The following is a 230,686-nucleotide window of genomic DNA, read 5'->3' as shown; positions in this document are numbered from 1 at the left end:
TAATTCCAACGCCTATAATCAGGCTGTTGACGAGATCGATAAGCTGAGCAATTATGGGGAGGCACTAGACCTGATCTCCTATCGTTATGCTTCGCAATACATGTGGGACATGAGCAGTGATGAAGTTAGTGAATTGGTCGAAATTTTAAAACGCCGGTTCGCGTAGTTTCTAGGCGTAAGTATCTTTTTTGCTGGGTAATGTATCTTTTGGGGCGCCTGTTCGTCCAATAGATTGCCGGGCTTTGGGAGCGGTTTATCAATCCAGCTCATCAGCAGCGGTAATTTATTGCGATTGTTGAACCGGACTTCCAAACGATTTTGCGAACTGTTTACCTGCTCTGTTTAGCCGGATGGTTAGCGTCGTCGGCTGCTTTTTCACAAACCAGCACACCCCAACATCGAGATGCTGATATAAGTCGGTATATACAGGATCTTTTCCCTGTCCAAACAGAGGGGGTTGATTATCAGGCTATCTATGATGCGCTCACACAGCTCTATGCCAATCCAATCGATCTTAATACGGCTACGCGCGACGAACTGGAAGCTACGTATCTTCTCTCAGAACGTCAACTAACCAGTTTAGCCACTTATCGGGCTGACTTTGGGGATTTACTGTCAATTTATGAGCTTCAGGCAGTACCTAACTTCGACCTGGCTACAATCCGACGTTTGCTCCCTTTCATAACCGTAGCAGGCAGTCGGGGTTTGTTAGGCGCTTTGCCCACGCCTACTGATAATTACCTGATTGCCCGTTATGAACGTGTGCTGGAAGAACAGAAAGGGTTTTCAGAAGCAACGCCCGATAAAAAAGGAAACCTGCCTACCCGTTATGTAGGCGATGCCAGCCAGTGGTATCTACGATATCGTTACAGTCGTCCCCGTGCTTTTAGTTTCGGACTAACTCTGGAAAAAGACCCCGGTGAGCGGATCGATTGGCAACCCGAAAGCCGGCGTTATGGAGCCGATTACGTTTCATTTCATGCTCAGCTTCAAAATCGAGGGCGTTGGAAAAGCATCCTGTTGGGTGATTATCAATTGCAGGTAGGGCAAGGTTTGGTTCTATCAGCGGGTTTTGTACTTGGAAAAAGTGCCGAAACAGTTCAAACCGTTCGTCGCCCAACGTTGGGGGCTCGTCCATACACATCCTTGACGGAAGTTGGGTACTTTCGGGGCATAGTGGCTACCTATGCGTTGAATCGACGTCTTACTATGACCTTGCTGGCTTCGCGAATTCGTCGGGATGCTAACGGGGATAGCTCAGGTATTGGCCTTGTTGCTACTTCACTACAAACCTCGGGCCTTCACCGAACGCAGTCTGAACGAGACGATCAGGGTAGTTTGATGGAAACCAACCTAGGTGCTCATCTGCTTTACCAGAATCGCCATCAACTACAGCTTGGTCTTACGCTGTTAAGCACTACCTACGATCTATTTTTCCAGAAGCGTAGTCAGGCTTACAACGCGTATGAGTTCACAGGTACGCATAATCTGGTGGTGGGCGTACATGGGGGATACATCTGGCGAAACTGGAATCTATTCGCTGAATTGGCCCGGAGTAGTGGCTCGGTTACAAATTCAGGGGGTATAGGGTTGGTAGGTGGAGCTTTGGTTAGCCTGACTAAAAAATTAGATATGGCGGTCGTTGTGCGGCATTACGACCGAAATTTTCATAGCTTTTACGGAAATGCATTCAGCGAGGGCAGCCGGAATATAAACGAAGAGGGGGCCTACCTGGGATTAAAATATACCATTTACCGGAAACTGACCGTAGGCGGCTTTGTGGATTATTTCAACTTCCCCTGGCTGAAATATCTGGTCGATAAGTCCTCAAACGGCTTCGATTATTTGCTTCAGGTTCGATACACCCCCAATCGGCAAACCACGTTTTATGGCGTGTATCACGAAGAACATAAGCAGAAGAATCTGACGGTAGATAAAAGGAAAGATGTAGTCGGTACTACCCGTAGAAGCTACGCACTGAATGCCGAATACACCTTGGTACGGGGTTTGTCATTGCGGTCGCGCATACAGTGGGGCAGTTTTGCGTATGCAGGTCAACCTACCTCCAATGGATTCACGTTGGCGCAGGACGCTACGTGGGACTACCGACGAGTTAGCCTTAGCGGACGAATCGCTTTATTCGGAACGGACGATTACGACAGTCGACAATATGTGTACGAGCGTGATGTGCTCTATGCGTTTTCGTTTCCGGCTTACTTTAATTATGGTGTTCGCCATTATTTGCTGGCGCAGTACAATCTGAGTCGCCATCTGGATATTTGGGTGCGCTGGGCCAGAACGAACTATACTAACCAGACCACCGTAGGCTCCGATTTGGATCAGATTAGTGCTCCGCACAAAACGGAGGTGAAGCTACAGGCCCGATGGCGGTTTTAACCGATTCACCAATAAAACGTTTATCTCTACCTAAATGACCCATCTTTAGACGATGAAGAAAGTCAAATTGGACGACTTCCACAAAGAAGCGCATCTGACCGTCCACAATCAGCCTGTCATTTCTCCATTTCCCGAATCAGTTTGTTGGCGTTGATGAATTCGTTTAGTTCAGGAACGTGCGACTGCGTAAGGGTTGTACTATTGCCTTCCCACAATTTTTCGCCCTGGTATAGAAACATGATTTTCTCTCCGATTTCCATCATCGAGTTCATATCGTGCGTGATGACGACAGTCGTGATCTTAAACTCGTCGGTGATTTCAGAGATGAGCTGATCAATCTTGATTGAGGTGAGCGGATCAAGGCCGGAGTTGGGTTCATCACAGAATAAATATTTGGGATTCAGGACGATGGCTCTGGCAATGCCAACCCGTTTCTTCATGCCCCCACTGATTTCAGAAGGCATCCGATCGGCTGCTTCGGCAAGACCTACCCGGCGCAGGCATTCATGAGCACGATCCAGTTTTTCACTTTCGGCCTGTTCGGTAAGCATATCGAGCGGGAACCGAACGTTTTCAAGTACAGTCTTCGAATCGAACAGGGCAGATCCCTGAAACAGAACGCCCATCTCCCGGCGGATGGCTTTTTGCTGATTCAGGTCACTTTCCAGAAAATTACGGCCATCGTAGAGAACCTCGCCCGAATCAGGCTTTACCAGCCCAATCATGCACTTTAATAATACGCTTTTACCTGTGCCGCTACTGCCAATGACCAGACTCGTATCGCCCTGTTTGAACGTACCGCTGACGCCCGCCAGAATCTGACGACCACCAAAGGACTTCGCTATATTTTTGATTTCAATCATCGGTTCAATGATTGAATGCCTGAATGATTGAATGATTGAATGGCTTTATTCAGCCCTCTTAATTCAATCATTCAATCACTCAATCATTCAAAATTACGTGAGTAACATCTGTGTTAGAATAAAATCGGCGGCTACGATCGCTACGCAACTGTTGGTTACGGCTGCCGTAGAGGCTGCGCCAACTTCGAGTGCTCCTCCGCTTACATTGTACCCTCTGTAGGCCGAAATCGTGGAGATCAAAAAGGCAAAGACTACGGTTTTAATAAGAGCAAACGCGACGCCGAATGGCTTGTACTCAAAACGAAGGCCCGATATATAATCTTCTGAAGAAATAACCCCGGCCAGCGTTCCGGCAATGTATCCACCTAGTATCGCCAGAAAACCAGCCATAATTACCAGTAAGGGAAACATCAGTACAGAAGCAATCACTTTGGGTAGTACCAGATAGGAACTGGAATTGATGCCCATTACCTCCAGAGCGTCGATCTGTTCCGTAATGCGCATCGTACCCAGTTCACTGGCAATATTCGAGCCCACTTTTCCGGCTAGTACAATGCAGGATAAGGTGGGCGCTAATTCCAGAATCGAACTGTCGCGGACAATAAGCGCGATAATATTTTTTGGAACGAACGGATTGGTGAGATTATAAGCCGTCTGTACGCAGGTGACAGCACCAATAAACGAGTTAACAAGCGCTACAATAAAAATTGACCCAACCCCAATATTGGTACACTCGTTGATAATGAGGCCCATATAAACGCGGAATTTCTCCGGGTTACGGAACAGGGTACCCAGAAAGATAAAATAACTGCCTAATCGTGACATAAATCAGTGGCCAGAACCGTAGACGAATACAGTGAATGATAGTCATTCGAAACAACCCTCGTAAAGATAGAATGGTTTCTGACGTAACTTGCGCCGTAGGCTAAACCGCCTGTATTCTGCACCGGAAAATGCCTGACATAGCTTTTTTTACATGAATCCACTACTTGTTGTTACGGGAGGAACCAAAGGGATTGGTCGGGCTATTGCCGATCGATTTATAACAGAAGGGTTCGATGCGGTCGTCTGTGCCCGATCAGTTGAAGGGGTAGAAGGGCCTGGTCTGCTACCTTTTGCCGCTGATCTATCGAATCGTTCGGGTGTAAATGCTTTGTTGACTTACATTCAGTCGTTGGGTCGCCCAGTCGATGTGTTAGTAAATAATACCGGGATATTTTTGCCGGGCGAAATTCATCAGGAAGCTGAAGGGACCTTTGAGACGCTGATGAATACGAACGTGGCCAGCGCTTACCACCTGACGCGTGGGCTGGTTGGGGATATGATTTCGCGTCGGCAGGGACATATTTTTATGATGTGCTCTACAGCCAGCATTACAGCCTATACGAATGGTGGGTCTTACTGCATTTCAAAATTTGCTCTGCTGGGCATGAGCCGGGTCTTGCGCGAGGAATTGAAACCCCACGATGTGAAAGTTACGGCTATTTTGCCGGGTGCAACGCTTACGGCTAGCTGGCAGGGGACCGATTTGCCCGAAGAGCGATTTATGAAAGCTGAAGATGTCGCTAACAGCGCCTGGGCAGCTTATTCGTTGTCAAAAAATGCTGTGGTTGAGGAGATTCTAATCCGCCCCCAACTTGGCGATATTTAAGATTTACGGCCAATTATGATTCATTGAGGACAAAGTATGCTTAAACTCCTTAACCCTGATGGCTATTGACTGACCACTCTTTCGTAACTTGCACGCTCTTCATCGTTCTTGTACACTGACCATTATTCATTGTTAAACTGATTATTGCTACGAATGGCTTCCGTTGAGTATTTAGGTATTGACGTTGGCGGCACAAACGTCAAGATGGGCATTGTCGATGCCAATACGGGTAAAATTTCAAACTTCTACAGCCACGACACCATCAGTTGGCGCGAATCGGGCCACTTTATCGAGCGCTTTGGCGATGCCGTTGCCCTTCAGCTGTTAAATAACAAAGACGTAAAAAAAGTAGGTATTGGTCTGCCCGGCATGCTGAATCGTGAGCGGACGATCCCACTCGAAATTACGGCGATTCCAGAAATTAATGGAGAGCCGATGGTTGAGCTGCTGACCAAGCGCTTTCCTGGCATTCAGTTTTTTCTGGCGAACGATGCTAACGCTGCTGCTTTAGGCGAGTATTATTTTGCCGAAGAGCGTATTACCGAAAACTACATCTTCATCACACTAGGCACGGGTGTTGGTGGAGCGGCTATCATTAATAAGAAAATTTTTACCGGGGGCGATGGAAACGCTATGGAGCCGGGCCACATTCCTTCGCGGAATGGTCGGGTACTGGAACGTAACATCGGAAAGGTAGAATTGCTCCAACTGGCTAACGAGCGCCGGAAAAGCTATACTGGCGAAACCCATTTGCCTGACGATGGTAATATTTCGACCACTGGATTAGTAGCGGCTGCCGCAGAAGGCGACGAACTGGCCCTGCAAATCTGGACGGAAGTAGGTGAAATGCTAGGTGAAGGCTTAGCCGCCCTGATTAAGGTTCTGGATATTAAACAGGTACTGATTGGTGGAGGATTATCAGCTTCCTTCGATTATATTTTACCTGCTGTGAATAAAACGCTCGATTACTGGCTGAATCCGTATTATAAAAACGGCTTGAGCATCAAACGGGCCACGCTCGGTAACGATGCCGGTTTGCTGGGTGCTGCATCGCTTTGTTTTGAATAAGCTAAATCACTGAAATAAGCGCGTAAAAAAGTAGAGCCGTGAGTGAAAGTAGGCGAAAAACTACTTCATTCACGGCTCTACTTGTATGAACGCTATAAGGATCTACCTGATAACATTAACTTCAGGTGATATTGTAATGCCATATTTTTTCTGAACAGATTCCTGTACCTGTTGAGCAAGGGCCAGAATCTGGTTCCCCGTCGCTTTGTCGTAATTGACTAGGACAAGTGCCTGTTTAGCATGAACACCTGCGTCGCCCGATCGATGACCTTTCCAGCCAGCCTGCTCAATAAGCCAGCCCGCGGGAACCTTCACAAAGTCATCGTTGACGGGATAGCCTGGTAAGGTTGGGTACTCTGTTTTAAGCTGGTCGAACTGAGCCTTAGGGATTTCCGGATTTTTAAAAAAACTACCTGCATTACCAATTTGAGCCGGATCAGGAAGCTTACTTCGCCGAATGTGGATCACGGCTTCACTGATGGCCTTTATCGATAGATTGTCTTCCGAAACGCCCATGTCAGCCAGTGTCTCCTGAATGGCACCATAGCGCGTATGAAACGTTGGCACCTTGTCGAGTCTTAGTGTAACGCTGGTGATAATATATTGACCTTTAAGCTCACGTTTGAAAACACTCTCGCGATAGCCAAATGCACAATCAGCATGGGTAAACGTTCGGGTATGCCCCGTCTGAATATGTACGGCCGTTAATGAGTCGAATACTTGTTCTAACTCAACGCCGTAAGCACCAATGTTTTGCATAGGGGCTGCACCCACTGTGCCCGGAATAAGCGATAAGTTTTCAATTCCTGCATAGCCCTGATCGACACAGTGCATAACCAGTTGGTGCCAGTTTACGCCCCCACCCGCTTTTACATACACATGCGTATCATCTTCCCGCACCACATCGATACCCTGGAGGCTTATTTTAATAGCCAGTCCATCGAAATTCTGGCAAAGAAGTACATTACTGCCTCCACCGAGAATTAATTTAGGGGTATTGAGAAATTCTGCTAGTTGAAGCAACGTTTGGAGGTCGTCCTCGTTACTAATGTCGACCCAATAGCGTGCGCTGGCGTCAATCCGAAACGTATTATACGGTTTTAGCGACACGTGGCTCTGTATACTCAGCATGTATTCGACTTGATAAGAGCCCAAAATTAACTAAAATCCAGCATGGGTTTATACCGGAATATAAAGGGGTAAGCAATCGAAAGAATAAAATGGCTATTTTTGCATCACATGGAATAAGATATGTACAATAAATTAGGAACGTTACTGGTGCTTAGTGTACTGACAATATCGGGCTGTGCCAGTAGTCGTTCGGTCTCGTCAGGTAGTTCGGCTGTCGATTATAACAGCTATAACGAAGATTTAGCCTCCGTGCGACCTATATATAATCCGAATCCGGTTTCCTCTACCCCAACAACGAATCGCTCTACTAATCCGACAACCAATCCAACAAATGCTCCTCGTCGGACAGACACCCGAAAACCGAATACACCTATCGAAGCTTTACATATAAATCGTAAACTTGACCTGGTGCTGGATACAATAGCCACCCAAAATAGATCAATACGATATGCGCCTGGTTATCGGATTCAGGTTTATGTAGGTAATCAGCGTCAGGAAGCAGAAGCGGCCAAGTTGCTGATTTCTCAGAATTTTCCAGAACTTAGCCCTTACCTTACCTATAATCAGCCAACTTATAAACTAAAAGTAGGCGACTTTATGCGTCGCTTAGATGCGGAACGGTATTATTCATCGATTCACAGATTTGTGTCATCAGCCCAGTTGCAACCCGACAAGGTGGATATTCGGCGTAGCCTATTAATAAAGTAATTTAAGATTTAGATAAATAGATGTTAACTTAGAAGCTAATGTGTAAACTTTGCACGTGCTTCAACCTAGATTGTAAGAATTTATGAAAAAAGCGTTAATTACCGGGATTACAGGACAAGACGGTGCCTATTTAACAGAGTTATTGTTAGCAAAAGGGTATGAAGTACACGGTATCAAGCGCCGTAGCTCGTTATTCAACACGCAACGGATTGACCACCTGTATGAAGATCCGCATGAGAAGAAAGTACACCTGAAGCTCCACTATGGTGATCTTTCTGATTCGACCAATGTCATTCGAATTATTCAGGAAGTTCAGCCCGACGAGATTTATAACCTCGGCGCTATGTCGCATGTGCGGGTAAGTTTCGACGAGCCTGAATATACGGCTCAGGTGGATGGTATCGGTACGCTACGGATTCTGGAAGCGGTTCGTTTGCTGGGCTTAACTAAAAAGACACGCATTTATCAGGCTTCTACATCTGAGTTGTATGGCGGGGTTCAGGGACATGCTCAATCAGAAACAACGCCATTCTACCCTCGTTCGCCCTACGCAGTTGCTAAACTATATGGCTACTGGATTACGGTCAACTATCGGGAAGCATATGATATGTTTGCCTGTAACGGGATTTTGTTTAACCACGAATCACCACTACGGGGCGAAACGTTCGTGACGCGTAAAATTACCCGTGCCGTTGCCCGTATTGGCTTAGGCTTGCAGGATAAAGTATACATGGGGAATCTGGATTCACTGCGTGACTGGGGGCATGCCAAGGATTACGTAGAAGCTATGTATCTGATTCTGCAACAGGACAAACCCGAAGATTACGTTATCGCTACGGGCGTAACGACCAGCGTTCGTGATTTTATTCGGATGGCGTTTGCCGAAATTGGTGTTGAGCTGGCTTTTTCGGGCGAAGGTGATGCTGAAGTCGGTACTGTGGTTAGTTCAACGAATCCTGACTTCCCCGTTGAAATCGGTAAAGCCGTCGTTTGCATTGATCCTCGCTATTACCGGCCAACCGAAGTAGATCTGTTACTTGGTGACCCAACCAAAGCGATGACGCAACTGAACTGGCAGCCTAAATATGATTTGCCTGCCCTTGTGAAGGATATGATGATGGCTGATATTGACCTCTTCCGTCGCGATCAGCTTCTTGCCAGAAGTGGACACCAAATTCTGAATTATTACGAATAGATTTTAAAAAACGGTCAAAATGAAAACGGTCAAAAGGATTTAAACCCTTTTGACCGTTTTCATTTTGACCGTTTTGCTTTTGTCTTATACAGGCACCGCGTAGTAGTACATCCGTGAGCTATTGGGGTACATGCCGATCAGCATCAAGCCTTCCCCTTCTTTTACGCTCGACATAATGGTTTGAAGGTCTTTTGTCGTTTTAACGTTTTTACCATTCGCTTTTACGATAATGAATCCTTCTTCTACATCCGTTTCGGCCAGTTTACCATCGGTGATTTTCTTCACTCGAACACCACCACTGATACCTAACTGTTTGGCATCCTGAGCCGACAGGTCTTCAAATTGCGCGCCCAGCGAGTTCAGCGAAGTGGCTGATGGCGTAATGTCGGTTTTCTTGATAATGTCACGACCACCATTCCGGTTGCGAAGCTCTACTTTAAAGTCACGCTCGGTGCCATCACGGTTAACGGTTACAGTCAGAACATCACCTGGGCGACGACGACCGATGATTTCACGCATCTGAGCATCTGAATCCAGTGGTTGGCCTTCCATTTTTGTGATAACGTCACCTTTTTTCAGGCCAGCAGCTTCGGCAGCACCGTTGTCAACTACTTGATCAACGTAGATACCACGACCAACTTTAACATTCTTCTCTTTGGCGACCGTGCTGTTTAGCTCAATTGGTAGGATACCAATATAACCGCGTTGCACGTTGCCGTATTTCAGCAGGTCGGCTGATACTTTCTTAACCAGCGATACAGGAACGGCGAAGCCATAGCCACTGTAGTAGCCCGTTGCCGAAGCGATGGCTGAGTTAATGCCAACCAGTTCACCGCGCAGGTTTACCAGTGCACCACCCGAATTACCAGGGTTGATAGCGGCATCCGTCTGGATAAACGCTTCTACTGGCGAGTCAGGTTTTGCATCATTTTTATTGATGTTCTGATCCAGAATACCAATTCGACGGCCTTTAGCACTTACAATACCAGCCGTTACCGTCGATTCCAGGTCAAGTGGGTAACCAACTGCCAGTACCCATTCGCCTAATTTCAGTGCGTCTGAATCACCCAGCGTAATGGCAGGCAGGTTGTTTGCATCTACTTTAATGACTGCCAGGTCAGTAAGTGGGTCGGTACCAATAACTTTCGCTTTAAAGCTACGCTTGTCGGTCATAATTACTTCGACCTCGTCGGCATCCTGCACTACGTGATTGTTTGTAACGATATAACCATCTTTACTGATGATCACGCCCGATCCCGAAGCCTGTCCTTGTTGCCGGCGAGGCTGCCGCTGTCCACCGCCAAAGGCATCGTCGCCAAAGAACTCCCGGAAAATATCAGGGACTTGTTGTTGACGTACAGTGCGGGTCATTGTAGTCCGAATGTGTACAACCGTTGGGGTCACTGCTTCGGCAGCAGTCGAGAAATCACCCGGGGTAGCCATAGGACCACCTGGCATTGATGCTAAACGACCTGTGATCGCCTGAATGGGCGACGATTCGTTAAAGATTACGTCCCGGTTGTTGAAACCCAACAGGTGGTAAGCGGCCAGCGTTATGCCACTCGAAAATAGAGCTATTAACGCTATTAATTTCCAGTTGCTTTTCATGATTGATTGGGAAATCTAATTGCTTTCTTTTTGTGTTAGAATTATTGTTTACTCTGCCTGTATAACGGAAAGGAGCTTCTGAAAAATCCGGGTAATGTGTGTCCTTAACAAAATTTAACAGGGCTTTGTTAAAGGGCCTTTAAGTTAGTAAAAAGCCTGTAAGATTTTCCCACAGGCTTTTTATTAAAGTTGGATTAACCACCGATTTCAATTTGACGAGGTGGCTTTACTTTGGCCTCTTCACGTTTCGGAATGTCGATTTTCAAAATACCATCCGTGTAGGTTGCCTGAATCCTATCGGCGTCAACGGAGGTAGGCAGGGTGAACGTCCGCTGAAACGAGGAATAGCTAAATTCCCGACGCGTATACTTTTCAACTAGCTTCTCCGACTCTTCCGTTCTGGTCTCCTGCGACCCTGAAATAGTTAGGTTGTTGTGATTTAGGTGCAGCTTAAAGTTTTCTTTCTTCAAACCAGGCGCTGCTACCTCAATTCGAAAACCATCCTGATGCTCGGCTACGTTTACTGCCGGAACATGGGTGAAGTCAGAATGGCTTGTGTTAAAAAAGTCGTTCACATCGCGGCCAAAAAAGTTTTCGATCAACGACGGAAAGTTGCTGTTCGTGCGCACTAATGTACTCATGACTTTCTTTGGTTTTGTGTTAGACGATACGTTAACTAATTCAGTTAATCCTTTTTCAAACAACATGCCAATAGAAAAATCATAACAAATCCGGTCATTTTGACATTTATTCGGCAAGTAACTAAAGCCACTACCAGACAATTTGACCCGAAAAATGACAGGAGTACAAAGTCAACGTCGGTTGGTTTGCCCAAACAGCGTTGGCCTTCCGAGTCAGCGAATTAAGAAAAATTGGAGAATAATGCAGGCTTATTTGATAGCCAGCAGCTCAAACGCTTTCTCAGCGGCTGCCTGCTCGGCTTTTTTCTTGCTGTAACCACTACCCGTCGAGAATGGCTCATCATCAACAAGTACCTGGGCAATAAATTCGCGGAAGTGGCTATTGCCTTTTTCGGAGACAATCTCAAAGCGAATCTCTTTGCCTTCGCGTTGCGCCCATTCGATCAGACGGCTTTTAAAATTACCGTTGTTCTGAACGACCGACTCAATATCATAATGAGATAATAGGTTCTTCAGAATAAATCGGCGGGAAAAACGAAAGCCCTTATCCAGGTAAATAGCACCAACTAATGCTTCGAGCGCATCGCCATACATCGACGTACGGGCGGGAAGACTTCGTGTACGGCTTCCATCGTATTCAATGAGCTGGTCGAGGCCGATTTTTCGGGAAATACCGTTCAGCGTTTCTCGATTAACAATGCGAGAGCGAATTTCTGTTAGGAACCCTTCGTCTTTGTAGGGGTATTTTTTGAACAGGAACTCGGCAATAACCATCCCCAGAACGGCATCACCTAAGTATTCTAATCGTTCATTCGATTCCCGGAACCCTTCAATCGCTGTGGCCTTCGAAGCGGATGTATGACGCAATGCCAGTTGGTACAAACCCAGGTTGGATGGACGGGCCCCAATGATATGACCAATGGACCGGCGTAAATTTTTACGCGGATCTTTGTGGCCAGACCGGAACCACGCGAAGGGATTGAATAAACTACGTGGCAAAGCGAGTTGCACGACTCAGCTAAGTTTACGGAAAATGACGATGGCGTTGTGGCCTCCAAACCCAAATGCATTGCTCATAACAGTCGTCATCGGACGAGCTTGAGCTACATTGAAGGTCAAATTGAAGCGCGGATCAATTTCATCGTCGTTGGTGAAGTGATTAATTGTCGGCGGAACGATTTGGTGTTCCAATGCTTTAATACAGGCGATAGCTTCAACGGCTCCGGCAGCACCTAGCAGGTGTCCTGTCATAGATTTGGTTGAGCTGATATTCAACTTGAATGAATGTTCGCCAAACAGTTGATGGATCGCTTTCAATTCCTGCGGGTCGCCAATAGGCGTTGACGTACCGTGCGTATTGATGTAATCAATCTCTTCTGGTGCAATACCAGCATCATTCAAGGCATCCTGCATGGCCAGAAATGCGCCTAAGCCTTCAGGATGCGGAGCGGTAATATGGTAAGCGTCCGACGACATACCACCACCTATTAACTCTCCATAAATTTTAGCGCCCCGAGCCTGAGCGTGCTCATACTCTTCCAGAATGATAGAGCCTGCGCCTTCTCCCATTACAAATCCGTCGCGATCTTTGTCGTACGGGCGTGAAGCTGTTTGAGGAGAGTCGTTCCGTTCCGATAGAGCCCGATTGGCATTGAAACCACCAATACCGGCTTTCGTAACGGCTGCTTCCGAACCACCAACTACACACATATTGAGCCGACCCAATCGAATGTAGTTGAAGGCATCAATAATGGCGTTATTGGTTGAAGCACAGGCCGAAACTGTTACATAGTTGGTTCCCCGGAATCCGTAGCGCATCGAAATTTGTCCTGATGCACTGTCGGCAATCATGCGGACAATGAAGAAGGGGTTAATACGGGGTGTACCGTCGCCTTTGGCGTAGTCGATCATTTCATCCTCGAAGGACTTAAGACCACCGATACCTGATCCCCAGATAACGCCGATTTTATTTTTATCGAGCGTATCGAGATTCAATCCGGCATCCCGAACGGCTTCGTCGGTAGCGATGAGTGCATAATGCGTAAATGCATCCATCTTACGGGCTTCCTGCCGGGGAATATACTGAGAAACGTCCAGCCCTTTTACTTCGCAGGCAAATTGCGTACGAAACTTGCTGGCGTCAAACTTCGTAATGGGACCGGCCCCGCTTACACCGGCGGCCAAGTTGTTCCAATAAGTGGTTACATCATTGCCAATGGGTGTCAACGCACCGAGGCCGGTCACTACTACTCGCTTGAATGTCATACAGATTAGACTGCGTAATGAAAAAGAAAAACAACGCCAAGCTAGTTTATGTTGGCGCTGGCTTTCAGGAACTAAATTGCTTTCGGCTACGACTTATTTGCCGATGTGTTTTTCGAGATATTCGATAGCTAAACCCACCGTAGAGATTTTTTCAGCCTCATCGTCTGGGATAGGTAGATTGAACTCTTTTTCAAATTCCATGATCAGCTCAACCGTATCAAGCGAATCGGCACCAAGATCGTTGGTGAAGCTTGCTTCCGGCGTAACTTCTGATTCTTCAACACCTAGTTTCTCAACAATGATATTCTTAACTTTTTGTGCAATGTCCGACATTTTCGTAGTCTGTTCTAGTTAAAAAACTGCGCAAAGAAACGTATTTACCTTGGTATTATCAAACAATTTTTTAGGATGTAAATCGTTTCGTATAGCGACTCTGATTGTTCTATGTTTTTGATAAACAGTTCGTTATTGGTGAAAAAATGGTCAATGAACCGTCTGTCATAAAAAGCCTGAAATCGGCAAAAACTAGCAAAGTTTACCGTATAACTACCGATTTACAGACGTAAGTAGGAATAATGCCTGTACTCCTAATCTGTACTTCAACATCCTGTGGCTGGGTGTTTCCGGTTAAGACCAGAGCCGTATCGAGTCCAAATTTATTACCCCCCAGAATATCCGTTTTCAAAGTGTCGCCGACCATCAGAATATCTCGTTTACTAATATTGGCTGCATTGTCGAGCCGCTCATAGGCGAACATGAACAGTTGCGCGTCGGGCTTGCCGAATCGAATGAATTGCTTACCAACAATACCTTCAATCATTTTGGCTACCGCGCCAATGGCTATTGAAATACGGTTTTTTGAAACAGGATAAGTTGCATCCGTATTGGCTACAATAACGGGAATATTTCGCTTTCGGAGCAGATTAACGGTTTTAGTCAAGTCGGTATTCCAGTCAAAACCTTCATCGTCGAGCAGGACAAGGGCATTAATATCGTCGATTTCCTTCAAATCAAGATGGCTGATAGGAAGCGTCGTTAACCCCGTTGTTTGCAGATAATGGGCCGACTTTTCGGTACCGAGGTAGGCTACGGTTCCATTATGCACTTTCAGATCGAGGTACTCGCGGGCAAGCATCCCCGACGAGATAATACGTTCGGGAGTAATGGCGTAGAATCCTTGCCGATAGTAGGATTCGGCCAGTTCGTGAGGCCCTCGCGACGCGTCGTTGGTCAGAACATAAAAATCTTTACCATTTTCCCGAAGCCAGTCGAAGGTCTTTTCAATGCCAGGTAAAATCCCTTCTGAGTTTTTCAAAACGCCGAACGCATCGAAGAAAATGACTTTGTAGTTAGTTGCTACGGTTTTGAAATCAATTAGTTGCATATGGCAACGAATATAAGGCTATGAAAGCTATGATTTGCCATATCTTATTCTCTTTTTGCCAATCTATCTTTAAAACTTGAGTTTGTTAATAGGTATGCATATAGCTCAGTTAGGTCTTTCTGCATGAGGTCGGTAATGGTAATTCCATAGAAAGTAGCCAATTGCTGAATGCGGTCTATATCCAATCGGGTATTTCCATTTTCGAGTTTGTGATAGGCCGACTGGGTTATGCCTAGTTCATACGCAATGGCTTCCTGCGTATACTGTGCAAACTCACGAAGTTTACGGATGCGAATTTTTAGGTCGATCATAAAATAGTGACAAGATAGGGCGTAATCCGTCATAGACGGATTACGCCCTATCTTGTCACCTAAATCTGCTTAAAAGTTTGCAAATGCACTTTTTGTTAGATAGGAATAATTCCTAAAAGTTATAAGATTATTCTAAAATGGAATTGGAAGAAATTTAAGCCTATTAGATTTTTGCCTCAACCAATCGTTGCACGCCCATTGGCCCGGGACAGATGAGCAAGTGGGGGGTTGGGAGACGATGAAAAATTACATCTATGAAAACAACTTTTTTCAAGCGATTGCTGGTGTCTGGATTGCTGGTTAGCTTGCCTCTATTAGGGTTCTCTCAGGCAGTATGTAAGGTGCATGGTGCACGGTATCCATCTGGTCTCATAATCTATTGGACTACTTGTAATAATCCTGAAAGCAATACTTGGTGGCTCGGTATTGGATAGTTAAAATAGTCGACACGTCGTTTACCGCGTTATTATAACTAAAATAGCTAGTCTCCAGATGAGCATGTTCAGCTTTTCTGGAGACTAGAATAGTTCTTTTATAGAAAATTTATGTATGCTAATAGTGGATACCCTAACTGTCCGTAAAGGGGAGAACGATATTGTATCAGAGGTAAGCTTTGAGGTCAAACCCGGCGAAGCCGTTTGTGTATTGGGGCGCAACGGAGCCGGTAAAACGACCCTATTGCGAGCCGTTCTAGGTGCTGAACCTGTAGCAACAGGTCAATCGGTAATACAAGGCTGTAATATGCATCAGCCCGAACGTCAACGGGTATTACCGGAGATAGGGGCTGCGATTTATTCTAATTCGTTTTACAATTATCTATCAGCCTTTGAGAATCTTCGTCTTACACAACGTTACTATGGAGTAACCCGTTTTTCGGTGAACGAAATACTGCATCAATTTGACTTGTACGACGTTCAGCAACGACCGGCTAATCAGCTTTCGGCGGGCATGAAGCAACGGCTACTGCTGGCATTGGCGTTTATCAACAAACCCATGTTATTACTTCTTGATGAACCGTTTACTGCCGTTGACCGAGACAACACACGGTTCATTCTACGACTACTCGCCGAATTACAGCGCGAATACGGGACAACTGTTGTACTAACGAGCCACTCATTGCCCGATGTGGAAGCGTTCTACAGCCGTATTCTTCTTCTAAAAGCAGGCCGATTGGTTGCCGACCAGACGAAGGATGAAGTTAGAGTAAGTGGGCGTTCAGTGACCAACCTATATGATGAATATGCCTGATGCTTCCGGTTCTGCAAAATGAATGGCTGAAACTTCATCGCCACTTACACCTACTTTGGGCTGGTGCACTTGCTTTCGTAGTGAGCGGTTTTATGATTCAACGATTTTGTGAGACAGCTTTGCGGGTATATACGTTTTGGGCGGAAACTCATCCAGAACGCACATTTGCCTTTTTCTTTTATGACCAAGTAAACCTTACTTTATCATTCCTACAATTTTTATTGGCTTGTCTGGCTACAGTGGCCGTCTTTGACACAGAAACGGCTGAATCCTTAATTCAACTCACCCGATTGTTGCCGGTATCGGGTTTGAAAGTTATGGTTGCCAAGCTTTTATACAGCATGAGCTTTTTATTGATGAGTAGTAGCTTTATGGCTGCGCTATTGGTGTTACTGCAACAACCATTCTTATCATACATGAATGCACAGGAACGATTAGGCATTGTTGAATTAGGTTGGCATTATGGGCTGAGGGCTTTGCTTATGCTACCCGTTTCCTTACTGGCTGCGCTTATCACAACCTGTTTCTTTGGTAAACCTCTGGCGGTACTGGTCCTAAGTATGTTGGCCACCCTTGCCCTGATGGCTGTACCTGCCTTACCTTATTCGCACCTATTTTGGTTTTCGCCGGTCAACGCGGCTCCTTTCGATTTGATAGATATGTTGGTGTCAATCGGCTGGACGGTGGTATTAAGTAGGCTATTGTATAAACAATACACCGCATGAATAGCTGGCGCGTTTATTTCAAAAATGAATGGATGAAGCTAATCCGACAGCCGCAGGTAGTTTGGATACTACTGATTGGCGGCTGGACACTGGTAGGTTGGGCATGGCTTCTTGGACAGGGATCAATGGCTGGTAAGCGCTCCGTCAGCTTCGACGGGTACTTTTTGGGCTTTTTCTTACCTATTCAACTCATTTCACTCCCTATTTTCTCCCTTGTTTTCTTTGTAATTCTATATAGCGAACGGCAAAATCAGACGGTTTCATGGCTGTATCGCTTACCAATTCGAGCAGATCGATGGTACGTAGCTAAGTTTTTGACTGCCTGGCTACTTTGTCTGTTGGTCTTATTGATTAGTTTGTTAGTGGCTGGTTTTGTTTTGTACGGGTATGCGACAGATGTTATTGATAATTTGACAATGAGTCAGTTTTTCGGAAAGCTTATGGCTATTTCGGCTCATTTAATGTTATTGACAGTTCCAATGTGGCTAACCTTTTTCCTACTATCTTCCCTCATCCGAACACCCACCATTGCCGTACTTGTCTTGCTAGTGTTGCAAATTCTAACTGGGTTTAGCCATCATTTTCCAAATCCATTTGCTGCGTTGCGGCTTGCCATCGGTTATGCCTCAGCTAATGGGCTAATTTCTTATCAGCCTGAGCTTCAGGCTCAATATGTTACTGCCGGAGTTTACGTGTTGTTGGTAGCTTTGGCTGTCTGGCTATATGGTCGTTGGAGACCTAACAAGTTGGTAAATTTTCTACTAAACTAACTCTTGTATGCCGTCTCGTTTTGTTTCGATGGTGCTACTTCTGGCCATGCTGTATGCGGTGATTCTTATTGTTTTGGAAACGGTCGCTTATATAGCCGAGCAGACGCATACAGCTTTACCCAATTTCAATCTTTTAAGTGTGCTACTTTCGTGGGGAGGTGTAGTCGTCGGCTTTCATCGTTTTGCCAAACCTATTCTGCTTTCTGTAGAAAAAACCGTCCTAGCTGTACTTGGCGTGGTAATTCTGGGTGGTATTCTGTTAACGGGTTTCGATATAGGTTTACATCATTACATTGACACAGATTACAAAAATAGAATTGCAGTTAAGAATCTGGAGGCAAGTCAACAAAAAATGATGGAGATTGAAACAGAACAGAATGTAGTTTTTGATGATGATGGGACCGAAAGTCTACAAAAATTTCGTGACTTTTTCAGCGTCAAAGGTTTAATCCAAACGCATATCATTGGTGGACTTATTTCATCGGTGCTGCTTGCATTTATCGTGTTGTTGACTTCGTCAGCGGCAGGAAGGTTTCAAGAATGAGTGTTCAATCGGGTAGCCATAGCAGCAATTCTGTCAGCAAACGGTATAATTGGTGAATACTAAATAGTACACCGTAAGCCGAATTTTCAATCTGTTTCTTTTTTCAACGTCCTAATGTCGGCTATAAGTTGCTGCATTTCAAGCTCAAGCGTGCCATTGTAAATACCCCGAATGCGTTTGTGCTTATCGACCAGTAAGAAATGTTCGGTATGCAGAAAATTCGTACTGTCTTTACTAAAGCCTAGTTCTTCTTCGGCGAAATACGACTGTCGGGCAAGCTGATAAATTTCCGATTTGTTGCCGGTTAGGAAATGCCAGTTTTTCGCCTGGATACCATTCGTCCGGCAATAGGTTTTCAGCCGGGCTACGCTGTCAATCCAGGGGGTAACGCTGTAAGACAACAAAACTAGATTGTCATCATCGGGGAAAGCCTTTTCGACCAACTGCATGTGCTTGGTCATTTTGGGGCATATGGCTCCGCAGGATGTGAAAAAAAAGTCGGCTACATGAATGTTGCCTTCAATAGTTTTCTGGGTAATCGCGGCTCCGTTTTGATCGGTAAACGAAAAGGTACCAATCATATGTGGCACTTTCTTAGCTACATCTTGCTGGGAATCAAGGAAGATTGGGCTGAAGTCGGGCGCGTTGTAGTAAGGTAGTCTGGTTTCGGTAGGCTGATGAGAACAACTGAGGCAGCCTATAAGAAGCCCCCAAAGACTACTGCTTAAAAAGACTATCTGTCGCATTGACGCAGTTTTTTGTGCCGAGCAAACCATATCGTCGGCCAGCTATGATGATGTAGTTCGCTTTTACTTTTCCGTTGTCGTAAAATTGCTTTTGCTGGCCATCCTCGTAGCCATTTTTGTAGGTCATTTCTTTGAGTAATAGTCCCGTAGGACCCCATTCCCGACAAACGCCGTTATATTCGCCATCGTCAAAATGATAAGCCATTTTCAGAGTACCATCTGGCCACCAGGCGGTTAAATCACCTACTTTCTGGCCATTCTCGAAAAATCGCTTTTCGGCTAGTTTGCCATTCTCGTAGAAACGCTTCCATTCGCCCTGTTCTTTCCCATCCCGAAAACCAACGATCTCAACAGTGTCTTTTTTATTCTCCGCGAGCGTATAAACCACACCCGTAAATGGCTGGTCATTATCAACAGCCAGCCCGTTCTGCCAGTGCACATGTACAGTGGTTGCTTCAAAGGCTGGCAACTTGTCGGACGTTACAGGACCCGAACAAGATGCCAGCATGATGAAGGTTAATCCCATCCACTTATTTAGAAGCCGTTCCGGGCGTACCATAATAGCCACTGCCGTTGATGTAAGGATCGCTTGACGTAATATGATAGTGGTAGATACCATTCGGGTAATCGGCCGTGGCGTGTGTATGGCCATGGTAGGCATCTAAGGAGGAAGCCGCTACCGTCGCTCCATTTTCTTCTGGCCCGTAAACCGGAAAACCATCCAGTAAAAAGCCTAATAGTGACGATTTAGTCCCTTTAACGGTAGTCAGGTATAGAGGCTCTACGTGGTAATGGTATTCACTGCTTGGCGAAGGATGCCCCCACCATTGGTCAAACGAGACAACTTCATTCGTCAGAGGCTGGTTAGGGCCTGCATATTGGTTGAAAAAGGCCACTCCATTCAGCGATACTCCGATAGGCCCCAGATTGGTCGCTGAATGAGAAGAAGCTACTTTGGGGTTCAGCGGAATTTTAAACGTGTAATTCTGAACGGCAATGGAGTTAGGATTTTTAGAAAACTTGTTCCCACCGAAGGTAGTCCCGGTAAAGTTTTCGTACAGGCTGTTTGACGCAGCGTAATAAATACTCTTGTGATCGGGTGCACCTGAGGTTTTTATATAGACATAAGTGCCATCGGTTGTAATGCTGGTGGCACCATAAATCTTTTTGAATACATCAGGTACACCCGTGCCTACCGACGTAGTTGTACTGCCCGTGGCTGTTGTGGTACTGCTGGTTCCCGACGTAGAACCTGAGGTGGTTGGGTTGACAGAGTCGTCGCTCTTGTTACAGCTAATGAATGTCAGGATACCAAAAGATAGGATCAGGGTAGTGAATGCGTTGGTTCTGTTCATGGTAATTAGTCGTTAATTACCCGCTTAGACGATATGCTTTGCACATTCCTACGGTCGGGGTGGAAAATTTTTGGGTGGCTCGTCGGGGCGCCCGCCCGGTGGCTCATGGCCAGGGCCTCTTGGCGGGCGTTGCTGCCGACCAAAAAGCCGGGCAAGTTCGTCGACCAACTGGATAAAGTCTGCTTGCTGGTCGGGCCGACATAAGGCTTTGATTTGCTTAAAATGGGCGAAATTGAGTTCTGCCAGATGCCGCTGGTTGTCGGCGATTTGTTGAGATAACGCTTGCTGCTTTGCCGAATCGGGCTGCGGTGTGGTCAATAAGTCGTAATAGGCCTGGAATAACTGAACGGACTTATCGTTCAACTGCTGGGTTTGCTGCTGATGCTGCCTGATCATTTCCCGATATTGCTTCTGCTGTGCTTCGTCGAAATGGAGTCGCTCAATAATAATACGTGCTGGCTCTTCCCGTCGGGGAAATGGACCTCGAGGTTGCTCTGACTGAGAAAATTGGCCTGATTTAATCACGACAAAGCCAATAGTCAGCAGGTTGAGTAGAAGTAGAGCAATAACGGAGAAGGTTAGTAGTTTTGTCCGCTCCATAAATCATATGGTTGATTGGTAGACGGATACAATTGCATGCCTGATACAACAGTATTAAGATCGGATGTATCGTTTGTTTTTGGCGTCGAACTGTTGTCAATGATTCGCCAGTTAAGTAGTAAAAGTAAGGCGAAGGAAGCTACCGTGAGCCACACTGTTCGGGCAGGTATGTATACGGGGCTATTTCTGGTCGCCAGCTGATGTTGAATTTTAGCGAACAAAAACGGACTAGGCTCGGCCCGCTGCATACCTTCCAGGCTGTTCAGTACACTATTTATCCATTTATCTTTTTCTGGTTTCATACGAAGACAGACGATAAATCGTTTTGATTCCTACGGCTATTGGGTAAAAATAGTAGAGTTGTAAGGTAAATTACGGCACGGATGTCTGAAAATGCTTCACCGGTCCGGCAAATACCAGCTGGCCAATCGTTTCCGCAAGTTTTCATTGGCTCGCTGGAGTAGTGATTCAACGGCTCCAACGGTTACAGTCATAACGTTAGCTGCTTCAATATTCGTTAACCCCTCAATTCGAGTTAGGATATACGCCGTTTTTTGTTTGTCGGGTAATTGGTCGATGGCCTGGAATAGCCGGGACGCATTTTCCTGATTTTCCAGTGCAACACCTGGATGAAAAAAGTCGGTAGGGTGGTGGATGACTTCGCCCGTAGTGTTATCGAATAAACTAGTCAGAAAGGCAAACCGCTTCTGTCGCTTTTTTCGCTTCTGAAAATCGAGCGACTTGTTGATCGTTATTCGATAAAGCCAGGTTGTAACCGCTGCATCTCCTTTAAACTGGCTTGCCGAGCGGAAAACATCGACGAAAACGTCCTGCGTGATCTCTTCAGCATCTTCTCGGGAACGAACGTAACTGAGGGCGGTATTAAATATACGGCTTTTAGTCAGTTCGTACAGTTGTCGGAAAGCCGTTTCGTCTCCTTGCTGGATCGATTCAATCAGGGTTGAAAGGTCGGTCAGAGCAGGCATTGCGCGTTAGAGAACGATAGTCATTTAGTTGTCATTGATGGTCATTGTTTGTCATTCGTTGTGCATCCAATAAATGACCATCAATGACAACTAAATGACTTAAATGCCCAGCGCTTTCAGAATTTTTTCCGCATCGAAGGTTTCAATGGATGGGAAATAGGTCTGATATGCTTCACGCTGTAATTTGGTGGCATACGTTCGATGGAAGAAGTAGCGACCGTATTTTATGACGTAGTTGAGTATAAAGAATCGATAGGCTTCGGGCAGGAAACGAATTTCGTTCTCCGTCAGCGGATACACGGCATGATACTCCTTCAAAAATAATAGAAACCGCTCTTCCATCAATGGACCTATGACGTAGCTAAATACAGTTCGGTCACCAACATTGGAAGCAACCCGGCTGAAAAAATAAAAGTCCATAACCCGATAACTCACTCTGAACCAGTCGTAATCCCATCGGGAATACAACTCAAAATTACGTGTTACCGAAAAATTACCAATGTTCCAGTCCACAAATACGGGCATGGTCTCAACAATACCGGCTACGAGCTTCTGACGATTTTCCAGAAAAAGATTGCACTGCCGTTTTAGTTCTTCTACGTGCATTCGATGCTCAAACTGGCCAGCTTCGGTATCTAGTACGTCCAGTAAATCCCAGATATCGGAGCGAAGCGTTTTGCTGGACTTGGGCAAAACCGGGCTGACTCGTGAACAGGCCTTGTGAAATTTGGCAATTTGGCGGCCCAGCATCTGAATTTGATGCTCTTCCAGCCGTCGGGGAAGCTTTTGTTGAATGCGAATGGGATTGTAAAACACAACCCAGGCATCAATATAGCCGTTCTTGTACCGATACGTATAAACCTGACCATCGCGCACCAGTGATTTAGCCAGCACATTTTCGAACGGGTAGAGTAAGTTATTGGCCAGTGCGTGAATGATCCGGTGATCTTCCAGAAAGTGTTCGTGCCTACCGAAATAAGATAGTTTGGCAATAATATGGCCACCATCTTCAAACCGTACCCGAAAAACGTGGTTAGTCGAAACCCGGGCACTGATGTCCTCAATGGTATGAATCTGCACCGATGGGTCGAAATCAGCCCAGGCTTTTTTTATAATAGAATGATAATCTACGAGACGCATTGTAATGGTTGTAGAGACGCCATACTTGGCGTCTCCTGACCGGATGGCTTAACTCCAGACGGCTCAGGCTGACGCAAAGGAGACGCCAAGTATGGCGTCTCTACAGGTTAAATTATTTCAAAATACCGCTTCAACTCCCAATCGCTGACCTGGCGAAGATATTGTCGCCATTCCCAGTTTCGGGTGCGTGTAAAGTGGTCAACAAATTCAGCTCCAAACAGTTCAGCCGCAACGGGGGAGTGGGCCATTGCCTGGGTTGCTTCGTCCAGATTTGTCGGCAGAATACCATTTCGTTTATCCGCGTAGCCATTTCCAGCCGAAGCGGGAATATCGAGCGTTAACTTATGCCGAATACCATACAAACCAGAAGCCAGCGAAGCCGCAATGGCCAGATACGGATTGGTATCCGACCCCGAAACCCGATGCTCTACGCGTGTGTAAGCTTCCTTGTGGTTTAATACCCGAAGCGCCGTTGTTCGGTTATCTACCGACCAGGTAATGGTCGTTGGTGCCCAGGCACCCTCAACCAGCCGTTTGTAGCTATTGATGGTTGGCGCAAACATGGGGGTAATATGGGGCAAACAATACAATTGACCAGCCATGAACTGCTGCATCAATTCACTCATCTGATTCGGCTGGCTGGCATCAAAAAATAAGTTTCGGCTCTGATCCAGACTCCAAAGGCTTTGGTGAATGTGTCCACTACAACCCGGCAGATCGGCGTTCCACTTTGCCATGAAAGTAGCTATAATACCATGTCGATAGGCAATTTCTTTGACCGCCGTTTTAAACAGAACGGCTTTATCGGCAGCCCGAACAACCTCGTCGTGCATAATAGCCGCTTCATAAACACCAGGCCCGGTTTCGGTGTGGAGTCCTTCCAGCGGAATGTCGAAACGGGCTAATAAGTCGAACAGGTCATGATAAAAAGCACTTTCGAGCGAAGGACGCAGGATGGAGTAACCAAACATACCGGGCGTAAGTGGCTCCAGATTCAGGAACGATTTTTCCTGTAGGCTGCGGGGGGTTTCGCGAAAATTGAACCATTCGAACTCCTGCGCAAATCGGGCATGGAAACCCATTTGATGGCATTGGTCAGCGATTCGTTTTAATAGGCTGCGAGGGCAGGAAGCTAAGGCATATGCGTTGGGTTCCTGCCCAGCTTTAGAACTGAAATCGGCCAGGAAAAATGGAATATTATCTTGCCAGGGGAGTTGCCGAAATGTCGATACATCAATTCGGACAGGCGCATCGGGGTAGCCCGAATGCCAGCCTGTAGTGCGGCCATTATCGTAAGGCGTATCGGACGAATCCCAACCCCAGACTACATCACAAAAGCCGAAGCCATCGTTCAGGCCATCCAGAAATTTTTGTCGATGAATAATTTTGCCCCGAAGTACGCCGTCGATGTCTGTAAAGGCATACTTGATTTTAGGGCTTTCACTTTGCTTGATGAAGTCGATGATGGCTTGCTGGTCCATGAATGTGGGAAATTCGGCAGAGGAAGTTACGATTATTTAGTATCGTTGTCTGCCCATAGAACTAACTTCTGATATGCAGCAATAATTTGCGGAAACAGAGGGTGGTTTGCCAGTAATAGTAATGATGTATAAACAGGGTGGCCATTATCATCAAATTCAAGATCTATTTTCATCAAGGGAGAACCCTTACTCTCAAAATAACTGTACCAGGAATTGAATTTTCGGAAGCGGACAGCCTGTCGACCATCGGCAGAGTCGCAGATGTAAACGATAACAGCGCCTTCCCGTTTGAAAAAATTGCGAAAAATAGCAGCGATAGTTGGCGGTAAAAGCGGATCTGGCGGGGGATTGATACCAACTATATTTTCCTCGATACGAATAACAAATTCATATACATCATTATTGAATGCGGGGTCATTGGGAAATAAATAACCCGATGGCTTAAACATCACTTCATAAAGTATGCCTAACCCATTAGCGAAGTAATATGAATTTGAAGGACCACCGCCAAACGTAAAGTCATGCTTTAATGACTGTTGTTCCTCGTTCTGCATTCCGTTTCTTCAGTTCAGCGATAGCCGCTTTTTGACTTTCCGTCAGCTCGTGGGGTTTGCTTTCTTCCAACTTTCGTTGTTCCAGAATCCAGCGGAATAAGGCGGCCCCACCTTTTGGACGGCTGGTTGGATCATGTGCTAATTCCATATGACTTATCGAGTTATTCAAAGGTACTTATTTCAGATCAGAACAATAATAAACCAAACCAGAGTTCTGCTTAAGCCTAAACGCTATAAGGCAATTCTTATTCCGCTTTTACGTTGTCCAGATTAAAATGTAGTCCGGTATTTTCGCGACGAGCCATCGCCATTTTAATTACGAGATAAGCCACCTCAATCATATTTCGAAGCTCACAAATCGGAACCGACACTTTCGATTGACGGTATAGCTCTTCGTGTTCGAGATAGATTAGCTCCAGGCGATCCATAGCCCGTTTTAATCGGCGGTTTGAGCGAACAATACCTACATAGTTCGACATAATGGATTCCAGCTCTTTTTTCATTTCGGTGACCAGAACCAGTTCTTCGGGATGAGTCGTACCCGCGTCGTTCCATTCAGGAATCGTATTCGGTGTAACGGCCTGACTAAGCATCTCGACCGTTTTTTCGTAGGCACGGTGCCCAAAGACAACTGCCTCCAGCAATGAATTGGAGGCCAGACGATTAGCGCCATGAAGGCCGGTACAGGAGCATTCACCGACTGCGTACAGGAATTGTATGTTGGTTTGGCCCCATTCGTTCACACGAATACCGCCACACAGGTAATGCTGGGCCGGAACAACGGGAATGTAATCTTTTCGTAAATCGAGGCCCAGGCGATCACGGCAATAGGCGGTGATGGTTGGGAAATGCTCAATAAACTTCTCATAGTCGCAATGGGTCACATCCAGATAAACGTGTGAATCCCCTGCTTTTTTCATTTCGGAGTCAATAGCCCGGGCCACAATATCGCGCGGTGCCAGCGATAGACGAGGGTCGTAGTTTTCCATGAACGTTTCGCCCTTCTTGTTGCGGAGAACTCCACCAAAACCCCGTACGGCTTCCGAAATCAGGAAGTTCGGTTTTTTGCCGGGTTCATACAGAGCCGTTGGGTGGAACTGGATAAACTCCATGTCTTTGCAAATGCCTTTGGCCCGGTAAGCCATCGCAATCCCGTCGCCTGTGGCAATGTTAGGATTGGTGGTACTTTGGTAAATGTTGCCAATGCCACCCGTTGCCAGTAAGGTAGTTTTAGCCAGAAACCGCTCGACTTTGCCCGTTTGGGTGTTCAGTACATAAGCACCAAAGCATTTGTTGTCGGTGTCGTAGCGGTGAACCGTTTCGCCCAGTTGATGGCGTGTAATGAGTTCGACGGCGTAGAAATGCGTGAAGATCTCAATGGATTTCAATGAGGCCGCTTTTTCGAGTAGCGCCCGCTCAATTTCTGCACCCGTAATGTCTTTGAAGTGAAGAATCCGGTAATCGGAATGGCCGCCTTCTTTGGCAAGGTCGTAGTCGGTACCGCCATGCTCTTTGTCGAAACGTGTACCATAGTCGATCAGCTCCTGAATACGTCCGGGTGCTTCGCGTACGACAATCTCGACAATGTGGCGGTCGCTCAGAAAATCACCGGCTACCATTGTGTCTTCAATATGTTTCTCGAACGAGTCATCTTCCGACCATACGGCCGCAATGCCGCCCTGAGCATACTTCGTATTTGTTTCTTCAGCCTGTACCTTGGTGATGACACCGATACGAACGGGCTGTTCTACTTTTTCAAAATGCATTGCCAGCTTGGTGGCATAACTCAGGCCCGCAATACCGGAGCCGATAACCAGAAAATCAAATTGATGGGGCATTGATTTTTTATTTGGCGGGTCTTATTCGTAGCTGTTCATTACTAAGTACAGAGAAGCTGTTGATAAGTTCATTTCCCTGTTTTATGATGACGTCCATAACCCGTTTAGACTTTTCGCTGCTATTCATTTTTAAAAGCCTGACCAGTAAAATACCACAATGGTTCATGCGAAGCCGGTGGACGAGTTCACCAAAGTCTTTGTCTTCTGTAAGCAGGATAGCCTTTCTGTCTACCGCAATTTGCAGTACCTGAGTGTCAGGTATACTAGAAAATGACTCAGCTATCGCAACGACTGAAAACCCGCTTTCCCGGAGTTGTTTAACGACAGCAAAGTCGAAATTTTCATCGGCTACAAAGAAATAGTCATCCCGCTTGGGCATAGACGACTTCGTTTTTTACTGTTTCTGATGCGAATAACAGACAGGCGTAAAATGCTTCTTCACGAACACGTGGGTATGATGCCAATAACTGAGGTATTGTTTCTCCGTTACCTAGTTTCTCCAGAACTAAATCCACTGGAACGCGCGTACCTTTTATAACAGGCTTACCAAACATAATGGTTGGGTCTGAAGTAATGTAATCTCGCCAGTTCATAGTTTTTCGGTTTTCAAGTATCTGTCGTCTATTTTACTTGCTCAGTTCCAGCATCCGTGCTACGGATTCGTAAGCCTTCAGCCGCACATCTTCTGGGACAATGATCTCAGGTTGTTCATAGAGCATGCAATTGTACACTTTTTCGAGTGTATTCATCTTCATGTAGGGGCATTCGGAACAGGCGCAGGTGTTGTTCTGACTGGCTGGTGCCGGAATAATTTTCTTATGCGGTACGGCCTGTTTCATCTTGTGCAGAATACCCGCTTCTGTACCGACAATGAAGGTCTGCTCTGGACTATCGACTACGTATTTCAACAGCGCTGTGGTAGAACCCACGTAATCGGCTTCGCTCAGAATATGCTCCTGGCATTCGGGGTGGGCGATAAACTTAGCGTCGGGGTACTCAGTCCGTAGTCTATGAAGTTTTTCAAGAGAAATATCAATATGAACAATGCAGGCACCGTCCCAAAGTACCATATCACGGCCCGTTTTTTTCGAGATGTAGCGGCCCAGATTGGCGTCGGGAGCAAAAATGATTTTTTGATCTTTCGGCAGGCTTTCCACAATTTTCAGCGCGTTCGAGGACGTAACGATAATGTCGGATAAGGCCTTGATGTCGGCTGAGCAGTTGATGTACGATAAAACGATATGGTCGGGATATTGCGCTTTGAAGGCGGCAAACTTGTCGGCTGGGGCCGAATCGGCCAGCGAACAACCGGCATTGAGGTCGGGAATGACGACTTTCTTTTGGGGAGAAAGAATCTTCGCCGTTTCGCCCATGAAATGGACTCCACAGAACACAATCATGTCGGCAGGAGTGGCCGCGGCCTGTTGGCTTAGGCCCAGGCTATCACCAATGTAATCGGCTAAATCCTGGATAGCGCCATCAACGTAGTAGTGGGCGAGAATGACGGCATTCTTCTCTTTTTTTAGCCGATTGATTTCAGCTACTAAATCTATATCTTCAGCAACGGGCTTATTGACGTACCCGACTCGTTGAACTTCTTCCAGGAGTGCTTCCATTGGTAGTGTATGCTCGGTTTTTTAATCTAAACAACGGTTGGATTGAAAATGTCACTGCGTGAATCCACCACACTGCCGAATCCACGGCAAGATCGGACTGGCCGACGAATTTCAGGAAATCGTTTGGGCTTTCAAACAATCGTCCTGATTTGATTAGTTTTGACGTATAGGATTAAGACTATATGACTGACGATTTGTTACAACTTCGCATCGTTCGTATCATTTCCGAAACGGCCGATACCCGAAGTTATATACTTGAATCTGTGGACGGACGTCCAGTTGCGTATCAGCCTGGACAGTTTCTGACGTTACTACTTACTCACCGCGACGGAGGAACGAATGCTCATGAAGTCCGTCGGTCGTATTCGCTGAGTTCGATTCCGGGCGAACCGTTGCAACTGACGATTAAGCGGGTAGAAAATGGTGAAATCTCACGCTATCTGCATGATACACTTCGGGTTGGCGATGTGCTGACGAGTCTGCATCCGGCTGGTCGTTTTACGCTGGATTCGAATCAGAGCGGTGATCTGGTGTTAATAGGCGCAGGCAGCGGTATCACACCACTCTTTGCCTTGCTGAAACAAACGTTGTATAACGAACCTAACCGACGGGTAACGCTACTCTATAGCAACTCGACCGAGCGACGAATTATTTTCAACGAAGCCTTAGCAGATTTACAGCAAAAATTCCCGGATCGATTTCGGATATTTCACCTGCTGAGCAATCCGCCAGACAATTGGGTAGGTCTCCGTGGCCGATTGAATAATGTCATGCTTGAGCGACTGCTACCGACATTACTTGGCGGTTCCAATCCCGAAACCCTCCGATTTTATATCTGCGGTCCCGGTGATTATATGCGTATGGCGCAGTTTACGCTCATCTTCAGCGGCTTTCAGCTAAGCCAGATCCGACGCGAAAATTTCGTGGTTGAGCCGGTTGTTAGTTCTCCACCGCCCATTGTTGCGGAGGATCGAACGGTATTGCTGCGTTTTCGCGGAAGAGAGATAGAAATTCAGGTGCCAGCCTATAAGTCGATCTTACAGGCTGCTTTAGACGAAGGGGTTATGTTGCCTTACAGCTGCCGGGGTGGGCGCTGTTCGACCTGTGCAGCCCATTGCCTGTCGGGACGGGTCCACATGACGATCAACGACGTACTCACCGATCACGATCTGGCCGATGGCTGGGTACTGACCTGTACGGGGTATCCTGAGAGTGATGGAATTGTGATTGAGGTGTAAGGTGGTGGTGGATGGCCACTACCTTACACTTTCGTTTTCAGATAAGCAATCACTACTTCCATGCCTTTTTTGTAGTGATGGTTATTCGGAATAACAATGTCGGCTTCGGCGCGGTAGGGTTTGATGAATTGCCGATAGGTTGGTTTCACGTGGTACTTCCAGCGGTACATCACATCATCGAGGTCGTAACCGCGTTCTTCGGCGTCGCGTTTTACCCGTCGTTCCAGTTTAATGCTGTTTTTCGCGTCGATGAAGATTTTTAAATCCATCTGGTCGGCCAATTCGCGGAAATGGAAGACAAAAATGCCTTCAACAATAATAATCGGTGCTGGTTTGAAGGTCAGTATCTTAGGAATAATGGATGGATTATTGAAGGTATATTCCTTCTGTGTTATAATCTCACCGTTATGCAACTGGCCGATGTGCTGTGCATAGAGATGATGGTCGATTGTTTCGGGCAGATCGAAATTATGAATGCCCTGATCATCGACCGGAATCACATCCCGACTGCGGTAATAATTATCCTGCGAAATCAGACAAATCTCATCTTCCTCAAAAGCATTTAAGATGTCTTTTAGAAATGAGGTTTTGCCAGAAGCGCTGCCGCCCGTAATGCCGACAATAAATGGTTTTGAGCTCATGATGAAGTTACGAATACTAACAAAGAAAACAGGAATGAGCGAAACGAAAAAGCCCAGGAGGCATTAACTAACACAAAGAAAGCGACCCGTTCATGACAAACAGGACGCTTTCGATGAAGGTTAAGCGGGTTTTATTGCACGCTTATAGAATGGGTTTTATGCTGTAATGGATTCGGCCAGTACAAGCACTTTATTCTGAAGTACTTCAACGACACCGCCATCGACAGTAAATGTTTCCTGCCCGGATGTGGTCTGTACCACGATTGGTCCACGATCCAGCGTACTCACCATCGCTGCATGGTTGTTGAGCACCTGAAACTGGCCTTCGCTACCGGGAAACGTAACGGCACTCGCTTCACCAGAAAAGACCTTACGGTCGGGAGTGATGATATCTAATGTCATGATAATGTATAATGGTTAATGAGCAATGGATAAAACAGGTAGCTAGTGAAGCTCTTCATTTTACATTATCCATTATTCATTAAGTTATAAGACTCCTTTTACGAAATTCAATACGCTGCTTACCTGGGTCTTGGCGGCAGGTTCAGCGGCTTTGGCCACCAGCCCTCCCTGATCGAGCTTGCCAACCGTTGCCAGTGCTGTGGATACCAGTGACTGACCAGAGGATTGGGTGCTACCGCCTAATGCCGACAAAGCACCGCCAATGCCCGACAAACTACTGGTTAGCTGACTACCTTTGCCGAGCAATGAGCCAGCGGCTAAAATGCCTTCAAGCTGACTGCCTCCCGACGCAAGTTTAGCTAAACTGACGGCTTTACTCAACACACCATTGCCTAAAGCGCCTGTCGGAATCAGTGGAAGCAAGGCTTTTAATTTGCTTGCCTGAGCCAGTAGCTTATCCTTGAACGAGGTCGGCTGTGCTTGTGCCTGGGATTCCAGCCCGGTAATGCCAGCCTGTAATTCCTGAGTCGTAGCTGATTTATCGCCTTTGGTAAGTGAGGCAACTGCATTGTCCAGATGAGCTAATACAGCATTGTCCTGTACCAGAATAACAGAGGTCGTTTTGGCAACGGGTGTTCCATCGTTAGCCGATGCTACCTGGACTGTTAAGAGGGTCAATGGCAGTAGAACGATACCTGCGCTCAATCGAATCGTTTTCATAATCAAGAATGTAGTTTGATTGCAACTATTAGACTTGAGGAACAGGTTTTCGTTTCGAGCCTACGGTTAATTAACCATTAAATTAACTGTAGGCTCGAACCATTATATTTGTGGTTACTGACCAGCTTCCCGCATGATTCGTTCGCCTTTCGCTACCGCATCTTCAATGGTACCGACAAGGTTGAACGCTGCTTCAGGCAGGTGATCCCATTTGCCATCAATGATTTCATTGAAACCTTTGATGGTATCTTCAATTGGAACCAGTACCCCTTTCAGGCCGGTGAACTGTTCAGCTACGAAGAACGGTTGCGACAGGAAGCGTTGTACACGACGAGCGCGGGCAACAACCAGTTTATCTTCTTCCGAAAGTTCTTCCAGACCCAGGATGGCGATGATGTCCTGCAATTCTTTGTAGCGTTGCAGAATCTGCTTCACACGCTGAGCGGTGTTGTAGTGCTCGTCGCCAAGAATATCGGCGGTCAGAATCCGGGAAGTTGAGTCGAGAGGGTCAACGGCAGGATAGATACCCAGCTCGGAGATTTTACGGCTCAATACGGTGGTTGCATCCAGGTGAGCAAAAGTGGTAGCTGGCGCTGGGTCAGTCAAGTCATCGGCAGGTACATAAACGGCCTGTACCGACGTGATCGAACCCCGTTTGGTCGAGGTGATACGCTCCTGCATCACACCCATTTCGGTAGCCAGCGTTGGCTGATATCCTACGGCTGATGGCATCCGGCCAAGCAGAGCCGATACTTCCGAACCTGCCTGAGTAAACCGGAAAATGTTGTCAACGAAGAACAGAATGTCACGGCCAGCGCCTTCACCATCGCCATCGCGGAAGTGTTCGGCAATGGTCAGACCCGACAGAGCAACCCGTGCACGGGCTCCTGGTGGTTCGTTCATCTGACCGAATACGAAAGTAGCCTGGCTTTTGGTCAGTTCTTCTGTATCTACTTTAGTCAGGTCCCAGCCACCTTCTTCCATGGAATGTTTGAAAGCCTCACCGTATTTGATGATACCGGCTTCAATCATTTCACGCAGCAGGTCATTTCCTTCGCGGGTACGCTCACCCACACCGGCAAATACCGACAGACCTGAGTATGCTTTCGCGATATTGTTAATCAATTCCTGAATCAATACGGTTTTACCTACACCGGCACCACCGAACAGACCGATCTTACCGCCTTTCGCATAAGGCTCAAGCAGGTCGATCACTTTGATACCCGTAAAGAGGACTTCGGTCGATGTCGCCAGATCCTCAAATTTAGGAGCGCCCCGGTGAATAGGCAGACCAGCGCCTTTCGACTGAGGTTGTGGGATACCGTCGATGGCTTCACCTACTACGTTGAACAGCCGTCCACGGATACCGTCACCGGCGGGCATGGTGATTTGAGTACCCAGGTCAATTACATCTAAGCCACGGTATAAGCCGTCGGTTGAGTCCATAGCGATAGCCCGAACGCGGTCTTCGCCGAGGTGCTGCTGAACTTCCAGAATTACCTCTTGCCCATTGGTTTTCGTTACTTTGAGAGCGTCCAGAATGGCGGGAATCCGGGTGCCTTCACCTTCGAAACTCACGTCCACAACCGGCCCGATTATTTGCGTAATCTTACCTGTATTGACTACCGTTGCCTTACTCATTTGTATGTGGTATTGCTTTATTGAAAAGTTGCCCTTTGTTTGGGACTGCAAAAGTAGGAGAAAAACCGCGTAAGGTCAAGAACCATGTCACTCATTTTCGGAATGATTTGTTAGGAAAGGTTATTGGCAATAAGCTTTTTACGAAAAAATATAAACAAAAATTAACGCAAGCCGATTTGTACAAAAACAAGCCAACAGAAGTTAGAAGTTAGGAGCGAGTAGCAAGGAGCGAGAATCCATCCGGTAGTATTACCTACGCACCCTGCCCATTCTCATCCGCTTATCGCTCGCTTCTCACTACTGACTACTATCAACTCAACGTACATGCTTCAACAACGCTCAAGCGGTTTATTACTTCATATTACATCATTGCCTTCGGCTCATGGTATCGGGGATTTAGGACCTGAAGCCTACCGTTTTGCCGATTTTCTGGAAGCTGCCGGACAAACCTACTGGCAAATTTTACCCCTGGCTCCTGTCGACCCAGGGGCTGGTTTTTCGCCCTATAGCAGCCCATCGGCCTTTGCTGGCAATATACTGATGATCAGTCTGGAAAAACTGGCTGACGAAAAGCTGCTTAGCCGTGATGATCTGGCCATATTCAACGAACAGCCTGTTCAGGATGTAACCATCTCTGAGCCATCTACTACAGATCGGACAAATTCGGCTATTCTGGCAGGGCCGCTCGTCATGGCCCCCAATGCGATGCATGCAGCCTGGATCAAAAAACGCCCCCTGCTGTATCAGGCGGCTCAAACGTTTCTGAACGAGGCCAGTCCGGCACAACGTAGCGATTACGATCGTTTTTGCGGATGGAATGCGCGCTGGCTGGACGACTATGCCCTGTTTTCGGCCTTACAGGAGGAAATAAATGAACCCAGCTGGATTCGGTGGCCTGTTGAACTGGTCCGGCGTGACCCTAAGGAGATAGCGCGTCAGACCAACTTATTGCATGAGCGAATCGAGGCCAATAAGGTGCTGCAGTATTTTTTTCAGCGTCAATGGAATGAACTGATGGCGTATTGCTTCGATAAGAAAATTCATCTGATCGGCGATATTCCTATTTATGTTCAATTCAATAGCGTCGATGTGTGGGCTAATCCGGGTCTGTTCAAACTGGATGAAAACTTTCAGCCCTTGTTTGTTGCAGGTGCCCCCCCAGACTATTTCAGCGAATACGGCCAGCGTTGGGGCAATCCAATTTATGACTGGGCCGAGCACGAGCGAACCGGATTTGACTGGTGGATGCACCGGCTCCGGCATCAGATGTCGCTGTATAGCCTGACGCGGCTCGACCATTTTTTAGGCTTTGCCGAATATTGGGAAATTCCAGCACACGAGCCTACGGCCAAAGTTGGTCAATGGGTTAAGGCTCCCATTGAACCGTTTATGAAGGCTATGTATCGGCAATTTGTAAACCTACCTATCATTGCTGAGGATTTAGGCGATAAGGCCGCCGAAATACAGCCCTATTTGCGGCATTATGGCATTCCGGGAATGCGGGTGCTTCAGTTCGGTTTTGGAAAAGATATGCCTACCGCAACCCATATTGTACATAACCATACCGAAAACTTTGTGGTCTATTCGGGAACGCACGACAATAATACCACACTGGGCTGGTTTCGGGAAGCGGATAATGAGCAACGGCAGCGGATCAATAACTACCTGGGCATGAAGGTGACGGAAAAAAATGTTGTCGATCAAATTTGCCGTCTGACGATGCAGTCGGTTGCCCGATTAGCGATAATTCCAGTGCAGGATATTTTAAATCTGGACGAATCGAACCGGATGAATACGCCGGGGCTGGGTGGTCGAAGCTGGCAATGGCGCTTACAACCCGGTCAACTGACAGACAAAGTAGCCCAGAAATTGCTGGAACTTACTCGAATGACAGGTAGGGCGTAACACGGTGGTGTATATCCTGTCCGCATGACGATACGGTTCAGACTTTCTTTGCGGACAGGATGTCTATGTTACATAGGCACTAACACGCTGTTACGTGCGTTACTTGGGCATGTCATCTTTATTTTTCTGGAAAGACTGGAATCGGTCCTACCGATTTGCCTATCTAGTTAGTATCAGCTTATTCATTATCAGCCTGTTCCTATTTGTCATTGCCTGGATACGTGGGTTGGGCAATGCTGTTCATTGGGATGTCCTCAGCGAGTTGGCCGACGTACCTGTTACCTTTTATAACTTCTCCGATGGCCTGCTCGATTATGCCGTGAATGGGAAAGCCTACGCTGTTTCGGAGCAATTTTTAGCAGGAGCCATGCAAATACGACCCGAGACGGCTACTGCTTTTCTGGTAGGTATCTGTGTCGCTTTTGTGCTGGTGATGAGTGCGGTTACCCATTTCGACCGGATTCGGTATCTGATCAGTATGGGTATCCTGATTCTGGGCCTGGCCTTTTTTCGCTGGGAAATGCTCGAAGTACCAGGGCTGGGTGGTAATTACATTTTTTTACTGCTGGCTTTTTTGTTTGGATCGGTAAGCTATTATTTCCACGCTTTTCGCTCCGATTTCCCGATTCTGATACGTATGGCTGCGTTTGGCCTGCTGACGATTTTGGTAGCGGCCGGTTTGGCAGTTGTGTCGCCGGTGAAGTTTCCGGGCCTATTGATTGTAAGCTACGGGATGCCCGTATTGCTTACGTGTAGTGTTGGCTTTATCTTCTTCATGGCGGCCGAAATAATTGCAGGCCTGGTTTGGCTAACCTCCGTTGGACGGGCTGAAGAAGGGAGCACCGCCGGAAGTTCAAAACGGGCATTGGGTATCAACAACCTGCTTGTTATCAGCTTTTTGTACCTGATTAATCTGGCACTAATCTGGCTTAAGAATACCCGGTCTATTGATTGGGATGTGCTGGCAATCAGCCCTTTTCTGTTGTATCTTATTACGCTAGTCACTGGCATTTGGGGCTTTCGCCGGATGATTGAGCAGCAGGATGTGGTGTCCTTTCGTGATTCTGGGGCCTTTCTGTATGTAGGATTGGCCATGCTAACTACGCTTACCATGGCGTATGCGTTTGCTACAGCCAATGACCCTGTTGTTGAGTTGTTTGAGGATGTCATTGTATATACCCATTTAGCGATGGGGCTTGTTTTTCTGGCCTATGTTGTCATCAATTTCTGGCCCATTTACCAGCAGAATCTGGCGGTATATCGCATTCTATACAAACCCAAACGGCTGGAACTTAGTCTGTTTCGGATTGTCGGCGTCGTCGTCTTTGCGGTTCTGCTGGCATCGGGTGGCCTGATTACGTTTCGGCAGGGAGTGGCGGGCTACTATAATGGCCTGGGGGATTATTATACGGCTAGTGGTGAATCGGCGTCGGCCAGTGCCTTTTACCAGTTAGCGCTTGAACAGGAGTTCCAAAACCATAAATCCAATTATTCGCTGGCTACGCAGGCCCTGGCAACGAATAACCAGACCGCAGCCGCTTTCTATTTCCAGCAGGCATTACTCAAACAGCCCAGCCCGCAGGCTTATGCTGGATTGAGTCAGACGTATTTACAGACCAATTTATTCTTCGAAGCCGTTAAAAGCCTGCAACGGGGCATCCGGGCGTTTCCGAAAAGTGGTGAGTTGCAGAATAATCTGGGGTATCTCTATGCCCGCACCAGCGTAGCCGATTCAGCCTATTATTACTTCACAGCAGCTGCAAACCATGCCGATCAGACTGAGGTGCCTGAGTCGAATCTGCTGGCCTTGTATGCGCGAAATCCTAATGTGCTTCGGGCCGATTCTACGCTGGCCAAACAGGTGAAGGAATCGTCTTATGAGTCGTATCAGGCCAATGTGCTGGCCCTCCGGCTCGTGGCTCAGACCGACACAGCTCAACCGAAACGACCTGACTGGTTAGCCGACAAACCAGCAGGTCAAGGTCTGAGTATCGGGCGATTTGCCAGCTTGTTCAATTATACGCTGGCTACCAGACAGACGGATGCTGGCTTGACCAAAACCATGCAGCAACTGTCGACACAGCCTGCCAATCAGGATTTTACAGATGAGATTCTATTGGCGCTTGCTGTAGCGGAATACAAACGACATGATCATCCGGCAGCTTTCGGGCTGATGACTCAATTGGCCGAGGGTGATCAGCAAAATGGATCTTCTTACCGGGCTATTGCAGGCCTTTGGATGATGGAGCAGGGGCTGTATCGCCGGGCGGCTGATATCCTTGGTTATAATTCCGATACGACTTCTATTTATTACCGAGCTATTGCGTTGACTAAAGCGAATGACCCGGTGTTGGCGCAGTCACTTTGGGAAACGGCAGCGCATGGCGACCCGGCTGTGCAGGCAATCAAGCAGGTATATTATCAGGAACGCAAACCCGAAAACGATCTTGAAAAAGCGTTTTATGCTACCTATCGGCTTGATGATCCCAATCGCGGGGCATATTGGGAAACCATTCAGGACCCAAGTTTAAAATCGGTGGCTGGGGTTGCCCTTGCGAACGATTTTCTTGATCAGTTGCAATGGCGAAATGCTCAATTGGTATTGGCCGGAATACCTGATTCATCCAAAGTTAGTCCGATTGCCTTGTCGTTGCGTACGGTAACAGCTATTCGGCTGGCGGCTTTCCGACGGAGCGTGGGCGCAGCTGAAATCATGGCGAAACAACCCATTTTGCCCGATTATCAGGCCGAGCGTTTTTACTGGCTGGGACAGACCTACGAACGTACGCGACAGCCTGCCAAGGCCCGCAAAGCGTATCGACAGGCGATACAACTGGCTCCGCTAAACGCGCGAATGGCAACTACGTTTGCTCAGTTTGAACAACAGCAAAAGCAGACCAGGCAGGCCTATAGCCTGGTGTTGACGGCGTTGCCTTACAACGAAGACAATGCCGAACTTCTCAAAACGTATGTATCGCTTTGCCTGGATATGAGCCTGTTCGATTATGCCAGAAATGGTCTGGAGAAACTACGGACTGCGGCCAACCCTACCGATTATCAGGCATTTCTGCGGACTTATCAGGAAAAACTGGCGTCAATCGAAAACAGCCGTCAAAAATTCCTACAATAAGGTAGCTTTGCTAGTAAGCCAAACGACAGTGTTCAGTTCGCTCAGATCAGGATTCTATGAATATTATTGAAACCCACAATATTGCCAAACGATACGTAATGGGTACCGAAGTGATCGAAGCACTCAAATCCATTACCATTAGTATTCAGAAAGGGGAGTATGTTGCATTTATGGGGCCTTCCGGCTCTGGTAAATCGACACTGATGAATATTGTAGGCTGTCTGGACACACCAACGTCGGGGCAGTATATTCTGAATAACCAGGATGTAAGTCGTATGGGTGAAAACGAACTGGCCGAAGTTCGGAATAAAGAAATCGGCTTCGTGTTCCAGACGTTCAATCTGCTTCCCCGACAAACCTCCCTCGAAAACGTAGCGCTTCCACTTATCTATGCGGGTTATAGCAAAGCTGACCGTATCGAGAAAGCCATGCTGGCTCTAAAAAATGTTGGGCTCGAAAACCGGGCTGGGCACCGCCCCAATGAGCTATCGGGCGGTCAGCGGCAACGGGTGGCGGTGGCGCGGGCACTGGTCAACGACCCCAGTATTTTGCTGGCTGATGAACCGACGGGAAACCTCGATACCAAAACATCGTACGAGATTATGGACCTCTTCGACCAGATTCACAGCAAAGGCAATACTGTGATTATGGTAACGCACGAAGAGGATATTGCCGAATATGCCCACCGGATTATCCGCCTTCGTGACGGCCTGATCGAAACTGATCGGCAGAACGCCAACATTCGCAAAGCACAGGCGCTGATGCAGTCGCTGGAATGATTTAATCATTAGTTAATTTAGGAATAGTTCTTCTTTCTATATTGAACCGTAATCCTAAACAACTATGGTTCGTAAAATTCTCATTGCCCTACTTGTGATCCTGGTTCTCATCCAGTTTTTCCGCCCCGAAAAGAACCAGGCTTCAGGGATGTCGCCCAACGACATTACCACTAAATACGCCGTACCTGCCAATGTGCAGACGGTACTGAAACGTTCCTGCTACGACTGTCATTCCAACAATACGACCTATCCTTGGTACAACAACATTCAGCCTGTAGCCTGGTGGTTAAGCCATCACATTGATGAAGGGAAACGAGAGCTAAATTTCTCAGAGTTTGCTACTTATCAACCCAAACGAGCTCGGCATAAACTTGACGAAGTTGAGGAGGTCGTTACGGAAGGGTCAATGCCTATTGGTTCTTATCTGTGGATTCACGGCGATGCCAAAGTTAGCCCCGAAGATGCGAAACTGCTGGCTGACTGGGCCAAGGGCTTAAAAAATCAGATTCCGGCTCCGGCAGGTGAAGAAGAACATGAGCATCATCACGAAGAGCATTGATTCATCCGATAAATTCAGAAGCCCTAACCATTCACAGGTAGGGCTTCTGAGTTTTTAGGGGTTTAGAAACGTCAGGCGGCAATGGCTTCGTTTACTGCGTTTTGCCATTCCCGCATTTCGGGAACGCCGGGTTTACGTTTTCCAAAAATCAAAGCAATGGTGTTGCCGTCTTTATCGAATAGGTCCAGGCCGGTCACGATACCATCTTTCGTGGGTTTGCGCGTTACCCAGATGCTGTTGATTTGATCTTCCCGCAGGTGCATATTGAATTCAGGATCGAGCACGTTGTACCAGGGGCCCATGCTCACCAGTTTTTTTACCGGACCCGTGTGAATCTGAATACAACCAGGGCTTGATGCAAAAATCATAATTGGCAATTCACGCTGAGCAGCCGTTTCAAATAGCTTTTTAAGCTGATCGACAGAAATCTGCTTGGCATGGCCTTCGGGCGCGAGTTTTAGCCCTTGTTCACGTTCGAGTTTGTGTTTACGTAACAAGCTAAAAAACTCGTGTGTATCCTGCATCGCCAGCCAGTCTGCCTGAAAAGCCTGGATATCAATGTCTGCATTGTTTACATCATTCGTTTTTTCAGGGTATGGTACTGTAACGACGGGGGCGGTTTGGTCGGTAGCAAGATATTTCTGGACTAGCGCTTCATAGGCAGCACTATCCGATTTGTCGGTCATATAAATTTTATGTACAGCCATCCCGTCCTGATCGAAGAATTGCAGGCTTTTGCGATCGTTTTCATTGACAGCAAATCCAAAATGCCAGTGCGACATGAACAAACGCAGATCAATATCGGGACCTAGCACCAGGCCGGTCTGATCCTTAAACGATATCTTTTCGTAAACACCTTTACGCTCATGAACGATGGTATCGTTACGTGTCAACGCCATAACATAACCGAGCGTCGGTACGTCTTTGAGCAGTTCGCGGAAATCGCCTTCCAGTCGTTGGACTGTATCGCCAACCTGCGTAGCTACTAATTCGGCTTCACTGACGCCCAGTTGGTTGGCGGCATCCCGGATTCTGGTTTTGGGGTTTTCCTGTTTAAAGATCGCCCAGCGTTCTTTCAGGCTTTGTGCTGTAATCATTTGCTATTGAGGGGGTAAATTGGTCAGTTATGTTCGGAAAATTGATGCTGCTGGGGAACGATCATAGGGCAGTCAAGCTCAGGATGGCTGACGAGCCAGACCGCCAGATTAAACACGCGCTGGATCGTATCGACTGTAATTACTTCCTGCGGTGTACCGATAGCTTCTATATGCCCTGCTCGTAGCATGACGATCTGATCGGCATATTGAGCGGCCAGATTGAGATCGTGCAGGATGACAACGACACAAAAGCCTTTTTGGGTGAATTCGCGGGCAATCTCCAGTAACTGATGCTGATGAAGCAGATCGAGGCCCGTGATGGGTTCATCCAGAAATAAAATCCCTTCCGATGCATCCCAGATTTGTGCCAGTACCCGCGCGAGTTGTACCCGTTGCTGTTCACCACCGGATAGCGTGTTGAAGACGCGGGAGGCAAATTCCCACATCCCTACTTTTTTGAGGGCTAATTCGGCAACCTGATAATCATGTTCGGAAGGGTAGAAATCGAAATGGGGATAGCGGCCCATGAGCACGAGTTCACTAACCAGAAATGGAAAAACGACGGCGTTTTGCTGCGGCATCACCGCCCGAAATAAGGCAAGTTCTTTTTCGGCGTAGCCTTCCAGATTTTTCCCAAGAAGATTGACGGTTCCGCCAGAGGGCTTTATCTCTCGGGTACACAGTTTCAGCAAGGTTGACTTTCCGGCTCCGTTCGCCCCTACGATAGCCAATAACTCGCCCGGTTTTGCCTGAAACGAAACGTTGTTAAGGAGTTTTTGACCCCGAATCTGGTAGGAAATATTTCTGACTTCCAGCATAGTTTGGCGATTTAGGCAAGCGTGCGACGTCGTTCACGAACTAAAATCCATAAGAAAACAGGCGTTCCGACTAGAGCTGTCAGAATGCCAATTGGCAGTTCGGCGGGTGCCACCAGGGTTCGGGAAAGAGAATCGGCCAGTGTCAGGATAATGGCGCCACCCAGCGCAGAGCCGGTCAAGACACGTCGATGGTCGGAACCGGCCCCCATCCGAATCAGGTGGGGAACTACCAGCCCGACGAATCCAATGATGCCCGCAACAGCTACTGAGGTGCCGACGGCCAGCGTTGAGAAAAGAATGACCTGCCGTTTGACAAGTTTTAGATTCACACCCAGCATACTCGCCTGGCTTTCGCCCAGCGCCAGCAGATTTAAGGATTTGCCCAGGCGGGGAATGCCAACCAGCGCAATAATCGTAAAGGGTAAAATGGCCAGAACCGATGTCCAGCTAGCACCGCCCAGACTGCCCAGGCTCCAGAAGGTGATATTGCGAAGTTGCTCATCCGTAGCCAGATAGGTCATAATACCCGTCAATGCACCCGATAACGCATTGATCGCAATACCCGTGAGTAGCATGGTTGTAATGATATCTTTCCCGGCTATTCGCGCAATTCGGTACACCAGAAAGGCGGTCACGCAGGCGCCTGAAAAGGCTACCACCGATAAGGCATACAGCCCCAGCATACCACTCAGCTTCTGGAAAAAACTCACTTCAAGCACGATCATCGTAACAGCCGCCAGCGATGCTCCTGATGAAATGCCAATCAGGCCTGGATCGGCCAGCGGATTTCGAAAAAGCCCCTGAATGGCAGCGCCTGAAATGGCCAGGCCTGCGCCAATCAGTACAGCCAGACAAACGCGTGGCAAGCGGATGGCTAAAAGAATGGCTTCCTTCGTCGGATCAACAGCAACGGTGTAGCCGAATGACCGGGCTATAATTAACCCGATTTCGTAAGACGACACGCGTACAGCACCAATTCCTATCGAAAAAACGACGGTTGCCACTAGCCCAGCAAGTAAGGCTGGCATCAGCCAGGGGTTAACGGATCGTTTTATCGACGAGGGCGAGGACACTGTTTTCAACGAAGGATTACGAACCACGGCGAGGGTATCCATCGGTTTAGGCCTTAGGTTTTTGACTGATTTTCTGGGCTAATTCCTGTAGTGCTTTGCCTAAACGAGGTGAAAAGCCACTCAGTAAGTGCCCATCTATGGTGACGATTTGCCCGGTCTTACCCGCATTCGTCTGGGCAATACCCTGCACTTTTTGCAAGCCGGATGCGCCACCCAGACTTTCAAGGCCAGTGTCGAACAGCAGAATGACATCAGGGTTGGCCGTAACGAGGGCTTCGGCTGTAAGGGGCTTGTAATTCTCGAAGTCGGAGGCTGCATTGGTCCCTCCGGCTAATTCAATCATTTTGTCGACCTGTGTACCTCGGCCCGATACCATCATGGTGCCCGTTCCCCGTGCATAAATGAACAGAACTTTTGGCTTGCCAGCCGCTTTTTTGACCTGCGCCAGATCGGCATCGAGTTTTTTAATCAGGGCTTTGGCACGCGAAGCAACCTGACAGGTATTGGCTACGTCCTGAATCAGTTTTTTCGATCCGGCAATGCTATAGTCCTGTCCAAATGCAATCACCTTTATGCCTGCCGATCTGATCTGATCGATCACTTCGGGTTTAGTACCTGCATTTTGCGACGTCAGGACAAGAGTTGGTTTTAGCGAGATAACCCCTTCGGCCGATATGTTCCGGTTATGGCCGACTTTCGGGAGTTTTTGTAGGGATTCGGGATACGTGCTGGTTACATCAACACCAACCAGATACACCTGTAGACCCAGATCGCACAGAATTTCACTGACAGTGCCATCCAGCGAAACAATACGGATGGGTTCGTCTTTGGGGCTTTCAGGCATTGATACGGCCTGATGGCTGGTCAAAACTCCCAGCAGACAGCCAAGGCAGAGTAGGAGATAGGGTAGTTTTTTCATTGCGATTGTGGTAAAAGGAAACGGTCACGTCGACTTAGTGCCAACGTTGCCAGAGACTTAAGAGACTTTCTTAACCAGCTTGAATTCGAATTTTGGCTTGCCGCGTTCGCCACCATCCTGCGAAGCGAAGCTGATAAACTTGAGCTTGTAGACGTTGCCTGTAGCGTCCTTCACTACATAGAATCGATCCGTTCGAACTCCCGTTGAGGACTGGCTCGCTACGCGCCAGTTTGAGCCAATCACATATTTGTCATTCTTGAATGTAGTGGTGGCAATGTTGCTTTCAGCGTAGGCATCATATGAGACCGTAGAGGTAAGGATCTCAGCCGCCGTAACACCACCCAATACATTGATATAGACCTGATCGGCAAAGTAGTAGGGGATGTCATTGGTACCATCGCTGGTTTTGTAAACTCCACCACTCCATTCAATATCCCAACGGGCTTTCGCTGGCTCAACATCGACTAAAGTACCTGAGGTAAAGGAGAGGTAGTTGAAATTGTAGGCATCGTTTTTCGGGATTGAAACGGTCTTGAAAGTTGTCTCTTTGATCCCTGCGTATTGGAGCGTATAACCTGTTGTCCCGTTGCGAAGTATCCGAACTTTCACCCAGCCTTTGGCAGGCGTTGACCCGCTGGTGCCCCGATTGATGATATACACTTTGTTATCGGCATCGGTAGCCGAAATGCTGGCGATAACCGTTTTGGTAAGATCGCCTGATACATCATCAACCCATTTTAAACCAGCCGGATCAAAATTGCCGATACTCAAGGATAGGCCAACCGTGTCGGCAGCCGTTACCTGGGTCAGGTCATTTTTAGCCAGGGCAACAGCGGCTGCTCCGGTCGTATTGTTCAGAATTACGCGGAAATCGGTACCCGAATAGAAACCCAAATCCCAGCTATCCCGCCGGACGGAAGTTGCCGCATTGTTGCTTAAATCCACAAACACGGAGTTGACGGCGCTGGAGCCACCCGTACCGCCATCAAGTGTCAGTGTAGTGCCTGTCGAGATAATGGATGTGAATTTGACCCTGAGGGCTTTTGTCGTTCCGACCAAAACCGGGCTACCAGCCGAAGCAATGGTAAAATCGATGGTTTCCGTACCGCTCAGAAAAATTGAATTGGCTTTAGTAAGTGTAAACGAGGTTTCGCTGCTTCCGGCTGGTACAGTCAACGAAAGGGTATTGTTGGTGATGGCCGGGGTGGTCGTAAACTGAGTGCCATAGGTGATGCCAGTGGGGGTTACCTGAACGGTTATGGGAGTAGCTGCATCGACCGCCCGTGATAGCTTCAGCTTAATGGTTGACGATTGGGTAGCAGCATCCATACCTTGTTCTGTACTTTCGAACTGCACCAGATTGTCGGGTAGGGGAGGGTCGCTTTCTTTACAGGCATTTAAGGTACTAACCGTTATAAGGAATGCGACGCCGAGAATTTTTTTCATGGGATGTAAACTGTTTGGTAGACTTGTGTTGTGCTTGATTGATAGCGTGTTATGGGTTAGGGGTAGCCAGTCGTTGATTAGTTTTTAGACCATTGAAAATTAAGGCCCAGGAAGTAGGAACGTCCGTAGCTGACAGGGGATGGCCCGCCCGAACTATGGGCACCACCCGTGTCGGTTGAGGTATTCGCCAGACGGGTAATGTTGAAGAGGTTTTTAGCCCCTGTAGTTAGTGTTAAGTAGCTGGTAATGGGCTTGGTCAGGGTAAGGTCGGCCCAGTGGAAAGCGGCTATTTCGGTCAATACTGCCGAAACCTGACCGTCGGCAGTGGCGGTTGCTAAGTAGCTAGGTCGTTTGCCCGTGTATTTATAGAAAAGGCTGACTTTCGTATCGAGTTTTTTCAGTGTATAGGTCAGGTTCGTATTGGCTTCCGGCGACCAGATGAACGTGGGTAACTTACCTTCTGCATAGGTTGTAGTGTCTGTGCTGGTGAGTAGGTTGTTATATCGACCGATGTATGAAAAACCCACTGTTGCCTGAAGTGCCTTCCACGAAAAGACGTTTTCCAGCGTAACGCCCGTTGTTTTGAATCGGTCAATATTGATGTTTGTCGTAATGCGTGGATCGCTGGGGTCGATGCCGTAGGTGATCAGGTTGTTGAAATCGTTATAAAAAAAGCCCAGTGTCGATTTGGCTTTCGGCATTGCCTGCCAGACCAGAGATCCATTGAAACTGTTCGAGTTTTCGGCTTTCAGATTTGGGTTTCCCCGGATGGAGTGGCTGGCGTCGAAGAAATTAAAATACAATTCTCGGAGAGCGGGTGAACGAAACCCCCTTGCATAGGCTAAACGCAAATCCAGCGTGGGGGTAAGGGCAAATTTGGTGTTTAGGGAAGGTATGACGGGTGGAGCATTATAGACCGAGTTTTTGATGAAACGCAATCCCGGACGGATGCTGATGCGTGTGGTTGGACTAAGGGTTGAGGAAACAAAAAATGCATAATCGCTAATGCTGGGTGAACCCAAAATTCGGTCGCCTGAAGCGGCATCCCGATTTATATCGATCCCAGGTTGTAGCGAAACGGCTGGTGAAACCTTATAGGTAGCCGTTGCCCGGTACGTTTGACTGGTAAACGTGGCAATATCCTGCTCGCCCTGGCCTAATGAAAGCGTGCGTCGATTGGTCGTTACATCCAGAATCGTCGTTTGGGTACGGCGCTGATAATCCGTAAGCGAAGCTTGCCCGTTAAACTGAAGCCGTTCACTTGCTTTCCAGTCGCTCTGTAGTTGATGAACATATCGATTGGTGATGTATTTCTGGTCGCGAGCCTGATGGGTGTTGCTATTTTCGGCACCCTGGCTCAGCAAGTCTTCTTTAAGCGCATCCAGTCGGTAATAGACGTTGAGGCTTTCGGTACGATAACCAATTTTTCCATGCCCAAACAGTTGATCTTTGGGTAGCCAGTCTTTTACCCGGCCTTCCGATTGGCCCTGCCAGCCACCAAACGTATTGTTGGTGACTCCGGCTGATGCATTCCAGCCTTTCTTTTGCCAGGTAATTCCAGCATTCTGGATGTGTAATCCCTGGTTGGTGAGTACGTTATACTCTTTACCGACTGTCTCTTCCTGAATGCGTGCAGTAACGCTCAGTTGTTCATGTCCTGGTTTTTTAGTGATAATATTGACAACCCCCGCCAGCGCATCGGAGCCATACGAAACCGACATGGGGCCTTCGACAATTTCGATTCGCTCGATGCTGTTGATGTCGATCTGGTTTAGGCTTTCCCGTGTATCGCCCCGGTCGACCATTGGCAGCCCATCCAGTAGAATTTTGACATTGCGCCCCGACATGCCCATCAGTTGCACATCGGTAGTGCCCAAGGTAAGGTCGTTGGAAAATCGGAAGCCCAGTTCATTATTCAGGACGCCCATTACGTTCACGGCAGCCCGTAAGCGAATACGTTCACTATCAATAACCCGGACGTTGTAAACCGATTTTTTCAGTGACTGGGGTTCGTATTGTCCCGTTACGATGACTTCATTCAGTTGGCTGGTAGCAGGTTGTAGTTTAACCGTGAGTTGGACCAGCTGCTTTTCTCTTATTGTAACAGCTTGTTGCAGCGTTGCATAGCCTATCATTGAAATTTGAAGATGATAATTTCCCGGAGCGAGTTCTGATAAGATAAAATGTCCTTTTTCGTCGGTTGTCGTGCCTTTAGGGGTGCCAATAGCCTGAATAGTAGCCAATGCGCCCGGCGTACCGTCGGCCAGTAGGACAGTGCCTTTGATCGTATGGTTCTGCGCCCAGACTACAGATGAGTTTAATAAGATCAGCAAGTACAACTGAAGAAAGCTATTTGTACAGACTTGTTTCATGATCCAGGTAGTCAATGGCTTATGATAATTGAATTCTATTATTAAATAGACTAATTAAAAATAATGAGCAAAGGTAATGGATAATAAATGAGTTTATCAAGTGTTATTTAGAATTTGTCTTAATAGTTTCAGTTTTTGGTAAACTGGCCTCCTTTAAATAGTCGTCCATTTTTCCTTATGGCTTGAGTTCGTGGCGTCAGGTTCTTAAACCTGACGTGTTCGGTTTCTTAAAACCGAACGGTTGGTCTGACTCGGTTTTGAGAGACAGCACGGAGGGCAGATTTGAGAATCTACCCTCACCCTACCTGGGTAAAACGTTGTAAGTTGACTAACTCAAACAACTTCTAAATTTATTCGCCCAAGCCAACAACTATGGGGCAGCTCCGCAGAGAGGCACATAGCTCGTCGTTGGCACGAAAAGGAAACACGATTGTCTTAGCTAGAAGAATCAATGACACTGATCTAGACGAGCAGTTAATCTGAAGTTTTGTAATTTAGCCTTTATATAAGAATTGGTTGTTGAGATTGTATCTAAATGGATGCGATTGTTAACTAATAAACAATTAGATCTACACGGCAAAACGGGGCTAGTATGAAAAATACGGAGATCGGTAATTGGGCATTGATCGCGTTAACCTCTTAGCAAAGGTTGCAACTACCAACGCTTACTTTGATTATTTAGCCTGGGTTCTTACCTGATAATTTGCCTAGAATCTATGTTTCGCCAATTTCTGGGTGAGTCATAAAGAGAACGTTCGTTTTCTGTACGACTCGCTCAGGACCAATATTTTACATGGTTATTTTTGTTTTGTCCTCTTCTGCCCTATAGACGAAAGCTATTGCTCATGAAATTCAAGTCTATTGGTGAGTTAATCTCCATCTACTTCACAGTCATTTTGGTTTTTGTAGGGTTAATTGGTGGGGTTGCCAATGCGAAGTCGTTTGAATTTGCTGATACACAGCCGATTACTAATCCCGATAGCCTGGAGCAATGGCTAGTGCGAAACCCTGCCCCATCCCTGGATCGACTCAGGAGCCTGATTGTATTAGAGCGTACGTACTGTTGGGGGTATCATGATAAGGTTGGTAAGTACCTACCTGAGATTAGCCGCTTGACTAAAGTATACCACAATCAGACGGCTGATGCAGCGTATCGATATCTCCGTGCCTTTGCCCATTACTATCTGGACTATCGTGGCCAAACGACCTTATACGCTAATCAGGCTCTCCAGGCTTTTCAGTTGCTTGGTGATCAATCGGGCCTCTTAAACACCTATGGTTTATTAGTGCTTATTAATATAAAAAACTATCAATATAAGGTCCACTCAAAGACGCAGGTCAGCAAGGGATATTTAGACCAAATTGATCAGATTCTAACTACCAACCACGATCCGCATGATCTCCTGGTGGCCAAATTGGCGTATGCCTGGGATCGGGCTATACTGACTGAGAAGGGAATAGGGCTCATGCAACAAACCCTTGACCAAGCCTTCGAAATAATCAATAAGAATCCTTCCTGCAGCTATGCCCGTGTACAGTTTAGTCGCCTACAAGCCCATTGTTATTATCTGCATGGCGAGGCTATACTGGCCTATGAACAGAGCAAACAGCTTCTTAGGCAGTTAAAACCAGCTCAGTTTTGGGAAATGACAGTCGTCATGCAAAATCTAGCGGGCTATTGTTATAAACTCAGGCGAACCGATGAGGGAATTGCCTTGTGCCAGAACGTGATAACGTTGCTTACCCAAACTAAACCGGTTAAGCATCATATACCCATAAAAGATACCTATAACAAGTACCGGCAATTGTTAATGCAAAAGGGTGACTATGTTGAGGCCAATCGCCTGGCTGATAGCATTCAGCATTACAATGATCGGATTCTGTTGGCCGAGAATGACGAAAAGATGCTCGAACTGGAAGCCCGCTATGAAGACCAACGCAAACAGCAACAAATCCTTTATCTGCAACAACAACAGCAACAAACCCGACTCCTGCTGCTGATTGTAGCGGCTGTGCTGGTCATCGTTGGGTTTCTGTTATACCGACTCTATCAGGCCAATAACCAACTGAAAGCCCTCAATAAATCTCGAGAACGCTTCTTTAGCATCATCGCTCACGACCTGCGCCGACCTATGCATGCCTTCCAGGGAATGAACGAACTAGTGAGCTATTACCTGAAAAACCAGCGCTATGAGGCCATAGAAAAACTATCTCAGGCAATTGATGAAGCCGGAGCTCGCATCCAGCTTATGCTCGACAATCTGCTGCGCTGGGCTCTAGCCCAACGACAGGAGCTACCTTACCAACCACAACTGCTACTGTTGGCGCCCAAGCTGCGGGAAGTGGTGAGCCTGTTTGAGAGCCTGCCTTATTCAGATTCTGTCGTCTTTACTGTGCGTTGCTCCGACCGCCTTCAGGTGTATGCCGACCCCGATGCGCTGGAGTTAATTTTACGGAACCTGGTGGCCAATGCGCTTAAGGCCATAGATCGGCAACCGGGTCGACTCACGATTGAGGCTACTATTCAGGAGTCCTCCAAGGTCAGTATTGAGGTATGGGATTCGGGACCCGGAATGAGCTCCGCCCAGTTATCGTCGGTACGGTCGGTATTGGCGCATCCTAAGGATGGTCAGTTGAGTGAATCCAATCGGGGTTTAGGATTAATTCTAGTGAGTGAGTTTACGCATCGAAATCGAGGACAGCTCAGGGTGGAGAGTTCGGCGGAGAGTGGCACTCGGTTCACCCTCGTATTACCGGGTAACAACTACCTCTAAACTGTCTGGGAAAGCATAGACAAAAAAAGCCCTGATCAGGCAGGGCTAATTATTTGACGAATGGTAAACGTCGCCTTTACGCTTTCAGATTAATCTTTCGGCCTGTTTCGGCAGCCTGATAAATGGCCTGTAATAATCGGACATCGCGTAGCCCTTCTTCACCGGTCACATGATCGGGTAGTTTTTTGCCGTCCAGAAGGTCTTTGCAAACGCCGTCCATGTGCGCTGCCTGATGATTCACTACAGGTTGTTCAATAGGTCCTTTGCTGGTACGACCTTTCAGCGGGCCGTAGCCAAAAGCAGGCGATAGCTCAAACCATCCTTTTTCACAGGAGGCATAGAGCCGTTCAACACCAGCTGCATAGCTGGTAGTGGAGTTTGAAACGGCACCTCCCGGAAATTCAAACTGCCAGAACATGGTTTCCTCAACATCCTTAAACTTCTGTGGATCAGTTTTGGGGGCAAATTGAGCCGTTACAGAGATCGGTTCTTCACCCGTTACGTAGCGGGCGCCCTGTACGGCATAGATGCCTACATCCATGAGTGGGCCACCCCCGGCCATACTTTTCTTCAGCCGCCACTGGTTTGGATCGCCACTGCGGAACCCGTCGCTACTTTCGATGAATTTAACGGCACCAAATACTTTTTCCTGACCTAGTCGCATCACTTCTTTGGTAAATGGCTCATAGTGAAGTCGATAGCCAATCGCCAGTTGTTTGTTCGCCTTCTTACAGGCATCAATCATATTCTGACATTCTTTAGCGGTAATTGCCATGGGTTTTTCGCAAATGACGTGCTTACCCGCCTTTGCCGCCCGTATTACATATTCTTCGTGCATTGAGTTGGGAAGCACTACATATACTACATCAATATCTTTATTGTCGGCAATACGATCGAAGGTTTTATAGTCGTATACATTCGCTTTGGGGATGTTGTACTTCTGCATCCATTGCTCGGCTTTTGAGGGAGTCCCCGTCACGATACCGGCTAAACGGCAATTCTGGGTTTGTTGCAACGCAGGCGCCAGTAGATTAGTGCTGTAATAACCCAGCCCGACCAGGGCAATACCCAGCTTGCGGCCGGGCTGTCCCAAAGCGTTTGGCCGTAATGAATACAGTCCGCTGGATTCGTTTTTTACAAATTCGTTATCGGCATAGCCGAGCATTGGAAGCGAGAGCGCTGATGCCCCGGCACCTAAGTTGCGTAGAAAATCTCGTCGGGAAGTAGAGGATTGCTTTTTCATGAATAGCCGGTTGGTAAACCCAGTACGTTACTGAGCCTTAAACAAAGACCCGAAGTCAGGTTTTCTACCAGCTTCGGGTCTTTGTTGTTTAGGGGAAAACGGCTCTAATTAGCTAAAGGCCAATCTGAATCTCGGTTATGCAATTGCCCTGATTCTGAAGGTCGACAACCGTGTACACCTCACGAACGCGCCCATCGTTCTGATAACCGTTCCGATGAAACTGACCGAATAGCGCATCATATACCGCACCAAAATCGCTCCAGGGACCCGTATAGGTGTACGTAGCACATCGAAAGGAAGGATAGTCTTTGTAGAAAAAGTGGTCGGATGGGGCTCCCGGTTGCGCAATTGGCAAGACAATCTCTAACTGGAATTCATGGGTTTCGTTGCCGTTGACATCGGTGTAAAGCCAATGAATTGGGCCAGTCACGGTCAAACCCAACAGGTTAGCTTCCTTGTATAGACTTTCGGCTACCCCGGGTGCGTGCTGCGAGAGGGTTTGTAAAGTTGCGCGGGTGGTGAAGCCAAGAGCGGTGAAGGGCTGTGTTTCGGTGATCGCCAGTGCGTTTTCGGGAATCGACAGTTGCGTTGTCATGATTTGTTGTTTTGGTGAATGATCACAACAAAGATCACGCGTTGTAGTGACAGCCTTATGTCAGTAGGATTGGCAACGATTAAATTAAATATGGAGTTTACCAGCAATTCGGACCGAAACAGGCGAACCATCGGCATAAAAGGCTGAATGCGGAGGTTGAGCTAGAAAGGGAACGAATTCGTTCCCGTATAAGTGGGCGACATCAGCGTCCAGATAGGCATTATGAACATCGGCAATTTGCCAGGAAACGTGCTCGACCTGATACTCGTGTGTGCTTCGTTCGCTCAGTTTGTTATAGCCCCAGTAATGTTCAAAAATAAACGCTTCGGCACTGTCCGGCGGCATAACCTGTAAATCCGTGCTCACCGTTGCGCCCAGTTTGTTCCAGCGGTCTTTTACCTTCCATTCATATTGAATAGACTGAGAATGAGTATCAAGGGACTGAATGGTATGGCGTACAGGTAGCGCCTGGTAACGCTCGTGATAGAGTACATTGGCTACGGTAGCGATGATAGGTCTGGGCACGATTTCGCTAACGAACACAACGCCCCGCTTCCATTGCTGACCATCGAAATGCCGAACGTAAAAACGTAGATTGACTTCGTCAAAATTAGTATGCCAGGGCCATTTTATGCCCAAAACGGCCGTTTCCAGAAAGCGAAATCCAACCATACTGACCAACGCCTTCCCCTGCCAGAAATCGAGTTCGGTAGCCGGGGGTAAATGCGGAGTCAGTATGGCTGGGTCTACTTCATAGTTGAGCATCAACAGATTACGCCACTCTGCTCGTAGAAACGTTCGCTTTTTCGCCATGTTCAGTGCTTATTCGCTTCTCAGCGTCTTTACCGGGTTTAATAAAGCAGCTTTAAGGGCCTGGTAACTGACCGTTAATAAGGTAATTAACAAAGCTATGGCTAATACGCCTACAAATACGCTGATATGAATCGTTATTTTGTAGGTATAGCTTTCCAGCCACTGATTCATTGCATACCAGGCAATAGGTGAAGCGATCAGGCAGGCAATAATCACCAACTGAACAAAATCTTTCGATAATAAGCCCCACAGATTCGCGATGCTGGCGCCCAATACCTTCCGGACGCCAATTTCTTTGGTGCGTTGCTCGGCAATAAACGAGGCCAGACCAAACAGACCCAGACACGAAATAAAGATGGCCAGTAAGCAGACGACAGCCGAAAGATTACCAACGAGTTCTTCGTATCGGAATTTTTTGGCGTATTCGACATCCGCAAACTGATAGTCGAATGGATAAGCCGGGTTGTATTTGTCGAAAATGGGTTGGATTTTGTCGATAGCTGCGGAAGGTGACATGGCCGGATTGATGCGCAGGTCGATAAAATTAACCCAATCTTTAGCAAAGATGATTGTCATCGGTGCAACAGCGCGGTAAGGCGACCATTCTACGACGATGTCGGGTACTACGCCAACAACGGTCCAGTCTCTATTTGCCCAACGCATTCGTTCGCCGACTGGGTGTTTCAGACCCATGCGTTTGACAGCCGCTTCGTTCAAAATAACCCCTGCCGAATCGGTCGCAAACGCTCTCGAAAAATCCCGCCCTTCTTTGAGCTTGATTCCCATTGTTTTGGTGTAGTCGTAGCTGGTCGCGATGGTTGTAAAAATGACGGATTCATCGGCGGGACCTGCGCCTTTCCATTTCCAGCCACTGTTACTGCTCCACCATTGGGTTGGCGGTGCATTGGTTTTACAAATAGAGGATACAGCCCCAGTGGCCATTAATTCGTCTCGAAGGGCGTCGTAATGATCAAGCAAACTTTTAGACGAGTTAATCGAAATAAGACCTGCCTTTGTAAAGCCAAGCGGACGGTTTTTGCCATGTTCCAGTTGCTGATAAATAATAATAGTGCCAATCATCAGTGAAATGGAAAAGGCAAACTGAACAACCACCAGAATTTTCCGGGGTAATGTAGCGCCTTTACCAACCTGAAAAGTCCCTTTGAGAATCTTCACGGGACTGAATGACGACAGATACAGAGCTGGATAACTACCGGCTAACAATCCTGTAAATAAAGTAAATGCTAGTGTGCCGCCCCAGAGCAGGGGATTCCCGAATTCGATCGTCATCGATTTTTCCGTGAGTGTATTGAAAAAAGGCAGCGAAGCCAGAACAATGACTAAGGCTATGACCAACGCCATGCCCGCAATCAGGATAGACTCACTTAAAAACTGCCCGATCAACTGCTCGCGACCAGACCCCACCGCTTTTCGGACCCCAACCTCTTTGGCTCGTTTTTCGGAACGGGCTGTGCTGAGATTCATAAAATTGATGCACGCAATGACCAGAATAAACAGACCGAAAATGCTAAATAGTCGTACATATTTAATGAAGCCTCCGGTATTCTTCCCGTCCGTAAACTCTGAATAAAGCCGCCATTTGGCCATAGGGTGCAGGAAAACTTCAGGCTTGACCTGGTTTCTCGACGTAGGGTCGTTCGCGGCTAAATGAGTCAGGATTACATCTTTGATTTTTGCGTTGGTTTGTGCTGGATCGATGCCCTCTTTCAACTGCGCAAATACGCCCCAATCGTTGTTTCGCCAGTCGGTTTTCGCCTTATTTCTTACCCAGTCAAAGCGAGCCTCCTGCAATTGCCAGGGCAATAAATAATCAAACTGAAGCGTAGCATTGGCTGGCTGTTTGGCTACCACGGCTGTTACTTTCAGATCGACAGAATTGTCGATTCGAACAATCTTGCCAATGGGGTCCTGATTTCCGAAAAGCGTTCGGGCCGTTTCATCCGTAAGGACGATTGAATAGGGTTCCTTTAGTGGGTTTCTATCGCCATTCAGGATAGACAGTGAAAACATGTCAATGGCATCCTGGCCAATATAAATCCCATTTTTGAGGAATTTCTGATCACCAACAATCAACGAACGTGTCCCTTCTGACCGTTGGTACATCGCCACGGCTTTAAAGTCGGGATACTTGGTTTTTAATTCGTCGCCTAATGGAAACGGTATAGCGTCCTGCGTGCCCCGTTGCCCATCAAATGTTTGGTTCAGTTTGACCTGATAGAGGGTTTCGTAGTTTTTATGATGCTTATTGGCCGATACTTCGTCTTGTATCCAAATGCCAATCAGCATTGTTACGGCCATACCGACAGCCAGCCCGGCAATGTTGATGGCCGAATATCCCTTGTACTTGGTGAGATTGCGAAAAGCGAGTTTTAGATAATTGCGGACCATGACTGGATGAAACGATAAGGGTTTAGAAACGTCACTGTATTTCGTATAACGAGGTTTGAACGTAGGTTCTGGTTCACGTCGCCAGAGCCTTGGGTGTATGAGCAGTAATAAATCCCAGGCATACATAAACCGGGCTTTGGTGGCGCCATGGCGATGGGCGCGTCTATGAAAAAGCTCTTCCATATCGCCCTGAAGTTCTTCGCGTAAATGCGGAGCGGTAATGCGTTCCATAAGCCAGTTTGCCCAGCGGGGAGGCTTTACGTTCTGCCCGGCATTGTGCGTTGTTGGCGTCGACTTCATGCCAGGCTCCCTCCAAAAGCAGCTTTAGGTATATCGGCCCAAAGGTCATTCCGAATTTTACGCGCTTCCTGCAACGCCTGTTCACCCGCAGTGGTTACGGTAAAGAGCCGTTTACGTCGTCCACCCCGTTCGGCTGTCGATTCGCCAAACCGTGACTGGACCAGTTCTTTTTCTTCGAGTCGCTGCATAGTACGATGAACAGCCCCCAGGCGCATAGGGCGTTCTAGTCGGTTGCTAAGCTCTTCCATGACGGCTACACTGTAGGCATCATCATAGAGCAAGGCAATCGTCAGCAAAACAATCTCTTCAAACTCGCCTAGTTGAGCACCTTTCATGAGTACATAAATAGTATCCTACTCATTTGTATAGCAAATAGGTGGCCAACTTCATAAATGGCCATTTATGCTCCATAGGGCCGGTTTTGTAGATGAACCAATGTCCGTAAGCGGACACAGGCTGTCCGCCTTTGTACACGCTTAGGTGCTAGTGTTAGGCAGAGCTTAATTCTATCTACTGTTGAACTGAGTATGGGCTAGAACTGATGATAGCGAAGATGAACCTTCCGATTCCGTGCAGTCACAATGAATGAACAGCCAAATCGGCTATAGTATGGGGTTTTGTGGAGGAGCGATAACGCAGTATTTACGTCGTCACGTTGTGATCATGAATACAGGCGTAGAATCCCCTCGCTAATTGGTAAATGGCTAGCAATTCGGTCAAAATCTACATCATTATGTACAACTCGTAAATTAAATCGCAGAGCATAAACTGCAATCAGACAATCGTTTGGTTTACGAATAGTTACACCCTGTTGGCGTAAAACCCTGTACAGAGTAGCCGCTCGGTCGGCCTGCTCATAGGCATCAACTTGCAAACGCTCCAAATAATTGAATTTGTCGTGTACAGCGCGTAACTCGTTTATTGATTTAATACCTTGTAGCACCTCCTGCCAAATAGGTGGGCATATCCAGACTGGCCAGTCCGACAACAAAGCCGTGTGCAAAATGTCTGTTTTAGGGTTGATTACTCGTCGGAAATAGTCGATCCATATAGAGCTATCGAACAACAAATCATTCATCGGGTGTTGTACGCATTTGGCTTAGATCGCCTTCCCAGTTGATAACACCGCGCAAATTGGCTAATTCACGTTTTTTAAGCTTTCGCAGAAACTCATATAATGCCTGATGGATAAGTTCTTCTGGCGAATCAATATGGCTCAACTCCATACTTTCTCGGAGCAATTGATCGCTTACCTCTATGGTAGTTTGCATAATGAGTATATAATGGATTGTAGTTCGTGAATCACATAAATTACAGCGCTTATCCTGATAATAAGTTTAGCCAAAGATAGTGAAAGAAGTAGTTGAAAGGGCGAATTTTGAGCTAGGTTGATGACTTTGATAAACACAAACGGGCCAACCCTGAAACAGAGTCGGCCCGTCGAACTTTAGCTGCTGATGATTAGAAAATATATTTGTTCTCCGCAATCATAGCGTCGGCAATCTGACGGCGGGCATCTTTACAATTCATTGGGTCAATCTTGGTAAACCGTTTCAGACCCATAAGCATACCGCGTAGTTCATCGCCTTCGGCAAACGACGTAACGGCGGCCCGTCCGGCACTAGCTACTTTTTCAACGGCTTCATGGAGATACACCAGGGCGATTTGTTTCTGTAGCGCTACGGCTTCTTCACCTTTGTTGCCGATCAGTTTTTCCACCCGGAGTAGTACCGACTCAGCGGCATAGATCTCGATTGCCATGTCGGCCACGTTCATCAGGATTTCCTGCTCGTCTGATAGGGTCATCATGAACTTCTGAACAGCCGCGCCCGCAACCATTAAGGCCGCTTTCTTCAGGTTTCTGAGCACTTTCTTCTCGGGAACGAACACGCCTTCTTCCTCATCCGAACTAAAGTCTGGAATCGACATGATTTCTTTAGCAACTGCCATGGCGGGTGTCATCAGGTCAAGTTCGCCTTTCATAGCCCGTTTGAGGAGCATGTCGACGATGAGCATCCGGTTGATCTCGTTTGTACCCTCGAAAATCCGGTTGATACGGGCATCGCGATACGCCCGGTCCATGGGAGCGTCGGCTGAGTAGCCCATACCGCCATAGACCTGAACCCCTTCGTCCACCACATAATCGAGGGTTTCGGAACCGTGAACTTTCATGATGGCGCATTCGATGGCGAACTGCTCGAGCGCTTTCAGCTTTGCAGCACCATCTTCCATGCCGTTGGCTTTCAGGTCTTCGATCAGGTCGTCGATATTCTGCCCAGCTCGGTACGATGCCGTTTCGGATACGTACACTTTAATGGCCATTTCGGCCAGCTTATGCTTGATAGCCCCGAAGTTGGCAATGGCGGTTTTAAACTGCTTCCGTTCGTTGGCATAGCGGATGGCATTATTAATCACTTCCTTTTAGCCGCCAACGGCCGCAATGCCCAGCTTGATCCGGCCAATATTCAGAATATTTACCGCGATCTTGAAGCCATTACCGCGTTCCGACAGCAGGTTTTCGACAGGAACCTTTACATCGTTGAAGAAAATCTGACGGGTATCGGAGCCTTTGATACCCATTTTATGCTCAGGTTCATTCATTGTAATGCCTTCGTAGGTGCGCTCTACAATGAATGCGGATAGATTTTTGTCCGTCTGGCCGTTTTCTTCAATTTTGGCGAAAACAATGTACAGGTCTGCAAAACCACCGTTGGTGATCCACATCTTCTGCCCGTTCAGAACGTAATGTTTGCCATCTTCAGTCAGTATTGCTTTCGTTTTTCCTGAGTTGGCATCCGATCCTGAATCGGGCTCGGTCAGGCAGTAAGCGGCTTTCCACTCACCGCTAGCCAGTTTGGGGAGGTATTTCGCTTTTTGCTCTTCGTTGCCGTAGTAAACAATAGGCAAAGTACCAATACCCGTATGAGCCGACAGGGCTACGGAGAATGAATGCCCAGCGCCGGTGGTTTCGGCCACCAGCATGGATGTATTGAAATTAGTACCGAAGCCGCCGTACTGTTCAGGGACCGACGTACCTAAAAGGCCTAATTCACCGGCTTTGTCCATGAGTGATGAGATCAGCTCCGGCGATTTGGCATTATCGATTTCATTCAGGCGCGGCCAAATTTCGCGTTCCAGAAACTCACGGCAGGTAGCCGCAATCATCTGCTGTTCTTCGGTGAATTCTTCGGGAATAAATACCTGTGAGGCTTCGGTTTCTTTTATCAGAAATTCGCCCCCTTTGATTGAGGCTTTAGGTTCTGTCGCAATCATGTGTCAGGAATTTTGTTATGCTTGCATACTATTTCGAAACAAATAAAATCATTTCAAAAATAGTATGCAAGCATACTATTAATTTTTTAGTCTAAGGGTAATTGGGAGATCATCTTTATGAAACTTCCCGAAAGCCCGCAACTTTCGGGAAGTTAAACGTACCTTAATTCAGTCGTTCGAAGATACCGGCTACACCTTGGCCACCACCCACACAGGCAGATACCATCCCGTATTTCTGATCACGACGACGCATCTCATTCAGTAATTGAACCGACAACCGGGCACCTGTTGAGCCAAGCGCATGGCCAAGCGCAATAGCCCCTCCGTTGGGGTTGATTTTGCTGCGGTCAAGGCCAAGCTCCTGAACAACCGCTAGTGCCTGAGCGGCAAAGGCTTCGTTCAGTTCTATTTGCTCAATATCGTCCTGCTTCAAACCGGCTTTTTTGAGGGCAATGGGAATAGCTGCTACGGGACCAATCCCCATAATTTTAGGCTCAACCCCTGCCGTAGCATACGACACCATCCGCGCAATCGGCTTCAGATTAAGTTCAGTCACCAGCTTTTCCGACATGACGATAACGAAAGCCGCTCCGTCGGACGTTTGCGATGAGTTCCCGGCTGTTACCGACCCACCAGCTGCAAATACGGGCTTTAGCTTCGCCAGGCCTTCAGCACTGGTGTCTTTCCGGGGGCCTTCGTCTTGTGCAACCGTCCATTCGCGGGTTTTCTTCTTACCACTTTCGGCATCGAAGTACGTTTCGGCGACCTTTATCGGAACGATTTCGTCGGTAAACTTACCGTCTTTTTGAGCAGCCAATGCTTTCATATGTGACTCAAGAGCAAATTCGTCCTGGGCGTCACGACTGATTTTAAACTGCTGGGCTACCTGTTCGGCGGTCAGTCCCATGCCGATATAGTAATCCGGATGCGTTTTGGCAATTTCATAATTCAATGCCGTTTTCCAGCCCATTACAGGTACCAGCGACATCGATTCGGTGCCACCCGCAATAATACAATCGGCAAGACCTGCATGGATTTTTGCGGAAGCGATCGCTATAGCTTCCAGACCAGATCCGCAATAGCGATTGATCGTCATACCGGGAACGCTTTGAGGCAATGACAGTAGAGCAATATATCGGGCAATCTGCATTCCCTGTTCTGCTTCGGGAACAGCATTCCCGACGATTAGATCTTCTACCCTGGCAGGATCGAGGTTGGGCACCTGGCTAATTAAATGCTTGATCACTTCAGCCGCCATATCATCGGGGCGGGTGAAACGGAGACCTCCACGCGGGGCCTTACCCACTGCGGTACGATACCCGGCTACAATGTATGCATCCATATTCGTTCTATTGATTACTGGCTTAGCAGAAACATCACTGTAATAACCAACTTTCTGCTGGAATCATTACAGTTACTGATAAATTATTATGCAAGCATACTATTTTTCTGGCAAACCACAAAAAGACAGTTTTGGGGATGATGCAAAATGGGTAATGTACAATGCACAATGAATAATGTGGGACACACATCCGAGGCTCAATATTCAATATTCATTAGTCATTGTGCATTATCCATTAGACATTATTTATCACCTACAGTTGTCGCTTGAAAAAGGCGAGTGCTTCCAGATAGACGTTGATATCGTTCGGATAGTCATGCTTGCCGCCAATAACTTTAAGGAGTGTGACTTCTGGTTTGCCCCTGGCTTTGTACGTGTACTGCTCGATCGTTTTATGGTCATTCGGATCATTGTCGGGGAGAAGTTCTTTCTTCGGTGAGCCCGTATAACCAGCCAGATCGGCCCAGTAGTGAAACGTCCGTTCGGTAGAGCGGACCAATCCCAGGCTTATACCGCCCGTTATTACTTCACCACCTTCGTACGGGTTAACTGTGTCGATGGTGCCATTAACGATCATGACGGGGATTGCCATGCGTTTTTCAACGCAGTCGATATTATTGGTATCGGGTAAATTGGCGATTAAAGCGGTAATGGCTCGAAATCGTTCGGGCATGGTCAAGGCGAGTTTGTAAGCCATATGCCCCCCGCCTGATGTACCTACGGCAAAAACCTTCTTTAGGTTGATCTGGTAATTTTTATCGAAATATTGGATCATAGCCTCAAAAAAGGCATTTTCATTGATGTCTTCTTTGTTGGCCAGGGTCTGAGCCGTTTTTCGGCACTCGTTCCAATAGCGTTTGTATCCGTCAGGGTAAACGATCAATAGATTTTCTGCATCCTGCTTCTCTTCCAGCTTGGCGGCTCCTTTTCGATTTCCCAGACCATCACCCCCTGAACCATGAAGCACAAAAATGAGCATGGCACCTGGTTTTGGAGCCTTTAAGAAATGAAAGGTCCGATAGTGCCCTTCGATCAATACAGAATCGGTCTGTACCTGCTTTTGGGCGAGCGTAACCTGTAAGCCGATTATGAGTAATAAAAACATTATCCGTACCATACCATGTGGGTTTAGTGTATAAAGAGACGATCGTACTATTTCTTATCATTGAGTTGTTAGCCATAAAAAAAGCCGCTCTCAGGAGCGGCTAAAAATCAGGTTAATCAGGTAAACTGTGTAAATCCTGCAGGGCCACCTGTACGGTCAGAAATGCCGGTCGCCTGCTTCGCGCTTGCCCAGCATCACAGCACCAACCATCGCTACCAGGAACAGAACAGAGGCCAGTTCAAAAGGCAGGATATAATCATTGTATAGCAACCGCCCCAGGTTTTCAACCAATCCCGTTTTAGAGTCAAAAGACATCTGGTTGACCGTCGGAATCTGAGCGCTCTTAGCCCGGAAAATGGTAATCAGCATCACCATCAGCAAGCCACCAACGATTACCGAAGCCATTTTTGTCAGATTGGTTTTCGATTCTTCATCCTCTTTTCGAAGGTTCAGGAACATGATCGTAAACAGGAACAATACCATGATCGCACCCGCATAAACAATAATATTGACAGCCGCCAGAAATTGGGCGTTCAGCAATACATAGTGGCCCGACAGGCAGAAAAACGTAGCAATCAGCGCCAACACACTATAGATAGGATTTCGGGCTGTTACAACGCCAATGGCACTAAAAAGTGTAATGGCCGTCAATGCCAGAAACAGATAGCCGGTGGGCGTTAAGTTTTTAAAGAAGTCTAAAGTTTCGGTCATAATTAGAAATCATTAATGGTCATTAGGGAGTCATTGAGGTCATTTATTGAAACGTGGCTATTGACAATCAATGACTACCGAATGACGATACATGACTACTGAAGGCTAAGTTTACTAGGTAGCTGCCCGAGTTAAGCTGGGTTCGGTTGGCGTTGCTTTTACTTCCGAATTGTTCACCCGGATATAGCGATCATCCATTTTTTCGACCAGCCGATCCTTACCATAAATAACTTCATCCCGTTCCTGGAAAACAGGTACCATACGGTCGTGACGAAGGTAAACGGCCTGTTTAGGACACGCTTCTTCACATAAGCCGCAGAAGATGCAGCGCAGCATATTGATTTCATATACAGCTGCATACTTCTCTTCCCGGTACAGATTTTCTTCCCCTTTTTTACGTTCAGCGGCTACCATCGAGATCGCTTCGGCCGGACAGGCTACGGCGCAAAGGCCACAGGCTGTACAGCGTTCACGACCTTGTTCGTCACGCTTCAGTACGTGATGGCCACGGTAGATAGGCCCCAGATAGCGTTTAACTTCCGGGTACTGGATCGTGACCTTTTTGCGGAAAAAGTGGCGAAGGGTGATCGCCAACCCACCCACAACGGCGGGTAAGTACATTTTCTCCGCCAGGGTCATCTCTTTATTACTGACCTGTTTTGAGCGATTGGTTAACTGCATGCTTTTCAGTTTTCAGTTTTCAGTTTGAAAACAGGTTAACTTAAACGGTTCCCTGTGCTATAGTCTCACGCTTCGGTGCCCGGCTGGTCGACGTAACTGCGAGTACAATCATGACAATAGCGATTAACCAGGTTGCGTATTTAAAATCGTAGAGCAATCCCGCGCCTGTAATCACAACGTTGAGGATTGATAGGGGAATAAACGTTTTCCAGCCTAGGTTCATTAACTGATCGTAGCGGAAGCGGGGTAAAGTCCACCGAACCCACATGAAAAAGAAAATGAAGAAGAAAATCTTGGCGAAGAAAACAACAAAACAAATAAGCGTAGCAATGTTATGACCAGTTACTGCACCCATTGAGTTTTCCAGGGCTTCGTTGACCAGACTCATAAAGGGGTAGTGGAAGCCCCCAAAATAGAGTGCCGAGATAAATGCCGACGAAACGAACATATTGATATACTCCGCAAATAGGTAGAAACCCAGTTTCATGGAACTATACTCCGTGTGGTAACCACCAACCAGTTCAGTTTCACACTCGGGGAGGTCGAACGGGGTCCGGTTACACTCAGCAAAAGCGCAGGTCAGGAAAATGACGAAGCCGAGTGGCTGCGTGAAAATGTTCCATTCGAAAAATGTAGCCTGCTCGTCGATGATGGCCCGAAGCGACAGTGAGCCCGTCATCATAAGAATCGTAATAAGCGATAGGCCCAAAGCAATCTCATAACTGATGTTCTGAGAAGCTGCCCGGATAGCGCCCAGCAACGAGAACTTGTTGTTCGACGCCCAGCCACCGACCATAATACCATACACACCCAGCGATACGACGCCAAAAATGTACAATACGCCAATGTTGATTTCAATGCCCTGAACGGGTATGTCGTAATTGATCTTATCCCAGGCAAACCGGATACTGTCGCTGAATGGAATGACAGCACTCGACATCAGCGCGGTAAGCATAGCCAGACAAGGACCAAGAATAAATAGCCATTTGCTGGCCTGCGCAGGAATAAAATCTTCCTTGAAAAACATTTTACCCGCGTCGGCGATGGGTTGCAACAGGCCCCACGGCCCCGCACGGTTCGGGCCGATACGATCTTGCAGGAAAGCAGCTACCTTCCGCTCAGCATAGGTAGAATAGGTCGCAATCAGGAGCGTTATCCCGAAAATAACCAGGATAATCAGGCCTTTTACGATTAATACGGGTAATTCCATTGTTGACGGTTTTCGGTTTTTGGTTTTCGGTTTACAAGTTGGCTATACTTCGTTTGCCCAACCGTAAACTGAAAACCAAAAACGGTTAGTACTGATTAAGGTTCTGGTTCCAGAGCTGATGGGAGTACCTTCGCAAATCGCTCTGGCGCTAGTTGTTGAATACCCAACTGTGAGGTGTCACGCTCGTCATCAATTGCTTTGTACTCGGCCGCTGCCAATCGCTGACCAAAGGATGGCTTGATTTCATCGCGTCGGTACTTATTGGCTGAGATAACCGAACTCCGCGAAATTTTTGTGGGCCCCTCAATGGTCCAGTCGCTGGTTTTCTTCTTATCGAAGCGGCACGTATTGCAGATAAATTCCGTCACCTCGTTCCACTCGTTTTTCCGGGCCGTTACCCGAATCACATCCTCTCCCCGATACCAGAGCGTTACCTTTCCTGAACAGGTTGGGCAATCACGGTGCGCATCGACAGGCTTGGTAAACCAAACCCGATTTTTGAATCGGTAGGTTTTATCGGTCAACGCGCCAACTGGGCAAACATCGATTACATTTCCTGAGAAATCGTTATCGATGGCTTTTTCAATGTAGGTACTAATTTCGGCAGCATCGCCACGACCCATTACACCATGCACCCGTTTGTTCGTAATCTGATCGGCCGTAAACACACAACGGTAGCAAAGAATGCAGCGTGTCATGTGCAACTGGATGTATGGACCAATATCATGCTTCTCAAAAGTCCGCCGATCTTCTTCATACCGGGTAGTCTCGCGGCCGTGATCAAACGCGAAATTTTGCAGATCGCACTCACCAGCCTGATCGCAGACGGGGCAATCGAGAGGGTGATTCAGCAATAAAAACTCGACCACCCCTTTGCGAGCTTCTACTACCTGCGGGCTGGTTTCATTTTCGACCACCATGCCATCCTGTACAGTCGTCAGGCAGGAGGCAACTAGTTTCGGCATGGGGCGGGGGTCTTTAGCCGACCCGGCTGCTACCCGAACCAGACATGCCCGGCATTTGCCGCCACTGCCTTTCAGGGGCTGGTAATAGCACATGGCCGGTGGAGCTACTGCCGGGCCAATTTTACGAGCAGCCTGCAAAATGGTAGTGCCTGGCTCTACTTCGACCTCAATACCGTCTATTGTGACTTTCAGTAATTGCGGCTTTATTTCCTGTTCAGCCATAATCGTTTGCTAAGTTGACAAATCTACCACATTAGATGCGGTATTAAATATGCTTAAAAATCTGATAGCCACTTATTTCTTTCTGGAGCACATAATCTTTTGGATTGAATGTGTACTCAAAAGCGAAATAATAAAGTGGTTGCTTTTTAGGCGCAATAATAAATTTAATAGAACCTTGCTTTACCAGGTTTTCGAACTGGCTAAAATCGTGTTTTTTGCCAATATACAGAAACCGGATAATGTCGTCGGTATAAGCCAACTGGTGCCGAAACAGCATTTGCTGAAGCAGCCATCCCCGGTAATTATCGCCCATGAGCGCCACCACGTAATCCTGCTTAGCCAGTTGAGGCTCTACAAACGATTTTACAAGCATTTCATCCCGATACTGCCGGGCATAATACCCATAGTCCGTATTCAGATGATTGTCTAGCTGTTGACTGGCGAAATAGAGCATTGTCATGCATACCATTGCCGGAAACAGATAGCGATCTAGGCTGCCCGTACGCGGGAGCTTTATCGCATCACAAAAATACCAAAATATTATGAGTAAGCCTGTATACGCGAACTCATGATAATAGCCCACAGCAGCACCATGTTTGAAAGCGGTTACTGTAGCGAAGCCAAAAAAGAACATGGCCGCCAGAGCAAGAAATTGTTGACGAATATCCAGGCTCGTGAACAACCATTTTAAACTGATTAGCCATGTCACGGCAATCAGCAGACTAGCAGCCGGAATCAGGTAGCGGAATGTGTACCCGTAAAACCAGCCGGGTGAGAGGGGTAAGGTGACACTGATGAACAAATTCTGAAAGAAAATGCCCATATGCCCTTCATCGCACAGCAATGTCAGCACCAGAAATAGCGCTGCCATGATACCCAGGGTACGAAACAGGACGCGCCACTGAGCGGTAATGAACAGAAACCCCAGGATTATGGCGATGTGAATCATGCCACTTTGCTTCACGAAAAAAGCAACAATAGCGAGCAAAGCAGCACTAATCCAATAGCCATTCCATATTGTGGGTTTCTTGAGTCCTTCCAATGCACAGTAAATCAGCATCGTCGTGCAAAGAAAGAGCAAGCTATCGACGCGAGAATTTGTCAAATGCCAATGTTGTAATACCCCAAAGACGAGGCAACAAAGGATTAGATTCTGTACCAGCCGGAGTTTCAATTGCCGTAAACCTGTAGCGAAAACAACCAGCATCGATGCCATCACCAGCGCGAAAGAGACCATCCGACTCAGTAACTGAATACGAAACACCTGCGTCGGGTCCCAGCCGATTATTCGATAAATAGTGCCGACAAGCCGGTAGTAAAGCGGTGCGTATTGGGTAACCCAGAAGGGAGGAACTTCCGGGTTATAATACAAAGGTCGGCCATCGGCTACCAACTGGATGCCGTACGTTGTGCTCCTTTCTGAACCCGAAATATCGGGCAAATAGCTCATGGAGTATTTTACCTTCACAAAAAAGATAACAACTGTACAGACCAGACAAAAAATCAGCGTAAGTAACCAGGTCTGGGCTTTCAGAAGGTTATATACGCTGACCAGAAAAAGCGGCATAATGACAGAGAAATGTGAATTACGTTAAATCAGGGCCATCTCCCCCCGATATACAGCACCTGGTTGGGTGGCTTCGGATGGGTGGTCGATATGCCACTGAAATTCGTCCCGGAAATGCCGGATCGCACTGGCTACTGGCCAGGCTGCAGCATCGCCGAGCGGACAAATCGTATTGCCTTCAATCTTTTTAGCCACATCGACCAACAGATCAATGTCCTGCTGATGTCCATGACCATACTCGATACGATGCAGAACTTTTTCCATCCAGCCAGTTCCTTCCCGACAGGGGCTGCACTGTCCACAGGATTCGTGGTGATAGAAACGGGAGAAGTTCCACGTATTCCGAACAATACAGGATGTTTCGTCAAACACGATGAAACCGCCTGATCCAAGCATGGTACCTGTAGCAAAACCGCCGTCCGATAAGGATTCGTAAGACATCAGGCGTTTTTCGCCGTTAGCTAGTGTTAAAGCCAGATTGGCCGGTAAAATGGGCACAGATGAACCTCCAGCAACTAGTGCTTTGAATTTATGCCCAGGCCGAATACCGCCACACCATTCATCGGCAAAGATGAAATCTTCAACAGGGACTCCCAATTCAATTTCATAAACCCCCGGTTTGTTAATGTGACCCGAGGCCGAAATCAACTTCGTACCCGTACTACGTCCAATACCGATGGCAGCATAAGCATCTCCACCATTGTTGACAATCCAGGAGGTAGTGGCAATGGATTCAACATTGTTAACTACTGTTGGGCATTGATAAAGGCCCTTTACAGCCGGGAATGGCGGTTTGTTTCGTGGGTTGCCTCGTTTACCTTCCAGCGATTCGAGCAGGGCTGTTTCTTCACCACAGATGTAAGCTCCCCCACCGGGTTGAACAACCAGCTCAAGGTCGTAACCACTACCCAGAATATTTTTGCCCAGGAAACCTTTCGCTTTGGCTTCGGCAATGGCTTTTTCGAGGATGTGGATGACATACATCAATTCGCCCCGTACGTAGATGAACGATTTGTTGGCCCCTAGAGCGTATGACGAAATAATCATGCCCTCAATGAGTAAGTGAGGGAGATTCTTCATCAGGTAGTGGTCCTTGAATGTACCCGGCTCCGATTCGTCGGCATTACAGACCAGATAGCGGGGAACTCCTTCGGGTTTAGCCAGGAAGCTCCACTTCATACCCATCGGGAAGCCTGCGCCCCCACGTCCACGAACCCCGGCTTTTTTTACCTCTTCAACAATGGCATCGGGTGTCATGGTTTTGAGGGCTTTTTCAACACCCGTATACCCGCCCTGTTTCCGATAAACATCGAACGTCTCGATGCCAGGGACGTTAATATGCTCGGTTAATATTTTAGTTGCCATGAGTGGATTATTTCGACAGTTCGTCAATAATTTCGTCTACACGCTCGTTGGTCAGGTTCATATAGTATTTTTCCCGAATTTGGAAAACGGGGCCCATACCACAGGCGGCTAAACACTCTACCTCTTTCAGTGTGAACCGGCCATCGACCGTTGTTTGTCCGGCATCAATTCCCAGGCGCGTTTTCAGGTGTGCATACACTTCTTCCCCACCCATCAGGCAGCAAGGGCCTGTCCGGCAATATTCGATGACGTGCTTGCCAACTGGATTAAGGTGAAACATGGTATAGAACGTAGCTACTTCATACACTTCGATGGGTTGAATGTCGAGCATACGGGCTACATAATCCATGCCTTCCACACTTGTCCAGCCTTCCTGCTCCTGTAGCAAGTGCAATAAAGGAAGTAAAGCGGATTTCTGTTTGCCTTCAGGATAACGGGCAATGATTTCCTTCGCCCGTTCCAAGCGCTCGGGCGTAAATTGTATAGCAGAATGGTTTGTTTCTGTTGTCATACATTTAATAGGCAAAAACCATTGTTTCGGCTTCTGAATTCGCGGTTGGAATAGGATGCCCTTCTAGTTCTAAACCTTCTATATGAAATTGAATTCCTTCATAAATCAAGCGTTCGACTTCCTCTTTGGTCGGCGCAGTGGCTACACATCCAGGTAAATCCGGCACATAAGCTCCATACCCGGATGGCGTCTTTTCAAATATGACCAAATACTTTTTCATAGATCAATCTGAGCCTGTTTATAAATACTATTTAGCGTTCCAACAGGAACATCATCGTTTAAGCTATGATAAGCGATGGTTACTAAGCCCGTTTTGGTATTATGCTTAAATTGACGATGACTTCCTCGATGCCTGACCTGATACCAGCCATCGTCCTCAATTATACGAACAACTTCGCGGAACTTTATGGCCATACCTAGGCGTCTAACTCACCGGCAATCACGTTCATGCTACTCATGATCACGATGGCATCGGATAGAGTCAGCCCTTTACACATTTCCGGATAAGCCTGGTAATAGATAAAACAGGGCCGACGGAAGTGAAGACGATATGGAGCGCGTCCACCGTCGCTGATCAGGTAAAAGCCCAACTCACCATTGCCTCCTTCAACTGCGTGGTACACCTCACCAACTGGTGCATCGATCTCACCCATCACAATTTTGAAGTGATAGATCAGGGCTTCCATGTTCTTATACACTTCTTGCTTCGGAGGCAGGTAGTATTGTGGAGCGTCAGCGTAATACGAACCTTCGGGCAGGTTGTTGATAGCCTGTTCAATGATCCGTAAGCTCTGCCACATTTCGGCATTCCGCACCATAAAGCGGTCATAGGTGTCGCCACTTTGACCGATGGGAATATCGAATTCAAAATCCTCATACGACGAATAGGGATTCATAACCCGAACGTCGTAATCGACACCGGCGGCCCGTAGGTTTGGCCCGGTAAATCCGTAACTCAACGCCCGTTCTGCCGATATACCACCAACACCGATCACCCGATCCATGAAAATACGGTTGCGGTTGAAGAGGTTTTCAAACTCGGTCAGTACTTTGCGGAAGCGGGGAATCAATTCTTTGATCTTACGAATAGCCGTAGGGGATAAGTCCCGCTCCATGCCACCGATACGCCCCATGTTCGTCGTCAACCGGGCACCGCAAACTTCTTCGTAGATTTCGTAGATGTTTTCGCGCTCCTGATAAATGTAAAGGAAGCCGGTAAACGCCCCCGTATCAACACCCAGAATCCCGTTGCAGATGAGGTGATCGGCCAATCGTGCCAACTCCATCATAATAACCCGGATGTACTGCGCCCGCTTGGGTATGTCAATCCCTAGCAATTTTTCGACCGTCATATGCCAGCCCATATTGTTAATGGGCGACGAACAGTAGTTCATCCGGTCGGTAAGGGTCGTAATCTGGTAAAAAGGGCGTCGTTCGGCAATCTTCTCGAACGCCCGGTGGATATAGCCGATGGTTTGCTCGCCCGATACGATTTTCTCACCGTCCATTTGCAGAACGTTCTGAAAAATACCGTGTGTGGCCGGGTGAGTAGGACCGAGGTTCAACGTAGTCAATTCGTTGACGTACTGAACCGGGCCTTGTTCGGCAGGTAAGTTTTTGTTAGCTATATCGAGTTCTTCAGAAACCATAATTAAAGAGCGAAAGAGCGAAAGAGCGAAAGAGTGGCTGGCGTATGGTTTTTCGCTCTTTCACTCTTTCGTTCTTTCGCTATTATTTATCGTCCAAACAATGCATCTATTTTATCCTGCCGGGTGCTGTCTTCGAGTGGGTATTCTTTCCGCATTGGGAAGTAGTCCATCTCTTCCATGTTCAGAATCCGGCGTAAATCGGGATGGCCGTCGAAAATAATCCCAAACAGATCAAACGTTTCACGCTCCATCCAGTTTGCACTAGCAAACAGGCCTGTCATCGTCGGGATATGGACATCTTCGGCAGCGAGGTACACTTTAATACGTAGCCGGAAGTTATTGATTAGGCTATGCAAGTGATAGACCACGCAAAATTCCTTACCGGCCGAATCGGGGTAATGAATAGCCGTAATATCGGTCAAAAAACCGAACTGATAGGTAGAGTGCGACTTCAGAAATGAGACAAGTGGAATAATCTGCTCACGGCTGGTCGAAAACGTCAGCAGGTTATATGGGTCATCGAAGTCGGAAACGGCTTCGCCGAATTGGTTGATGATGGTCTGCGCAACTTCCTCGTTGGTCAGCATTGGCAAAAGTGAATGAGTGAAAGCAAATGAGTGAATAGGGGAGAAGGCTTCTGAAATTACCAGCTCATCTATTCACTCATCCTGTACTTATTGAATGCTATACGAATTCAGTAACTTCTGGTATTCTTCGGTATTTCGCCGACGGAGTGATTCGTTCTTGGCAAGCTCCTGAACCTGTAGTACACCTTCCAGAATCTGCTCCGGGCGGGGTGGGCAACCAGGTACATATACATCAACCGGGATAATACGGTCGATGCCCTGCAGGACGCTGTAGGTATCAAAAATTCCACCGCTCGACGCACAGGCACCAATCGCAATGACCCAGCGAGGCTCGGCCATTTGTAGATATACCTGTTTGACAACAGGGGCCATCTTTTTCGCGATAGTTCCCGCTACCAGTAACATATCGGCCTGCCGGGGCGAAAAGCTTGGACGCTCTGCGCCGAAACGACCTAAATCATAATGTGAGGCCATGGTCGACATGAATTCAATACCACAGCAGGAAGTTGCAAAGGGTAATGGCCAAAGCGAATTAGCACGGGCCAGACCTATTATTTTATCAAATGAAGTAGCTGAAAAACCGGGTCCATCATAACTTGCGGGGGCTTCAGCCAGCTTAATATCAGTTGCCATGAAAATACGGTTCGCCGTTGCGGTTGTAGTTAGTTACTATAACAACGAATAAATATGCTGTAAGATTCATTCGTTAAGGCTTATTCCCACTTCAGAACGCCCTTACGAATGATGTAGTAGAAACCGGCCAGGAGCAGCCCCATAAACAGCACCATCTCAATAAATCCCGCCATACCCAGGCCTTTAAAGTTTACAGCCCACGGATAGAGGAAAATGACTTCTACATCGAACAGAACGAAGAGAATGGCAATCAGGAAATATTTGATGGAAATTGGAGTACGTGCGTCGCCCTGAACAGGAATTCCACACTCAAATGGATCGTCTTTTTTCTGACTGTGTCGTTTGGGGCCAATTGCGTGGGTAACGACCATCGTCGTTACGATAAATCCCAGTGCTAAGCCGAGCTGAATCAGCACCGGCAGATAATCAGCCGGAACATAGGTTGCATTCATAGACGTAGGTTGCGAAGAACGGGCAAAGGTAGCGATAAAACGAATAAACTCACGCGAATAAGTTGATCACTACCCCTGTGCCAAATATACATCAAATATACGATACTTGACTTGGTTAATCAATTACTGATTGGTTTGTTCAGTCTCGTAAAACGTCAAAAGCCTTTTCGTAGAGAAAAGGCTTTTGAGAGGTGGCTTTTGATTCGATCTATCGGTTAATGATCACCCGTTTCGACAAGTCAAACCCGTTCGAATGAACGCGAATGAGATAAACGCCCTGTGCCAATCCGGATAAGTCGAGTACCTTACGTTGGTCGAGCAGTGGAATCTGGCTTGAATAGAGTTTTTGACCTGTTAATGTGAATACATCAATATCGGCATTTTTTAAATCTTCCAGGGTTTCAATAGCTACTGTTCCATCAACTGACGGATTAGGATAAATGACCAATCCACCGTTAGAACGATCGAATGTGAATGGTTTAGGTGTACTGAATGTCGAATAACAGGTCAGGTTATTCCCATTTGCCAGGGCAAACGTAGTTTTTGTTCGCGCTGAATAATTAGCTGACACCACTACTTTGATAACTGCATCATTTTTAGGAAGCACTTCTGTGTTGTTGCGTCGCCAGTCGAATAAGTCAGGTTGGCCGCCTGTAGGTGTAGGTAGTACCGCCTGTAAGCTGTAAGGTCCCACTTGCTCAATACTCGGTACAGGGACTTTGGGCCGAACCGTTAGATTAATACTCGCTGTCTGGCTGGACTTACAGCCGTATACACTCTGTGCCTGTAGCGTGTAGGTTCCGGCTTTACTCAACGTAATGGTTTTACCAGTAGATGTTGTACCGCTTGCGCTCCATATGCCTGTGCTGTTGGCACTGGTATTCGCAAGAAAGACTGCCGATGAATCAGCACAGATTTGTTGCTGAGTGTCAACCGCTTTTCCAGGCTGGCTAGCCAGAGAAATAGTGGGTGCTGCTGGCTGAATAGGACTTTGTACGTCAAGAATTGGCGATAGATAGGTTCGTCCACCTCCATCTTTCAATGTAGCCTGATAGGTGCCCGGCTGACTAACGGTAATACTTTGTGTCGTCTGCCCTGTATTCCAGGTATACGATTTATAAGCGTTTGGCAAGGTGAGTGTTAGAGCGTTGCCCGAAGTGCCGCAGGTGACATTAATAGCTGGTTGGAGCAGTGGAGGCAGAGGCAAAGAACTGGCAAAAAAGGCCGTATTTAAGCTCTCATACCAAGCCTGCCCCAGATCAATAAGCCCTTTGTCGCCTGGATTATTGGTTGTACGGTTTCCAAAGTGAACATCGTCGAAGCGGGGAATCTGGATATTATCCGTAAAAGGTCCAGCAAATACGTTGTTAGCATACGTGTTAATCACATCATTCTGGGCCTGGATGACATCTTGGCTCACTGAATTGTTGCTATACGACGACCGGGCCAGAACCCAGGCTGGATAATTCTGAATGTCGGCACGGGTCTTGTTGACCAGATACTGCATGGAAGTTGCATACTCTTTACGAGGAGTATGTAACGGGAAATTGTCAAACTCGCCCTGCTGCCATAATACGGCACGAAGGCCAAGTAATGAGCTGTAGTAGCGTAAGGAAACTAGTAAGTTACCGTAAGGCATCCCTACTGGAAAGTTTTCATCAGGCGTACCGAGGGCAAATATTTGTTTAGTGATTTTTCCATCAGCACTTTCGGTCCAGTTCTGAATGGTAGTTGCCTCCCAGGCGGTATTGATAAAGAGTACGGGTACATTATATTGCTTCACTAACAGATCGCCCAGATAGCCCCAGCACCAGGCACTCTGACCGCGAGGGCCGATAATGGCCGTTGCTGTTAATTGCTGAAAGGCGGGGGCAGGTGGATCGGCTAATGAATTTTTAGCGATATTATCGTATGCCAGACAGTTGACCCGATCATCATTGGCTGCTGTTGCTCCGTAGTTTAAGCCTGCTCTTGTAATAAACCCTTGGGCGTTCGATTGCCCCGTTATGATAAAGACTTCGCCAACTCCTATTTTGCGGACAACATCGCTGCCTACTATGCTCCCCCCAGCAAAAGCCTGAACTTCCAGACGATACCAGCCTCCTTTTGCTTTTAAAGAGCCCTGAAAAATACCACCCTGTGGGTTCTTTTGTATAGTAACCCAGTTTGTACCTAGTCCCTGCCCACTCACTTCTTCCTGAACGCGAGCCTGAACGCTATCGACAGGCTGGTATATACTTCCTGAAAGGTAAAATGTACAGGTATTATCATTCGCACGCTGAAAAATAGCTCGGGTAACCGGGTATGTGATTTTTATGACGGGGTTGGTACTTTGAGCAGATACCTGAGTACACATCCACGTCAGGCAACATACTAATCCATATACTAATAAATAACGATTGCTCATTTTAGCTTTCAATAACTTGTATGCTGTTACCATAAAGAATTAACAGTAACAAAAGGTATGCAAAAATCGGACCGCTCTTGAACCAGTATCTGGACATCTGGATCAGCGCGATTTCCCAATAAAATGCAAAATTAACGTTGACAACTATGATTAAACGGTTAAAACCAAATTAATATTACAATCCGAGGATTATTCGCTTGGAAACATCAAAACTGGGCGACTGAACGCGAAGAATATAAGAACCTGATGGCATAGCAGTTAAAGTCAGTTGCTTTCGGTCATCGAACGCTGGTACTGTTGTTTTTAACACTACCTGTCCCGTTAGTGTATAGATAGTAAGCGTGGCATTCGTTAAATTCTCTTTCGTTTCAATCGTTAAAATTTTATCAGGATTGGGGTTTGGGTACACACTCAACCCTTTGTCGTTGGGATCAATCGTAAAGGTCAATGGGGCCGATGGCAGGGAGAAGCAGGTTAGTGTTCCAGAATAAACGGTTGAGGCACGGGCGGTGTACGATCCCGATTCACTTGCTTTTATAGTGGATGTCTGTACCGCGAGCGAGTCGTTGTCTCGACGCCAACGAAAAACGGTGCCATTGGTTGAACTGATGGCTTGCAAAGTATATGTGCCAACTACATTAACGGTTGGAGCTGGTGGCAGGGGTCTTAATTCAACCGTTGTTGAGCCCGCTTGAGTTGATACACAACCATTCACATCCCGAACTTTGGCCGAATAGGTACCTGCTGTAGTTCGGGTAATACTTTGGGTTGAATCGCCCGTACTCCAGAATACAGTGTACTGCCCGTCTACTCGTAAGGTGACTTTGTCCCCCTCGCATATGGTTGCTGATGGATTGGCTAGTATGGTAGGCGTAGCTGGTAATGGATTTACTTTTACGGGAATAACCGACGAATAGGGCGAAAGACAGTTGTTTTCATCCCTTGCCTGTACAGCATAATTGCCCGATGTCGTCACTACAATCGATTTGTCGGTTTGGCCGCTCGACCACACTACACCTACAGCACTGGTCGCGTTTAATGTAACCCGATTCCCTTCGCAAAAAGTTGTTATGCCTGCTGCCGACACAGTAGGCGTTTGTGGCAATGGATTTACTTTAATAATCACTTCGTCGGACTGCTCGGAGGTACAACCAAATTCGTTTCGGGTGCGAACGGCAAAATTTCCAGACTGGCTCAGGGTGATACTTTGAGTTGTCTGACCGCTGGTCCACTGGTAGGCTACATTTTGGGGAGCACTCAGCGTTACGTTGCGATCGGCACAAAAAATAGTAGGCCCATTCGCCGAAATAACAGGCTTGTCGGGTACAGGATTGGCTGTTACAACGATGGTATTCGATTGAGCAGACGTACACCCGTTTTGATCGGTTACTGTCAGAAAGTAAGAGCCAGACGATCCAACAGTTGCAACCTTATTATTCTGACCGTCGCTCCAATTGTATTGTACATTATCACTACTAGCACGAAGTACTGTATTATCGCCCTGGCAGAATGTAGTTGACTTGTCGTTAGTAATTGTTGGCGTAGCAGGTAATGGATTGACCGTCACATTGAGGGTATTTGAGGTAAAATCACACCCACTTATATCTCGGTAACGTACAAAATAGATCCCTGCTGTAGTTGTAGAAAATCCCCGCGATGTGCTTACTGTTGTATTATTCTGTTGATTGATCCAGGTAACATTATCGTAGTTGCTAGTCAGGGAAAGGCTACTACCTATACATATTGACGGCACACGGTTCCCTACAACAGAAGCTACAGGGGCATCAGAGACCCGGATCTGGCCAGTAAAAAATGTATTGCCTTTTGCATCTTTCACTTTAGCGCGGTAGGTTCCCCCACCCTTCGTGATTGAACTGCCTGATTCGCCCGATTCCCACTGTACTGTCGGGTAGTTTCCAGCAACCGTCAATTTCAGGTTATTATTGGCAGCACATTCTACACTAACGGTTGGGGCTAAAGCAGGACTTATAGGGGTTGATGTCTGAAAAAAAGCATCTGTTAAGCTGCCATTCCAGGCGCTGGCTACTTCAACAAGACCATTGTAGTCGAAGTGAACTCCATCGGGGTCGTTTAGAGGGGGGCGTGTGCGTGGTACTTGTATACCATCCGTATTTGGACCGGCGAACACATTGGATACCGTACTTATCACCTGATTTTGTCCAGCAATGATCTGTTGGTCTATGCCTCCTATAAAGTCGCCATAACTTGCTCTGGCGACCATCCAGGCCATGTTCTGACCGTAATCCTGACGAGCTTGATTAATAACAAATTGTAAATCGTTGGCGTAGGAAGCCGTGCTGGTATTGATTAAGTTATCAGCTTCGCCCTGATGCCAGAGCACGGCACGCACACCGAGCATATTGGCATAATATTGGAGAGCCAGTTTTAAGTTGATATAAGGTTGACGAGGGCTATAGGGAGCTCCGCTGTACACACTATAAGCTACTCCACCTTCGGGAGCACTTTCACGCCAGTTTCGGACGGCCGTACCAGTAAATGCTCCGTTGAAGAACATAACAGGAACGTTAAGCCGCTTTACCAGCAGATCGCCTAATTGGCCCCAACACCAACTCCCTACTCCTCGTGGAGCAATCGAAAACCCGTCCGTATTGTCCAGCATGGAGAAAACTGGAGTTGGGGGGTCATTCGGAAAGCCATCTCCCGGATATTGGTAATTAACGCAATTTACCCGGTCATTTTGAGGGTTTGGCGCACTTTGATGTACCCCCTGTGCATTCGATTGCCCCGCTACGACAAATACTTCCCCAATACCTACTCGTTCGATGGTTGTTACATTCCCAACTTGCTGGTCGTTGTTCATACCACGCACCTCAAGATTATACCATCCGCCTTTTCCCTTCAAATCGCCAGCAAAAACGCCACCCGTAGGATTATTCTGGATAGTAGCCCAATCGGTTGATGTGCCCTGACCATCTCTGGCCTGTATACGAGCTTCTATACGGGTGACTGCTGATGTATAATACCCAGTGATTCGGAAAGTTGCTTCATTCGACTGATTGCGTTGAAAAACAGCCCGACTCACAGGGAAAGAAACCTGAATCTGTGCTGTTGCCAGAAAAGAAAAGAATAAACAGACTATTGTACCGAGCGTCCTGAAAAAATGGTTCATAATCATTGAAAATGCGACCAGTCAAGGCGTATACGCCGACTTTTACCCGTCTACGTGCTTGGGTCAACGGCCGTCAGATTTTGCCAGATGATATCTTTTAACTCTTCAAGCCCACGTTGGCTTACCGATGAAATAAATGCGACTGGTACTTTCTTAGGTAGATACTCCTTTATGCCTGCCAACGTGTCATCATCAACTAAATCAATTTTAGTAATGGCGAGCAGGCGTGTTTTATCCATCAATTCCGGATTGAACTCACGCAGTTCATGGAGTAGTGTATTGTATTCCTGCCTTATATCTTCAGAAGTAGCCGGAATAAGAAATAATAATACCGAGTTCCGTTCGATATGGCGTAAAAACCGTAAGCCAAGCCCTTTACCCTGTGAGGCTCCTTCAATAATACCTGGAATGTCGGCCATAACAAATGACTTGAAGTCTCTGTAGGCGACGACCCCCAGATTGGGTACAAGCGTTGTAAAGGGATAATCAGCTATTTCAGGGCGAGCAGCAGATAGAACGGATAACAGCGTCGATTTGCCGGCATTTGGGAATCCAACCAGACCTACATCGGCCAACAATTTCAATTCCAGAATAACCCACTCATCCATACCCGGTTCGCCCGGTTGCGCATAATAGGGTGCCTGTTGAGTCGATGTTTTGTAGTGGTCATTTCCAAGACCACCACGACCACCCGGAAAAAGAATGATTTCCTGATTGTCTTCAGTGATTTCCGCTAGTTGTTCGCCTGTATCAGGGTTTCGGGCAATTGTACCCAGGGGTACTTCAAGGATAACATCTTCGCCTTGAGCTCCACTTCGTCGGCCTCCTTCACCTGCTACTCCGTTGCCTGCTTTAACATGCTTCCGGTATTTCAGGTGCAATAATGTCCAGAGTTGCGCATTACCACGCAAAATAATATGCCCACCTCGACCGCCATCTCCACCGTCAGGCCCACCTTTTGGGGTATGCTTTTCACGGCGAAAGTGGACTGATCCAGCTCCACCAGCGCCTGACCGGCAATTTATTTTAACGTAATCAATAAAATTTGACGAAGCCATAAATCTTTCTACCGCACGACCGACTCTTCAATTTTTTGGCATATAGTTTGAAAAATATCTTCAATGCTACCAATGCCGTCGATGGCCACGTATTTTTGCTGTTGATTATAGTAGTCAGCTACTGGAGCTGTTTTATCATTATACTCCTGAACGCGCCGACGAATCAGCTCTTCATTCTGGTCGTCGGGACGGCCCGAAGTTTGCCCACGCAATAAGAGCCGTCGAGTCAACTCTTCACTATCGACGACAAGGGCAACCATTACCGTAATTCGGGTTTGGTGCTGATCAAGGAGCTGGTCAAGGGCAATGGCCTGGTTGACAGTACGGGGAAACCCATCGAAAATAAAACCAGGAGCCGACTGATTTTCCTGCAATTTACTCTCAATCATACCGATAACGACTTCATCAGGAACTAACAAGCCATTATCCATCAATTGTTTGGCTCGGAGACCAAGTTCGGTACCTGCAGCAATTTGCGATCGTAGCAAATCGCCTGTCGACAAGTGAACCAGATTGTATTTTCGAATTAACTTTTCGCTTTGGGTACCTTTCCCTGCTCCCGGCGGGCCAAACAGTACAAGATTAAGCATACGGCTTCTTAAGGGGGTGTCGTTTTTAGACAAAAAAATTGCGCCCGCAAAGTTACAATACCCCCGGAAAAATAATAGCGATATTCCTTGATAGTCATGCTTTTCTATGAGCAAAATAAAAAAGCGCAGGTTTCAAACCTACGCTTTTTTATTGTATTCTCTAAAATCTGCTTATTTACCGGCTACTTTCTTTTTCACTGGAGCAGCTTTTGGAGCAGCTTTTGCTGGTGCTGCGGGCGCTGCTGCTGGTTTGGGTTCTTCCAGTGCTTTTTTCACGCTTTCATCGTTGGGATCAAGCTCAAGCACTTTATTGAAATACTCTTTAGCTTTTTGGTCATCTTTTTTCAACAAGCTAAAGCCAGCCAACGACTTATATGAAGTGATTAGATAACGCTTGTAATCGGTTTTATCAGTTGGGTCAGGAGTCGTAGCCTGCTCGATGAATTTTTCGTAGAGCGGAGTGGCCAGTTCAGCCCCTTTCAACTTATCGTTTGCATAGGCATAATAGTTAGCGCCTGCACGATAGTAGTATGCCAAAGGGTATTTTTTTCCATCGGCTTCAATTTTCTGCGCCATGGTCGCAAAGGCTGAGTCGGCCTTCAGATAATACATTTGTTTTACCTGCCGAATCTGTGCCGTATCCATTGGAGCAGCCGTACTATCACGACCTACACGGGGAGCATATTGATAGCTTGCCAAACCTAACCACAGGAAGTCATTGTTCTGTGGCTTTTTATCTGTTTGAATCGTTTTGGCATAATATGCGGCCGCCTTATCGTACTTTTTGTTATCGTAGAATGTCTTAGCGATTTCACGATACAAATTCTCTGTTGTATCCATTGGGGCCGCTTTTTCCAGATTTACAATAGCCAGCGAATCACCTTGTGGGGTGTTTGTCTGGTTGTAAGCACGACCCAGGAATTTGTAATCATCAGCCATTACCTTTTGAGGAGCGGCATTGATAAAACGGTTCAATGATTCAATCGCTTCCTGGTTTTTACCTAGAGCCGTATAGGCCCAACCATACATCCGGTCAATGATTGGGTTATTAATTTTACCCTTCAATTGGTCCAGATAAGCAATTGCACCCTGATAATCTTCTGCCAGGAATTTGTACCGGGCTATATCCAGCAATTGTTCGGGATCGGTAGTGCCACTTTTCTGAACGTACAGTTCGTAGTTTTGAGCGGCACTTTTGTAAGCCCGTGAGTTAGCTAATGCATCGGCATAGGCCAGGTAGGTTGGAGCAAACTCGGGGTCATTCTGAATCGCCAGTTTGAAATATTCCTGAGCTTTGGTATAGTTCTTACCGCGCAGGTACAAGCGACCAATTTTGTAGTTTGCTTCGGCCAGGTTTGGCGTAATGGTCATTGCATTTTCATACTTGGTAATCGCATTACCGCCATCATTTTTGAGGAAGTATGCATCGCCAAGCAGCATTTCGATCTCCGAATTTTCGTTTTTCTTGTCCTTTTCGTCCGCGATAGTGAGTAAACGAATCGCTTCTGCCGGATTATTTTTCTTCGGATCTTCGAACAGCGTGTACATTTCGCCACCGCGAATCAATACATTCTGGTCTTTGCTTTTGGTTGCTGCAACAGCATTGTCGATCAATGTTTTAGCAGCTGGGCCATCGCCTTTTGAAAGCGCAACGCCTGCTAAACCGATGTTGTTTAACTGATTTTTGGCATCAGCGGCAGCGCCTTTTTCAAAAGCGGCTTTCGCTTTGTCAGTTTGACCGCTTCTCAAATAATAATAGCCAAGATAAAACTGATTTTCAGCGTTTGGCGAACTGCTGGCTAATTGAGTTAGCGTTTGCTCGGCTTTTGTATAACGATCAGCCTCTATGTCTTTCAACGCTGATTGGAGATCCTGCGCCACTAAAGGAGTCGTTATGGTAGCCCCAACGAACAGGATGGTCAATAGCGACTGCTTTCGGTTGTTCATCATGGATTTCAAATTGGAAATGAAAAAGGTTTGCGCTTATAAAACAAATAGCAAAACTAAAAAATTGCGGTTAAACCAAAAAAACTAAATCACTTTGTTAAGTTAATGATTCGATCGTATGGCATTCTGGGCCAAAGTCCCAATTTACGAATGATCAGTGAGCCAGCATCACGAGTGATGTAATTTATCAGCCCACCACCCAAGCCAGGGTGGGTTTCCCGACTTAAAATATAGACAGGCCGACGCAATGGGTAGCGTTGCATGCCTAAATCCTCCTGAAACGGTTGAAAATAATCGTCCCGTTTCGTTGGGTTTGGTTTGGATGATACCCCCATTACCCGTAAATCACGAGCCAATTCAACAGACAACGGCTCATCGCTATCACTGATCCAATTTACACCGATAAACCCTAATGCTGAAGGGTTTTTACGTACAAAATCAATTACTTCACGATTAGAATGGGTAGTGAAAATTCGTAGGTTCTTAACGTCTTTGACATTAAAAGTGTTTAATACAAACTCCAAATTGCTGGAATTATTGTTATCAAAGACTAATGTTATTGGAGCCGACTGATTTCCTCCTTTTAATTGCGACCATTGCTTAGTTTGCCCACTAAAAATACCCTGCAGTTCATTCATGGTAATCAAGCTATCGGTGTTCGCCTTGTTGATAATGAGGGCTACACCGTCGGTAGCAATTTTCTCTGTAGCTCCCTTGATCTTTCGCTGCTTGAGTACAGCCTGCTCATTTGACTTTAATGAACGCGTAGCAAAAACTAGCCGGGCACTGTCTTTAAGCATCATATTGATGGCTTCCTGCTCGGGTCTATACACTACCTTGAAGTGAGCATCAGGATAAATGCCTGAATAAGCTGAGGTCAACTGCATGACCAGTGGTTGAAACGATTCATCTGCGGCAATTACAATTTCACCCCTCGATGGATTGTCTAACGGTTTATCCGTATTGCAGCCAAATAGGCTCATCAGTAGACCAGCGAGCACCCAAAATCGATTAGTCATTGTCTTGAAAACGTTGATAGGCCCGATATGCCCGAAAGGCTCCATAAATAATCAGCAAGGCACCCATACTATATCGAAGTAATCCGGGCTCTGGCAACATGCCAAAAGATTGAGAGGAGGCTATCAGTGCGATGCCTCCTCCCAAATATGCCAGCGAAGCCAGCGCTGCTATGTACAGCGTTAACTGGGCTGCACCTTTATTTTGTCTACGCATACAGACTTACTCCAGCGTGAAGTTGATCGGCAGGTTGTATTTTACCCGTACCGGACGACCCGATTGTTTACCAGGACGCCACTTTGGCATGCTTTTTACTACACGCTGAGCTTCTTCATCCGTACCGAAACCCAATCCTTTTAGAACTGTAACGTCTTGAATACTGCCATCCGTGTTAACCACGAAGCTGACGAATACCCGACCCGAAATATTAGCCCGCTGAGCGGCAGCAGGATATCGGAGTGTTTTGCCTAGGTATTGACCGAGGGCGGCCATACCACCTGGGAATTCAGGCTGCTGTTCTACCACTGTAAAGATTTCCTCTTCTTTCGGAGCGGCTTCTACAGCGACCTCTACTTTGGTTGGAGCCGCAGTAGCTTCAGGTGCTGCAATTACCTCTTCGGCGTTCGGGTCACCTTCCTGCGTTTTTTCAGCAGCAACAGCCTCTTTCAGCTCTTCAACGGCTGGTGGTGGCGTTTCTTCGGGTACTTCTTCATCCGGCTTTACTTCCGGCGGAAGGAACTTCACCGTATTCACCTTCGGTAGTTCGACCGGCGGTGGTGGCGGTGGTGGTGGCTCATTTGGATCAATGGGTGGTGGTGGGAGCTTCATCAGATCCACCTCTACCATTGCTTCTTCTTTTTTCTCCGGAGTCAGGGCACTAATAATCGTTGGAGAAAGTACGCCCAGCGTAAACAGAACACCGCCAATAATGAGGGCACGGGTTACGGTTTTAGGGTACGTTTTCCGAAGATCATAAGCACCATATGCTTTGTTCCGGTGGGCAAACACAATATCATCAAGTGTTGCCTTCTGGTCTATTTCTGCCATGGCGTTATGCGTCTATTTTTGCCTTATCCTTGAGGAGTTTTTTCTCATCAGGAGTTAACTGATCCACAAGTGCGTAGCGTTTGGTTTTGGTAATAGCCATCTCGTCCAGTACGTCAACCATATTTTTGTAGGTCGATTCTTTGGTTGGCTTCACTACCACAACAAACTTATCGGCTGGAACTTTGCGGGCATTCTCCTGAATGGCCTGCCGAAATTCGTAACCGTAACCAACGGTCTTCACTTCTGGGTCTTCGTTAGCCGCTTTACCAAAGATGTAATAGGCTTTATTGTCTTTACCCAGGAAGATCGTCATAACGTTGGAGGCCTTAATAGGCTCCGTTTCTTCGGTCTTTGTTTTATCTGGCACGTTGAGCGTCATCGAAGATGGTTTGCTCAGGGTGGTGGCCAAAATGAAGAAGGTAATAAGCAGGAAGCCCAGGTCAACCATCGGGGTCATATCCACCCGTGTCGACGCTTTCTTGGAGCGTACCTTACCACCATCATGTTTACCACCACCACCGCCAGTGTTAATTTCTGCCATGTTTTGTTAACAGATTCGCGTGATGAAAAATCAATTCGGTTGCAATCACTGCACGTTAGTCATCCGCTTTCCAGCCTGCCGGTGGTGCTTCCGTACCGGTGATCAGGTTGAATTTGTTGATGTTTTGTGCTTGCAGCGTAGCTAACACGTTCTTGAATTCCGGGAATTTGGCAAGATTATCACCTTTCAACGCAATTCGGAGATCGTTGTTAGCCTTACGGGCGTTAAATACCCAGTCTTTCAGCTCGTTCGTAGCACCGGCTCCTGTCGAATCGGTAGGAATACCGGGTTGTTTGATTTTCCCCTGCTGCTCATGCGACAGGTTAAGGAACTGCTTTAACTGGGCGATTGGCATACCGAAGTTCGACATGAGGGCGAACTCTTTCTGCTCTTTGGGCGAAAAGGTAATGCCTTTTGCCTGGGCAATGTTATCCAGCATAGCCAATCGGTGCTGCTGGTTATCAATACCAAAGTAGACTTTACCGTCTCTGCCAAGACCAATGGTCATAATGTCCTTATCCGGGACTTTAATGCCAGAGATAGACGAGGGGGTTTCGATTGCTGCGGCATCCTGCGCCCGGAACTGGGCGGTCAGAATAAAGAACGTCAACAACAGGAACGCCACGTCGCACATCGCGGTCATGTCGACCGTCGAACTGGCACGTTTAATTTTTACTGCTGGCATGAGTTGTTCAGTTTCGGCCTGCCTGATTAAACCAGACAGGTTGGTTAATTACATCAACTGCACTGATACGGCCTAGTAGTGAGCCGCAAAGTTTTGCTGGATGCTCAGACCGATTTCGTCGATGTTGTAGGTCAACACGTCAATGCGGCTGGTGAAGTAGCTATACATGATCGTCGCGATAGCAGCTGTACCGATACCCAGAGCCGTGTTTACCAGAGCTTCAGAAATACCCGTCGAAAGAGCAGCTGTGTCAGGTTGGCCCGTTGCACCCATGGCAGCGAAGGCCCGAATCATACCAAGTACCGTTCCAAGCAGGGCGATCAGCGTCGAAACCGAAGCCAGCGTAGCAATGATGGTTAGGTTTTTCTCCAGCATTGGCAGCTCCAGGGTGGTAGCTTCTTCCACTTCTTTCTGCAGGGCAACTAACTTTTGTTCTTTGTTCAACTCGGTATCCGTCGATAATTGCTGGTACTTCAGCAGAGCGGTTTTCACTACATTGCCGATAGAACCTTTCTGACGATCGCACTCCTGGATAGCAGCAGCGACTTCATTCCGATCTAGCTGGCTTTTGACTTTCCGAACGAAATCGTCAATCGAACCTGAACCGTTCGCACGACCGATTGTGAAAAAGCGCTCAATCGAGAACACCAATACGGTCAGGAAACAGGTGAACAGAATGGGTACAATGAATCCTCCCTTATACACGGTACCGAAGTAGTCGCCTGGAAGAGGTTCTTTGGTATTGTCGCCTTCCTGAAAGTGACTGCCATCACCGAAGACGAACATGTACGTCAGGATACCGATGATCAACAGAACCGGAAGGACGAACGCGGGGTTCAGACCGCCCGACGACTTCTTTTTTGGGGCTGGTGCTTTAGCGGGTGCTGGAGAGGGAGTTTGTGTTTTCATTTGAACTGGACTGTAGGGTTAAAATTTAAAAGTTGGTTTACCCGGTAAAAAAAGTGAAAAATTTAGACTCTTTCGGTTTGATCCACTAAAAATTTAGCAGAAATACCGTCGAACCTCCACAAAAATAGGTGTTTTCAATTAAAAACCACACAACGGTTTTGGTCAAATGTTTCACTTTTATTGTAATCCACCAATAAATACTTGGATATATTTCACTTGATGGTCCTGGTTGTCAGTGATTAATACAATGGATAAACTCTGTACTTAGGCCTATATATCTAAAACTCACTCCCAATAGGCTAATTCAGCCTGAAAATTAGGGAGGATCGTGGATTATAAAAAAATTGTTAAACTTGTTCATAATGCCTGAAAAACTACATCTGAAGCCTTTTAGGGATAGATGCATCAACAGAGATTATTCCATAAAGTGCGCTAATTTTTTTTTGGAAGTTTAGATAATGTAACCAGTAGGGCTTGTTTGTAATATGTCAGTTGGCAGATGTAAGGATGGGTTTTTCTGGGTCAAAAACAGGATTGGCTAAGGCAGAAGGTAAGCAATGTTAGAAGCTCCTACCGTTTTAGCTAACTTCTTGACAACACCATCCATGGCTATAAAGCCACCTTTTTCTACCCCCCCTGTTGATCCTTTGAAAAGTAAAGGCGTATTACGGTATTGATACCCTAGCATCTCAGCATTACCCTGACCATTAAAGACTGCTTTATTGCCCTCAACCCGGACAAAAATTCGTATAGAGATTTCATTACTCATGTTTTTGTATTCGGTCATGACAAAGCCTTTGCTTTTATCCAATTGCTCGATAAAGAAACCGGACGACTCAAGACGAAAAGCAATCATGTCTACCAGCGCTGAGTCAGACAAAGTACTGGTAATCTCAATACGATTAGCACCCTTGGGAATATCAACTTTTTGCGAGTAAGCACTTACGGCTAAAATGAGAAAGATAAAGGTGTACAGGTAGCGTTTCATGGTCAACTAGATTTCCGGCAAATATAACTTTCCGGTTATCTAACATGGATTATGAATAGCAGGGGTTGTATGTTTTTAGTGCATAAATCATGGGTAGACTGCCCAAAAAGGCTTTGGTCATACGTATTATTACAGCTTTGCAAGCCTGGGGAGCCACATACCTATCGTTGCTCCGGCTATTCCTACAAGCTGAATAACCGTAGCAAGAAAAATTAAGGCTGAAACGGACAAGCTTAAAGCCTTTCGTTGCTTTCGGTGGGCATAGAAATAGAGTTCCAGAAGGCCAAGCGAGATAGGGATAGCGTAGGTAAATAGGGTAAGGGCTGTTAAGAAAGGGCCAGAGAACGTTTTAGGGTTAAATCCGACAGGACCTCCATGTATCAGTAACCAGCACATCAGTTCAACTCTGAAAAGCCAGACGCCATTTACCACCATAAATAGCCGTAACGCCCAGGATTTATGTTTGTCAAATTGACGAGCTTTGGCGTAGAGAAAAGAAAGTACGGCGAAAATAATGCAATAAATCGCGAGTATACTGATGCTAATGTGTTGAATTGTATCGCCGACTGCACCGCGCGTCCAAACCATAATTAGGCCTGCTGTACTGACAATAATAGCCGTTATTATGTAAAGTCGACCCAACCAACGATGAAATCGAGGAGCATACCGACGCACTGACGGAATGAATTGCAAAGGGCCGCCAATAACCAAAATAGACGCTAGCAGAACGTGTATGCCTACTACTAGATTACCTAGCCAGTCACCGGTCACATAGCCATGCGGCAGCACATCGTTCCAGCTTGTAAAATCGCCCTGAAGCGTCGCCTTGCCATAGAATAACAAGATATAAATGCCAAATAGCCATAGCCCAATTGTAGTTACCCCAAACCAGACCGTTGACGCCATGGTCAAAAGTTTTGTCGTGTAGTGAATTGTTTGTTTATCAGATACGGAGATTGTTGTATTGGACGTCATGGCAGAAAGGATGCTAAGGTTTGGGATAAACTTAGTCAGCGTCTTTCCAGGCGTAATTAGACAAATGTCCAATACGGATGAGTGGTTATATTCTAGGGTGAGCGTTAGAGGTTGTGTTGACTCCTGAGTCGGCTCAAATGCCGTTGTGTGATGCCTAAGTAAGAGGCGATATAACGCAGGGGCACATGCTGAATAATAGTAGGCTTTTCCCGCAAAAATTTAGTGTACCGCTCTTCGGCTGTCAGATGGCCTAGATCGTAAAGCCGTCTTTTTTCTTCTTCTAAGTGCTTCTGTAGAATCTGAATTGTATAGTCTTTTTGTGTCTGGCTATATTCGGCTCTTATCGATACTTCGTCCCGGTTTATTCTGAGAAGTTCACAATCTGTAATGCAGTGTAGATTTTCGTTGGAAACCGTACGATTCATGAAATGAGAATACGACGTAAAAAAACGTGGTCCTGCGTTTAAATCCGTTGTGATTTCTGCATTGTCTTTATCAAAGTGAAAGTTTCTCATGTAGCCCGACACGATAAAATTGTGATATTGGGGAACTTGCCCCGCTGGCTCAATGATCGTGTCTTTAGGAACGAAAACCGGCTTAAAGGATTCACGAATTGACACTTTATCGGTCTCGGGCAAGACGATGATCTGTTCGATATAATTAAAAAGGCCTGTATAGTAATGTTCCATACGAAGCTATGCTTTGAATATATACGTTAGCTTGCCTGCGAGTCGCTAGCAGGGAAATACATGATTTTATTCGTTACCTCTAGCTACTTAATTAGTAAGGCTTTACCCATTGAGGAGTCCCCTACCGATTCTGCCCAGGTAGACATGCCTCCGCTCATATTTTTGACATTCATAAAGCCATGTTCGGTTAAAATATGACTGGCGCGTGGGCTACGATGGCTATGTGAGCAATAGACGATAATTTCCTTTCCTTTAGCTGATTCGAGTTCGGCTAATCGATTTTCCAGTTGTTGAACCGGGATATTTATGGCATTCTTCAAACGGCCAAACTTTTCGGTTGCTTTGCCATCAAACTCCTGTGGTGTACGCACATCTAACAAGAGTACGTTAGGACGGGCGGCAACAATCTTGCACAACTCGGCGGGCGTTATATTCTGGAAACGTATACTTCTCTTTTCGACTAAACGCATCCCACAATGAGGGCATGTGCCAGCCTGATGGAATACGTCGTGATCACAGTCTGAGCCGCAAGGCAGGCATACATATTCCTCTTCCTGTTTAGGGGAGGGGGATTGTCCGTAAAGTGGTATCACACTACTAAGCAGAACAAAAAGGAAATAGGTTAATGGTTTGAAAATCAAAGAGGAATATAGTTGCCTCCTCCCTGCTTCTTTTGTAGTATCAAGTAATGTGTCCATGTTTTTTAAATAGGTTATGGGTTGCCTTCTGGGCTGTCGATAGGCTAAAATTATAAATTGTTAGGTTAAGATTTTAGCGCTAAAAAACGAAAAAGCCACCTATGATAAACATAAGTGGCTTTTCAGCTAAGTCGGGAAGGCGGGATTCGAACCCACGACCTCTTGCACCCCATGCAAGCACGCTACCGGACTGCGCTACATCCCGATTGGAGCGCAAAAATAGTGAATTGACTTGGATGAACAAGGAAGATTAAGAGATTTTTCTAAATTCTATGACCCCTTGTTCATCCAAGTCGATTAATCTAGTTCCTGCCAGTTCCCTGTCGGGCTGGTGGAGGAGTGGTTTGTTTCTGCTGTTGCATCGGGTTAGGACCTTGTGGACCAAAACCGCGCTGCTTGAACAACTGGAAACGGGTTGGTTGCGATACGCGGGGGAACGAGTTATTTTCCGTATCGATATCCGCTATTTCCTGGAAAGGGTCAAGCGTCCACTGCGTTACTTTCTTGTTAGTGGCGATCACCTTTTTGACCGACACATCGTTGAAACGCCAGATTTCGGCTGGGAAACGGGCTACTGAATCGGTACCGTCTTCAAACTGCATCCGAATAATAACGGGCATTGGCAAGCCACCTTTGTTCTTTAGCGACAGTGTATAGTAGTTTGTACCAGCGCTTTTCTCGAGAGTGGCGCGTTCCGACTCACTAAGGGTTGCCAGATAATCCTGATATTTCTTCTTATCGTTTTCTGTGACAGCATATGGATCGTAGCTATTGTAGAAATCTTTCATAGTCGAATCTTTGGCTACCACAGTTTCAGCTTTCGTAGCCGCATCCCGCTGTTTGCTGATGGTACCCGCCCGACGCATAGCCTCTTCTTTAGCGGCTGCTTTGGTCGCAATCGGATCGCCTGAGTCAACCTGGAACCAGTCCACTTCTACCAGATCCTGGTCAACGGGCTCAACGCCATAAAACCAACCTTTCCAGAACCAGTCCAGATCAACGCCTGATGCGTCTTCAAGGGTACGAAAAAAGTCGGCTGGCTCGGGAGTTTTGAACGCCCAGCGACGCGCATATTCCTTGAAAGCGTAGTCGAACAGTTCGCGGCCCATCACCGTTTCGCGCAGAATGTTGAGTGCCGTTGCCGGTTTGGCGTAGGCATTCGGACCAAGGCTAATGACGTTATCGGACGAGGTCATGATTGGCGACAGGACCGACTTGTCTGACTTCATGTAATCAGTAATGTACTGCGGTTCTCCCCGGCGGCTTGGGAAATCATAATCCCATTCTTTTTCGGCCAGATACTGACAGAACGTGTTCAACCCTTCGTCCATCCAGGTCCACTGCCGCTCGTCGGAGTTGACAATCATCGGGAAGAAGTTATGGCCTACTTCGTGGATAATTACGCCGATCATACCCGCTTTGGTTTGTGCCGAATAGGTGCCATCGGCCTCAGGACGGCCTCCGTTGAACGAAATCATCGGGTATTCCATACCGCCACCGGCTGTAGCGTGACACGAAATGGCTACCGGATACGGGTATTTAATGGTTCGGTTGCCATACGACCGTAGCGTATGCTCAACTACGCGGGTCGAGTACTGACCCCAGAGTGGATTGCCCTCCTTAGAATAGAATGACATACTCCAGATTTTATGTCCGTCGCCATACACATCGGTTTGCATAGCATCCCAGATGAATTTACGGCTGCTGGCAAAAGCAAAGTCACGAACGTTCTGAGCAGCGAATACCCAAGTTTTTTTTGTTTTGGTATCACTAGGTTTGGCTTTTTCAGCGGCTTCGGCTTCAGCCTGAGTAACGATCACAACCGGCGTTTTTGACGTAGCTGCCTGCGCCAGACGCTTTTGCTGGGTAGCACTCAGCACCTGTTTGTAGTTCTGACATTCGCCCGTAGCGCCAATGACATGATCGCTGGGGGCCGTGATGGCAACTTTATAGTTTCCGAAGATGAGCGTAAACTCACCCTGGCCCAGAAACTGCTTATTTTGCCAGCCTGTCACATCGCTGTAGGAACAAAGACGAGGGAACCAGTGCGCAATAAAGTAGTTGTAGTTACCATCTTTTGGGAAAAACTCCATACCGCTCCGACCATAGTATTCGGTAACGAAGTAGTTCCAGTCGACGTTGAACGAATAGCTGCCGCCGGGTTTCAGTGCCGTGGGCAGATCGATCCGCATCATCGTCTGGTTGATCGTATATTTCAGGTTCGTCCCCGTTTTAGCATCCTTCACGGCTGTGATCTTGTAACCATACTTGTCGGTCGCCTGTTGCTGGCTGCGTTCGCGTACGGAAGTCAGGTTTTGTAACTGGGCGAAACTCATACCGCTTTCGTTCACACCACCTGTACGGGTAACACTCCCGGTTGAGCCTTTGGCGAATAGGTTTTGGTCGAGTTGGAGCCAGATGAAAGGCAGCTCATCGGTCGAATTGTTGTGATACGTAACGGTTTCCGAACCAATGATTTTCTGGTTGGCATCGTCAAGTTCGACCTTGATGTCATAATCAGCGCGGTTCTGGAAATAATCTTTTCCCGGAGCACCTGCAGCCGTACGGAACGTATTGGGCGTAGGCAGCATAGGCCCGAGTTGTTCAAAACGATTGTTAGCGTTTTGGGTTGATGGAGCCGGAGCCTGGGCAAACAGAGTGGCCGATCCAAGGACAAGCCCGACTGCTACCATTACTTTTTTCATAATATGCTTAGGTTAATAGAGATGATTAATTTCGACCACTGCCTTGCCGGGCAGGAGATGGTTGCCGTTGCTGTTGCATCGGATTAGGACCTACTGCACCTCCACCTGGCCCTTGCCGCTGCTTAAATAACTGGAAGCGGGTTGGCCGGGCTACACGCGGAAATGAGTTGTCCTCAGTATTGATGTCGGCAATTTCGTAGAATGGATCGAGTGTCCATTGCTTCACCTTTTTATTCGTAGCGATCACCTTTTTGACCGACACATCGTTGAAACGCCAGATTTCGGCTGGGAAACGGGCTACCGAATCGGTACCGTCTTCGAACTCCATGCGTACAATAACGGGCATTGGAAGTCCGCCTTTGTTTTGTAGCGATAGCGTATAAAAGTTTGTGCCTGCTTCGGCCAACAGACGCTCTTCAGCCGTTAGCGTGGCGAGGTAATCCTGGTATTTTTTCCGGTCCTGATCGGTCACAGCATAGGGGTCATACCGATTGTAGAAGTCGCGCATGGTGCTGTCCTGCGAGACAACCGTTTGATCTTTACTGAGCGCATCCCGCTGTTTGCTGATCGTATTTAGTTTCCGCTGTGCTTCCTTACGGACTTCGGTTTTAGAAATTTCCGGATTTTGCGAGTCGGCCTGGAACCAGTCAACTTTTACAAGCGATTGGTCGACAGGCTGTACGCCGTAGAACCAGCCTTTCCAGAACCAATCCAGGTCAACGCCCGATGCGTCTTCAAGGGTACGGAAAAAGTCGGCCGGTTCGGGGCTTTTAAACGCCCAGCGACGCGCATATTCCTTGAAAGCATAGTCGAATAGTTCGCGGCCCATCACCGTTTCGCGCAGAATGTTCAGTCCGGTAGCGGGTTTGGTATAAGCGTTGGGGCCGAACGTATTCCGGGAAATATTATCCGAACTGCTCATGATAGGTACCTGCTGAGTCGAGTCGAGTTGCATGTAGGGTACGATGTACTGCGGATCGATGCCATGAGCCGGGAAGTTGGCATCCCATTCGAGGCAGGCCAGCCCTTCCAGAAAGCTGTTCAATCCCTCGTCCATCCAAGACCATTGCCGTTCGTCGGAGTTAACGATCATTGGGAAGAAGTTGTGGCCTACTTCGTGGATAACCACCGAGATCAGGAAGTTTTTGGTGCCTTCTGAATACGTACCATCTTCGAGCGGCCGGGCACCGTTGAAGCTAATCATCGGATACTCCATGCCACCCACTGGACCATGAACGGAATAGGCAACCGGATAAGGGTATCCAATGGTCCGGCGTGAATAGGAGCGCAACGTATGAGCCACAAGCCGGGTCGAATATTGTCCCCAGAGTGGGTTGGCTTCTTTCGGATAAAGCGACATGGCCCACACCCGCTTGCCTTCTACATTGGGCTGTAAGGCATCCCAGATGAACTTGCGGCTGCTGGCAAACGAGAAATCACGAACGTTGTCGGCTTTGTAAATCCAGGTTTTCGTGCCGGTGGGCTTGCCTTTTTCAGCCGCCTGAGCCTCGGCCTGCGTAACGATTAATACAGGGTTTTCGCCAGATTTATCACCCTTGCCTTTGGCGTCGTTCCAGCGTTTTAACTGGGTAGCGGTCAAAACCTGCGTTGGATTCTGGAGTTCGCCAGTTGCTCCTACAATATGGTCGTTGGGTACGGTTAGAGCCACTTTATAATTCCCGAAGATCAGCGTGAATTCGCCTGTTCCCAGAAACTGCTTATTCTGCCAGCCAGTCACATCACTATAGGTACAAAGACGGGGAAACCATTGAGCTATTTCGTAAATATAGTTGCCATCGGCCGGGAAAAATTCATAACCCGAACGGGCGCCTACTGCTTTGACATCGACAATCTTGAAATTCCAGTCAATGGAAAAACTAACCGATTTACCGGGGGCAATGGGTTGGGGCAAGTCGATCCGCATCATCGTCTGGTTGATGGTATACCGAAGCGGTTTTCCTGCTACATCCCGTACCGATGTGATCTTGTGGCCGTAATCTTTCGCAGCTAAGTCTCCGCCCTGGTTAAGTTGCTGGAACGACATACCCCGATCAGAATTAATGCTGCTTGTTCGCGACGTATTGCCAATGGCATCAGGGCGAAACAGGTTCTGATCGAGCTGTAGCCACAGATAGGGCAGGGCATCGCTGGAATTGTTGTGATAGGTAATCGTTTCGGAGGCCGTTATTTTCTGGGTAGCGTCGTCGAGACTTGCTTTGATGTCATAATCAGCGCGGTTTTGGAAATAGTCTTTTCCCGGAGCGCCCGAAGCCGTACGAAATGTGTTGGGAGTGGGGAGTAGGGGGCCTAGTTGCTCAAAGCGAGTGTTAGCGTGCTGGGTGCTCGGAGCTGTTGGTTGTGCCCAGGCCAATCCGGCTGAAATCGCTAAACCCGAAATCAGCAAAATTATCTTTTGCATCCGTTTAATTTTAGTTGTTGATAGGAGTGGTAAAATTAAGAAAAAACTAGTAAACGCTGTGACTGGATAGATAAGGTTTATGTAGACTATACGAATCAAGGCACCTAACTGGTTCAGGAAGGTAGCCGGGGTGGTTTGGTGATCCTGTACTGATGTCCTGTTGTGTATTGGCGAATGAATCGACGTACCGATTCTCCCAGGAAAAAGGCATATACTCGTTTGACAAAGGCAATAAACTCGATCGTCCGCTTAACTTTCCAACTTGTGAACGTAGTTAAGTGTGCATCATCGACGTAGGAAGCTAGTACGGAACGTGCTTTTTTTGAGAAGATAAAGAAGTCCTTTAGCAACCATGGTGCATGCGTGCTTTCTGGGTAGTATCGTTTTATGCAATATTGTGTATTGTTGTACAGAAGTCGGCCCTGTAAACATAACCCGAAGGTCCAGTAAATATCAGCGAAATCAGGACGGTTAGTTGTTTTTTTCAGGAAAAGCTCCCGTTCAAGTATACGATGGCGATTAAAAATTCCTCGAAATGGAATGCCGATATTCCAAAAACACATAAGGTAAACGGCAAGTACGGGCCGATGTGGATTCAGACGGATGCTGAATCGTCTTGGCAGGTACATTCGTTGATGGCGTTGTGTGGTTAAATCAATGGTAATGATGTCGCCAAAGCTAAGCCAGGCATCGGGGTTATCTTCTAGATTCTGAACCAGGTCTGTAACGTATCCAGCCGGAAATGTGTCGTCGTGCGGCATCCACATGAAGTATTTTGCCGTGGCTTCCCGAAGTAAAAAATTATAATGATCAACCCAGTCTATTCGATCAGTAGCCCGTAAAACTCGAATACGCTTATCCTCATCGAATCGCTTTTCCAGAATGGCCAGTGCGTCATCATCGCAGTGTCGGTCTGAAATCAGAATTTCAGTACCTTCAGTGGGCAGATTCGAAATATTCTGAATAATTATGTCTAAGAAGCGATAAGACCGATATAGGGGGATCGCAATCGAAACCGTGGGTGCCGTCATCGGATAAAGTCTAGCCTAATTGGTCGATTAGGGATTGAGCAAAATAGGGCGCCGAGGTGAACTTCCCGGTATCGACAGAAAAATAGCCATCGAACCCGTTGACGCCAATATTGTACCGATAATGAAGTAGGCTATCGGGATCGTCTATATCCGTTTCGCCCCACGAGAAAATAACGCCTGCATTGGCCTGCTTAATCTCAAACTGGCGTAAACCTGGCACAATAGCATCCAGGGCATTTAGGGTTGCTTGTTGCCAATCTTGTGTGGACTGTGGGTCTTGGGTTTGGTTAGGCCAATGATCGGGGGGCTGTAATTGATCCGACCAGCCACGCAAACAGGTTGGATACCAGGATAAATAGGTTAGGCCGTCGGGATAGGTGACTAAATCCCCAAAAGGCCCTAAAACAATCGTATGGGATGCTACATGGGTTAATTTCTGAGGAAGATGGCCTAATAAACTATGCTTGAGCCGATATACCCAAGGTTGTTTGGGATGAAGGCCTAAGGATGAGTCGAGCTGTAACCGTCCGTCCCATAAGCAGTTGACAACAATACTTCCTTCATCGGACCAGGACTGGCCTGTAATTGTGTCTCCGTTTATCCGAAAGCCGACGGGTGCACGTTCAACAGTCCGAACACGTCGGTTTGGTAAGAAACGAACATATTCTTGTTGCAAGGCACCGATCAGAACAGGCTTTAGCAGTTGGGTTTGAATCGCTAACTCGGGAGTTGCAATAGCTGCTCTAGCCAATAATGGATTCAGGTAAGAGGGCAAAGGCTGGCATTGTGTTAGCAATTGTGAAGGGCTGTGCCCAACATAATGTAAACCCTGTTGCTGGTAGGCCTTATAGGCGACAGCAATTCGATCGTAATGATGTTGAAGTGTATCCACGGCGACCATAGAATCGCGATGAACAATATATGTAAATGGAGTTGAGCAAATCGACCGCCAATTGATTTGGTGGTTAGTCCATGCATCTAATAAAGGACCAAAATGCATGGCAGACTTAAGTAGTAATGATGCTGTGCGAAAAGACCTATCATTAGCATACACATAGCCAAGATGAATTTTGGCTTCGCCCTTCATACTTGTCTGGCTAAACGGTTCCTGAGACCGATCGATCAGGGTTACATCATATCCTTTTTTACGCAGTGCCAATGCACAGCAAATGCCTTGTATGCCAGCGCCAAGGACTAGTGCTTTATCTTTCATAGAGGAGGAAGGGGCAACCTGACCAGCCAATCAGGAGCAGTCGGTTTGCTGAAATATATCTGCAAATAAAGGAATCAAAAAGCCAGGCTGTACGGATACCGCCCGTTTACGTTATGCTTGACGTTGGATGTCGTAATTATACTCCTTGTTTTTAATTTGTAATCTTTGTTAAATTGCAGGTAACTAATTTGCCCATGCCTACTTGAAATGCTTTTTACCAGCTTTGAATTTTTTGTACTGGTTGTTGTCACATTTATCCTCTATTATTTACCTCTACTGGCCCGGTGGCAGGTACTGATTCTCATTATTGCCAGTTTGGTATTCTATTCAGTTAATCAGGCAAATTTGCTCTGGTTACTATTGCTTTCTGTAAGTATCAATATTGTATCGAGTTACTGCGTCATTTATGGGCGTACCGATTTACGCCGATTCCATGCTATCTGGGGCGTAGTTGCCAATCTAAGCATTCTGTGTTTTTTCAAATACGGTCCCTTGCTAAGTCGTACGTTTTTACCTTCCGAAAGCTCATTGGCACAAACGCTGGTTGCCTTACCCTTGCCAGTTGGTATTTCATTTTTTACATTTCAGGGTATAAGCCTGGTTGTCGATACCTATCGCTATCGCGATGTTCCCCAGTTTCGTTCACTGATCGTTAAAAACTGGGCTCAGCATGCACAAAACGTCTTTTTCTTCAAAGCCTTTTTCCCTCAGCTAGTTTCTGGGCCGATTGTGAAGGCGCACTTTTTTCTACCCCAGATCAGCCCTAAATTCCTTTCCAACATCAAATGGGATGCTTGCTTTCGGGCCTTGGTAGTCGGGTATTTCTTAAAAACAGTGGTTGCCGATAACCTGAAAGATTATACAGCTCTCATTGCTTATCCGTATTTTGAAGGCTATTCGTCGCTTACACTAGTAGGCTTGCTTTTTGGCTACTCGATGCAAATATTTGCTGATTTTGCGGGCTACTCACTCATTGCCCTGGGCCTTGCCGGATTGTTTGGATACGATTTTCCGATAAACTTCAACTTCCCTTACGTAGCGGTTTCGTTCTCCGATTTCTGGCGACGCTGGCATATTTCCCTGTCGAGTTTTCTGCGCGAATACCTGTACATCCCATTGGGCGGAAATCGGCATGGGGCTTTTCGCACCTACCTGAATCTGATGCTGACGATGATACTGGGGGGGCTTTGGCATGGGGCTGCCTGGAGTTATGCGGTCTGGGGGTTTGCCCACGGCCTGGCGCTGGCCGTCGAGCGGTTTGTCGATCATCGGTTGGCTCCGAAACCAGGCACCATCTCGCAGATTAGCCGGGGGGTATTGGTATTTGGTTACGTAACCTTGCTATGGCTGCTCTTTAAATTACCGGATTTCAATCATGTAATCGCCTATTGCCAGGCATTGGCCAGTAATCTTCACAAGCCTCATGATATGCGTGCGTTGGGATTGATCGCTCTGTATTCACTGCCTGTAATTGCTTATCATGTTCATTATGTGGTTCGGGAGCGGGTTACCTACTATAGGCCAACTACCTGGCAGTTTGTAGGGTATGGCCTTATGCTTTTTTTAGTAATTACGAATGCGGGTTCGGAGGGTGTGTTTATTTATTTTCAATTCTAATGGTTCGGAAGGCAGTACTCACAACGCTACTACTCCTGCTGCTATACAGTCTGTTTATTTATGCTTTTCAGGGGCATATTCATCGTACGGGCCTGACTGTTCAACAGAATAATATTGTAAAAGCCGAGGAGTTCCTTTACGAGAATGGTCAGAAGGCCGACACGGTCGTGGTGGGTTCATCGATGAGTAACCGACTGCTGTTCGATAGCCTGCCGGGTCATTATTACAATCTGGCACTTGAAGGACTGTCCTCGGCCGATGGGCTCGGCCTGATTGCGCAGGCAAAGCATCGGCCACGGCTATTGTTGATTGAAACGAACAGTATGGATCGTTTGCCTGATACCGCCTTTTTTGCCGCTTTGACGAAACCCGCCTTGCGTGTTATTCGGGAGTACCTGCCGCTTACCCGATTGAAGTATCAGCCCGTCGGCGTTATAAAGGCATTGTTTCGTGATTTGAAAACAGAAAGGTCACCTATGGTATCAACCGAAGCCATCGATACCACCTTCGTATCCAAGTTGATTCAGGCTCGTTTGGTGGATATGAACCGGATTCCGCCTGAGAATGAAATGCAGGCAAAGATCGATGTATCGGCAGCTTATATCAAACGCTTACAAGAGTCTGGAACACAGGTGATTTTCTTTGAAATGCCTACCGATCCGAGAGTACGAAATACAATTCTGTCGGGACGGGTTCGCAAGCTGGTTGGGTTGACGTTTCCAGAGTCGGCGTATCACTACGTTCAATTTCCTTCGGATTTTTATCAGACAACAGATGGCGTACACTTGCCCTGGGGTGAATGCGCTCGTTATACGCGTTATCTGAATACTCAGTTGAGCCAATCGGCGGTTCGCTTGACGGAAGTTCGTTAGTGATGCCTATTTCCCCTGCATAAACTCATGCAGATACTCGTTGTTGATAATGAGCGATAAAGCCATTCCGGCTACAACCCCCGAAACAATCAGCACCCATCGTAATCGACGGCTTTTGACAATGTCGAGTAGGAAATAGGCTACCGCTAAAACAAGACTGACAATAACCAGTTGCCCAAGTTCGAGGCCGATATTGAAGGCTAGTAAGGGCTGGACGATAGCTGCTTCCCGGCCGAGTAAACTGCGCAGGTAGTTGGAAAAACCCATACCATGAATAAGGCCGAACGATAGAGCCAGCATGTACCGGCCAATAGGGCTGGACGATTGACTGATGGCCGGGCCTCGGAGCTTTGACTCCTGAAAAAAGAAGTTTGTAATGGCTGTGATTAGAATCGTAATTGGGATCAGCAATTCGATCAGTTCGGTCTTGTACTTAATGAGCTGCAACGTGGCCAGGGCGAGCGTAATAGAATGCCCAATGGTAAAGGCTGTAACCAGAATCAGCACCTGCCGCCACTGCTGAATCGTATAAACAGCACACAGCGCTATAACGAAAAGAATATGGTCATATCCGCTAGGATCGGTAATGTGGTCGAAGCCTAAACGAAGATAGATTAGAAAGTCTTCCATACTTATTCTTTAAACCATTCGGCGTACATGACGTAGTTGTTGGCCGTCCGTTTGAAGATTTCGGCCTGCTCTGGCGAAACGGCTTTCAGGAAGCGGGCCGGATTACCTGCATAAATTGAGCCGGGAGGGATTATTGTATTCTGGGTAACGATAGCACCAGCCGCTACAATACTGCCCTGGCCAACAACGGCGCCGTCCATCACGATAGCTCCCATACCAATCAGGACATTATCTTCCAGCGTACAGCCGTGTACGATGGCATTATGGGCAATGGAAACGTAATGGCCAATCGTCGTTTTGAATCGCTGATATGTGCAGTGGATAACGGCCCCATCCTGAATGTTGGTTCGGTCGCCGATAGTGATGGAATTTACATCGCCCCGAACGACAGCGTTGAACCAAACCGTGCAGTCGCGACCCATGGTCACATCCCCCACGATGGTTGCATTATCGGCAAACCAGCAGTTGTCGCCAAACTGGGGTGTATTTCCCCGAACAGATTTAATCAGTGCCATATCGCAAAGATAATGGCTATCGGTTCTGTTCGACGAATACGATCACATCAGCTGCATTGGTGTGTGAGCCAGCCAAGGGCAAAGGCTCCATAACTGCCATGATGACTCATACTGACTGGAATAACCAGAGATTGACTGGACGGCTGTTCAATAGTCAGATCAGGAATTCCATCTTCCTGTTGGCTGAGATGAAGGCTGGATAGGGGAACGGATAAATTTTTGGAATAATACTGAAGTAACTTTTGCCGAACCTGGGACGATTGATACAAATGGTCTGTGTGTTCGAGTGGAATAACGACCTGTTGATACGTAGAAGGTTCGGCCACTGGAAAGGCTAACGTGGCTAAGTAATTTGATGTAAAAATGGTTTTTGTCTGGTAGGTAAGTCCATAAAAAACGCTGCCCGTTGCTTCGGTTTCGGTTATAGCGGTAAGTTGGCCGCTAATTTTCTGGGGAGCAAAACGGCGAAGCCTGGTTTGGCGGAAATTCGCTTTATAAGCACTTTCTTTCATGCTCCAAAACAGCCAGACCATCCGTTCTGGATCGTCGGCCGTGTTGATAAGGTATTGCTCGTGGGCGGTGAAAAGTTTTTGCAAAAAGCCTTTTCGATGCCAGTTGCTTTCCTTTCGAGCCTGAGTCAGATCAACAATGTCGTTGCCGATCATTTGGCTTCGAGTTTCTGCCTGATAATCTCAATAGCGGACCCAACGGTTAACATTCGCTCCATCGACTCGTTATCAATCTCAATGTCGTAAGCCTCTTCCACATCCAGCGCAATATCGACCAGATTTGCTGAGTTGATTTTCAGGTCTTTAATGAAGTCAGTGTCTTCGGTCAAGTTCTGAAACGCCTGTTCATCCTGAACGTATGGCTTTACGATTTTTTTGAGGGTAGCAATCAGTTCGTCTTTATTTTCCATGGTCTATTCAAGGTTAAATTTTTTCAAAATGGCACAGGCATTCACATCGCCAAAACCAAAGTTCGCCTTCGCAATGACCTGAATATCTTTTTGAATTAGCTGTTGAGGTATTTTGTCTGAATCGATCAATGAAGCGATTTCAGGATGAATAGTTTCGGAATTGATGGAGGGGTAAATAAATCCATGATGCAGTTCTAGTACCGATGCCACACATTCAACACTACCGGCCGCACTCAGGCAATGCCCCACCATCGATTTCAGCGAGTTAATATAGGGAAAATCATTTCCGCGTCGGCCCAGCGCGTCGCACCAGGCACTTACTTCGTCCGGGTCTTTACTCGTTGCTGTTAAATGCCCGTCGATGAGATCAACAGCGGAGGGAGGAAGCTGAGCCTGCTGCAGCGCTTGTTGAATACACCGACTGACAGCTACCGAGTTTGGCGCCGTCAGCGTGCCCCCTCCTCGTTGCCCACCTGAGTTGACATGCCCACCCAGTACTTCAGCGTAGATCGTTGCATTCCGGGCCAGTGCACTTTCCAGCGATTCCAGGGTCAGGGCTCCCGCTCCGCTGGCGGGTACAAACCCTCTGGCGGTTGCACTCATCGGGCGAGACGCCTGTTCAGGTGTTTGATTGAATTGGTACGGTAACACACGCATAGCGTCGAAGCCACCCCAGATGTACGGCCCATGATCGTTACAGCTTCCTGCCAACATTCGTTTCGCCTGACCTGATGCAATACGGTCATAGGCTATCAGAAGGGCTTCGGTACCTGTTGCACAGGCCGATGAATTGGTACTGATCTGATTGCCGCAGCCTAACATACCGGCCAGATAGGCACTGACACCACTAGTCATGGTTTGTACAACAACCGTACTTCCTAACCGCCGGACCTGCCCCTGATCGACTTTATAAATGGCTTCCCTAAGTTTGTCGATACCCAAAATACCCGTACCGAACACAATACCACTTTCCCAGTCGGGTTCGTCATCGGCAACGGGCAGCCCCGCATTTTTCCAGGCCTCCATACCCGCAATTACACCGTACACAATGCCGCTGCTGTTGAGTTGCTGGAGCTGGAGCTCGCTGAAATATTGACGCTTATGTGCTTCGGTTACTGGGGGGATGCCCCCAATTTGGCAGGCGAATTTCAGGTCAGCCAACTCCTGATGGTATGTAATGCCGCTCCGGCCTGTTTTGATGGCCTCCAGAAAGTCGGGAATGCCAACGCCGTTCGGAGATACAACGCCCAAACCTGTAATAACAACTCGGTTACGCATGATTGTTGGGTTTCATCATTCCGGCAATAGTGCCCCGGCAAACCAGTTCGCCGTTACTGTTTAGCATTTCGACCTTACACTTTAACTTATGAAACCGGAAATAGTCTTTTGTAGATCGGACGATAACGGTTTCGGTAGGGAATACAGGGCGAAAAAAGTCGATCTGCGTAGACGTAAGCGCAATCTCTACTTCGCTGTTCAGGGTATCGGTTGCTAAAAATATACCCAGGCAAACCACCCCAATCTGAGCCATCACCTCGGTCAGAATAACGCCGGGTGTGACGGGCTTGTTGATAAAATGGCCTTTGTAAAATGTCGAATCTTCGGGAAAGGTGTAGCTGCCTTCAACGCCATTTTCATCAAGGGAATGCAGTTTGTCGACAAACAGAAACGGTTTGCTGTAGGGTAATCGGGCGATGATCTGGTCGAAGTGCTGCAAAGGATTAGTTTATTGAAGGTGTTCACCTCCCGTTACCGGAATAACGGTTCCGTTGATCCAGGCGGCTTCATCTGTACACAATAGATACGCAACATTGGCGATGTCGGTTGCCTGGGTCGTTCGGGCAAATGGATTTCGGTGCTGGGTGTGCGAAAGCAAAGCGTCGGACCCCGGAATCATACGTAACGAAGCTGTATCGGTAATGCCCGCCAGGATGCAGTTGGACCGGATTCCTGACGGGGCCAGTTCCAGAGCCATACTCCGGGAAATGGCTTCCAGGGCTGCCTTTGCCGCCGAAACAGCCGCGTAGTTTTTCCAGGCCCGTTGACTGCCTTCACTTGTAAAACTAATCACGCGGGCATCGGTTGCAAAGAGGTTGGCCGACAACAAGTCTTTAGTCCAGTCATACAGGCTAATGGCCATTGCGTCAATGGTTAACTGAAAATCGTCGTGCTGAAGTACCGGCTGGTTTTCGGCCAGCATTGGTTTCAGATTGCCTTTGGCCAGGCTATGGATTAACGCCCGCACCTTTCCCGACTCTCCCAAGAGCTCAGTTAATTCGGCAAGTACACTATTCCGTTTTTCGGCATTTGTTGCGTCCAGATTATAGCCCCTAACTAAAATTCCATTGGTCTGCATCTGGCTAAACTCGGCTTCTACGGCGATCTGGTCGGCTTTACGGGTACGGTGTACAATGCAGAGATTCATACCATTCTGCGCCAGTTTGTGCGCTGTAGCAAGCCCCAGCCCCGAACTGCCGCCCAGAATAACGGCCCAATAATTCAGTCCATCAAATTCCTTTACCATCGTAACAGAACCCGTTGCGCTGAAAAACCCGGTCCAAAACTAAGCATCAGCCCATACGAATCTTTTTCCGGCTGGCGTTCCATAAAGCGCTCAAGCACGTAAAGTACCGTTGCACTCGACATGTTACCATACAGGCGTAATACTTCTCTTGTATCGTCGATATTCTTGCCTAATTTCCCAAAAAGCTCCTGTACTACTTCCACAATTTTACGCCCCCCCGGATGGAAAATCAGGTGAGAAATCTGGTCGATGGCCAGTTTGTTTTTGGCTAGAAAGGGGAAAATAATATCAGAGAAGTGGGCGGCAATGGTTTCGGTTACGGACTTGTCGAGAATCATCTGCAAACCTGTGTTGGTCAGGTCGAAGCCCATCAAGTGGGTAGCATCGTAGAAATGATACATCTCCTCGGCCAGAATCTCAGGACCAGAATCGTTGTCGTTGGCCGAAAGCAGCACACAGGCAGCACCATCGCCAAAAATAGCTGCGCTAACGATGTTTGCCATTGAAAAATCGTCCAGCTGAAAGGTAGACGTTGGCGATTCAACGGCCAGCAAAGCGGCTCGTTTACCCGGATTAGCTTTTAAAAAGTTCTTGGCGTAAATGATGCCCGAAATACCAGCTACGCACCCCATTTCGGTAACGGGCAACCGCACAATATCCTGTCGCATGTGCATACTGTTGATCAGATACGCGTCGAGCGAGGGAATCATAATGCCTGTACAACTGACCGTTATCAGGAAATCGATGTCTGTAATAGCCCAGTCGGTTTTGGCTAATGCACTAGTCAGTGCGGTTTCGGCCAGCTTGATGGATTCGCGGGCATACAGGGCATTTTTTTCTTCAAAAGAGGTTTTGGTAAATACCTCCGTAGGGCCCATAATGGAATACCGTCGGTCAACAGCCGCGTTTTCAAATACCTTTTTAACCTTGCGCTGAAACCGCGAATCCTGACCGGCCAGCCACTGATCCAGAAAGGGTAAAATATCGGAAGTATCCCGCCAATTGGATGGTAAGGCTTTTGCTACTGACGTAATTTTTACTGACATAGGTTTTTAATAATCCATTGATAGCGAAAAGCCCATTTCCAGCGAATACGGTAATTCGCTAGTTGGAGTTGCCGGGAATAGTATTCTAACTCGTTTTTTTTGAAACCCCGTAAAATGGAGATGAGTCCATCTTCTCTTGATAGATCGTTGAGCTGGAAAATGAAGCAAATCAGTTGGAACAGTCGATAGGCCAGCGCACTCCGGTGCAAATCATTTATAACGATACCCAACCGGGCTTTGTTTGCCAGCAAGGCCATTAGTGAGAGAATATCGGCATCCGAAAAATGATGTAACGTCAGGGTACATACGGCAACATCGTATTGAAGGCTGGCGAAGCTCTCGTCGAACACATTCTGAACGGCATACGAAATGGTCGGGTAATTTTTGGAGCAAAGCTGTGCATGAGCAATGGTGTCGGGGTTCGCATCGATGCCCAGGATATTGATTGTCAGCTTTTCACGGTTGGCGTAATCGGCAATGGCCCGGCACATATCCCCGTTGCCACAACCAATGTCGATAATGGTCAGTGATGTAGTTGAAGAGCAGTGTTGACGTAAATAGTGAATGCCATCAAGGGTAATTTTATTACCGCCCAACCACCGATTGATTGTCGCAATTTTATCTAATGCATCGCGTAAATCAGTACCTGCCAACTCAAAATCGTCCAGCGCTTCTTCCTGACTCGTACGGTGTGAAGTATCTAAGGGCATCTGTAATGGATAATGGACAATGAAAAATGTAAAATGAATTACGTGATGTCAGATGCTTTCATCTGACACAGTGAGGTTTCTCAAAACCTCGTTTAGCTTCTTTATGAAGGTTTTGAGAAACCTTACCGTGTCGGTTTCTTAAAACCGACACCACAGCGGTATAACAATGGCATTATCCATTTTTCATTGTCCATTATCCATTAATTTCCCATGGGTTTGTTTTATGATCAATGGCAAAAGGCTGGGTGTCAGTTGGAGGCTTTTTAGCATAACTGATGCAGCCAGGGGATGTTGCAAAAGGGATTGTAAAAGACGCCCGGCGGTTAATCGATTGATAAACTCGTTTCGCCAGGCAAGGGCATAACTCTTTTCCAGAGCTGCTCTGTCTTTTAGTTGCCCATGAAAATAAGCAATAATCCGTTCCGATACCAATTTAGCACTGTGAATCGCCATAGCCATACCGTTGCCGCACAAAGGATGAATAAGCCCGGCGGTATCACCGCACATCAATATATGGGTGTCGACAGGTTGTTTGGGTGCGAAGGAAATCTGGCTGATAACCAATGGTTTGTCGAAGGCGAGTTGGGCGTTTGAAAAGAAATGGGCTAAGTGCGGATTCTGCGACAGGACCTGACGTTGAAACGTGTCGATGTTTTTATAGGCTTTAAAACTCTCATAGGTAGCCAGATAACAGGCATTGACAAGGCCGTTTTCGACCTGACATAACCCACAGTATCCACCATGAAAGTTATGCAACGATACCAGTCCTTCTGGGAAATCAGCTTTGTAGTGTGCTTTTACACCCAGCCAGGGCGATTCTTTTTGGATAAAGGCCCGGTTTAATTGTTTGTCCAGCAATGACCGCTTCCCGTAGGCCCCAATCGCGATTTTGGCATGGAAATTTGTGCCGGAAGCGGTTTCGATGGTAAACACATTCGTAGTCTCCTGAAATGAAATACGCTTTACTTCATCCTGGATGATCGTTACACCCGACTGAACAGCGTTTTGCGCCAGATGGTTATCCAGTGCGTATCGGCTTACCGAAAAGCCTCCTAATGGCAAAGCGCTCTCAATTGTATTACCTGATACCGTACTGATTGAAAAATGACCGATTCGTGCCGGATTTAATTCATCCACCGAGATGCCTAACTGGTGTAGATAAGGTAGTACTTCGTTGGATACGTATTCGCCACAAACCTTATGATGCGGGTATGCCAGTTTCTCAAACAAGATCACACGCAGATTATGCTGGGCAAGATGAATACCGGCTGTTAACCCTGCTAGGCCACCACCAATAATCACTATGTCGGCATTGGATAGCATGGGTAGGGCTAGTTAGTTGACGGGTTAACTGGTTGCTTAGGGAAGATGTTTGTTGGGCTGTTTACCTCACCGCTACGTCGGACCGCTCCGGCCCCTCTCCTGAAACCAGAAGAGGGGAGACTCGTTTAGAGATTTTGGTTGTCAACAATACGCTGAGTTTGGGATGGTCGGCCGTGGCTGAAGTACATCACTTCACCATCAGTGTACCGGCGCCATTATAACTGCGGTATTCGCTATTGTACATGGCATCGGCAGAGACCGGGCCGACTACGAAACGGCCTTTCGAAACGGCACGGGCCAGGTAATAGAACGTTTGCTCGCTGCCCGTAGCCGAGGTGTAAAAATTGATACGGTCGTCGCGAAGGTCGAAATAGTCGGGAACGGACGGTTTCTGAATCCAGTCCATATCGCGGGGTTCGGTTAAGCGCGGGTTTTCAACTTCCAGACCGGCCGGTAGTAAATCGGTGACCACTACATTATCGACTGATAGGCCGTTGGTGCTGGTCAGGGTGATTTTAATAACTACCAGATCGTTTTGTCGAATGTCGCTTATGGGTTGCCCATCGCGGCTGAGGTATTCCCGACGAACACGTAACCCATTATCCTCTTCCGGGACTTTGCCGCTGGCTGGAATACCTTCACTCTGTGCGAAATAATACACATTACCCGAGCCACTGGCGTTGATCTGTAAAGGTGCATTAGTAGGCACTCGTTTGATGTTCAGCAGTACATCGTTCATGGTTCCCAGCGATTTCCCGGCAGATGTTAACGTTGCAGTTGCCGTACTGTTGGCGGTTTGTCGAGCCAGCTTACCAAGCGATAAAAAGGCAAAAGCCGCTTCCTGCGTGTTTAGGTATGGGGTTTGCTTTAGAGCACCAGCGAGTTGCCGGGCCAACGTCGGAATCTGTAGGTTATCCCGATCGGATTCAACCAGCGCATCCAGCGTCAGGGCCAGGTTTCGGATGGGCGATGCATAACTATCTCCCGTTTGCCGACCTATGGTGTTGTCCGTAAACCGTTTGGGTAACAGTGCCGAAAAACTACGGGTATCGCCGACGAGGAAGAAGGTTGAAGCTAATAAATAGCGGCTATCGGTCGTCAATAAGCCTGCATTCTGTTTGTAATAATTCATGGCTGACCGATTCGGCTTACCGGCCACCGCTAAGGCATAGAGTGCGTAAATACTGGTGCGGCTAGCCAATTTACGGGTTGTTCGCCCGCCCGCTTCGTCATAGACAACGACATCCTCGGTAGCGGGCGCGTTTGTTAGGGTGGTTAGGTAATCCATTGCCGAACTCAGCACCGATGATCGAACTTCGTAACCGGCTTCCTGGGCTTCGGCCAGAAAATGAACGGCATAGGCAGACGCCCAGCTATCGACGGTTGAGCGTCCCTGCAACGACGGCATACCGGGCCACATCGTAAACCCTCCACCCGGCACCTGCTGGCTTTCGACTTTCTGGATGGCTTGCCGAACATTGGTTGCTGGATTTAGATCGCTCTCACCCGCCCGCACGAAATACACGTTTGCCGAAAGTTGCTTCGCCAGATCGGCAAAATACAGTTGTGGGAATGCTTTTGAAATGGTCTGTTCGATACAGCCATGCGGATAGCCCAGCAGATACGACAATTCGCGCCCATACTGCGCTACCGGCGACCGACTGAGTGTGATACTGGCTTTTGCCGTACCCGGCAGGAAATTACTTGCCAATTGTAACGACTGCGATTTTTCTCCGGCTACGGCTCCCGACAAGGTAGTTTTCTGCAAGGATGCGGCCGGGCGAACGGTAATGTCAGTTTTTTCGGTAAAGGTTTCACCCAGGCCGTTGGCTGTAATTGTAATGCTGCCCGTTCCGATGACCTGTTTGGCTGAGATACGGAAAGTAGTCCGCCCTTCACGTCCGGCTGGGATGGTCAATTTCTGTGTACTGAGGCTATCAACGGTTAGTGGGCCGGTTAAGCTTAGTCGGGCAGTAATGGTCGCTGGATTTTTAGTCGTGTTGCTCAGATTGACGGGCAGTTCCAGATTGTCGCCGGGAGTCAGGAAGCGGGGGACGCCGGTGCTGATCACAATGGGGTCGGCTACTTTCATGTTGGTGTTGGCCGAGCCGAACGCGTTGTCTTTGTAGGCAACAGCCATAACCCGCAGATCGCCCGAAAACTGTGGAATATCGACCGAGAATTCGGCTTCGCCATCGAAACCCGTTTCCAGAATACCACTCCATAAGGCTACCAGCCGAACCCGGCCATTGCTCAATGGATTCACCCGTTTTTCCAGATCATAACCATCCCCCCCAACGCTTGACGATGATTTCAGCGAGAGTTCGGGGTAGAGCAGCGCATATAAATCGTGGCTGCTGACTTCGAGGGCGCGTTTCTGGTAGAAAAAACCGTGCGGGTCAGGTGTTTTGAAATTCTTCAGTTGCAGAATCCCTTCGTCCACAACAGCTACGGTTACCTGGGCATTGCGGGCGGTTTTAATCTTAATGGTTTGCTTCGTTTTTGAGCGCGACTGCATAGCTGCTGTAATCGTCACCGGGAGTTTCGTATCGGCATCCTGAACCAGTACCGGAGCAAAGCCGTGGGCAACGGTCAAGGGTAAATTCGTATTGTCCATAGCCCGGATCAGCGTAGCCGTGATATACACGTTCGGCAAATGCTGACTGCCTACCGCAAAGCTCCACTCCGCCGATTTGTTCGTGGTGGTCAGCCATTGTTGCTCCAGTACGTTGTTTCGTTCTACCGTTACCAGAAGCTTTCCATCGAACGGTGCTTTAAACAGCACTTTGGCTTTATCGCCGGTTTGATAAGTTGGCTTGTCGAGAGTCATGAGCACCTGCCCTTCCTGGCTAACTTCAAACGAGGAGGCCGACGTGCTGCCGTAGCCGTATGCATAAAATCCCGTGGCCGCATAGTTGACGCCCCCCGGCCGACGTACCCGGATTTCATACTCGCCCGAAACGGTTGGTACGTACCGGAAACTGGCTTTTCCTGCTTTAAACAGAAGCGTGTTGGTGTAAACCGATTTCTCGCGTCGTTTGGTGCTGTATTTAATACGAGCCTGGTCACCTTCGCCTTCTTTTTCGATGACGGTTTGATAATCGTAGCGAACCACTTCCACATTGGCCGAAGCCGATGGCCGAAGCGTTCCCGTTGGGTCGAGAGCTACGAGTTCGGCGGCTACAGGCGCATTGGTAGCGACATAGGTGTCCGGTAATCGAACGCCATAAAACGTATCCTGCGTCAGAACGTCCAGCCGACGGAGCCGATTGACGGGGCGTCCGTTTTCATCAAAAACCGTAACGAACAATTTGGCTTCCAGCAGACCAATGTCCTGATAGGCCGCCGAGATGGGGAATTTCTCGGTAGCCTGCCCGTTGGCATTGGTGCGCCCCTGGCGAAGTTCTTTTGGGAACGGATCGGCTTTCCCGGTAGCGTTAGCTCCGGGCGATGTTTCACCTGAGGGAATGCTGAAGTCGTAATCGCCGTACCCGTTCGGGGCGAATGCTTTTCGCTTGAGCTGCAATTCCATTTCATAGGCCCGGTCAGAAGCGGGTGGGCCAAACAAGTTCATGGCCGTGGCCGAGAGCGTGATCGTTTGCCCTGATTTATAACTGGTTTTGTCGGTCAGCACATCTACCTTGATCCGGTCGGGGATAAACTCTTCCACGCTAACGGGCTGCGAGGTAAGCAACACGTTATTGGCATTGAGGACCTCAATCGTATAGGTGCCCGTAACAGCGGCCGGATTAAGTGGTACATCCGTGGTAACGGCTCCCTGGGCATTGGTGGTTTTGCGGAAGGCACTCATTTCGCGCCCATTGGGAGCCAACACGCGAATCAGAACAGGAATTTCGCCTACGCTCTGCCAGGTCTGCGACCGAATCACTGTATTGAAATGAATGGTTTCGCCGGGTCGGTAGATATCACGGTCGCCATATACGAACGCATCAAAACCCGATTCGTTGTCGTATTTACCTTCGACCTCAAAACGGGAAGTTTCGACTTCGGTATCGGGTAAAAACAGGAAATTAAAGTCGTCGTCTGTTCTGGCGGTAATAAGCGCAATTTTAAAACCAGGTGCTTTTTCAGTGATTTTGTCAAATCGGATAAAGCCGCTGCCATCCGTTTTCAGCGTGTATACCGACTGATTGTTGCTACTCACCAACGTAACCTCAACGCCCTGAATCGGTTCTGCCGTACGAATGGAATTCGCCCAGATTAGAATCTCATTTTTGGTCTGATGCGCTACCAGGCCGATATCGGAAACGGAAACCAACTGGCTGGCCTGCAAATAGGCCTCGTCTTTTGAATTGACAGACACCAGATAAACACCCCGAAACGTATTGTTCTGTTGAGGTAGAGAGAGATTTAAGGCTGAAACCCCTCGGACTTTAGGCAGGTCGGTGGTCTCGACCGTTTTATTGACGAGAACATCGCTCAGATCGCCCTGTTCGTCGTCGCTGTAGCTGAAGGCTCCCGATGGCCCCCATTCGCCATTCGGCTTCTCCTTGTATTCTTCGTAGCGGTTGTTGCGGAAATAGTTCAGCAGGTTGTTTTCATACACTTTCGAAATCTTGACCTGTACTTTGGGCACGTTCACAATATTCAGCCCCACATTCCGCGCTCCTTTTGAGGATAGATAAAGCGCCTTTTTATTGGCGAACTGAATGCTGGCGGGCATTCTTCCGAAAAACAAATCCTTGGTTACAGGTTCAGCCAGTTTGGTACCCAACACCCCGCGAATCTCGTCGGTAAGCGTGAGGACATACGTATCGGTTTCGTTGAAGTCGCCCCGAATGATAAAGCCATTCTCGGTTAGTTCGGCGCTGGTTTCCACCTGCGGCTGAATGGTGTAATATTGAGCTAGATTTCCGGGTTGCAGTTCCTGGGTCGTAATGACCCGCACTACGCCCCGGTTGTTCTCGAAACTGGTCTGTACATCGGCCACATCGACTTTAAAACGCGAGGGTAAGGTGCTAGTTTCTTCAATAGGCTCTTTACTGACATAAGCCGTATTGGGTACTTTCAGGCCCTTGTCAATTTTCAGCGTCAGCGGCTGTTCATTCTTCTCGGCTGGTGCATTGGTCAGGTTTAGCGCAATCGAGTTTTGGCCTTCGCTGGGGGTACTCTGAATGGTCAGGGCTTTGTCTTCCGCTGTTGCCGATATCTTGCTTGTGACGTCTGCTGCCGATACAGGGTAGTTGAAGTTCAACCGTGTTTTGGCGAGGGGCTGCCCGGTCTCCCGTGATTTGGTCCACCAGTTTTCGGTGCTGGTCAGTTGCAGATAGGGCGTATGAAAATTAATGTCTTCACCCGATACCTTCAGGTCTTTTGCTTCGGAGCGTTTGAGCAGGTCATCGGTTAGTTCGGCGCGGTAGTCTGTGGCCGGATCGAAAGCGACGGCTGGCGAAAAGACTAGTTCATTGGGCGCTACCCATTTAAATTTCCCCCGAACGGCTGGAATGAACCGAACATACTGGGTTGAGTCCCACTCATCGAACTGATTGGATGGGCCAACGTTTTTATTGAACGTAAAGGTCAGGTTCTGAGTCTGTTGAATTTCATCATCGAAATTACGCCCAACAACCGCTACTTCGTTGAACGACAGACGAGAACATTGAAAAAGGAATAGCGATAAACCGATAGCAACGAATAGCGGACGGAGAAAGAGTCGCATTGGCATGAGGGTAGGAATGAATGGCCGAATATAGACGAAAAAACCCACTCCAAAATTGCGGAGTGGGTTGATTTTCAGCAGGCGACTTAGTAAGCGGTACTACCGTGTAGGGGTAAACTGAATGTTGGATATTTTCCAGCCGCTTCCCTGTTTTACGCATACGACGGAGAACATAACGGTTGCATCAAAGCCATTTCCCTGTACGGCTCCTTTGGTTTTCCAGCTTCCGGTAACCACGGCCGCATCGTTGTTATACTGCCGTGTCGATGCATTCGAAACAGCGCCCGTTTCGACAACCACATAACCTCCGCCAACGCCCTGTATGAGCTGACTGCCATCCACGCTGCTGCCATCGAATGAGATCAGTACGCAATCGCTGGTGAGCAATTTGCCAAGGGTGTTGCCGTCTTCATCGAGCATTGCTTTGAAAAAAGCATTACTGGCAGTGGCTGGGTCTTGCGTTGGGTCGGCGGCTTGCTGAGCAAAGGAATAGGTAAGCAGACAAAAGCTGGCGATTACAGTAAGGATAAATTTCATGGTCGGTTTAGTTTACACCGATAAATTTAGAACAGCTTTATTAAAAAACTACCAGAATGCGTAGGAACTACTCGTAGTAAGTCGTCTAAGCAGTTGGTGTTAACTTCCAATTCGCTATGTTTTTCGACAAAAAAATTAATTACGCTACATTCGGCTTTGCTTACCTGGTGTTAAGTATATCGTTGTTTCTGGTTACGATAAGCTGTAGTAAAGAAAATGACCCGACAGCAACCTCGTCTGATGAAGTTGTTATTGACGTTGACCCATCGCTTTTTATTCATGCAGGTCTGGCTGAGCCGATTACAAAAGTAGCAAGGACTCTCTCGGATGGCACCTCAGCAACCTGTTATAAAATTGTTACCAATAATACACCAACGGAACATGCTGTTGGCCCCTGGTGTCCAACCAACATCACGGATAATGCCAGCAAAGGAGGGATCTGGTTTGAAGGCGGAAAAGTATACGATGTCGATGGCGCATTTATTAAAAATCTGGCCAGCTTTTACAACGATGCGGTCTGGAAACTATACAATGCCGATGGCAGTATTAAAGTGACTAACACGAAAGCGGCTTGTGAAGCTGCCGCCCGGCCCAATGTAGACCCTGCCTACAATAACTATTGCGTAGAATGCCAGCCATCTTATGTATCGGGCCTGAAAAAAACGTTTTATATTCCCATAAAGCCGGTAAAGTTAAGTCAGTCGGCTTCTGTTATGGGCATGGGTACCGTTGTCGGTATAGCGTTTAATGGTGTCAATTTTGATCCACCTGCTCCCACCTCAGCTATTCTTGGTGCACATACGCTGGCTCCTTTGGACGATGCGGGTGGCCACGTCAATACGGCCACTGGCTATCATTACCATGCGGCTACCGGCCTAACCAAAAAAATTGCTCAAAGTGATGGTCATGCCGCCATGATTGGTTATGCTATGGATGGCTATGGCCTGTATGAGCGACTGGATGCAAGTGGAAAAGAACCTACTGACCTTGATGCCAATCGGGGCCATTATGACAGTGTGCGGGGATACCACTACCATGTAGCTTACGCTGGAAATAACAGTTTTATCAGTGGCTTCAGAGGAGCACAAGGCTCATTTTCGGTGAGTTTCTAAGTTAGTTTTTCTATTAGGCCGGGTCTTTTTTTGGGATATAATCCGGTTGCTCATTTCCGGAAATCGCTAACTACTAGTCAATTATGAGTATGAAGAGAGCTTTTTTGATTTCTCTGTTTCTATACATTCCTACTTTTTTATACGCACATAATCCGCAGATCTCGACGATTGTGCTGGCTCAAAATAGGGCCGGGCAGTGGAATGTACTTATCGGATCGAGCTTATCGGCTTTTCAATATGCCTTACAAACGAAAGGTTTATTGAAAGAGTCGGATACGTTACAGGCAGCAGCGTTTCAAAAGATGATCCTGGAACATCTGCGAGAAAACATCCAGATAAGGGCAAACGGCCATGGTCCAATAGAACTTAAACGTGGAATGGTCATACTGAATCATCAGACAGATGTTCGGTTTGATTTATCTGGAATGCCTCAGCAATTACAAACGATTACAATCCGACAGGGAAGCTTTGCCAGTCTCAGAAACCATTATTGTATACTCAAAATTTTTCCTGATGGTGGTAGTGTTAGAAGTTTCATTTTGCAGGAAAGCAACGATTTTATGATTTCGTTGAAACTCAATAATAATGAATTAGTTGAGGCTTTTCCTGAGAAGCATACAAACTGGGCCCCGTGGTTAGGCATGGTTGGGATCCTGATGCTTCTAGGAACCTACTTGTTTTTACATCGAAGAAATAAAGTACTAGTCGCTTAACGCAGACGTTGTTTGCATTCGTGAGGGCAGGTTGTTAGAAAAGTCCGGCCAAACGATCAAAGTGGTTTTATCAGTATGCGAATATCGCTGCTTTGGCCTTTGTCATCGGCGCAGGAAATTTTGAGAGCCCCTGGTTGGGGTTTGAAAAAGATGGCTTCGGTTGGTTTGGCCCGACGGTAGAGCTTATCGTTCAGATACCAGAAGACCGTTTGTACATCATTGGCGGCCTGACAGCTTAATTCCATTTCGGCTGGTTGTTTAGCGTTGATGAAGTACTCGCTGCCCGCATGCAGGCTGGTAATTTGGGGAGCGGCCTGGCTTGTATTGCCAAAAACACGCTCGCAGGCCGGATTATGTGGGGGTACTACTTCAAACGGAATATGCCGACTCTGGTAAAAGGCCACAACCTCCGGCGTTAGATTGGGATACGATTTCCGAACAAAGCCTGAATCGGGTAAGCAGTGTGCACAATAAGAGATGGTGCCCCCAGCATTGGTAAAAACAGCTTTCCGGTGCTGACAACGCCGATACCGCGAAACCCCCATAATGCAGTAGTCGGTTACGGGGTTCTGGCAAAACTCGCCCGGAACGTCGCCTGTTTCAGGACAGATGAGCCGCATCGATAATCGGGTTTCACCTTTGGGGGGCTGAAACCAACCCGTGGGTGAGTTGTAATCCAGTACGTTGAAAAGCTGAAACAACAAAGGCGTAGCCGTATTGGCGCCACTTAATTCAGCTACGCCTACCCCCGAAAAGTTGCCGACCCAAACGCCAATCGTATACCGTTGATTATAGCCAATGCTCCAGGCATCGCGCCGACCATACGACGTTCCGGTTTTCCAGGCAATGCGGGGTAGGTGATAGCTATTGTCGAAATTGTTGGGCAAATCGGGGCGGGTAATCTGCGTGAGCGTATGCGTAACCAGGTACGTGGCTTCGGGCGAGAGGAGAGGTATGTTCACCTCACCCCCCGGCCCCCTCTCCTTAAAAAAAGGAGAGGGCGGGAAAGTACGCAATCTATCTCCCCCCTCTCCTGATTTCAGGAGAGGAGCCGGGGGGGAGGTAAACCGCAACGGTTCCCATCTGCCCCCGTTTGCCAATCCTGTATACAATCGGGTCATTTCTTCGAGCGTAACCCCACAACCGCCCAGGATCATGGAAAGCCCTAGTTCGTTTTTCTGCTTTTTGATGGCCGAGAAACCCGCTTTCTGGAGCGTTGACACAAGAGTTGGGGTGCCCACTTCTTTCAGAAGGGCCACCGCCGGAATATTCAGCGAATTGGCTAGCGCGAATTCTGCCGTGACGGGGCCGTTGAACCGACGGTCGAAATTGTCGGGTTGATAACCGCTGAAATTGGTGGGTACGTCGGCCAGTTTGGTTTTAGGCGTAATCATACCGGCATCGAATGCAAGCCCGTAAAGCAATGGTTTCAGGGCACTTCCCGGTGACCGCACAGCGCGCACGCCATCGACCTGCCCACCATCGAACGTGTTCGTAAAATCGGACGAACCAACATAGGCGACAACATCTCGGGTATGGTTATCCACAACCAGCACCGCCGAATTGTGGATATTATAGCTTCGAATGCGGTTGGCATATTGCTGAACCAGTCGCTCAACGGTGGTTTGCGTACCTGGGCTAAGCGTGGATTGGATAATCGGCATAGTTGGATACTCAGCCCGGAGCCGTCGCGATAAGTGCGGAGCTTGTTGAGGTGCTTCATGGCGATAAACCTGCAAGGGCTCAGTCTGTGCATCCCGAATGGTAGCGTCATCAAAAAGACCAGCCTCCCGAAAGCGCCCGAGCCATCGATCACGCTCCTTCCTGACAAGCGAATTTCGAACGCCCAGACGAAGACTGGATGGCCGGTTTGGAATGATGGTTAAGGTCGTGATTTCGGCCAGGCTAAGCAAGGCAGGTGGTTTGCCGAAATAAAGCAGTGATGCCGATTTCAGTCCTTCGATATTGCTGCCGTAAGGAATCAGGTTCAGATAGAGTTGCAGGATTTCGTCTTTTGAATAGTGAAGTTCCAACTGTAATGCCCGGAACAACTCGATCAGTTTGGCCCCATAGGTTCGCTGGTGGGGTTCGAGTAGCCGAACGGTCTGCATTGTGATGGTCGATGCTCCCGATGTCCGTCGGCCTGTCAGGGTATTTCGGAATGCTGCCCGTAGCAATGCAATCGGGTTGAAGCCCGGATGGTAGCGAAAATATTTATCTTCTTTAAACAGGATAGCTTCGCGTAGGGTAGGAGTAATTTCATCCAGTTCGGCATACATACGCCACTTATCGTCGCGGCTCAGGAAGGCGTGTAAAATAGTGCCATCACGAGCCGTAACGAGGGTTGAATACGAAACATGTGTTCGGAGAGGAAAGAAAAAATCAAGGGCAAAAAAAATCAATAGCACTGCCAGAACGGTTTTAGCTACACCCGATTGCCAGAACCGCTGGGCGATCTGTATTCCTTTTTGCCTTAATGACATGACAATTGCCTGAAACTCTCTGTTTATTTGTACGTCTTAGAATGAGTTTACAGTATTCGGTTTTTAGGGTACGGTATACGATGAGTTGGCGCGAAAGCTGTCTCCTTTGTCTGCCACCGAAAGCTGTACACTGTAAACTGAAAACTACACACAAATTTACCTAAATCATGACCATTCAATTTTTCGGTGCGGCCCGGACCGTAACCGGCAGTAAACACTTACTCACTACAGCCAGTGGCAAGCAAATTTTACTCGACTGCGGTCTGTTTCAGGGGATCAATACCGACGAACTGAACCAGGAGTTTGGCTTTGATCCGAAACAGGTCGATTATATGGTACTCTCGCATGCCCATATCGATCATACCGGACTTATTCCCCGATTGGTACGCCAGGGATTCAGCGGACCTATTTACACGACCTCATCGACCATTGACCTCTGTAAGATTATGCTGATGGATAGCGCCCGGATTCAGGTGAGGGATTTGGAGCGGGTAAACGAGCGTCGGAAACGGCGCGGAGATCCTGAGCTGGAAGCCCTTTACGACGAGGATGATGTGCAACAGGCGCTTGAATTGATGAAGCCGGTTCACTACAATAGTCCGTTCGTGATTTGTGATGAAGTGACAGGGTTGCTAACTGATGCCGGGCACTTGCTGGGGAGCGCATCAGTTAGTTTGACTATTAATGAAAACGGTGCCGAAAAACACCTGTTCTTCAGTGGGGATATTGGTCGGCCGGATGATAAAATTCTGCGGTCACCCCAGCCTTTTCCACAGGCTGACTACATCATTTGTGAATCGACCTATGGCGACCGGCTTCATGAAGCAGAGCCCGATATGAAAGCACATTTACTGACTATTGTCCAACAGACGTGTGTTCAGAACCGGGGTAAGCTCATCATTCCGGCCTTCGCCGTCGACCGTACGCAGGAGTTAATTTACGCACTCGATCAGCTAGCCAGTGAGGGTCGGCTGCCGAAGCTGCCCGTCTATATTGATAGTCCAATGGCGGTACAGGCTACGCGGGTCATGCAGGACCATGAAGAAGATTTTAACCCTGATATTCTGGCGTATATCAAAAAGGATGGCGATGCGTTCGATTTTCCGAATCTGCATTATATCACCGATGTCATGGACTCGAAAGCGATTAATGATAGCAAAGAGCCGTGCATCATTATTTCACCATCGGGTATGGCCGAAGCCGGGCGAATCAAGCATCACATCAAAAATAATATTACCAAGCCCAATACGACTATTTTGCTGGTGGGTTATGCGTCGCCTACTAGTTTGGGAGGTGCGCTGAAACGGGGTGATAAAGAGGTGACGATTTTTGGCGAGCGTTATCCCGTTGTGGCGCGGGTGGCCATTATGGATTCATTTTCGGCGCATGGCGATTATAAAGAAATGCTCCATTTTTTAAGCTGTCAGAACCCTGCCAAAGTTAAAACCGTATTTTTGGTACATGGTGAGTACGATAAGCAGCTCATCTGGAAAGAGCATTTGGAGGAAGCCGGTTTCAGCCATATCGAAATTCCGGAAATGAAACAGAAAGTGGTTTTGTAGTTTACATAAATCCATAAAAAAACTCCCCCGATTGTTGAGGTCGGGGGAGTTTTTGGTATTTATCTGCTTTCGTCAGGTAAATCGTACGCGTGCTGCCCGCGCAAAACAACGATTTAATACCGCTCGATACACTTTGCCGAATTGAACATAACACCAGCGTCTGAGTTGCTTCACTTCCTTGGGAATGAGCAATTTTATGGCTTTGGCCAATTCTTTTTCAAAGAGAGATTTATCAAAACTCACCTTCTGAAGGATGGTTTTGATATATTCGAGCATAGAGAGCATAGGGTATCAGTTTTTTGGTTAGGAAGCTTGTCGAATATAAGAACGAAATAGGTAGTCCGGTTCGTTCTTATTCTCGTAACGGCTTTCTGTGAAAATTGTTGCTTCAAAATAACGATGTTACTTGCAATATTCCGTATTTTTCTTGTATTATTTTTTCTTAACATTGCGGCCGTCTACGGCCAAGTGCCTGATAATGTTGCTTCTGTTGAATTAAGTGCTTCTTCTTTTCCTATTGAACGGCCTTTTACGATATCCGTCATAATTCCGAACAGCGAAAACCGGGTTACGGTACCTTTCCCCGACATTCCGGGATTTGTTAAAACCGGTGTTACCACAAGTATGTCGCCTAGTGAAGTTAGTGGGAAAACGATTACAAATCAAATCATTACGCAAACGTATCAGGCGTTAGCACCTGGTCGATTTCGGATTCCTCCTTTCAGTATTGAGATCAATGGAGAAACGGTTCATTCGGTTGGTACTGTTTTAGTGGTACAGCCCTCTGCAAAATCGTCCGTTCCACTTAGCACAACCCTGGCTTCGGTCGCCACGACCTCAAGTGATGCGGCTTTTCTGGATATCCGAACGGCTAAGTCCAGTGTTTATACGGGCGAAGGGCTGGCGTTGACAGTATCGTTTTTTGTGGCCGACAACTACCCTTATGTACTCGATTTTAAAGGACTGGATAAACAAATACAGACTATTTTAAAGAAAATTCGCCCGGCCAATTCGTGGGAAGAAAGCCAGCCTATTACCGAACTGAAACCCATTCCAGTGCTTATTAAAGGAAAGAAATATAGAGAAATTCAACTTTATCAATCTATCTTTTTCCCCTTGTCAAATCAGTCGGTGCAAATACCTTCGGTGGCTATTCAACTGACGCGTACACGGCCCGTTATTGGCCCCCCGACGGCCCAGCTAGAGCGGGTTTTATTTACTAGTAAGCCGCTGACGATAAAGGTCAAAGCCTTGCCACCCCATCCATTACGCGGGCGGGTATCAGTAGGGTCTTTTCGGTTAGAGGAAGCGCTGGAACGGCAGGGCATTCAAATCGGGCAGAGTGTTCGGTATGCGTTTACGATTACTGGAGAAGGTAATATTGCTACCATTCCAGCCCCTACACTGCTTGGGGAAACTCAGGAATTAGACATATTCCCACCGGAAGAAAAACATGCTATCAGCCATTTCGGTAATCAGATAACAGGGCACAAAACGTTCTCTTATTTTATTGTTCCTCGCCAAAATGGACAGGTTTCGTTGGCAAATCACTTTCAATGGATTTATTTCGACCCGAAAACCGCTCGTTACGATACTCTTCGTTCGAAAGTACGACTACAGGTAGGTAGCCAAAATACCCAGGAGGGTAGCCAGCCTGCAATCCTGGCAGACGATGCAAACGTACGTAGTGAAACGGCTCAGGTAGCCTCGGAGGATCGCTCATTCTATGCCGGGATTACGGCTATGGATAGCACCCGGCAGCCAATCAGCATTTCGGTATTGATTCGGGCTATTGCCAATGTCCTGATCATCATTATGCTATTGGGCATGGTTTTCGTCTTTTTTAAAAAACAGCATACGGGCCGATAGCATCTGGTTCAGTATCGATTACCCAACACGCATGAGCAGCACATACGGAAGCTTATTTCGAATTTCTACATTTGGTGAATCACATGGGCCTGGCATTGGGGTTGTGATTGATGGTTGTCCGGCTGGTTTAGCCTTCGATACGGAGTTTATTCAGCATGAACTGGATCGGCGAAAACCGGGCCAGTCCCGTATTACCACGCAACGGCGCGAAGCGGACGAGTTTGAGGTGTTGTCGGGTGTTTTCGAAGGAAAAACGCAGGGCACGCCCATTGCCTTGCTTATTCGTAATACCGATCAGCGCAGTAAAGATTATGGGCATATTTCGGAGCAATTCCGGCCTTCTCATGCCGATTATACGTACCAAACCAAATATGGCTCCCGCGATTATCGGGGTGGAGGGCGCTCGTCGGCTCGTGAGACAGCTGCCCGGGTAGCGGCCGGAGCAGTTGCTAAACTACTGCTAGCTCAGAAGGGTGTTCAGATTAAAGCGTATGTATCGCAGGTTGGCAGGTTAAAACTCCAAAAATCCTATCAGGAGCTAAATCTGGATCTGGCTGAAGAAAATGCGGTTCGCTGCCCTGACCCGGAAACGGCCGAGCAAATGTTTCTGTATATTGATGAAACCCGCAAGCGGGGTGATTCGATTGGCGGCATTGTCGATTGTGTGGTGACAGGAGTTCCGGCTGGCTGGGGTGAGCCCGTTTTCGATAAGCTCCATGCCGAACTGGGTAAAGCCATGCTCAGTATCAATGCTGTAAAAGGCTTTGAATACGGTAGTGGATTTGCCGGTGCTGAACGATACGGGTCGGAGCACAATGATGAATTTTACATGGATGCCAACGGGAACGTTCGTACCCGGACCAATCATTCTGGAGGGATTCAGGGAGGAATCAGTAATGGAGAGGATATCTATTTCCGAACGGCGTTCAAGCCCGTGGCTACCATCATGCAGGATCAGGACAGCGTTGATGTACACGGGCAACCGGTAACGGTTTCGGGTAAAGGTCGTCATGACCCCTGCGTGGTGCCCCGTGCTGTTCCAATTGTTGAGGCAATGGCCGCGCTGGTGCTGGTAGATATGTATCTCCGCAACAAGGCTTCCCAGGTTTAAAGTTGTATGCTGGTAATGGCTGATTTTCAGCTTATTATTGATGGTTTATTTAATGCGTAAATTGCTTATAGTACACCAATTTTTAGGCCGTTTGTGGATTCGCAAACGGCTTTTTTGCGGGTTAATAGGTTTGTTTCTCATCAGCGACGTATCGGCGCAAACCCGCTTCAGCTTTCATCGGGGACTCATGGGTACGCAGTTCAATCTTATTTTTTACGCCCCCGATAGTCTTGTGGCTCAACGGGTCAACGCTGCCGTTTCGGCCCGGATGGATTCGCTGAATCAAATCATGAGCGATTACCTCGATGGCTCCGAAATCAATCGATTATCGGCAACGGCTGGATCGGGGAAATGGGTGCCTGTATCGGCAGACCTGTTTCATGTGTTACAAAAAGCGCAGACCATAGCCCGGTTGTCGAACGGCCGATTCGATCCGACCATCGGGCCTTTATCGCTACTATGGCGGAGGGCCGTACGCCGGAAAGAATTTCCGTCGGCCAAAGAGAGCCGACGGGCCAGGCAGGCAGTTGGGTACCGATTCATGGAACTGGATAGCCTGCATCGTTCGGTTCGATTGCGCAAGCCAGGTATGCGGCTGGATGTGGGGGGTATTGGTCAGGGCTTTGCTATCGATGAAGCCTTAAAAACAGGACAAGCGCTGGGTATTCAGGCCATTTTGCTCGACATTGGAGGAGATATTCTTGTTGGAGAAGCGCCCCCAGAATCGAACGGGTGGCGGGTGGAAATTGGCTCAGGAAAAGCGAACGATCAGGACACGACAACCATACTGCTCCATAATGCCGCCATTACAACGTCGGGCGATACGTATCGATTCCTGGAACACAACGGCCGACGGTATTCCCACATCATGAATCCCCGGTCAGGACTTGGCTTACGGCATTTTGTCCGGGCAACGGTACTGGCGCCTACGGGCTATCAGGCTGATGCACTTACAAAGGTGTTTAGTGTAGCTGGCTTACGAAAATCTAAGAAATTGCTGAAGCGATTTCCTGGTATAGAGGTATTGATGGTTGAAAATAAAAACGGCCGACTGCACGTATGGCAATCGGCCGGATTCCAGCAACTGGAGCTTTCCAGGTTAAGAAAACGCTAATAAATTATACGGCAATGGTTTTGCCAGGTACCGCAATCTGGTAGTAGCCATCTTTATCGGGTAGGCTCTTGGGCATTGCATCCCAGGCCAGGGTGGTTGGGAACAGGTCGATCTGCGAATTCAGCGCTTCATCCCATTTTACGGTTTTGCCCGAGTACGATGCCATACGGCCCATAATGGCGGTCATCGTACTTTTGGCGCCATGCTCGGCATCGGCAAATTTGTACTGACCTTTGGCAATGGCATCGAAAAGTTCGTCGTGCTCAATTTGGTACGGGCTTATGTCCGTTTTGGCAGTGTAGGTGTAGATCGGCTGCCCATTGTAGCCTACTAAGCTACTGGTCTTTTTCTCCATCCCTTCAATTTTTCCTTTTGTACCCAGGAACAGTTCATCGACTCGGCTGTAGGTGCCTTCGTAGTGGCGGCATTGACTGTTGATCGTGCTTCCGTCGGCATAGGTAAAGTCGATAATGTGGTGATCGAAAATCTCACCGTCATCTTTTCCATTTCGTACCTGACGGCCACCTGTGCCCTGGCAGGAAACCGGGTATCCTTTTTTCACCCAGTTGGCTACGTCGATGTTGTGGATGTGCTGCTCGTTGATATGGTCGCCACAGAGCCAGTTGAAATAATACCAGTTGCGCATCTGATAGTCCATTTCGGTCTGATTGGGCTTGCGGGGCTTATGCCATACACCTCCACTGACCCAATATACCTGTCCGCCGATGATATCACCAATGGCTCCATCGTGGATACGCTTGATCATTTCGCGGTAACTAGGCTGATAATGGCGCTGTAGACCTACTACAACGTTCAGCTTTTTCTTCTTCGCTTCTTCGGCGGCTGCCAGTACCCGACGAACGCCCGGAGCATCGGTCGCTACCGGTTTTTCCATGAAAATTTGCTTGCTCTGGCGAACAGCTTCTTCAAAGTGGCTGGGCCGGAAACCCGGTGGGGTAGCCAGAATAACCACATCGGCCAGAGCCATCGCCTGTTTGTAAGCGTCGAAACCGACAAACTTATGGTCTTCAGGGACATTCAGTTTGGGAGATCCATCGGGCGACTTAATATTTTTGGCCGTCAGGAAATTACTGATGTTCTGATAGGATTCGTCCAGGCGATCACGGAATGCATCGGCCATGGCTACGATCTGCACATTCTGTTTGGTACTCAGTGCCTGCTGGGCTGCTCCGGTACCGCGTCCACCGCAACCGATAAGTGCTACTTTGATGGTATCGTTGACCGAGAAATGATATCCTGGATGCCCACTTGCTTTTGCACTGAAAGGGAGGCTCCCCAGAATAGCTCCTCCGGTAAGCAGGCCCGAAGCTTTTAAAAACTCCCGGCGGTCCTGATTGGATTCGTTTGCCATATGTACAGAAAATTCGTTTGAGAAAGTCGCGTTAGAAAAGGCAGTGACAGGAAAGATTTACTATCAGATAGCTAAAATAGGTGCTAATAGTGCGTACATGATAAAAATTATTTATCAATTTCCAGAAAAATTTGTACTAAAAGAAGACTTATCACTTAGTTTAGCGTCTAAGGATTAAAGGTCAATTTTATTCACTTTTTTTTATTCACTTATGAGAAGAATACTTACTTATTCGGTTCTTTTTTTGGGTTTTTTCAGCCTGTTTAGTTTTACTGCGCTGGCTCAGACACGAATATCCGGAAAAGTGACCGATGAAGCACAGAAAGGTGCTCTCGCTGGTATTAGCATTGCAGTAAAAGGTAAAGTAATTGGTACAATTACCGACCAGAACGGTAATTTCTCACTCACAACAAACACACCAACGCCTTTCGTCATCGCCGTGACAGGGGTCGGGTTTCAAACACAGGAATTTATGATTAATGGAGATCGAACAGATCTGAATGTACAGCTGAAAGAGCAGGTAATGCTCGGGCAGGAAGTGGTCGTATCAGCTTCACGGGTTGAAGAGAGTGTCCTGAAATCGCCTGTATCTGTTGAACGGCTGGATATTCGAACGTTTCAGTCGACACCCAGTGCTACATTTTATGATGCCTTGCAGAATATCAAAGGCGTCGATATGAGTACGCAGAGCCTGACGTTTAAATCGGTAAACGTGCGCGGCTTTGGCTCGAATGGGAACACGAGGGTGGTGCAACTCCTTGATGGAATGGACAACCAGGCACCGGGGCTTAACTTCTCGGTAGGCAATATTGCTGGTGTTTCTGAGCTGGACCTGGAAAGTGTTGAATTGTTGCCTGGTGCAGCTTCGGCTTTGTATGGCCCTAATGCCGTCAACGGATTGTTGCTAATGACCTCAAAAAGCCCATTTCAGTATCAGGGTTTGAGCGCGTATGTGAAAGGTGGCGTCATGAATGCCAGCAACCGTACAACAGCGACGACGCCTTTTTACGATGCGGCTTTCCGCTATGCCAAGGCGTTCAATAACAAATTTGCCTTTAAAGTAGGGGTATCGTATCTGTCGGCAAAAGACTGGCAGGCAACGGATTATCGCGATCAAAGTTATTCGAATGGTTATACACTCGACAATGGTACGCGGGCCAATAATCCCGGTTATGATGGGATAAATATTTATGGCGATGCTAGCGCCAACATGTACGCCAGCCTGTTTGGGAATGGGCAGCCCGGAACAGGTGCCAATGGCACGTCGCAAGTGTTGGGGTTAATTGCGACTACCCAGCTTGCGCAGGCCGGTAACAAAACGTTACCCCAGCTAACCGGCCTTTCTCCCCAGCAGATTTTTAATATCCTGATTCCTAATCTGAATATTTCACGGACGGGGTATCTGGAAAGTGACCTGGTCAACTATAATGCTACGAACCTGAAGTTGAATGGGGCATTGCATTATCGACTGAACGATAATGTAGAGGCTATTTTCCAGGCTAACTGGGGCACAGGAACTACGGTCTACACGGGAGCCGATCGCTATTATATCAAAGGGTTCAAGTTAGGGCAGTATAAACTCGAATTACGTGGCTCCAACTTCTTCGTAAGGGCTTACACCACGCAGGAACGCTCGGGGGACGCCTACGCAACGTCTATATTGGGTCAGGGTATTAACGAAGCCTGGAGTGGTAGTGCATCGACCTGGTTTCCAACGTTTTTTGGAGCGTATGCCCAAAATGCACTGCTTGGCTATGCCGGTGCTTACTTAACAGCCTTGGGATCTGGTCAAACGCAGTCAGTGGCATTGGCTGCCGCTCAGGCCTATGCCTCCAGTCAGCAGGGTACACTGTTGACCAATTCAAGAGATGCTGCTGATAAAGGACGCTATTTGCCGGGTTCGGCCGAATTTCAGAATGCGCTGGATAAGGTGACGGCCAAACCCATTCCTGGTGATGCGAATGGAGTAGGGGCTCGGTTCCTCGACAAAACGAACCTTTACCATGCCGAATTTATGTACAATTTCAGCAAGGCAATCAATCCAAAACTTGTTGAGCTGGTTGTAGGGGCCAATTTTCGTCGGTATGCATTGAATTCTGAGGGGACGCTCTTTGCCCGTGACGAAAACGGCAAGGAATATAATATCGACGAATACGGTGCCTATGCGCAGGCTTCAAAGACGATTGCCGACGTGTTGAAACTGACCGGGTCGCTGCGGTACGACAAAAACCAGAATTTTAAAGCGCAGGTAAGCCCTCGTCTGTCGGCGGTATTGACGGTAAGCAAAGTGCATAATTTCCGGGCGTCGTTCCAGCGCGGTTTCCGTATTCCTACAACACAGGATCAGTATGTTGATCTGAACACGCCGAGTGCCCGACTGATTGGTGGTTTGCCGCTTTTCAAACAGCGCTACAACTTTAGCGGTAGTCCGGTATATACACTTCAATCGGTTCAGGCATTCGGAGCACTTTTGCAGCAAAATGGGGCGTCGGCATTGCCACAGGCACTAGGACTGCTCAAAACGGCCACTGATCCAGGTTACGACCCCGAACGGGTTGAAACTTACGAAGTAGGCTACAAAGGACTGATCGGTAATAAGCTTTTCATCGATGCCTATTACTACTACAACCGTTTCCTGAATTTCCTGGGTAATCAGATTGTGGTACAGGGTAAAACACCAGTTACCCTGACCGATCCTGTATCTACGCTTCAACTGGTTAGCAGCTCGACACGTAATGTTTATACGTACCCAGTTAATTCGGCAACCACGGTTAAAAATGCAGGATGGGCTATCGGCGTCGATTATTTATTACCAGGTAATTACATGATTGGCGGTAACGTTTCCTCGAACTATCTGGTTGATAAAGATCAAATCCCGACCGGTTTCGTAACGCAATTCAATACGCCTAAATACCGCTATAATTTCTCATTCGGTAATCGAAATCTGGCGGGTACAGGCATTGGCTTCAACGTGGTTTTCCGCGCTCAGGAGTCATTCCTTTGGGAGTCGAGCTTTGCGAATACAGAGGCTACGGGCCGTCAGCAAACGATCATTCCGGCTTACAGCACGCTTGATGCCCAGATTAGCAAGAAAATCCCCAACATCAAGTCGATCTTGAAAGTGGGTGGTACGAACCTGACAGGCAAGCTTTATATACAATCGTGGGGCAACCCAAGTGTCGGGTCAATGTACTACATCAGCCTTACCTTCGACCAGTTGATGAACCGATAGAGTCATTTACCATGCACTAGGTCACACTGAGAGTATCGGGCCAGGCTTTAGCCTGGCCCCGACAATACAAATCCCCGTGCTCATACTAATGGATGCGGGGATTTGTGTTATCAGGGATAATTTTGTCGTTTCGTATAGCACCGGTTGGCCGCATAGGTGGTCCTGCGTGAAATCCTTCACGATGGTTATATCTTATTGAATTGGGGCTTTAGCTTATCATAAAATTGATTATATAGCAGAAATTAATGTCATATTGATGGAGCAATCTTGGTATTTAGATGATGCTGTAAGTACCTCAAAGGAAAGTAAATACACTTTTTATAAGCCATCACAATTTGTCCTTAATAAACTAATCAGTGGCGACATGGTGAAGTTAAGGTTCGCCATAAAAGTACCTGACGCGGACGCTGATGCAGAAAGGATGTGGGTCGAAATTGCCAAAAGATCGGGGGATGAGTTTGAAGGATTTCTTACGAATCAGCCTCAGATTATAAATGATCTAGAAATAGGTACGATCATTAAGTTCAATGTGAATCATATAATAGATACTGAATACGAAGATCCTGAGAACATTGTAGAAAAGTATATAGATCGATGCTTCGTAACGAATAAGGTCCTGTTTGAAGGAAGTAAGATAGGCTATTTATACAGGGAAGAGAGCTTAGGGGAGAAGAACGATTTTTATGACAGTGGTTGGCGTATTACTGCGGGCACAGAGTCTCAGGAGTATCTGGATACTGATGGCAATGCCCAGTTTGTTTCTCTAGGCGCGGTGTTAAATGTAGATGATTCAATAATTGGGTTATTGGATGAGCCAACAGGTTCTGTTTTTGAATGGGATGATTCACAAAAGACCTTTGTACGGATATAGACTTTCAAGGGTTGGAATAGACCCAATTGGGGTTAAATATAAATTGCACTTTGCTCAGTAGGTTATTCCTTTTCACTAATATCTAAATATAGATTCTGTCGAATAACATAATCTGAGTTGTAAAACAGCTTTGGAAAAAGTACAACTTAAGACCAGTCAGCTTCATTGTATTTTAGATAGTTGAAAAGGCCAGGTAACAGATTTTATGCAGGGCCTCCTATGCGGATAGTCGGTGCCTTATGAAGCGGCAAAATCACCCTGTAAGGCTACAATGCACACTGGCGAACTTTTAGGGCATTTCCTGCCTTTCTGGAATAGCCCCTCGTCTTAACTTAATCTGGCTACCCACTACACGATTGAGCAACGATACATCTACTCCGCACGCTTCTGATTCAGTACCAACCGCTTTACCGCGTCGCCTGACGCTGTTGCAGGGTACTGCGTTGAATATGATCGACATGGTTGGCATCGGGCCATTTGTCGTATTGCCGCTGATTATCAAAACGATGGGTGGTGGCCTGTTTCTGTGGGCCTGGGTATTGGGCGCGGTGGTTTCCTTAATTGATGCCTTTGTCTGGAGTGAATTAGGAGCCGCTTTTCCGCAGGCTGGCGGTAGCTACAACTTCCTGAAAATTTCGTATGGTGAACAGCGTTGGGGGCGTCTCCTTTCGTTTCTGTATGTTTGGCAAACGTTGATTCAGGCTCCACTTGTTGTTGCTTCGGGGGCCATTGGTTTCGCTCAGTATACCACTTATCTGATGCCACTGGAAGTATGGCAGCAAAAGGCTGTTTCAGGTGGGGTAGTGCTGGTGATCATTGTTCTCTTATATCGGAAAATCGATTCGATTGGTAAAATTGGTTTAGTGATGTGGGGCGCTGTTCTACTCACGCTTGGGGCGATTATCATCGGGGGGCTAAGTAATATTCGGATTCCAATAGGCGACACCTTGCAGGCTATGGGTTCGGGAAGTAGTGGGCTTCTGGCGGCTGGTTTAGGTCATGCATCCGTCAAGACAATTTATTGCTATTTAGGCTATTACAATGTGTGCCATCTGGGTGGTGAGATCAAACAACCCACCCGGAATATTCCCGCCAGCATGTTTATTTCGATTGTCGGCATCGCTGTGCTGTACTTGCTGATGAACGTTAGCGTCGTTAGTGTAGTACCCTGGCAAAAGGCTCAGGAAAGTACCTTTATTGTGAGCACCTTTATCGAAACATTGTACGGAAACCGCGTGGCTCAGTTGGCGACGGTCCTGGTCCTTATGGTCGCTTTTTCATCGTTGTTTGCTGTCTTACTTGGTTACTCACGAGTGCCTTACGCAGCTGCTGCTGATGGGCAGTTTTTTCGAATTTTCGCCCGATTACACCCAACGCGCCAATTTCCCTATGTGTCGCTTCTGTTTCTGGGTGGGCTAGGTTTTCTATTCAGTCTGTTATTCCGGCTGGGGGATGTGATCACGGCTATTCTGGCTATGCGGATTGTGATTCAGTTTGTTGGTCAGGCGATTGGGCTGATTTTGCTACATCGTCGACGGAAACCGGATTTCTTTCCATTCCGAATGCCCTTATACCCGTTACCTGTACTGCTGGCTATAGCTGTCTGGTTGTTTATTTTCTTCTCAACCGGATTAACATTTATGCTTTCTGGATTAACCGTAATTGGCCTGGGTGTTGTCGGATTTCTGGCATCGGCAGGTTATCGAAAGCAATGGCCATTTGAGAAGCTTAGCTAGTATAACGTAACCGCAAAGACGCGAGGGCGCAAAGAATTTATAAACTCTTTGCGCCCTCGCGTCTTTGCGGTGGGTTTAATTTTACCGCAAGGCTTCCAGCAAAATCTCGGCAGGATGTTTGGCTTTGCGGGAGGTGCCATCTTTAATCTGATGACGGCATGACGTACCCGGTGCGGCTATGATAACTTCCTCAGGCTGCTGCCGAACGGTGGGGAAAAGAACCAATTCGCCCACTTTCATCGATACGTCGTAATGTTCAGCTTCATAGCCAAACGAACCAGCCATGCCGCAACAACCGGATGGAATCAGTTGAACCGAATAGTTTTTAGGTAAGGAAAGCGCTTTTTTTCCAGGAACCAGCGACGAGACTGCTTTTTGCTGACAGTGACCATGCAGTTTAATCACTCGGGTTTCTTCGGTAAACTGATCGGCCCGAATACGTCCGGCATCGACTTCGCGGGCAATGAATTCTTCAAAGGTCAGGGTGTTTGCTGCCAGTTTTTTGGCATCTTCCACCAACGATTCGTCAACCAGTTCGGGGTACTCATCGCGAAACGTTAGAATGGCCGATGGCTCCAGGCCAACGAGTGGGGTTTCGGACGTAACGACATCTTTCAGCAGTCGAACGTTCTTCTCTGCCAGCGTTTTAGCGTATTTCAGCATCCCTTTCGACAGCGCAGCCCGGCCACTTTCGCCATGCTCAGGAATAATGACCTGATAACCTAACCGCTCGAATAACTGAACTGCCTTCTGCCCAACTTCTACATCATTGAAATTGGTAAATTCATCGCAAAATAGAAGCAAGCTATTCTCACTCCTCGCTCCTCGCTTCTCACTCCTATTACTAAACCATTTTTTTACCGTCGTGTTGGCCATCAATGGCATCGTACGATTAGGGTGGAAACCAACCATGCGGTTAGCAACCCGCCGGAGAGCAGGGGTTCCTAGCACGCCATTCCAGGCCCAGGGAACAAGTGACGCAATGCCTGACAGTTTCGCAAAATTGGCAATAAGCCATGAACGGACCGGAACCCCGTTTGTGTCGTAATAATGCTGTAGAAATTCGGCTTTCAGTTTGGCTACGTCTACATTCGATGGGCATTCATTTTTACAGCCTTTGCAGGACAGACACAGGTCGTAAACGTCTTTGATCTCTTTATGGTCGAACCGATTTTCTTTCGTCGAATGCGTTAGCATTTCGCGCAGAATGTTAGCCCGTGCCCGTGTTGTATCTTTTTCGTTGCGAGTGGCCATGTAGCTGGGGCACATCGTTCCGCCCGATGCCTGCGTTTTCCGGCAATCGCCCGAGCCGTTGCATTGCTCGGCATGCTGTAGAACCGTCTGGTCTTTATACCGGAAATATGTTTGGAACGTAGGTGTTTGCTGACCTGCCTCGTACCGAAGAAACGTATCCATCGGGGGCGTTTCCACGATTTTGCCGGGGTTAAAAATGCCCTCTGGGTCCCAGGTGTGTTTTAGCTGGCGCATCAGCTCATAGTTGTGCGCTCCCACCATTTGCGGGATAAACTCGCCCCGAAGCCGCCCGTCGCCATGTTCGCCTGAAAGCGAACCGTCATATTTTTTGACTAACGTGGCGATGTCTTCGGCAATTTGCCGATATTGACGATGCCCCTCAGCGGTTTTCAGGTTAATGATTGGTCGCAGATGCAGCTCCCCCGAACCGGCATGGGCATAGTACACCGAATGCATATTATGCCTGTGCATGATTTCGTTGAAGTCGCGGATATAATCGGGCAGGTCGCGCACATCGACGGCTGTATCCTCAATCACCGCTACCGCTTTTTCATCGCCGGGAAGGTTGCCCAGCAGGCCAAGGCCTGCCTTGCGTAAGGCCCATATTTTCTTGGTGTCCTCACCAAACAGCAGCGGATAATGGTAGCCCATCTCTGCTTCCTGCATTTCTGCAATCATAGCTTTGGCTACTTCTTCGACCTCCGACCGCGTGTCACGCGACAGATCCACGACCAAAATAATTGGGAAATGATCGGTGGGCGTTTTCTGGACAAAAAAGCTGTTTTTCCGTTGTTCGGGGTTAGAATCTGCCCGTTCCAGAATAATATCATCAATCAGTTCAACGGCGTAGGGCTTGTATTTCAGCGCAATCAGTGTTGCCCGCAGCGACTCATCGATAGAGTGACAGTGAACACATACAAGACCACTTTCTTTCGGAGGCAATGGGACAATATTGAGCTTGATTTCGGTCAGGAAGCAGAGTGTGCCTTCGGAACCGGCAATGAATTTGGCCAGATTAAACGGCTCTCCGCCATCGGTAAATGGCTCCATATCCAGCAGGGTGTCCAGAGCATAGCCTGTATTCCGCCGTTCGATGGTCTTTTTAGGGAAATTTCGCCGGATTTCTTCCTGATTTTCAGGGTTTGATAAGATCGTGTTCGTTTTGAGCAGAATTTTATCAAGCAGTGTTGCAGAGCCATTTTTACGACTCGCTTCACTAACCTGCTTGGTAAGTTCCCACCCGCTCACTGGGCCAAACTCAACTTCAGAACCATCGGCCAGCAGTGCCTTTACGGCTATTGTATGCTCACGGGTGGCCCGATAAACAACGGAGTTGGAGCCGCAGGAATTATTGCCGACCATACCGCCGATCATAGCCCGGTTGGCCGTTGAGGTTTCGGGGCCGAAGTAAAGTCCGTACGGTTTTAAAAATAGATTGAGTTCATCCCTGACCACGCCTGGCTGAACCCTCACCCACCGTTCTTCAGGATTGATCTCCAGAATTTTGGTAAAATGCTTGGATACATCAACGACAATCCCATTACCGACTACCTGACCTGCTAGTGATGTACCCGCCGTGCGAGGAATCAGCGGAGTTTTGTTCTGCCGGGCATACGCAATAAGTGTCTTTAAGTCCTCAATGGTTTTAGGGACAGCTACGGCTGTAGGCATCTCCCGATAGGCCGAAGCGTCGGTAGCATACAAGGTTCTATGCGTAAAGTCATCGAAAAGGTCGCCGGTTAACTGGCTGGCTAGATTTTTGAGAGGTTCGGCACTCATAAACGCGTAAAAACTACTTAGAGGAATCGGGCACTAAAAAACTTAGGCAAAATTAACTGTAAATAATCCATAATCGGGACCTGACTTTTAAAAATTATTGGCTCATTATTTGTCGGAAAAAGTAAAATTTAACTTCGAATATTCCTTTGCTAACCTGCTGATTTATAGATGGTAACTTTCATGTAAAAGACCTGATTATACAGGGAAAGTATAACATGTATTCCTGGGTTTAAGAAATTTTATGATACAATATTGACAGCAATCTCCTAAATTTTAACCTGCTACAATTTGTATTTTATGCTTAACCTTATGTAATTCGCCAAATGGTTCAGGTTTAATTCTAAAAAATCCTGCCAGGTTTCTAAATTTTGCAGAATAAGTGTATTTATCTTGTAAATTCGTTACCTTAAGGTAGGCAACGTAATAGAATCTTAACTAAAACCTAATAAATTACCTATCTCTAAATTTTACTGTAAACCTATGATGGACAAATCCTACAAAATTAACCGCTTCGGTGAGTACGTAGGTCAGGTTGGGAAGTCCCAACCCCAGTTAGTCAGACAGAATACCCTGTTTGGGTTTTTGTCGATGCTGGTAATGCTGCTGCTGCTAGGTAACTCAGCAGCCTGGGCGCAAGGTCGCACCGTAACGGGAAGAGTTACAGATCCTGCAGGCAGTGGCTTGCCTGGAGTAAGTGTGCAAATCAAAGGCACACAACGTGGTACGAATACGGATGCCGATGGAAAGTATTCGCTGGCGAACGTACCCGACAATGCTACGCTCGTGATGAGCTTTATTGGCTACACCAGCCAGGAAGTTGTTGTTGGTGCCCGTTCGACGGTAGATGTTAAACTGTCGGACGACACTAAGGCACTGGAAGAAGTGGTAGTGGTTGGTTATGGTACCTCTAAACGGAAAGATTTGACGGGTTCTGTTACACAGGTCTCTTCCAAAGATTTCAATGCTGGTGTAAACCCCAACCCCCTACAGGCTATTCAGGGTAAAGTAGCAGGTCTGGTTATTACATCGCCTTCTGGAGATCCAACCCAAGCACCAACGGTTCGTTTGCGTGGGTATACTTCATTGGCTGGCGGCTCCGACCCACTGTATGTGGTGGATGGTATGATTGGTGTTCCTATCACTACCATTTCTCCTTCCGACATCGAGTCGATGGATGTACTGAAAGATGCCTCAGCAGCCGCAATTTATGGTTCGCGGGCGGCTAACGGCGTTATCCTCATTACTACCAAGCGTGGTAAGTCGGGTAAAACAACGGTTACGTTCAATAACTATGTAGGTCTATCTACGATTTCAAAAACGTATGACATGCTGGATGCACAAGGTTATCGGGATGCCGTTACCCAAATTAAAGGGGCTGCATCGTTAAATGATAAGCAGCGTTTTCCAGATGGAAATTACAATACGAACTGGACGAAGGAAGTTACACAGAATGCACTCATTAATAACCACGATCTCTCTATTGCGGGTGGTTCGCCAGCCTTTAGCTATCGGGGTTCGCTCAGCTATATCAATCAGAACGGGATTATCAAAAAAACGGGATTGGATCGTCTAACCGGCCGTATTAATCTCGATCAGAAATCGTTTGACAATCGGCTGAACGTTCAGTACAATCTGTCCTATACTGAAACGAACAAGAATTATGATAATGGCTTCTTTGGCCGTGCCCTAACTTTCCTGCCAACATTACCTGTCCGCAACCCCGATGGCTCGTATTATGAGGTAGGTGGTAGTTTTGACCTTTTCAACCCAGTTGCGATGATGGAGAACGTTGTTAACAACGGCGTTCAACGGTATTTGCAGGGTGGTATGAATTTGCGCTACGAGGTACTGGATGGGTTGACACTGGGCGTTAATGGCCAGATTCAACGGGATAACACCGTCGGTAACTTCTACACCAATCCAGCCATCAAAGCATTTGCCGCTAACAACGGTCGTGCAGGTCGGTCTTATACAGAGTCAAACACGAAATTGTTGGAACTCACGGCTAACTACACCAAAGGATTTGGCAGTCAGAATAGCAACTACTCGTTACTGGCAGGTTACTCATACCAGAATTTTGATAACGATGGCTTTCAGGCAGCCAACTCAGGTTTCGTAACGAGCGATATTACGTATAACAACCTGGGCTTAGGCTCTGGTACGCTGGTTAGTCCTGCTAACAACTATGCTACCTCATATCACAATAGCTCGAAATTGATTTCCTTCTTTGGTCGGGCCACGCTGAATATGAACGATAAGTACAACGTAACGGCAACTCTTCGTCGGGACGGCAGTTCTAAATTCGGGGCGAACAACAAATGGGGTATGTTCCCATCGGTGGGTTTAGGCTGGACCATTACGAACGAGTCATTCTTCCCAAAGAGCAATACACTTAATTTCCTGAAACTGCGTGCCGGCTGGGGACAAACGGGTAACTCAGAAGGGGTTGCTGCCTATAATTCGATCCAGTTGTATGGCCAGAAAGGGACTTACTATGATGGGAAACTGGGCGATTTTCTGCCAGGCTATGGAATCACCCAGAATGCTAACCCAAACCTGAAATGGGAAGTACTGACCACCGCAAACGTTGGTCTGGATTTTCAACTAATCGGTGGTCGTTTCTCGGGTACAGTCGAGTACTACAACAAGTTAACCAAAGACATGTTGTACCTGTATTCGGTACCTGCCGATGGTATTACGTACTTTACCAACCAGATTCTGGCCAATGTAGGCTCGATGCGTAACAGTGGGTTTGAATTATCGTTTGGGGGCGATGTCATCCAGAAAGGTGATTTCTCCTGGAATGCACGGGTTGTAGGGGCCTATAACAAAAACACAGTTGTTTCCCTGTCAAATGATCAGTTTAGTACTGGACTGGTTCGGTTTAACCCCTTTAATGGTCGTGGCCTGTCTGATGTGTATGCTTCTTATTTGGCACCTGGTCAGCCATTGGGTGAGTTCAATAACGTACCTACGTTTACAGGGAGCTACTCAGCAGATGGTCAGCCATTATTGAAACCGGGAACTGGCGACACACCAGTGGTGGATTATAAAAATTCAGATGCGGCTGCGGCTGTTAATGCTGGAAGTCCGTTAATGCAGGGTAATCCACAGCCCTTCCTGAATGCGTCGTATATTAACACATTCCGCTACAAAGGGTTCGATCTCTATTTCCAGTTACGTGGAACGTTTGGTAACACCATTCTGAATGCCATCCGGTCGAACCTGTTAATCCCAGGGTCAATTCTGGAAACCAATATGCTAAAAGGGGTAACGGATCTGCCTAAAAACTATGGTGTAAACGTACTGTCGAGTAACTGGCTGGAAAGTGGTTCATTTGTTCGGTTCGACAACTGGCAGATTGGCTACAACATTCCATTGCCTGCCAGCAAGTACATCTCGAATGCCCGCGTTTATGTTGGTGGTAATAATCTGTTTGTTATTACTAAATACAAAGGTGTCGACCCTGAACTACAGGTAAAGGCTGATTTACAGGCAGGATCACAGGCACCTAACACGATTGGTGTAGATGGGGGTGGCTATGGCAACACTGTTTATCCTAAAACCCGCTCGTTCCAGTTAGGCCTTAATCTGACCTTCTAAACTGCTTTTGGTCCACAAATCGACTATTCTTTGAAGAATAGTCGATTTGATAAATTTTTTAGTTGACAAATCGTTAGTATCATATCCTGTGACTAACACTGTAACTAGTTAATTATCAAAAACTTCGATGAAACAAATAACTATAAAAGTGCTTTTGGGCTGCTCGGCATTGATGCTGGTAGGACAATCCTGCACAGACCTTAGTGAGACTACCTACGACGTTATCCCAACCAGTGGAAGCTTTGGAAGCACGGCTGCTCAACAGGCCGCACTTATTGGACCGCTCTATAATGGTCTGGGTGACTACTATGGAAATATGTCTAACCTGAATACGACCACAGACGAGCAGATTGTTCCAACTCGGGGTGGCGACTGGAAAGATGGTGACAACTGGAAACGGTTGTATCAGCATACCTGGGATCCTGTTACAGATAACGGCCAGTTCAATGGTCCCTGGTCGTGGTGCTACAATAACATTACGGCAATCAACCAGCAGCTTGGTACCATTACGGATGCGAACACAAAGGCCGAGTTACGGGCTCTGCGGGCATTCTTCCACTATCAGGCGATGGATTTGTTTGGCAATGTAATTATCTCTGATGCTGTTACATCGGCTTCACCGAAGCAAAGTACACGGGCTGAAGTGTTTGCCTTTGTAGAGAAAGAGTTGCTGGCTGTATATCCAACCTTAAGCGAAGAGCCTCGGGGTTCATATTATGGCCGTATGAACAAATGGGTAGCTGATATGATTCTGGCTAAGCTGTATCTGAACGCGCAAGTGTATATAGGTACAGCTCGCTGGGCAGACGCGATCACCCGTTGCGACAATATCATCAAATCAGGTAAATTCCAGATTGCTGGTGATTACTTCAGCAACTTCGTGACCCAGAATCAGAACTCTACGGAAACCATTCTGGCAACGCCTTTCGATAAGTCGAAGCGTGGCGGTATGAACGTACAAATGAAGACACTGCATTACCTGAACCAGTTGACTTATAACCTGGGAACAGCTCCCTGGAATGGTTGGGCAACGGTAACAGAGTTTTATAATTCATTTGATGATAAAGACATCCGGAAAAAGCAGTGGATTGTTGGTCAGCAGTATGATGCTGCTGGTAAGCCACTGATGGATGATGCCCTGCCAATGGTGTTCCGGCCTGAGGTTGAATCATTCGTGTTCGATGCAGGGGCTAATGGCCGTCTGGCAGGTGCCCGTAGCCAGAAATACCAGATTCAGGCAAACAATACATTCACCGATCAGGATAATGACTTTGTTATCTATCGTCTGGCTGATGTGTATATGATGCGTGGCGAAGCGAAATTCCGGTTAGGTCAGACTGCCGATGCGCTTGCTGATTTCAACATCGTCCGTGCTCGGGCTGGTATGCCTAACTACACGACGTTGACACTTGATGAAATTCTGGCTGAACGTGGTCGTGAATTAGCCTGGGAACAACACCGTCGCCAGGACCTGATCCGTTTCGGTCAGTTTACGAAGGCATGGCGCTTTAAGCCCGCTTCGCAGGACTTCCGCACGCTGTTCCCAATTCCAAAAGATCAGTTGTCGCTGAACCCAAACCTGAAGCAGAACCCAGGGTATTAATCACTAGTTTGACTGTAACAAAAAAGCAAGCCCAAAGAGCTTGCTTTTTTGTTTTTATGGACTGATTAAAAGCCTTTTAATTGGGCTTCTATGCTTAATCTACGCACATAATTCGTTACATTTGTAGTCCATTTTTAGAGAAGGTTTACCGTTGCTTACACGTCTTCTTTTTGGTAAAAATACGTTCTTTAAATTCCGTGCTTGTGCTAAGTCGCATTAGTCTATTCATTATGGTGGCTGGCCTATTTGCCAGTTGCCATTCAGGCCAACAAACACCTTCAGATCCGCTTTTCCAAAAGTTGACTGCCGACCAAACGCAGGTCAACTTTGCCAATACAGTTACGGACGACAAGGATTTTAACATCTTCAATTACCGCAATTTTTACAATGGCGGGGGGGTAGCTATTGGCGATGTAAATAACGATGGTTTTTCGGACGTGTTCCTGATTGCGAATATGGGCGATAATAAGCTCTATCTCAATAAAGGCAACAAGAGCGCGGAGGGGATTCACTTTGAGGATGTTACCACCAAAGCGGGTGTAGCTGGAAAACGCGCCTGGAGTACAGGGGCTACCTTTGCCGATGTCAATGGCGACGGACGCCTGGACTTGTACGTGTGCAATGCCGGTATACGCGATGGTGACGACCGGGCTAATGAACTCTTTATCAACAACGGGAACGATGCGAATGGCGTCCCTACGTTTACGGAGCAAGCCGTTCAGTACGGGTTAGCCGATAAAGGTTTTTCGACCCACGCAGCCTTTTTTGACTACGATCGCGATGGCGATCTGGATATGTACCTGCTCAATAACAGCTTTATGCCAGTAGGAAAGCTGGCTTATGCAAACCTGCGGTCACAACGCGATTCGCTGGGGGGGCATAAGTTGTTTAAGAATTTAATGAGCGAAAGAGCAAAGACCGGGCTGGCGGACCAGCGAAAGGGCGATGGGTCTGGGCCGAAAGACTCTTCGCCTGTTTTTATCGATGTTTCCGAAAAGGCGGGTATTTATGGAAGTTTGATCGGCTTTGGGTTGGGAATTACCATTGGTGACGTAAACGACGACAACTGGCTGGACATTTATATATCCAACGACTTTTACGAGCGCGATTACCTCTATATCAACAACCACGATGGTACATTTCGGGAGTCGATAAAGGAAACCATGCCCCATACGAGCCTATCCTCAATGGGGGCCGACATTGCCGATGTGAATAATGATGGCAGGCTAGATATTTTCATTACCGATATGCTGCCGGGTAATGATCGTCGGCTCAAGAAAACATCGACGTTTGAAGGGCATGATCTGGAACAGATAAAAGTCGGGCGCGATTTCCATTATCAGTTTATGCAAAATATGTTGCATCTGAACCAGGGAAACCAGCCAGCTAACAACGGTTTGCCTACGTTCAGTGAAGTAGCCCGGTTTGCGGGCGTTCATGCCACCGACTGGAGTTGGGGTGCCCTGATTTTCGACATGGACAACGACGGCCTGAAGGATGTGTTTGTCGCTAATGGAATTGCCAAGGACGTAACCGATCAGGATTTCGTCAACTTCCTGGCCGACCGCGAAAATATGGCGCAGATTGCCCGGCAACGTGCCTTCAACTTCAAAGAGTTTCTGGATAAAGCTCCCTCAGAGGCTGTTCCAAACTATGCTTTCCATAACGATGGCAATCTACACTTCACCAATAAAGCCTTCGATTGGGGACTGTCGGAGCCGGATTTTTCGAACGGGGCGGCCTATGGTGATTTGGATAACGACGGCGATCTGGATCTGATTGTCAATAATGTGAATGCGCCCGTTGCCATCTACCAAAATCTCTCAATCGAAAAACATAAAACCAACTACCTGAAGATAAAGCTGGAAGGCACAGGACTTAATCGGAATGCCATTGGGGCAAGGGTATATGCGTATCAGGGTGGGCAGGAGCAATTACTCCAGCAGATGCCAAACCGGGGCTTTGAGTCGTCGGTCGATCTGAATATGCTATTTGGATTCGGGAATAAGGACCGGATCGACTCGGTGAAAGTGATCTGGCCAGATGACCGTATGCAGGTTATTCGCCAGCCTAAGGCTAACCAGCTACTTACCCTTCGCCAGCAGGAGGCCTCTCAAACCTGGAAGCCCGCACTCATCACGCCAAACCCTGTTTTCCGAGATAATACAGCGACTTCAGGCCTGAACTTCGTGCACACCGAAAGCAATTTTGTCGATTATAATCGCGATGCGCTTTTAAAGCAACAGCAGTCGACTCAAGGACCTGCTTTAGCCACTGGCGATGTGAATGGTGATGGGCTCGATGATGTGTTTTTGGGCGGAGCCAGTGGCCACCCAGCACAACTGTTTCTGCAACAGCCTACTGGCAAATTCGTTAATAAAACACCAGCGGTGATGCTTCAGGATACAACCTATGAGGCTGTCGACGCGGTTTTATTCGATGCTGACGGGGATAAGGACCTGGATTTGTATGTGGTGTCGGGCAGTAACGAATTTGACAACGAAGCCGAAGAGTTAGTAGATCGCCTATATCTGAACGATGGAAAAGGTAGCTTTACCCGGTCCGAAGCAGGGTTGCCGAATCTGAAAGCCAGTGGTTCGTGCGTGGCTGCCGCCGATTTCGATCAGGATGGTGATATTGACTTATTCGTTGGTTCCCGGCTGATTCCTGGTCAGTATGGGCGTGATCCGGCCAGCTACCTGCTTACAAACGATGGGACCGGAAACTTTAAAAATTACACAAAACGATTTTTGCCCGATGCCGAGCGGTTGGGTATGGTAACTTCGGCTACCTGGGCTGACCTAAACGGCGATAAATATCCCGAACTGATTGTGGTAGGTGATTGGGAGCCTATTCGGGTATTTGAAAACAAACGCGGGAAACTTGCTCAGAATCAGGACTTGCTGATCAAAAATGAGCAGGGTGAACCAATGAAAACGAATGGATGGTGGAATTGTATAACCGCTGGCGATGCCGATGGGGATGGAGATCTGGATCTGGTTGTGGGTAATCTGGGTTTAAACTCACGCATTAAAGCGACACAAACGACCCCGGCAGAACTATACGTCGGTGATTTCGACCATAACGGAACACTGGAGCAAATTATAAATTGTGCTGATGAAACAGGGGAGCTGTACCCGATGGTGCTCAAGGGCGATTTGCAGAAAGAAATGCCTACCATTAAGAAGAAATTTATAAAGTTCGGCGACTACGCAGGCAAAAAAATAAACGAAATCCTGGATGAGGACCAGTTGAAACAGGCGCTCGTCAAGCAGGCGTTTACAGCACAATCGATGCTGCTGCTCAATGACGGAAAGGGTAAACTTACGGCTCAGGTGTTGCCGAACGAAGCGCAGTTTTCGCCAATATGTGGTGTTGTTTTTGCCGACTATGACCATGACGGCCGCGTTGACCTGCTATTGGCAGGGAATTTCCTGGATGTACTTCCTGAAATCGGTCGTTATGATGCCAACTTTGGGCTGGTATTAAAAAACAAAGGTAAAGCCGCCAACGGGGCTATTAACTACGAAGCGATCAATCCGGCAGCATCTGGCTTTTTTGTCCGTGGGCAGGTCCGGCATATGGCTCGACTGAGGCAAGGACAGCTCATCCTGGCTAAAAATAACGACCGGGCACAAGTATTTTTAATGAAGTAATTAGAAGTTGGGAGCGGGGAGTGAGCATGCGGACGTAAAAAAAGCCTGCATCCGCATGCTCACTCCCCGCTCCCAACTCCTCGCTCCTAACAAGATGAAACGTATTGCTTTATTTCTGACAGCAGGTGCATTAGTGCTGGCCGGTTGTCATTCCTTTCAATCTGAGAAGAAGTTATTCCAATCCCTCGATTCTACGCAAACAGGCGTCGGCTTTGTCAATCACCTCGTTCCGAATGAGAAACTGAATATTCTGGATTATCTGTATTTCTACAATGGGGGCGGGGTATCGGCAGGCGACATCAATAATGATGGGCTAACCGATTTATACTTCGTATCCAACCAGGGAAAGAATAAGCTGTATCTGAATAAGGGTAATTTAACGTTCGAGGATATTACCGAAAAAGCAGGGGTAGAAGGCTTTTCGGACTGGCAGACGGGTTCGACGATGGCCGATGTAAACGGCGATGGATTTCTGGATATTTACGTTTGTGCGGTTGGGAATTTCCGGGGATTGGAAGGTTCTAACGAACTGTACATCAACAATGGCGATGGGACATTTACGGAAAAAGCGGCCGACTATGGGCTCGATTTTACCGGGTTTTCGACTCAGGCAGCTTTCTTCGATTATGACCACGATGGTGACCTGGACTGTTATCTGCTCAACCATGCCGTGCATACCTCCCGTAGCTACGACCGCGTATCAGCTCGAAATCTCCGGCACAATGAATCGGGCGATTACCTGTATAGAAACATGAGCGTGGAGCAGGGCGCACGGGGCAAGGAGCAAAAAACTGTCAATGCACCCCGCTTCATTAACGTAAGTGAGCAGGCCGGTATTTATGGGGCTGCCATGGGCTATGGATTAGGTATTTCGGTAGCCGATATGAATAATGATGGCTGGGAAGACCTGTATGTGTCCAACGATTTTCACGAAGACGATTATTATTACATTAACAACCAGAACGGTACGTTTACTGAAAGCGTCAAAAAGTCGTTTCAGCATGTCAGTCGGTTTTCAATGGGTAACGACATTAGCGATGTGAACAACGATGGTTTTGCCGATGTGGTAACGCTCGATATGTACCCCGAAGACGAAACGGTTGAAAAATCATCGTTGGGCGAAGATCCTATTGATATTTACCTCTATAAACTGGCTTACGGCTATATGAACCAGTACAGCCGGAACTGTTTGCAACTCAACCTGTCGGGCAGGAAGTTCATGGAAGTGGGCGCTATGGCTGGCATTGCTGCTACCGACTGGAGCTGGTCTCCGTTGCTGGCCGATTACGATAACGATGGCATCAAAGACCTGTTCATCAGCAATGGGATTGTTCACCGACCCAATAACCTCGACTACGTAAAATTTGCCGCCGACGATTCGCTACGGTATGCGATGGAAACATCGCGGTCGCTGGACGAACGAGCGATCAAACTAATGCCGGAGGGTAAAGTGCATAACTACCTATATCGGGGAACGCCATCACTTCAGTTCGATGATAAATCGAAAGACTGGGGGTTCGAAGCGCCAACCTACTCGAATGGTGCTGCTTATGCCGACCTGGATAACGATGGCGATCTGGATCTGATCACCAACAATATCGACGATCCGGCAGGGATTTATCGCAACGATGCCAACTCCATCTTTCCAGATAATAAGCATCTGACAGTTCGATTAAAGGGGACTGCGCCGAATACATTTGGGGTTGGTGGCAAAGTAATTCTGAAATATGGTGGCAGATCGCACGGTGATACGATCCAGGTACAGCAACTGATGCCAACGCGTGGCTTCGAATCGTCCGTAGCCCCCGAGCTGCTCTTTGGAGTAGGCAGCCATGATTCGATCGATTCGCTCATTGTGATCTGGCCGAACCAGCAGATGGACGTGCGAACGAATGTAAAAACCAATCAATTACTGACCCTGAACCAGTCGGATGCCCGGCTCGATGGTAAGCGCTATCGTTATACAACGCCGGCCATACAGCCTCTCTTTGCGGATGTAACAACGGCCGATTCAATTCCATATCGGCATAAGGAAAACAAGGAATATTTCGATTACGTCCGGGAACCGCTAATTCCATTTCAGGTTTCGACCGAAGGCCCTCATCTGGCCGTTGGGGATGTCAATGGCGACGGCCTGGACGATATTTATGCTGGAGGGGCTAAATGGCAGCCAGGAAATTTATTGATTCAGCAGCCTAACGGCCGATTCGCCCCAACGAAACAGCCTGATTTTGTTAAAGACTCGACTTACGAAGATGTAGACGCAGCCTTCTTCGATGCCGATGGTGATAAAGACCTGGACCTGTATGTTGTGTCGGGAGGGAACGAGTTTTACGACAAAATGCCCGAACAGTTCGACCGCTTGTACCTGAATGATGGTCAGGGCCATTTCAGTCGGTCGGTAAATGCCTTGCCTCCCATGTACGACAATAAGAGTTGCGTTCGACCGTATGACATCGATAAGGATGGGGATCTGGATTTGTTTGTCGGTGGGCGCGTCGTTGGATTTGGTTATGGAAAGGCGCCGAATTCCTATTTACTCGTTAACGATGGTAAAGGCCATTTTGCTGATCAAACCGAACGATTATCGACCGGGCTCCGTAAAGCCGGTATGATAACCGATGCGGTTTGGGCTGATTACGATGGTGATAAAGATGCCGACCTGTTTTTGGCAGGCGACTGGATGCCTGTCCGTATTTTTGCCAATACCAATGGCAAATTTGAGGAAGTCAAATCAATTACTGCTGACGAAACTCCGCTAAATGGTTTTTATCAACGTATTGTAGCGGCTGATTTCGACAAAGATGGGGATATCGACCTCGTGGCTGGTAACCTGGGTACGAATACGAAATTTAGAAAAACGCCCGATTCACAGCTCCGCATGTGGGTAAAAGATGTGGATAACAATCAGACTACTGAGCAAATCATTGCCTACAACCGGGGCAAGGAGTGGTATCCACTGGCGTTTAAGGACGAGCTAGGTAAGCAGATGCCCAGCATTATTAACAAACGATTTACCGATTACGTATCGTTTGCCGGGAAGCCGCTGAACGAAGTGATTACCGATAACGAATTGAAGGATGCCGACGAGTTTACGGTAAATCAGTTTGCTTCAGTTTATCTGGAAAATCAGGGTGGCCAATTCGTGGTTCATGAACTGCCGATGATGGCGCAGGTATCTAAACTGTTTGCGTTTCAGGTAATTGATTTTGATCAGGATGGCGATCTGGACGTACTGGGCGGGGGAAACTTCTATGGTGTCAGCACCTATCAGGGACGTTATGATGCCAGTTACGGACTTGTATTGCGCAATGATGGCAAAGGTAATTTTACCGCTTTGTCGCCCGTAGATAGCGGTTTCCTCTTGAACGGCGAAATTCGGGATATTCGTTCGATCCGAACACCACAAGGATCGCTGATCGCTGTTGCTCGAAATGGTAACGGAATACAGCTTTTTAAATCGCTATTGTTAAAATGAGACTAATCAGGTATTGTATTTTACCTCTCATTTTCTGTTAATTTTGTAGATAAGCACTCGCTGTCAAGAGCGGATGCGTGCTTTTTTTAACTTGTTATTTATCCTATGAAATCTCTGCTGAACGTTGGCTGTCTACTGGTTTGTTTGCTGGGCGGATTGGCTGGTTGTCAGAAAGCGGCTTCGCCAGCCGAATATAATGCCAAAGCATCGAATGTAGCGTATTATAATTCGGCGCTGAATAAACTAACCGAAGTCGTCATTCACGATATTTTTTCGCCCCCGGTTGCCAGCCGAATTTACTCTTACGCCAATCTGGCGGGCTATGAAGCACTGGTTCCTTTCGATCCGCATTATGAGTCGCTGGGTGGGCAGTTGAAGCGATTCCAGGCTCCGCCTAAACCAGAAGCTGGCAAGGAGTATTGTTTTCCACTAGCCAGTACACGGGCGTTTCTGACCGTAGCAAGAGCCTTAACGTTTTCGGCGGATTTCTACGACAAATTTGAAAAGGACTTTTACGAGCAGTATAAAAAAGACGGTGTGCCGGATGAAGTGTATGAACGGTCGATGGCCTATGGAGAGGCCGTAGCCAAGCATGTACTGGATTATGCCGCTAAAGACAGCTACAAGCAAACGCGGGGCTTCAAACATACCGTCACCAACGAAGAAGGTAGTTGGGTGCCAACCCCACCCGCGTATATGGATGCGGCTGAACCGCAGTGGAATAAACTCCGGTGCTGGGCTATGGATACCTGTAATCAATTCATGCCCCCACGCCCACCTGCCTACAACCTGACCAAAGGAAGCCCCTACGAAAAAGAGCTTGATGAGGTATATCAGACAGGCAAAAACCTGGATAAAGAAAAGCAGGATATTGCTTACTTCTGGGACGATAATGCGTTTGTTATGAACGTAGCGGGCCATGTGATGTTTGCCAGTAAAAAAATGACGCCAGGTGGTCACTGGCTGGCCATTGCTCAAACGGTTGCTAAGCAGAAAAAGCTGAACATGATGCAAACCGTTGAAGCGTATACCCTGACCTCTTTTGCCCTCAGCGACGGTTTTATCTCCTGCTGGGACGAAAAGTACCGGAGCAAAACCGTTCGTCCCGAGACGGTCATCAATAAATACATCGATCCTAAATGGACCCCCTTCCTTCAAACGCCACCGTTTCCCGAATACCCAAGCGGCCACAGCGTTATTTCAACAGCAGCTGCTACCGTTCTGACCAGTCTGATGGGCGATCACATTGCTTTTACAGATTCGACAGAATTTCCATACGGGCATGGCGTACGTTCATTTACGTCGCTCCGGCAGGCGGCCGATGAAGCGTCGATAAGCCGTATGTATGGAGGTATCCATTACCGTGCTGCGTTGGCAAATGGTCAAGTCGAAGGCGAAAATGTAGGGAAGTGGGTCATGCAAAAAATTCATACCCGTAAGGCTGCCGTAGCCAGCCGCTAACCGTTAAAAGTCTATTAAAAAATCCCCGCTTTTCAGAAGCGGGGATTTTTTTTGGAAATTGCTGACATGTAACCGTATTCCTAATCTTTTCGATTCACATGCTACGAGTTTTATTGTTGATCGTTACCACGTTGGGCTTAAGGACAAATGCTTTGGCACAAGCTGACACGACACGAAAGCCATCTACGCCCCTGCAAACATACCATTCGCTAAGTCGGTCGTCGGAAGATACAACCCGATCGATTTTCAATTTCAAGGCGGCCCCTATCTACGTCCGCACCACCCCTTTTTCGATTTATACGGGAGCAGGCAGTCCCAGAGACCGAATTGCACAGAATATTGAAATTGGAAAGTCGTTCAATGTGATTGATTTAGGTATTTCCTTCGGCCGGAATTCGTTGCGCCCCGACACTACGCTGTTTCTGGAAGGGCGCGTAACGATGGATGTAGCGAACTACGGCATTTTTGCCAATGAAATGACCATTGGAGCAGGACGGGTCTTTGACAAACAGGGAAGCCTGATGCTTGAGCTGACTTACAGCATCATTGCTCAGATTGCACCCAAAGTAGGTATCGGTCTTACAACGGGCTATTATGATTTCAGTAACGAACAGACCGACGCTTCAAAAACATTCTATGGGATCTACTTACGATTTGGCTTACTGCGTACCGACTCAGGTGGTTTGCTAGGGGGTATTATGCGGGGCCGTAGTCGTCCAGTGCGCGTTGGGCGCCCGCACCGACACGGGCGATAAAAACCGGATAAGGGCTATTTTGACTCTGGAAATAGTATTATTTTTAGCCCTTATTTCACCTATGATAGACTTATGATTAACAAACAACTACTGCTTAGCGTACTACTGGCGTCAGGTGGATTATTGCCCGTTGTGAAGGCCCAATCCGATCAGGCTGCCTGGCAACTTGTTGGTCAGAACATCAATCCTGCCAATTATTATGGAATCACAGTAGGCAATGGGATGATTGGCCTGGTGTCTTCGCCCGAACCCATGAAAGTAAAGGATGTCGTGTTGAACGGAGCCTTTGATACGTATGGGCGAGGACGAGTGTCAAACATCTTGAAAGTGTTCAACTTCGCCAACATGAATCTGGATGTAGATGGACAACGCCTGACGCCCAAAGAGATTGCCAATTATCGGCAGACGCTCGACATGCAGAAAGCTGCTCTCACCACCACCTTCGATTACAAGGATAAAGTCAGTGTTCGGCAAACCATGATGGCCCTGCGACACCTACCGTTTTCAGAATTGACAATGGTAGAAATTACCGCTAGAAAGGATTGTGAGATAATTCCAATGAGCGTGATCGAAACGCCTGAAAATCTGAAAGAAGTTAAAAATTTCTATTCGGAGATTGATCGCTCGCACGTTACCATCCGCTTATTAACTTCCGTAGCCAAAAGTCCGACTGGAAGGCATACGGTGGCTGCTTCTACCAGCTTTATTTTTGAGGAACCCCATGGACAGGAGCCCGACGTGATTCATGAAGACTGGGACTATAACATGCATCTGGCCAAATTTAAGAAACGGCTGAAAGCGGGCGAAACCTATAAATTTAGCGTGGTGGGTTCGGTGTCGTCAACAGCCCATACCGCCGATCCGCACAATGAAGCCGAGCGATTGACCCTCTTTGCCGCCCTCGAACGCACCGAACGGCTACTGATGCGTCATAACGCCGAGTGGGTGAAACTCTGGCGAAGTGATATTGTTATTGATGGCGATCCCGATGCCCAACGGGCCGTCCGGTCGGCACTTTACCATTTGTATTCGTTTGTACGAGAGGGAACGGGCTACAGTCTGTCACCAATGGGCCTTTCCGGGTTAGGCTATAACGGTCACGTGTTCTGGGATACCGAACTCTGGATGTACCCGGCTATTCTGGCGTTAAAGCCCGAAATTGCCCGGTCGATCCTTGAATATCGGTTCGAACGGATACCGATGGCCAAACAGAATGCCTTTAGTCATGGCTATGCCGGGGTTATGTTTCCGTGGGAATCGGATGCCGATGGGCAGGAAGCTACACCTGTATGGGCATTAACAGGTCCGTTTCAGCATCACATTACAGGCTGTGTTGGCTGGGCTTTCTGGAAATACTACCAGGTTACGAAGGATAAGGAATGGCTTCGGACAAGGGGGTATCCTATGCTCAAAGAGGTGGCAGATTTCTGGGCCAGCCGAGTAGAGCGGGAAGGACCGGGTAAATACCATATCAACAATGTGATCGGGGCTAACGAATGGCAGGAAAACATCGACGATAACGCTTTTACCAATGGGATGGCCCGTACGTCGTTACAGTTTGCCATACAAGCGGCTCAGGATCTGGGTATAACCCCTAATCCCGACTGGAAGCAGGTAGCTGACAATATCCCGATTCTAAAATTTCCGGATGGCACCACAAAGGAAAACCGGACTTATGATGGGGTTCAGATCAAACAGGCTGACGTGAACCTGCTGGCTTATCCACTTACGATTGTAAAAGAAGAAGCCGCTATTCGAAAAGATTTAGCGTATTACGAACCTCGTTACTCGCCCGAAGGACCGGCCATGGGTTGGTCCGTTTTGTCGACATTGCACGCTCGCCTGGGCGAACCCGACAAAGCTTATGACTGGTTTGTGAAAAGTTATAAACCAAACGAAGTACCTCCGTTCGGCGTCCTGTCCGAAACGGCAGGTGGAACAAATCCTTATTTTGCAACCGGGGCAGGTGGTATGTTACAGGCCGTATTAAACGGTTTTGGGGGGCTGGATATAACCGATGCAGGCATTATACAACTCAAAACAAAGCTTCCGAAGAAATGGAAGTCATTGACTATTAAAGGAGTTGGCCCACAATTGAAAACGGTGCAGGTTCAGTAAGAAAATGAACAATGAATAATGCAAAATGAATAATGATATAGCCTTGATACAGGGAATATCCATTTTGCATTATTCATTGTTCATTTGGCTTACCACTGTGCCATGGGTAGGTGAGACGACTGGAGTTCGAGTTGAACATCTTTTGAACCGATTGCCATTTTATTTAAAGCGATGTATATGGTCTTAACGGCATTTTCTATACGCTGCCATCCTTCTTCGCTCCGCAAATCGATACTAATCATGGTATGATCATTCTGCGCCATAATAGTCAGATAGTTCATAGCACCAAGAATAACAGCCGAAACCGCCTGAGTATCTGCGCCTTTTACAAAAGACAATTGACTAACCAGTCGGGTCATTTCTTCATCCTGCGCCCGTGTAGTAGTCGAAGCAATTGAGTCATTCTCAATCACACTGGCTTTCAGAATTTCACGGGCAGCTTTGAATGTACGAAAGTAACGGTAGGTTTGAATGACTTGACGATACCAGATACGAGCAACATCAGATTCATGCAATGGACGGATTTGGTCTAATACAGCGGGCGTAAAGACTGGAAATAGTTTTCCCATCTTTACATAATATTCAAGAAGCCCTTCCATACCACCAAAATACCGGTAAATTAATACCTTACTGACGTTCGCTTTTTCGGCTACCCGATTAACGCCAACGCCTTCTAAACCGTACTCCGCGATAACATCCTCTAACGCTTCAACGATGCGCTGGGTTGTTTTGGCGCGGTTCCGTCTAATCTTTTCATCTTTCTCCATAGTATCAGTATTCATCTGTAATTCACATACATGTCACCCCCTTTGACTAAAATCAACTGCGAAAGTCACTTTAGTAAACTAATATCTACCGATTAATTAGTAAAATATTCAATTTTGCCGACTAAAATGGTAAACTAAGGCTGTAAAATGCCAATGATTAGTTGATTGTCGGGCTAATGGCCTTAAAAATATAGGTCTAATTATTTAAGGTTATTCACATCAGGAATAGTTCTTGTTTCCTTTTATCTATTCCATATAATTTGACCGATTATTATAGGATCTTACTTGGCTATTAAATTCATTCAGACGAGATAATTTTTAAATATAACTAAAATTTGGTTGTTAAATTGCATTATATAGTAACAAATTGGTACAAAATAGGTATACGCATGTTACTATCCTGAATAATCTATCAACGAAGGCGTAGATGCGGCTAAAGCGTGTTTACCGAAACAACCTGCGTCAGGTAAATAGGTAGGCCCACCAAATCAGTACACCTTGTAAAGGAAGTCGAAACCAGCGAAGCCAGGCCGGAAATTTGTTAAACTTAGGCGAGGTTGCCATGTATACGTTGGCTGGGAAAACAACGATCAACAGAAAAATGAGTCCCCAAGCCGACACCGATTGTGTGGCTGGAAATAGTAAGCCAACCCCCAGAATAATCTCAGCTATGCCGCTTAGGCTGACCATGAACCGATGAGCTGGAACATAAGGAGGCATAATGGCCAGATAGATTCTTGGGTTTATAAAATGATTGAGCCCAGCTACAATATACATGAGTGACTGAGCATAAAGACTTATGGGATTCATTCACTTTTTGGCAGGTAATGGAGAATCAGGTTTGCTACTAGCGCTCATCAGGACATACGTGTGAGCGCTAAACTTGGATTGAAAATTTACCTTTAATTGATGCTGCGGTCTGATTCGCTTGGCTGCCTGAAAATCAGGGAATCATATGACCTACAAAACCAGCCGTATTATCAAGAATTAATCCGCCACGCCGGAATCCCAGGCCACAGCCCTCTCCAGCATAAAAAACGCCGGCCTGGTAGGTATTGCCTGTCGAATCCTGCGGAAAAGCCACATACTGCTGATATATTTTGGCATAGTCGCCATAGTCGCCATCGGTTACCAGGCGCTCACTACCATTCGCGTTCAAAATTCGTGTGTTGGCCCCCTCTCGGCCAAACACTACCTTTTCAACACAGGCTTTGCCAGCCAATGGTTTTGTATCGGTTTCGAGCAGCAATGGATGGTTGGGGTAAAGCTCCCAGAGAATTTTCAGAATGTACTTCGACTGGAAAAGTAGGGTATAGGCAGGATTCAGGACAACCGCCAGTCGATTCCTGACAATATCGGTTAGTATCTGCACCAATTCAGGTTCATCTTCGGCTATAGCTTCCCATGGAACCAGTTTGAACCAGAAATCTAATTTTTCGAATTGACCGTTTTTCGGATTTTGCCAGAAAATGCCTTCCTCGGCGGAAAACTCTACATGATCGACAAAGTCGAATTCGATCTCGAAACCTGCTTCTCTGGCCGCTTCACCAATCAGGGCAACATTCGTATCATCTTCAGGATAGCCGCGCATGGCTGACAGAAGCAGTGTAGGCTGTAGGTCAGGGTTAACAGCCAGAAGCTCTTCGAACTGACTGGTGAGGGTTTCAAAAACAGCATTGAACTGCTGGCTTTCATCCAGGTTGTTGGCTTTCAGATGTGCGTATTGTACAATGGCCGTTTCGGGTAAGCAAGTGGCCGTGTCGGCGTTGAATTCAATTAGTTTGATAGGCTGCCCGTCAATCCCCCCGGCCAGATCGAAACGGCCGTAAAGGTGAATATTACGGTCGTCATCCCACGAAAGTTTGATGAGTTCGACCAGATTGGCTGGAATACCCACTTCCGCAAATCGGTTTTCGTCGATGATGTGCTGACCAGCCGCTACAAACATCTCAAACAGTTCATTGGCTGCGTCGTAATAAGCATCGGCTTCAGCAGGTTGTACAACCACTACTTCATTGGCCAGGTAAGGCAATGTATCCTGACCGAGCATCCAGTTCCAGCCGAGATTTCGGAGTTGTGTGATCGGAGAAATAGCAAGTGAGCGTAGCGAAATCATCAGTTTCTGGTTTAGAAAATATAATAGCCTTTGGTGTTACAGTTTTGCCAAAACAAGCCGTAATTCGTTTACAGTTTATGGTCTTCGGAAGACCACAAACCGAATCCTATTTTTTTGTAAATGTCGCTTATTCCTATGACCCGACTCTCTTTATTTTTAGCCAGCGTGCTCTTGACCCTGACAATCGGTTCGGTTGCTGGACAATCGGCCAGAAAGCAGCCACCTGTTTCGGTGATTTTCGATACCGATATGGGCCCCGACTATGATGATGTTGGTGCGATAACCCTTCTCCATGCCTTCGCCGATGCTGGAGAGGCTAACATTCTGGCCACTATTGCCTCAACAAATTATCCGAAAGTAACGCAGGTGTTAAGCGTATTGAATACATATTTTAACCGCCCAAACATTCCGATTGGTGTACCGAAAGGGGAGGCTGTCAGTGATAAAGATACCCAGCATTGGTCCGATACAATTGTGGCCCGGTATCCGCACCAGGTTATGGCCAATACGGAAGTGCCCGATGCCGTTGCCCTGTACCGACAGATTCTGGCCAAACAGCCCGACCATAGTGTAACCGTAATTACGGTCGGCTTTTTGACCAATCTGGCTAATTTGCTGAACAGTAAGCCCGACCAGTATTCGAAATTATCGGGTCGGGAACTAGCCATGCAGAAAATCAAAAAAGTGGTGAGCATGGCTGGTAAGTTTCCGAAGGGAAGGGAGTATAATGTGTTTCGGGATACGCCCGCGTCTAAACTCTTTTTTGCCAACTGGCCAACGCCTGTGCTGATGAGTGGGTTTGAAATTGGTCAGAAGATACACTCGGGCCTGCCACTCGTACAAAACACTAAAATTCAGCATAGTCCCATAAAAGACGTATTCAGAATTTCGTTGCCCAAAGCGGAGGAGGATAAGAATGGGCGTATGAGCTGGGACCAGACTGCGGTTCTGGTGGGCGTGAAAGGCTACGCGCCCTATTACACCATTGAAACCGGGCGCTTGACCATGAACGAAGATGGGTCAAACGGCTGGGATAGTACTGGCAAAGGACATGAGTATCTGGTAGAAAAAATGCCGGTAGCAGCGGTAGAAGCGTTGATCAATGAGTTGATGCAACATCAGCCAAAGAAACGGTAAAACCCCGCTACGAATAAACTAGTGGGTTTCTGCCCGCGTTACGTAACCTATGACAGATCTGTTAAAAGATGCTTTGCAGAAAGCGGCCATGTTTTGTGCCTATCAGGAGCGCACCCAGCAGGAAGTTCGTGATCGTCTGAAAGAATGGGGGATTTCTGGAGATGATGCCGAAGAAGTGATTGCCGAACTTATTCAGCAGAATTATCTGAACGAAGAACGGTTTGCGAAAGCGTTTGCGGGCGGAAAATTCCGGGTTAAAGGCTGGGGACGGCGTAAGATCAGGCAGCATTTACAGCAGCGCGGCATTTCGGGATATAATCTCGATCAGGCTATGAACGAAATAGAACCCGACGATTATCAAGAGACACTTAAAGAGTTGCTGGATAAAAAACGACAAAGTCTACGGGATAGCAATCCACTGGTTATCAAGCAGAAACTTGTTCGATTCGCGCTGAGTAAAGGGTATGAATCTGATCTGGTTTTTGCCATCTTGGGAAGAGAAGATTAACGGGTCGTTTAGCGGTTTCCAGAAAGCGGCTAATTTTACGGCTCAATCAGCCCCTGCCTATGCCCCGTTTGTTTCTGGAGACCGACCAAATGGCCAACCTGAATAGTGGGTTGGGTCAACTTTGCCTGCACTTAGGTCGTGAGCTGGTGCGGCAAAAACCGGCCAACTGGGATATAACCTTTCTGGTATCGAAGGAACAGGTGGGTATTTTCGGGCCTTCGGTCAAGTATATGGTAGCCTCGAAGTGGAAGCGTGTCTGGCGAAACTGGAACTTCGATGTCTGGCATTGCCCGCATCAGGGGTCACGATTTTTTCCACAACGTCGGGCGCGGTTTGTGTACACGGTCCTCGATCTGAACTACTTATCCCTTGCTCAATACTCGCCCGATCGTAAAGCCCGGAAGAAAAAACAATACCAGGCTCGCATCAATCAGGCTACGGTTATCACAACTATTTCGAACTATGTGGCACAAGACGTTCGAAACCAATTAGTTGTACCTCAGACTACCCCAATACAGACTATCTATTGTGGTGTCGATGTGCCGGAAACGGTATCAACGATCGCGCCTGAAATAAAGCTTGGTGGACCATTTCTGTTTTTCATCGGTATGTTACAGGCTTACAAGAATGTGCATGCTATGTTACCCCTACTGGTGGCTAATCCCGATCATTGGTTGGTACTAGCGGGTCCCGACAAACCTGAATACAGTCAGCAAATTTGGGAACAAGCGCGTCAGCTGGGCGTGGATGATCGACTGTTGATGCCCGGTCCGGTGCCCGAGTCGACCAAATGGTGGTATTATGCCAACTGCGAGGCTTTTTTGTTTCCGTCGCTGATGGAAGGCTTTGGTATCCCGGTCATTGAGGCCATGTCGTTCGGTAAGCCAGTATTTAGCTCATCGTTGACCAGCCTGCCAGAAGTGGGGGGCGACGAAGCGTTTTATTTTCCTGCCTTCGATGCCGAAACCGTTGTTGAGGCCTTTCAAAAAGGGATGGAAACTTATCGACGCGATCCCGCCAAGCCTGAGCGATTGCGTCAACAAAGTGAGAAATTTACCTGGTCAATTGCAGCATCTCATTATTGGCAATTGTATCAGCAACTGCTTCAAGTCTGACCACCAGCGCGATTGAATCATCCTTTTGGTGCGTATTAAAAAGCCATTAAAACAAAATAGGTGTTCATAGTAGTTTATACTTAGGCAGTAAGCTCCAGATGATACTGGAACAACACTCACCTTCACATTACTAACCATGAACACGTCCACGTCCACGTTATATTACCGATTAATTCTGTTTACTACGCTGATAATGGCTTCGGCTTGTGCACGCAACCCCGTTACGGGGAAGCGGGAACTAAGTCTGATGTCTACTGAGCAGGAAATCGCTATCGGAAAAGAATCGCATCCGTCAGTAGTGGCCACCATGGGGCTGTATGAAAACAAGAATTTGCAGGCGTTTATGAACGAAAAAGGTAAGGCAATGGCAAAAGTTTCGCACCGTCCAGAGCTGCCTTATCAGTTTTACATTGTCGATTCGCCGGTTGTCAATGCCTTTGCCGTGCCGGGAGGCTACGTCTATTTTACCCGTGGTATTCTGGCTCATTTCAATAATGAAGCAGAGTTTGCGGGTGTACTCGGTCATGAAATTGGCCATATTACCGCCCGACATGCTGCCCGTTCGCAGAAAAGCCAGTTGCTTAGTACTATTGCATTGATCGGCGGAGCCATATTGGCCCCGCAGGTTGTTGGCCAGAATATCGAAGCTCTACAACAGGGAATCGGACTTTTGTCGCTCAAATACAGCCGCGATCATGAATCGGAGTCTGATAAGCTGGGTGTCGAATATTCGAGTAAGATTGGCTACGACGCTCATCAGATGGCCAATTTCTTCGGCACGCTTAAGCGCATTTCTGATAATTCAGGGCAGGCCGTTCCACAATTTATGTCGACCCACCCCGACCCGGGTAATCGCTACAATCGTGTACATGAACTGACTAAGGAGTACCAGACTCAACACCCCGCATCGTATCAGGTAGATCGGGATCAATACCTGCGTCTGATTGATGGCATTACGTACGGTGAAGATCCAAAGCAGGGTTTCGTAGAAAATAATACGTTTTATCATCCAGAACTGAGATTCCAGTTCCCTGTTCCGGGCGGTTGGCAATCGCAGAATTCCCCAACTCAGTTTCAGATGGCGGCCAAAGATGGCAAATCAGCCATGATTTTGATGCTGGCGAAAGGCAGCTCGCTGGATGAAGCCGCCCAAAATCTGGTTAAAGAACTAAGCCTAAATGTTCTGGAGAATAAAAAAACGACTATAAATGGCAACCCGGCCTACGTACTTATTTCGCGTCAGCAGCAACAACAGCAACAGGGGCAACAGCAGGACCCACGAGCGGCACTCCAGATAGGAACCTGGCTTATTCAGTACAACAATGCCATTTATGCCCTGCATGGCCTTGCTGCCACGGCCGATTTCACGAACGCATTCGGTACATTTCAGCAGGTAGCAGGAAATTTTCGTTCCCTGACCGACTCCGACAAACTTAATCGTAAACCTGAACGAGTCTTGGTCCGTACGGCACCCCGCGACGGCTCCTTTCGCGATGTTATGACTGCATTAGGTATGCCTGCTAAACGAATTGAAGAATTGGGCGTACTGAATAGCATGAAAGCCGATGATCGAATAACGAGAGGCACTTCTCTAAAAATTATTGGTCAGTAAAGCAAAAAACGTTCTGGCAGAGGTAGCGCTACTTCTGCCAGAACGTTTTTTGAAATGAAAGGCGTGCAAATCGTTAGAAATCAGCGTCGAAGGTAATGCCTTTAGGCTCTTCCACTACAGTGACTGGCACTGGGTTTTCGGTATCCTGCGGATTTTGCGAAGCCGCTTTAGCTGCTTTAAACTTCGCCATCACTTCGCCACGCTGGTATTCACCCACCCGCTTTTCAAAGAAATTGGTTTTGCCCTGTAGCGAAATCATATCCATGAAATCGAAGGGGTTCGCTACGTTGTAAAGTTTCCGAAGGCCCAGCGTAACCAACAGGTGGTCAGCCACAAAGGCAATGTACTGTTTCATCAGATCAGCGTTCATGCCAATCAGCGACACGGGTAAGGCATCGGCTACGAACTCCTGCTCAATTTCGACCGCGTTACGAATAATGTCGTACACCTCCGATTCGGGCATTTTGTGGACAATATGGTCGGTATAGAGCATACAGGCAAAGTCGCGGTGCAGCCCTTCATCGCGTGAGATCAGTTCGTTTGAGAACGTTAGTCCCGGCATCAGGCCCCGCTTTTTGAGCCAGTAAATGGAGCAGAACGAGCCCGAGAAGAAAATACCTTCAACAGCCGCAAATGCAATCAGACGCTCGGCAAATGAGCCATTTTCAATCCAGCGCAGCGCCCATTCGGCTTTTTTCTGCACGCAGGGAATGGTATCGATGGCGTTCAGGAGCCGATCTTTTTCCGCAGCGTCTTTGATGTATGTATCGATTAGCAGCGAGTAGGTTTCGGAGTGAATGTTCTCCATCATCACCTGAAAGCCGTAGAAGCACTTGGCCTCCGCATACTGCACTTCCGACAGAAAGTTGACGGCCAGATTCTCATTGACGATACCATCCGATGCCGCAAAGAAAGCCAGTACGTGTGAAATGAAATGCCGTTCGTTGTCGTTCAGGCTGTTCCAGTCCTTCATATCCTGACCAAGGTCGATTTCTTCGGCTGTCCAGAACGACGCTTCGTGGGTTTTATAGAACTCCCAAATGTCCCAGTGTTTAATGGGGAATAGTACAAAGCGGCCTTTGTCTTCTTCTAAAATCGGTTCAATTGCATCGGTCTGTGCCATGATAACGGATGTGCGGTTTTATGTATAAAGCCCAACTTAAGTAAGTGAGCTTTGCGAATATAGACGTGTTAATTTCGGGTTAACAAAGTTAAAGAATCTGCCCGCTTCTACAAGATGATCACCGTCAGTACCCGGCATTAGACAAATGACAAGCTAGTGTAACTATAAGATAGTCAATAGTTTATTGTTTGTGTAGCTTCAGAAGTTCTTGGAATAGTGCTGTCAATATGCAAACCTGTCTAATCGGTACGCCAAAAACTCTTTTTTGGGTTGATATGTCTTGGGGATGCGAATTGGCTTGTGTTCGAACACGCCAAAAAAACGTTGATAAAACTCTTTGTTCGTTTCAGCTTTAAGCCGCTTCGAGATAAGCAGTTTATAATCCATATCAATGCAAATCAAGCCCTTCTCGTATGCCCGATCGTACAGATTCGACAGGCAAACGCCATTTTCGGGATTTAGTCGATTGTGTTCATCTTCGGCCCACGGCTTAATATGCCCGGCCACTAATAAATCGGGGAGATTGATGCCCGAAATGGCGCAACGACTTTCGTAGGTTTTCAGAATCATCTGCCGAAAAACGCTTTGGTTGACGCGAGTTTTCACTAAGCGTTCTTTTACTTCGCCTTTTAGGTTTTTCAAATCGAACACAATCTCTGGGTGAATTTCGTCAATCGTTTTGTGCTGATACTCGGCTAGAATCCGTTCGCTTTCAAAAACTAGGTCTTCCTGGTTAGAAATGAACTCGTCCCAAATTGGCTGCACTTGTTTTTTGCCATTCGATAAACCAATAATCCCGCGTTGCTGATGGTAGGGGTCAACGTGAGCAAAATTGTTAAGTCTCATTGACACTGCATTATCTGTACGACCGATAAGATTCGCCAAATCTTGTACTTCCTTGGTGCGTTTATCCAGCTTTCCAAAAGGAAGCTTCAGGTACAGATTTAGAACTACAATGAGTTCTTTACGACTCCAGAGATCAGTTCGCACTATACTTAGCAGTAAGTTCTGTAAAATTGATGTTAAGCGAAATACGAGTCTTTTATTCGATAGTAATACCCTTCTTTGTTAAATAGGCCCCAATATTGAATACGTGTCCATCCATAATTTCTATATCTCTGTCCCAGTTTACGGTTTCGGTGCGGTCGGGAGTGGCTATCAATACGACTTGTGGATCGGTTAGCACCCAAATGATTTTCTGAACACCAAATTCAAACAGTTTGCGGGTCTTTTTATAGATATACCCATTTTCGGTCATCTCGGCCGTATCAGCTTCGATATCAACTTCAATCGCAATCTGTGGGGGAACGGTTGCATACTTTTTCGAAATCTTGTCGGGAGTCAGTACTGTTTGATCATAAATAGCAATATCATTGGCCAGATTGTTCCGATGATCAAGATGAACGCCTGGTTCTCCCGTCAGAACAAAATAGGCATCATCGTCGATAAACTTTCCGATCAGAATAACTAAATAAGATACAATAACCGATTGCAAGGTGCTGGCACCCCTAATTTCTTCACGTGTTTTTTTGCCCGATAATACATCCCGATAGCCTTTTCGATAGATGGGCTTACCATCCATGATTTCGTAAATCAGGCTTTCAGGAATTTTGCGCCGGGGCCTGGGAAGCGGTCGGCGGGGGGTATCGTATGCTATAGCCATATGTCAAAGATAGGTAATTTGTATTGTAGAGACGCGACCCTTCGCGTCTCCTGTGCGTCAGCAATAGGGTACATCAGCAAAAACCATATCCGTGTTCGCTACAACCATCCGGTCATGAGACGCGAGGGATCGCGTCTCTACATGCACAAACCTACTTCGTTATAGCGGTCTTGTTCCCATCGTGCTGGATTGTCAACGATATATTGTTGGATTCGTTTCAGTTCACTATCGTTACGAATGACGCGATCATGATAGCGGGGTTGCCAGCAGAAGGGTAATTGATGGGTGGTTGCATAGGCAGTAACCCCCGATTTGAAACCTCGTATAATTGAGGCCAGATTTTCGCGCTGCGGCCCAAATTGATTAGCTTGCCAGATATCCTTATCGATTTTATGAATGAATAGGATAGCATGTATGTGATTTGGCATTAACTGAAACGCATCAAGTTGAACAAAAGGCGAAAATCCGGGAATCGATAGCCAGCCATCAATAACGCGTTGACCAATAATAGAGGGGCTAATGACGGCTTCGTCGTTAACCTTACCTATATCGCCAAAATAACATGCCTTGTCTTTTGTACAGATCGTAATAAAATAAGCTCCATTTGCCCCATAGTCATATCCTGCCAGTCTGGCTGGATCAATTCGGTATTTGTTTCGAAATTTTATTTCGTCCACTGGTTGTAATTCTAATGTAGAGACCCGACCCTTCGCGTCTCCTGTGCGTCAGCAAAAGATTTCATATCAGACGTAGATGCATACAATTAGTCATAATTCAGTAAAAGCGTAGTGATTCAGGGGCAGATTATTGCTGACGCCAATGAGACGCAAAGGATTGCGTCTCTACCATGATATTGGGAAACTACCCCCGCCTGTTTTACGTTGTTCTTTAGAATAAGCCACCGCTTCGGCGATCCAACCCCAACGTGACAGAACAACAAACACTGAACCAGCCATCCGGGCTTACTGATATTGATTTGACGGGCTACGACCAGATTGAAGTGCTGGGTGCCCGCGAACACAACCTGAAAAATATTGACGTTACCATTCCCCGCAATAAGCTGGTGGTCGTGACGGGTATTAGCGGAAGCGGCAAGTCGTCGCTGGCGTTCGATACCATTTATGCCGAAGGTCAACGTCGGTATATGGAGAGCTTTTCGGCCTATGCCCGCTCCTTCATTGGCGATATGGAGCGCCCCGATGTGGACAAGATCAACGGGCTGAGTCCGGTGATTTCCATTGAGCAGAAAACAACCTCCAAAAACCCGCGTTCGACGGTCGGTACCACAACCGAGATTTACGACTTTTTGCGATTGCTGTATGCCCGTGCTGGCGAAGCGTTCTCGTACATAACAGGTCGCAAAATGGAGCGGCAATCGCAGGACCAGATTATCGATACGATTCTGGAGCAATATGCCGGACAAAAACTGACTTTGCTGTCGCCCATTATCAAAGGACGCAAAGGGCATTACCGGGAGCTGTTTGTGCAGATTGCCAAAACGGGCTACACCAAAGTGCGTGTCGATGGGGTGGTGCAGGATATTGCCCCCAAGATGCAACTGGACCGCTACAAAATTCACGATATCGAAATCGTGATTGATCGACTCGTTCCCAAAGTGGAAGATCGGTATCGGTTGAGCCAGTCCGTACAAACGGCACTCCGACAGGGGAAAGGTGCTATGCAGATGCTGGATGGAAACGGAACCCTGGTCTACTTCTCGCAGAACCTGATGGATCCCGAATCGGGCATTAGTTACGACGAACCGTCGCCCAATACCTTTTCGTTCAACTCGCCTTATGGAGCATGCCCGGTTTGTAATGGACTGGGCGTGATTGAAGAGATTACGGAAGAGTCGGTTATTCCAGATAAGTCGCTTAGTATCAGCCGGGGAGCCATTGCCCCGTTAGGTGAATACCGGGAGTTGTGGATCTTTAAGGAGATTGAAGCGATTCTGAAAAAGTATAAACTCAACCTGACATCGCCCGTCAACAAATTCCCGGATGATCTGCTCCACGCTCTTATGTATGGAACAGAGGATGAAGCGACGGTGCCATCCAAAAAATATCCTGGTGAGGATTATTATAGCTTCAAATTCGAGGGTATTGTCAACTTCCTGAAACGCCAGCAGGAAAACAGTACTGACAAAATTCAGGAATGGCTAAAGGACTTTATGGTTGTCAAAACCTGTCCTGAGTGCCAGGGGGCTCGGCTAAAAAAGGAGTCCCTATACTTTAAAATCGACCAGAAAAACATTTCTGAACTGGCCCGCATGGACATTTCGGAACTAACAGCCTGGTTCGATGGGGTCGAAAGTCGAATGACCGACCGCCAGAACGTCATTGCCAAAGAGATTCTGAAAGAAATCCGCAAACGGATCGGCTTCCTGCTCGACATCGGTTTGGACTACCTAACGCTCGACCGGCCGCTACGTACACTTTCGGGTGGCGAAGCGCAACGAATTCGGCTGGCCACGCAGATAGGTACACAACTAGTTGGCGTGCTGTACATTATGGACGAGCCAAGCATTGGCCTCCACCAGCGCGACAACGTTAAGCTGATTGACTCGCTCAAAAACCTGCGTGATCTGGGTAATACGGTTTTGGTCGTTGAACACGACAAAGACATGATGCTCGAATCCGATTTTATTCTCGACATCGGGCCGGGAGCAGGTCGGCATGGCGGACAGGTAGTGGGCATCGGCACTCCCGAAGAGTTTCTGAAAAACGGCAGTACTACGGCTGAGTATCTGAGTGGTCGAAGGGCTATCGACGTACCAGCCGAACGGCGCAAGGGAAATGGTAAGTTTCTAATTATTAAGGACGCCACCGGGCATAACCTCAAAAAAGTAACGCTCAAACTACCTTTGGGCAAAATGGTAACCATTACGGGGGTGTCGGGTAGTGGCAAGTCGTCGTTGATCCACGAAACCCTGTTTCCAGTACTGAATCGTCATTTCTATAAGTCGAAGCGGGAGCCGCTGCCGTTTAAGTCGGTCGATGGACTGGAGCATCTGGATAAAGTCATTGAAGTTGACCAGTCGCCCATTGGTCGGACGCCCCGCTCGAATCCGGCAACCTATACGGGCATGTTTTCCGAAATTCGGACGCTATTTGCCGAACTGCCCGAAGCCAAAATTCGGGGCTATAAGCCGGGACGCTTCTCGTTCAATGTAAAGGGTGGTCGCTGCGAAGACTGCGAAGGTGCGGGTATGAAGAAAATCGAAATGGAGTTCCTGCCCGATGTGCACGTTGTTTGCGAAACCTGTAAAGGTAAACGCTTCAACCGCGAAACGCTGGAGGTCCGCTTCAAAGGTAAATCCATTGCCGATGTACTGGATATGACCGTTGAGCAGGCGCTGGATTTCTTCGCTAGTCAGCCCAAAATTCTGCGTAAAGTACAGACACTGAACGATGTTGGGTTGGGCTATATTACGCTTGGCCAACATGCGACTACGCTCTCGGGCGGTGAAGCCCAACGCGTAAAACTAGCTGAAGAACTCTCGAAAAAAGATACCGGCAAAACGCTTTATATCCTCGATGAGCCAACTACGGGTTTGCACTTTCAGGACATTGCCCATCTGCTCGATGTATTGAACAAACTGGCCGATAAGGGCAATACCGTTCTGATCATCGAGCACAATCTGGACGTTATCAAAGTCTCGGATCACCTCATTGACCTCGGGCCGGAAGGTGGTAACAAAGGTGGTAACATCATTGCCGAAGGAACCCCCGAAAAAGTAGCCGAAGCCAAAGGAAGCTACACCGGCAAGTTTTTGAAACTGGAATTGGAAGGCAGTAAGACGTAAAAGTCCTTATTTTCGTTGCGTTAAAAACAACCTGCGAAAACAGCTTTATGCGTTACCCATTCTTTTATGTTTTGCTTCTGGTGTTGGTCGTTCTGGACGGCTGGCTATTGGCGCACCCCAATCTGATTGGTCAGGCTGGGGTGTTCTTTTTTGATTATACGGCTATTGAAACGTTCCCAAAAGCACTGGGAACTGTATCTCTCGTTGCTGGTATAGCCATTCTGATTACCTGGCTTGTAGGGCGGTTGAGCCAGCCAATGGCTATCGGTTTATTGGTCGTTCTGCTGGCCGGATCGGCTTATTATCTGTTCCAGAGTTTTACCCAGTACAATACGGGTGTATACAAACTGACCGGGGCTGGTTTTCGGGCGGGCGCTATTCTATTACCAGGTCTGGTTGTGCTGATTTTCGGCGAAGGCTTACTTCGTCGATTACGCTAAAAGGGCCTTCCTGACACTATATGCATACGGATTTCTATTGGTATAAAGGTTTGCCGCATTTGCAACCGCTTGGTGGGACGTTCTTTGTTACGACGCGCCTTCGGGGCTCGCTTGAACAAGCGGAAAAAGAACGTATGGCCGGTAAGTATGCAGGACAGAAACAACAGATACTCAATCGTCCGGGGCATAGTCGGGAGGAACTGGATCGGCTGGAAAGAATGTATTTTGGCGAGTACGACAACGTAATGGATCGGGCAGATTATGGCCCTCGATGGCTTGCGACCGATTCCATTGCTGAATTGGTCGCCCAAAGCGTGCACTATTGGGATGATAAAGCGTATAACCTGATTGCCTACACGTTGATGCCCAATCATATTCATGTCGCGTTTTCGCTCTTTGATCCAGAATCGGGCAGGCCCGCTCTTCCATTGGTGAAAATCCTGCAAAGTATAAAGAGCTTTTCGGCCCGGCAGTGTAATCAGTTACTGGAAAGACAGGGTCCATTCTGGGATGATAAAAATTATGACCGACTGGTGCGCGACCGCGACGAACTCAATCGAATTGTTCAGTATATTTTGCAGAATCCAGTAAAAGCAGGCTTTTGTCAGCACTGGCAGGACTGGAAATGGACATACGTAAAACCTGAATACACGCAACACAATGACGTTTCATAGTGTCTGGACAACGCTCCGGCTTGGCCTGTTGATGATCTTGTTCAATGTAGCTGGCCAGAGTTTCGGGCAGGGCCAGACTTACCTCCTTAAACCGGATCGGATATTCGATGGCGAAACAAGCCACGAAGGCTGGGTTGTACGGGTAAAAGGGGATAAAATAGAGGCTGTAGGAGCGGCATCGTCTGTCTCGTCAGAGGGAGCCGAAGTCGTTGATCTAAAAGGCACCACCCTCTTGCCGGGATTAATCGAAGGCCACTCGCACCTGTTTCTGCATCCGTACAACGAAACCCCATGGGATGACCAGGTTCTGAAAGAAGCCCGCTCTCTGCGAACGGCCCGCGCTACGATTCATGCCCAGAAAACGTTGATGGCTGGGTTTACAACCGTCCGGGATCTGGGCACCGAAGGAGCCGAGTATGACGATGTTGGCCTAAAGCAGGCTATCAATCAGGGGATTATTCCAGGTCCTCGAATGATCATTGTTACCCGGGCGCTTATCGCAACAGGGAGCTACGCCCCTAAAGGATTTAGTCCTGACATTGATGTTCCACAGGGAGCCGAAGAAGCCGACGGACATGACGCATTGATAAAAGCCGTTCGGCGACAGATTGGGAAAGGAGCTGATGCCATCAAAATTTACGCCGATTATCGCTGGGGACTAATGGCCGAAGCCCGCCCAACCTTTACCGTTGATGAAATCAAATTGATCGTAGAGGTGGCGAAAAGCAGTGGTCGGGCTGTCGTCGCACACGCCAGCACTGCCGAAGGGATGCGTCGGGCTATTTTGGGTGGTTGCGAAACCGTTGAGCATGGCGATGCAGGTACGCCAGAGATATTTGCGCTGATGAAGCAACACGGCACGGCCTTATGCCCGACGCTGGCGGCTGGTGATGCCATCAGCCAGTATCGTGGCTGGAAAAAAGGGCAGTCGCCTGAACCGGAACGACTTAAACAAAAACGGGTAACATTCAAACAGGCGCTGGACGCTGGCGTAACCATTGCTGCCGGGGGGGATGTAGGCGTTTTTAGTCACGGCGATAATGCCCGCGAACTAGATTTAATGGTCGATTACGGCATGAAACCGATCGATGTGTTACGGTCGGTCACCTCGGTCAATGCTGAGGTTTTCCATGTAGTAGATCGGGGGCGGATACGGACAGGCTTACTGGCCGATCTGGTAGCCGTAGAGGGTGATCCTACAAAAACCATTACTGATTTACATCGTGTTCGAACCGTGATGAAGGGGGGAGTTTTCTATAAGCGATGAGCGGGGAACATACGGCCGATTTTCGGGGTTACCATTTAATATAAATGTAATCTGGCTTTTTTACGGCAATTTCATTCGTCGTTTTAATTTTTCGGCTAATTTCGCCCGTCGTGGACTCGCCCGGATAATTTTACTACGAGCTTCCTGACTGGTAAAACGTTTATAAACGGCTACTTGAGCCTGATACTCAACAAACCGCTATTGTAGTACCTCTGATTTATTCTACCCCTGAATTTGTATGGCAAATACCGCTGAATTAACAGTCGATGGTAAGTCCTATTCATTCCCAACGCTGGAGGGAACCGAACATGAAAAAGCCTTCGACATCTCGAATCTCCGTGATCAGACCGGCTACGTAACCTTAGACCGGGGTTATAAAAATACTGGTGCTACCAAAAGCGCTATCACGTTTCTGGATGGTGAGCAGGGTATTTTACAGTATCGTGGGTATGCCATCGAAGATTTAGCTGCTAAAGCGTCGTTTCTGGAAGTAGCTTACCTGCTCATTTACGGTGAATTACCAACAAAAGACCAGTACTCTCAGTTCGAAACATCCATTCGTCGGCATACGCTGGTGAATGAAGACATGCGGAAAATTTTCGATGGTTTTCCCGTGAAGGCTCACCCAATGGGTGTACTGGCATCGCTGGTGAGTGCCATGAGTGCGTTCTATTCTGATCTGGAAGGGGCTGAGGGCGATAAAACCGACCTGCATATTATTCGGTTACTCGCCAAACTACCAACAATTGCTACCTGGTCGTATAAGCGCTCGCAGGGGCATCCAATCAACTACCCCAAAAATAGCCTCGACTACATTCCGAACTTCCTGAACATGATGTTCTCGTTGCCGGTTGAGGACTATAAAATTGACCCGGTTGTCGTTGAAGCCCTGAACGTGTTGCTGATCCTCCATGCCGATCATGAGCAAAACTGTTCTACCTCAACGGTTCGGCTGGTGGGGTCATCGCAGGCAAATATCTATTCGTCTATTTCGGCGGGTATTAGTGCTTTATGGGGACCGCTACACGGTGGTGCTAACCAGGAAGTGATCGAGATGCTCGAAGATATTAAAGCCGACGGGGGCGATGTTGCCAAGTATGTCGATATGGCGAAAAATGCGAAAACGACGGGCTTCCGGCTATTTGGCTTTGGGCACCGGGTTTACAAAAACTTCGACCCTCGCGCCAAGATTATCAAAAAAGCGGCTGATGACGTGTTATCCAAGCTGGGTATCAACGATCCGGTACTGGAAATTGCGAAAGGGCTGGAAGAGGCTGCTCTGCACGATGATTATTTCGTGTCGCGTAAACTATATCCCAATGTAGATTTCTATTCGGGGATTATCTACCGCGCTTTAGGTATTCCGACCAATATGTTTACGGTTATGTTTGCCATAGGCCGTCTGCCCGGCTGGATTGCCCAATGGAAAGAAATGCGTGAGCAAAAAGAGCCTATCGGTCGGCCCCGGCAGATTTATACAGGACCAACCCTGCGTGAGTTTGTTTCGCTGGAAAATCGATAAGGAATACTTAATTTATATTTTCCTGAAAAGCTACCACAAAATGGTAGCTTTTTTCATACCCATAGTAAGTTGAGTTTGGCAATATTTAAATGTACTATACAGTATATAATGTGTATTAAATGGCTCGCTTTTTGATAATAAAGCATTAACGACACGTATGATGCTATTGTAAACGAGTCAGATGGGTATTGTACCAAAAGTTATTTTACTCTTAGCTTTAGTGCCGCTAGGCTGTACTACTGAATTAACTTCTATTCCTATTCCTGGTCTTTATTCAACAAATTACTGGGGGGTTGTCACAGGGACACGACATGGAGACGAGTTAAGCAATGCACGAATTTCTGCGGCATCAAGAGTGCCATGTACTGCCTATGCCTTCGACATCACCATTACTGAATTCGCTGATAATGGCGAAAAACTAGCAACCCTGACCCTATTTAATATCCCGAAAAAGCCAGGTTCATTAACGAAATTCAAAGTAGACTACCGAACGCTGTATTGCGGAACCGATAGTATTGGTTGTACATTCACAACCTTAAGCAATAAACTACCCTGGGGGACCTATAAGCCTGTGATTGGTTCCGAAACCCAATTGACAATTCAGTCGTTCGATGAGGTTTCCGGTGAAATCAAAGGTACTGCTAATGTTAGAATGATACCTGATCAGGTGCAGAATGCAGCAGCTCCGAATCCGCTCTTATTCAAAAATATTAAGTTCCTGACCAAGCTAAAATACAGTAACGGAACCTATACCAAATGAAAAAGGGCAGGAAACAAATCCTGCCCTTTTTCATTAAACGTGTATGCATTAGTCGTCAAGCAACCCTTCGTCGTCGGCATCGGTGCCTTCAAGAACAGGATCAAGCAGAGCATCCTGATCTTCGGCAATTTTCGCCCGGATTTTACCTTCCAGTTCTGCCATCAGCTCAGGATTGTCGAGCAATAGTTCTTTTACGGCATCGCGTCCTTGCGCCAGACGGTTGGTTCCGTATGAGAACCACGAACCCGATTTTTTAACGATCTCCATTTCAACCGCCAAATCGAGTACTTCACCAACTTTCGAGATACCCTGACCGTACATAATGTCGAATTCAACAACTTTGAACGGTGCGGCCAGTTTGTTTTTGACCACCTTCACTTTGGTGCGGTTCCCTACTACATTATCGGCTCCTTCTTTGATCTGACCAATCCGACGGATGTCCAGACGAACCGACGAATAGAATTTCAGCGCGTTACCACCCGTGGTTGTTTCGGGGTTACCGAACATCACCCCGATTTTTTCGCGCAACTGGTTAATGAATATGCAGCAGCAGCCCGTTTTATTGATAGTACCCGTCAGTTTCCGCAACGCCTGCGACATCAGACGAGCCTGAAGACCCATTTTGCTTTCGCCCATTTCGCCTTCGATTTCGGCTTTAGGAACCAGTGCGGCAACGGAGTCGATAACGCAGATATCAATAGCGCCTGAACTAATCAGGTGTTCGGCAATTTCGAGGGCTTGTTCGCCATTATCGGGTTGTGAGATCAGCAGATTTTTGGTGTCGATACCTAGTTTCTCTGCATACACACGGTCGAATGCGTGTTCGGCATCGATGAAGGCAGCAAGGCCCCCCGTTTTTTGTGCTTCAGCGATGCAGTGCATCGTCAGCGTGGTTTTACCAGATGATTCTGGCCCATAAATTTCAACGATACGGCCACGTGGCATACCTCCGATACCGAGAGCCAGATCGAGACCTAAGGAGCCGGTTGAAATAACTGGAACATCAACAACTTTGCTTTCGCTCAGGCGCATTACGGTACCTTTGCCGAAGGCTTTGTCCAGTTTTTCAATGGTGGTTTGAAGGGCTTTTAGTTTACTGTCATTAGCAGATGCTGTGGCTTGCGCCATGTCTGATTTTGCCATGTTAAGCTGGTTGTTTAAACAGATAAAATTACCCAAAAATGGCCGGATTACCAAACGGTTTTCGAAAATAGTTGGGGCTTTTTATCCGAGGGTTTTTAGGAGTATAGTAATGATGTAAAAGCCAGCTAATTGCTACATAATTAAGCAATTAGCTGGCTGATATATTGATAACTACTAGCGAATAGAGTCGGATGTTGCAGGCGCTTGCGTGGCAGCTTGCGGCTGTCCTGGTTGCGGTTGTGTCTGGCCCGGCTGATAACCCGGATACGCAGACGTATCGCCGTATGGACGCATGGGTGGTCCTACTATTTCTACCCCTGTGATGTAGTACTTGGTTTCGCCATTCCAGGGGAATTTCAGGATCTTTTCTTCATAGTGAAGCGTCACACGCTGACCCGTTTTTACGGCATCGGTAATCTGCTTGGCTACGTCTTCATCTTTTACTGAGAAATCAAAATATTGTGGGGTCAGCGAACCCGTTTCGCCGGAAAATCCGCCAACGTTCAAAACGCCTTCATAGGTTTTAAAGATGAAACCTCGCCGACTGAATTTCGAGACGGTTCCGGCCCGTTCGCCGTCGCTATAACTCCATCCGGTCAGGGCATAGAGCACGCCAAATACAACTAATAAAAACAGGAGAAAATACAATAACCCGCGCATAGGATCTGGTTAGTTTGGTGGTACTTGTGAGGGCACAAATAGACAAAAATTTCTGATAACTTCTGTTTCAGGACTATAAAGACCATCAATTATTCATTAAGTAACAAACCAATCCGATTCTGGTTCTGAAGTTTTGCCCTCTATTTCGTTACTTTGTGCTCGATTTGTGCATAAGCCTAAGCGCCTGTGCGTCAAATCAGATAAACCGGCCTGCCGGATTACCGAATCGCCGGACCGATAGCTATTTTGTTGTTAACCCCTTTTATTCTCTCCAATGAGTACCATCCAAAGCATTCATGCCCGACAAATTCTGGATTCACGCGGTAACCCAACTGTTGAAGTTGACGTTCGTACCGAAAACGGTTTTCTGGGTCGGGCCGCTGTACCCTCGGGCGCATCGACAGGTACCCACGAAGCGGTCGAACTCCGCGACGACGACAAAAAGGTATATATGGGCAAAGGTGTCCTGAAAGCCGTCTCGAATGTTAATGAACTGATTTTTCCTGAACTGGTTGGCATATCGATCTTTGAACAAAGCATGATCGACCGAATCATGCTCGAACTGGATGGGACGCCCAACAAAGGCCGTTTAGGAGCCAATGCCATCCTTGGTGTGTCGCTGGCAGCCGCCAAAGCAGCTGCGCAGGAAGCAGGTTTGCCGCTATACCGCTACATCGGTGGCGTAAATGCCAACACCCTGCCTGTTCCGATGATGAACATCCTGAACGGTGGTTCGCATGCTGACAACTCGATTGATTTTCAGGAATTTATGGTTATGCCTGCCAACGCACCCAGCTTCTCGGAAGCACTGCGGATGGGAACTGAAATTTTCCATACGTTGAAAGGCGTTCTGAAAAAGATGGGCCTGGCTACTAACGTTGGTGATGAAGGTGGTTTTGCGCCTAACATCAAATCGAACGAAGAAGCCATCCAGACGATTATTCAGGCTATTGAGAAGGCAGGTTACCGCCCAGGCGAAGACGTTTGGATTGCTATGGACGCTGCTTCGTCGGAATTCTACGATGCCGAAGCCGGTGTGTATCACTTCAAAAAATCGACGGGCGATAAACTGACTTCGTCGGAAATGGCCGGTTTCTGGAAAGATTGGGTGAACAAATACCCGATTCTGTCGATTGAGGACGGTATGGCCGAAGACGATTGGGATGGCTGGAAAGCACAAACCGATCTGTTGAAAGATAATAAAACCCAGCTTGTTGGCGACGACCTGTTCGTAACCAACGTGACTCGCTTACAGGAGGGTATCGATAAAGGTATTGCCAATGCTATTCTGGTAAAAGTAAACCAGATTGGTTCGTTGACCGAAACCATCGATACCGTAAATCTGGCGAAGCGCAATTCGTACAAAAATATCATGTCGCACCGTTCGGGCGAAACCGAAGACGCTACCATCGCTGATCTGGCTGTTGCTTTGAATACGGGCCAAATCAAAACAGGTTCGGCTTCGCGCTCCGACCGGATGGCCAAATACAACCAGTTACTCCGTATCGAAGAGGAACTGGGCGAAACCGCTTATTTCCCAGGACTTAAGTTTTAATGAAAAATGAATAATGGGTAATGAACAATGGCTGGCTGTTGCTCCGTTCATTATCCATTATCCATTATCCATTTGACATGCTAAATCGTCTCCTCCGCTACTTTCGTAATTTCTACGTTGCCACGGGCGTAGGTCTTTTGGCATGGATGGTCTTTTTCGACGCCAACGATTTACCTACGCAAATTCGAAACTGGTGGAAACTCCACGTGCTGGAAGAGGACGTTCGGTTTTATCAGGAGAAAATCGAAGCGGTTCGAACCGAACGGCGGGAGTTGTTGGGAAATGATCAGCTTCGGGAAAAATTTGCCCGGGAGAAATACCTGATGAAGAAACCCGGCGAGGACGTGTTCGTCATCGTGGACGAGAACAATGAACCCCTTGAAAAGTAATGGACAATGCAAAATGAATACTGTAAAATGAGCGGTTCGCTGTCCATTCATCATTCATTTTGCATTATCCATTTTACAGTATGATCTCCGTTCTCTTTGTTTGTTTAGGCAACATCTGCCGGTCGCCGGTGGCGGAGGGGGTATTCAGACAGCTCCTCTCCGAAGAAGGGCTTGAAAAATACATCAGTTGTGATTCGGCCGGTACATCATCCTATCATATTGGCCAGTTGCCCGACCTGCGAACACGTGAGAATGCGCTCGAACACGGGCTCACACTTACGCACCGCGCCCGTCGCCTGACGGGCGACGACCTGGCGCAGTTCAACTACTTTGTAGCGATGGACGAGAAAAACCTCGAAACCATCGAAAAGCTGAATTACCGCAGTACCGGCCTGCATACAACTGACACGATCTTTCTATTGCGCGAATTCGATCCCGATGTCAGTAACGATCCCGATGTACCGGACCCCTATTACGAAGGCCCTGAGGTTTTCGAAGAGGTGTATCAGATTTGCCTGCGCTGCTGCCGACAATTGCTTACGTATTTAATTCAACAGCATAATCTTAATGAGCGAAAGAGTGAAAGAGCGAAAGAGTGAAAATAGCCTATACCTGCATTTCACCCTTTCGCTCTTTCACTCTTTTGCTCTTTCACTCATTAAAAAATGGAAAAAAAAGTCATTCTCATCATTCTCGATGGATGGGGTATTCCGCTGAAGCGCGAAGTGTCGGCTATCGAAGCCGCACATACGCCGTTTATCAATTCACTATATCCTAAATATCCGCATAGCACACTCGAAGCGTCGGGGCTGGCGGTTGGATTGCCTGCCGGTCAGATGGGTAATTCGGAAGTGGGTCACATGAACCTCGGTGCAGGTCGGGTGGTATATCAGGATCTGGTAAAAGTTAATAAGGCGGTTGATGAACATACGCTTGATACTGAGCCGGTTCTGGTCGATGCGCTGACGTATGCCAAAGCCAACAATAAGCAGGTGCATTTCATCGGGCTTGTTTCGGATGGGGGCGTTCATGCGCACGTCGATCACCTCAAAGGATTATTGTCTATCGCCCATGCCCACGATCTGACGAAGGTGTTTGTTCATGCCTTTACTGACGGACGCGATACCGATCCGAAAGGCGGGATTGGGTATATCTCCGATGTGCAGGCTCATATGACGGCAACGACGGGCCAGATCGCCAGTGTTGTCGGGCGATACTACGCGATGGACCGCGATAACCGCTGGGAGCGGGTAAAGGTTGCTTACGATGCGATGGTACACGGTGTTGGCGCCAAAGTAGCCGCTTCGGACGTCACCAAAGCATTGCAGGAGTCGTATGATGCCGACGTCACCGATGAGTTTATCAAACCGATTATTGTATCTCAACCAGATGGTTCGCCGGTAGCCGTTATCGAAGAAGGGGATGTGGTCCTTTGTTTCAATTTCCGCACCGACCGTGGCCGGGAAATTACGCAGGCACTCACGCAAAAAGACTTTCCGGAGCAGGGCATGAAAAAACTGCCGCTGTACTACATCACCATGACCAATTACGACAGCGAGTTTATGGATGTCAAGGTGATTTTTGATAAAGATAACCTGTCGAAAACGTTGGGTGAGGTAGTTGCTGATGCAGGTCGGAAGCAGATTCGTATTGCCGAAACCGAGAAGTATCCGCACGTTACATTCTTTTTCTCGGGTGGGCGCGAAGAACCTTTCGCGGGCGAAAAACGGCTACTATGCCCGTCGCCTAAGGAAATGACGATTCTGGACGATCGGGGTGTACAGATTACTATTCCGGTAAAAACCTACGATCAGATTCCGGAAATGGCCGCTTACGATATTCGGAACGCCATCATTCCTGAACTGGAGAAAGAAGAAACGGACTTCATTTGTCTCAACTTTGCCAATACCGACATGGTTGGGCATACGGGTGTATTCTCCGCTGTTGTGAAGGCTGCCGAAACGGCCGATGCTTGTGCCCAGGCTGTTACGGAAGCGGCCCTTGCCCATGGCTACACCACGATCATCATTGCCGACCACGGTAATGCCGAGTACATGGTTAACGACGACGGTACGCCTAATACTGCGCATACAACCAACCTGGTTCCCTGTATTCTGGTCGATAAAGACTATCATCCTGAACTGAAAGATGGTAAACTGGCCGACATTGCCCCCACCATTCTCCAATTGATGGGCATTCCGCAACCGGCTGAAATGGGTGGAGTGAGTTTGATCAAGGCGTAAAAGTCGCGTCTAACCAAACAGACAGCGGCTTTGAGCCTACCAAGTGTGGACCACGGGTTTTTATGATGACTAAGATCTGCGTAAATCTTTCTCATCATAAAAATCCGTGGTCTATTGTTAATTATAAAGTAGTAGTCCTATCAACTGCTCTTTAAGTAAGGAAACCGGAAATCTCCTCGTTTCCCTTACTGTATGCAGATTAATTATTCCCTACAACCCACCGACCTTAGTGCAAAACTTGACCGATTCTGGGAACTATCAGGCCAGAAAATACGCCTGATTGAAGCGGAATACGACGTTTCGAAAGGCTCTCCAGTTTTCACCTGGGCGGGTAAATACACAACACGCGGCTGGACTGAGTGGACACAGGGTTTTCAGTTTGGCTCGGCCATTCTACAGTTCGATGCCACCAACGATACTGATTTTCTGGAAATAGGTCGTCAGAAAACCCTTAGTGTAATGGCTCCGCACATTAGTCATATTGGTGTGCATGACCATGGGTTCAATAACGTCAGCACCTACGGTAACTTGCTGCGACTCATGCAGGAAGGCCGGATTCCGCACAACGAGTGGGAAAAGAATTTTTATGAGTTAGCCCTGAAAATCTCCGGTGCTGTTCAGGCCAGTCGGTGGACTACCGTTAAAAACGGTGGTTTTATCAGTTCATTCAATGGCCCCCATTCACTATTTGTCGATACCATTCGTTCCTGTCGGGCGCTGGTCCTGAGCCATGCGCTTGGTCATGTGTTTCAGGGGGAGGGCGATGTGAAAATCAGCTTGCTGGAACGAGCCTTACAGCACATAAAAGCCACCGCCGATTATTCGGTATTTTACGGTGAAGGGCGCGATTCATACGACGTATGGGGTCGTACGGCTCATGAAAGTGTATTCAACGTGAAAGATGGGAATTTCCGCTGCCCCAATTCCCAGCAGGGTTATTCCGGCTTTACGACCTGGACGCGTGGATTGGCCTGGGCTATGTGTGGCTTTGCTGAAGAGCTGGAATGGCTTGCTACCCGCAACGATGCTGAATTAGAGCCTTTTGGCGGACGAGCGACTATCGAAGCCTATATGCTGAAAGCGGCAGCGGCTACCTGCGATTTTTTTATTGAAAACACGCCTACCGACGGCATTCCCTATTGGGACACCGGAGCGCCTAATCTCCATCGTCTGGGCGATTACCTTAACCGCCCGGCAGATCCCTATAACGACTATGAGCCGGTCGATAGCACGGCAGCCGCCATTGGAGCCCAGGGCTTATTGCGTTTGGGTAACTATCTAACACAAAAGGGTAATGAAGAAGCTGGTAAACGCTACTATCAGGCTGGCTTGACAACGCTCAACACACTACTTGACGAACCGTATTTAAGCACCCATCCATCCCATCAGGGCTTGTTGCTTCATTCGATCTATCACCAGCCCAATGGCTGGGACTATGTGCCGCCCGGCAGTAAAATTGCCAATGGAGAATCGAGCATGTGGGGCGATTATCACATCCGCGAAGTTGCCCTATATGTACAACGCATTATCCGTAACGAACCGTACTATACCTTCTTTAACAGCATCGCCTGATTGCTCTGCCCATGAGTGAGAAATATAAACCCGCCTACCCGCGCATGGCCCAGCTAAAAACGGCTGCTGACCTGCATAACTACCTGGACAAGAATCACATTGCGTTACCATTCGACGATACGCTTTTACCGCCTGCTGAAAGTCCATTCAATCGGCCGATTCACTTAAAGTCGGGCAAAACGATTGGTAATAGCCTGTGCATTTTACCGATGGAAGGCTGGGATGGAACAACGGACGGGCGACCTACCGATTTTACCCGAAATCGCTGGAAGAAATTTGCCATCAGCGGTGCTAAATTACTGTTTGGTTGTGAAGCCGTAGCGGTCTGTCATGCTGGAAAAGCCAATCCGAATCAACTGGTGCTGAACACCGAAACGTTTTCGGACTTTGTCGATTTGCGTCAACAGCTCCTTAAGGACCATACCGAAGCCTTTGGAAACACCGACGATCTGCTAATTGGCCTGCAACTGACGCATTCCGGGCGATTCTGCAAACCAAAAAGCCACAAAGCCTTTGAGTCGAAGATTCTGTATAGCCACCCATTTCTGAACAGTAAGTTCGGGATGACGCCCGATTATCCAGTACTGACCGACGAAGCTATTGACCAGATCATCGAACAATACATTGCAGCGGCTGTACTGGCCCAAAAAGCGGGCTTCGACTTTGTTGATATCAAACACTGCCATGGTTATTTGGGCCATGAGTTCCTGAGTGCGGTCAGTCGCGAGGGGCGGTATGGTGGTTCTTTTGACAATCGAACGCGCTATTTGCGAAACATTGTGGCAGGTATTCGGCAGGCGGCACCGGGTCTGGAAATCGGTATCCGGTTGAGTGCTTTCGATATGCTGCCGTTCAAAAAAGGGCCAACGGGTACAGGTATTCCCGAATCGGCCGAAGAGTATCCATTTGCGTTTGGTGGTACAGCCGATGGTCTGGGCCCTGACCTGACCGAAACCAAAGCTTTTCTGGCACTGGCCGAATCGCTCGGTGTGCAACTGGTGTGCATTACTGGAGGAAGTCCGTATTATAATCCGCATCTGATGCGCCCTGCTTTGTTTCCTCCTTCTGATGGTTATTTACCGCCCGAAGACCCGCTGCTGGGTGTAAAACGGCAAATCGACGTAACCCATGAACTGAAACAGGCTTTCCCAGAATTAGTGATTATCGGCTCCGGTTATTCCTATTTGCAGGAGTGGTTGCCCAACGTGGCGCAGTATGTGTTGCGGCACAATATGGCCGATAGCATCGGATTCGGGCGAATGGTGTTATCGTATCCGACTATGCCTGCCGACATGCTGGCGGGCCGGTCGTTGGTCCGAAATCATATTTGCCGCACATTCTCCGACTGTACCACCGCCCCGCGTAACGGCCTTATTTCGGGCTGCTATCCGCTGGACACACTCTACAAAAAAAGCCCCGAAGCCGAACAGCTTAAAGCCATAAAAGACAGCCTGTAACGTGATGTCGGGCGGTCGGCCGCAGCCGTTCTCAAACCCGACATGTATCAAATAAGTGTCGGGTTTGAGAACCCGACATCACTGGATATCACTGAGAATGAAACGAACTGCACTTATAACAGGAGGAAGCCGGGGCATTGGGTATGGTATTGCCGAACATCTGGCAAAGGCAGGCTTCGATCTGGCAATCAACGGGGTTAGGCCCGAAACCTTGGTGACTGATGTACTGGATAACCTGCGGGCGCTGGGCGCAGACGTGATTTATTGCCCTGGCGATATTGCATCGCGCGAAGATCGACTGGCCATGCTGGAGAAGATAAAGGCACATTTCGGTCGATTGAACGTGCTGGTGAACAATGCTGGTGTTGCGCCCAAAGAGCGTCGGGATATTCTGGAAGCCACGGAAGAAAGTTTTGAGTACGTTGTATCGACCAACTTACAGGGAGCTTACTTCCTGACGCAGGGGGCTGCCAACTGGATGATCGAGCAAAAAAGGGATAATCCTGACTTTGTGGCCCGAATCATTACCATTTCGTCGGTTTCGGCTACCGTCGCTTCCGTCAACCGGGGAGAATATTGTGTCGCGAAAGCTGGATTGAGCATGGCTACTCAACTCTTTGCCGCCCGGCTTGGTGAGTTCGATATTCCGGTCTATGAGGTTCGGCCGGGGATTATTCAGACCGATATGACGGCGGGTGTTACGGCCAAATATGATAAGTTGATTGCCGATGGATTGTGTGTGCAAAAGCGATGGGGCCTTCCCGACGACGTTGGGCGTGCCGTTGCTTCGCTGGCTCGTGGCGACTTCCCGTATTCGACAGGCCAGGTCATTATGGTAGATGGCGGTATGACATTGCCACGTTTATAAGATTTTGAGAATCAGTTGCTGGTTTTTCGATTAGTTTACCGTGTCGCCCCTCTTTATATCCTGAAACTCATCGCAGATTCGCCGGATTGCTATAGTCGTATTTAAGCCCATTAACGTATTACGATAGACAAAAGGAATTGAACGGTATGCAAACGTTCGGAACGTCTAAATCCTAAAATTATACATGGAGAGTCAAAACGAATCTCGTAGGAAATTTATTAAATCGGCTGCCGTAGGTTCCATAGCTGCCTTCGGCTTACCAACTTACATTCCGGCTCACGCGTTTGGGGCTAACGACCGGGTACGGGTTGCCGTTATTGGAGTCAATGGCCGTGGGAAAGATCACATTCAGGGATTTTCGAAGCTGAAAGATGTTGAAGTCGTTACGCTTTGTGATGTCGACAGCAACGTACTTCAGGAGCGGGCTGCGGATTTTGAAAAGAAATACAACCGGAAAGTGCAGACCATCGGCGATTTAAGGCAGGTTTACGACGATAAGAATATCGACGCCGTAAGCATTGCTACCCCGAACCACTGGCATGCACTGGCGGCTATCTGGGCGTGTCAGGCTGGCAAGGATGTGTACGTCGAAAAGCCCGGAGCTCATAACCTTCATGAAGGTCGTAAACTGGTCGAAGCCGCCACTCGTTACAACCGAATTGTGCAGCATGGCGTACAACTACGAAGCTCGGAGGCTATTCAGGAAGCCATCAAACACCTGCGGGATGGCCTGATCGGTAAGGTCTATATGGCTAGAGGATTGGTATTTAAATGGCGTCCAAGCATTGGTGATCTGGGCAAATCGCCGGTTCCAGCCGAGCTGAACTGGAATCTGTGGCAAGGTCCTGCCCAGGAAAAAGAGTTCAGCAAAAACTACGTTCACTACAACTGGCACTGGTTCTGGGATTACGGTAATGGCGACATTGGTAATCAGGGCATTCACGAAACGGATCTTTGCATGTGGGGTCTGGATGTAGGATTCCCCGAAGAGATTACATCGTCTGGCGGCAAATTCCTCTGGAACGACTGCAAGGAAACGCCCGAAACCCTTACGTCCGTCTATAAATATCCGTCACAGGGCAAAGTGATTCAGTTTGAGGTACGTCCCTGGATGACCAATAAAGAAGACGGCGTGGAAATTGGTAACCTGTTCTACGGCGACAAAGGCTACATGGTCATTAATGGCTATGACGATTACAAAACCTTCTTAGGCAAGGAACGCACGCCCGGCCCCGCCCGAAAAGCAGGTGGCGATCATTACGCCAATTTTATTGACTGTGTACGCTCGCGGGATAAGTCGAAGCAGAATGGCCCTGTCGAAACGGCACACCTCGCTTCGGGTATCGCACATCTTGGTAACATCTCTTACCGCTTAGGCCGAACCCTGCATTTTGACCCGAAAAATGAAGTATTCGTTGGCGATAAAGAAGCCAATCAGATGCTTACCCGTAAGTACCGCGCTCCGTTTGTGGTGCCCGAAAAAGTGTAACTCTCTTCTGTCTTCCCAGCGAAGGAAGTGTCTTAAATCGTCCTAATTAATAGGTAAGGACAGTTTAAGACACTTCCTTCGCTGGGAAGACAAAACTCTTTCCGTATGAAGCCTCTCATTACGCCTGAACCCATTAAAACCAATCGCTCGGTACTAAGTCAACTTTTGCAAATTCCGGTACTGGTGGCTGCGCTAGGTTATCTGGTGGATATGTATGACCTGTTCCTGTTCAGTGTTGTACGGGTTCCCAGCCTGAAAGCACTTGGTGTCGATGGCGACCGGCTATTGGGGGATGGGTTGTTACTCTTAAACACACAGACGGCAGGCTTGCTGATTGGAGGAATCTTTTGGGGAATTCTGGGTGACCGGAGAGGGCGGCTTTCGGTGCTGTTTGGCTCCATTCTGTTGTATTCACTTGCCAACATTGCCAATGGATTTGTAACCTCACTAAACCAGTATGTGCTGCTTCGGTTTATTGCCGGTATCGGCCTGGCCGGGGAGTTAGGGGCTGGTATAACGCTTGTGACGGAGATTTTACCGAAAGAAATTCGGGGGTACGGAACTACGCTTGTGGCGACGATGGGCGTTCTGGGGGCTATTCTGGCCTATTTCATGGCCGATCTGTTCGACTGGCGCATCTCTTATTTCATCGGTGGTGGTTTGGGACTGCTGTTGCTTATTCTGCGGTTTAATGTGCTGGAATCGGGCTTGTTCGTCAAAACCAGTCAGCGAGCTATCGCCCGAGGGAGTGTGCAAACCTTGTTTGGCGATAAGGTCCGTCGGAATAAGTACCTTCAATGCATTCTGGTTGGGTTACCCATCTGGTTTGTAGTTGGTATCCTGATTACCTTCTCCCCTGAGTTAGGAAAAGCAATTGGACTTACTGAACCCGTTATTGCAGGTAAGGCTGTGATGCTGAGTTTTTCGGGACAGGTGTTGGGCGATCTGGTCAGTGGTTTTCTGAGCCAGTCGTTGCGGAGCCGCAAAAAAGTAATTCGGCTGTTTATGCTGGTTTCCTTCGTCTTTATCCTGGTGTATCTGTTGGCCCCCATCAGCCGTCTGACGTTATTTTATGCGGTCTGTGTTTGTCTGGGCTTTGCGAATGGCTACTGGACCTTATTCGTGACCATTGCGGCCGAACTCTTCGGCACCAATCTTCGGGCTACCGTAGCCACTACAATTCCGAATTTTGTACGGGCGGCCACCATTCCGCTAAGTGCCATTTTTGTCCAGTTGAAGCCATCATTAGGAACCGTCTACAGTGCTTTAACCGTCGGTGTTTTAACCATTGTTGTTGCCTTGATCGCTCTCTCGTTCCTTGATGAGACATTCACGAAAGATATGGACTATGTGGAGGAAGGTTAGCAATTAGCGCAATAATTGTAGGTTGAATGAAAAGCCGGGCAATACCTCCTCGCCGGACAGATTAGTATCGAAACCGTGTACAACGCTAACCGATCCATCGGCCCGGTAAATGCGCACTTCCTCCGTTTTAGGGTCAATCATCCAGGCTAATCGGCATCCATTGTCCATGTATTCCCGCATCTTGTCGGCGGTTCCTTTGAGAGTATCCGATTCGCTTAGCAACTCAACGACAAATTCGGGGCAAAGCGGTGGAAATTTCTTTCGCTCATCGGGCGAGATTCGGTTCCATTGATCGTGGCTCACCCAGGCAACATCAGGACTACGTGTAGCCCCATTAGGCAAATTGAACCCGGTCGATGAATCGAAGACGAGTCCAAGGCTAGTAGATCGATTCCATATCGTTAAATCGGTTGTTAATTCACTGTTGCGAATTCCTGTTTCGCCCCCTGTTTGTCCCATAGGTAATATGTTACCGGTCGCATCACGCTCGAATTTATAATCAGCATTTTCCTGACAGAAGTAGTAGAACTCGTCGGCTGTCATGTGTCGCATCTGCTCGAACATGTCAACGCCAGGCTCAAAAGGAATCGGGAATACAATGCCTGTCATGATTGGAATCGTTAGTGGCTGATCAAATATACAAACTTACCTGATCATAAAACGATCATTAGAACGAAGCAAATACCTAGAAAACAAAACTCCGCGAAAGTTTTGGACGGGGCGCCCAGCCTTTCGCGGAGTTAAAAATTTCGTGCTGCTTTTTAGCAAGCAACGTATGAATTACATATCGAATAGAATTCGGGAAGGATCTTCCAGGATTTGCTTCACGCGAACCAGGAAGCTCACCGACTCTTTGCCGTCGATGATCCGGTGGTCGTACGACAATGCCAGATACATGATGGGCCGGATGACAATCTGACCGTCGACAACCACAGGCCGTTCAACAATGTTGTGCATCCCCAGAATGGCCGACTGAGGAGCATTGATGATCGGGGTCGACAGCATCGAGCCAAATACACCGCCATTGGTGATGGTGAACGTACCGCCCGTCATTTGCTCAATGGTCAGCTTATTGTCGCGGGCCAGACCTGCCAGGCGAATAATTTCTTTCTCGATACCGGCAAAACTTAGCTGTTCGGCATTCCGAATAACCGGCACCACCAGACCGCGCTCGGTCGAAACAGCTACCGAAATATCACAGAAATCGTTATAAACGATCTGTTCGCCGTCGATCTGCGCGTTTACGGCTGGGAAGTCTTTCAGCGCAATACAAACCGCTTTCGTGAAGAACGACATAAAGCCAAGCCCTACACCCTGTTTCTCCTTGAATTTATCTTTGTATTTGTTCCGCAGGTCCATGATCGGCTTCATGTCTACCTCGTTGAAGGTAGTCAGCATAGCCGTTTCATTTTTAACCGCTACCAGCCGCCGGGCAATCGTCCGACGCAGCGAAGTCATTTTTTCGCGACGTTGATTACGGCTACCACCTGTTGCTACAGGTGCTGGGGCCGGAGCCGGAGTGGCTGGCTTTGATGCGGCTGGCTGAGCTGGTGCTGGTGCTGGGGTTGGCGTAGCTGGCTGTGCCGGAGCTGGCGTTGCTTTTTGAGCATCTTCTTTTGTAATCCGTCCGCCAACGCCTGTACCCTGAACCGCTTGTGCATTAACGCCTTTTTCGTCCAGAATTTTAGCGGCTGCTGGTGATGGGTAATGAGCGGCATAGCCATTCTGCCCGTTTGAGGCAGGTGCTTCGGTAGCGGCTGGCTGCGGAGTAGGCGTATTGGCAGGCGCTGCTGGTGCCGTGGCTCCCGCACCCACTTCTAGTTTGGCAATTACTGCACCAATAGGCAGCGTTTCACCGGCCTGCGCTACAATGCGTAGGGTTCCGGCTGCTTCGGCAGGAAGTTCGAAGGTTGCTTTATCGGATTCGAGCTCGCACAATACTTCATCAAGTGCGACGGAATCGCCGTCTTTTTTGCTCCAAGACGCAATCGTTACTTCGGTAACGGATTCGCCAACGGCCGGAACTTTAACCTCAATTACCTGAGCGCTGGTAGTCGCTGGTTTGGCGGGTTCGGCAACGGCTACCGGGGCCGATGCTGCAACAGGTGCAGGTTGTTCGGCTGGCTTTGGCGCTTCGGCTTTAGCTTCGGGCGCTGGTGTTGCCGCTGGGGCACTACCGCCATCGTCGATGGTACAAATACTGGCACCAATTGGAAGCACATCACCTTCCTGAGCCAGGATGTGCAGAATGCCATCGGCTTCGGCCGTTAGTTCAAATGTGGCTTTATCAGAGTCGAGGCCGCAAAGTACCTCGTCCATCTTTACATGGTCACCTTCTTTTTTGTACCAGGTGCCAACAGTTACTTCGGTAATCGATTCCCCCACGGGAGGGATTTTCATGTCAACGGCCATTTTTCTGTAGTTTTCAGTTTTCGGCTTTCGGTTTACAGCTTAGTCGTATCGAATGGGATAACCGACAACCGTAAACTGTAAACCGAAACCCGGATGTTTATTCAAACGCTCTCCGAACGATATCGGCTTGTTCCTGAGTATGAATTTTTGGATAACCGGTTGCGGGAGAAGCCGCAGCCTTGCGCGAAATGATTGGCAAATGTACACCTACACGCAATAAGTACGTCCAGTAACCCATATTTTCGGGTTCTTCCTGCACCCAGAATTTCTCCGCCTTTTTATACTTCTCCAGGATGGTATCCAGTTGCGTTTTAGGCAGCGGAGCCAGTTGCTCCAGACGAACAATGGCCACATCGTCACGTTGATCGGCCTGTTGTTTTTCGAGCAGGTCGTAATACACTTTACCCGTGCAGAAGAGTACGCGTTTTACCTTTTTGGCCTGCGCATAGCTATCGTCAATGATCTCCTGGAATGAGCCTTTGGTCAGGTCTTCGAGCGGAGAAATGCACTTCGGATGACGAAGCAGCGACTTGGGTGACATGATGGCCAGTGGCTTACGGAACGACCAGGCTAACTGACGACGCATAGCGTGGAACAGATTGGCTGGTGTAGTAATGTTGGCTACCGTCATATTGTATTCGGCATACAATTGCAGATAGCGCTCTGGCCGGGCGTTGGAGTGCTCCGGTCCCTGGCCTTCGTAACCGTGTGGCAGTAACATCACAACCCCGTTCTGAATACCCCATTTCGATTCGCCAGCCGCAATGAACTGGTCGATAATCAACTGAGCGCCGTTTGAGAAATCGCCAAACTGCGCTTCCCAGATGACAAGTGCATTCGGGGTAGCCATCGCATAGCCATACTCAAAGCCAAGTACGCCATATTCAGACAGCAGCGAGTTGTAAATCTGAAACTTCGGCTGCCCTTCTTTGATGAAGTCGAGCGACGAGTAGGTCTGATTGGTTTCGGCATCGTGCAACACCGCGTGGCGGTGTGAGAACGTACCCCGCTGAACATCCTGTCCACTCAACCGGACTGGCTTTCCGTCGAGCAGGATGGACCCATAAGCCAGTAATTCGGCTGTGCCCCAGTTCACGGTTTTGGTGTCGTTCAGCATAGCCTGCCGATCTTTCAGCAGCTTATCGATCTGCTTCAGCGGCTTAAAGCCTTCAGGTAATTTAACCAGTGCTTGCCCAATCGTGTTGAGTACATCGGCCGAAACACCAGTTTCGGGTGATTTTTCGAAATCGGCAGGCTCGCTGAAACGTAACTCGGCCCAGTCACGGTCCAGTCGAAGGGGTTTATAGGGGATTTCGGCTTTTTGCTTTACGCGGTCCAGCCGGTCCTGCAATTGTTTCTTAAATTCGGTATCCATCCGCTGCGCCAGTTCGGCATCTACATCGCCCCGCTTGATGAGCAGTTCTTTGTAGATTTCGCGTGGATTGGCGTGCTTGTCGATGATGTTATACATCGTTGGCTGCGTAAACTTCGGCTCATCGGATTCGTTGTGTCCGTAGCGACGATAGCAGACCATGTCGATAAATACATCCCGGTTGAATTTCTCTCGGAACTCAACGGCCAGTTTGGCGCAGAAAATAACCGCTTCCGGGTCGTCGCCATTTACGTGGAAGATTGGTGCATCCACGATTTTGGCTACGTCGGAGCAGTAGATCGACGAACGGGCATCGTCGAAATCAGTGGTAAAGCCGATCTGGTTGTTGATCACAAAGTGGACAGTACCGCCGGTTTGGTAACCCGCTAGTTTAGCCATCTGAGTAACCTCATAGACAATGCCCTGACCCGCCACAGCGGCATCGCCATGGATCAGTATCGGCAGAATTTTGGTGAAATCGCCCTTGTACTCTTCGTCGGCCTGTGCCCGGACGAACCCTTCGACAACAGGGTTTACCGCTTCGAGGTGCGATGGGTTAGGGGCCAGTTTCACACTGATCTGCTTGCCCGATTTGGTTTCGGTCAGGCTTGAATAGCCGAGGTGATATTTTACGTCGCCATCGCCATGAACCTGCTCGGGTACGTTGCCTTCAAACCCATCAAAAATGGATTCGTAGGATTTACCCAGGATGTTGGCCAGTACGTTCAAACGACCCCGGTGCGCCATACCAATCATCACTTCCTCAACGCCCATGTTGGCGGCCTGGCTGATGATGGTATCGAGCGCTGGAATCGTTACTTCGCCCCCTTCGAGCGAAAAGCGTTTCTGGCCTAAATATTTGGTGGCTAAGAAATTTTCAAAAACAGTGGCTTCATTGAGTTTCTCAAGAATCCGTTTTTTCTCGTCGAGTGTGGGTTCAAAAACGAGCGCTTCCTTTTCGATTTTATTCCGCAACCAGTTTTTAACATCCAGCTCACGGATGTACATATACTCGAAACCGATTTCGCCTGCGTAAATTTTCCGTAGCGAATCCATGATGACCCGTAGCGTAGCGGGCCCAATGCCGAGTAGTTTACCTGATTCGAATACAGTATCCAGATCGGCTTCAGAAAGGGCGTAATCGGGTAAATCGACGCGGGGTTGCCGGTCTTTTCGTTCTCTAAGTGGATTCGTTTTTGCCAGCAGGTGTCCACGTGAGCGGTAGGCTTTAATCAGACTGGCTACCGAAACCTCTTTTTCGGCATGCGATGCGTCGACAGGTTTACTGGCTGTAGCCTGTCCGTTTCCATTAGCCGAGATACCGTTCGATGGGGTGCCGTTTGACTTACTCGCTCCGGCTGTTTCGCCGTAGGTTAATGAAAATTCAAATCCTTTGAAAAATTGTTGCCAGCTTTCATCAACTGATTGAGGGTCTTGCTTATAAGACTGATAGAGTTGATCGACGTAAGCGGCATCAGAGTTGGCAATATATGAATACTGATCCATGACGGGGACGCGTCGTTGTTTTGACCTGCAAAGGTAGTGTATCGGTTACACACTTGACCCAAATTTTATGGTTTTTATCCTATGATTTTGAGAAAGACGCGCTTGTACATAAAACAGATGTAAATGAATTTTAGTTGACATGAATATAAACACATTTTGTGGAGATTGTATCTGTAAAAAAGCCACCCCAGCGGAGTGGCTTTTTTTACGGAATGGCTAAACACCTGATTTGTCAATTGTCGGTAGATAACGGACAAATCAACAGGGCAACTGGCATTGTTCACTAAATTCAAATCGCTACCTGACTAAATATTGAGTTGTTATACTCAGGCTCAATATTATGTTGCCAGGCATGATAAACTGTTGTACTCATGGAGAAATCATGACAAGGATCGCGATAATAGATTAACCTGTTGTTAATCCTGCATTAAAAATGGCTTAATGTATTGGCGGCAAAATGCGTCAAGAAGCTTTCTGGCTTACTGATTCTGATAGCGTATTGGCAGCATGTGGTGGACTGATGCGTATATTTGGCCATAAATCGCCTAGTTTGCTTGCTTATGACTGTTGGTGCAGACGCTACGTATCCACTCCCTCCTTCAACGCAACGATGGCAGCGTATGCTGGGCATCCGGCCCGAGGAAGGACGAACGGTAGGGTTATTTTTTATACACAATTTCCTGCTGGGTATTGGCACCATCCTGATCTATGTAGCGGCTAATGCCATCCTGCTTGAAAACCATCCCGAAACGAGTTTGCCGATTGCTTACCTGGCTTCGGCAACTGCTATGATCGTAGTGGGGCGGATCTATGCCTACTACGAACATCACCTGACGCTGCAAACGCTGGCTGCCCGTGTACTGTTGTCGGCAGTTGTTATGACCATAGTCGTCGGCGTTTTGGTAGTCGTTGGGCATTCGGTAGCGGCTGCGGTAGCGATTATGACGGGCTACCGGGTCATTTATCTACTGACCAATCTTGAATTCTGGGGCGTATCGGCGGTGGTGTTCGATACCAGGCAGAGTAAGCGACTGTTTGGGGTGATTAGCTCGGGCGATATGCCTGCCAAAGCGCTGGGGGCCATTCTGGCTGCTCTGGTACACGCACATGCCGATGTATTGCGGTTATTGCTGGTTGCTTTTGGGGCGTTTATGGCCTCGCTGTACGTGTTGCGCCTAACCATTCAATCGCACGATGTCCATGCTCCGCACAAGTCGGACCGGGCTGTAGGGCGAGAGCCATCCCGATTGATTGGTAAACGATTTGGCGGGAGCGAGCTGATTTTTTATATGTGCCTGAGTCTGGCGATTCTGGCATCGGTAGCAACCGAAATCGAGTATAACTTTTTCATCAATGTAAAGCATCGCTTTCATGATCAGACCGATGTAATTCGGTATGTGAGCTATGTCTTGGCTCTGACCTATGGCATTGCCATGCTTGTCAAACTGATTATGTCGCGAAAGGTACTTGATCGATTCGGGGTTCAGCGTTCCTTGCTGGTGTTGCCCTGGGTTGCTTTGGCTGGACTGGCCGGGTTAACCATTCTGCGGATGATGGCAGCTACAGAAACCGTATTGCTGGTGTATTTCTGTGCGCTGTATTTGCTGTTTGAAGTAGCACGTCGAGCGTTGTTCGACCCTGTTTTTCTGGTATTGTTTCAACCGCTGCTACCACCCCAGCGCCTAAAAGGACATACGCTGGCGAAAGGACTATATGAACCAATCGGTCTGGGGTTTGCTGGCCTGGTCCTGTTTGTATTGCACACAACCCTCGAATCGAGAGGGTCGTTGATCTGGATTGCTTTGTTGGCGGGAGCGGTCTGGTTATTGCGCCACACCTATACGCGGTATCTGCTCGAACTGAACGATGCTATTGGCCGTCGCTTTCTGGAGCGTGACCAACTGGCAATGCCAACAGTAGCGCAGAAAAGTCTGGTCGATCAATTGAAAAGCGCCCGTACCGATGATGTACTAACAGCCATAAGCTGGCTTGATCAGCATAAACCTACTGAACTGACGGCACATATTCCGGCCCTGTTAACCCATGCTGAGCCTGCCATACGACGACGAACGCTGGCTACATTAGCCCATTCCAACCAGCCTGCACCTACGCGTCAGCTTATGCACATTGCTCTGGCCGATCCCGAACCAACGCTCCGTCAGCAGGCAGCTTATCTGCTGGGACGTCGGATCAATGTTGAAGCGGCTGAACTGGCTCCGTTGGTTAATCATACTGACATTAATATTCGGCAGGGAGCTGTAAAAGGCGTTCTGGAGCTGAATCCGCATGATACAGCCGCTCAGCATAGCCTTGCCCGACTTGCCAGTGATACGGACCCGGCGCATCAGGAAATAGCCCTGAATCTGATTGGAGCGTTACGACTGAATGAGTTTGCGTCTACCGTCAGAGAGCGTTTGGCGAGTCCGCATCCAGTTATTGCCAAAATGGCTCTTTTGACCGCTGGTCGTTTGAACAGCGAAGCACTTACACAGTATTTGCTGCAACATCTGACCGACGAAACCATCGGTCGTATTGTGGTCCAATCGCTCAAAGCGCAGGGCCCCGACCTGATTCCTGCCTTGAAACGGGTTCGTCGGTCAAGCTCCGATCGACTGACTACCCAACGGATAGCCGCTCTTAGTGGGAGTATCAATACGCCCGAAAGTCGCCAGTTGCTGAACAGTTTGGCGCAGGAAACGGATCTGTTGATTCGGGGGGCGGCCTTGCGGGCGTTACGCCGTTTCCCGAACGAACCAGCCGATGATGCCGTATTCAAAGCGTTGATGCAGGAAGAGATTTTGCTGGCCCAACGGTTACTGCATGGCAGTATGACCGAACCGGATCTGGCTAAAACGCTTGATTACGAACTATCGGTACTGCTTCAGCGGCTGTTTGATATACTGACTCAACTGTACGATTCGGAAACCATTGCCGGAGCCCGTATGGGCATCGGGCATCCAGCGCGTGAACGTCGTGCCAATGCCCTTGAAATGCTGGATAACCTGATTCCCCGAGCTACGTATCAGACATTACAGGTTCTGGTCGACGATCTGCCACGGCCTGAAAAGGTAGCGATTCTGGATAAAGAACTGGAACCATTTGAAGGGGCCGAGTCGATTCAGGCTTTTATTCTCCGAAAAGGCGAAACGACCTTTTCGGCCTGGACAATCAGTGAGGTGTTACGCAACATGCCTGCCGACAAAGCCCTGGTTGCCCGAGAATCCCTTCAGACTCGATTTACTGCCCTATCTCCTCTGCTTATGAGTCATTCAACGAATTCGGCCGAACAGATTGCCGCCTATGACCGGGTGCTGCTTTTGTCGCAAACCCGGCTATTTGCCGATACCCCCGAAAATGTTCTGGCGAGTATCACGCCCATTATGAAAGAGGAACAATACTCGGCCAGTGAACCTGTTTTTCATAAAGGCGATCTCGGAACAGGCATGTACGTGATCTATACGGGCGAGGTGGTTGTATTAGATGGCGAAACGGAACTGGCTCGTTTTGGGCGGGGTGATTTCTTCGGCGAATTGGCTCTGCTGGATACCGAAGCGCGTTCGGCTACGGTCGAAGCTGTGACTGATGTGCGGCTGCTGCGAATCGATCAGGACGATTTCTACGATCTGATGGAAGAGCGGGGCGAAATATTACGGAGTATCGTTCGGAGTCTGTCGGGCCGAATCCGACGTCAGAATGAATTATTGGCCGCTAAGTAGAATCGTTGATTGATTTGGTAGTTTTGGTAGATGGTTAACGAATCGAATCATAACTATCCAGTAAGCGGTATTCATCGTTAAAAAGCACCTATATGAACTGGTCAGATGGTGAATCCTATATAACAGTCGGCATGGCTGTAGCCGTCATTCGGTATACTCGGAAATTACTGGAAACAGAAACGCGGCTGCCGAGATGGGATATCTATTTCAAAAATGTATGGCTCTCCGGTTTTGTGTTGATGGCCCTTGGCGAGGTGTTCCCCGATCCCTGGCTCATCTGGTATCAACTCATCATTATTGGTTCTGTTTACTATACCGTCTGGCAACTACCTGCTTTTCGCCCAGCAAAGATGTTACTTCTGGGCATTGCCCCCTATTCGTTCCTTATTGTCTTCAAGGATTTGCTCAGGCATCTGGCCCGAACATTTTATAAAACCAACAGTGACTATTTCGACGCGGCTTCAACCTTTGCGTTTATCTGGTTGGCTACCTTTCTGTTTATTGCCAATAGCCAGAAAAAGGCCCTGGCAAAAGAGCAGCTTGAACGCGAAAAAGAAGCCGAGCAGCGCCGAATTATTGAGGCTAAAAAGAACGAGCTGGAGTACCTGGTAGCTGAGCGGACAGCCGAAATTACCCGTCAAAAAGAAGAACTTGAACAGGCGCTGGTCGAATTGAAAGCCACCCAAAGCCAATTGATCCACAGTGAGAAAATGGCTTCTCTAGGGGAATTGACGGCGGGTATTGCCCACGAGATTCAGAATCCACTCAATTTTGTCAATAATTTCTCTGAAGTCAGCATCGAGCTGATTGACGAATTAAGTGAAGAACAGGCTAAAGGCGACCGGGATGTGGAACTGGAGGCCGAGCTTCTGACCGATCTGAAACAAAATCTTCAGAAAATCACCCAGCATGGCAACCGGGCAGCCTCCATTGTAAAAGGTATGCTTCAGCATTCGCGGGCCAGCACCGGGCAACGCGAGCCAACGGACCTGAACGCTCTGGCCGACGAGTACCTGCGCTTGGCGTATCATGGTTTACGGGCCAAAGACAAAACCTTTAACGCTCAGCTTAAAACCGAACTGGATGCATCGCTGGGTACCATTAGTGTCATTCCGCAGGATATAGGCCGGGTGTTGCTCAACTTATTTACCAATGCCTTCTATGCCGTTCATCAGCGTCAGAGGAAAGGTGAAGACCCCGCTTACCAGCCTACGGTAACGGTGCATACCCAATGCGTTGATAACGAAGCGGTTATTTCGGTAAGCGACAACGGCACAGGTATACCTGAAGAGCTGCAATCTAAAATCTTCCAGCCTTTTTTTACCACCAAGCCTACTGGAGAGGGAACGGGCCTGGGCCTCTCGCTGGCGTATGATATTGTTACAAAGGGTCATAACGGCACCATGACGGTCGAAAGCAGGGAAGGCGAAGGGACAACCTTTACCATCGCTTTGCCGGCTTAGTAGATAATGGATAATGGATAATGAATAATGGATAATGAGTGGACAGAACATTATTCATTCTACATTATTCATTTTTATGTTCAGGGTTTTAAGACCACTTTGGTGCAATCGTCTTCTTTATTTTTGAAAAGTTCATAGGCGCGGGAGGCTTCGGACAGGGGCAGAATATGTGAGATGATATCGTCCAGCACCACCTTGCCCTGTACAACCAGATCCAGTAGATAGTCGATATTTTTGTGCACAAACGACTGACCTGTTCGGATGGTAATGCCTTTGTCGAACACGCGGCCAATGGGGAAGTTGTCGGTTGGGCTGCCGTATACGCCAACAACCGATACAATACCGCCACGACGTACCGCCCGAAAGCATAACTCCAGTACTTTGGTGGTGCCTTTTTCCAGATTGATAACGGCTTTGGCTTTTTCGAGCAGCGAGCGATTGGCTTCCATGCCCACAGCATCGACACAGACATCGGCCCCCCGGCCTCCCGTCATGGATCGGATGGCTTCCACCACATCGACCTCGTCGGGATTGAGGGTTTCAACTTTATTAACCCGACGAGCCCGTTCCAGCCGATAGTTGAGTGGGTCGATGGCAATTACCCGACCTGCGCCCTGTATCCAGGCCGATTTTTGCGCCATAAGCCCCACGGGTCCCGATCCAAAAATAGCTACCGTTTCGCCCCCTTTGAGTTCGCCCCATTCGATAGCACTCCAGCCGGTTGGGAAAATATCGGTCAAAAAAAGTACCTGTTCATCCTTCAGCGATTCGGGTACGTGTCGCAGCCCATAATCGGCATACGGTACACGGACGTACTCGGCCTGACCACCGTTGTAGCCACCGTATAGATCGGTATACCCAAACAAACCGCCCCCTTTTTCACTGAGCAGGCCCCCATCAGGGCCATAATGTTTATGGTTTGAGTTCTCACACTGCATTTGCAGGTTCTGCTGACAGAAAAAGCAGTGGCCACAGGCAATGGTAAAGGGAACGACCACCCGATCGCCTTTTTTCAGGTTCGTGACACCAGCGCCTACCTCTTCCACAATGCCCATGAACTCATGGCCGATCACCTCATTTTCGAGTTGGGGAATAAACCCGTCATAAATGTGTAAGTCGGAGCCGCAGATGGCGGTGGAGGTTACGCGAATCAGCGCATCGCGAGCATCTTCAATACGTGGGTCGGCGGTATTTTCAACACGGATATCGCCAATTTTGTGGAATACGGCTGCTCTCATCTGATTTGTACGATTGAAAAGAAACGTTGGGGCTTTAAACTAGTTGTGTATTAACCTGACTCGGTCAGCTTTGTTGATTTCATGCCAGGTAAGCAAGCAGAAATCGATCGAGAGGGTCATGTTGTGAGCACATGGTCCACACATGATTTGTACCGATGCCTAAAGTCAATAAATTCGAAGCAGCTAATAAAGCATCTATCACAAGAGTTAGTTTATGAAACAGAGATTACCTGACAGGGCACTGTACCTCAGCCTGTTCCTTTGGATAGCTTCCTTTTTTGCTGTGCCTGTTTATTCGCTCGCCCAAACTGGAGCGGAGGTTTACAAAACCTATTGTGCCGGATGTCACGGAGCGCAATTGCAGGGTAGTGTGGCGCCTGCACTTCTTAAAAAAGTATGGAAACACGGTGGTGATCGAGCGTCGTTGCTGAATACCATCCGTAATGGAATTCCATCAACTGAGATGATTAAGTGGGAGGGGACTCTCTCCGAAAAGCAGATTGAGGCTGTCGCAGACTACATACTTAAGGCGCAAACATCGCCAGAACTGGTAAAGAATAATGAGTTGCCGCTCACCGTACAAACAAAGCGCTACACGCTGACAATTGAAAAACTAATTACGCAAGGATTGAATGGCCCCTGGGGAATTGAGTTTGTCGACGCCAACTACGCACTGATCACGGGTAAGACCGGGGAGCTTTACTGGATGACAAATGGCAAACTGGACGCTCAGAAAATTACTGGTCTTCCGCACGTGTATGGCTATGATATGGTCGGTGGATTAATGGACCTGGCAATCGATCCTGATTATGCCAAAAACGGCTGGGTTTATCTGGCATTTAGTCATAACTCACAAAACAGCTCCGACAAGAAAACGCCAGGTATGACCAAGATTGTTCGGGGAAAGGTGCGTGATCATCAATGGGTCGATGAACAGACCTTGTTTCAGGTCCCCGATTCGCTTCAGGTTAGTGGCGGTACGCGTTGGGGTTGCCGGTTTCTGTTCGATAAGAAGGGCTACCTCTACTTCACAATCGGTGATATGAACCGCGCCCAGGACTCGCAGATTTTGTCGAAACCTTCCGGAAAGATTTACCGAATCAACAGCGACGGTTCTATTCCGACCGATAATCCACTGTATGGAAAGGAAAACTACTTGCAGGCGATATACAGTTGGGGTAACCGCAATGTTGAGGGGCTGGCACAACATCCCGTCACGGGTGTGATCTATGCGAGTGAGCATGGCCCTCAGGGTGGTGATGAACTCAATATCCTGAAGAAAGGGGCGAATTACGGATGGCCAGTAATCACCTATGGAATCGACTATAACGGCAAAGCTATTTCCGACGAGACCCACAAAGAGGGTATGGAGCAGCCCATTACCTACTGGACGCCCTCAATTGCAGTATGTCCTATCGAGTTTGTTACCAGCCCCCGGTTTGCGCGTTGGAAAAACAACCTACTCGTGGGTGCCTTAAAATTTGAAGAACTCCGCCGATTGGTTATTGACGGCGATCGGGTTATTGAGCAGGAGGTTTTACTGAAAGGCTATGGACGAGTGCGGGATTTGAAGATGGGTCCCGATGGTGCTTTATATGTGCTGACCAATACACCCGATGCCCTGCTTCGTATCACGCCAAAGTGATAAATCTGCTGATTCGTATGTAGTTATGTCGAAAATTGATAACAAAAACTTAACATTAGCCTTTTGTTTGTGCCTTTTTTTTCGTATTTCTTTGTAGATTTTTTTGTTACCTTCTGACACTACAAAAACACAGAAATGAAAGCTAAGAAAAAGGAGCTTGCCGACTCGATTGCTACATCTATCGAAGCAAAGTTAAGTGGATCGGCTGCAGCATCGAAGAAATTCAAAAAAGCCATTGAAAAATCGGCCGACAAACTGGCTAAAAAACTGCTGAAACTATACAAGAAAACCGATAAGGCAGGTAAGCCCAAGCAGAAAACGACGCCTAAAGTGAAAAAAGCGAAGCCAGCCGCTGTAACAGCCGCTTAAAGCGATTTATAGGAATTGATTTTGTCATTTTGACGAAGCTATTTACAATACTCAGTCAAGATGGGCTACGGATTACCCCCAACCCCCTAAAGAGGGCTTAAGTCGAATATAGCGAGGCAGAGCCCCTTTTAAGGGGTTGGGGGTAATCCGTAAAGTTGAAATAGTTTCTTACTTAAGGTCCTTACCGGCAATGTCTTCCCAGCGATAATAATGGAACGTTTTGCCTTCCGACATGGCAACAAATAACCCGTGTGGAAACTGTTTACCAAGAGCTACGTTCGTTACGTCGGAGCCGTCGCTGACTTGAGCGGCTACTTTCACCACCTTCAGCAGTTTATGCTCATTCGGATGACCGGGTTCGCCTTCACGTCGGAAAATATGGAATTGATTGGCTCCCTGGTCCGATACGAGCAGGTAACCCGTTTTAGGTCCTGTTTTGTAGATGGAAATGCCTTCGTGATCTTCTGCAAAACCGGTTTTGGCAAACAGAGCTAGTTCATTATTTCCTCGTTCCGGGTCAGCATAGTATTTACGAACACCAACACCTTCGTCGGAATAATAGACGTAGCCTAGTTCGTTATCAACGGCTATCGACTCAATTTCCTTCTTACCGCTGTAGGTGCCGAACTTCCGAACCAGCGTTGCTTTTACGTGGCCTGACCCATCATCCTCCAGCTTGTACTGACCAATGTATGACCCCGTAGTAGGCCCTGTTTTTCGTCCTACCATAGCGTACAATATGCCGGATGGAGCCTTGTAAAGCGCAATGCCCATCAGATCGCGGAAGCCACTGGTTGTGTCGCCCACAAACATATCGAGCCCCCCCTTGTCGATAGGCTGCATGTCGGGCAGCGAAAAGATACGGAGCTTATGGGTAAACCGTTCGGTCGTTACAGCAATATCGGTGGGTTTTCCGGCTAGTTTCAGGCTGTAGGCAATGTCGACGTTGTTGGGTCGCTTCAGATCATGGACTTCCTTGACGATTTTCCCGTTCAGATCGAAGACGTACAAACCGCCATCCTGATCCTTATCGGTACCGATAATCAGGCTTTTGGCGTGATCGGCTGGATTGATCCAGATAGCCGGGTCGTCGGTGTCGTGACGAACGGTATCGGTGATGATGACCGGCTTGACCACCTGCTGCGCCGTTGACTGAGTTGACTGACAGGCAACCAGGGACAAGGTTATAACTAGATAAAACTTCATGGGCAGGCAAAAGTTATTACACAGCGATGCACCGAGAAATAAGGAGATTCACCGAAAATGTAAAAAGTACCTCTGTGTATCTCCTTTTCCTCTGCGCATCTCTGTGTCATAATCATTAAAAGCTAGTTCGTTCCGAAAGCGCCAATCGTTGTCGATGGAGCAGGCGATTTATACAGTGTACCGTTGGCAAATGAAATACCATCGGCATACAGGCGTGTAAAGCTTGTGGTGCCTTTTCCAATAGCCGGAGAACCGCTTTGTAGCCGGAAATCCCAGGCCGTATTGAAAATGGCATTCGATGACGCCGTGCTCAGCGGATAGTTTACAAATTTAGGATCGTTATCGCCAACGGTTTTGCTGATTACATCGTTGGTGCCGGTCAGAATTTCGGTCGACGGCTGGAAGCCTGTTACACCATCCTGCGTATAGCCGTAATACAGGTTGTTGCTCACTTTGGTCCGGCTGTCTTCCGGGTTTTTCGGATCGCGTTTTACCCCAAAACGATCATTGGCCAGCAGGTTATTGTACAGCTCAGCCCGAACGCCTATTTCTACCCAGATCGATCCCCCTTTAATGGTCGGACGGCGCCAGCCAGCATTCACAATCGTGTTATTGTAGGCAATAACATACGCTTGCGGAGTGCGATCGCCGGAGTTGGAGAGTTTCAGCGCATTCGTATTTGGGCTATAAACCAGGTTGTAGGCTACGTCGGCCTGAACGCCCGATTTGATATTGATGGCATCGCCACCCGATACGCCCTGCGTGTAAATCTTGTTATTGGCAATGATCACCTTTCCGCCTTCGATGTAGAAACCATCTTCGTTCTGGTTGTTCAGGCGGCTATTTACAATCACTAGCTTGCCATTGACATTCGAATAGTTAATGGCCGGAACGTGGTTACCAGCGGCTGCCTTATATAAGCCCGCTTTGACCGACGGTGAACTTTCAGTTGTTACGGCACCACCATACTCCAGAATGGCATTGTCGAGCAATAGTTCAGCGCAGGTGGGTGCGGCAATGATACCGCCCCACAGGCTACCCCATTGGTTGGCGGTAGTTTTCCAGGCGTCGGGAACGGTAAATTTAACCGGGTTGGCCGAGGTGCCCATCACGTACAGGTTCCCTTTGATGATAAATTCTGGCTTCACGGTCGAATCGCTGAAAACGACAGTAACGCCTTCTTCAATAACCAGCGACTGGCTGGCTGGAACCTGTAGATGGCCTGTGATTTTATAGGTGCTTCCTTTGGTCCAGGTGCCTGATACATCGCCCGAAACGGCGTCTTTCACGACTGGAGTTGGCGTTACGGGTTGATTCGAATCGTCGCTCTTCGAACAGCCGATCAATACAGCCGCTGATAGCGCAGCCAGGATAAATACTTGTTTCATCGTTGTGTTGGTTATGAATCTGTTTTCTTCTTTTGTTGAGCGCAGGAGTGTCCACTAATGCGGTTATAATTTGTAGCGGATGCCCAGCACATAGGAGCGTTGGTAGAAATCACGGCGGATGAGCGTTTTGCCCGATATATCCTGATTGGGGATGTCTGAATTTTTGCTGTTGACGTTCTTGATAAAAATCTCCGTAGGCGTATTCAGCAGGTTATTGGCTTTGGCAAAGAGCATAAATCCCCCGCCTGGATTGGCCCGGCCTGAATTGGCTCGGCCCAGTCGCTTTTCGAGCGAAGCATCCATCTGGACAAAGCCTTTCTGATACAGGTCATTATCCACAAACTGCGATACGGTGTTGATACGGCCACCCGTGTAACTGGCGGCAAGCTGACCATCGAAGCCGTGTTCGGTATCTTTGTAGAGCAGCGATAGGTTCGCTACGTGTGCCGATTGGCCATACAGCGCCCGCGTTTGATTGACGGTAATCGTTTCCAGATCGCCCTGTGCATTGCGGATGCGCTTCGATTTAGGCGTAGTAATGCTGGAATTGGTATAGGTATAGTTAGCCTTCACCCCCCATTGCCGGAAATACTTGATAGCATCCACTTCCAGGCCGAAGTTGGTGGCATTACCGAAATTGCCCGGTCCGTAATACAAATCCTGACCGCGAATGGCGTCTTTTTGCAGCGTGTATTCAATCGGGTCCTGAATGTGCTTATAGAACAGACCGATCATAAACTGTTCCAGCGGACGTGGGAAAAACTCGTAGCGCAAATCAACATTGTCGGCAATGGCTCGCTTCAGATTAGGGTTGCCCCGCTCCTGGTATTCCTCGTTGACAATCCGGTAGGGGACGATCTCGAAAAAACCGGGACGGTTCAAGGAACGGAAGTACGACAGTCGCCAGTTGGTACGTTCGGTAGGTCGATAGCGGACGTGCAGGCTCGGTAATAAGTCGGTGTAAACCTGGCTACCAGTTGGGTTGTCTTCGCCAATCGGGAATTTCATGGCGTAGCGCTGATCGGTATATTCAATCCGTACACCCCCCGTAATTTCGAGGGGGGTATCAGTAGTGTGGAATTGAAGGTAACCGGATGTTGTTTTCTCGCTGGCGTCGTAATTCAGGGCCGAGGCAACAGAGCCAAGGGGATTCTGAATGCTCCAGACAATCTGGTTGTAATCGCTGAAATCGACACCGTATTGGGCAAACGGGTTGCTTGGCCGAAGGGTATAATTGTTGTAAAAATTAGTCCGTTGTTTATCCCGATATAGACCACCGGCCATCCATTCGACGGCGATACCCGCCAGGTTTGTTTTCAGCGTCAGGTTCAGATAACCCGCCAGGTCCGTATCTGAGTTATGCTCCCAACGGCGTTGCCCATCCTGAACCGTCGTTCGTTTTTCAACAAAATTCTGGCGGATACCCAGCAAGGGTACGTAGGTTTGATCGGGTACTTCGTTCGTAGCTGTCGAGTAAACCGCCGACCAGTTGATGCCAAAATTGGGCGTTAGCTGATGCGTTCCCTGAAGCGTGCTGTTGTAAATCCGCTGCTTCGTCAGCCGTGAGCGGGTTTCAAAACCCAGGGTTGCATTGCCCAGAACCGGGTCGAAACCGCCAATGCCCAGTTCTGTCGATTTGGTCTCGCGGATTTGCTCGTTGGTCAGGCTGATAAGCGCGTTGAACCACTGGATTTTATTGCGTTCATTGACCCGAAAGTCCATCTTGGCATGAATACCATAGCGGGTCTGCCGTTCGGAGTATTCACGCTCACTTTGTTTGTTAAGGGTAACACCCCGTAATGTATCGACCACATCCCCGTTGAAAAACAGGCTGTTGCTGCCCCGGTAGGTATTTTGAAGGCTACCCGCCAGCATGATCCCAAATCGACGGTTGAAGAATCGGTTGCCAATGGCAAAACTACCGAGCAGATTGGGCGGTGGCGATTGGCGGGTATAGGTTGCAGAAGCTTTGTTGAAGTCGGCGAATTTGGCGCTATACTGACTCCCAAATTGCTCATAAGGCGACTGCGTATTGATGTGTTTGGTATCGAAACTGACGAATGGACGATTGGCAAATAACTCGCTATAACCCGTCGATAGATTGGCCAGAATCGTGGGGTGGTCGGGCGCATCTTTCATGACCATATTGATGGCTCCACCAACGGCATCGCCCTCCATGCTGGGCGTCAAGGCTTTGTAAACTTCGAGCCGATCAAGTAGTTCGGCTGGGAAAATATCGAGCGGGACGTATCGGTAGCGGTTGTCAGGACTGGGAATTTTTACCCCGTTGACGAGCGTGTAATTGTAGCGTTTGTCCATCCCCCGCAAAATGGCATACTGGCCGTCGCCATTGCTGTTCCGTTCAATTGAAATGCCTGATACGCGCTGGATGACATTGGCAACGGTAAGGTCGGGTGAGAGTTCGATGGTACGGCCCGACACGATGTTGGTAACCTGTAAAGCATTTCGTTCGAGATCGCGGGCGGTGCGGTCGCTGGCTCCGTCGCGTTTGCCCTTTACCGTTACTTCGGTCAGTTGGCGGTCTGTATCGGTTTCGAGGGGTAGGTCTATCGTAACTGTTTGATCATCAGTTGTAAGGACGACATCACGACTCATGGTCCGGTACGATACGTAGCTGATTCGGATTGTATGCGTGCCAGTGGGTACATTCTTAATCAGAAAGGAGCCATCCAGACCCGATACATTATAGAGTTTCGTATTTTCTATGAGCAATGTAGCACCTATTACGGGCTGGCCCGTAGCTGCATCAATGGCTCTTCCCCGGATTGTACCCGCCCAAGCGCTTGAAGCAGTCAATAGATAAAAACCAGCAATAAGGACAAGTCGATTCATTTGGTTTCCTGAAGAAGGTATTCCCTGAGTTTCAACCACACGATTCCGTTTGTGATGGATGCTGCAAAGGTGAAGGCAGGAAAGAGAACCAGACCAATTTGACCCGTGAACAAAAAGGCAACATGTCCTTTAGGACCGTAAACAACCAGGCAACATAGTTTCTAATTGTTGTTTAATTGGTTGGTAATTAGGTAATTAAGCGCTAGTCGAAACGCCATTATCTTATTGTTAACAATGTGTTTCCTAACTGTGAAGCCAAACGGTGTTCTTTTAAATGTTATATTTTTTCGGAAGAGGATTGTATTAGCGCTGGGAACCGCTGAATGAAGGCCGAGAGCGATTCGCCCTCAGCGAGGCTTATTTTCTTGCGTAATCGATAGCGGGCAACGCGCAGACTGTCGGGCGAAATACCCAGCAGCGTAGCTATGTCCGTCGAGTTGATATTCATCTTGAGCAACGCAATAAGTCGCAGATCGGTGGCCGTCAGGTCAGGAAATTGCTGGGTTAGCGAATGGAAGAAATCGGGGTGTACCTGATCGAAAATAGTGCGGAAGTCATCCCAGTATTTATCCTGGTTGAAACTCAGATCGATTTTCTGGGCGAGTTGTCGAAGTAGCTTTTTCTGATCGCGTTTGTCGTCTTTGAGGATGGCCGTTAGATCGTTTTTTAGTTCTTCGAGCACCTGGTTTTTCTGAATGATCTGTAGCGTATGGGCTGTTAACTCTTTGCTTTTCAGTTCCAGTTGGCTTTTCAGGTTGACTTCTTCCAACTGCCTGTTCTTTAACTCGGCCTGAATGAGTTCATGCTGGGTGCGGAATATCTCCTGATTTTGCTGATGAAGCGCCTGCTGGTTTCGGAGTTTCATCCGTTGTCGACTGATAATTACCGCGCCTAAAATGCCGATCAGCAGCAACACCACTACGGTAGCCATAAGGATAATGAGATCGGTACGCTTCTGGGTATTAAGTTGGTCAATCTCACTGTCTTTTCGCTCTACTTCATACAGCGTTTGGAGTAAGGTTATCTGGCGATTATTTTCGATACCGTAGATCTCATCGGTTAAATCCCGACTGCGCTCAATGTAATTATAGGCACTATCGGGTTGGTTCATCAGCCGATAGGTTTTAGCGATGTCGCGGAGGGCAGCACTGATCTGGTATAACTCCCCCTTTTGCTGCGACATCCGCAGGGCTTTTCGGGAATACGTCAAACCGTCCTGATACTTACCTGTTTTTCGAAATACATCACCCAGGTTGTTCAGAATTTCGAGCTGGCTGATTTCGTCATGGGTTTTCTGAGCCAGGAGCAAGGCCTTTTGGTAATAATAATGAGCCGAGTCGTACCGGGCTTCATCTTCAAAAATACTCCCCAGGTTTTCGTAAATCTTGGTGAGGCTACTTGTATCATGGACAGCGAGACTATGTGCGAAAGCCAGTTTCTGATACCGATAAGCCAGGTTGGGTGACTGCCGTTTTTCGTAGATATGCCCAATGTTGGCGTAAGTTTGGGCCAGGCCGACAGGGTTACGTTGCTGCTGATAAAAAGACAACGCTTCATTAAACTGGGCTAACGCCTGATCGACCTGCTCATTGTAGTAATACACTGTGCCGAGCTCATTGCGATTTCGGGCCAGTCGGTTGGCATCGTTCTCGGCTAAAAAGATTTTTTGCGCCTGCAACAGAAAATCTATAGCCTGCGCATAGTTGCCCTGATGGTAGAAAAGCAGACCAATTTGTTGAAGCGATTCGCCTTCGGATCGTTTATCCTGTCGATTGATCGCCTGATCTAACCGGGCTTTGATGACCCGGTAAACGGAATCAGGGTATTGCCGGGATAATTGTTCGGTTGCGCTAAGATTCTGGGCAAAGCAGTTCGTAACGGCATGGGTTACTAGCACCAGCAGGACTAGCCAATCAGGCTTCGGGAGCATAAGCTTCGACCAGAAACGTATACGTGGACACATCCTCAATCAGGCTAGGCAATAACTCTATAAAAATAGAGGCTTATCAGCCAATTACTATAAACTTTTTCTGACCAGTTCCGTAGAGCCAAAAAAGCCACTCCCAATCAGAAGTGGCTTTTAAACTACTAACAGAAGTCGTTATCGGAGTGGCGTTGGCAAGGTGACAAAATAAATACGGTTGACATCGACCTTGCCCGTTGCCGGTAAAATTTTTGCCGTAAATCCGTTTTTGCCATTATCGACTACACCAAAATCATCATCGTTCGAAATAGCCAGTATATTATTGCCAATCAGGGCAATACCCTCGGCTTTGTCGTGTGGGTAAACAGGGTTGAATCCAGCCAGAATATCAAATACCAGCGTTTTGGTAACAGGGGTAATTCCCGCATTCTGTAAACCCGTTTTATCTTTAAGCTGCTCCACCGTCAGCCCACCGAAAAGTTTACCGTTCGTGCCATTGGATGGGTCCGAGATGTCGGTTGCTCCAGCCAGGTCAATTTTAAAGACTCGCTTGAACGTAGCGGGTTTGGTTGGGTTACCGCCATAGTCGCCGTCGCGCTCCAGCGTCAGGAAAGTCGTGTTGGTGATAGCGGCAATTTCACTGCAACCCGTCAGGCTGGCGTTTTCCATCAGATAAGCGTATTGCTTCGTAGCACCGCTGGCAATATCGAACGTTACAACGCGCAGGACCACCGAACCCGACACGGCTCCTGAGCTGGGGTTGTACAGCGGAGACTGCATCAGGCCAACCAACGTCTTGCCATCGGGTGTAATCGTCAGACCCTCCATACCCCGGTTAGGCCGACGGGTAGCCAGCACTTTGGGCAGTGTTCGGCCACCCGTACCTGTCCCGAATGGGTTAATCCGTTCGATGGTTTTACCACTGGCATCGAAGTGAACAATGTGTGGGCCGTACTCGTCACTCACCCAGAAGGTGCCGTCTGAAGCCAGGACCAGACCTTCTGAATCAAGCCCGTCAGCATTTGGGGCAATCGGCTGGCCGTTTAAGTCGAGAGCCGTTTCTCCCGTACTGCCCTGACCCGATGGATTGGGTAAACCGGTTAGTAATTGGCCGGAGGCATTTTTTAGTAAAATGGTTCTATCCAAAACCAGTTGATTTCCAACTACATGGAACTGGCCAATTTGTGGAGTGAAATCCGCTTTGCCGAAGATGATGGAGTTGGCGGCCTGACCGGCTGCATTAGGGCCACGGTCGGTCAATAGGTAAAATACGTTCGGATCTTTTGGATCAGGAGCGAGCGCTGAACCAAAGCCCCCATTGTAAATCGTCGTCCCATTGGGCGAAACGGCTAGTGTTTTCGGATTGGAAGCCTCGGAGAAGGTTGGATAGGCGACAAGGGTAGGAATACGGTGGTCGTCGCAACCCACTACGAGTAAGCTACCAACGACAACGGTGGCCACGAAAGAGGATATAGAACGTGTTTGCATAAAGGAGGGGAATATAGTGTTTGATAAATGCACAAAACTATAGTGTCCTATATTACCTGAATGTGATATAAGGGACGGGTATATTAAGCCAGTTTTAATTTTTAATGCCTTGGTAAGCAGGTCTTTGTGAATTAGGGGGAAGGATTACTTAATCCCGGAATTGTCACGCATCCATTGATAGTCAAACCGACTGGCTATAGGCTACATATGTGTTTACGACTGTGCCATCATTGTACAGATCGACGAGAGCATAACCGGCTGGTGTATGATGGTACTTGCCAAACCACCAGGCTCCACTCACAGCTCCATTGCAGTAATAGCTTACGTTACTATAGTCGACACGGTCAACCAAATGAATGTGTCCGCTAAGAGCCGCTTTTACGTTTGGATACCGAGTGAATAAGTTAGTGAGCCGGACGGTATCGCTATGCATCCAGCGGGCCGGTATGGTCCAGTTTTCACCGGCGAAACGAGGGCCATCGAAAAAGACGCAGGCTGCCAGAATAGGAACGTGCGAAATAAGTAGGATAGGTACGTCGGCGGGTGTTGCTTTCAGGTCTGCTTCCAGCCAGGCAAATTGTTCGTCGTCAAGATGGGCCGTGTACCAACTTCCGTCAGCTTTGGGTTGCACACTGTCGAGAACAATGATATGCCAGCCGTTGCGGGTCAGGCTATAATATCGGCTAGACAACTGTAACTCGTCCATAGCCCATTTCTTGCCATCGCAGAATGATACCTGGGTTTCATGTTTGCACCAGATGTCGTGATTGCCGACGCAGCTCAGAATCGGTAGGGCATTTTCGTTTCCGATAACCTCCTGATAGAGCTTCCATTGCCGCCGAACGCTATCCTGGCCACGGCCATGCGCTTCCATAATGGCATCGCCCCCGTTGATTATCAAATCCGGTTTGTTGGGCAGGCTTTGTATATGATGCAGGCATTTTTCAAATCCCTTGGCTGCACCGATGAGCGGCTGCATATGTACGTCTGTAACGTGGGCAATGCGTAAAACCCGTTGTTTGGGAATTGAGGCTACCTGAGCCGTAGCCAGTTCATTGGCCGAAAGAGCCGCCAGGCCCATACCCATTCGTCTAACTACCTGTCGACGATTCATGCAAGCACGTATTGGTTTACGCAAAGTAAGAATCAGACTATGAACTCTTGATTAAAGCAGGGTTATGGTTGTATTAGGTAATGGACTGATTACTAACGATTCCGTAATTTCCGGATATTGTTCAGATCAGGAGCAACTATTACTAAGCGAACGATTCCTACTGAAGTAAACTTGGTTATCCGTTCGATACGGCTGGAAACCGCTTCCTAAATACTGGCTGCCTGAACGTATTCAAAAAATTGTAAAAACTATATTTTGATAATATTGATGTTGGTTTATAATAGTTTTGAGATTTCGTATCACTACAGAATTATTTTGCAGGAGTTTCGTGGTTTGGATACTTTTTTTCTAAGTATTAATTCGTACTTTCACAACACCCTATCTACTAAGGAGTTATATTTGACTTTACTCTAATTTTATCCGGGATAAATACAAAAACTCATGTCATCACAACTAACTCGCCGGGATTGGCTTCGGGCCAGTGGCCTTCTGACGACCAGCCTAGGCTTAAGTAGATTTACTCCCGCCGAAGCTGCCCGGCCTGCCGCTCCGCTTGTATCGACGTTTACAAATGAATTCGCGTTTGCCGATGATCCGTTCGAAAAAATGGGTAAGCTACGGGCGCGGCTCCTGGCCAATGAAAACCCATTGGGTATATCGCCCAATGCGAAGGAGGCTCTGGTCAAAGCGGCCGAAGTTGGGAATCGGTACGCCTTCATGGAGTTTGGTCAGTTGAAGAAACTAATTGCCGCCGATGAAGGCGTAAAGACTGAACATATCCTGATGTCGCCAGGGTCGTCGGATATTTTGATGGCGGCTGCCGACAATTTCGCGAAAGGGGGCGGCACCATCCTGACCAGTGCGATGACGTACGACGACCTGTTGCAGCGGGCCGAGAAGATGGGCGCAAAAATCAAAGCGCTACCGATGACGAAGGATTATAAGTATGACCTGCCCGCTATCAAGGCTGCCATCACGCCCGATGTGAAACTGGTTTATATCGTTAATCCGAACAACCCAACAGGTACGATTGTGCCAACGGCTGAACTGGAAGCCTTCTGTCGGGAAGTAGCGCCCAAAGTTCCTGTATTTATCGACGAAGCCTATATTGATTTCTTCGAACCCGCCGACCGCCCAAAGCTGGGTAAACTGGTGTCGGAAGGGCTAAACGTGATTCTGGCGCGGACATTCTCTAAAATTCACGGCTTTGCTGGGTTACGGTTAGGGTATGCGATGGCCCAGCCTGCCACGTTGCGAACCCTGCGTGATTACACGAACGGAGACTTTGCCGTTAGTATCACGACCCTCATGGCCGGTATTGCCAGCTACCAGGATAAAGATTGGCAAAACCATTGCCGGGCCGAGAACGCAAAAGCACGGGCTTATACCACCAAAGCGTTGACGGACATGGGATACGAAGTTATTCCATCGTCGACCAACTTTATTCTGTTCCCGATTCGTATGAAAACCGGGCCGTTCAGCAACCAGATGTTTGCACAGGGAATCGGTATTCAAACGCGCGACTTCAACGGACAACCGTATTGCCGAGTGAGCGTCGGTACGATGGACGAAATGGCCATTTTCATGGATGGGTTTAAAAAAGTGGTTGGATAAAGGACGTATTGGGAGCGAGGAATGAGAATGCTGGCGCAATCTCGTCATGCGGAGCATTCTCACTCCTCGCTCCTAACTCCTCGCTCCTGATAAACTATGACAAGACGCGATTTTATTAATGCAACCAGTGCCAGTTATGCCAGTTTGTTGGCGTGGGGAATGATTCATCCGGCACCAGCGTCGGCATTCGATCTTCCCGCCAATGGACAGAAGCAGGATGGCAAAGGACGAAAAGTAATCATTTTAGGCGCCGGACTCGCTGGATTAACGGCAGCCTATGAACTCGGCAAACTCGGCTACGATTGTACCGTCCTGGAAGCCCGACCCCGTTCGGGTGGCCGGGTCTGGACCATCCGGGGCGGCACCAAAGAAACCGAACTGGGTGGCGGAACGCCACAAACCTGCACGTTTGAAGATGGCTTGTATTTCAACGGCGGAGCCGCCCGTATTCCGCACCATCACCAGATCACACTTCACTATTGCCGGGAGTTAGGGGTTCCGTTGCAGATTTTCAATGGATCGAACGAGTCGGCTTACCTCTACAACGATGGTGGTACGGGCAATTTTGCCAACCGACGGATGCGCATCAGCGACTATCACCACGATATGCGCGGCTATACGTCTGAACTGCTGGCCAAAGCCCTCGACCAGTCGTCGCTCGATCAGCAATTGACGAAGGAAGACGTTGAAAAACTCATCGATTTCCTGAAAAATGAAGGCGATCTGAACACAGCTCATCTCTATAAGGGAACCAACCGCCGGGGTTATAAAGACAAAAATGATCCGGGCGCTGGCAATACACCCGGTACCTTGAGCGACCCTTACGGGCTTACCGATCTGCTCCGGTCAGGATTTATGCAGCCGGTGTTTTACAACGTGGGCGATTACGCCTATGAACAGCAGGCTACTTTGTTGCAGCCCGTCGGTGGGATGGATATGATTCCGAGGGCGTTTGAGAAAAAACTGGCGGGTAAAATTCTGTTCAACGCGCCCGTGAAGGAACTTCGCAAAACGGAAAATGGCGTACGGGTCATTTATCAGAAAGATGGAAAACCCGTTGAGCTGACGGGCGAATTCTGCGTTTGTACACTACCGTTGCCGATGCTCAAAAACCTGGAATCGGATCTGTCGGGGACTGTGCAGCGAGCGGCTGACTTTATCCCGTACATGAAAACGGGTAAGATTGGCCTGCAATTCAAGCGTCGGTTCTGGGAAGAGGATGACGGTATTTATGGCGGTATTTCCCGGACCAACATGGACATCAACCAGATCTGGTATCCGTCGTTTGGGTTGCAGGAGAAGAAAGGCGTGCTAATCGGCTATTATAATTTCTATAGTCGGGCCGAAGCTGTGGGCGCTCTCCCTGTGGCCGGACGCGAAAAATTGGCCCTGGAGCAGGGTGGAAAAATGCATCCTCAATATCCGGCTGAGTTCGAAAATTCGTTTTCGCTGGCCTGGCATCGGACGCCATATAGCAACGGCGGCTGGGCCACTTACGACGACGCTACCCGGAAAAAATACTACCCTGCGCTGCTCGAACCTGATGGGAACATCTATTTTGCAGGTGAGCATACCACGTATCTGACGGCCTGGATGGCCGGAGCGTTCACATCGGCCCGCCGTACGGTCGAAGCCATCCATGCTCGCGTGGGTGAGTACACCAAAAAGTAAATTGTCATGAATCTGAACCTAAGCGGTCTTGAAATCGCTGGGATTTGACTGAATAAACTATGAAAAACAACCTGCTCTCTCTTTTACTTTTTGTTTGTTGCGCCATGGCTACTCAATTGATTAGTCAGCGTGTTTGGGCACAAACAGCTTCTGCCAGCATGACTGTTGAGCAGTTAAATGCGATCAAAGCCATTAAAATCGCGAATCTCGATAAGGATACGTACTTCAAATCAGGCGGTTTTATCCTGGATCGGTATGAAGAACGCCCAGCCTACGTGTTTGCCTACAGCGATGGCATCACCCGGAAAATTTACCTCTACAAAGTATTCTCCGTTGAAGATACCAAAGAACTTGGCCTGCTGGCTATTTATAAAAACGAGAAAACGGGAGCGGTGAAGCCATTTGTCATTCCCGGAGCCTCAGCCGACCGCAAAGCCTGGGACGCCTACATCGACGACCTGAAATACGTTGGTGAAAAAGAGCCCGGCCTCATGTCGACGTTGACCTTTGTACTTTCCCGCGAAATGGCTGGCCTGCTGTCGGGCGGTGCCGGAAAATCGGAGGAGGGAAGTGGTAAGAAAAAGGAGGAATACAACTTCTGCTTTGCTGCCGATGCTCCGGTAACCCTGGCCGATGGGTCGTCCAAAGGCATTCAGGACATCACGGTAAACGATGTGGTGATGGGTTATGAGGCTAAAACCAAAACGCTTGCTCCCACACACGTTACCCGGATCGATGTGCATACTGGTTCATTCGCGTTGGCTGGTGTATGGGTGGCACCCGTTCAGGAAGTAACGGCCGATACCCGTACAACGCTAACTACGCCCACACTGCTCGAAGCGACGGCCAATCATCCTGTGCTGACGGCAACGGGTCGGAAGGCGCTGGGCGATGTGAAAGTAGGGGAAGTCGTTTACCGCTATGATGCCACAGTTCAGGGCGTGGTAGCCTATAAAGTGATTCGTCTCGAAGCTTCTGTTCGTTCTGTTGACAAAGTATATAACCTGGTTACTCAATCAGGTGCTTACCTCGTTAGTGAAACAGTAGTGCTCGATAAATAAAATAAGCATTTGAATTATACCAGAACGGGTATAAATTTGGTAGAAAAAGCCAGATTTATACCCGTTCTGGTATACTTATGAGAACAGAAAGTTAGCTGTTCGTTACATGATATAGACTTTCTAAATACTCTCCTATTTTCCATTGCCCTATTCTGCTTTTGCCTGTACATTTGTTTGATAAAACCGTATGCGAGCATACTAATTCAGGCAACAAAATCATGGCAGAAGCTTTCATTTATGATGCGGTTCGCACACCGCGCGGGCGTGGTAAAAGCGACGGTTCGTTGCATGACGTGCAGCCCATTCAACTTCTTACAACCGTTCTGCGCGAACTTCGGGATCGTAACCAACTCGATACCTCCCTGGTCGATGATGTAATTATGGGCTGCGTAACGCCCATTGGCGAACAGGGTGCCGATATTGCCCGAACAGCCGCTATTGAGGCCGATTATGCCGAATCGGTAGCGGGCGTACAACTCAATCGGTTTTGCTCGTCGGGCTTGGAAGCGATTAACATGGCTGCGGCTTATGTGATGTCGGGGCAGGTAGATGCCATCGTGGCGGGTGGCATAGAGTCGATGTCGCGGGTACCGATGGGCTCCGATGGTGGAGCTTTGTTCATGAATCCACAGATTGTGGCCCGGCACAATATTGTTCCCCAGGGTATTTCAGCCGATTTGATTGCGACGAAATACGGGTATTCCCGGCTGGATGTAGATACCTTCGCGGCTGAGTCGTACCGGAGAGCTGTTGAGGCACAGGCGGCCAATCGGTTTCAGAAAACGCTGATCCCCATCAAAGATATTGTCGGAAATACCTTACTCGACCGCGACGAAGGGGTACGGCCCGGTACAACGGTCGACAGTTTGAGCAAACTCAAGCCCGCTTTCGAAGGAATCGGCCAGATGGGACTGGATGCACTGGCACTGCTCAAATACGCTCAATATGATAAAATAAATCACGTTCACCATGCCGGTAATTCCTCGCAGATTGTAGACGGGGCCGCTGGTCTACTGATTGGCAGCAAGGAATTTGGCGAAAAAACGGGCCTGAAACCACGGGCGCGTATCAAGGCGTTTGCGGTAGTCGGTTCTGAACCAACCATCATGCTGACAGGGCCTGTTCCGGCTACCCGCAAGGTGCTCAAACGAGCCGGTATGCAAATCAGCGACATCGATCTGTTTGAGGTCAACGAAGCCTTTGCCGCTGTGCCCCTATTATTTATGGATGAGCTTGGGGTGTCGCATAACCAACTGAATGTCAACGGAGGATCAATAGCCTTGGGACATCCGTTGGGGGCTACGGGCGCTATTTTGTCGGCCACGCTGATCGACGAGTTGGAACGTGCTGATAAACAGGTTGGCCTCACTACACTCTGCATAGGCGGAGGTATGGGAATCGCGACCATTTTTGAGCGCGTAAACTGAATGGATAGAACGCAGATTGTTATGATGATTAAGATCTGTGTAAATCATAATCGCTCCGGCGGACCGGCATCATAACAATCTGCGTTCTGTTCTTGTGACTGACTAGTTGATTAATAGGATTTTATACGTTTTCACTAATGGCAATTCACTATTCTGTCAATGATACCATAGCGTTCATTATCTGGGAAATGACAACCAGCCCGATGAACGTGCTTAATGATGAATCGATTCCTGAATTTGAAGCGGCTCTGCAACGGGCCTATACTGACGATTCGGTTAAGGGCGTCATCATCAGCTCGAATAAGCCTGAGTTTGTGGCTGGTGCCGACCTCAAAATGATTCTGCGGAACAACGATAAAGATCCTGCCGAGATGCAGAAGGTTTCGCTGGAGCTGAACCGGGTTTTTCGTCGCATAGAAACATCGGGCAAGCCGACTGTAGCCGCCATCAATGGTACAGCGTTGGGCGGGGGTTACGAAATCTGTCTGGCCTGTCATCACCGTGTGGCACTAAATAATCCTAAAACCCTGATCGGCCTGGTTGAAGTAACCATTGGACTACTGCCTGGAGCAGGAGGGACGCAGCGATTGCCCCGCATGATTGGTATGCAGGCGGCTTTACCCTTAATTCTGGAAGGGAAAAAAGTAGGTGTTCAGGAAGCGAAAAATCTGGGTATGGTCGATGCTATTGCCGATACGCCTGACGAGATGCTGGCCCAGGCCCGTGCCTGGATCGATGCGAACGGAACGTCCGACCAGCCCAAACCCGTAAAACCCTGGGACGAGATTGATCGAAAAACCGGGAAGATTGTCGGCAGAGATAATTTCAAAGTGCCGGGTGGTACCGTTCAGAGTGTGGTAGGTGTGCAGACGTTTAGTGCCGGAACGGCTATGCTCATGGATAAAACAAAGGGGAATTATCCCGCCCCGCTGGCCATCATGTCATGCGTGTATGAAGGATTGCAAGTGAATATCGACCGGGCACTGGTGATCGAATCCCGCTATTTTGCTGAAGTAGCGACCTCAAAAGTGGCCAAAAGCCTGATTCAGACGATGTTTCTGGGGCTGAACGAAGCGAACAAAGGCGTCAGTCGCCCGAAAGATATTCCGAAAACGGACGTAAAAAAACTGGGTATTCTGGGAGCGGGTATGATGGGTGCCGGGATTGCCTATGTATCGGCACAGGCCGGTATCGAAGTCGTTCTGAAAGACGTATCCATCGCAGCAGCTGAGAAAGGGAAGGCCTATTCACAAACGTTGCTTCAGAAAGGTATGGAGCGGGGCAAAGTTGATGCGGCAACCGCCGAACGTGTTCTTACGCTGATCAAACCGACGGCGCAAGCGGAAGATTTGCGCGGTTGTGATCTGATCATCGAAGCCGTTTTCGAAAATCGGGAGTTGAAGGCGCAAGTGACGCGGGAAGCTGAACCCATGCTGGCCGATGAGGGTCTGAACGTATTTGCGTCCAATACATCGACGTTACCGATCAGTGGCTTAGCGCAGGCAGCCGCGAACCCAGCAAATTTTATTGGCATTCACTTTTTTTCGCCCGTCGATAAAATGGCGCTGGTCGAAATCATTGTGGGGCGGCAGACATCGGATTATGCGCTGGCCGTAGCCGTGGATTATGTTCGAAAAATCCGGAAAACCCCCATCGTTGTCAACGACTCAAGAGGCTTTTATACCTCACGCTGTTTCAGTACCTACACGGCCGAAGGGATGGAGTTGCTTAAAGAAGGTGTTAATCCGATACTTATCGAAAATGGGGGCAAAGATGCGGGTATGCCGGTAGGACCACTGGCCGTAACCGATGAAGTATCGCTGGAGTTGGTGTACAAAATTTCGGGGCAGGGGATTCAGGATGGGGCTGTTCCTGAAGCGGATACGAGTTACCAGATTGCCAAACAGTTCGTCAATCTCGGCCGTTTGGGTAAGAAAGCCAAAGCTGGTTTTTATGAGTATGCCGACGACCGGAGTAAGAAACTGTGGCCGGGTTTACAAGATTTATTCCCACTGGCCGACTCGCAACCGACGCTCGATGAAGTAAAGACCCGGCTGCTGTATCGGCAGGCCATCGAAGCTGTCCGCTGTTTTGAGGAAGGGGTTGTTCGTACCAAACTCGATGCCGATCTCGGTTCTATTCTGGGTTGGGGCTTCCCGGCCTATACAGGAGGAGCGCTGTCGTTTGTGGATTTTATCGGGCTTGAAACGTTCGTCAACACCCTCGACCGGCTGGCCGATACCTACGGAGAACGCTTCCGACCAACGGCCCAATTGCGTGAGCAGGTAGCTTTAAGAAAGGGTTAGGGGCGAGGAGTGTGAATAGCTGGTTCATACATCATCCATTCACACTCCTTTTCTGATAGTTTACAGGTGTTGTTCCGGTCCAGCGACGGAAGGCCCGATTAAATGCGCTCAACTCATTGTAGCCCAGTATATACGATATTTCTTTGGTAGGATACTGCCCCGAAGTCAGATAGTGAATGGCCAATGACTTGCGGATGGAATCGGTGAGCTGCTGATACGTTACCCCTTCCTGCTGCAATCGACGCTGTAAACTTCGGCTGCTGACGTTCAGGTTCGCGGCAATGGCCTCGAGCGTAGGTATACCTAAATAAGCATTCGTTAGCAGAAAGTTCGTAATCCGTTCGGATAAGCCGCGTGCCTGCCGAAACGCATCATTCAGCGTAATTGCCTTCCGTAAAAACACACGCTGTAATTCATAATCGGCGGTCAGGATCGTCTCATCCCAGTACCCACGCTCGAACGATAGGGCATAGTCAGCGCTATTGACCAGGTGCCGACATCGGAAAACACGCTCATACTCGGACTGATTGGTTTCGGTGAAAGGCAATTTTACCGAAACCGGCTGAACTTTCTTAAGAACTAGGCCATCCACTTCATGGAGCGTAAACGCCATGAAAAAATCCATCATCTGGTGAATCACGTCTGGCGTATTGGCCAGGTAGGTCGTATTAGGCGTCAGCCGGATGTCGAACGTTCGATCTGTATGGATTAGGGCTATGTCAACAACATCCGTAATCAGATGGATAAACGCAATGGCATGGGTCAGACCTTCACCCACCGTTTGGCTATGTCGGATGAGTTCACCCACAACACCTAAAGCTGCAATCTGTAGAGATTCGCCAAAATGGAGCCCAAATAGCGCATCGTTGCTTAAGTGAGTAGCGTTGCGCCAAAGCGAAGCCACTTGTTCTGGATGGATTGCGTCGCTTTCGGCTCGTTTCAACTGATCCAGTTCTAAACCAGAACGGACACAGAGTTCTTCGGGCGATACGTTTTTCTGAACGGCGTAGGCCAGCAAATTGAGTACGAGCTGTTTCTGATAGTCTTGCATGCCGTAAAAGTAGCGAACGATTCAGTGCCAATTTTTCAATGGCGCGAAGTGGTAATGGGTTGGCGGATGAAGGTAAAACCTGGGCTTTAGGCACCCGGTACCTTTGTCAAAAAAACGCCATGAACGTACTCGTCATTACCCTTATGCTCATCATGAGCCAGTTCAAAAACCAACAGGTAACCAACGCAAACACTATGGAAACTCAATCAATTCAAGTTGTTCAGGAATTTCTTACGGCCGTCCAACAAGGCAATAAGGCTAAACTAGCGGCTATTATTCACCTCAATATTCAGTGGGACCAGCCGGGTACTAACCGTTTTTCGGGTACAAAAAAATCAAGTGCTGAGGTCTTTCAGATGGTCGGAGGCATGTTTCAGGCAACGGATAATAGCCTGGCGTTAACAGATATAAAAACGTTGACAGCAAATGGTAATCGGGTGGCTTGCCTGATTCACTGGAAAGCTGTTCAGCCCAACGGTGGTATCCTGGATGTCGATAACATCGATGTGTACACCGTTGAGAACGGAAAAATCGTTCAGGCTACCGTGTACTCGGCCGATATTGCCCAGGAAGATAATTTCTGGCTCAAGTAACGTTATCTGTTGATTTGTCATAAATTCTCAAAGCAAGTTAAAATCTATTAGCATAAAGTAATACTTTGCGCATTATATTTGTGCACAAAGTATTACTTTATGCTTTTTAGGGCATTACATAAAGAGTTAGAAGCGCACTTGTCGAAGAAGCAAGCTACCGTAATCACCGGTATGCGTCGGGTTGGAAAAACAACAGCGATCCGCTACTTGCTCGATAAAGTACCACACGATAACAAGCTATTTCTAGATCTTGAAAAGGCTGATAATCGCTATCTATTAAATCAGCCGCTATATCGAGATATTGAATTAGACTTACAAATCCAGGGTATTGACCTTACGCAATCTGCCGTAATTGCTATCGATGAGATTCAGTTAGTAAAGAATGCTCCGAGCGTTATCAAGTATCTTTACGACACATATGACATTAAATTTTTACTTACAGGGTCTAGTTCCTACTATCTGAAAAACCACTTCTCAGAGAGTCTGGCAGGGCGAAAACGTATCTTTGAAATGTTTCCCCTGAACTTTTCTGAGTTCGTAGCTTTTCATGGGGAAAATACGGTTATTCTGAAACAACTTGCCCGCCAGCCTTATCAATCTAGCTATTACCAGAAATATAGGCAGTTATATGAAGAGTTTATACGCTATGGTGGATTTCCTGAAGTAGTTCTGGCGGAGACAGAGGTTGACAAAACAAGCTACTTGAACGATATTATCAATGCCTATATCGAATTGGATATCCGCCTACTCGCTGATTTTTCAGTTAGTGATGATCTGGTTCGATTAGTAAGGTTGCTTGCGGCCCACACAGGAAGTAAAATAGATTATCAGAAGCTGGGTAGTTTACTGGGCATCAATCGAAATAAGATCAAAGATTATTTAACTCTGCTTGAATACACATACTTTATACAAAGCGTATCAGCTTTTAGCCGGAATGTAGACCGGGAAATTTCTCAGCAACGTAAATTGTACCTTTCTGATACCGGGTTGCTAAATCAATTGGCTAGATTAAATAGTGGCCAGATATTTGAAAATGCCATTGCCAATCAACTTCGTTGGTTAGGGAAAGTGCAGTTTTATCAACGTAAAACTGGACAGGAAATAGATTTTATTTTAAATGAACAGGTGGCTATAGAAGTCAAAGAGACCCCTACATCGGGAGATGCGATAACGTTACAAAAACGAGCTTCTTCTATAAATCTGAACAATATACTGTTGGTGGGACGCCATGCGGCTCCTGGTGAATTTAAGAATTTTGTTTGGGGAGGCAACCTACTACCAGACGAATCGTAAACGATCAGGCCCTACCGGCCACTAGTAGATTGAGCAAACAAATCTATACCAGCCGAAAACTCATTCGATGGTGTTTGGTGGGGCCGAATTGCCGGATGGCTTCCCGATGGACGGGAGTAGGGTAACCTACATTTTTGGCCCATCCGTAGGCAGGGAACTCAGTACCCAGTTTTTCCATCAAATCGTCCCGGTAGGTTTTTGCCAGAACCGAAGCAGCGGCAATCGACAGGAAATGGGCGTCTCCTTTGATCAAGCACGTGTGCGGGATCATTGGGTAGGGTACGAACCGATTCCCATCAACTAAGAGATGTTCCGGGCGAATTTTCAAGGCATCTACAGCGCGGTGCATCGCTAAAAAGCTTGCTTTCAGAATGTTGATCTGGTCAATGTCTTCGGGCGATACCTCCGCAATAGCCCAGGCCAGTGCATCCCGCTCAATGTCCACGCGTAGGATTTCACGCTGGGAGCGGGATAGTTGCTTCGAATCGTTCAGGATGGGATGCGTATAGTTTTTGGGTAGAATAACCGCAGCCGCTACAACCGGCCCGGCCAGACAACCTCGACCCACCTCGTCTAACCCCGCTTCAATAGCGTTGGCGTTATAGTAAGAGCGTAACAAGTGTATCAGTTCATGTACAAACTGTAAAAATAACTGATTCTCTGAACACTACTTATCGGTAGCGAATAACAGTGACCTGTAACGGCAGACAACCCGATCCGGCACAACTACAGTCGGCATTAAAGTGAATGGTTACAACTTTTTGGAGCGTTGTTGTTGCGGGCTTGCTGAACCCATAGTAAATGTCGTTGGAGAGTAGCTGACTATCGGTAGAGGTGATGATTAGTTCAAGCTGGTCGAACGCCTGGGTTGCCGGGAAGCTCAATTCCTGTAATCCATTGGATAAGAGCTGGATATCTGACAGGTTCGCAAATGTTTTTGTATCCCGAATGGTAGGCGTAGGGTCAGTACTTAAATACGTATTGATGGTGTAGGTTGGGAAAGCCGTGGTCGATGTTAGTGTTGGGTTGCTGATCACAAATCCGGCCAGATCGCCTGGTTTTCCCGTTCCACTAAGGGAGGCTTTCAGGGTGGTTTCGCCTAACAGTACGGTTTGCTCGAGGTGAGCAAAATCGGTCAGGCTGGTTGAGGTAATGTTGTTACGATTTACAATTGGGCAAAAGGTGGCCAGCGGTATGGGTTCGCAAGCCAGATTACTGCTCACGGTGAGTCCGGTTGTCGTTAGAAATCGCTGTGTTGTTGTATCAGTAAGAGTCGATGCGGCCGTGATCGTAAATGTGGCGGTACCAGAAGCTACGGTTGTTCGCTGAAAACGAAGGGTGCCATCTACGTTGATACTCGCTTTTCCGGTCGTAGGCTGGTTGACAATCGTAAGTGTCGTTGGGTCAATCTGCCCTGAGCCAACCGCTGAAAAAGACGATAATACGCTGAAATTCTGTGCACATGAAGTAAGTGTAAGGGCCAGGCTATCAGTTGAGGTGGGCACCTGGATTAGTCTTGTTGTAGATGCTTCGGCATATCCAATTGTCCACATGATTAGTAGATTGAGCAACGCCGAGGCAATAGCCTTACTGGACATACCTGAGTATGTGGGTAAAGGGAATAGTTTGTTCCGTTCCATACCGCATGGATTACATGTTATGAGTTATTAAGCAGACAGAATAGAGCTAATGGAGCGGATATAGAGAACCTGTACCTAATTGAAAGGTTCTGGGATACTGTAGCAGGTATATAGACACAAAAGCCGTTGACGCCAAGCTCATATCTGCCTGAAATCAACGGCTCGTTGCGAATCAGATGTGAGTTTTAAAAACTCCCAGTTACATTTATGGAATATGTCTTTATCGCGAATTATTGCCCAAACAAGCTGGGCTAGCATGCGCACATAACATATCTGAAACTGAGTTGGCTAAAGCTATGAAATTGACTGCAAACCGGTAGAAACTCCATCGCCAAAAGACGGTTGCGAAGGCTCGTATTTGCTGGTCGATAGCTCTATTTACAACTATTATGCCATCTGGTTTTTAAATTATTTAGTAAGGAGAAAAAAGTCTAAAAATAGTATCTTTAATTAGCTAATTATCTGTTTGTCAAAAAGTTCTGTAAGTGTAAAAAGTTAATTGCTGGATCAGGCAGTTTGAGAGAGTTTATGCATCTAGCACACTTTTTGTTCCTGTATTATTGTATTTGTTTAGCCTATTGAGACTTTGTGTTTAATATGGTAACATTAGCCCAGGACGTTATAAACAACCACTGGCTCTGACTTATTTTTCAGGCTTACTTCGCCAATTCGCTCACAGGAAAACGATTCAGCGATCTGTTGCTGGGCCGACTCAACGATAACGATTTGCCCCGGCCGGGCAACCGACTGGAGCCGTTGGGCTGTGTTGACCGCATCGCCGATTACGGTATAATCTAACCGCCGGAGGGTAGTCGAACCAATATTACCGGATACCATTTCGCCACTGTTGATACCGATCGATACTTCAGGATGATAGCCCGGATGACTTAACAGGTTTTCTTCAATCCTGGCGATTTGGGTCCGCACAGCCAGAGCTGCTTCAACAGCCCGGTCGAGATGATATTCGCCCCTGAAAACAGCCATTATGGCATCGCCCATAAACTTATCGACAAGACCACCTTGCGCGATAATTTCTTTGACCATCACATCGAAATAGCGATTCACCATTTTCACGACAGTGTCGGGCGATTCGCGTTCGGAAATAGCCGTAAAGCCGCAAATGTCGATAAACAGAACGGTAGCTACCACCGTCTCACTGGCCGATAGTGCCGTTTCGAATTCGGGCCGGTTCATGAACGTCAGCACCGATTCGTCGACATACATCCGTAAGATATTGTTTTCCTTGATAGCCTGGAGCGTTTGACGGATCTGGGCAACATACTGCATGGTTTTCTGCATAGTCACTTCCAGATCTTCAAAATTGACGGGCTTAGTCACAAAATCGAACGCCCCCCGGTTCATGGCGGTTCGGATGTTATCCATATCGCCATAAGCCGATACGATGACAGCTTTCAGCATGGGATTGGTTTCGTGGAGCTTAACCAGTAGCGTGAGCCCGTCCATACCCGGCATGTTGATGTCGGTCAGAACCATGTCTGTATCAGGTTCCTGAGCCAACGTTTGCAGCGCTTCTACACCGTCGTGGGCGAATATAAACTCATATTGTTTTTCCCGGATCTGCCGTCGAAATTTCTGTTTTATGAGTAACTCAAGATCGGTTTCGTCGTCAACTACTAATATTTTAGCCTTCATGCTAACTCACGAAGTTTTTGTTTCAGAAGTGCGAAATCAAGGGGTTTTGTGAGAAAGTCATTGGCTCCCAGCGAAATGGCTTCCTCTTGTGAATTGGGGTCTCCATAGGCTGTAATCATCATCACAACAGGAGGTGGTGGAGCGTTGAAATCTTGCCGGATATGTCGTAAGAGTTCAAAACCGCTCATACCCGGCATGTTGATGTCGGATAAGATTAGTATAACTTCCGACGAGTGACCATTCAGATAGTTTAACGCTTCTTCGCCAGAGTTTGCAAAATCCAGTTCGAATTCGTGATTACGGATTTCGCGCCGGAATCGCTGTTCAAAAAGATCTTTAACATCAACTTCGTCGTCAACGACTAAAATTTTCATCATTATCAAGAGGGTTACCCAAAGATACGCATTTTGCGGTTTATGGGTGCCATCGAACCAAGTTTCAGCAATTCGGCTATCCGGCAATATTCACCTAGTTATCCACAGCCTGTTGCCAGCCCCTTATTTTATAGGGCTGGGCGGAGTGAGGTGACGAGCTAGAAAGCGGTAAATTTCTTCACGCGATTCGCGGGCTAGTTTCGTGTCGAGTCGATTGAAGCTATGGCCACCGGGGGCATCCTGATAAATCTTGTAGTCAAACTTTTTTTCATGTGCTTTTAGCGCATTAATCAACGATTCAACTTCCAGCACATTTACATCTTCGTCGTTGGTATTGGTATGAATCAACAGGGGCGTTTTCAATTTTTGCGCATTCCAGACGGGCGACCGACGGCGGTATTCGGCTACATTGTCGGATGGGTCTTTACCGATATGGGTAGCGGCCGAAAAAATAGCCCGGTAGTTGGCGGGCTTATACCCCAAACGGGCAATAATGTCGGTGACGGGAACTCCGGCATAGGCAACTTTATAATCGTCGGGATGGTCAAAAATGTTCATCAGCGTAATCATACCTCCATGACTCCAGCCTATTATACCGATACGGTCGGGATCTACCTGGGGCATATTTTCGGTAGCCCAGCGTTTGCCTGCCAGCACGTCGTCGTTTTCGTAATCGCCGTAATCAATCTGGTTGTAGAATGTACCACCATACCCGATACTACCCCTGTATTCGGGCGCAATGACCAGATAGCCCTGGTCGAGCAATTCTCGCACGATATGCACATAAAGTGTGCTAAAATCACCATGAACCCCGTCATGTACAAAGACCACTAACGGCAGTTTTTTGGCAGAAGCAAACTTCTTGGGCGCAAAGGTGTAGGCCGGAATGATAACTGGGTTATTAGCGCCCTGACCTGTTGGATTACGAACCACATGGGGCGGTTTGCTGGTATAGCGAATCTTGTCGATAACCGCCACATCGCCGAGCTTCTGATACCAGAGTAAATCATCAATACTTTTCGTAAGGCTCTGGTCGGAAAAGCGGGTATTTTCTTCAAGCATGCGAACACGCTCAGACAAATCGGTTGGGGTTGAGGTAGTCAGACTCGTTGGGGAGGTCTGTGCCAGAGCGGCAAAATGGATAAGAAATAAAACGATTACGGTAAAGAGGTTGTACATAAATAAGTTGATCAAGTGACTGGTAATTTGGTTAGTAAGTTATTGATAACCATTTATAAAACAACTGTTTCGGCAAGCGGAAGCAAGCTAAATTTTGGGTCTTTTTCAAGCCTGATGCCTGGTCGTTGGACCATTACCTCATTATTTGAATATAAACGATTCTTCATGTTAAGCCGGGCTAACTTTCGCTGGTAGGCGAGGTTATGTTTTTGACTTCCTTTTTTGTTGACTACCTGGTTTTGCCAGTAACAATTTATTATGAGTGTAATCAAACCTGCCCTATTGTATCCTGAGCGCATCGTTTACCTTGCTGGCGCTAATAATTATAGCTGGATCTGTTTTCAGGATGGAGAGAAAAAACTGCTCGCCAAACCAATCAGTTATCTGGAAGATCAATTGCCCGATTTTATACGTGTCCATAAAACAGCGTTGATCAATCCTGCTTATGTCCAGAATCTGCAAGAGCCACCGCATCGAAAAATGTCGGGTAAGGTGCAGTTGACTAGTGGTGACATGTTTCCCGTTAGCCGTCGTCGGTGGCAGCAGGTTGTCGATGCTTTAGAGAGCCGAACGGCGGCACTGGCTACTACCGAACTCATTCAGTCGCCTTTGCAGGAGGGTACTGAACCACCCCTGATTGCACGGGCACACGTACAGACAGCTCGGTCTATTCTGCTGATTTCGCAGGACAAGGAAATGGTGACGTCGGTAGAACATGTTGTGCAGAAGAAGTGGCCCGGCTACGTATGCCAAACCAGTGCCAACAGTGTTATGCTGCCCGATATTTTGGGGCAATTGCCAGTAAATGAGCACCCTGCTTTGTTGATGCTCGATGCCCGAACCATTACCCTGGAGCGGTTGAACACGCTTCAACGGTTGAAGAATAATAAACTGCTTGGTCGGATTCCAGTAATTCTGTTAACCTCAGCAACCGATCAGGCTGTTGTGAACGGCTATCAGTATAAGGCCAACTCAGTAGTAGCCATACCACCTGGAACGGGTTTTGTTGAGGCTATTTTTGACCGAGTATTGCAGTATTGGCTGCGTATAGTTACCCTGCCAAGCATGGCAATCAATTAATTAACCCTGCCGCTTGTCAGACTGAAAACTGGACGGGCGGCAGGGTGGCGGTTTCCCACCAGTATGAGCGTAGCGCCATAAAGTACCGAAGCCAACCCCGCAAATCGACGGGTTTGATCAGGTAGGAAGCTATGCCCTGCTGGTAGGCTTCGTCTACGTCCGTCCGTTGGCTCGATGAACTGAGAATCACTACAGGTATGCGATTGCAGGCCGCTGGTAATGCTTTGATCTGGCGCAGTACATTCCAGCCATCGTCGCGGGTAGGCAGAAATAAATCCTGTAAAATCAGTTTTGGTAATTCCCATTCCTGCGTACTCCATTCCCGAAGCAAGTGGATTGCCTGGTCGGGCTGATTTACATAAACCAGCGCAACTTCGGGTAGGCATTGCTGCATGGCTTTGGCAATCAATGGGCTATGATCGGTGTCGTTGTCAATGATCAGTAGCTTAGGTTGCTTGAAGTTAGCGCGGATTTGTTCGTAAAACGTTGTGGGCAACATAGGCGTTGAGCAATACAAATACAAAAGAGGAGAGGGTCTGATATAAGGCGACGTACGACTCAGGTACCCGAAAAGTAGCTCAGGTTCCTGAATCGTAACGGTTTTGCGGCTATTGACTGATACGGCTAAGTCGTATCCCGCCGTGGTGTACCAGTTCGATTGGGTGCTGTGCGGTTCCTTCGATTCGTTCCACTGTTTCCCGGTAAGGTCGACGTACCCGAATCGGATTGCATCGTTGATGGCTGACGACGGTTATTCGTATTGTTCATGGAACCGCTGGTCGTTGAGTCTCGGTTTGGGCGACTATTCTGACTTTGGGGCGTTGTTTGCGCCTGACTATCCAGGCTGGCTAATCCGACCAGCAAGGATGCAATAACTACTGCCTTTTTCATACGAAGTTGGATTTTTTGAAAATTGGACATAGTTCTCCCTAACCCAACCCACATCAAGCGAAAGGCTACCTGAATTTCCTGAAATAGTGAGGAAGTGGGGCGTTAATAAAAAAAGCCAGTGAATTTTCACTGGCTTCATGAATGCTTACTAAGGTAATGGTTACTTCCGATAAACTAGCTGAACTTTACCTACTGCCGTACCCAGAGTGTAAGGTGCTGGTGTGGTTATAGTTAGTTCTTCAATATTTTTATTTTTAGCATATGTGTAAGTATCTTGCCCACCTGCATCATACTTCAGAGTCAATGTATTACTGCTAAAATCCCATGTCCCGGTAGCATCATCAACAACTGCTGAACGATAGTTTTCATTAAATGTATTGTCAGAAAAAATATCGATGGTTGAACCGTACGATTCGAAGTAATAGAGATCGATACCGGCTCCATTTACATTCGAGGTGGCGGATGTTGGAAAACCACTTAGTACCCCTTTGTTTAACGTCCAGCGCCCTACAACAGGTGAGGCAGGTGCGGGATCACTTTTACTACAGGAAACCAGGCCTACAAAGGACACCACCAGGCAGACTACATACAGGTGATAAACGTAACGCTTCATAATCAGTTGATTTTTAGGGATTCTGAGTTAAAACAGAACAAGGAACTGTAAACTACAAAAAAAACGAATAATGCAACACTAAATAGTACGCAAGTTACCGACTTTTTGATGCACGGTTCTCTGTATAGGTTAACGGAAATTAAAGGTTTTTGGGTTTTAAATATTTATCAAACCACTGCAAATACCGATCAACCCGGTCTTTCTGATAGCTGGGTACGGTAATACCGTGAAACTGGCCGGGGTAAATAATGAGCTGCGTTGGAATGCCCAGCGAGCGGAGCGCCTGAAACATTTGCTCACTACCGGCTGCGGGGACATTGAAGTCTTTCTCTCCGGCCATAAACAGCGTCGGGGTTTTGATCCGATCGGCTTTCAGGAATGGATACGACAGCTTCAGCCATTTTTCGGGGTTTTTCCAGGGAGCGCCCAGTTCATTTTCATATTGGTTGGTATACTGATCGATGCCGTACATGCTCAGTTGCAGTGAACTTCCGGCACCGCTGGCAGCGGCTTTAAACCGGGTGTCGGTAGCAATTGTATAGTTGGTCAGAATACCACCGTAGCTCCAGCCGCCAATACCTAACCGATCAGGATCAGCAATGCCTTTTTCAACCAGATAATCGGCCGCGCCCAGAATATCCTGCACTTCTTTATTGCCCCAGTCGGCATAGATGGCTTTGGTGAAGTCGATCCCACGGCCGTTGCTTCCCCGGTAATTAACAGCAACCACGGCATAGCCACCGGCTGCCAGAAGCTGACGAGTCAGGTCAAATGAAAACTCATCCTGTGATACAGGGCCTCCGTGAATATAGAAGATGGTTGGTAGCTTTTTTCCGGCAGGCGTGTTGGCGGGTCGGTACAATACATTCGAAACCTGCGTACCGTCTTTGCTTTTCGAGGTATACCCTTCTACTGTTGCCAGTTCGAGAGGCTCCAGAAAGGCGTCGTGTACATGAGTAAGCCGACGACTATTGCCCGACTCGATGGCGTACACTTCGCCGGGTACTTGCGGTTCGCTCATGAGGGTTACCCAGTTTCCGGCGGTGCTGGCACTGAGGTTGCTGAATACCCGGTTGCCACTGGTTACTTTACTGAATTTACCATCGAGGGTGTACTGACCAATATAGGCCTGGCGGTCGTCCTGCACGATGACACCAATACTTTGGCCATCCTTGGCCCAGATGGGCGTTCGTACCGGACGGTCCAGCGATTTGGACAGTAAGGTAGGTTCACCACCATCGCGGGCGACAACACACAGGACCGGCTGATCGTACATGATGAAATTGCTCGACGAGGTAGAGCGCAAATAGGCGATTCGTTTCCCGTCGGGGCTCCAGGCGGGATTATTATCCGAGCCTGTCCAGGTAGTCAGTTGCTTCATCTGGGCACCTTTTTGAGCCGCGATGACGTAGATGTCGGTATTCTCGTTCCGGTCGGGGTCTTCAGTTCGATTGCTGACGAATGCCAGGTACTGCCCATCCGGCGACCATACAGGTGAAGTTTCATCATAAGCGCCCGTAGTCAGCGTATCCAGCTTTTTAGTGGCCAGATCGAAGACGTATAAATGAACCGGGCTGCGTTCCAGATACCCTTTAATGTCGGCCTTGAAGTGGTAACGATCCAGTACGTAAGGCTTCCGAACTTTGGTTTTGGCCGAGTCCGCATAATCGGGGTCGCGCAGCACCAGGGCGATCTTTTTACCATCCGGCGACCAATCGTAATCTTCCAGATCGGTTTTCAGATCGGTTAATTTTTTCGCTTCGCCACCGCGACGATCCATCAGCCAGATCTGCCCCTTGGTAGCGCCCTGCCGGGCCGATACAAACGAAAGGTATTTTCCATCGGGACTGAACCGGGCCCTTGATTCTCCGTCAGGGCTGTTGGTAAGCTGAACCGTTTCTTTACCGTCCCAACTGACCATCCACAGGTCTGAATTACGCTTGTCCTTCGTTGTATCGACGGTAGATAGGCCGTAGCTGATCCACTTGCCATCGGGCGATACCTGTGGATCGCTGACGGTTTGTAGTCGGTACATATCTTTGGGCGAAATCGGTCGTTTTTTGCCAGGGGTTTGCGCTATGCCTGTCAAACTTAACAGGCATAGGGAGCCAATAAGAAGCGAATAGGTTTTCATAATCGAAATGATAGTCGGTTGATAAGAAGGAAGTTAGGCCGCCAGTTCTTTCAGGGCTTTTACAAAGGCATCCAACTCGGCAGTAGTGGTATAAACGTGTGGAGTCACCCGAATGCCGCGCACACTAGCTGCCGGGCTATCGATGGCAACCGTAAAAATTTTGTATTTATTAAACAGGGTTTTAGCCAGATCAGCAGGAGCAATTTTTTCCAGGCCGACGTTGGCAATAGCACAGGAGCGGGCTGGGTCGTCGGGGGTGTTCAGAACAATTCCCGGATGGTGACGAATCTGGTCGGTCCAGTAGCGTTGCAGGTAGCGTAATCGGGCTTCTTTCCGCTCAATACCAATGCTTTGGTGAAACTGAATAGCGTCCTGAATGGCTAAATCGGTAGCTACCGGGTGGGTTCCGGTATGATTCAGTTTTCGAATATCGTCATCGGCAAAACTGCTGTCGGCAAAGAGCGGCCAGATACCTTTAATTTTGTCTTTACGGACGTAAAGCATTCCGGCGCCGAGCGGAGTGCCCAGCCATTTGTGCAGGCTACTGGCATAATAGTCGCAACCGCCCAGATCGCCGATTTTAAAGTTCAATTGAGCGAACGCATGGGCTCCATCGACCATCACCTCTACACCATGCCGATGGGCCATTTCCGTAATTTTCTGAATGGGCAGAATATGTCCGGTGATGTTCACCATATGGCAAACCATTAGTAGCCTGGTCTTTGGCGTAATGGCTTTTTCGTAGGCACTGACAATCTCGTCATCCGATTTTGGGTGGGCCGGAACCGAGATCATCCGGTTGACGATGCCATGCCGACGGGCCTGAAGCTTGAACATATCGAGCATTGCGCCATAATCCTGCTGGGCCATAATTACTTCGTCGCCCGCTTTCCAGGTCAATCCGGCTATTACCGTATCCAGCGATTCGGTTGTATTGCGTGTAATAATTAGCTCGTCAGGTGAGCAGCCTAACAGATTGGCAAGCTGCGTTTGCGACGCCCGTTTATCGTCGAACTGGCGCGTCCGCATATAATAGGACGATACCGAATTAATCTGCTGAATGTGTTTCAGGTAACTGTCGAGAACAGGCTGAGCCGCCAGCGAATAATAGCCGTTTTCGAGCTGAATGAACTCCTTCGTAACGGGATAAGCCGCCCGGATTTTTGTCCAGAAACTGTCATCCATTGCCAGTATTTCGGGCTTTACATAAGCTGAGCCTGCCAAGGTTTCGCCCAGTGCCGCCCATTCACCGGCCAGTACGGTTGTAGCCCCGGCAAGGGATTTTAGAAACTGACGTTTGGAGAGATTGGGCATGATAGTACGGTGGTTTTATCAAGGAGTGCTTCAGTGATTTGGTATGACCCCGCTGGGGGGCAAATGTCTATAGCGATGATCTTTATTTCTATAAACCTTTGACCTCAACGGGGTTATACTAAAAGAGGTAGTTGGTTCATTTTACCGCAGATTCGGGACCGGGATTACAGGCAGACTTTCATTGCCATCTTCGCTCACGGCCTGCACGGCGAAATAATAGTTATCCTTCGAGAAGGGGAGTGTCATGCCAAGTTTGGTGGTGAAGAACTTCTTCTGCCAGAACGGCCAGTACGTTTCACGCATCAGCACATAATACCCTTTTACTTTGCCCGCCTGCGGAGCCTGCCAATAGAGCACGGTAGCATTGGTCAGGTTTCGAACATCGACCGTTACTTTCTGAGGAACAGCGGGTGCTTTGGCCAGATTTGCCAGCGTTGCCAGGTTGACAGCCGTGTTTTTGCGCAGGTATTCAAAATCCATAAACTTCGGATAATCGCCGTATTCAACCCCATTTTCGGTACGCAAATCCTGATGCTGGTGTTCGTAGTTCTCGTTCATTTCAGTGATTCGAACGGCTGCAAAACCGCGTTGAACATAGGGTGTATGGTCGCCACCACGCAGATACCGATCATTCCGGTAAACCATAACCACTTCCAGATTTTCGACGTAGCGTTCGCCAATTTCTTTCAGGTAACGGGCCAGGGTACGCGCCTTTCCGTCGTTTTCGTTGCCAAACCGCTGAATCTGTCCGATGCGTCCGGTTGTATCTTTCAGCAGACTCGATGGTAACCCTTCGCTAAACACACGCAACCGGGTATTGTCGATGATGCGGGTATCGCTGCTGTTATTGCTGCCCATAATATCGTTGTTCAGCACCGCTTCTACATTCCAGTTTTCCTTAAGTGCACGTTCGGAGAGGTGTTCAGCGCCCAGCAAGCCCTGTTCTTCGCCGGTTAGAGTGACGAAGATGACTGTAGCCGGAAACGACGATTTGCTCATGACCCGGCACAGTTCAATAACGGCAGCCGTTCCAGATCCATCGTCATTTGCGCCCGGCGCATCCGACTCGCGGTTCATGACGTTGGTAACCCGGCTATCCATATGTCCCTGAACTATAAAAATCCGGTTGTCGTTGGGGTCAGTACCTTTAAGGGTGGCCATCACATTCCCCATGTTGGCGGGTTTGTCGACCCGGCGACCGTCGGGCTGGAGCGTCCACGTATCGAGCGTGGCGGTCATGCGTCCGTTCGACTGTTTGGCGTATTGGTTGAATTTGCCCAGAATCCATTGCCGGGCAGCACCAAGTCCTTTTTTGCTAACCTGAGCGGAAGCGTCGGCCGGTACACTTAGCGTATGACGGGTACCAAAGCTGACCAGACCGTTGATATGTGCCCGTAAACTGTCGGCCGAAATTTGGGCTACCAGATCAGCGATTTGCTGGTCACGGTTAATGATGGCAGTTTGAGCATTGACAAATGGGGAGAAAAGAAACGCAAAAAAGAGGAAGGACGCTAAGGTAGTCGTGCGCATGAGTTTGTTTGATGATTGGACTAGCTAAACTAACAAAAAAGCGCCATCCTCGGAAATAAAAGGGGGTTACTGCTTAAAATGACCAGGCTACACCTGCACCTATGGCGTGCATACCTGTCAGCGGTACGGGAGCAGCAGAAAAGCCAAGCCGGGGCTGCCGAAGAAGCGCATTATAACGGGTTACTGCTTTGTTGATTTGCCCATTACCCACAATCGTGAAGGTGAGCGTTGCAGCGATAGAGCCGCCATAAACGGTCCAGTACGTGCCATTACTTTTGTTGCTACTCAAAATGATATACGCCAGCGGGACCAGCGCCGTCAAACGCCCCAATGTCGTTAACGTTCGAAACGCCTTAAACCGATGACTCACCTCCGGGTCGTTCAGTTCGTAGAAGGGTATTTCCAGCGAATAAGGCGACGACAGCTTTTTACCACCATAAAAATAAACACTTCCCAGCGAGGAAGAGCCATAAGCCCGTTCGATCGGGAGCAGGTGAGCAGGAATAGGAACTGTACGATAATGAGAGGTATCGTCGTCGCGTCGACTTTGGGCGTAGCTCCCCAGTTGAACAAGTAACAATAGAACGGTGAGTAGTCCAGTAATGAAATTTCCGCTCGGCTTATGTATAGGCATTTGAGGTCGCGAATAGATGGTCGTCCTTATAACGTTCCCGGATAAATTGAGTTGTCAAATCGGTTGCAAAATCGTTAATTTTCAGGAACGTTTCTATACCGTTTATCCACCATGTTCGAACCAATTACCGTAAGCCTGATTACTCAAAGTTTAGCTACCTCTCAAATTATCAGCAGTATAATTGGGGGATGGCTTGGCAATCGGAGTGATGTGCTTTTATGCAAAACAGGAGAGGTTATTTACGAGCGGTTAAAGAACCAGATTGAACCTCCTGTCAATCACGATATTCAGCGGGCCGTACGGGAAGCCTATCTGAAGGCTACGCTCATGGCGTGTAAAACCTTGCTGTATAAAAAATATAATTGGATCGACCGTCGGTTTCATCTGCCTACCTATGATCTGAAAGAGATAATCAGTTACCTGAAAAAACAGCTGAAGGAACTGAAGACGGCACAATTTATAGCACAGGCCAATCCGGCCGATGAGGTGTATCGGTTTTTACTGCAACCTAAGGGCCAACCGGCGCAGGAGCGCGTACTTGAGCTAAAACAACAACTGCGTGAAAGCGTATTGCACGAGTTTGAGGAGGCCAACTTATGCGCCGAAGATGACCTGAAACGAGCGATTCGGACGGGCTGGACAGATGACGATAAATCGGTTGACTGGTATGAGTTGCTATGTGCTTTTTTTACCGAAGACCTTAAAACAAACAGTCGGCTGAGTACGATTATTCAAACCGATTTGTTACTGGAACTGAAGGCCAAGGTGCCCGAAATTACACTATCAGTGGGCCAACTGACTGAACTGGCGAATCAGATTAGCCTTGCCATGCAACCCCTGGCCGAACGATTTGACGAAGTGATGCTGCGGCTGGATGAGCTACTCGACCTGCTGATTCAGTTCGGAAACCAGCTCGGTACGGTACAGACAGGTGTAGAGCAATCCAATGAGAGCCTGGAGCAACTGCATAAAAAAGTAGACAGACTCCAGCCCGCAACCCCGACCCGTTCGAAATACCTCAACCGATTTCCGCATTACGATCTAACTAATTTCGTTGGTCGTGAGGGTGAATTGAGTGATATAAAACAGCAATTCGAGCATCACCGACTGCTTATTTTGCAGGGTATGGGTGGTATTGGCAAATCGACGCTGGCCAGAGCGTACATCAGCCGGAATGCCGAACAGTATGCACATATTGCATTTGTTGAAGTGGTCGATACCATTGCGCAGGCCATGCTCAGCCAGTTGGGTACATCGACAGACGTGCCCTTTACGTATGACGCGAACCAGACTGCGGAAGAAAATTTTCTTGGGTTGCTGGAGGTTTTGCGCCATGTTCCCAACGTGCTGCTAGTACTGGATAATGCCAACAACCCAACCGACCTGCTGGCCCGAAAAGAAGTCCTCGAAAGCCTGCATGCGACAGTCCTGGTTACAAGCCGCGCCCGACCCGACCGATTTGTGCTGGCTCACCAACTGATACCCGTTAAAGCACTGCCTAAGCCCGACGCCCTGCAATTGTTTACGAAGCTGTACGGGCGACCATTGCTGCCTGGTGAAACAACGTTGGTCGAAGCCATTCTGCACAAAGCATTTTACCATCCGAAACTGATTGAGGTCATTGTGATCCAGATACGCCGGAATGACTTGCTGACGCTGGACGCCGTAAAAACCATCGTTGATAAAAAGCGGTATGGCGATGATGAAATCAATTACCCCGACGAAGCGGATGAGCAGGCTAAAACTATCTACAGTATCCTGTTGGATCTGTTCAATACCGACTCGCTACCTGAAGGCCAGAAGCAACTGCTACGGTATTTTGCTGTACTGCCCGCCGTTGACATTCCCATTCAGCACCTACGCGATCTGTTAAACCTTACAACGCCCGATGACCAAAGGGCGTTAACTTCCCAGTTAAAAAAACTGGCATTAACCGCCTGGTTGGATAATCCGGGAGCGGGGTATTTCTCAATACATGGGTTGGTACAGTGGGTAGTATTAGAGAAGCTGAAACCAACGTATGACAATTGTGAAAACCTGCTTGATGCAACCACAAGGTTATTTTACCAAGTTGGCAATACTAATCCGCTTGACGCGCAGCCTTACCTGATTTATGGAGATGAGTTGTTAACCGTTTTTCAGGAAGACCAAAACGGTCCGGTAACAATACTTTATAGTAATATTTCAACTATTTATTGGGCTTTGGGCGAAAATAGAAAAGCCTTGGAGTACGATCTGAAAGCCTTAGTCATTCGGGAAGCGGTGTTGCCTGCTACCCATCCTGATCTGGCCCTATCGTACAGCAACATTGCCGTTAGCTATGGTGCCCTGGGGGAGAACAACAAACGCCTGGAGTACGATCTGAAAGCCTTAGCCATTCGGGAAGC

The 230,686-nt window shown here is 47.9% G+C and carries 189 protein-coding genes, 1 tRNA gene and 1 pseudogene (1 of these 191 cut by a window edge); 67 read left to right on the top strand and 124 right to left on the bottom strand.

Annotated elements, in window-relative coordinates:
• Nucleotides 1-166, top strand: partial view of a hypothetical protein gene (locus BGO59_RS25770; RefSeq protein ID WP_293688416.1) — the 3' end only. 1,097 nt of this gene lie to the left of the window's left edge; only the last 166 of its 1,263 coding nucleotides appear in the window; the start codon falls outside the window, past its left edge; its stop codon occupies nt 164-166.
• Nucleotides 167-318: 152 nt separating this feature from the next.
• Nucleotides 319-2,397: a helix-hairpin-helix domain-containing protein gene (locus BGO59_RS25765; protein ID WP_293688415.1), complete on the top strand. Its 2,079-nt coding sequence runs from the start codon at nt 319-321 to the stop codon at nt 2,395-2,397.
• Nucleotides 2,398-2,513: 116 nt separating this feature from the next.
• Here the strand turns inward: BGO59_RS25765 and BGO59_RS25760 are convergent, their stop codons facing one another.
• Both BGO59_RS25760 and BGO59_RS25755 read right to left on the bottom strand, forming a co-directional pair.
• A complete protein-coding gene (locus BGO59_RS25760; protein WP_293688413.1) occupies nt 2,514-3,260 on the bottom strand; it encodes an ABC transporter ATP-binding protein in 747 nt (248 codons plus the stop codon).
• Between the two features lie 93 nt (nt 3,261-3,353).
• The gene (locus BGO59_RS25755; RefSeq protein ID WP_293688411.1) at nt 3,354-4,085 is read right to left on the bottom strand and encodes an ABC transporter permease; all 732 of its coding nucleotides are present in this window, start codon (nt 4,083-4,085) and stop codon (nt 3,354-3,356) included.
• A 151-nt stretch (nt 4,086-4,236) separates the two neighbouring features.
• Between BGO59_RS25755 and BGO59_RS25750 the strand changes: the two genes are divergently transcribed.
• Both BGO59_RS25750 and BGO59_RS25745 read left to right on the top strand, forming a co-directional pair.
• A complete protein-coding gene (locus BGO59_RS25750) occupies nt 4,237-4,911 on the top strand; it encodes an SDR family oxidoreductase (RefSeq protein ID WP_293688409.1) in 675 nt (224 codons plus the stop codon).
• A 153-nt stretch (nt 4,912-5,064) separates the two neighbouring features.
• Entirely contained in the window at nt 5,065-5,979 is a 915-nt protein-coding gene (locus tag BGO59_RS25745; RefSeq protein ID WP_293688407.1) for an ROK family protein, read from the top strand.
• A 102-nt stretch (nt 5,980-6,081) separates the two neighbouring features.
• On the opposite strand, the gene murB is transcribed toward BGO59_RS25745, so the two are convergent.
• A complete protein-coding gene (gene murB, locus BGO59_RS25740) occupies nt 6,082-7,110 on the bottom strand; it encodes a UDP-N-acetylmuramate dehydrogenase (RefSeq protein ID WP_293688405.1) in 1,029 nt (342 codons plus the stop codon).
• 120 nt (nt 7,111-7,230) lie between these two features.
• Between murB and BGO59_RS25735 the strand changes: the two genes are divergently transcribed.
• Both BGO59_RS25735 and gmd read left to right on the top strand, forming a co-directional pair.
• Nucleotides 7,231-7,818: an SPOR domain-containing protein gene (locus tag BGO59_RS25735; protein ID WP_293688403.1), complete on the top strand. Its 588-nt coding sequence runs from the start codon at nt 7,231-7,233 to the stop codon at nt 7,816-7,818.
• A gap of 82 nt (nt 7,819-7,900) precedes the next feature.
• A complete protein-coding gene (gene gmd, locus BGO59_RS25730; protein ID WP_293688401.1) occupies nt 7,901-9,013 on the top strand; it encodes a GDP-mannose 4,6-dehydratase in 1,113 nt (370 codons plus the stop codon).
• An 84-nt stretch (nt 9,014-9,097) separates the two neighbouring features.
• Here the strand turns inward: gmd and BGO59_RS25725 are convergent, their stop codons facing one another.
• The 7 genes from BGO59_RS25725 to BGO59_RS25695 all read right to left on the bottom strand — a co-directional run bounded on the left by BGO59_RS25725 (nt 9,098) and on the right by BGO59_RS25695 (nt 15,222).
• Nucleotides 9,098-10,621: a Do family serine endopeptidase gene (locus tag BGO59_RS25725; RefSeq protein ID WP_293688399.1), complete on the bottom strand. Its 1,524-nt coding sequence runs from the start codon at nt 10,619-10,621 to the stop codon at nt 9,098-9,100.
• 194 nt (nt 10,622-10,815) lie between these two features.
• Nucleotides 10,816-11,262, bottom strand: a complete 447-nt coding sequence (locus tag BGO59_RS25720; protein ID WP_293688397.1) for an Hsp20/alpha crystallin family protein — start codon at nt 11,260-11,262, stop codon at nt 10,816-10,818.
• A 249-nt stretch (nt 11,263-11,511) separates the two neighbouring features.
• On the bottom strand, nt 11,512-12,273 hold the full coding sequence (rnc, locus tag BGO59_RS25715) for a ribonuclease III (RefSeq protein WP_293688395.1): 762 nt from the start codon (nt 12,271-12,273) through the stop codon (nt 11,512-11,514).
• Between the two features lie 3 nt (nt 12,274-12,276).
• Nucleotides 12,277-13,527 (bottom strand): beta-ketoacyl-ACP synthase II, encoded by a 1,251-nt coding sequence (gene fabF / locus BGO59_RS25710; protein WP_293688393.1) that lies wholly within the window; start codon nt 13,525-13,527, stop codon nt 12,277-12,279.
• Between the two features lie 93 nt (nt 13,528-13,620).
• Entirely contained in the window at nt 13,621-13,860 is a 240-nt protein-coding gene (locus BGO59_RS25705; protein ID WP_018617787.1) for an acyl carrier protein, read from the bottom strand.
• 202 nt (nt 13,861-14,062) lie between these two features.
• Nucleotides 14,063-14,911 (bottom strand): TIGR01459 family HAD-type hydrolase, encoded by an 849-nt coding sequence (locus BGO59_RS25700; RefSeq protein WP_293688384.1) that lies wholly within the window; start codon nt 14,909-14,911, stop codon nt 14,063-14,065.
• Between the two features lie 44 nt (nt 14,912-14,955).
• Nucleotides 14,956-15,222, bottom strand: a complete 267-nt coding sequence (locus tag BGO59_RS25695) for a helix-turn-helix transcriptional regulator (RefSeq protein ID WP_293688382.1) — start codon at nt 15,220-15,222, stop codon at nt 14,956-14,958.
• Nucleotides 15,223-15,771: 549 nt separating this feature from the next.
• On the opposite strand from BGO59_RS25695, the gene BGO59_RS25690 reads away from it, so the two are divergent.
• The 4 genes from BGO59_RS25690 to BGO59_RS25675 are packed head-to-tail and all read left to right on the top strand — an operon-like array spanning nt 15,772 to nt 18,509.
• Nucleotides 15,772-16,470 carry an ABC transporter ATP-binding protein gene (locus BGO59_RS25690; protein ID WP_293688380.1) on the top strand — a complete coding sequence of 233 codons (699 nt, stop codon included), beginning with the start codon at nt 15,772-15,774 and terminating at the stop codon, nt 16,468-16,470.
• Nucleotides 16,470-17,195: an ABC transporter permease gene (locus BGO59_RS25685; RefSeq protein ID WP_293688378.1), complete on the top strand. Its 726-nt coding sequence runs from the start codon at nt 16,470-16,472 to the stop codon at nt 17,193-17,195. Before BGO59_RS25690 ends, BGO59_RS25685 begins: the two co-directional genes overlap by 1 nt.
• Nucleotides 17,192-17,965, top strand: coding sequence for an ABC transporter permease (locus BGO59_RS25680; protein WP_293688376.1), 774 nt, complete (start codon nt 17,192-17,194; stop codon nt 17,963-17,965). Before BGO59_RS25685 ends, BGO59_RS25680 begins: the two co-directional genes overlap by 4 nt.
• A 7-nt stretch (nt 17,966-17,972) precedes the next feature.
• Nucleotides 17,973-18,509, top strand: a complete 537-nt coding sequence (locus BGO59_RS25675; protein ID WP_293688375.1) for a hypothetical protein — start codon at nt 17,973-17,975, stop codon at nt 18,507-18,509.
• Between the two features lie 86 nt (nt 18,510-18,595).
• Here BGO59_RS25675 and BGO59_RS25670 read toward each other — a convergent pair whose 3' ends face one another.
• Genes BGO59_RS25670 through BGO59_RS25655 form a run of 4 tightly spaced genes read right to left on the bottom strand, consistent with a single transcriptional unit; the run spans nt 18,596 to nt 21,210 of the window.
• Nucleotides 18,596-19,255: an SCO family protein gene (locus BGO59_RS25670; RefSeq protein WP_293688373.1), complete on the bottom strand. Its 660-nt coding sequence runs from the start codon at nt 19,253-19,255 to the stop codon at nt 18,596-18,598.
• Nucleotides 19,227-19,814, bottom strand: coding sequence for a toxin-antitoxin system YwqK family antitoxin (locus BGO59_RS25665; protein WP_293688371.1), 588 nt, complete (start codon nt 19,812-19,814; stop codon nt 19,227-19,229). The genes BGO59_RS25670 and BGO59_RS25665 overlap by 29 nt, the downstream gene beginning before the upstream one ends.
• On the bottom strand, nt 19,786-20,610 hold the full coding sequence (locus tag BGO59_RS25660) for a YHYH protein (RefSeq protein WP_293688370.1): 825 nt from the start codon (nt 20,608-20,610) through the stop codon (nt 19,786-19,788). Before BGO59_RS25660 ends, BGO59_RS25665 begins: the two co-directional genes overlap by 29 nt.
• 48 nt (nt 20,611-20,658) lie before the next feature.
• Entirely contained in the window at nt 20,659-21,210 is a 552-nt protein-coding gene (locus BGO59_RS25655; RefSeq protein WP_293688368.1) for a periplasmic heavy metal sensor, read from the bottom strand.
• A 36-nt stretch (nt 21,211-21,246) separates the two neighbouring features.
• On the opposite strand from BGO59_RS25655, the gene BGO59_RS25650 reads away from it, so the two are divergent.
• Nucleotides 21,247-21,411 (top strand): hypothetical protein, encoded by a 165-nt coding sequence (locus BGO59_RS25650; protein ID WP_293688366.1) that lies wholly within the window; start codon nt 21,247-21,249, stop codon nt 21,409-21,411.
• 197 nt (nt 21,412-21,608) lie between these two features.
• On the opposite strand, the gene BGO59_RS25645 is transcribed toward BGO59_RS25650, so the two are convergent.
• The 9 genes from BGO59_RS25645 to nadA all read right to left on the bottom strand — a co-directional run bounded on the left by BGO59_RS25645 (nt 21,609) and on the right by nadA (nt 28,825).
• Nucleotides 21,609-22,196 carry an RNA polymerase sigma factor gene (locus BGO59_RS25645; RefSeq protein WP_293688364.1) on the bottom strand — a complete coding sequence of 196 codons (588 nt, stop codon included), beginning with the start codon at nt 22,194-22,196 and terminating at the stop codon, nt 21,609-21,611.
• A 99-nt stretch (nt 22,197-22,295) separates the two neighbouring features.
• Nucleotides 22,296-23,336, bottom strand: coding sequence for a hypothetical protein (locus BGO59_RS25640; RefSeq protein WP_293688363.1), 1,041 nt, complete (start codon nt 23,334-23,336; stop codon nt 22,296-22,298).
• A 107-nt stretch (nt 23,337-23,443) separates the two neighbouring features.
• Nucleotides 23,444-24,817, bottom strand: coding sequence for a glutamine synthetase family protein (locus tag BGO59_RS25635; RefSeq protein WP_293688361.1), 1,374 nt, complete (start codon nt 24,815-24,817; stop codon nt 23,444-23,446).
• Nucleotides 24,818-24,849: 32 nt separating this feature from the next.
• Nucleotides 24,850-25,371 (bottom strand): DUF6169 family protein, encoded by a 522-nt coding sequence (locus tag BGO59_RS25630; protein ID WP_293688359.1) that lies wholly within the window; start codon nt 25,369-25,371, stop codon nt 24,850-24,852.
• On the bottom strand, nt 25,337-25,519 hold the full coding sequence (locus BGO59_RS25625; protein WP_293688357.1) for a hypothetical protein: 183 nt from the start codon (nt 25,517-25,519) through the stop codon (nt 25,337-25,339). Before BGO59_RS25625 ends, BGO59_RS25630 begins: the two co-directional genes overlap by 35 nt.
• 97 nt (nt 25,520-25,616) lie before the next feature.
• Nucleotides 25,617-27,209, bottom strand: a complete 1,593-nt coding sequence (gene nadB, locus BGO59_RS25620; RefSeq protein ID WP_293688355.1) for an L-aspartate oxidase — start codon at nt 27,207-27,209, stop codon at nt 25,617-25,619.
• 7 nt (nt 27,210-27,216) lie between these two features.
• A complete protein-coding gene (locus tag BGO59_RS25615; protein WP_293688353.1) occupies nt 27,217-27,588 on the bottom strand; it encodes a DUF5615 family PIN-like protein in 372 nt (123 codons plus the stop codon).
• Entirely contained in the window at nt 27,572-27,802 is a 231-nt protein-coding gene (locus BGO59_RS25610) for a DUF433 domain-containing protein (RefSeq protein ID WP_293688351.1), read from the bottom strand. Before BGO59_RS25610 ends, BGO59_RS25615 begins: the two co-directional genes overlap by 17 nt.
• Nucleotides 27,803-27,835: 33 nt before the next feature.
• Nucleotides 27,836-28,825 (bottom strand): quinolinate synthase NadA, encoded by a 990-nt coding sequence (gene nadA, locus BGO59_RS25605; protein WP_080053794.1) that lies wholly within the window; start codon nt 28,823-28,825, stop codon nt 27,836-27,838.
• Between the two features lie 182 nt (nt 28,826-29,007).
• On the opposite strand from nadA, the gene BGO59_RS25600 reads away from it, so the two are divergent.
• Nucleotides 29,008-30,063, top strand: a complete 1,056-nt coding sequence (locus BGO59_RS25600) for a 2Fe-2S iron-sulfur cluster-binding protein (protein ID WP_293688348.1) — start codon at nt 29,008-29,010, stop codon at nt 30,061-30,063.
• Between the two features lie 23 nt (nt 30,064-30,086).
• Here BGO59_RS25600 and udk read toward each other — a convergent pair whose 3' ends face one another.
• The 4 genes from udk to atpD form a co-directional block, all read right to left on the bottom strand.
• A complete protein-coding gene (udk, locus tag BGO59_RS25595; protein ID WP_293688346.1) occupies nt 30,087-30,704 on the bottom strand; it encodes a uridine kinase in 618 nt (205 codons plus the stop codon).
• Between the two features lie 156 nt (nt 30,705-30,860).
• The gene (atpC, locus tag BGO59_RS25590) at nt 30,861-31,106 is read right to left on the bottom strand and encodes an ATP synthase F1 subunit epsilon (RefSeq protein ID WP_293688344.1); all 246 of its coding nucleotides are present in this window, start codon (nt 31,104-31,106) and stop codon (nt 30,861-30,863) included.
• An 84-nt stretch (nt 31,107-31,190) separates the two neighbouring features.
• Complete coding sequence (locus BGO59_RS25585) at nt 31,191-31,826, bottom strand: hypothetical protein (protein ID WP_293688342.1); 636 nt, start codon at nt 31,824-31,826, stop codon at nt 31,191-31,193.
• Nucleotides 31,827-31,940: 114 nt separating this feature from the next.
• Nucleotides 31,941-33,467 (bottom strand): F0F1 ATP synthase subunit beta, encoded by a 1,527-nt coding sequence (gene atpD, locus BGO59_RS25580; RefSeq protein WP_293688340.1) that lies wholly within the window; start codon nt 33,465-33,467, stop codon nt 31,941-31,943.
• Between the two features lie 324 nt (nt 33,468-33,791).
• Between atpD and malQ the strand changes: the two genes are divergently transcribed.
• From malQ to BGO59_RS25560, 4 genes are all read left to right on the top strand, one after another.
• A complete protein-coding gene (malQ, locus tag BGO59_RS25575; RefSeq protein ID WP_293688338.1) occupies nt 33,792-35,372 on the top strand; it encodes a 4-alpha-glucanotransferase in 1,581 nt (526 codons plus the stop codon).
• A gap of 109 nt (nt 35,373-35,481) precedes the next feature.
• Nucleotides 35,482-38,502: a tetratricopeptide repeat protein gene (locus tag BGO59_RS25570; protein WP_293688336.1), complete on the top strand. Its 3,021-nt coding sequence runs from the start codon at nt 35,482-35,484 to the stop codon at nt 38,500-38,502.
• A 56-nt stretch (nt 38,503-38,558) separates the two neighbouring features.
• Nucleotides 38,559-39,281, top strand: coding sequence for an ABC transporter ATP-binding protein (locus tag BGO59_RS25565; RefSeq protein ID WP_293688334.1), 723 nt, complete (start codon nt 38,559-38,561; stop codon nt 39,279-39,281).
• A 64-nt stretch (nt 39,282-39,345) separates the two neighbouring features.
• Complete coding sequence (locus tag BGO59_RS25560) at nt 39,346-39,840, top strand: heme-binding domain-containing protein (RefSeq protein ID WP_293688332.1); 495 nt, start codon at nt 39,346-39,348, stop codon at nt 39,838-39,840.
• A gap of 71 nt (nt 39,841-39,911) precedes the next feature.
• Here the strand turns inward: BGO59_RS25560 and BGO59_RS25555 are convergent, their stop codons facing one another.
• The 6 genes from BGO59_RS25555 to BGO59_RS25530 all read right to left on the bottom strand — a co-directional run bounded on the left by BGO59_RS25555 (nt 39,912) and on the right by BGO59_RS25530 (nt 47,565).
• The gene (locus BGO59_RS25555) at nt 39,912-40,937 is read right to left on the bottom strand and encodes a ChuX/HutX family heme-like substrate-binding protein (RefSeq protein WP_293688330.1); all 1,026 of its coding nucleotides are present in this window, start codon (nt 40,935-40,937) and stop codon (nt 39,912-39,914) included.
• A gap of 23 nt (nt 40,938-40,960) precedes the next feature.
• Nucleotides 40,961-41,755 carry a heme ABC transporter ATP-binding protein gene (locus tag BGO59_RS25550; protein ID WP_293688328.1) on the bottom strand — a complete coding sequence of 265 codons (795 nt, stop codon included), beginning with the start codon at nt 41,753-41,755 and terminating at the stop codon, nt 40,961-40,963.
• A gap of 11 nt (nt 41,756-41,766) precedes the next feature.
• A complete protein-coding gene (locus BGO59_RS25545; RefSeq protein WP_293688326.1) occupies nt 41,767-42,870 on the bottom strand; it encodes an iron ABC transporter permease in 1,104 nt (367 codons plus the stop codon).
• Between the two features lie 4 nt (nt 42,871-42,874).
• The gene (locus BGO59_RS25540; protein WP_293688324.1) at nt 42,875-43,747 is read right to left on the bottom strand and encodes a hemin ABC transporter substrate-binding protein; all 873 of its coding nucleotides are present in this window, start codon (nt 43,745-43,747) and stop codon (nt 42,875-42,877) included.
• A 57-nt stretch (nt 43,748-43,804) separates the two neighbouring features.
• Entirely contained in the window at nt 43,805-45,193 is a 1,389-nt protein-coding gene (locus tag BGO59_RS25535) for an HmuY family protein (RefSeq protein ID WP_293688321.1), read from the bottom strand.
• Between the two features lie 77 nt (nt 45,194-45,270).
• On the bottom strand, nt 45,271-47,565 hold the full coding sequence (locus tag BGO59_RS25530; protein ID WP_293688318.1) for a TonB-dependent receptor: 2,295 nt from the start codon (nt 47,563-47,565) through the stop codon (nt 45,271-45,273).
• 845 nt (nt 47,566-48,410) lie between these two features.
• Between BGO59_RS25530 and BGO59_RS25525 the strand changes: the two genes are divergently transcribed.
• Nucleotides 48,411-50,339 carry a HAMP domain-containing sensor histidine kinase gene (locus BGO59_RS25525; protein ID WP_293688315.1) on the top strand — a complete coding sequence of 643 codons (1,929 nt, stop codon included), beginning with the start codon at nt 48,411-48,413 and terminating at the stop codon, nt 50,337-50,339.
• Between the two features lie 76 nt (nt 50,340-50,415).
• Here the strand turns inward: BGO59_RS25525 and BGO59_RS25520 are convergent, their stop codons facing one another.
• From BGO59_RS25520 to BGO59_RS25310, 43 genes and pseudogenes are all read right to left on the bottom strand, one after another.
• Entirely contained in the window at nt 50,416-51,582 is a 1,167-nt protein-coding gene (locus BGO59_RS25520) for a Gfo/Idh/MocA family oxidoreductase (protein WP_080053811.1), read from the bottom strand.
• Between the two features lie 112 nt (nt 51,583-51,694).
• Nucleotides 51,695-52,177 (bottom strand): GyrI-like domain-containing protein, encoded by a 483-nt coding sequence (locus tag BGO59_RS25515; protein ID WP_293688310.1) that lies wholly within the window; start codon nt 52,175-52,177, stop codon nt 51,695-51,697.
• Nucleotides 52,178-52,261: 84 nt separating this feature from the next.
• Nucleotides 52,262-52,990 (bottom strand): DUF2071 domain-containing protein, encoded by a 729-nt coding sequence (locus BGO59_RS25510; RefSeq protein WP_293688307.1) that lies wholly within the window; start codon nt 52,988-52,990, stop codon nt 52,262-52,264.
• Nucleotides 52,991-52,999: 9 nt separating this feature from the next.
• Nucleotides 53,000-55,699, bottom strand: a complete 2,700-nt coding sequence (locus BGO59_RS25505; RefSeq protein ID WP_293688304.1) for an ABC transporter permease — start codon at nt 55,697-55,699, stop codon at nt 53,000-53,002.
• Nucleotides 55,696-56,034: a helix-turn-helix transcriptional regulator gene (locus BGO59_RS25500; RefSeq protein ID WP_293688301.1), complete on the bottom strand. Its 339-nt coding sequence runs from the start codon at nt 56,032-56,034 to the stop codon at nt 55,696-55,698. Before BGO59_RS25500 ends, BGO59_RS25505 begins: the two co-directional genes overlap by 4 nt.
• 326 nt (nt 56,035-56,360) lie before the next feature.
• Entirely contained in the window at nt 56,361-56,777 is a 417-nt protein-coding gene (locus tag BGO59_RS25495; protein ID WP_293688298.1) for a PIN domain nuclease, read from the bottom strand.
• Nucleotides 56,770-56,970, bottom strand: coding sequence for a type II toxin-antitoxin system VapB family antitoxin (locus BGO59_RS25490; RefSeq protein WP_293688295.1), 201 nt, complete (start codon nt 56,968-56,970; stop codon nt 56,770-56,772). Before BGO59_RS25490 ends, BGO59_RS25495 begins: the two co-directional genes overlap by 8 nt.
• A gap of 190 nt (nt 56,971-57,160) precedes the next feature.
• Nucleotides 57,161-58,972, bottom strand: a pseudogene (locus BGO59_RS25485) (acyl-CoA dehydrogenase family protein).
• A 163-nt stretch (nt 58,973-59,135) separates the two neighbouring features.
• Nucleotides 59,136-60,314, bottom strand: a complete 1,179-nt coding sequence (locus BGO59_RS25480) for an acetyl-CoA C-acyltransferase (RefSeq protein ID WP_293688292.1) — start codon at nt 60,312-60,314, stop codon at nt 59,136-59,138.
• 253 nt (nt 60,315-60,567) lie between these two features.
• On the bottom strand, nt 60,568-61,431 hold the full coding sequence (locus BGO59_RS25475) for an alpha/beta hydrolase-fold protein (protein ID WP_293688289.1): 864 nt from the start codon (nt 61,429-61,431) through the stop codon (nt 60,568-60,570).
• A 144-nt stretch (nt 61,432-61,575) separates the two neighbouring features.
• Complete coding sequence (locus BGO59_RS25470) at nt 61,576-62,130, bottom strand: NADH-quinone oxidoreductase subunit J (protein WP_080053818.1); 555 nt, start codon at nt 62,128-62,130, stop codon at nt 61,576-61,578.
• Between the two features lie 114 nt (nt 62,131-62,244).
• Complete coding sequence (locus BGO59_RS25465) at nt 62,245-62,811, bottom strand: NADH-quinone oxidoreductase subunit I (protein ID WP_020596463.1); 567 nt, start codon at nt 62,809-62,811, stop codon at nt 62,245-62,247.
• 40 nt (nt 62,812-62,851) lie between these two features.
• Nucleotides 62,852-64,021 carry an NADH-quinone oxidoreductase subunit NuoH gene (nuoH, locus tag BGO59_RS25460; protein ID WP_293688284.1) on the bottom strand — a complete coding sequence of 390 codons (1,170 nt, stop codon included), beginning with the start codon at nt 64,019-64,021 and terminating at the stop codon, nt 62,852-62,854.
• A gap of 95 nt (nt 64,022-64,116) precedes the next feature.
• A complete protein-coding gene (locus BGO59_RS25455; RefSeq protein WP_293688281.1) occupies nt 64,117-65,208 on the bottom strand; it encodes a 2Fe-2S iron-sulfur cluster-binding protein in 1,092 nt (363 codons plus the stop codon).
• A 43-nt stretch (nt 65,209-65,251) separates the two neighbouring features.
• Nucleotides 65,252-66,775: a hypothetical protein gene (locus tag BGO59_RS25450; RefSeq protein ID WP_293688278.1), complete on the bottom strand. Its 1,524-nt coding sequence runs from the start codon at nt 66,773-66,775 to the stop codon at nt 65,252-65,254.
• Nucleotides 66,776-66,799: 24 nt separating this feature from the next.
• Complete coding sequence (gene nuoF / locus BGO59_RS25445) at nt 66,800-68,140, bottom strand: NADH-quinone oxidoreductase subunit NuoF (protein ID WP_293688275.1); 1,341 nt, start codon at nt 68,138-68,140, stop codon at nt 66,800-66,802.
• A 7-nt stretch (nt 68,141-68,147) separates the two neighbouring features.
• Entirely contained in the window at nt 68,148-68,651 is a 504-nt protein-coding gene (gene nuoE, locus BGO59_RS25440; RefSeq protein WP_020596468.1) for an NADH-quinone oxidoreductase subunit NuoE, read from the bottom strand.
• A 4-nt stretch (nt 68,652-68,655) separates the two neighbouring features.
• Nucleotides 68,656-68,871: a type II toxin-antitoxin system HicB family antitoxin gene (locus BGO59_RS25435; RefSeq protein WP_080053824.1), complete on the bottom strand. Its 216-nt coding sequence runs from the start codon at nt 68,869-68,871 to the stop codon at nt 68,656-68,658.
• Nucleotides 68,868-69,065, bottom strand: a complete 198-nt coding sequence (locus BGO59_RS25430; protein ID WP_293688265.1) for a type II toxin-antitoxin system HicA family toxin — start codon at nt 69,063-69,065, stop codon at nt 68,868-68,870. Before BGO59_RS25430 ends, BGO59_RS25435 begins: the two co-directional genes overlap by 4 nt.
• A 2-nt stretch (nt 69,066-69,067) precedes the next feature.
• Nucleotides 69,068-70,300: an NADH dehydrogenase (quinone) subunit D gene (nuoD, locus tag BGO59_RS25425; RefSeq protein ID WP_080053825.1), complete on the bottom strand. Its 1,233-nt coding sequence runs from the start codon at nt 70,298-70,300 to the stop codon at nt 69,068-69,070.
• 86 nt (nt 70,301-70,386) lie between these two features.
• Nucleotides 70,387-70,887, bottom strand: coding sequence for an NADH-quinone oxidoreductase subunit C (locus tag BGO59_RS25420; protein WP_293688262.1), 501 nt, complete (start codon nt 70,885-70,887; stop codon nt 70,387-70,389).
• A gap of 87 nt (nt 70,888-70,974) precedes the next feature.
• Nucleotides 70,975-71,520 carry an NADH-quinone oxidoreductase subunit B gene (locus BGO59_RS25415; protein WP_020596472.1) on the bottom strand — a complete coding sequence of 182 codons (546 nt, stop codon included), beginning with the start codon at nt 71,518-71,520 and terminating at the stop codon, nt 70,975-70,977.
• A gap of 80 nt (nt 71,521-71,600) precedes the next feature.
• Complete coding sequence (locus BGO59_RS25410; RefSeq protein WP_293688259.1) at nt 71,601-71,972, bottom strand: NADH-quinone oxidoreductase subunit A; 372 nt, start codon at nt 71,970-71,972, stop codon at nt 71,601-71,603.
• Between the two features lie 208 nt (nt 71,973-72,180).
• The gene (locus BGO59_RS25405; protein WP_293688256.1) at nt 72,181-74,379 is read right to left on the bottom strand and encodes a sialate O-acetylesterase; all 2,199 of its coding nucleotides are present in this window, start codon (nt 74,377-74,379) and stop codon (nt 72,181-72,183) included.
• Between the two features lie 175 nt (nt 74,380-74,554).
• Nucleotides 74,555-77,530, bottom strand: a complete 2,976-nt coding sequence (locus tag BGO59_RS25400; protein ID WP_293688254.1) for a T9SS type A sorting domain-containing protein — start codon at nt 77,528-77,530, stop codon at nt 74,555-74,557.
• Nucleotides 77,531-77,580: 50 nt separating this feature from the next.
• Nucleotides 77,581-78,588, bottom strand: a complete 1,008-nt coding sequence (obgE, locus tag BGO59_RS25395; protein WP_293688251.1) for a GTPase ObgE — start codon at nt 78,586-78,588, stop codon at nt 77,581-77,583.
• A gap of 8 nt (nt 78,589-78,596) precedes the next feature.
• On the bottom strand, nt 78,597-79,178 hold the full coding sequence (locus BGO59_RS25390; protein ID WP_293688248.1) for an adenylate kinase: 582 nt from the start codon (nt 79,176-79,178) through the stop codon (nt 78,597-78,599).
• Nucleotides 79,179-79,349: 171 nt separating this feature from the next.
• Complete coding sequence (locus tag BGO59_RS25385) at nt 79,350-81,128, bottom strand: tetratricopeptide repeat protein (RefSeq protein ID WP_293688246.1); 1,779 nt, start codon at nt 81,126-81,128, stop codon at nt 79,350-79,352.
• A gap of 86 nt (nt 81,129-81,214) precedes the next feature.
• Nucleotides 81,215-82,108, bottom strand: a complete 894-nt coding sequence (locus BGO59_RS25380) for a PstS family phosphate ABC transporter substrate-binding protein (protein ID WP_293688244.1) — start codon at nt 82,106-82,108, stop codon at nt 81,215-81,217.
• A gap of 28 nt (nt 82,109-82,136) precedes the next feature.
• Complete coding sequence (locus BGO59_RS25375; protein WP_293688241.1) at nt 82,137-82,358, bottom strand: hypothetical protein; 222 nt, start codon at nt 82,356-82,358, stop codon at nt 82,137-82,139.
• 6 nt (nt 82,359-82,364) lie between these two features.
• Nucleotides 82,365-83,189 (bottom strand): energy transducer TonB, encoded by an 825-nt coding sequence (locus BGO59_RS25370; protein ID WP_293688238.1) that lies wholly within the window; start codon nt 83,187-83,189, stop codon nt 82,365-82,367.
• 4 nt (nt 83,190-83,193) lie between these two features.
• Nucleotides 83,194-83,730 carry a biopolymer transporter ExbD gene (locus BGO59_RS25365; protein ID WP_080053835.1) on the bottom strand — a complete coding sequence of 179 codons (537 nt, stop codon included), beginning with the start codon at nt 83,728-83,730 and terminating at the stop codon, nt 83,194-83,196.
• A 55-nt stretch (nt 83,731-83,785) separates the two neighbouring features.
• Entirely contained in the window at nt 83,786-84,415 is a 630-nt protein-coding gene (locus BGO59_RS25360; RefSeq protein WP_026262033.1) for a biopolymer transporter ExbD, read from the bottom strand.
• A 72-nt stretch (nt 84,416-84,487) separates the two neighbouring features.
• A complete protein-coding gene (locus tag BGO59_RS25355; RefSeq protein WP_080053837.1) occupies nt 84,488-85,324 on the bottom strand; it encodes a MotA/TolQ/ExbB proton channel family protein in 837 nt (278 codons plus the stop codon).
• A 538-nt stretch (nt 85,325-85,862) separates the two neighbouring features.
• The gene (locus BGO59_RS25350; RefSeq protein WP_293688232.1) at nt 85,863-86,312 is read right to left on the bottom strand and encodes a hypothetical protein; all 450 of its coding nucleotides are present in this window, start codon (nt 86,310-86,312) and stop codon (nt 85,863-85,865) included.
• Between the two features lie 129 nt (nt 86,313-86,441).
• Nucleotides 86,442-87,218 carry a DUF2306 domain-containing protein gene (locus tag BGO59_RS25345; RefSeq protein WP_293688230.1) on the bottom strand — a complete coding sequence of 259 codons (777 nt, stop codon included), beginning with the start codon at nt 87,216-87,218 and terminating at the stop codon, nt 86,442-86,444.
• A gap of 173 nt (nt 87,219-87,391) precedes the next feature.
• A complete protein-coding gene (locus BGO59_RS25340; RefSeq protein ID WP_293688228.1) occupies nt 87,392-87,976 on the bottom strand; it encodes a Crp/Fnr family transcriptional regulator in 585 nt (194 codons plus the stop codon).
• Between the two features lie 83 nt (nt 87,977-88,059).
• Nucleotides 88,060-88,674, bottom strand: coding sequence for a rhodanese-like domain-containing protein (locus BGO59_RS25335; RefSeq protein WP_293688226.1), 615 nt, complete (start codon nt 88,672-88,674; stop codon nt 88,060-88,062).
• Nucleotides 88,675-88,805: 131 nt separating this feature from the next.
• A tRNA-Pro gene (locus BGO59_RS25330) sits at nt 88,806-88,879 on the bottom strand.
• 97 nt (nt 88,880-88,976) lie between these two features.
• Complete coding sequence (locus BGO59_RS25325; RefSeq protein WP_293688224.1) at nt 88,977-91,379, bottom strand: M1 family metallopeptidase; 2,403 nt, start codon at nt 91,377-91,379, stop codon at nt 88,977-88,979.
• 25 nt (nt 91,380-91,404) lie between these two features.
• Nucleotides 91,405-93,798, bottom strand: coding sequence for a M1 family metallopeptidase (locus BGO59_RS25320; protein ID WP_293688221.1), 2,394 nt, complete (start codon nt 93,796-93,798; stop codon nt 91,405-91,407).
• A gap of 113 nt (nt 93,799-93,911) precedes the next feature.
• Nucleotides 93,912-94,829: a glycosyltransferase gene (locus BGO59_RS25315; protein WP_293688219.1), complete on the bottom strand. Its 918-nt coding sequence runs from the start codon at nt 94,827-94,829 to the stop codon at nt 93,912-93,914.
• Between the two features lie 10 nt (nt 94,830-94,839).
• Nucleotides 94,840-96,042, bottom strand: coding sequence for an FAD-dependent oxidoreductase (locus BGO59_RS25310; RefSeq protein ID WP_293688217.1), 1,203 nt, complete (start codon nt 96,040-96,042; stop codon nt 94,840-94,842).
• Nucleotides 96,043-96,249: 207 nt separating this feature from the next.
• On the opposite strand from BGO59_RS25310, the gene BGO59_RS25305 reads away from it, so the two are divergent.
• Together BGO59_RS25305 and BGO59_RS25300 are read left to right on the top strand one after the other, a co-directional pair.
• A complete protein-coding gene (locus tag BGO59_RS25305; RefSeq protein ID WP_293688215.1) occupies nt 96,250-97,659 on the top strand; it encodes an MBOAT family O-acyltransferase in 1,410 nt (469 codons plus the stop codon).
• A complete protein-coding gene (locus tag BGO59_RS25300; RefSeq protein WP_293688213.1) occupies nt 97,659-98,531 on the top strand; it encodes a hypothetical protein in 873 nt (290 codons plus the stop codon). Before BGO59_RS25305 ends, BGO59_RS25300 begins: the two co-directional genes overlap by 1 nt.
• A gap of 6 nt (nt 98,532-98,537) precedes the next feature.
• Here BGO59_RS25300 and BGO59_RS25295 read toward each other — a convergent pair whose 3' ends face one another.
• From BGO59_RS25295 to BGO59_RS25240, 12 genes are all read right to left on the bottom strand, one after another.
• Nucleotides 98,538-99,161: a HupE/UreJ family protein gene (locus BGO59_RS25295; protein WP_293688210.1), complete on the bottom strand. Its 624-nt coding sequence runs from the start codon at nt 99,159-99,161 to the stop codon at nt 98,538-98,540.
• Nucleotides 99,162-99,163: 2 nt separating this feature from the next.
• Nucleotides 99,164-99,676 (bottom strand): gamma carbonic anhydrase family protein, encoded by a 513-nt coding sequence (locus BGO59_RS25290; protein ID WP_293688207.1) that lies wholly within the window; start codon nt 99,674-99,676, stop codon nt 99,164-99,166.
• A 47-nt stretch (nt 99,677-99,723) separates the two neighbouring features.
• Nucleotides 99,724-100,341, bottom strand: a complete 618-nt coding sequence (locus BGO59_RS25285) for a 4'-phosphopantetheinyl transferase superfamily protein (RefSeq protein ID WP_293688204.1) — start codon at nt 100,339-100,341, stop codon at nt 99,724-99,726.
• Nucleotides 100,338-100,595 carry an acyl carrier protein gene (locus BGO59_RS25280; RefSeq protein ID WP_293688201.1) on the bottom strand — a complete coding sequence of 86 codons (258 nt, stop codon included), beginning with the start codon at nt 100,593-100,595 and terminating at the stop codon, nt 100,338-100,340. The genes BGO59_RS25285 and BGO59_RS25280 overlap by 4 nt, the downstream gene beginning before the upstream one ends.
• A 3-nt stretch (nt 100,596-100,598) precedes the next feature.
• Nucleotides 100,599-101,873: a beta-ketoacyl synthase gene (locus BGO59_RS25275; protein WP_293688198.1), complete on the bottom strand. Its 1,275-nt coding sequence runs from the start codon at nt 101,871-101,873 to the stop codon at nt 100,599-100,601.
• Nucleotides 101,866-102,312: a hydroxymyristoyl-ACP dehydratase gene (locus BGO59_RS25270; protein WP_293688195.1), complete on the bottom strand. Its 447-nt coding sequence runs from the start codon at nt 102,310-102,312 to the stop codon at nt 101,866-101,868. The genes BGO59_RS25275 and BGO59_RS25270 overlap by 8 nt, the downstream gene beginning before the upstream one ends.
• Nucleotides 102,313-102,321: 9 nt before the next feature.
• Entirely contained in the window at nt 102,322-103,119 is a 798-nt protein-coding gene (locus BGO59_RS25265; RefSeq protein ID WP_293688193.1) for an SDR family oxidoreductase, read from the bottom strand.
• Nucleotides 103,113-104,165, bottom strand: a complete 1,053-nt coding sequence (locus tag BGO59_RS25260) for a type III polyketide synthase (protein ID WP_293688191.1) — start codon at nt 104,163-104,165, stop codon at nt 103,113-103,115. The genes BGO59_RS25265 and BGO59_RS25260 overlap by 7 nt, the downstream gene beginning before the upstream one ends.
• A complete protein-coding gene (locus BGO59_RS25255; RefSeq protein ID WP_293688188.1) occupies nt 104,156-104,875 on the bottom strand; it encodes a methyltransferase domain-containing protein in 720 nt (239 codons plus the stop codon). The genes BGO59_RS25260 and BGO59_RS25255 overlap by 10 nt, the downstream gene beginning before the upstream one ends.
• 183 nt (nt 104,876-105,058) lie before the next feature.
• Nucleotides 105,059-106,198 (bottom strand): FAD-dependent monooxygenase, encoded by a 1,140-nt coding sequence (locus BGO59_RS25250; RefSeq protein ID WP_293688185.1) that lies wholly within the window; start codon nt 106,196-106,198, stop codon nt 105,059-105,061.
• A gap of 187 nt (nt 106,199-106,385) precedes the next feature.
• A complete protein-coding gene (locus tag BGO59_RS25245; RefSeq protein WP_293688183.1) occupies nt 106,386-111,878 on the bottom strand; it encodes an alpha-2-macroglobulin in 5,493 nt (1,830 codons plus the stop codon).
• Between the two features lie 99 nt (nt 111,879-111,977).
• The gene (locus BGO59_RS25240; RefSeq protein ID WP_293688182.1) at nt 111,978-112,415 is read right to left on the bottom strand and encodes a nuclear transport factor 2 family protein; all 438 of its coding nucleotides are present in this window, start codon (nt 112,413-112,415) and stop codon (nt 111,978-111,980) included.
• Between the two features lie 116 nt (nt 112,416-112,531).
• Between BGO59_RS25240 and BGO59_RS25235 the strand changes: the two genes are divergently transcribed.
• Nucleotides 112,532-113,527: a YHYH protein gene (locus BGO59_RS25235; protein WP_293688179.1), complete on the top strand. Its 996-nt coding sequence runs from the start codon at nt 112,532-112,534 to the stop codon at nt 113,525-113,527.
• An 89-nt stretch (nt 113,528-113,616) separates the two neighbouring features.
• Complete coding sequence (locus tag BGO59_RS25230; protein WP_293688176.1) at nt 113,617-114,240, top strand: LPXTG cell wall anchor domain-containing protein; 624 nt, start codon at nt 113,617-113,619, stop codon at nt 114,238-114,240.
• Between the two features lie 56 nt (nt 114,241-114,296).
• On the opposite strand, the gene pbpC is transcribed toward BGO59_RS25230, so the two are convergent.
• Entirely contained in the window at nt 114,297-116,723 is a 2,427-nt protein-coding gene (gene pbpC / locus BGO59_RS25225; RefSeq protein WP_293688173.1) for a penicillin-binding protein 1C, read from the bottom strand.
• Nucleotides 116,724-116,890: 167 nt separating this feature from the next.
• Here pbpC and BGO59_RS25220 point away from each other — a divergent pair, with 167 nt between their 5' ends.
• Nucleotides 116,891-118,285, top strand: a complete 1,395-nt coding sequence (locus BGO59_RS25220; RefSeq protein ID WP_293688171.1) for an MBL fold metallo-hydrolase — start codon at nt 116,891-116,893, stop codon at nt 118,283-118,285.
• Between the two features lie 72 nt (nt 118,286-118,357).
• On the opposite strand, the gene BGO59_RS25215 is transcribed toward BGO59_RS25220, so the two are convergent.
• Nucleotides 118,358-118,570, bottom strand: a complete 213-nt coding sequence (locus BGO59_RS25215; RefSeq protein ID WP_020596506.1) for a hypothetical protein — start codon at nt 118,568-118,570, stop codon at nt 118,358-118,360.
• Nucleotides 118,571-118,684: 114 nt separating this feature from the next.
• Between BGO59_RS25215 and BGO59_RS25210 the strand changes: the two genes are divergently transcribed.
• The 3 genes from BGO59_RS25210 to BGO59_RS25200 all read left to right on the top strand — a co-directional run bounded on the left by BGO59_RS25210 (nt 118,685) and on the right by BGO59_RS25200 (nt 122,379).
• A complete protein-coding gene (locus BGO59_RS25210; RefSeq protein ID WP_293688167.1) occupies nt 118,685-120,154 on the top strand; it encodes a BatD family protein in 1,470 nt (489 codons plus the stop codon).
• Nucleotides 120,155-120,185: 31 nt separating this feature from the next.
• A complete protein-coding gene (gene aroC / locus BGO59_RS25205) occupies nt 120,186-121,265 on the top strand; it encodes a chorismate synthase (protein ID WP_293688164.1) in 1,080 nt (359 codons plus the stop codon).
• Between the two features lie 130 nt (nt 121,266-121,395).
• The gene (locus BGO59_RS25200; protein ID WP_365981597.1) at nt 121,396-122,379 is read left to right on the top strand and encodes an FAD:protein FMN transferase; all 984 of its coding nucleotides are present in this window, start codon (nt 121,396-121,398) and stop codon (nt 122,377-122,379) included.
• 4 nt (nt 122,380-122,383) lie between these two features.
• Here the strand turns inward: BGO59_RS25200 and BGO59_RS25195 are convergent, their stop codons facing one another.
• Nucleotides 122,384-123,751, bottom strand: a complete 1,368-nt coding sequence (locus tag BGO59_RS25195; RefSeq protein ID WP_293688123.1) for a Gfo/Idh/MocA family oxidoreductase — start codon at nt 123,749-123,751, stop codon at nt 122,384-122,386.
• A 211-nt stretch (nt 123,752-123,962) separates the two neighbouring features.
• Between BGO59_RS25195 and BGO59_RS25190 the strand changes: the two genes are divergently transcribed.
• The 3 genes from BGO59_RS25190 to BGO59_RS25180 all read left to right on the top strand — a co-directional run bounded on the left by BGO59_RS25190 (nt 123,963) and on the right by BGO59_RS25180 (nt 129,590).
• Nucleotides 123,963-126,983 carry a TonB-dependent receptor gene (locus tag BGO59_RS25190; protein ID WP_293688121.1) on the top strand — a complete coding sequence of 1,007 codons (3,021 nt, stop codon included), beginning with the start codon at nt 123,963-123,965 and terminating at the stop codon, nt 126,981-126,983.
• Between the two features lie 256 nt (nt 126,984-127,239).
• Nucleotides 127,240-127,854: a DUF2185 domain-containing protein gene (locus BGO59_RS25185; RefSeq protein ID WP_293688118.1), complete on the top strand. Its 615-nt coding sequence runs from the start codon at nt 127,240-127,242 to the stop codon at nt 127,852-127,854.
• 356 nt (nt 127,855-128,210) lie between these two features.
• A complete protein-coding gene (locus BGO59_RS25180; RefSeq protein ID WP_293688115.1) occupies nt 128,211-129,590 on the top strand; it encodes an APC family permease in 1,380 nt (459 codons plus the stop codon).
• A gap of 81 nt (nt 129,591-129,671) precedes the next feature.
• Here BGO59_RS25180 and BGO59_RS25175 read toward each other — a convergent pair whose 3' ends face one another.
• A complete protein-coding gene (locus BGO59_RS25175) occupies nt 129,672-132,623 on the bottom strand; it encodes an FAD-binding and (Fe-S)-binding domain-containing protein (RefSeq protein WP_293688112.1) in 2,952 nt (983 codons plus the stop codon).
• Between the two features lie 480 nt (nt 132,624-133,103).
• On the opposite strand from BGO59_RS25175, the gene BGO59_RS25170 reads away from it, so the two are divergent.
• From BGO59_RS25170 to BGO59_RS25140, 7 genes are all read left to right on the top strand, one after another.
• Entirely contained in the window at nt 133,104-136,226 is a 3,123-nt protein-coding gene (locus BGO59_RS25170) for a TonB-dependent receptor (protein ID WP_293688109.1), read from the top strand.
• A gap of 127 nt (nt 136,227-136,353) precedes the next feature.
• Entirely contained in the window at nt 136,354-137,829 is a 1,476-nt protein-coding gene (locus tag BGO59_RS25165; RefSeq protein WP_293688106.1) for a RagB/SusD family nutrient uptake outer membrane protein, read from the top strand.
• Between the two features lie 230 nt (nt 137,830-138,059).
• Nucleotides 138,060-141,485 (top strand): VCBS repeat-containing protein, encoded by a 3,426-nt coding sequence (locus BGO59_RS25160; RefSeq protein WP_293688699.1) that lies wholly within the window; start codon nt 138,060-138,062, stop codon nt 141,483-141,485.
• Between the two features lie 94 nt (nt 141,486-141,579).
• Nucleotides 141,580-144,963 carry a VCBS repeat-containing protein gene (locus BGO59_RS25155; RefSeq protein WP_293688103.1) on the top strand — a complete coding sequence of 1,128 codons (3,384 nt, stop codon included), beginning with the start codon at nt 141,580-141,582 and terminating at the stop codon, nt 144,961-144,963.
• A 105-nt stretch (nt 144,964-145,068) separates the two neighbouring features.
• Nucleotides 145,069-146,424: a vanadium-dependent haloperoxidase gene (locus BGO59_RS25150; protein ID WP_293688100.1), complete on the top strand. Its 1,356-nt coding sequence runs from the start codon at nt 145,069-145,071 to the stop codon at nt 146,422-146,424.
• A 98-nt stretch (nt 146,425-146,522) separates the two neighbouring features.
• Nucleotides 146,523-147,179: a hypothetical protein gene (locus BGO59_RS25145; protein WP_293688097.1), complete on the top strand. Its 657-nt coding sequence runs from the start codon at nt 146,523-146,525 to the stop codon at nt 147,177-147,179.
• A 72-nt stretch (nt 147,180-147,251) separates the two neighbouring features.
• Entirely contained in the window at nt 147,252-149,297 is a 2,046-nt protein-coding gene (locus BGO59_RS25140) for a glycoside hydrolase family 65 protein (protein WP_293688094.1), read from the top strand.
• An 89-nt stretch (nt 149,298-149,386) separates the two neighbouring features.
• Here the strand turns inward: BGO59_RS25140 and BGO59_RS25135 are convergent, their stop codons facing one another.
• The 3 genes from BGO59_RS25135 to BGO59_RS25125 all read right to left on the bottom strand — a co-directional run bounded on the left by BGO59_RS25135 (nt 149,387) and on the right by BGO59_RS25125 (nt 152,180).
• Complete coding sequence (locus tag BGO59_RS25135) at nt 149,387-150,079, bottom strand: TetR/AcrR family transcriptional regulator (protein ID WP_020596521.1); 693 nt, start codon at nt 150,077-150,079, stop codon at nt 149,387-149,389.
• Nucleotides 150,080-150,526: 447 nt separating this feature from the next.
• Nucleotides 150,527-150,874 carry a DoxX family protein gene (locus BGO59_RS25130; RefSeq protein ID WP_293688088.1) on the bottom strand — a complete coding sequence of 116 codons (348 nt, stop codon included), beginning with the start codon at nt 150,872-150,874 and terminating at the stop codon, nt 150,527-150,529.
• A gap of 133 nt (nt 150,875-151,007) precedes the next feature.
• A complete protein-coding gene (locus BGO59_RS25125; RefSeq protein ID WP_293688085.1) occupies nt 151,008-152,180 on the bottom strand; it encodes a glutathionylspermidine synthase family protein in 1,173 nt (390 codons plus the stop codon).
• 135 nt (nt 152,181-152,315) lie between these two features.
• Here BGO59_RS25125 and BGO59_RS25120 point away from each other — a divergent pair, with 135 nt between their 5' ends.
• The 4 genes from BGO59_RS25120 to BGO59_RS25105 all read left to right on the top strand — a co-directional run bounded on the left by BGO59_RS25120 (nt 152,316) and on the right by BGO59_RS25105 (nt 156,552).
• Entirely contained in the window at nt 152,316-153,317 is a 1,002-nt protein-coding gene (locus BGO59_RS25120; protein ID WP_293688083.1) for a nucleoside hydrolase, read from the top strand.
• Between the two features lie 49 nt (nt 153,318-153,366).
• A complete protein-coding gene (locus BGO59_RS25115) occupies nt 153,367-153,825 on the top strand; it encodes a regulatory protein RecX (RefSeq protein ID WP_293688080.1) in 459 nt (152 codons plus the stop codon).
• A gap of 59 nt (nt 153,826-153,884) precedes the next feature.
• The gene (locus tag BGO59_RS25110; RefSeq protein ID WP_293688077.1) at nt 153,885-154,940 is read left to right on the top strand and encodes a glycosyltransferase family 1 protein; all 1,056 of its coding nucleotides are present in this window, start codon (nt 153,885-153,887) and stop codon (nt 154,938-154,940) included.
• 193 nt (nt 154,941-155,133) lie between these two features.
• The gene (locus BGO59_RS25105) at nt 155,134-156,552 is read left to right on the top strand and encodes a M48 family metalloprotease (RefSeq protein WP_293688697.1); all 1,419 of its coding nucleotides are present in this window, start codon (nt 155,134-155,136) and stop codon (nt 156,550-156,552) included.
• A gap of 73 nt (nt 156,553-156,625) precedes the next feature.
• Here BGO59_RS25105 and BGO59_RS25100 read toward each other — a convergent pair whose 3' ends face one another.
• The 4 genes from BGO59_RS25100 to BGO59_RS25085 all read right to left on the bottom strand — a co-directional run bounded on the left by BGO59_RS25100 (nt 156,626) and on the right by BGO59_RS25085 (nt 160,015).
• The gene (locus tag BGO59_RS25100) at nt 156,626-157,675 is read right to left on the bottom strand and encodes a ribonucleotide-diphosphate reductase subunit beta (protein WP_293688074.1); all 1,050 of its coding nucleotides are present in this window, start codon (nt 157,673-157,675) and stop codon (nt 156,626-156,628) included.
• 222 nt (nt 157,676-157,897) lie between these two features.
• Nucleotides 157,898-158,521 (bottom strand): HNH endonuclease, encoded by a 624-nt coding sequence (locus BGO59_RS25095; protein WP_293688071.1) that lies wholly within the window; start codon nt 158,519-158,521, stop codon nt 157,898-157,900.
• Between the two features lie 196 nt (nt 158,522-158,717).
• Nucleotides 158,718-159,338, bottom strand: a complete 621-nt coding sequence (locus BGO59_RS25090) for a Uma2 family endonuclease (RefSeq protein ID WP_293688068.1) — start codon at nt 159,336-159,338, stop codon at nt 158,718-158,720.
• Between the two features lie 137 nt (nt 159,339-159,475).
• Nucleotides 159,476-160,015 (bottom strand): transposase, encoded by a 540-nt coding sequence (locus BGO59_RS25085; RefSeq protein ID WP_293688065.1) that lies wholly within the window; start codon nt 160,013-160,015, stop codon nt 159,476-159,478.
• Between the two features lie 248 nt (nt 160,016-160,263).
• Between BGO59_RS25085 and uvrA the strand changes: the two genes are divergently transcribed.
• The 6 genes from uvrA to BGO59_RS25055 all read left to right on the top strand — a co-directional run bounded on the left by uvrA (nt 160,264) and on the right by BGO59_RS25055 (nt 167,806).
• Entirely contained in the window at nt 160,264-163,143 is a 2,880-nt protein-coding gene (gene uvrA / locus BGO59_RS25080) for an excinuclease ABC subunit UvrA (protein WP_293688062.1), read from the top strand.
• A gap of 47 nt (nt 163,144-163,190) precedes the next feature.
• Complete coding sequence (locus BGO59_RS25075; protein WP_293688060.1) at nt 163,191-163,583, top strand: hypothetical protein; 393 nt, start codon at nt 163,191-163,193, stop codon at nt 163,581-163,583.
• A gap of 20 nt (nt 163,584-163,603) precedes the next feature.
• Nucleotides 163,604-164,257: a transposase gene (locus BGO59_RS25070; protein WP_293688057.1), complete on the top strand. Its 654-nt coding sequence runs from the start codon at nt 163,604-163,606 to the stop codon at nt 164,255-164,257.
• Nucleotides 164,258-164,288: 31 nt separating this feature from the next.
• Entirely contained in the window at nt 164,289-165,524 is a 1,236-nt protein-coding gene (locus tag BGO59_RS25065) for an amidohydrolase family protein (RefSeq protein WP_293688695.1), read from the top strand.
• 238 nt (nt 165,525-165,762) lie between these two features.
• Nucleotides 165,763-167,046, top strand: a complete 1,284-nt coding sequence (locus BGO59_RS25060; RefSeq protein ID WP_293688054.1) for a citrate synthase — start codon at nt 165,763-165,765, stop codon at nt 167,044-167,046.
• Nucleotides 167,047-167,227: 181 nt separating this feature from the next.
• Entirely contained in the window at nt 167,228-167,806 is a 579-nt protein-coding gene (locus tag BGO59_RS25055) for a hypothetical protein (protein WP_293688051.1), read from the top strand.
• Nucleotides 167,807-167,854: 48 nt separating this feature from the next.
• On the opposite strand, the gene recA is transcribed toward BGO59_RS25055, so the two are convergent.
• Together recA and BGO59_RS25045 are read right to left on the bottom strand one after the other, a co-directional pair.
• Nucleotides 167,855-168,949: a recombinase RecA gene (gene recA, locus BGO59_RS25050; RefSeq protein WP_293688048.1), complete on the bottom strand. Its 1,095-nt coding sequence runs from the start codon at nt 168,947-168,949 to the stop codon at nt 167,855-167,857.
• Between the two features lie 174 nt (nt 168,950-169,123).
• Nucleotides 169,124-169,609, bottom strand: a complete 486-nt coding sequence (locus BGO59_RS25045; protein ID WP_293688045.1) for a hypothetical protein — start codon at nt 169,607-169,609, stop codon at nt 169,124-169,126.
• A 274-nt stretch (nt 169,610-169,883) separates the two neighbouring features.
• Between BGO59_RS25045 and eno the strand changes: the two genes are divergently transcribed.
• The 9 genes from eno (at nt 169,884) to BGO59_RS25000 (ending at nt 180,547) form a co-directional block, all read left to right on the top strand.
• On the top strand, nt 169,884-171,164 hold the full coding sequence (eno, locus tag BGO59_RS25040) for a phosphopyruvate hydratase (protein ID WP_020596542.1): 1,281 nt from the start codon (nt 169,884-169,886) through the stop codon (nt 171,162-171,164).
• A 77-nt stretch (nt 171,165-171,241) separates the two neighbouring features.
• Nucleotides 171,242-171,553 (top strand): septum formation initiator family protein, encoded by a 312-nt coding sequence (locus tag BGO59_RS25035; RefSeq protein WP_293688038.1) that lies wholly within the window; start codon nt 171,242-171,244, stop codon nt 171,551-171,553.
• Nucleotides 171,554-171,633: 80 nt separating this feature from the next.
• Nucleotides 171,634-172,152, top strand: coding sequence for a low molecular weight protein-tyrosine-phosphatase (locus BGO59_RS25030; RefSeq protein ID WP_293688036.1), 519 nt, complete (start codon nt 171,634-171,636; stop codon nt 172,150-172,152).
• A 66-nt stretch (nt 172,153-172,218) separates the two neighbouring features.
• Nucleotides 172,219-173,796, top strand: a complete 1,578-nt coding sequence (gene gpmI / locus BGO59_RS25025; protein WP_293688033.1) for a 2,3-bisphosphoglycerate-independent phosphoglycerate mutase — start codon at nt 172,219-172,221, stop codon at nt 173,794-173,796.
• A 192-nt stretch (nt 173,797-173,988) separates the two neighbouring features.
• Nucleotides 173,989-175,368, top strand: a complete 1,380-nt coding sequence (locus BGO59_RS25020) for a glycosyl hydrolase (protein ID WP_293688031.1) — start codon at nt 173,989-173,991, stop codon at nt 175,366-175,368.
• A gap of 11 nt (nt 175,369-175,379) precedes the next feature.
• On the top strand, nt 175,380-176,825 hold the full coding sequence (locus BGO59_RS25015; protein WP_293688028.1) for an NADH:flavin oxidoreductase: 1,446 nt from the start codon (nt 175,380-175,382) through the stop codon (nt 176,823-176,825).
• Nucleotides 176,826-176,922: 97 nt separating this feature from the next.
• The gene (locus BGO59_RS25010) at nt 176,923-177,693 is read left to right on the top strand and encodes a 3-ketoacyl-ACP reductase (RefSeq protein WP_293688026.1); all 771 of its coding nucleotides are present in this window, start codon (nt 176,923-176,925) and stop codon (nt 177,691-177,693) included.
• Between the two features lie 184 nt (nt 177,694-177,877).
• Entirely contained in the window at nt 177,878-179,182 is a 1,305-nt protein-coding gene (locus BGO59_RS25005; protein ID WP_293688023.1) for a Gfo/Idh/MocA family oxidoreductase, read from the top strand.
• Nucleotides 179,183-179,287: 105 nt separating this feature from the next.
• Nucleotides 179,288-180,547, top strand: coding sequence for an MFS transporter (locus BGO59_RS25000; RefSeq protein ID WP_293688021.1), 1,260 nt, complete (start codon nt 179,288-179,290; stop codon nt 180,545-180,547).
• A 3-nt stretch (nt 180,548-180,550) separates the two neighbouring features.
• Here BGO59_RS25000 and BGO59_RS24995 read toward each other — a convergent pair whose 3' ends face one another.
• The 3 genes from BGO59_RS24995 to BGO59_RS24985 all read right to left on the bottom strand — a co-directional run bounded on the left by BGO59_RS24995 (nt 180,551) and on the right by BGO59_RS24985 (nt 185,837).
• Nucleotides 180,551-181,156, bottom strand: a complete 606-nt coding sequence (locus BGO59_RS24995; protein WP_293688018.1) for a Uma2 family endonuclease — start codon at nt 181,154-181,156, stop codon at nt 180,551-180,553.
• A 171-nt stretch (nt 181,157-181,327) separates the two neighbouring features.
• Nucleotides 181,328-182,959: a 2-oxoglutarate dehydrogenase complex dihydrolipoyllysine-residue succinyltransferase gene (gene odhB / locus BGO59_RS24990; RefSeq protein ID WP_293688015.1), complete on the bottom strand. Its 1,632-nt coding sequence runs from the start codon at nt 182,957-182,959 to the stop codon at nt 181,328-181,330.
• Nucleotides 182,960-183,056: 97 nt separating this feature from the next.
• Nucleotides 183,057-185,837: a 2-oxoglutarate dehydrogenase E1 component gene (locus BGO59_RS24985; RefSeq protein ID WP_293688013.1), complete on the bottom strand. Its 2,781-nt coding sequence runs from the start codon at nt 185,835-185,837 to the stop codon at nt 183,057-183,059.
• Nucleotides 185,838-186,397: 560 nt separating this feature from the next.
• Here BGO59_RS24985 and BGO59_RS24980 point away from each other — a divergent pair.
• Both BGO59_RS24980 and BGO59_RS24975 read left to right on the top strand, forming a co-directional pair.
• A complete protein-coding gene (locus tag BGO59_RS24980) occupies nt 186,398-189,553 on the top strand; it encodes a cyclic nucleotide-binding domain-containing protein (protein WP_293688010.1) in 3,156 nt (1,051 codons plus the stop codon).
• 92 nt (nt 189,554-189,645) lie between these two features.
• Nucleotides 189,646-191,016: an ATP-binding protein gene (locus tag BGO59_RS24975; protein ID WP_293688007.1), complete on the top strand. Its 1,371-nt coding sequence runs from the start codon at nt 189,646-189,648 to the stop codon at nt 191,014-191,016.
• An 80-nt stretch (nt 191,017-191,096) separates the two neighbouring features.
• Here BGO59_RS24975 and BGO59_RS24970 read toward each other — a convergent pair whose 3' ends face one another.
• Nucleotides 191,097-192,254: a zinc-dependent alcohol dehydrogenase gene (locus BGO59_RS24970; protein WP_293688004.1), complete on the bottom strand. Its 1,158-nt coding sequence runs from the start codon at nt 192,252-192,254 to the stop codon at nt 191,097-191,099.
• Nucleotides 192,255-192,468: 214 nt separating this feature from the next.
• Between BGO59_RS24970 and BGO59_RS24965 the strand changes: the two genes are divergently transcribed.
• Together BGO59_RS24965 and BGO59_RS24960 are read left to right on the top strand one after the other, a co-directional pair.
• On the top strand, nt 192,469-193,899 hold the full coding sequence (locus tag BGO59_RS24965; RefSeq protein ID WP_293688001.1) for a PQQ-dependent sugar dehydrogenase: 1,431 nt from the start codon (nt 192,469-192,471) through the stop codon (nt 193,897-193,899).
• Nucleotides 193,900-194,034: 135 nt separating this feature from the next.
• On the top strand, nt 194,035-194,268 hold the full coding sequence (locus BGO59_RS24960) for a hypothetical protein (protein ID WP_293687998.1): 234 nt from the start codon (nt 194,035-194,037) through the stop codon (nt 194,266-194,268).
• A gap of 168 nt (nt 194,269-194,436) precedes the next feature.
• Here BGO59_RS24960 and BGO59_RS24955 read toward each other — a convergent pair whose 3' ends face one another.
• The 6 genes from BGO59_RS24955 to BGO59_RS24930 all read right to left on the bottom strand — a co-directional run bounded on the left by BGO59_RS24955 (nt 194,437) and on the right by BGO59_RS24930 (nt 204,241).
• A complete protein-coding gene (locus BGO59_RS24955; RefSeq protein ID WP_293687995.1) occupies nt 194,437-195,474 on the bottom strand; it encodes a phytase in 1,038 nt (345 codons plus the stop codon).
• A 122-nt stretch (nt 195,475-195,596) separates the two neighbouring features.
• Nucleotides 195,597-196,862, bottom strand: coding sequence for a right-handed parallel beta-helix repeat-containing protein (locus BGO59_RS24950; RefSeq protein WP_293687992.1), 1,266 nt, complete (start codon nt 196,860-196,862; stop codon nt 195,597-195,599).
• 63 nt (nt 196,863-196,925) lie between these two features.
• Nucleotides 196,926-199,715 carry a TonB-dependent receptor gene (locus tag BGO59_RS24945; protein WP_293687989.1) on the bottom strand — a complete coding sequence of 930 codons (2,790 nt, stop codon included), beginning with the start codon at nt 199,713-199,715 and terminating at the stop codon, nt 196,926-196,928.
• A gap of 277 nt (nt 199,716-199,992) precedes the next feature.
• Nucleotides 199,993-201,645, bottom strand: coding sequence for a tetratricopeptide repeat protein (locus BGO59_RS24940; RefSeq protein WP_293687986.1), 1,653 nt, complete (start codon nt 201,643-201,645; stop codon nt 199,993-199,995).
• 171 nt (nt 201,646-201,816) lie between these two features.
• The gene (locus tag BGO59_RS24935) at nt 201,817-203,127 is read right to left on the bottom strand and encodes an esterase-like activity of phytase family protein (RefSeq protein WP_293687984.1); all 1,311 of its coding nucleotides are present in this window, start codon (nt 203,125-203,127) and stop codon (nt 201,817-201,819) included.
• A 181-nt stretch (nt 203,128-203,308) separates the two neighbouring features.
• Nucleotides 203,309-204,241 (bottom strand): metallophosphoesterase, encoded by a 933-nt coding sequence (locus BGO59_RS24930; protein WP_293687981.1) that lies wholly within the window; start codon nt 204,239-204,241, stop codon nt 203,309-203,311.
• Nucleotides 204,242-204,682: 441 nt separating this feature from the next.
• Between BGO59_RS24930 and BGO59_RS24925 the strand changes: the two genes are divergently transcribed.
• The 5 genes from BGO59_RS24925 to BGO59_RS24905 all read left to right on the top strand — a co-directional run bounded on the left by BGO59_RS24925 (nt 204,683) and on the right by BGO59_RS24905 (nt 212,320).
• Nucleotides 204,683-205,855 carry a histidinol-phosphate transaminase gene (locus BGO59_RS24925; RefSeq protein ID WP_293687979.1) on the top strand — a complete coding sequence of 391 codons (1,173 nt, stop codon included), beginning with the start codon at nt 204,683-204,685 and terminating at the stop codon, nt 205,853-205,855.
• Between the two features lie 96 nt (nt 205,856-205,951).
• Nucleotides 205,952-207,526 (top strand): flavin monoamine oxidase family protein, encoded by a 1,575-nt coding sequence (locus BGO59_RS24920; protein ID WP_293687977.1) that lies wholly within the window; start codon nt 205,952-205,954, stop codon nt 207,524-207,526.
• 59 nt (nt 207,527-207,585) lie between these two features.
• A complete protein-coding gene (locus BGO59_RS24915) occupies nt 207,586-208,587 on the top strand; it encodes a hypothetical protein (RefSeq protein WP_293687974.1) in 1,002 nt (333 codons plus the stop codon).
• Nucleotides 208,588-208,805: 218 nt separating this feature from the next.
• Nucleotides 208,806-210,014: an acetyl-CoA C-acetyltransferase gene (locus BGO59_RS24910; RefSeq protein ID WP_293687971.1), complete on the top strand. Its 1,209-nt coding sequence runs from the start codon at nt 208,806-208,808 to the stop codon at nt 210,012-210,014.
• Between the two features lie 137 nt (nt 210,015-210,151).
• Nucleotides 210,152-212,320, top strand: coding sequence for a 3-hydroxyacyl-CoA dehydrogenase NAD-binding domain-containing protein (locus BGO59_RS24905; protein WP_293687968.1), 2,169 nt, complete (start codon nt 210,152-210,154; stop codon nt 212,318-212,320).
• A 31-nt stretch (nt 212,321-212,351) separates the two neighbouring features.
• Here the strand turns inward: BGO59_RS24905 and BGO59_RS24900 are convergent, their stop codons facing one another.
• Nucleotides 212,352-213,371: an AraC family transcriptional regulator gene (locus BGO59_RS24900; RefSeq protein ID WP_293687966.1), complete on the bottom strand. Its 1,020-nt coding sequence runs from the start codon at nt 213,369-213,371 to the stop codon at nt 212,352-212,354.
• Between the two features lie 119 nt (nt 213,372-213,490).
• Here BGO59_RS24900 and BGO59_RS24895 point away from each other — a divergent pair, with 119 nt between their 5' ends.
• Nucleotides 213,491-213,964 (top strand): nuclear transport factor 2 family protein, encoded by a 474-nt coding sequence (locus tag BGO59_RS24895; RefSeq protein WP_293687964.1) that lies wholly within the window; start codon nt 213,491-213,493, stop codon nt 213,962-213,964.
• 99 nt (nt 213,965-214,063) lie between these two features.
• Nucleotides 214,064-215,257, top strand: a complete 1,194-nt coding sequence (locus tag BGO59_RS24890; RefSeq protein WP_293687961.1) for an ATP-binding protein — start codon at nt 214,064-214,066, stop codon at nt 215,255-215,257.
• A 43-nt stretch (nt 215,258-215,300) separates the two neighbouring features.
• Here the strand turns inward: BGO59_RS24890 and BGO59_RS24885 are convergent, their stop codons facing one another.
• From BGO59_RS24885 to BGO59_RS24865, 5 genes are all read right to left on the bottom strand, one after another.
• Nucleotides 215,301-215,876 (bottom strand): ribonuclease HII, encoded by a 576-nt coding sequence (locus BGO59_RS24885; RefSeq protein WP_293687959.1) that lies wholly within the window; start codon nt 215,874-215,876, stop codon nt 215,301-215,303.
• Nucleotides 215,877-215,928: 52 nt separating this feature from the next.
• Entirely contained in the window at nt 215,929-216,897 is a 969-nt protein-coding gene (locus BGO59_RS24880; RefSeq protein ID WP_293687957.1) for an Ig-like domain-containing protein, read from the bottom strand.
• 606 nt (nt 216,898-217,503) lie between these two features.
• A complete protein-coding gene (locus tag BGO59_RS24875) occupies nt 217,504-218,550 on the bottom strand; it encodes an adenylate/guanylate cyclase domain-containing protein (protein ID WP_293687954.1) in 1,047 nt (348 codons plus the stop codon).
• Nucleotides 218,547-218,927 (bottom strand): response regulator, encoded by a 381-nt coding sequence (locus BGO59_RS24870; RefSeq protein WP_293687951.1) that lies wholly within the window; start codon nt 218,925-218,927, stop codon nt 218,547-218,549. Before BGO59_RS24870 ends, BGO59_RS24875 begins: the two co-directional genes overlap by 4 nt.
• A 120-nt stretch (nt 218,928-219,047) precedes the next feature.
• Nucleotides 219,048-220,103, bottom strand: coding sequence for an alpha/beta fold hydrolase (locus BGO59_RS24865; RefSeq protein ID WP_293687949.1), 1,056 nt, complete (start codon nt 220,101-220,103; stop codon nt 219,048-219,050).
• 258 nt (nt 220,104-220,361) lie between these two features.
• Between BGO59_RS24865 and BGO59_RS24860 the strand changes: the two genes are divergently transcribed.
• On the top strand, nt 220,362-221,183 hold the full coding sequence (locus tag BGO59_RS24860; protein ID WP_293687947.1) for a LytTR family transcriptional regulator DNA-binding domain-containing protein: 822 nt from the start codon (nt 220,362-220,364) through the stop codon (nt 221,181-221,183).
• 16 nt (nt 221,184-221,199) lie between these two features.
• On the opposite strand, the gene BGO59_RS24855 is transcribed toward BGO59_RS24860, so the two are convergent.
• From BGO59_RS24855 to BGO59_RS24825, 7 genes are all read right to left on the bottom strand, one after another.
• Nucleotides 221,200-221,682, bottom strand: a complete 483-nt coding sequence (locus tag BGO59_RS24855) for a response regulator (protein ID WP_293687944.1) — start codon at nt 221,680-221,682, stop codon at nt 221,200-221,202.
• A gap of 125 nt (nt 221,683-221,807) precedes the next feature.
• On the bottom strand, nt 221,808-222,074 hold the full coding sequence (locus tag BGO59_RS24850; RefSeq protein WP_293687941.1) for a hypothetical protein: 267 nt from the start codon (nt 222,072-222,074) through the stop codon (nt 221,808-221,810).
• A gap of 160 nt (nt 222,075-222,234) precedes the next feature.
• On the bottom strand, nt 222,235-222,687 hold the full coding sequence (locus BGO59_RS24845) for a hypothetical protein (protein WP_293687938.1): 453 nt from the start codon (nt 222,685-222,687) through the stop codon (nt 222,235-222,237).
• Between the two features lie 139 nt (nt 222,688-222,826).
• Nucleotides 222,827-224,821 carry a S9 family peptidase gene (locus BGO59_RS24840; RefSeq protein WP_293687935.1) on the bottom strand — a complete coding sequence of 665 codons (1,995 nt, stop codon included), beginning with the start codon at nt 224,819-224,821 and terminating at the stop codon, nt 222,827-222,829.
• A gap of 33 nt (nt 224,822-224,854) precedes the next feature.
• Complete coding sequence (locus tag BGO59_RS24835; RefSeq protein WP_293687932.1) at nt 224,855-226,135, bottom strand: aminotransferase class V-fold PLP-dependent enzyme; 1,281 nt, start codon at nt 226,133-226,135, stop codon at nt 224,855-224,857.
• Between the two features lie 141 nt (nt 226,136-226,276).
• Nucleotides 226,277-227,665 carry a M28 family metallopeptidase gene (locus tag BGO59_RS24830; protein ID WP_293687929.1) on the bottom strand — a complete coding sequence of 463 codons (1,389 nt, stop codon included), beginning with the start codon at nt 227,663-227,665 and terminating at the stop codon, nt 226,277-226,279.
• 73 nt (nt 227,666-227,738) lie between these two features.
• Nucleotides 227,739-228,299 (bottom strand): hypothetical protein, encoded by a 561-nt coding sequence (locus BGO59_RS24825; protein ID WP_293687926.1) that lies wholly within the window; start codon nt 228,297-228,299, stop codon nt 227,739-227,741.
• Between the two features lie 111 nt (nt 228,300-228,410).
• On the opposite strand from BGO59_RS24825, the gene BGO59_RS24820 reads away from it, so the two are divergent.
• Nucleotides 228,411-230,686 (top strand): tetratricopeptide repeat protein (locus BGO59_RS24820; protein ID WP_293687921.1); only part of this gene is annotated, 2,276 nt, incomplete at its 3' end.

It is taken from the genome of Spirosoma sp. 48-14 (assembly GCF_001898575.1).
Taxonomy (GTDB): domain Bacteria; phylum Bacteroidota; class Bacteroidia; order Cytophagales; family Spirosomataceae; genus Spirosoma.
This window is presented reverse-complemented; position numbering and strand designations above follow the sequence as displayed.

Bases quoted from the DNA above. Each gene is read 5' to 3' on its own strand.
- BGO59_RS25125 (WP_293688085.1), bottom strand. From the start codon at position 152,180: ATGATTTCGCTACGCTCACTTGCTATTTCTCCGATCACACAACTCCGA.
- BGO59_RS25140 (WP_293688094.1), top strand. From the start codon at position 147,252: ATGATTAACAAACAACTACTGCTTAGCGTACTACTGGCGTCAGGTGGA.
- BGO59_RS25735 (WP_293688403.1), top strand. From the start codon at position 7,231: ATGTACAATAAATTAGGAACGTTACTGGTGCTTAGTGTACTGACAATA.
- gpmI (WP_293688033.1), top strand. From the start codon at position 172,219: ATGGAAAAAAAAGTCATTCTCATCATTCTCGATGGATGGGGTATTCCG.
- BGO59_RS25300 (WP_293688213.1), top strand. From the start codon at position 97,659: ATGGTTCGGAAGGCAGTACTCACAACGCTACTACTCCTGCTGCTATAC.
- BGO59_RS25370 (WP_293688238.1), bottom strand. From the start codon at position 83,189: ATGGCAGAAATAGACCAGAAGGCAACACTTGATGATATTGTGTTTGCC.
- BGO59_RS24935 (WP_293687984.1), bottom strand. From the start codon at position 203,127: ATGCAAACACGTTCTATATCCTCTTTCGTGGCCACCGTTGTCGTTGGT.
- BGO59_RS25475 (WP_293688289.1), bottom strand. From the start codon at position 61,431: ATGGTACGGATAATGTTTTTATTACTCATAATCGGCTTACAGGTTACG.
- BGO59_RS25610 (WP_293688351.1), bottom strand. From the start codon at position 27,802: ATGAACTGGCGAGATTACATTACTTCAGACCCAACCATTATGTTTGGT.
- BGO59_RS25100 (WP_293688074.1), bottom strand. From the start codon at position 157,675: ATGGCACAGACCGATGCAATTGAACCGATTTTAGAAGAAGACAAAGGC.
- BGO59_RS24845 (WP_293687938.1), bottom strand. From the start codon at position 222,687: ATGAAGCGTTACGTTTATCACCTGTATGTAGTCTGCCTGGTGGTGTCC.
- BGO59_RS25310 (WP_293688217.1), bottom strand. From the start codon at position 96,042: ATGAAAGATAAAGCACTAGTCCTTGGCGCTGGCATACAAGGCATTTGC.
- malQ (WP_293688338.1), top strand. From the start codon at position 33,792: ATGCTTCAACAACGCTCAAGCGGTTTATTACTTCATATTACATCATTG.
- BGO59_RS25380 (WP_293688244.1), bottom strand. From the start codon at position 82,108: ATGAGCCTATTTGGCTGCAATACGGATAAACCGTTAGACAATCCATCG.
- odhB (WP_293688015.1), bottom strand. From the start codon at position 182,959: ATGGCCGTTGACATGAAAATCCCTCCCGTGGGGGAATCGATTACCGAA.
- BGO59_RS25235 (WP_293688179.1), top strand. From the start codon at position 112,532: ATGTTTTTCGACAAAAAAATTAATTACGCTACATTCGGCTTTGCTTAC.
- BGO59_RS25110 (WP_293688077.1), top strand. From the start codon at position 153,885: ATGCCCCGTTTGTTTCTGGAGACCGACCAAATGGCCAACCTGAATAGT.
- BGO59_RS25585 (WP_293688342.1), bottom strand. From the start codon at position 31,826: ATGAAAACGATTCGATTGAGCGCAGGTATCGTTCTACTGCCATTGACC.
- nuoF (WP_293688275.1), bottom strand. From the start codon at position 68,140: ATGGCAACTAAAATATTAACCGAGCATATTAACGTCCCTGGCATCGAG.
- BGO59_RS25230 (WP_293688176.1), top strand. From the start codon at position 113,617: ATGAAGAGAGCTTTTTTGATTTCTCTGTTTCTATACATTCCTACTTTT.
- BGO59_RS25010 (WP_293688026.1), top strand. From the start codon at position 176,923: ATGAAACGAACTGCACTTATAACAGGAGGAAGCCGGGGCATTGGGTAT.
- BGO59_RS25565 (WP_293688334.1), top strand. From the start codon at position 38,559: ATGAATATTATTGAAACCCACAATATTGCCAAACGATACGTAATGGGT.
- BGO59_RS24925 (WP_293687979.1), top strand. From the start codon at position 204,683: ATGTCATCACAACTAACTCGCCGGGATTGGCTTCGGGCCAGTGGCCTT.
- BGO59_RS25760 (WP_293688413.1), bottom strand. From the start codon at position 3,260: ATGATTGAAATCAAAAATATAGCGAAGTCCTTTGGTGGTCGTCAGATT.
- BGO59_RS25540 (WP_293688324.1), bottom strand. From the start codon at position 43,747: ATGAAAAAACTACCCTATCTCCTACTCTGCCTTGGCTGTCTGCTGGGA.
- BGO59_RS25675 (WP_293688375.1), top strand. From the start codon at position 17,973: ATGCCGTCTCGTTTTGTTTCGATGGTGCTACTTCTGGCCATGCTGTAT.
- BGO59_RS24975 (WP_293688007.1), top strand. From the start codon at position 189,646: ATGAACTGGTCAGATGGTGAATCCTATATAACAGTCGGCATGGCTGTA.
- BGO59_RS25755 (WP_293688411.1), bottom strand. From the start codon at position 4,085: ATGTCACGATTAGGCAGTTATTTTATCTTTCTGGGTACCCTGTTCCGT.
- BGO59_RS25635 (WP_293688361.1), bottom strand. From the start codon at position 24,817: ATGGACCAGCAAGCCATCATCGACTTCATCAAGCAAAGTGAAAGCCCT.
- BGO59_RS25295 (WP_293688210.1), bottom strand. From the start codon at position 99,161: ATGGAAGACTTTCTAATCTATCTTCGTTTAGGCTTCGACCACATTACC.
- BGO59_RS25720 (WP_293688397.1), bottom strand. From the start codon at position 11,262: ATGAGTACATTAGTGCGCACGAACAGCAACTTTCCGTCGTTGATCGAA.
- BGO59_RS24830 (WP_293687929.1), bottom strand. From the start codon at position 227,665: ATGCGCACGACTACCTTAGCGTCCTTCCTCTTTTTTGCGTTTCTTTTC.
- BGO59_RS25020 (WP_293688031.1), top strand. From the start codon at position 173,989: ATGCAGATTAATTATTCCCTACAACCCACCGACCTTAGTGCAAAACTT.
- BGO59_RS25505 (WP_293688304.1), bottom strand. From the start codon at position 55,699: ATGAAGTCGACGCCAACAACGCACAATGCCGGGCAGAACGTAAAGCCT.
- BGO59_RS25045 (WP_293688045.1), bottom strand. From the start codon at position 169,609: ATGCGCGGGTTATTGTATTTTCTCCTGTTTTTATTAGTTGTATTTGGC.
- BGO59_RS25160 (WP_293688699.1), top strand. From the start codon at position 138,060: ATGGTGGCTGGCCTATTTGCCAGTTGCCATTCAGGCCAACAAACACCT.
- BGO59_RS25280 (WP_293688201.1), bottom strand. From the start codon at position 100,595: ATGGAAAATAAAGACGAACTGATTGCTACCCTCAAAAAAATCGTAAAG.
- BGO59_RS25750 (WP_293688409.1), top strand. From the start codon at position 4,237: ATGAATCCACTACTTGTTGTTACGGGAGGAACCAAAGGGATTGGTCGG.
- BGO59_RS25410 (WP_293688259.1), bottom strand. From the start codon at position 71,972: ATGAATGCAACCTATGTTCCGGCTGATTATCTGCCGGTGCTGATTCAG.
- BGO59_RS25510 (WP_293688307.1), bottom strand. From the start codon at position 52,990: ATGGCGAAAAAGCGAACGTTTCTACGAGCAGAGTGGCGTAATCTGTTG.
- BGO59_RS24855 (WP_293687944.1), bottom strand. From the start codon at position 221,682: ATGTTGCCCACAACGTTTTACGAACAAATCCGCGCTAACTTCAAGCAA.
- BGO59_RS25470 (WP_080053818.1), bottom strand. From the start codon at position 62,130: ATGACCGAAACTTTAGACTTCTTTAAAAACTTAACGCCCACCGGCTAT.
- BGO59_RS25190 (WP_293688121.1), top strand. From the start codon at position 123,963: ATGAGAAGAATACTTACTTATTCGGTTCTTTTTTTGGGTTTTTTCAGC.
- BGO59_RS24880 (WP_293687957.1), bottom strand. From the start codon at position 216,897: ATGGAACGGAACAAACTATTCCCTTTACCCACATACTCAGGTATGTCC.
- BGO59_RS25155 (WP_293688103.1), top strand. From the start codon at position 141,580: ATGAAACGTATTGCTTTATTTCTGACAGCAGGTGCATTAGTGCTGGCC.
- obgE (WP_293688251.1), bottom strand. From the start codon at position 78,588: ATGGCTTCGTCAAATTTTATTGATTACGTTAAAATAAATTGCCGGTCA.
- BGO59_RS25745 (WP_293688407.1), top strand. From the start codon at position 5,065: ATGGCTTCCGTTGAGTATTTAGGTATTGACGTTGGCGGCACAAACGTC.
- BGO59_RS25150 (WP_293688100.1), top strand. From the start codon at position 145,069: ATGAAATCTCTGCTGAACGTTGGCTGTCTACTGGTTTGTTTGCTGGGC.
- BGO59_RS25375 (WP_293688241.1), bottom strand. From the start codon at position 82,358: ATGCGTAGACAAAATAAAGGTGCAGCCCAGTTAACGCTGTACATAGCA.
- BGO59_RS24890 (WP_293687961.1), top strand. From the start codon at position 214,064: ATGCTTTTTAGGGCATTACATAAAGAGTTAGAAGCGCACTTGTCGAAG.
- BGO59_RS25075 (WP_293688060.1), top strand. From the start codon at position 163,191: ATGCGTTACCCATTCTTTTATGTTTTGCTTCTGGTGTTGGTCGTTCTG.
- BGO59_RS25705 (WP_018617787.1), bottom strand. From the start codon at position 13,860: ATGTCGGACATTGCACAAAAAGTTAAGAATATCATTGTTGAGAAACTA.
- BGO59_RS25130 (WP_293688088.1), bottom strand. From the start codon at position 150,874: ATGAATCCCATAAGTCTTTATGCTCAGTCACTCATGTATATTGTAGCT.
- nuoE (WP_020596468.1), bottom strand. From the start codon at position 68,651: ATGACAACAGAAACAAACCATTCTGCTATACAATTTACGCCCGAGCGC.
- BGO59_RS25105 (WP_293688697.1), top strand. From the start codon at position 155,134: ATGGCTTCGGCTTGTGCACGCAACCCCGTTACGGGGAAGCGGGAACTA.
- BGO59_RS25365 (WP_080053835.1), bottom strand. From the start codon at position 83,730: ATGGCAGAAATTAACACTGGCGGTGGTGGTGGTAAACATGATGGTGGT.
- atpD (WP_293688340.1), bottom strand. From the start codon at position 33,467: ATGAGTAAGGCAACGGTAGTCAATACAGGTAAGATTACGCAAATAATC.
- BGO59_RS25290 (WP_293688207.1), bottom strand. From the start codon at position 99,676: ATGGCACTGATTAAATCTGTTCGGGGAAATACACCCCAGTTTGGCGAC.
- BGO59_RS25275 (WP_293688198.1), bottom strand. From the start codon at position 101,873: ATGCGTAACCGAGTTGTTATTACAGGTTTGGGCGTTGTATCTCCGAAC.
- BGO59_RS25260 (WP_293688191.1), bottom strand. From the start codon at position 104,165: ATGTCAGTAAAAATTACGTCAGTAGCAAAAGCCTTACCATCCAATTGG.
- BGO59_RS24910 (WP_293687971.1), top strand. From the start codon at position 208,806: ATGGCAGAAGCTTTCATTTATGATGCGGTTCGCACACCGCGCGGGCGT.
- BGO59_RS25495 (WP_293688298.1), bottom strand. From the start codon at position 56,777: ATGAATGATTTGTTGTTCGATAGCTCTATATGGATCGACTATTTCCGA.
- BGO59_RS24915 (WP_293687974.1), top strand. From the start codon at position 207,586: ATGAAAAACAACCTGCTCTCTCTTTTACTTTTTGTTTGTTGCGCCATG.
- BGO59_RS25245 (WP_293688183.1), bottom strand. From the start codon at position 111,878: ATGCGACTCTTTCTCCGTCCGCTATTCGTTGCTATCGGTTTATCGCTA.
- BGO59_RS24920 (WP_293687977.1), top strand. From the start codon at position 205,952: ATGACAAGACGCGATTTTATTAATGCAACCAGTGCCAGTTATGCCAGT.
- BGO59_RS25405 (WP_293688256.1), bottom strand. From the start codon at position 74,379: ATGAGCAATCGTTATTTATTAGTATATGGATTAGTATGTTGCCTGACG.
- BGO59_RS24955 (WP_293687995.1), bottom strand. From the start codon at position 195,474: ATGAAGTTTTATCTAGTTATAACCTTGTCCCTGGTTGCCTGTCAGTCA.
- BGO59_RS24945 (WP_293687989.1), bottom strand. From the start codon at position 199,715: ATGAATCGACTTGTCCTTATTGCTGGTTTTTATCTATTGACTGCTTCA.
- BGO59_RS25500 (WP_293688301.1), bottom strand. From the start codon at position 56,034: ATGAAAGGTGCTCAACTAGGCGAGTTTGAAGAGATTGTTTTGCTGACG.
- BGO59_RS25545 (WP_293688326.1), bottom strand. From the start codon at position 42,870: ATGGATACCCTCGCCGTGGTTCGTAATCCTTCGTTGAAAACAGTGTCC.
- BGO59_RS25560 (WP_293688332.1), top strand. From the start codon at position 39,346: ATGGTTCGTAAAATTCTCATTGCCCTACTTGTGATCCTGGTTCTCATC.
- BGO59_RS25655 (WP_293688368.1), bottom strand. From the start codon at position 21,210: ATGGAGCGGACAAAACTACTAACCTTCTCCGTTATTGCTCTACTTCTA.
- BGO59_RS25640 (WP_293688363.1), bottom strand. From the start codon at position 23,336: ATGCGTCTCGTAGATTATCATTCTATTATAAAAAAAGCCTGGGCTGAT.
- BGO59_RS24865 (WP_293687949.1), bottom strand. From the start codon at position 220,103: ATGTACAACCTCTTTACCGTAATCGTTTTATTTCTTATCCATTTTGCC.
- aroC (WP_293688164.1), top strand. From the start codon at position 120,186: ATGAGCAGCACATACGGAAGCTTATTTCGAATTTCTACATTTGGTGAA.
- BGO59_RS25120 (WP_293688083.1), top strand. From the start codon at position 152,316: ATGACCCGACTCTCTTTATTTTTAGCCAGCGTGCTCTTGACCCTGACA.
- BGO59_RS25430 (WP_293688265.1), bottom strand. From the start codon at position 69,065: ATGGCCATAAAGTTCCGCGAAGTTGTTCGTATAATTGAGGACGATGGC.
- BGO59_RS25360 (WP_026262033.1), bottom strand. From the start codon at position 84,415: ATGCCAGCAGTAAAAATTAAACGTGCCAGTTCGACGGTCGACATGACC.
- nadB (WP_293688355.1), bottom strand. From the start codon at position 27,209: ATGCCCCATCAATTTGATTTTCTGGTTATCGGCTCCGGTATTGCGGGC.
- BGO59_RS24965 (WP_293688001.1), top strand. From the start codon at position 192,469: ATGAAACAGAGATTACCTGACAGGGCACTGTACCTCAGCCTGTTCCTT.
- BGO59_RS25670 (WP_293688373.1), bottom strand. From the start codon at position 19,255: ATGCGACAGATAGTCTTTTTAAGCAGTAGTCTTTGGGGGCTTCTTATA.
- BGO59_RS25570 (WP_293688336.1), top strand. From the start codon at position 35,482: ATGTCATCTTTATTTTTCTGGAAAGACTGGAATCGGTCCTACCGATTT.
- BGO59_RS25005 (WP_293688023.1), top strand. From the start codon at position 177,878: ATGGAGAGTCAAAACGAATCTCGTAGGAAATTTATTAAATCGGCTGCC.
- BGO59_RS24995 (WP_293688018.1), bottom strand. From the start codon at position 181,156: ATGACAGGCATTGTATTCCCGATTCCTTTTGAGCCTGGCGTTGACATG.
- BGO59_RS25220 (WP_293688171.1), top strand. From the start codon at position 116,891: ATGACCATTCAATTTTTCGGTGCGGCCCGGACCGTAACCGGCAGTAAA.
- BGO59_RS25285 (WP_293688204.1), bottom strand. From the start codon at position 100,341: ATGATCGGCAACGACATTGTTGATCTGACTCAGGCTCGAAAGGAAAGC.
- BGO59_RS25665 (WP_293688371.1), bottom strand. From the start codon at position 19,814: ATGGTACGCCCGGAACGGCTTCTAAATAAGTGGATGGGATTAACCTTC.
- BGO59_RS25690 (WP_293688380.1), top strand. From the start codon at position 15,772: ATGCTAATAGTGGATACCCTAACTGTCCGTAAAGGGGAGAACGATATT.
- BGO59_RS24940 (WP_293687986.1), bottom strand. From the start codon at position 201,645: ATGCTCCCGAAGCCTGATTGGCTAGTCCTGCTGGTGCTAGTAACCCAT.
- BGO59_RS25630 (WP_293688359.1), bottom strand. From the start codon at position 25,371: ATGCAGAACGAGGAACAACAGTCATTAAAGCATGACTTTACGTTTGGC.
- BGO59_RS24870 (WP_293687951.1), bottom strand. From the start codon at position 218,927: ATGATGAAAATTTTAGTCGTTGACGACGAAGTTGATGTTAAAGATCTT.
- recA (WP_293688048.1), bottom strand. From the start codon at position 168,949: ATGGCAAAATCAGACATGGCGCAAGCCACAGCATCTGCTAATGACAGT.
- BGO59_RS25535 (WP_293688321.1), bottom strand. From the start codon at position 45,193: ATGAAAAAAATTCTCGGCGTCGCATTCCTTATAACGGTTAGTACCTTA.
- BGO59_RS25170 (WP_293688109.1), top strand. From the start codon at position 133,104: ATGATGGACAAATCCTACAAAATTAACCGCTTCGGTGAGTACGTAGGT.
- BGO59_RS25615 (WP_293688353.1), bottom strand. From the start codon at position 27,588: ATGCCCAAGCGGGATGACTATTTCTTTGTAGCCGATGAAAATTTCGAC.
- BGO59_RS25480 (WP_293688292.1), bottom strand. From the start codon at position 60,314: ATGGATGCATACATTGTAGCCGGGTATCGTACCGCAGTGGGTAAGGCC.
- eno (WP_020596542.1), top strand. From the start codon at position 169,884: ATGAGTACCATCCAAAGCATTCATGCCCGACAAATTCTGGATTCACGC.
- BGO59_RS25165 (WP_293688106.1), top strand. From the start codon at position 136,354: ATGAAACAAATAACTATAAAAGTGCTTTTGGGCTGCTCGGCATTGATG.
- BGO59_RS25645 (WP_293688364.1), bottom strand. From the start codon at position 22,196: ATGCCTGCTCTGACCGACCTTTCAACCCTGATTGAATCGATCCAGCAA.
- murB (WP_293688405.1), bottom strand. From the start codon at position 7,110: ATGCTGAGTATACAGAGCCACGTGTCGCTAAAACCGTATAATACGTTT.
- BGO59_RS25185 (WP_293688118.1), top strand. From the start codon at position 127,240: ATGGAGCAATCTTGGTATTTAGATGATGCTGTAAGTACCTCAAAGGAA.
- BGO59_RS25465 (WP_020596463.1), bottom strand. From the start codon at position 62,811: ATGCAGTTAACCAATCGCTCAAAACAGGTCAGTAATAAAGAGATGACC.
- BGO59_RS24950 (WP_293687992.1), bottom strand. From the start codon at position 196,862: ATGAAACAAGTATTTATCCTGGCTGCGCTATCAGCGGCTGTATTGATC.
- BGO59_RS25315 (WP_293688219.1), bottom strand. From the start codon at position 94,829: ATGACGGCACCCACGGTTTCGATTGCGATCCCCCTATATCGGTCTTAT.
- BGO59_RS25400 (WP_293688254.1), bottom strand. From the start codon at position 77,530: ATGAACCATTTTTTCAGGACGCTCGGTACAATAGTCTGTTTATTCTTT.
- BGO59_RS25600 (WP_293688348.1), top strand. From the start codon at position 29,008: ATGACTGACGATTTGTTACAACTTCGCATCGTTCGTATCATTTCCGAA.
- BGO59_RS25390 (WP_293688248.1), bottom strand. From the start codon at position 79,178: ATGCTTAATCTTGTACTGTTTGGCCCGCCGGGAGCAGGGAAAGGTACC.
- BGO59_RS25695 (WP_293688382.1), bottom strand. From the start codon at position 15,222: ATGATCGACCTAAAAATTCGCATCCGTAAACTTCGTGAGTTTGCACAG.
- BGO59_RS25000 (WP_293688021.1), top strand. From the start codon at position 179,288: ATGAAGCCTCTCATTACGCCTGAACCCATTAAAACCAATCGCTCGGTA.
- BGO59_RS24850 (WP_293687941.1), bottom strand. From the start codon at position 222,074: ATGAAAAAGGCAGTAGTTATTGCATCCTTGCTGGTCGGATTAGCCAGC.
- nadA (WP_080053794.1), bottom strand. From the start codon at position 28,825: ATGGAAGCACTCCTGGAAGAAGTTCAACGAGTCGGGTACGTCAATAAG.
- BGO59_RS24895 (WP_293687964.1), top strand. From the start codon at position 213,491: ATGAACGTACTCGTCATTACCCTTATGCTCATCATGAGCCAGTTCAAA.
- BGO59_RS24900 (WP_293687966.1), bottom strand. From the start codon at position 213,371: ATGCAAGACTATCAGAAACAGCTCGTACTCAATTTGCTGGCCTACGCC.
- BGO59_RS25650 (WP_293688366.1), top strand. From the start codon at position 21,247: ATGCCTGATACAACAGTATTAAGATCGGATGTATCGTTTGTTTTTGGC.
- BGO59_RS25420 (WP_293688262.1), bottom strand. From the start codon at position 70,887: ATGCTGACCAACGAGGAAGTTGCGCAGACCATCATCAACCAATTCGGC.
- BGO59_RS25090 (WP_293688068.1), bottom strand. From the start codon at position 159,338: ATGGCTATAGCATACGATACCCCCCGCCGACCGCTTCCCAGGCCCCGG.
- BGO59_RS25035 (WP_293688038.1), top strand. From the start codon at position 171,242: ATGCTAAATCGTCTCCTCCGCTACTTTCGTAATTTCTACGTTGCCACG.
- BGO59_RS25055 (WP_293688051.1), top strand. From the start codon at position 167,228: ATGGGTATTGTACCAAAAGTTATTTTACTCTTAGCTTTAGTGCCGCTA.
- BGO59_RS25350 (WP_293688232.1), bottom strand. From the start codon at position 86,312: ATGAAACGCTACCTGTACACCTTTATCTTTCTCATTTTAGCCGTAAGT.
- BGO59_RS24985 (WP_293688013.1), bottom strand. From the start codon at position 185,837: ATGGATCAGTATTCATATATTGCCAACTCTGATGCCGCTTACGTCGAT.
- nuoD (WP_080053825.1), bottom strand. From the start codon at position 70,300: ATGGTTTCTGAAGAACTCGATATAGCTAACAAAAACTTACCTGCCGAA.
- BGO59_RS25345 (WP_293688230.1), bottom strand. From the start codon at position 87,218: ATGGCGTCAACGGTCTGGTTTGGGGTAACTACAATTGGGCTATGGCTA.
- BGO59_RS24860 (WP_293687947.1), top strand. From the start codon at position 220,362: ATGAGTGTAATCAAACCTGCCCTATTGTATCCTGAGCGCATCGTTTAC.
- BGO59_RS25255 (WP_293688188.1), bottom strand. From the start codon at position 104,875: ATGCCCTTAGATACTTCACACCGTACGAGTCAGGAAGAAGCGCTGGAC.
- BGO59_RS25520 (WP_080053811.1), bottom strand. From the start codon at position 51,582: ATGAAAAAGCAATCCTCTACTTCCCGACGAGATTTTCTACGCAACTTA.
- BGO59_RS25215 (WP_020596506.1), bottom strand. From the start codon at position 118,570: ATGCTCTCTATGCTCGAATATATCAAAACCATCCTTCAGAAGGTGAGT.
- BGO59_RS25385 (WP_293688246.1), bottom strand. From the start codon at position 81,128: ATGATGAACAACCGAAAGCAGTCGCTATTGACCATCCTGTTCGTTGGG.
- BGO59_RS25515 (WP_293688310.1), bottom strand. From the start codon at position 52,177: ATGACAACGCAACTGTCGATTCCCGAAAACGCACTGGCGATCACCGAA.
- BGO59_RS25060 (WP_293688054.1), top strand. From the start codon at position 165,763: ATGGCAAATACCGCTGAATTAACAGTCGATGGTAAGTCCTATTCATTC.
- BGO59_RS24980 (WP_293688010.1), top strand. From the start codon at position 186,398: ATGACTGTTGGTGCAGACGCTACGTATCCACTCCCTCCTTCAACGCAA.
- BGO59_RS25265 (WP_293688193.1), bottom strand. From the start codon at position 103,119: ATGGTAAAGGAATTTGATGGACTGAATTATTGGGCCGTTATTCTGGGC.
- BGO59_RS25070 (WP_293688057.1), top strand. From the start codon at position 163,604: ATGCATACGGATTTCTATTGGTATAAAGGTTTGCCGCATTTGCAACCG.
- BGO59_RS25095 (WP_293688071.1), bottom strand. From the start codon at position 158,521: ATGAGACTTAACAATTTTGCTCACGTTGACCCCTACCATCAGCAACGC.
- BGO59_RS25550 (WP_293688328.1), bottom strand. From the start codon at position 41,755: ATGCTGGAAGTCAGAAATATTTCCTACCAGATTCGGGGTCAAAAACTC.
- BGO59_RS25340 (WP_293688228.1), bottom strand. From the start codon at position 87,976: ATGGAACATTACTATACAGGCCTTTTTAATTATATCGAACAGATCATC.
- BGO59_RS25455 (WP_293688281.1), bottom strand. From the start codon at position 65,208: ATGGCTGAACAGGAAATAAAGCCGCAATTACTGAAAGTCACAATAGAC.
- BGO59_RS25355 (WP_080053837.1), bottom strand. From the start codon at position 85,324: ATGAAAACACAAACTCCCTCTCCAGCACCCGCTAAAGCACCAGCCCCA.
- BGO59_RS24930 (WP_293687981.1), bottom strand. From the start codon at position 204,241: ATGAATCGTCGACAGGTAGTTAGACGAATGGGTATGGGCCTGGCGGCT.
- BGO59_RS24970 (WP_293688004.1), bottom strand. From the start codon at position 192,254: ATGAGAGCAGCCGTATTCCACAAAATTGGCGATATCCGTGTTGAAAAT.
- BGO59_RS25335 (WP_293688226.1), bottom strand. From the start codon at position 88,674: ATGGACACATTACTTGATACTACAAAAGAAGCAGGGAGGAGGCAACTA.
- BGO59_RS25015 (WP_293688028.1), top strand. From the start codon at position 175,380: ATGAGTGAGAAATATAAACCCGCCTACCCGCGCATGGCCCAGCTAAAA.
- BGO59_RS24840 (WP_293687935.1), bottom strand. From the start codon at position 224,821: ATGAAAACCTATTCGCTTCTTATTGGCTCCCTATGCCTGTTAAGTTTG.
- BGO59_RS25450 (WP_293688278.1), bottom strand. From the start codon at position 66,775: ATGCCGCTTTTTCTGGTCAGCGTATATAACCTTCTGAAAGCCCAGACC.
- BGO59_RS25725 (WP_293688399.1), bottom strand. From the start codon at position 10,621: ATGAAAAGCAACTGGAAATTAATAGCGTTAATAGCTCTATTTTCGAGT.
- BGO59_RS25490 (WP_293688295.1), bottom strand. From the start codon at position 56,970: ATGCAAACTACCATAGAGGTAAGCGATCAATTGCTCCGAGAAAGTATG.
- BGO59_RS25250 (WP_293688185.1), bottom strand. From the start codon at position 106,198: ATGCTATCCAATGCCGACATAGTGATTATTGGTGGTGGCCTAGCAGGG.
- BGO59_RS24835 (WP_293687932.1), bottom strand. From the start codon at position 226,135: ATGCCCAATCTCTCCAAACGTCAGTTTCTAAAATCCCTTGCCGGGGCT.
- udk (WP_293688346.1), bottom strand. From the start codon at position 30,704: ATGAGCTCAAAACCATTTATTGTCGGCATTACGGGCGGCAGCGCTTCT.
- BGO59_RS25065 (WP_293688695.1), top strand. From the start codon at position 164,289: ATGATCTTGTTCAATGTAGCTGGCCAGAGTTTCGGGCAGGGCCAGACT.
- BGO59_RS24960 (WP_293687998.1), top strand. From the start codon at position 194,035: ATGAAAGCTAAGAAAAAGGAGCTTGCCGACTCGATTGCTACATCTATC.
- BGO59_RS25305 (WP_293688215.1), top strand. From the start codon at position 96,250: ATGCTTTTTACCAGCTTTGAATTTTTTGTACTGGTTGTTGTCACATTT.
- BGO59_RS25530 (WP_293688318.1), bottom strand. From the start codon at position 47,565: ATGAAACAAGTCTGTACAAATAGCTTTCTTCAGTTGTACTTGCTGATC.
- fabF (WP_293688393.1), bottom strand. From the start codon at position 13,527: ATGACATTCAAGCGAGTAGTAGTGACCGGCCTCGGTGCGTTGACACCC.
- BGO59_RS24825 (WP_293687926.1), bottom strand. From the start codon at position 228,299: ATGCCTATACATAAGCCGAGCGGAAATTTCATTACTGGACTACTCACC.
- BGO59_RS25525 (WP_293688315.1), top strand. From the start codon at position 48,411: ATGAAATTCAAGTCTATTGGTGAGTTAATCTCCATCTACTTCACAGTC.
- gmd (WP_293688401.1), top strand. From the start codon at position 7,901: ATGAAAAAAGCGTTAATTACCGGGATTACAGGACAAGACGGTGCCTAT.
- BGO59_RS25680 (WP_293688376.1), top strand. From the start codon at position 17,192: ATGAATAGCTGGCGCGTTTATTTCAAAAATGAATGGATGAAGCTAATC.
- BGO59_RS25325 (WP_293688224.1), bottom strand. From the start codon at position 91,379: ATGAAAAAAGTAATGGTAGCAGTCGGGCTTGTCCTTGGATCGGCCACT.
- BGO59_RS25625 (WP_293688357.1), bottom strand. From the start codon at position 25,519: ATGGAATTAGCACATGATCCAACCAGCCGTCCAAAAGGTGGGGCCGCC.
- BGO59_RS25700 (WP_293688384.1), bottom strand. From the start codon at position 14,911: ATGCAACTAATTGATTTCAAAACCGTAGCAACTAACTACAAAGTCATT.
- nuoH (WP_293688284.1), bottom strand. From the start codon at position 64,021: ATGGAATTACCCGTATTAATCGTAAAAGGCCTGATTATCCTGGTTATT.
- BGO59_RS25435 (WP_080053824.1), bottom strand. From the start codon at position 68,871: ATGAAAAAGTATTTGGTCATATTTGAAAAGACGCCATCCGGGTATGGA.
- BGO59_RS24875 (WP_293687954.1), bottom strand. From the start codon at position 218,550: ATGAAGGCTAAAATATTAGTAGTTGACGACGAAACCGATCTTGAGTTA.
- BGO59_RS25320 (WP_293688221.1), bottom strand. From the start codon at position 93,798: ATGCAAAAGATAATTTTGCTGATTTCGGGTTTAGCGATTTCAGCCGGA.
- BGO59_RS25210 (WP_293688167.1), top strand. From the start codon at position 118,685: ATGTTACTTGCAATATTCCGTATTTTTCTTGTATTATTTTTTCTTAAC.
- BGO59_RS25115 (WP_293688080.1), top strand. From the start codon at position 153,367: ATGACAGATCTGTTAAAAGATGCTTTGCAGAAAGCGGCCATGTTTTGT.
- BGO59_RS25685 (WP_293688378.1), top strand. From the start codon at position 16,470: ATGCTTCCGGTTCTGCAAAATGAATGGCTGAAACTTCATCGCCACTTA.
- BGO59_RS25555 (WP_293688330.1), bottom strand. From the start codon at position 40,937: ATGATTACAGCACAAAGCCTGAAAGAACGCTGGGCGATCTTTAAACAG.
- atpC (WP_293688344.1), bottom strand. From the start codon at position 31,106: ATGACATTAGATATCATCACTCCCGACCGTAAGGTCTTTTCTGGTGAA.
- BGO59_RS25415 (WP_020596472.1), bottom strand. From the start codon at position 71,520: ATGGCAACTGATATTAAGCTGGCTGAAGCCCCCGCAAGTTATGATGGA.
- BGO59_RS25145 (WP_293688097.1), top strand. From the start codon at position 146,523: ATGCTACGAGTTTTATTGTTGATCGTTACCACGTTGGGCTTAAGGACA.
- BGO59_RS25240 (WP_293688182.1), bottom strand. From the start codon at position 112,415: ATGAAATTTATCCTTACTGTAATCGCCAGCTTTTGTCTGCTTACCTAT.
- BGO59_RS25660 (WP_293688370.1), bottom strand. From the start codon at position 20,610: ATGAACAGAACCAACGCATTCACTACCCTGATCCTATCTTTTGGTATC.
- BGO59_RS24905 (WP_293687968.1), top strand. From the start codon at position 210,152: ATGGCAATTCACTATTCTGTCAATGATACCATAGCGTTCATTATCTGG.
- BGO59_RS25175 (WP_293688112.1), bottom strand. From the start codon at position 132,623: ATGAGTGCCGAACCTCTCAAAAATCTAGCCAGCCAGTTAACCGGCGAC.
- pbpC (WP_293688173.1), bottom strand. From the start codon at position 116,723: ATGTCATTAAGGCAAAAAGGAATACAGATCGCCCAGCGGTTCTGGCAA.
- BGO59_RS25135 (WP_020596521.1), bottom strand. From the start codon at position 150,079: ATGAATACTGATACTATGGAGAAAGATGAAAAGATTAGACGGAACCGC.
- BGO59_RS25195 (WP_293688123.1), bottom strand. From the start codon at position 123,751: ATGGCAAACGAATCCAATCAGGACCGCCGGGAGTTTTTAAAAGCTTCG.
- BGO59_RS25030 (WP_293688036.1), top strand. From the start codon at position 171,634: ATGATCTCCGTTCTCTTTGTTTGTTTAGGCAACATCTGCCGGTCGCCG.